General features: G+C 39.7%; 183 protein-coding genes, 1 other RNA gene and 1 pseudogene (2 of these 185 cut by a window edge). 92 read left to right on the forward strand and 93 right to left on the reverse strand.

The genetic code is table 11. The annotated features are described in order from the left end of the window. The 6 genes from IPZ59_RS17355 to IPZ59_RS17380 form a co-directional block, all read left to right on the forward strand. Positions 1-2,601, forward strand: partial view of a T9SS-dependent choice-of-anchor J family protein gene (locus IPZ59_RS17355; protein ID WP_236137313.1) — the 3' portion only. The gene continues 450 nt to the left of window position 1, outside the view; 2,601 of the gene's 3,051 nt are visible here — the last part of the coding sequence; its start codon lies off the left edge, out of view; it ends in the stop codon at positions 2,599-2,601. Between the two features lie 151 nt (positions 2,602-2,752). Next, positions 2,753-3,526 carry a PASTA domain-containing protein gene (locus IPZ59_RS17360; RefSeq protein WP_236137314.1) on the forward strand — a complete coding sequence of 258 codons (774 nt, stop codon included), beginning with the start codon at positions 2,753-2,755 and terminating at the stop codon, positions 3,524-3,526. After that, entirely contained in the window at positions 3,526-5,355 is a 1,830-nt protein-coding gene (locus IPZ59_RS17365; RefSeq protein WP_236137315.1) for a T9SS type A sorting domain-containing protein, read from the forward strand. The genes IPZ59_RS17360 and IPZ59_RS17365 overlap by 1 nt, the downstream gene beginning before the upstream one ends. Position 5,356: 1 nt before the next feature. Then, positions 5,357-5,668: a rhodanese-like domain-containing protein gene (locus IPZ59_RS17370; RefSeq protein ID WP_236137316.1), complete on the forward strand. Its 312-nt coding sequence runs from the start codon at positions 5,357-5,359 to the stop codon at positions 5,666-5,668. A gap of 85 nt (positions 5,669-5,753) precedes the next feature. Then, complete coding sequence (locus IPZ59_RS17375; protein ID WP_236137317.1) at positions 5,754-6,521, forward strand: 3-hydroxybutyrate dehydrogenase; 768 nt, start codon at positions 5,754-5,756, stop codon at positions 6,519-6,521. 8 nt (positions 6,522-6,529) lie between these two features. Then, positions 6,530-7,897: a GntP family permease gene (locus tag IPZ59_RS17380; protein ID WP_236137318.1), complete on the forward strand. Its 1,368-nt coding sequence runs from the start codon at positions 6,530-6,532 to the stop codon at positions 7,895-7,897. On the opposite strand, the gene IPZ59_RS17385 is transcribed toward IPZ59_RS17380, so the two are convergent. From IPZ59_RS17385 to IPZ59_RS17400, 4 genes are all read right to left on the reverse strand, one after another. Next, positions 7,890-8,303 carry a hypothetical protein gene (locus IPZ59_RS17385; protein ID WP_236137319.1) on the reverse strand — a complete coding sequence of 138 codons (414 nt, stop codon included), beginning with the start codon at positions 8,301-8,303 and terminating at the stop codon, positions 7,890-7,892. The genes IPZ59_RS17380 and IPZ59_RS17385 overlap by 8 nt on opposite strands. 129 nt (positions 8,304-8,432) lie before the next feature. Continuing rightward, on the reverse strand, positions 8,433-10,886 hold the full coding sequence (locus tag IPZ59_RS17390) for a TonB-dependent receptor (RefSeq protein ID WP_236137320.1): 2,454 nt from the start codon (positions 10,884-10,886) through the stop codon (positions 8,433-8,435). Positions 10,887-11,208: 322 nt separating this feature from the next. Further along, positions 11,209-12,132, reverse strand: coding sequence for an alpha/beta fold hydrolase (locus IPZ59_RS17395; protein ID WP_236137321.1), 924 nt, complete (start codon positions 12,130-12,132; stop codon positions 11,209-11,211). Continuing rightward, positions 12,129-13,637 carry a sodium:solute symporter family transporter gene (locus IPZ59_RS17400; RefSeq protein WP_236137322.1) on the reverse strand — a complete coding sequence of 503 codons (1,509 nt, stop codon included), beginning with the start codon at positions 13,635-13,637 and terminating at the stop codon, positions 12,129-12,131. The genes IPZ59_RS17395 and IPZ59_RS17400 overlap by 4 nt, the downstream gene beginning before the upstream one ends. 138 nt (positions 13,638-13,775) lie before the next feature. Here IPZ59_RS17400 and IPZ59_RS17405 point away from each other — a divergent pair, with 138 nt between their 5' ends. Further along, complete coding sequence (locus IPZ59_RS17405) at positions 13,776-14,609, forward strand: alpha/beta fold hydrolase (RefSeq protein WP_236137323.1); 834 nt, start codon at positions 13,776-13,778, stop codon at positions 14,607-14,609. A 90-nt stretch (positions 14,610-14,699) separates the two neighbouring features. Here the strand turns inward: IPZ59_RS17405 and IPZ59_RS17410 are convergent, their stop codons facing one another. Beyond that, a complete protein-coding gene (locus tag IPZ59_RS17410; RefSeq protein WP_236137324.1) occupies positions 14,700-14,978 on the reverse strand; it encodes a hypothetical protein in 279 nt (92 codons plus the stop codon). A gap of 206 nt (positions 14,979-15,184) precedes the next feature. Here IPZ59_RS17410 and ffs point away from each other — a divergent pair. Further along, an RNA gene (gene ffs, locus IPZ59_RS17415) (signal recognition particle sRNA small type) lies at positions 15,185-15,271 on the forward strand. A 3-nt stretch (positions 15,272-15,274) separates the two neighbouring features. Here the strand turns inward: ffs and IPZ59_RS17420 are convergent. After that, positions 15,275-16,261 carry a GSCFA domain-containing protein gene (locus IPZ59_RS17420; RefSeq protein WP_236137325.1) on the reverse strand — a complete coding sequence of 329 codons (987 nt, stop codon included), beginning with the start codon at positions 16,259-16,261 and terminating at the stop codon, positions 15,275-15,277. A gap of 222 nt (positions 16,262-16,483) precedes the next feature. Then, positions 16,484-20,167 (reverse strand): phosphoribosylformylglycinamidine synthase, encoded by a 3,684-nt coding sequence (gene purL / locus IPZ59_RS17425; protein WP_236139827.1) that lies wholly within the window; start codon positions 20,165-20,167, stop codon positions 16,484-16,486. 243 nt (positions 20,168-20,410) lie between these two features. Here purL and IPZ59_RS17430 point away from each other — a divergent pair, with 243 nt between their 5' ends. From IPZ59_RS17430 to accC, 6 genes are all read left to right on the forward strand, one after another. Continuing rightward, positions 20,411-20,977, forward strand: coding sequence for a YceD family protein (locus IPZ59_RS17430; RefSeq protein ID WP_236137326.1), 567 nt, complete (start codon positions 20,411-20,413; stop codon positions 20,975-20,977). A gap of 18 nt (positions 20,978-20,995) precedes the next feature. Next, positions 20,996-21,187, forward strand: a complete 192-nt coding sequence (gene rpmF / locus IPZ59_RS17435) for a 50S ribosomal protein L32 (protein WP_189586132.1) — start codon at positions 20,996-20,998, stop codon at positions 21,185-21,187. A 273-nt stretch (positions 21,188-21,460) separates the two neighbouring features. Beyond that, complete coding sequence (locus IPZ59_RS17440; RefSeq protein WP_236137327.1) at positions 21,461-22,465, forward strand: beta-ketoacyl-ACP synthase III; 1,005 nt, start codon at positions 21,461-21,463, stop codon at positions 22,463-22,465. Positions 22,466-22,484: 19 nt separating this feature from the next. Further along, complete coding sequence (gene efp, locus IPZ59_RS17445; protein WP_236137328.1) at positions 22,485-23,048, forward strand: elongation factor P; 564 nt, start codon at positions 22,485-22,487, stop codon at positions 23,046-23,048. 88 nt (positions 23,049-23,136) lie between these two features. Next, complete coding sequence (gene accB / locus IPZ59_RS17450; RefSeq protein ID WP_236137329.1) at positions 23,137-23,604, forward strand: acetyl-CoA carboxylase biotin carboxyl carrier protein; 468 nt, start codon at positions 23,137-23,139, stop codon at positions 23,602-23,604. A gap of 127 nt (positions 23,605-23,731) precedes the next feature. Continuing rightward, the gene (gene accC / locus IPZ59_RS17455; protein WP_236139828.1) at positions 23,732-25,078 is read left to right on the forward strand and encodes an acetyl-CoA carboxylase biotin carboxylase subunit; all 1,347 of its coding nucleotides are present in this window, start codon (positions 23,732-23,734) and stop codon (positions 25,076-25,078) included. A gap of 40 nt (positions 25,079-25,118) precedes the next feature. Here accC and IPZ59_RS17460 read toward each other — a convergent pair whose 3' ends face one another. The 8 genes from IPZ59_RS17460 to IPZ59_RS17495 form a co-directional block, all read right to left on the reverse strand. Then, positions 25,119-25,448 carry a hypothetical protein gene (locus IPZ59_RS17460; RefSeq protein ID WP_236137330.1) on the reverse strand — a complete coding sequence of 110 codons (330 nt, stop codon included), beginning with the start codon at positions 25,446-25,448 and terminating at the stop codon, positions 25,119-25,121. Positions 25,449-25,542: 94 nt separating this feature from the next. Next, positions 25,543-27,927, reverse strand: coding sequence for an OmpA family protein (locus tag IPZ59_RS17465; protein WP_236137331.1), 2,385 nt, complete (start codon positions 27,925-27,927; stop codon positions 25,543-25,545). After that, positions 27,918-28,889 carry a PorP/SprF family type IX secretion system membrane protein gene (locus IPZ59_RS17470; RefSeq protein ID WP_236137332.1) on the reverse strand — a complete coding sequence of 324 codons (972 nt, stop codon included), beginning with the start codon at positions 28,887-28,889 and terminating at the stop codon, positions 27,918-27,920. Before IPZ59_RS17470 ends, IPZ59_RS17465 begins: the two co-directional genes overlap by 10 nt. A gap of 14 nt (positions 28,890-28,903) precedes the next feature. Beyond that, positions 28,904-41,212, reverse strand: a complete 12,309-nt coding sequence (locus tag IPZ59_RS17475; protein WP_236137333.1) for a DUF7507 domain-containing protein — start codon at positions 41,210-41,212, stop codon at positions 28,904-28,906. Between the two features lie 523 nt (positions 41,213-41,735). After that, the gene (locus IPZ59_RS17480) at positions 41,736-42,071 is read right to left on the reverse strand and encodes a rhodanese-like domain-containing protein (protein ID WP_236137334.1); all 336 of its coding nucleotides are present in this window, start codon (positions 42,069-42,071) and stop codon (positions 41,736-41,738) included. A 69-nt stretch (positions 42,072-42,140) separates the two neighbouring features. Beyond that, on the reverse strand, positions 42,141-42,401 hold the full coding sequence (locus tag IPZ59_RS17485; protein ID WP_236137335.1) for a hypothetical protein: 261 nt from the start codon (positions 42,399-42,401) through the stop codon (positions 42,141-42,143). A gap of 9 nt (positions 42,402-42,410) precedes the next feature. After that, the gene (locus IPZ59_RS17490; protein WP_236137336.1) at positions 42,411-43,310 is read right to left on the reverse strand and encodes a sterol desaturase family protein; all 900 of its coding nucleotides are present in this window, start codon (positions 43,308-43,310) and stop codon (positions 42,411-42,413) included. Positions 43,311-43,722: 412 nt separating this feature from the next. Next, the gene (locus IPZ59_RS17495; protein WP_236137337.1) at positions 43,723-45,159 is read right to left on the reverse strand and encodes an MBL fold metallo-hydrolase; all 1,437 of its coding nucleotides are present in this window, start codon (positions 45,157-45,159) and stop codon (positions 43,723-43,725) included. Positions 45,160-45,302: 143 nt separating this feature from the next. Here IPZ59_RS17495 and IPZ59_RS17500 point away from each other — a divergent pair, with 143 nt between their 5' ends. Beyond that, positions 45,303-45,905 carry a class I SAM-dependent methyltransferase gene (locus IPZ59_RS17500; RefSeq protein WP_236137338.1) on the forward strand — a complete coding sequence of 201 codons (603 nt, stop codon included), beginning with the start codon at positions 45,303-45,305 and terminating at the stop codon, positions 45,903-45,905. Between the two features lie 66 nt (positions 45,906-45,971). Further along, positions 45,972-46,775: a universal stress protein gene (locus IPZ59_RS17505; RefSeq protein ID WP_236137339.1), complete on the forward strand. Its 804-nt coding sequence runs from the start codon at positions 45,972-45,974 to the stop codon at positions 46,773-46,775. Between the two features lie 402 nt (positions 46,776-47,177). Here the strand turns inward: IPZ59_RS17505 and IPZ59_RS17510 are convergent, their stop codons facing one another. Further along, on the reverse strand, positions 47,178-48,014 hold the full coding sequence (locus IPZ59_RS17510) for an alpha/beta hydrolase (RefSeq protein ID WP_236137340.1): 837 nt from the start codon (positions 48,012-48,014) through the stop codon (positions 47,178-47,180). A gap of 265 nt (positions 48,015-48,279) precedes the next feature. Further along, the gene (locus IPZ59_RS17515; RefSeq protein WP_236137341.1) at positions 48,280-49,119 is read right to left on the reverse strand and encodes a 1,4-dihydroxy-2-naphthoyl-CoA synthase; all 840 of its coding nucleotides are present in this window, start codon (positions 49,117-49,119) and stop codon (positions 48,280-48,282) included. 74 nt (positions 49,120-49,193) lie between these two features. Between IPZ59_RS17515 and IPZ59_RS17520 the strand changes: the two genes are divergently transcribed. From IPZ59_RS17520 to IPZ59_RS17530, 3 genes are read left to right on the forward strand one after another with little or no spacing between them, the layout of a single operon-like run. After that, positions 49,194-50,273, forward strand: a complete 1,080-nt coding sequence (locus tag IPZ59_RS17520) for an AMP-binding protein (protein WP_236137342.1) — start codon at positions 49,194-49,196, stop codon at positions 50,271-50,273. After that, positions 50,261-50,677 (forward strand): DUF2141 domain-containing protein, encoded by a 417-nt coding sequence (locus IPZ59_RS17525; protein WP_236137343.1) that lies wholly within the window; start codon positions 50,261-50,263, stop codon positions 50,675-50,677. The genes IPZ59_RS17520 and IPZ59_RS17525 overlap by 13 nt, the downstream gene beginning before the upstream one ends. Before the next feature lie 27 nt (positions 50,678-50,704). Then, entirely contained in the window at positions 50,705-51,892 is a 1,188-nt protein-coding gene (locus tag IPZ59_RS17530; protein WP_236137344.1) for an ATP-grasp domain-containing protein, read from the forward strand. A gap of 399 nt (positions 51,893-52,291) precedes the next feature. Here the strand turns inward: IPZ59_RS17530 and IPZ59_RS17535 are convergent, their stop codons facing one another. Then, complete coding sequence (locus IPZ59_RS17535; protein ID WP_236137345.1) at positions 52,292-52,732, reverse strand: hypothetical protein; 441 nt, start codon at positions 52,730-52,732, stop codon at positions 52,292-52,294. Positions 52,733-52,845: 113 nt separating this feature from the next. Here IPZ59_RS17535 and rluF point away from each other — a divergent pair, with 113 nt between their 5' ends. The 4 genes from rluF (at position 52,846) to IPZ59_RS17555 (ending at position 56,938) form a co-directional block, all read left to right on the forward strand. Continuing rightward, positions 52,846-53,577: a 23S rRNA pseudouridine(2604) synthase RluF gene (gene rluF / locus IPZ59_RS17540; RefSeq protein WP_236137346.1), complete on the forward strand. Its 732-nt coding sequence runs from the start codon at positions 52,846-52,848 to the stop codon at positions 53,575-53,577. Then, a complete protein-coding gene (locus tag IPZ59_RS17545) occupies positions 53,578-54,369 on the forward strand; it encodes a hypothetical protein (protein ID WP_317208018.1) in 792 nt (263 codons plus the stop codon). A gap of 246 nt (positions 54,370-54,615) precedes the next feature. Further along, entirely contained in the window at positions 54,616-55,776 is a 1,161-nt protein-coding gene (locus IPZ59_RS17550) for a pyridoxal phosphate-dependent aminotransferase (protein ID WP_236137347.1), read from the forward strand. Between the two features lie 55 nt (positions 55,777-55,831). Then, on the forward strand, positions 55,832-56,938 hold the full coding sequence (locus tag IPZ59_RS17555) for an AEC family transporter (RefSeq protein WP_236137348.1): 1,107 nt from the start codon (positions 55,832-55,834) through the stop codon (positions 56,936-56,938). Here the strand turns inward: IPZ59_RS17555 and IPZ59_RS17560 are convergent. Further along, positions 56,935-57,705, reverse strand: coding sequence for an XRE family transcriptional regulator (locus tag IPZ59_RS17560; protein WP_236137349.1), 771 nt, complete (start codon positions 57,703-57,705; stop codon positions 56,935-56,937). The genes IPZ59_RS17555 and IPZ59_RS17560 overlap by 4 nt on opposite strands. Positions 57,706-57,708: 3 nt before the next feature. After that, positions 57,709-57,966 (reverse strand): hypothetical protein, encoded by a 258-nt coding sequence (locus IPZ59_RS17565; protein WP_236137350.1) that lies wholly within the window; start codon positions 57,964-57,966, stop codon positions 57,709-57,711. Positions 57,967-58,393: 427 nt separating this feature from the next. Here IPZ59_RS17565 and IPZ59_RS17570 point away from each other — a divergent pair, with 427 nt between their 5' ends. From IPZ59_RS17570 to IPZ59_RS17580, 3 genes are all read left to right on the forward strand, one after another. Further along, the gene (locus IPZ59_RS17570; protein WP_236137351.1) at positions 58,394-58,738 is read left to right on the forward strand and encodes a single-stranded DNA-binding protein; all 345 of its coding nucleotides are present in this window, start codon (positions 58,394-58,396) and stop codon (positions 58,736-58,738) included. Positions 58,739-58,879: 141 nt separating this feature from the next. Beyond that, the gene (gene pfkA, locus IPZ59_RS17575; protein ID WP_236137352.1) at positions 58,880-59,854 is read left to right on the forward strand and encodes a 6-phosphofructokinase; all 975 of its coding nucleotides are present in this window, start codon (positions 58,880-58,882) and stop codon (positions 59,852-59,854) included. 2 nt (positions 59,855-59,856) lie between these two features. After that, positions 59,857-60,228 (forward strand): hypothetical protein, encoded by a 372-nt coding sequence (locus tag IPZ59_RS17580; protein ID WP_236137353.1) that lies wholly within the window; start codon positions 59,857-59,859, stop codon positions 60,226-60,228. Here the strand turns inward: IPZ59_RS17580 and miaA are convergent. Then, entirely contained in the window at positions 60,213-61,133 is a 921-nt protein-coding gene (gene miaA / locus IPZ59_RS17585) for a tRNA (adenosine(37)-N6)-dimethylallyltransferase MiaA (protein WP_236137354.1), read from the reverse strand. The two genes, IPZ59_RS17580 and miaA, sit on opposite strands and share 16 nt — an antisense overlap. A 224-nt stretch (positions 61,134-61,357) precedes the next feature. On the opposite strand from miaA, the gene IPZ59_RS17590 reads away from it, so the two are divergent. From IPZ59_RS17590 to IPZ59_RS17610, 5 genes are read left to right on the forward strand one after another with little or no spacing between them, the layout of a single operon-like run. Next, a complete protein-coding gene (locus IPZ59_RS17590) occupies positions 61,358-62,095 on the forward strand; it encodes a response regulator (RefSeq protein ID WP_236137355.1) in 738 nt (245 codons plus the stop codon). Next, complete coding sequence (locus IPZ59_RS17595; protein ID WP_236137356.1) at positions 62,092-62,469, forward strand: response regulator; 378 nt, start codon at positions 62,092-62,094, stop codon at positions 62,467-62,469. The genes IPZ59_RS17590 and IPZ59_RS17595 overlap by 4 nt, the downstream gene beginning before the upstream one ends. Before the next feature lie 3 nt (positions 62,470-62,472). Then, a complete protein-coding gene (locus IPZ59_RS17600; RefSeq protein ID WP_236137357.1) occupies positions 62,473-62,751 on the forward strand; it encodes a hypothetical protein in 279 nt (92 codons plus the stop codon). Beyond that, the gene (locus tag IPZ59_RS17605; protein WP_236137358.1) at positions 62,748-63,509 is read left to right on the forward strand and encodes an MBL fold metallo-hydrolase; all 762 of its coding nucleotides are present in this window, start codon (positions 62,748-62,750) and stop codon (positions 63,507-63,509) included. The genes IPZ59_RS17600 and IPZ59_RS17605 overlap by 4 nt, the downstream gene beginning before the upstream one ends. Before the next feature lie 2 nt (positions 63,510-63,511). Further along, positions 63,512-65,077: an NFACT RNA binding domain-containing protein gene (locus IPZ59_RS17610; protein WP_236137359.1), complete on the forward strand. Its 1,566-nt coding sequence runs from the start codon at positions 63,512-63,514 to the stop codon at positions 65,075-65,077. Here the strand turns inward: IPZ59_RS17610 and IPZ59_RS17615 are convergent. From IPZ59_RS17615 to IPZ59_RS17640, 6 genes are all read right to left on the reverse strand, one after another. After that, the gene (locus IPZ59_RS17615; RefSeq protein WP_236137360.1) at positions 65,074-65,442 is read right to left on the reverse strand and encodes a hypothetical protein; all 369 of its coding nucleotides are present in this window, start codon (positions 65,440-65,442) and stop codon (positions 65,074-65,076) included. The two genes, IPZ59_RS17610 and IPZ59_RS17615, sit on opposite strands and share 4 nt — an antisense overlap. Continuing rightward, positions 65,439-66,209 carry a LytR/AlgR family response regulator transcription factor gene (locus IPZ59_RS17620; RefSeq protein ID WP_236137361.1) on the reverse strand — a complete coding sequence of 257 codons (771 nt, stop codon included), beginning with the start codon at positions 66,207-66,209 and terminating at the stop codon, positions 65,439-65,441. Before IPZ59_RS17620 ends, IPZ59_RS17615 begins: the two co-directional genes overlap by 4 nt. Then, positions 66,184-67,212 carry a sensor histidine kinase gene (locus IPZ59_RS17625; RefSeq protein WP_236137362.1) on the reverse strand — a complete coding sequence of 343 codons (1,029 nt, stop codon included), beginning with the start codon at positions 67,210-67,212 and terminating at the stop codon, positions 66,184-66,186. Before IPZ59_RS17625 ends, IPZ59_RS17620 begins: the two co-directional genes overlap by 26 nt. 107 nt (positions 67,213-67,319) lie before the next feature. Continuing rightward, on the reverse strand, positions 67,320-68,759 hold the full coding sequence (locus IPZ59_RS17630) for a fasciclin domain-containing protein (RefSeq protein WP_236137363.1): 1,440 nt from the start codon (positions 68,757-68,759) through the stop codon (positions 67,320-67,322). Positions 68,760-68,930: 171 nt separating this feature from the next. Beyond that, positions 68,931-70,361, reverse strand: a complete 1,431-nt coding sequence (gene pyk / locus IPZ59_RS17635; RefSeq protein WP_236137364.1) for a pyruvate kinase — start codon at positions 70,359-70,361, stop codon at positions 68,931-68,933. A gap of 13 nt (positions 70,362-70,374) precedes the next feature. Beyond that, entirely contained in the window at positions 70,375-70,803 is a 429-nt protein-coding gene (locus tag IPZ59_RS17640) for an IPExxxVDY family protein (protein WP_236137365.1), read from the reverse strand. Between the two features lie 151 nt (positions 70,804-70,954). Between IPZ59_RS17640 and IPZ59_RS17645 the strand changes: the two genes are divergently transcribed. The 5 genes from IPZ59_RS17645 to IPZ59_RS17665 are packed head-to-tail and all read left to right on the forward strand — an operon-like array spanning position 70,955 to position 76,247. Next, complete coding sequence (locus IPZ59_RS17645; protein WP_010855324.1) at positions 70,955-71,191, forward strand: acyl carrier protein; 237 nt, start codon at positions 70,955-70,957, stop codon at positions 71,189-71,191. A gap of 20 nt (positions 71,192-71,211) precedes the next feature. Next, positions 71,212-72,465, forward strand: a complete 1,254-nt coding sequence (gene fabF, locus IPZ59_RS17650) for a beta-ketoacyl-ACP synthase II (protein ID WP_236137366.1) — start codon at positions 71,212-71,214, stop codon at positions 72,463-72,465. Between the two features lies 1 nt (position 72,466). After that, on the forward strand, positions 72,467-73,207 hold the full coding sequence (gene rnc / locus IPZ59_RS17655; protein WP_236137367.1) for a ribonuclease III: 741 nt from the start codon (positions 72,467-72,469) through the stop codon (positions 73,205-73,207). 44 nt (positions 73,208-73,251) lie between these two features. Beyond that, on the forward strand, positions 73,252-75,099 hold the full coding sequence (gene nadE / locus IPZ59_RS17660; protein WP_236137368.1) for an NAD(+) synthase: 1,848 nt from the start codon (positions 73,252-73,254) through the stop codon (positions 75,097-75,099). 32 nt (positions 75,100-75,131) lie between these two features. Then, on the forward strand, positions 75,132-76,247 hold the full coding sequence (locus IPZ59_RS17665) for a prolipoprotein diacylglyceryl transferase (RefSeq protein WP_236137369.1): 1,116 nt from the start codon (positions 75,132-75,134) through the stop codon (positions 76,245-76,247). Here the strand turns inward: IPZ59_RS17665 and yidD are convergent. After that, a complete protein-coding gene (gene yidD, locus IPZ59_RS17670; protein ID WP_236137370.1) occupies positions 76,229-76,450 on the reverse strand; it encodes a membrane protein insertion efficiency factor YidD in 222 nt (73 codons plus the stop codon). The two genes, IPZ59_RS17665 and yidD, sit on opposite strands and share 19 nt — an antisense overlap. Positions 76,451-76,511: 61 nt before the next feature. Here yidD and IPZ59_RS17675 point away from each other — a divergent pair, with 61 nt between their 5' ends. The 4 genes from IPZ59_RS17675 to IPZ59_RS17690 all read left to right on the forward strand — a co-directional run bounded on the left by IPZ59_RS17675 (position 76,512) and on the right by IPZ59_RS17690 (position 83,521). Beyond that, complete coding sequence (locus IPZ59_RS17675; protein ID WP_236137371.1) at positions 76,512-77,966, forward strand: BamA/TamA family outer membrane protein; 1,455 nt, start codon at positions 76,512-76,514, stop codon at positions 77,964-77,966. 89 nt (positions 77,967-78,055) lie between these two features. Beyond that, the gene (locus tag IPZ59_RS17680) at positions 78,056-78,886 is read left to right on the forward strand and encodes a PorV/PorQ family protein (protein WP_236137372.1); all 831 of its coding nucleotides are present in this window, start codon (positions 78,056-78,058) and stop codon (positions 78,884-78,886) included. Further along, positions 78,883-80,979, forward strand: a complete 2,097-nt coding sequence (locus IPZ59_RS17685) for a ComEA family DNA-binding protein (RefSeq protein WP_236137373.1) — start codon at positions 78,883-78,885, stop codon at positions 80,977-80,979. The genes IPZ59_RS17680 and IPZ59_RS17685 overlap by 4 nt, the downstream gene beginning before the upstream one ends. 70 nt (positions 80,980-81,049) lie before the next feature. Beyond that, positions 81,050-83,521, forward strand: a complete 2,472-nt coding sequence (locus IPZ59_RS17690) for a zinc-dependent metalloprotease (protein WP_236137374.1) — start codon at positions 81,050-81,052, stop codon at positions 83,519-83,521. Positions 83,522-83,800: 279 nt separating this feature from the next. On the opposite strand, the gene IPZ59_RS17695 is transcribed toward IPZ59_RS17690, so the two are convergent. From IPZ59_RS17695 to IPZ59_RS17715, 5 genes are all read right to left on the reverse strand, one after another. Next, positions 83,801-84,883, reverse strand: coding sequence for a serine hydrolase domain-containing protein (locus IPZ59_RS17695; protein WP_236137375.1), 1,083 nt, complete (start codon positions 84,881-84,883; stop codon positions 83,801-83,803). A 326-nt stretch (positions 84,884-85,209) separates the two neighbouring features. Then, positions 85,210-85,344: a DUF2256 domain-containing protein gene (locus IPZ59_RS17700; RefSeq protein ID WP_236137376.1), complete on the reverse strand. Its 135-nt coding sequence runs from the start codon at positions 85,342-85,344 to the stop codon at positions 85,210-85,212. Beyond that, positions 85,341-85,892: a hypothetical protein gene (locus tag IPZ59_RS17705; RefSeq protein WP_236137377.1), complete on the reverse strand. Its 552-nt coding sequence runs from the start codon at positions 85,890-85,892 to the stop codon at positions 85,341-85,343. Before IPZ59_RS17705 ends, IPZ59_RS17700 begins: the two co-directional genes overlap by 4 nt. Positions 85,893-85,930: 38 nt before the next feature. Then, complete coding sequence (locus IPZ59_RS17710; protein WP_236137378.1) at positions 85,931-86,281, reverse strand: nucleotide pyrophosphohydrolase; 351 nt, start codon at positions 86,279-86,281, stop codon at positions 85,931-85,933. Continuing rightward, positions 86,274-87,347, reverse strand: coding sequence for a mannose-1-phosphate guanylyltransferase (locus IPZ59_RS17715; RefSeq protein ID WP_236137379.1), 1,074 nt, complete (start codon positions 87,345-87,347; stop codon positions 86,274-86,276). The genes IPZ59_RS17710 and IPZ59_RS17715 overlap by 8 nt, the downstream gene beginning before the upstream one ends. Positions 87,348-87,655: 308 nt before the next feature. Between IPZ59_RS17715 and recQ the strand changes: the two genes are divergently transcribed. The 4 genes from recQ to IPZ59_RS17735 all read left to right on the forward strand — a co-directional run bounded on the left by recQ (position 87,656) and on the right by IPZ59_RS17735 (position 93,086). Further along, positions 87,656-89,836, forward strand: a complete 2,181-nt coding sequence (gene recQ / locus IPZ59_RS17720) for a DNA helicase RecQ (protein ID WP_236137380.1) — start codon at positions 87,656-87,658, stop codon at positions 89,834-89,836. A gap of 14 nt (positions 89,837-89,850) precedes the next feature. Next, the gene (gene purD / locus IPZ59_RS17725) at positions 89,851-91,146 is read left to right on the forward strand and encodes a phosphoribosylamine--glycine ligase (protein ID WP_236137381.1); all 1,296 of its coding nucleotides are present in this window, start codon (positions 89,851-89,853) and stop codon (positions 91,144-91,146) included. A gap of 133 nt (positions 91,147-91,279) precedes the next feature. Next, a complete protein-coding gene (gene ricT / locus IPZ59_RS17730) occupies positions 91,280-92,623 on the forward strand; it encodes a regulatory iron-sulfur-containing complex subunit RicT (protein WP_236137382.1) in 1,344 nt (447 codons plus the stop codon). Beyond that, positions 92,610-93,086 (forward strand): gliding motility lipoprotein GldH, encoded by a 477-nt coding sequence (locus IPZ59_RS17735; protein ID WP_236137383.1) that lies wholly within the window; start codon positions 92,610-92,612, stop codon positions 93,084-93,086. The genes ricT and IPZ59_RS17735 overlap by 14 nt, the downstream gene beginning before the upstream one ends. On the opposite strand, the gene IPZ59_RS17740 is transcribed toward IPZ59_RS17735, so the two are convergent. Both IPZ59_RS17740 and IPZ59_RS17745 read right to left on the reverse strand, forming a co-directional pair. Then, positions 93,067-97,008: an AAA domain-containing protein gene (locus IPZ59_RS17740; RefSeq protein WP_236137384.1), complete on the reverse strand. Its 3,942-nt coding sequence runs from the start codon at positions 97,006-97,008 to the stop codon at positions 93,067-93,069. The two genes, IPZ59_RS17735 and IPZ59_RS17740, sit on opposite strands and share 20 nt — an antisense overlap. Before the next feature lie 5 nt (positions 97,009-97,013). After that, entirely contained in the window at positions 97,014-97,826 is an 813-nt protein-coding gene (locus IPZ59_RS17745; RefSeq protein ID WP_236137385.1) for an SDR family oxidoreductase, read from the reverse strand. 113 nt (positions 97,827-97,939) lie between these two features. Here IPZ59_RS17745 and rlmD point away from each other — a divergent pair, with 113 nt between their 5' ends. From rlmD to IPZ59_RS17765, 4 genes are all read left to right on the forward strand, one after another. Then, the gene (rlmD, locus tag IPZ59_RS17750; protein WP_236137386.1) at positions 97,940-99,346 is read left to right on the forward strand and encodes a 23S rRNA (uracil(1939)-C(5))-methyltransferase RlmD; all 1,407 of its coding nucleotides are present in this window, start codon (positions 97,940-97,942) and stop codon (positions 99,344-99,346) included. Further along, positions 99,343-99,720, forward strand: a complete 378-nt coding sequence (locus tag IPZ59_RS17755; protein WP_236137387.1) for a hypothetical protein — start codon at positions 99,343-99,345, stop codon at positions 99,718-99,720. Before rlmD ends, IPZ59_RS17755 begins: the two co-directional genes overlap by 4 nt. A 96-nt stretch (positions 99,721-99,816) precedes the next feature. Next, complete coding sequence (locus IPZ59_RS17760) at positions 99,817-102,720, forward strand: sensor histidine kinase (RefSeq protein ID WP_236137388.1); 2,904 nt, start codon at positions 99,817-99,819, stop codon at positions 102,718-102,720. Continuing rightward, a complete protein-coding gene (locus tag IPZ59_RS17765; RefSeq protein ID WP_236137389.1) occupies positions 102,698-103,438 on the forward strand; it encodes a LytR/AlgR family response regulator transcription factor in 741 nt (246 codons plus the stop codon). Before IPZ59_RS17760 ends, IPZ59_RS17765 begins: the two co-directional genes overlap by 23 nt. Positions 103,439-103,644: 206 nt before the next feature. Here the strand turns inward: IPZ59_RS17765 and thiL are convergent, their stop codons facing one another. Both thiL and mce read right to left on the reverse strand, forming a co-directional pair. Next, positions 103,645-104,679 carry a thiamine-phosphate kinase gene (gene thiL / locus IPZ59_RS17770; RefSeq protein ID WP_236137390.1) on the reverse strand — a complete coding sequence of 345 codons (1,035 nt, stop codon included), beginning with the start codon at positions 104,677-104,679 and terminating at the stop codon, positions 103,645-103,647. After that, positions 104,679-105,083 carry a methylmalonyl-CoA epimerase gene (gene mce, locus IPZ59_RS17775; protein WP_236137391.1) on the reverse strand — a complete coding sequence of 135 codons (405 nt, stop codon included), beginning with the start codon at positions 105,081-105,083 and terminating at the stop codon, positions 104,679-104,681. The genes thiL and mce overlap by 1 nt, the downstream gene beginning before the upstream one ends. Positions 105,084-105,164: 81 nt before the next feature. Here mce and IPZ59_RS17780 point away from each other — a divergent pair, with 81 nt between their 5' ends. From IPZ59_RS17780 to IPZ59_RS17790, 3 genes are all read left to right on the forward strand, one after another. Beyond that, positions 105,165-105,491, forward strand: coding sequence for a HesB/IscA family protein (locus IPZ59_RS17780; RefSeq protein WP_236137392.1), 327 nt, complete (start codon positions 105,165-105,167; stop codon positions 105,489-105,491). Between the two features lie 357 nt (positions 105,492-105,848). After that, the gene (locus IPZ59_RS17785) at positions 105,849-108,896 is read left to right on the forward strand and encodes a SusC/RagA family TonB-linked outer membrane protein (protein WP_236137393.1); all 3,048 of its coding nucleotides are present in this window, start codon (positions 105,849-105,851) and stop codon (positions 108,894-108,896) included. Positions 108,897-108,907: 11 nt separating this feature from the next. Further along, the gene (locus IPZ59_RS17790) at positions 108,908-110,254 is read left to right on the forward strand and encodes a RagB/SusD family nutrient uptake outer membrane protein (RefSeq protein WP_236137394.1); all 1,347 of its coding nucleotides are present in this window, start codon (positions 108,908-108,910) and stop codon (positions 110,252-110,254) included. 76 nt (positions 110,255-110,330) lie between these two features. On the opposite strand, the gene IPZ59_RS17795 is transcribed toward IPZ59_RS17790, so the two are convergent. From IPZ59_RS17795 to IPZ59_RS17830, 8 genes are all read right to left on the reverse strand, one after another. Beyond that, entirely contained in the window at positions 110,331-111,257 is a 927-nt protein-coding gene (locus IPZ59_RS17795) for a ribose-phosphate pyrophosphokinase (RefSeq protein WP_236139830.1), read from the reverse strand. Positions 111,258-111,573: 316 nt separating this feature from the next. Then, entirely contained in the window at positions 111,574-112,386 is an 813-nt protein-coding gene (locus IPZ59_RS17800; RefSeq protein ID WP_236137395.1) for a helix-turn-helix domain-containing protein, read from the reverse strand. Between the two features lie 1,315 nt (positions 112,387-113,701). Then, the gene (locus IPZ59_RS17805; RefSeq protein ID WP_236137396.1) at positions 113,702-113,908 is read right to left on the reverse strand and encodes a type II toxin-antitoxin system VapB family antitoxin; all 207 of its coding nucleotides are present in this window, start codon (positions 113,906-113,908) and stop codon (positions 113,702-113,704) included. A 107-nt stretch (positions 113,909-114,015) separates the two neighbouring features. Beyond that, positions 114,016-114,351, reverse strand: coding sequence for a type II toxin-antitoxin system PemK/MazF family toxin (locus IPZ59_RS17810; RefSeq protein WP_236137397.1), 336 nt, complete (start codon positions 114,349-114,351; stop codon positions 114,016-114,018). Continuing rightward, positions 114,351-114,638: an AbrB/MazE/SpoVT family DNA-binding domain-containing protein gene (locus IPZ59_RS17815; RefSeq protein ID WP_236137398.1), complete on the reverse strand. Its 288-nt coding sequence runs from the start codon at positions 114,636-114,638 to the stop codon at positions 114,351-114,353. The genes IPZ59_RS17810 and IPZ59_RS17815 overlap by 1 nt, the downstream gene beginning before the upstream one ends. A 156-nt stretch (positions 114,639-114,794) precedes the next feature. Continuing rightward, the gene (locus IPZ59_RS17820; protein WP_236137399.1) at positions 114,795-115,667 is read right to left on the reverse strand and encodes a LysR family transcriptional regulator; all 873 of its coding nucleotides are present in this window, start codon (positions 115,665-115,667) and stop codon (positions 114,795-114,797) included. A gap of 324 nt (positions 115,668-115,991) precedes the next feature. Beyond that, positions 115,992-117,323, reverse strand: coding sequence for an IS4 family transposase (locus IPZ59_RS17825; RefSeq protein ID WP_262912288.1), 1,332 nt, complete (start codon positions 117,321-117,323; stop codon positions 115,992-115,994). Positions 117,324-117,589: 266 nt separating this feature from the next. Beyond that, entirely contained in the window at positions 117,590-117,982 is a 393-nt protein-coding gene (locus IPZ59_RS17830) for a GxxExxY protein (RefSeq protein WP_236137400.1), read from the reverse strand. Positions 117,983-118,361: 379 nt separating this feature from the next. On the opposite strand from IPZ59_RS17830, the gene hutH reads away from it, so the two are divergent. Continuing rightward, positions 118,362-119,930, forward strand: a complete 1,569-nt coding sequence (hutH, locus tag IPZ59_RS17835; RefSeq protein WP_236137401.1) for a histidine ammonia-lyase — start codon at positions 118,362-118,364, stop codon at positions 119,928-119,930. A 95-nt stretch (positions 119,931-120,025) separates the two neighbouring features. Here hutH and IPZ59_RS17840 read toward each other — a convergent pair whose 3' ends face one another. The 6 genes from IPZ59_RS17840 to IPZ59_RS17865 form a co-directional block, all read right to left on the reverse strand. Next, a complete protein-coding gene (locus tag IPZ59_RS17840) occupies positions 120,026-120,577 on the reverse strand; it encodes a 6-bladed beta-propeller (protein ID WP_236137402.1) in 552 nt (183 codons plus the stop codon). After that, a complete protein-coding gene (locus IPZ59_RS17845) occupies positions 120,567-121,790 on the reverse strand; it encodes a 6-bladed beta-propeller (RefSeq protein WP_236137403.1) in 1,224 nt (407 codons plus the stop codon). The genes IPZ59_RS17840 and IPZ59_RS17845 overlap by 11 nt, the downstream gene beginning before the upstream one ends. A 339-nt stretch (positions 121,791-122,129) precedes the next feature. Then, on the reverse strand, positions 122,130-123,242 hold the full coding sequence (locus IPZ59_RS17850; RefSeq protein ID WP_236137404.1) for a BF3164 family lipoprotein: 1,113 nt from the start codon (positions 123,240-123,242) through the stop codon (positions 122,130-122,132). Positions 123,243-123,303: 61 nt separating this feature from the next. Next, positions 123,304-123,636: a hypothetical protein gene (locus tag IPZ59_RS17855; RefSeq protein WP_236137405.1), complete on the reverse strand. Its 333-nt coding sequence runs from the start codon at positions 123,634-123,636 to the stop codon at positions 123,304-123,306. A gap of 220 nt (positions 123,637-123,856) precedes the next feature. Continuing rightward, positions 123,857-124,252: a type II toxin-antitoxin system VapC family toxin gene (gene vapC / locus IPZ59_RS17860; protein ID WP_236139832.1), complete on the reverse strand. Its 396-nt coding sequence runs from the start codon at positions 124,250-124,252 to the stop codon at positions 123,857-123,859. 10 nt (positions 124,253-124,262) lie between these two features. Further along, positions 124,263-124,454 carry a type II toxin-antitoxin system VapB family antitoxin gene (locus tag IPZ59_RS17865; RefSeq protein WP_236137406.1) on the reverse strand — a complete coding sequence of 64 codons (192 nt, stop codon included), beginning with the start codon at positions 124,452-124,454 and terminating at the stop codon, positions 124,263-124,265. Between the two features lie 460 nt (positions 124,455-124,914). Between IPZ59_RS17865 and hutI the strand changes: the two genes are divergently transcribed. From hutI to IPZ59_RS17910, 9 genes are all read left to right on the forward strand, one after another. Continuing rightward, positions 124,915-126,162, forward strand: coding sequence for an imidazolonepropionase (hutI, locus tag IPZ59_RS17870; RefSeq protein WP_236137407.1), 1,248 nt, complete (start codon positions 124,915-124,917; stop codon positions 126,160-126,162). A gap of 112 nt (positions 126,163-126,274) precedes the next feature. Continuing rightward, a complete protein-coding gene (locus IPZ59_RS17875) occupies positions 126,275-126,574 on the forward strand; it encodes a nucleotidyltransferase family protein (RefSeq protein ID WP_236137408.1) in 300 nt (99 codons plus the stop codon). Then, positions 126,567-126,923 carry a HepT-like ribonuclease domain-containing protein gene (locus tag IPZ59_RS17880; RefSeq protein ID WP_236137409.1) on the forward strand — a complete coding sequence of 119 codons (357 nt, stop codon included), beginning with the start codon at positions 126,567-126,569 and terminating at the stop codon, positions 126,921-126,923. The genes IPZ59_RS17875 and IPZ59_RS17880 overlap by 8 nt, the downstream gene beginning before the upstream one ends. A 169-nt stretch (positions 126,924-127,092) precedes the next feature. After that, positions 127,093-129,087, forward strand: coding sequence for a urocanate hydratase (locus tag IPZ59_RS17885; protein ID WP_236137410.1), 1,995 nt, complete (start codon positions 127,093-127,095; stop codon positions 129,085-129,087). A 31-nt stretch (positions 129,088-129,118) separates the two neighbouring features. Then, entirely contained in the window at positions 129,119-129,301 is a 183-nt protein-coding gene (locus IPZ59_RS17890) for a hypothetical protein (protein ID WP_236137411.1), read from the forward strand. A 213-nt stretch (positions 129,302-129,514) separates the two neighbouring features. Continuing rightward, entirely contained in the window at positions 129,515-129,733 is a 219-nt protein-coding gene (locus IPZ59_RS17895; RefSeq protein ID WP_236137412.1) for a DUF6364 family protein, read from the forward strand. A gap of 211 nt (positions 129,734-129,944) precedes the next feature. Further along, a complete protein-coding gene (locus IPZ59_RS17900) occupies positions 129,945-131,354 on the forward strand; it encodes a TlpA family protein disulfide reductase (RefSeq protein WP_236137413.1) in 1,410 nt (469 codons plus the stop codon). A gap of 451 nt (positions 131,355-131,805) precedes the next feature. Further along, entirely contained in the window at positions 131,806-136,023 is a 4,218-nt protein-coding gene (locus tag IPZ59_RS17905) for a DUF7507 domain-containing protein (RefSeq protein WP_236137414.1), read from the forward strand. A 147-nt stretch (positions 136,024-136,170) separates the two neighbouring features. Further along, on the forward strand, positions 136,171-137,499 hold the full coding sequence (locus tag IPZ59_RS17910; protein ID WP_236137415.1) for a Gfo/Idh/MocA family protein: 1,329 nt from the start codon (positions 136,171-136,173) through the stop codon (positions 137,497-137,499). Positions 137,500-137,723: 224 nt separating this feature from the next. Here the strand turns inward: IPZ59_RS17910 and IPZ59_RS17915 are convergent, their stop codons facing one another. Continuing rightward, positions 137,724-138,356: a hypothetical protein gene (locus IPZ59_RS17915; RefSeq protein ID WP_236137416.1), complete on the reverse strand. Its 633-nt coding sequence runs from the start codon at positions 138,354-138,356 to the stop codon at positions 137,724-137,726. After that, on the reverse strand, positions 138,353-138,784 hold the full coding sequence (locus IPZ59_RS17920; protein WP_236137417.1) for a hypothetical protein: 432 nt from the start codon (positions 138,782-138,784) through the stop codon (positions 138,353-138,355). The genes IPZ59_RS17915 and IPZ59_RS17920 overlap by 4 nt, the downstream gene beginning before the upstream one ends. 261 nt (positions 138,785-139,045) lie before the next feature. Here IPZ59_RS17920 and IPZ59_RS17925 point away from each other — a divergent pair, with 261 nt between their 5' ends. From IPZ59_RS17925 to IPZ59_RS17950, 6 genes are all read left to right on the forward strand, one after another. After that, positions 139,046-139,615 (forward strand): RNA polymerase sigma factor, encoded by a 570-nt coding sequence (locus tag IPZ59_RS17925; RefSeq protein WP_236137418.1) that lies wholly within the window; start codon positions 139,046-139,048, stop codon positions 139,613-139,615. Beyond that, positions 139,608-140,348, forward strand: coding sequence for a hypothetical protein (locus IPZ59_RS17930; RefSeq protein ID WP_236137419.1), 741 nt, complete (start codon positions 139,608-139,610; stop codon positions 140,346-140,348). The genes IPZ59_RS17925 and IPZ59_RS17930 overlap by 8 nt, the downstream gene beginning before the upstream one ends. A gap of 13 nt (positions 140,349-140,361) precedes the next feature. After that, the gene (locus tag IPZ59_RS17935; RefSeq protein ID WP_236137420.1) at positions 140,362-141,408 is read left to right on the forward strand and encodes a hypothetical protein; all 1,047 of its coding nucleotides are present in this window, start codon (positions 140,362-140,364) and stop codon (positions 141,406-141,408) included. 12 nt (positions 141,409-141,420) lie between these two features. Further along, the gene (locus tag IPZ59_RS17940; protein WP_236137421.1) at positions 141,421-142,227 is read left to right on the forward strand and encodes a hypothetical protein; all 807 of its coding nucleotides are present in this window, start codon (positions 141,421-141,423) and stop codon (positions 142,225-142,227) included. Between the two features lie 12 nt (positions 142,228-142,239). Beyond that, positions 142,240-143,166 (forward strand): DUF4097 domain-containing protein, encoded by a 927-nt coding sequence (locus IPZ59_RS17945; protein ID WP_236137422.1) that lies wholly within the window; start codon positions 142,240-142,242, stop codon positions 143,164-143,166. A 211-nt stretch (positions 143,167-143,377) separates the two neighbouring features. Then, positions 143,378-144,268, forward strand: a complete 891-nt coding sequence (locus IPZ59_RS17950; RefSeq protein ID WP_236137423.1) for a dienelactone hydrolase family protein — start codon at positions 143,378-143,380, stop codon at positions 144,266-144,268. A gap of 91 nt (positions 144,269-144,359) precedes the next feature. Here IPZ59_RS17950 and IPZ59_RS17955 read toward each other — a convergent pair whose 3' ends face one another. The 6 genes from IPZ59_RS17955 to IPZ59_RS17980 form a co-directional block, all read right to left on the reverse strand. Beyond that, positions 144,360-145,742: a RagB/SusD family nutrient uptake outer membrane protein gene (locus tag IPZ59_RS17955; RefSeq protein ID WP_236137424.1), complete on the reverse strand. Its 1,383-nt coding sequence runs from the start codon at positions 145,740-145,742 to the stop codon at positions 144,360-144,362. 18 nt (positions 145,743-145,760) lie between these two features. Beyond that, entirely contained in the window at positions 145,761-148,742 is a 2,982-nt protein-coding gene (locus IPZ59_RS17960) for a SusC/RagA family TonB-linked outer membrane protein (RefSeq protein WP_236137425.1), read from the reverse strand. Between the two features lie 210 nt (positions 148,743-148,952). After that, positions 148,953-151,814: a CHAT domain-containing protein gene (locus IPZ59_RS17965; RefSeq protein ID WP_236137426.1), complete on the reverse strand. Its 2,862-nt coding sequence runs from the start codon at positions 151,812-151,814 to the stop codon at positions 148,953-148,955. A gap of 9 nt (positions 151,815-151,823) precedes the next feature. Further along, positions 151,824-153,254 carry a hypothetical protein gene (locus tag IPZ59_RS17970; protein WP_236137427.1) on the reverse strand — a complete coding sequence of 477 codons (1,431 nt, stop codon included), beginning with the start codon at positions 153,252-153,254 and terminating at the stop codon, positions 151,824-151,826. Positions 153,255-153,272: 18 nt separating this feature from the next. Then, entirely contained in the window at positions 153,273-154,691 is a 1,419-nt protein-coding gene (locus IPZ59_RS17975) for a CPSF domain-containing protein (protein WP_236137428.1), read from the reverse strand. Positions 154,692-154,914: 223 nt separating this feature from the next. Continuing rightward, positions 154,915-156,444 carry a M20/M25/M40 family metallo-hydrolase gene (locus tag IPZ59_RS17980; protein ID WP_236137429.1) on the reverse strand — a complete coding sequence of 510 codons (1,530 nt, stop codon included), beginning with the start codon at positions 156,442-156,444 and terminating at the stop codon, positions 154,915-154,917. 344 nt (positions 156,445-156,788) lie between these two features. On the opposite strand from IPZ59_RS17980, the pseudogene IPZ59_RS20390 reads away from it, so the two are divergent. Then, positions 156,789-158,310, forward strand: a pseudogene (locus tag IPZ59_RS20390) (IS1634 family transposase). Between the two features lie 171 nt (positions 158,311-158,481). On the opposite strand, the gene IPZ59_RS17995 reads toward IPZ59_RS20390, so the two are convergent. The 7 genes from IPZ59_RS17995 to IPZ59_RS18025 all read right to left on the reverse strand — a co-directional run bounded on the left by IPZ59_RS17995 (position 158,482) and on the right by IPZ59_RS18025 (position 165,602). Beyond that, positions 158,482-159,186 carry an SIMPL domain-containing protein gene (locus tag IPZ59_RS17995; RefSeq protein WP_236137432.1) on the reverse strand — a complete coding sequence of 235 codons (705 nt, stop codon included), beginning with the start codon at positions 159,184-159,186 and terminating at the stop codon, positions 158,482-158,484. Positions 159,187-159,271: 85 nt separating this feature from the next. Then, the gene (locus IPZ59_RS18000; RefSeq protein ID WP_236137433.1) at positions 159,272-160,126 is read right to left on the reverse strand and encodes a prephenate dehydrogenase; all 855 of its coding nucleotides are present in this window, start codon (positions 160,124-160,126) and stop codon (positions 159,272-159,274) included. A gap of 15 nt (positions 160,127-160,141) precedes the next feature. Next, positions 160,142-161,284 (reverse strand): pyridoxal phosphate-dependent aminotransferase, encoded by a 1,143-nt coding sequence (locus IPZ59_RS18005; protein ID WP_236137434.1) that lies wholly within the window; start codon positions 161,282-161,284, stop codon positions 160,142-160,144. Then, positions 161,281-162,099, reverse strand: coding sequence for a prephenate dehydratase (locus IPZ59_RS18010; RefSeq protein ID WP_236137435.1), 819 nt, complete (start codon positions 162,097-162,099; stop codon positions 161,281-161,283). The genes IPZ59_RS18005 and IPZ59_RS18010 overlap by 4 nt, the downstream gene beginning before the upstream one ends. 5 nt (positions 162,100-162,104) lie before the next feature. Beyond that, a complete protein-coding gene (locus IPZ59_RS18015; RefSeq protein WP_236137436.1) occupies positions 162,105-163,340 on the reverse strand; it encodes a 3-phosphoshikimate 1-carboxyvinyltransferase in 1,236 nt (411 codons plus the stop codon). Positions 163,341-163,345: 5 nt separating this feature from the next. Then, on the reverse strand, positions 163,346-164,386 hold the full coding sequence (gene aroB, locus IPZ59_RS18020) for a 3-dehydroquinate synthase (protein ID WP_236137437.1): 1,041 nt from the start codon (positions 164,384-164,386) through the stop codon (positions 163,346-163,348). A gap of 115 nt (positions 164,387-164,501) precedes the next feature. Continuing rightward, positions 164,502-165,602: a chorismate mutase gene (locus IPZ59_RS18025; protein WP_236137438.1), complete on the reverse strand. Its 1,101-nt coding sequence runs from the start codon at positions 165,600-165,602 to the stop codon at positions 164,502-164,504. Between the two features lie 766 nt (positions 165,603-166,368). On the opposite strand from IPZ59_RS18025, the gene IPZ59_RS18030 reads away from it, so the two are divergent. The 3 genes from IPZ59_RS18030 (at position 166,369) to IPZ59_RS18040 (ending at position 169,610) form a co-directional block, all read left to right on the forward strand. Next, entirely contained in the window at positions 166,369-166,950 is a 582-nt protein-coding gene (locus IPZ59_RS18030; RefSeq protein WP_236137439.1) for a hypothetical protein, read from the forward strand. A 122-nt stretch (positions 166,951-167,072) separates the two neighbouring features. Next, the gene (locus tag IPZ59_RS18035) at positions 167,073-168,701 is read left to right on the forward strand and encodes an acyl-CoA carboxylase subunit beta (protein WP_236137440.1); all 1,629 of its coding nucleotides are present in this window, start codon (positions 167,073-167,075) and stop codon (positions 168,699-168,701) included. 66 nt (positions 168,702-168,767) lie between these two features. After that, entirely contained in the window at positions 168,768-169,610 is an 843-nt protein-coding gene (locus IPZ59_RS18040; protein WP_236137441.1) for a transglutaminase-like domain-containing protein, read from the forward strand. Here IPZ59_RS18040 and IPZ59_RS18045 read toward each other — a convergent pair whose 3' ends face one another. Then, positions 169,611-170,198 (reverse strand): redoxin domain-containing protein, encoded by a 588-nt coding sequence (locus IPZ59_RS18045; RefSeq protein WP_236137442.1) that lies wholly within the window; start codon positions 170,196-170,198, stop codon positions 169,611-169,613. Positions 170,199-170,231: 33 nt separating this feature from the next. Continuing rightward, positions 170,232-170,861, reverse strand: a complete 630-nt coding sequence (locus IPZ59_RS18050) for a 4'-phosphopantetheinyl transferase family protein (RefSeq protein ID WP_236137443.1) — start codon at positions 170,859-170,861, stop codon at positions 170,232-170,234. A 37-nt stretch (positions 170,862-170,898) separates the two neighbouring features. On the opposite strand from IPZ59_RS18050, the gene IPZ59_RS18055 reads away from it, so the two are divergent. Genes IPZ59_RS18055 through IPZ59_RS18075 form a run of 5 tightly spaced genes read left to right on the forward strand, consistent with a single transcriptional unit; the run spans position 170,899 to position 174,388 of the window. After that, the gene (locus IPZ59_RS18055) at positions 170,899-171,807 is read left to right on the forward strand and encodes a WD40 repeat domain-containing protein (RefSeq protein WP_236137444.1); all 909 of its coding nucleotides are present in this window, start codon (positions 170,899-170,901) and stop codon (positions 171,805-171,807) included. A gap of 4 nt (positions 171,808-171,811) precedes the next feature. Continuing rightward, entirely contained in the window at positions 171,812-172,702 is an 891-nt protein-coding gene (locus IPZ59_RS18060; protein WP_236137445.1) for a DivIVA domain-containing protein, read from the forward strand. Further along, entirely contained in the window at positions 172,702-173,067 is a 366-nt protein-coding gene (gene folB / locus IPZ59_RS18065; protein ID WP_236137446.1) for a dihydroneopterin aldolase, read from the forward strand. Before IPZ59_RS18060 ends, folB begins: the two co-directional genes overlap by 1 nt. Beyond that, entirely contained in the window at positions 173,060-173,923 is an 864-nt protein-coding gene (locus IPZ59_RS18070; RefSeq protein ID WP_236137447.1) for a ChaN family lipoprotein, read from the forward strand. The genes folB and IPZ59_RS18070 overlap by 8 nt, the downstream gene beginning before the upstream one ends. 6 nt (positions 173,924-173,929) lie before the next feature. Continuing rightward, on the forward strand, positions 173,930-174,388 hold the full coding sequence (locus IPZ59_RS18075) for a DUF4268 domain-containing protein (RefSeq protein ID WP_236137448.1): 459 nt from the start codon (positions 173,930-173,932) through the stop codon (positions 174,386-174,388). A gap of 602 nt (positions 174,389-174,990) precedes the next feature. Here the strand turns inward: IPZ59_RS18075 and IPZ59_RS18080 are convergent. The 3 genes from IPZ59_RS18080 to IPZ59_RS18090 form a co-directional block, all read right to left on the reverse strand. Next, complete coding sequence (locus IPZ59_RS18080; RefSeq protein WP_236137449.1) at positions 174,991-176,493, reverse strand: M20/M25/M40 family metallo-hydrolase; 1,503 nt, start codon at positions 176,491-176,493, stop codon at positions 174,991-174,993. A 250-nt stretch (positions 176,494-176,743) separates the two neighbouring features. Beyond that, positions 176,744-177,979, reverse strand: coding sequence for a M56 family metallopeptidase (locus IPZ59_RS18085; RefSeq protein WP_236137450.1), 1,236 nt, complete (start codon positions 177,977-177,979; stop codon positions 176,744-176,746). Next, the gene (locus tag IPZ59_RS18090) at positions 177,976-178,350 is read right to left on the reverse strand and encodes a BlaI/MecI/CopY family transcriptional regulator (protein ID WP_236137451.1); all 375 of its coding nucleotides are present in this window, start codon (positions 178,348-178,350) and stop codon (positions 177,976-177,978) included. Before IPZ59_RS18090 ends, IPZ59_RS18085 begins: the two co-directional genes overlap by 4 nt. A gap of 337 nt (positions 178,351-178,687) precedes the next feature. Between IPZ59_RS18090 and IPZ59_RS18095 the strand changes: the two genes are divergently transcribed. Beyond that, complete coding sequence (locus tag IPZ59_RS18095) at positions 178,688-184,642, forward strand: carboxypeptidase-like regulatory domain-containing protein (RefSeq protein ID WP_236137452.1); 5,955 nt, start codon at positions 178,688-178,690, stop codon at positions 184,640-184,642. A gap of 172 nt (positions 184,643-184,814) precedes the next feature. Here IPZ59_RS18095 and IPZ59_RS18100 read toward each other — a convergent pair whose 3' ends face one another. The 4 genes from IPZ59_RS18100 to IPZ59_RS18115 all read right to left on the reverse strand — a co-directional run bounded on the left by IPZ59_RS18100 (position 184,815) and on the right by IPZ59_RS18115 (position 188,211). Continuing rightward, positions 184,815-185,489: a hypothetical protein gene (locus IPZ59_RS18100; RefSeq protein ID WP_236137453.1), complete on the reverse strand. Its 675-nt coding sequence runs from the start codon at positions 185,487-185,489 to the stop codon at positions 184,815-184,817. Positions 185,490-185,618: 129 nt separating this feature from the next. Continuing rightward, positions 185,619-186,557, reverse strand: coding sequence for a hypothetical protein (locus IPZ59_RS18105; RefSeq protein ID WP_236137454.1), 939 nt, complete (start codon positions 186,555-186,557; stop codon positions 185,619-185,621). 57 nt (positions 186,558-186,614) lie between these two features. Then, complete coding sequence (locus IPZ59_RS18110) at positions 186,615-187,508, reverse strand: mechanosensitive ion channel family protein (protein WP_236137455.1); 894 nt, start codon at positions 187,506-187,508, stop codon at positions 186,615-186,617. Then, positions 187,492-188,211, reverse strand: a complete 720-nt coding sequence (locus tag IPZ59_RS18115; RefSeq protein WP_236137456.1) for a murein L,D-transpeptidase catalytic domain family protein — start codon at positions 188,209-188,211, stop codon at positions 187,492-187,494. The genes IPZ59_RS18110 and IPZ59_RS18115 overlap by 17 nt, the downstream gene beginning before the upstream one ends. Positions 188,212-188,501: 290 nt before the next feature. On the opposite strand from IPZ59_RS18115, the gene IPZ59_RS18120 reads away from it, so the two are divergent. The 10 genes from IPZ59_RS18120 (at position 188,502) to hemL (ending at position 197,515) form a co-directional block, all read left to right on the forward strand. Next, positions 188,502-188,915: a 6-pyruvoyl trahydropterin synthase family protein gene (locus IPZ59_RS18120; protein WP_236137457.1), complete on the forward strand. Its 414-nt coding sequence runs from the start codon at positions 188,502-188,504 to the stop codon at positions 188,913-188,915. After that, positions 188,872-189,570, forward strand: a complete 699-nt coding sequence (folE, locus tag IPZ59_RS18125) for a GTP cyclohydrolase I FolE (protein ID WP_236137458.1) — start codon at positions 188,872-188,874, stop codon at positions 189,568-189,570. Before IPZ59_RS18120 ends, folE begins: the two co-directional genes overlap by 44 nt. Before the next feature lie 140 nt (positions 189,571-189,710). After that, a complete protein-coding gene (locus IPZ59_RS18130) occupies positions 189,711-190,397 on the forward strand; it encodes an SDR family NAD(P)-dependent oxidoreductase (RefSeq protein WP_394800746.1) in 687 nt (228 codons plus the stop codon). Between the two features lie 74 nt (positions 190,398-190,471). Further along, positions 190,472-190,735, forward strand: a complete 264-nt coding sequence (locus IPZ59_RS18135; protein ID WP_236137459.1) for a hypothetical protein — start codon at positions 190,472-190,474, stop codon at positions 190,733-190,735. 18 nt (positions 190,736-190,753) lie between these two features. Beyond that, the gene (locus tag IPZ59_RS18140) at positions 190,754-191,197 is read left to right on the forward strand and encodes a hypothetical protein (protein ID WP_236137460.1); all 444 of its coding nucleotides are present in this window, start codon (positions 190,754-190,756) and stop codon (positions 191,195-191,197) included. Then, a complete protein-coding gene (locus IPZ59_RS18145; protein ID WP_236137461.1) occupies positions 191,194-191,826 on the forward strand; it encodes a flavin reductase family protein in 633 nt (210 codons plus the stop codon). The genes IPZ59_RS18140 and IPZ59_RS18145 overlap by 4 nt, the downstream gene beginning before the upstream one ends. Continuing rightward, positions 191,823-192,830, forward strand: a complete 1,008-nt coding sequence (locus IPZ59_RS18150) for a ligase-associated DNA damage response exonuclease (protein ID WP_236137462.1) — start codon at positions 191,823-191,825, stop codon at positions 192,828-192,830. The genes IPZ59_RS18145 and IPZ59_RS18150 overlap by 4 nt, the downstream gene beginning before the upstream one ends. A gap of 71 nt (positions 192,831-192,901) precedes the next feature. After that, the gene (gene guaA / locus IPZ59_RS18155) at positions 192,902-194,431 is read left to right on the forward strand and encodes a glutamine-hydrolyzing GMP synthase (RefSeq protein ID WP_236137463.1); all 1,530 of its coding nucleotides are present in this window, start codon (positions 192,902-192,904) and stop codon (positions 194,429-194,431) included. Between the two features lie 125 nt (positions 194,432-194,556). After that, positions 194,557-196,212: an ABC transporter substrate-binding protein gene (locus IPZ59_RS18160; RefSeq protein WP_236137464.1), complete on the forward strand. Its 1,656-nt coding sequence runs from the start codon at positions 194,557-194,559 to the stop codon at positions 196,210-196,212. 10 nt (positions 196,213-196,222) lie between these two features. Next, complete coding sequence (gene hemL / locus IPZ59_RS18165; protein WP_236137465.1) at positions 196,223-197,515, forward strand: glutamate-1-semialdehyde 2,1-aminomutase; 1,293 nt, start codon at positions 196,223-196,225, stop codon at positions 197,513-197,515. 86 nt (positions 197,516-197,601) lie between these two features. Here the strand turns inward: hemL and IPZ59_RS18170 are convergent, their stop codons facing one another. After that, a complete protein-coding gene (locus IPZ59_RS18170) occupies positions 197,602-198,645 on the reverse strand; it encodes a DUF3667 domain-containing protein (RefSeq protein ID WP_236137466.1) in 1,044 nt (347 codons plus the stop codon). Between the two features lie 135 nt (positions 198,646-198,780). Between IPZ59_RS18170 and IPZ59_RS18175 the strand changes: the two genes are divergently transcribed. Next, a complete protein-coding gene (locus IPZ59_RS18175) occupies positions 198,781-199,125 on the forward strand; it encodes a Spx/MgsR family RNA polymerase-binding regulatory protein (RefSeq protein WP_262912229.1) in 345 nt (114 codons plus the stop codon). A gap of 329 nt (positions 199,126-199,454) precedes the next feature. Here IPZ59_RS18175 and IPZ59_RS18180 read toward each other — a convergent pair whose 3' ends face one another. After that, entirely contained in the window at positions 199,455-200,402 is a 948-nt protein-coding gene (locus tag IPZ59_RS18180; protein WP_236137468.1) for an NAD-dependent epimerase/dehydratase family protein, read from the reverse strand. Positions 200,403-200,543: 141 nt separating this feature from the next. Between IPZ59_RS18180 and kbl the strand changes: the two genes are divergently transcribed. Next, positions 200,544-201,740 (forward strand): glycine C-acetyltransferase, encoded by a 1,197-nt coding sequence (gene kbl / locus IPZ59_RS18185; RefSeq protein ID WP_236137469.1) that lies wholly within the window; start codon positions 200,544-200,546, stop codon positions 201,738-201,740. A gap of 106 nt (positions 201,741-201,846) precedes the next feature. Beyond that, entirely contained in the window at positions 201,847-201,969 is a 123-nt protein-coding gene (locus IPZ59_RS20285; protein ID WP_262912230.1) for a hypothetical protein, read from the forward strand. A 13-nt stretch (positions 201,970-201,982) separates the two neighbouring features. Here IPZ59_RS20285 and IPZ59_RS18190 read toward each other — a convergent pair whose 3' ends face one another. The 16 genes from IPZ59_RS18190 to IPZ59_RS18265 all read right to left on the reverse strand — a co-directional run bounded on the left by IPZ59_RS18190 (position 201,983) and on the right by IPZ59_RS18265 (position 229,206). Further along, a complete protein-coding gene (locus tag IPZ59_RS18190; RefSeq protein WP_236137470.1) occupies positions 201,983-202,582 on the reverse strand; it encodes a hydrolase in 600 nt (199 codons plus the stop codon). A gap of 4 nt (positions 202,583-202,586) precedes the next feature. Continuing rightward, complete coding sequence (locus IPZ59_RS18195) at positions 202,587-204,857, reverse strand: efflux RND transporter periplasmic adaptor subunit (RefSeq protein WP_236137471.1); 2,271 nt, start codon at positions 204,855-204,857, stop codon at positions 202,587-202,589. Positions 204,858-205,066: 209 nt separating this feature from the next. Beyond that, the gene (locus tag IPZ59_RS18200; RefSeq protein ID WP_394800747.1) at positions 205,067-206,596 is read right to left on the reverse strand and encodes a TolC family protein; all 1,530 of its coding nucleotides are present in this window, start codon (positions 206,594-206,596) and stop codon (positions 205,067-205,069) included. A gap of 115 nt (positions 206,597-206,711) precedes the next feature. Next, positions 206,712-207,113: a four helix bundle protein gene (locus IPZ59_RS18205; RefSeq protein ID WP_236137473.1), complete on the reverse strand. Its 402-nt coding sequence runs from the start codon at positions 207,111-207,113 to the stop codon at positions 206,712-206,714. A 102-nt stretch (positions 207,114-207,215) separates the two neighbouring features. Continuing rightward, complete coding sequence (locus tag IPZ59_RS18210) at positions 207,216-211,079, reverse strand: efflux RND transporter permease subunit (RefSeq protein ID WP_236137474.1); 3,864 nt, start codon at positions 211,077-211,079, stop codon at positions 207,216-207,218. A 305-nt stretch (positions 211,080-211,384) separates the two neighbouring features. Then, positions 211,385-211,765 carry an HYC_CC_PP family protein gene (locus IPZ59_RS18215; RefSeq protein ID WP_236137475.1) on the reverse strand — a complete coding sequence of 127 codons (381 nt, stop codon included), beginning with the start codon at positions 211,763-211,765 and terminating at the stop codon, positions 211,385-211,387. A 100-nt stretch (positions 211,766-211,865) separates the two neighbouring features. Continuing rightward, positions 211,866-212,765, reverse strand: coding sequence for a DUF6557 family protein (locus IPZ59_RS18220; protein ID WP_236137476.1), 900 nt, complete (start codon positions 212,763-212,765; stop codon positions 211,866-211,868). Between the two features lie 134 nt (positions 212,766-212,899). Beyond that, entirely contained in the window at positions 212,900-213,823 is a 924-nt protein-coding gene (locus tag IPZ59_RS18225; RefSeq protein WP_236137477.1) for an energy transducer TonB, read from the reverse strand. A 149-nt stretch (positions 213,824-213,972) separates the two neighbouring features. Beyond that, the gene (locus tag IPZ59_RS18230; RefSeq protein WP_236137478.1) at positions 213,973-214,569 is read right to left on the reverse strand and encodes a GNAT family N-acetyltransferase; all 597 of its coding nucleotides are present in this window, start codon (positions 214,567-214,569) and stop codon (positions 213,973-213,975) included. 101 nt (positions 214,570-214,670) lie between these two features. Beyond that, on the reverse strand, positions 214,671-216,647 hold the full coding sequence (locus IPZ59_RS18235) for an RICIN domain-containing protein (RefSeq protein ID WP_236137479.1): 1,977 nt from the start codon (positions 216,645-216,647) through the stop codon (positions 214,671-214,673). A 419-nt stretch (positions 216,648-217,066) separates the two neighbouring features. Continuing rightward, positions 217,067-225,772, reverse strand: coding sequence for a GH36-type glycosyl hydrolase domain-containing protein (locus IPZ59_RS18240; protein WP_236137480.1), 8,706 nt, complete (start codon positions 225,770-225,772; stop codon positions 217,067-217,069). A 203-nt stretch (positions 225,773-225,975) separates the two neighbouring features. After that, a complete protein-coding gene (locus IPZ59_RS18245; protein ID WP_236137481.1) occupies positions 225,976-226,617 on the reverse strand; it encodes a porin family protein in 642 nt (213 codons plus the stop codon). A 2-nt stretch (positions 226,618-226,619) separates the two neighbouring features. Next, entirely contained in the window at positions 226,620-227,078 is a 459-nt protein-coding gene (locus IPZ59_RS18250) for a hypothetical protein (RefSeq protein WP_236137482.1), read from the reverse strand. A 145-nt stretch (positions 227,079-227,223) separates the two neighbouring features. Beyond that, positions 227,224-227,727, reverse strand: a complete 504-nt coding sequence (locus IPZ59_RS18255; protein ID WP_317208022.1) for a helix-turn-helix domain-containing protein — start codon at positions 227,725-227,727, stop codon at positions 227,224-227,226. Positions 227,728-228,050: 323 nt separating this feature from the next. After that, positions 228,051-228,683 (reverse strand): MutS-related protein, encoded by a 633-nt coding sequence (locus IPZ59_RS18260; RefSeq protein WP_236137484.1) that lies wholly within the window; start codon positions 228,681-228,683, stop codon positions 228,051-228,053. Between the two features lie 289 nt (positions 228,684-228,972). Then, entirely contained in the window at positions 228,973-229,206 is a 234-nt protein-coding gene (locus IPZ59_RS18265) for a DUF1016 N-terminal domain-containing protein (protein WP_236137485.1), read from the reverse strand. 984 nt (positions 229,207-230,190) lie between these two features. On the opposite strand from IPZ59_RS18265, the gene IPZ59_RS18270 reads away from it, so the two are divergent. Both IPZ59_RS18270 and IPZ59_RS20360 read left to right on the forward strand, forming a co-directional pair. After that, complete coding sequence (locus tag IPZ59_RS18270; protein WP_236137486.1) at positions 230,191-230,493, forward strand: hypothetical protein; 303 nt, start codon at positions 230,191-230,193, stop codon at positions 230,491-230,493. Positions 230,494-230,507: 14 nt separating this feature from the next. Next, positions 230,508-230,686, forward strand: the 5' end (the start) of a protein-coding gene (locus IPZ59_RS20360; protein ID WP_394800719.1) for a transposase. Its footprint extends 190 nt past the window's final position; 179 of the gene's 369 nt are visible here — the first part of the coding sequence; the start codon lies at positions 230,508-230,510; its stop codon lies beyond the right edge, outside the window.

Genomic DNA, 230,686 nt, shown 5'->3' on the forward strand with positions numbered 1-230,686 from the left:
GGTATAGAGTTTGTACTTGCCAAACAGGATCCCAATGGACTTCCTACCACTGGGATTATCCGAGTGCAGGGTCCTCAAACTACCTATTCGCCCAATGATGCTTCTCTTATCAGTCAAATTTCATCTTGGCCACCAGAGGAGTATCTTAATATTTGGGTAGTTCAGCTAGCCTCTCCCGTCATTGGTTATGCTGTTTTTCCCATTTCTAACCTACCTGGACTTAATTTTCCTCCAGGAATCAGGGAATTAGATGGTATCACAGTCGACTTTCGTTATTTTGGAACAGGGTTTAATACTGTTTCTAGTTCACGCGGCAGAACTGCTACCCATGAAGTAGGACACTTTCTTGGCTTAAGGCATATTTGGGGAGACGGTGATTGTTCAGTAGATGATTTTGTGACAGATACGCCGCTTCAAGATGGTCCTAACAATATCTGTAGAACACTCAATCCACGGATCACTTGCGATACCCGAGATATGGTTGAAAATTACATGGATTATACGACCGACATATGTATGAATCTATTTACACAAGGTCAATCCGAGCGAATGAATATTGTTTTGGAAAATAGCCCAAGGAGAGCAAGTCTTGTAAACAGCCGTGCTACACTAGAACCAGAATTACTTGAAAATGACTTATCTCTACGTGCTATTATTGAGCCCCAAGACTTTATCTGTGACCCTGTTACTTTACCTCGATTGGTGATTTTAAATACAGGAAGCAACACTGTAAGCAGTGCACAAGTAGAAATTAAATTAAATAATCAGGTAGTTGAGAGTAGAACATTTAGTTTAGATTTAGCTACTGGAGACTTTGACACACTCCAATTCAACTCATTACAACTAGCAGGTACTGGAAATCTATTTGAAGCAACTATTCTACTTGTCAATGGACAGCAAGATTCAGACCCTAGCAACAATAGCTTAACTTCTTCTCCCGTCTTACAAGGACAAATATCACTTCCCTATAATTTAAGAATGGAAGATGTGGGGAACTCTTGGGTTGTCCGTAACCCAGATGATAGTTTCACTTGGGAGGTTGTCAACAATCAATTTATTGATGGTAGCAATAGACAATTACTCCGCGTCAGGAACTATGAGTACGATGCCAATGGTCAGCTCGACTTCTTAATTTCTCCACAGATTAACCTTGCCGAGTCTCCGAATGCCCAGTTAGTGTTCAGAATGGCTCATGCACCATTTAATGCTCCTGGCTTCTCAGATGCACTTTATGTGGCCTTATCTACGGATTGTGGAAATACATTTTCCATCATTGATGCACCTTACGCAAAAAATGTCCAATTTTTACAAACAGTTAATCCGATTTTAGATGAGTTTATAGCAAACTCAGACGCTCAATTCAGAACAGAAATCGTAAATCTTGCGCCTTTTGCTGACTTGGGTAATGTTAGAATTGCTTTTATCAACCAAAATGGATTTGGAAATAATATCTTTCTTCAAGACATTCAAATATTGACAGAAGAGACTTTCCGCTATCGGGTAGAAATACCAAATTTGGTGACACCTGCTCCTATATCGAACAATAATTACGAGAACGAACAAATTGAAATTACCAATACAGGGAATCTACCAGTCACTGGTTTTATTTTACGTAGAAGATATGGTAATACACCACAAAATTCTTTCCTGTTCCGTGGTCAAATCGCCCCAGGAGGAAGTGCTCTTTTAAATCTACCAAAAACAACGCTTGGAGGTGTCAACAATTTTCAATTTACCATTGACAATCCTAGTTTTGATCAAAACCCTGGAAATTCCACGAATTTATCTCGGTTTGTGGTATTTGATACAGAAACACAGCGGACTCCATGGAGGCAAAATTTCAATAATATTGTTTCTCTCAGTCCTTGGGTTACTATTAATCCAGAAAACAATAGAGCTGCTTGGACACTTACACCGGTACAAAATGCACCCAACAGTAATGTAGTCAGGGTACAAGCCACTGAACAGGGGAACTCCTTTTGGCTAGGCACGCCTATATTTGAGCTCAATAAAAGTCCGCAGGCATCCATATTCTTTGACCGTGCAGCTGGCCCTATGCCTGCCACGGCAAGACTTCGTGTCCTTGCCAGTGAAAATGGAGGTGGTACATACAGCGAAGTTTTATCCTTAAGAGGAAGTGAAATCAGTACAGTAACGACTGGAGAACCGAATCCAAATAATCAAAGTGACTTTGCAAGAACTTTTATAAACTTAAGCGATTTTGCTGGAAGGGGTAAAACGACCACGAGAGTAGCCATCGTGATGGATGGTATTAATCCAGAAGATGGGCCCATCTACCTCAACAATGCAGAGTTGTTTATTTCTGCTAACCCAGAACCAGTGGATCCGGGGTTAGGAAATTCCATTCTTTATCCAAATCCAGCAAGAGATCAATTCAACATTGCTTTCAATTTACGTAATTTTGAAACTATCAATATCAAGATGATTTCTCCAACTGGAGCATTGGTGCATGATGTAGATTATCCTAATACCTTAAACCAAACGTATACCTTTACCACCAAAATGTTGTCTAAAGGTTTGTTTATTATACAAATAAGTAGTCCAACCATCACCGAAACCAAAAAGTTGTACATACACTAGGGGGATGGTTCAAAGTATTAAAGGCTGGTCTACTCTTAAGACCAGCCTTTTCTTTATTTTTGGCCTTTGATTTGTGATAAAATCCATAGATTTGCTTAAATCTATACACTTTCAAAAGTCTGTATTCGTTACTAATTCAAAATAAAATTCCATGAGTAAAATCAAGGCAGCCACCAAGAAAATCCTTATTCATTTTTCGATTATTGTAGGGTTAACTATTGTTCTGGCATTTCTATTCTTGAAAGTTTTTCTTCCCAGCTATACTAATCACGGTGAAACTGTTAGCGTACCAAATTTAGAAGGATACGACTACTTAGAAGCTGGTAGGTTTTTGGCAGATCGTGATCTTAGTTACGAAATCACCATTGATAGTGGCTTCAATGCTGAATTGAAACCATTTACTGTTTTACAACAAAACCCTAGACCGGGTAATCAGGTAAAAAAAGGTCGTAAAATATACTTGACCTTGAATTCTAAAAATGCACCCATGATTCGAATGCCAAATTTGGTAAACACTCCTTTAAAAAATGCGCAAGAGATTTTATCGAATATTGGCTTAATTCGCGGAGAGATTGTGTATGTACCCGACATCGGGGAGAATGTGGTCTTGGAACAAAAATTTAGAGGTAGAAATATCAATGAAGGTTTTGAAATCCCTAAAGGTTCGCAAATTGACTTGGTAGTCGGTGACGGGTTAGGAAATCAGATACTGGAAGTTCCGGGAATTGTTGGGATGGACGAAACCGATGCTGAATTTTTAATTATTGGATCAGGTCTACGGTTTGGAAAAATAAACTATATTGAGACAGATAGTGTGCCCGACGGGATTATCATTCGCCAAATGCCCCCAGCTGGATCAGAAGTGCGTACAGGGGAACCTATTGATGTTTGGATTTCAGAGATAAAACGATTTTCTAATAATTAATGAAGACATTGAGGAAACACATTGGGTTAATATTTCTGTTACTGTCGATAAGCTTTGCTACATTCGGACAGTTTCAGCAATTACCCACTCCTATTCCTCAACATAAAAAACCATTAGTTTCCAATCAACGTGTATTGGAAGAGGCGCTTGCACTTCCTTTTTGGGATGATTTTTCTGGTGGCAATATCGACAACAATAAATGGATCAATGAAGGTGCTACCCAAAGTTTCACGGTTGCTAATGCAGCACCTACCATTGGTGTATTACTATTGGATGGAGTGGACGAGCGTGGGGCGCCCTACTCTTTCAATTTACTCGAACAGGGATTTGCAGATCGAATTACATCTCGACCTATCAATTTATCCAACATTTCTTCCACGCAAAGCGGTACTGTTTTTCTGAGTTTTTATTGGCAACCAGGAGGGAAAGCAGAAATGCCAGATTTCAATGATGAGCTGAGCCTTCAATTTTTGAACGAATTGGGAGAATGGATAGAAGTTTGGAGTCAACGTGGTGAACTACTCCCCAACCAATTATTCTTTACTCAAGAATTAATTCAAGTAACACCTGATTTTCAGCACGAAAACTTTCAATTTCGATTCAGCAGCAGAGGCAGGCTTTCAGGTCCCTTTGATTCTTGGCTCATAGACTACGTTTATTTAAATCAATTTCGGAATTCGAATGATATAGCGAGAAGAGATCGGGCACTTACAGAAACCAACCGACGCCCTCTAGAGAAATATTCAGCCCTTCCATTTTTTGAATACCAACGAAGAGGTAATGAACTCTGGAATAGAACTACCAATGAATTCAATAACTTGAATAATCTCTTCTCCCCGATGGAGTTTACGGTAGCCTTAAATAACAGGGAAACCGGAGAATTGGTACAGGCGATTAATACCAATACACCGATTAATCCGGTACCGCTTGCATTTGAACGTAGAAGGATTCAAAGTAATGAGATCGGTTTGGCTCCTCGCATAACAGCAGAAACCGATTTGGAATTACTGACCTACCTAAGTACAGGAGATGAATTTCTTTTCCAAATAGTCAATGGCGATACAATTCGATACAATACCGTAGACCTTCGTGTTAATGATACCGTACGGACAGTTATCCAGATTCGGGATTTTTTTGCCTATGATGATGGAATGGTGGATTATTCTGCTGGAATCAATCAACGATCAGGTATGCTGGCTAATCGATTTGAAGTCAGTGAACCTGCTTATGTCAAAGGTATCAGTATAAACTTCACAAATTTTGCACAATCCGGGAGAGTACTTGACTTGATGGTATGGAATAATCTCAATCAGCAACCTCTTTTTGTACAAGAAGTATTCATCCCTGCTTCTGACGAAATAAACGAATTTAGTTATTTTGAATTTGAGGAAAACATCTTGGTGGATGACATTTTTTTTGTAGGTTTTGCACAATTTACCAATGAGTTTATACATGTAGGCCTCGATAAATCTTTTGATAATGGAAGAGAAATTTTCTTTAATGTCAGTGGATCTTGGCAACAAAACACGATCGTGGAAGGCTCTCTCATGATTCGAGCTCATATGAGTGAGTTTCCGATTATCGAGGAACAGGCAGAACTTTCACCAAGCCCTCAAGTCTATCCCAACCCAGTATCATCCAAGCTTCACATTGATGGCAAAGTAGATACTATTCAGGTCTTTGATCCATTTGGAAGATTATTAAATCTCCCTCAAACGGTAGATGGGGAATTGAAAATAATTAACTTTGAGGGAATGATGAAAGGAATCTATTTAGTCAATATTTTCCATAATAATATCGTAGAAACCAAACGAATTTTAGTACAATAACATGCAAGATATAACCGTCGAAGAATTAAAAGACAAACTTAACGCAGGAGAGGAATTTCTGTTTATTGATGTAAGGGAAGAGTGGGAATATGAAGAAGATAATTTAGGTGCAAAAAATATTCCTCTGGGAGAGTTTCCTTTTGCTTTGGAAGATTTCGAATCTTTCAAAGATAAGGAAATTGTACTGCAGTGCCGATCTGGTGCAAGAAGTGGAAATGCCAAAAATTTTATGGTCTCCAAAGGTTTTACGAACGTTAGAAATCTTTTAGGGGGCATCATGGCCTACCGTGCTATGGAAGAAGAGGAGGGTTGATTATATCAACCTTCCTCTTAGGGTTTAATGGGGTCATCATTCCAATGAAAGGACAGGTTATTGGAAACACGTAAACCCAAAAATCATGAAAAATGCAATTATTACCGGTGGCAGCAGTGGTATAGGTTTGGGCATTGCCAAACATTTTGCCAGTAAAGGTTACAACCTTTTAATCAATGGCTTAGAAAAAGAAGGACACCTGATTGCGTTAGGCATTGAAAAGGAATTTGGTACCACATGTATTTTTAGCGCAGCCAATCTCCTCTATCCTGACGAAATATATCAAATGATAGCCCTTGCGGAAGAAAAGTTAGGTCCCATTCAAGTATTGATAAATAATGCAGGAATCCAATATGTTTCACCTATTGAAGATTTTCCAGACAACAAATGGGAAGCCATTGTTGGTGTAAATTTATCTTCCGTATACTATGCTTCCAAGGCAGTTTGGAAAGGCATGAAATCCCAAGGGTTTGGAAGAATCATCAATATCACATCCGCTCACGGTCTAAGGGCCAGTGAATTCAAGGCTGCATATGTCGCTGCCAAACACGGTGTGACCGGATTAACCAAAGTATTGGCTTTAGAGGGTGCTCCTTATGGAATCACTTGCAATGCTATTTGTCCAGGTTATGTACGGACCCCTTTGGTAGAAGGTCAAATAGCTGATCAAGCCAACGCACATCACATGACAGAAGAAGAGGTTATAGAAAAGGTCATGTTGAAAAAGCAAGCTATCAAATCCTTTATCCCCATCGAGGACCTCGCTGCACTGGCACTATTTCTCGCATCGGAAAACTCAAGTACTATGACGGGCGTTAGTCTACCGATGGAGGGAGGTTGGACTTCCCAATAAATTCGTCTATGGAAATAATTGCAATTATTAGTTCTTTAGTACTCTTGATGGTGTTGGCATACCGTGGATATCCGGTCATATTAATCGCTCCTTTGCTAGCAGTACTTGCGGTAATGATCAGTGGAGAGAAAGGTGCTCTGGCTTTCTATTCAGAGGTATTTATGAAAGGGCTTGGCAATTTCATAATCAAGTACTTTCCTATCTTTTTATTAGGAGCGATTTTCGGTAAGTTAATGGATGCAACAGGTGCCGCCCGCTCTATTTCCCGTGAAATCATCGCTCGACTAGGTGAAAAACATGCGATCATCGCAGTAGTTGCATCTTGTGCACTTCTAACCTACGGCGGTGTAAGTATTTTTATCGTGGCTTTTGGAATTTTCCCGATGGCTAAGTCTTTGTTTCAGGAAGCCAACATTCCAAAGCGACTCATCCCTGGCACAATTGCTCTAGGGTCCTTTACTTTTTCAATGACAGCTCTACCAGGAACTGTACAAATACATAACATCATTCCTATCCCATATTTTCAAACGGATGCATTTGCAGCTCCTCTTTTCGGTTTAATCGGGAGTTTAATTATTGCTAGCCTTGGAGTTACTTGGCTACAATACAGGAGCCAAACAGCCCAAAAGCAAGGTTTGGGTTATGGCTTTGAAGAAGACAACGGTCATCACTATGCATCAGTCCCCCCTTTTTGGAAGTCCCTAGTGCCAATTCTTTTTTTAATCAGCTTAAATTTTCTGTTTTCTCAACTCGTTATTCCAAAGTGGGATGCCGATTTTTTACAAAATCCAGCTTTTGGAAATGCCACTCTTGATAGTGTAAAGGGAATTTGGTCCATTATTTTAGCTATGTTACTGGCCATCGGACTTTTAATTCTCCTTCATTTTAAACAGCTCCCAAAACTGAAAGACGATCTTCAGCAGGGCATTCAAGCGAGCCTGATGCCTGTTTTCAATACAGCTACAGAAGTTGGTTATGGTAGCACTATTGCTGCGCTGGCAGGCTTTGAAATGATCAAAAATTACGTTCTCCACACCTTTCAAGAAATTCCTTTACTAAGTGCAGCACTTGCTATCAATTTGCTTGCGGGTATTACAGGTTCTGCCTCCGGAGGTCTGGCAATTGCCTTAGAAACTTTGGGCAGTACTTATTATGAAATCATGGTTCGGGAGGGAGTTAGTCTCGAATTAATGCATCGAGTAGCCTCTATGGCTAGCAGTGGACTGGATAGCTTACCACATAATGGAGCTGTCATTACCCTATTGATGATCTGTGGCCTGACACACCGACAAAGCTACCTTGACATAGCAATTACAACCCTGATTATTCCAGTATCTACACTATTCATCATGATACTTTCAGTATCTATCATGTAAGTTTCCCAAGCAAAAAGTCATTGGCCAACTTCTCGGTGGGATGATATTCAATTTTCATTTTATGGTGCTTATCTATCAATTTTTTGGCGATGCTTTTACTTGAAATTGCTCTGAAGGTCACTGCTGATGGCAGAATTGCCATGCGGATATTCTCTCCCAGACGCTCAAATAAAACAGGAAACCAAACCTTGTATAACCATTTCTGTTGAGCGTCGGTTAAAGGCTGAATTTCCCGCTGATCGACAAAGATTCGCTTGATATCATGCTGAATCATATAATCCAAGCCAAAGTTTAACGCCTCTTGATAGATGTCCATAGGGATTTTACCCTTCCATACAAATCGTATACTCTCCCGATCTTCATCGTGAAAGATTTTCACCAACGGCTGTTCAAAAATGATTTGCATAGTTTCTGTCCAAATATATTGCTAAAAATATATACCTCATCCCATATAAAAAACAATCTGTGGAAATAAATAAACCCTTCACTCAGAAAGTAAAGGGTTTAATGGAATCATTAGGACAGGTTATTATCGTTACTTCTTATTGAAGTTAAATTTCAGTTCCAAGGAATAGAGTCTACCGATAATCGGAGAACCTACAAACTCCCGTTGTTCTGCATTGAATAGATTGGAAATACCTCCGCCTACTGTAATCATTTCACTAAAGGCATAGCCCGCAGAAATATCTACAGTAGTAAAGCCTCCCAAAGGACCATAATTATATAGGAATGGAGCAACTCTAGAGTTAGCACCTGCAGCAGTGGCGATTTGATTTCCTGATCTGAAATCATATTCAGGTAACCAACGTACATTTACAGAAGCGTTAAGCTTGTTATTGATAAGGTTCAATCCTGAGAAGTTAAAATTGGCTCTATGCGCAGGCGCATTTAGTACTTGCAAGGCTTCTCTTGAAGCAGGTGGAAGCAAAGACAAGTTAGGATCACCATCGAATTTACCTTCGTCGGTAATATCAGAACCGAAATAGGAATACTTAGCCCCAAAAGTGAAATTTTTATTGATCAAGTAATTGAAGCCTAAATCAGCACCCCAGTTGGTCACTTCTCCAAAATTCAAATAAGTCAAATTGATCCCACTCAGATTAGCTGGAATCGGCTGTCCTCCTCTTTCAACAATTCGTTCTCCACCTAAAAACAGATTGAGTGCTGGACTAATAAAGTTCCTGGTATTGCCATACCAAAATGTTCCATCAAAATAGAAATTTTTAGCCGGTGTTCCTTTATAACCTATCTCCCATGTTCTATTATCCTCTGGCTGCAATGGATCGATGGTTCTTCTGGCACCTGTGGCTAGATTTTCCAAGGTCAAGCCTTGGCCAGAGCCAATGATCGCACCATTTACACCGGCTATTGGGAACAAGAATTCCAGAAACTGAATAGATGGAGCTGCATATGCTCTTCCATAGCTCAAGCGGAAACTACCGTCACCAACCGCTTGCGTCAGTGCAAATCGTGGACTTACCTGCAAGTCATAGTAATCATGCTTATCCACACGAACAGCACCTACAAACTTCAATTTGTTGGTCAATTCGTAATCTGCTTGTGCCACTGCTCCAACTTGTGAAATGATGATATCACCATCGATATCGAATAAATAAGTACCCAAGCTATTGGCAACATCACGCTGATAACTACCAGCCAACACGTAGCTTAATTTACCTACATTGTTATTGTACTGAACTTCTGCATTCAATCGAGAGGATTCATCTTTAAATCCAGGAAAACCCAAACCACCCTCAGCAACAGGCAACAAGGACTTTCTCCTTGCTTCTTCTGGACTATTGCCCAATGCCAGTAAATTTCTATAGTTTACAGTTCTTCCATTGATCTGAAAGGTGTTGCCTGCATTATTCCATGTATTGGTCAGTTGGGCAAAAATGCGTGGAGAAACATACCTTGCCTGTAAATAGCTAAATGTCCAACCATCAATTTGGTTTCTACCCAAATTTGTCACCCCTATATTGGAACCTTGCCCGACTCCATAGTCCAAAATTATATCATGCCCTGCTTTTGGAGTATAATACACTGCAGCTCCCCCTCTAATCGCTTTAAAATTAAAGTCTGGGTCTAATTCTGGTATTCCTACTGCTCCCACATAAACCGTATCGATAAACTCAAAATCACGGCCCTCCGTGTACTCAAAGTTCACTTTATATGCAAATTTATCTGAAATAGCATTGGCATGTCTCAATCTACTTGAAAACACTCCCTGATTTCCAACACCTAAGGCAACCGTAGTCCCCTCTGAAGTTCTAGGATCTTTTGTAATGGTATTGACTACACCAGCGTGAGCATTAGGTCCGTACAATGCAGAAACAGGTCCAAGAATAACCTCCACTCGATCAATATCTTCCTTGATGATGGTATTATAAAATCCAGCTGGTAAACCTGTACCACCTGGAAGCATCCCATTTCTGCCATCATTTAACTGAAGCATACGCACATTGAAAGCGGAATTAAAGCCTCTAGCATTGATCCCAATACCTATTACACCCGAACGGACTACTTCAATTCCTTGGATTTTGAAAAGCATTTCACCCACGTTAAAGGAAGGTAGACGATCCAAATCTTTGGATGTAATGACTCCAATGGAAGCGGGTGCATCCGTTAATCGCTCAGGCTTTCTTGTAGCTGAAACCACAACTTCACGGCCTAATATCGAAGAGCTTCCCATGGAAATAGTCCCAAGATCTAAATCTCCGGTAAGTGTTATTTTCCTCGTTATCGTCTCATAGCCTAAAAAAGAAAAACGCAAGGTATAAGAACCTTCGTTAACAGAAGGAATTCTAATATTCCCATCCAAATCAGAAGCAGCTCCAAGACCTGTACCTTCTAAGATTGCATTGACACCGATCAAGGATTCTTTAGTGTCTGCATCCACCACTTTTGCTGTGATGGAGAATTTTTGAGCGAATGCAAACTGAACACTCAGCAGCAGGATGCCCAGCATCATGGTAAATTTTCTATTCATCGATAAATTGGGTTTAATTGTTTTTTGGCGTTTGTAAACTTACATAAAAAACAATAACAACAAAATATTATATATGCGTTTTCATTTTTTACAAAATATTGATTTAAAATAATGCAATTTGAATCCATATTTAAGAGCAAAAAAAATCAGTTATATTTCATTGATAATCATATACATAGCTCTTGAAAATACCCAAATAAAAATACCCCATCTTAGAATTTCAATATTTTAAGGGTCGAAAAAATGGTTAAAAAAAAAATAAAAAAAAATTCGGGACTCCTATCAGAACCCCGAATCTTGAATTGAAACCCAATTTGGAGCCTCATTCTATAAAATCACGAATCAAACGATTGACTACCTCGGAGCGCTCAAACATGAGCATATGTCCTGCTTGAGAGATCAGTTCAATAGTAGCTTGTGGTATGAGTTTGCCTGCACTTTCTGCTACAGAAATGGTTGAGAGCTCTGGATTCAATAATTTATTGGGAATAAGTTCATCCTGTTCTCCATAAATTACCAAGGTAGGAACTTTCAAAACAGGCAAGATTTCCGCAACAGGTTGTCTGACCATCCCGCGAATGCCATTGACCACCATACTGCTGTAGTACTTAAACTGAGGATCCTGTTTTATTGCTATTCTATCATCTATCATAAATTGGGCATCCGAAGGAAAAGAATAAAAGTTCTTCTTCAGATTTACCTCAATTTCTGTATCTGAAGCAGCTGCTATTGCAGTAGGTGTAATCATCTCAAAAAAACCTTTTTGTTGTTCTGAAAAAGTTTCGATTCCTGCTGGAGCTACTAAAATCAATGATTTAACATATTCGGGAAAAGTATGTGCATGATGGATAGCAATTTGACCTCCCATCGAATGGCCTACTAAGTGGTATCCTTTAACTTCTAGTTGCTGCATCAAATCCTGAACAAATGCAGATTGATCAGTAAGTAAATAGGTCTCTTCTGTCTTGGAAGACTTACCATAGCCTATCAAATCCACTACTATGCAGCGAAAATTATTCCGTAAACCTGCAATATTTTTTTCCCAAGCTGGTCCATAGCTACCCAAACCGTGAATAAAAACCAACACCTCTCCTGAACCCTCATCCATATAGGCCATTGTATCCCCAGTCGATAAGGTTAATTTTTTTACAGGGAAAGGATAGGGAATCCCTTCAAATTCATTTTGTCCCATCAATGAGGAAGCCCACATCATAAGTAATACTAGGAAGCATGTCTCTTTTTTCATGGCTGTTGTTGATTAGCTTTTAATTTTTTATCTACCAATATCAATAAATTTCCTATAACCACAGAAGACACTATAGCCAATGCAGCAGCTATACCTGGGTTTTTGACAGGACCTTGCATATATGAGGTCAACGGAATATAATAAACCGAAAAATGTACCGCTACAGCTGTCAGTGATGCACCAAAGGCAGCAAAGACAGGCGTTTCTTTTCGAAACGTACCATACAAGACAGGAAAGAAAGCTGCGGAAAAATAGGCGTAAACCCCGTTTTGAGCAAAGATCCCAACCGAAAGGTTAGGGTTAAGCAATTGATCTTTGGTTAGGATAAAACTGACCACTGCCAATAGGACAATTACAATCTTATTGATGAAAATACCATTCTTATCCATATTCACTAGTTTCCCTGCTAAGGGATGTACGATATCGGAGGTAATGGTAATGGATAAGGATTGAATCAGTCCTTCCAATGTGCTCAACCCTGCTGAAATCAGCCCTAGTATGAGTATCAATCCCATATACACAGGGAAGTGATTGACCACGTACCAAGTGACCACATTATCTACAGGGATTACTTTACCTTCATCCATTAATTCAGGATTCAGAATTCGGACATATAAACCCACCAAAACCACTGAAAAAAACAGGATTTCCGTCAAAACTGCTACCCAAAGAAACTTATTAACATGCGATTCACTTTTCAAAAGCAAGGATTTAGTAATAATATGAGGTTGACATACGATAGCCACACCAACAATTAATTGGCAAATGACGATTTCAAAAAAGTCTCTAAATAAGGGACTTTGTTCATTTTTCCAATCTCCTAAAAGCGGGTCAATCGCAGTCAGTTGATCTAAAAAACCATATACACCGGAAGAAAAATGTTCAAACCCAGAACCCAGCAAGATAATCGCTACTGTAACCATCAGGATAGCTTGTACCATGTTGGTATAAACCATAGAATTGGCACCCCCAAACATCATGTAACCAAAAATAAACCCAATAAGCAGAAGACTCATCCAAATTTCGTCCACTTGCAAAGAAGCTGACAACACTTTTGTCAACCCTACACAAATCAGTACAATGAATGTGATGAGTAAAAGTGAAAGAAATGCAAAAAATAGCGAAAACTTCTTACTCTTATACATGTTTCCAATCCATTGAGCCATCGTAAGTGCTTTGACTGTTTGGCCAGCTTTTCTAAAACCTTTAGTCAAGATAATCAAGGAGCCCAAAGCAGCTATGGGCAGCACTACTGCCATAGCTATGACCCCTGACAGCCCATAGTAGGCAACAAAACCAGGATTGATGATAAAAGTGGCAGCTGAGGTCATACTAGCAGCCAAGCTTAGTCCAACAGCGGTAGGGGAAAACAAGAAATTTCCCAACGCATAATCATTAATCGATTTTGTTTTTTTAGCACCTCGGAATACAAAAATCAAAATCACAGCCATATAGGTAAGTACCAAGGCTAAAACAGCTGTGCTCAAAGAGTTACTAACATTCATACATCCACGGGTTATTGGGGTTTATCTTAATTTTTTTTGCCAAAAAACAACTAAACCCAACATACCGTGCAGAAAGAAATATTTTACAAACTTAAACATTTTTCTTTTATTTAGCGCTTTATCAACCAAAAGGCAAATATGAAACACTATCATCAACTACCTTCTGGGCATCGTATGTATTACGAAATCAGAGGAAATACCGATAGTAAACACCCTCCTTTTGTCTTTTTGAATGGCTTATCTCAATCAACCCAGGCTTGGTTGGGAGTTATTCAAAAAGACTTTGGGGAAGAGTTTACATGTATCCTTATCGACCTGATTTTTCAGGGAGAAAGCGACAGTGCAGACCAATTTAAAACATTTGAGGAACATGCAGAAGATCTTCATGATCTATTATCTAAACTTGCATACCCCACCTACCATTTGGCCGGTATTTCCTATGGTGGCGCTGTAGCTCAACGTTTTATCGTGGACTATCCGGAAAAAATAAGTCAAGCCTATTTAATTTCTACATTTGCAGCAAAAAATGAGTATTTCAATGCGATTGGTTTGGGTTGGAAAAAAGCTCTTTTATGTGGAAATTATGAATTGATGTTCGATATTATGCTTCCTTTTGTACTGGGAAAAAGCTTCTTTGAAAATCCCATTATCTCCTTGGAAACTTTAAAAATATCAAAGCAGCATATGAGTCCTGCAACCTCTGACCTACTGAAGTTGATGGAAGCAACCGAAAAATCAGAGAATTACTTGATGAAATTAAGCCATTGCAAAGTTCCTTGCATCATTATACATGGGGAAGAAGATATTCTTTGTACCCCAGAAATGGGAATGGAAATGGCTCAGCATATCCCAAAAAATGAATTGATTATCCTTCCAAAAGTAGGACATACACTGAATTTGGAAGCAATAGACCCATTAAAAAATATATTAGCACTCAAAGCCAAAGCATTTGAGAACATATCAGGCATTTAGTCTAAAGGAATCATTCAGGACAGGATATTGATTCCAAAAAAAACTACCTCCTAAGAGATAGTTAAGTAAAAGAAAAAACATGAACATTTTTTAATTTTCGTCATTTTGAATCGGAGGACCCCAAACAGGAGTTAGTTCTCTTTCTTCCAATTTTATCAGCTGCCCATTTTCAAAGGTAGCCAAGACAAAAAACCGATCATCTCTTTGAACTCTATAAACCTTGATATTTCCATCAATTCCACTCAATACGGCTTCTTTATTTTGTCTTAAGAACTTTCGCTCGTTCATTCCCTGCTGAAATTCAGGACGAATACCAAAACAGGAGCTTAAGATCAAAGAGGCTACAACAATCCACAAATACTTTTTCATATCTTAATAAGTTGATTTTCAATACAAATACTATCGACAGTAGAGATGTTTTACTAGATTTTTTCTAACTTTTTATAGCAATAGTTAACTAGTTGCAAAAATTCTGCCAAAAAAATTATAAGTTGATAATAAGCAACTTATAACATTTCGGTAAGATTTTTCATCAGATGATTTGTCAAGAAAGAATTTTAGTCTACTTTTGTGGCCTAGCGGCACGACCAGCTCCTGCTGAATCCCCCAGGTCCGGAAGGAAGCAAGGGTAGGTAGTTGTAGCGGTGCGATGCCGCTTCTTTTTTTTATTTCCCCCTATATTGTAATTGCTTTCGTAACATATCTTGCTCTTTAGAAAAGTCAAAATCCCGACTATACCTTTCTAGTTTTTTTTGGAGATTATCTAAAAACTTTAAATGAGCTGGGCTATCTGGATTAAATGGTTTGTGCATCAAATCGCGCTTAATTGCCTCAAACTCTTCAATCAGATCAAATGATCGCTTGTCTATCCAAGTTTGCTTAAAACGCTCCCAAATATAGCTTTCCGCCTGATGGCTAGGATGAATGAGGTCATCTTTGTAAAAGCGATAATCCCTCAATTCGTCCATCATGATTTCAAAACTTGGGAAATAATGTACAAAATCATACGTTTCTTCCAAATCATTTGCTGCCAACCGAAGTACAGATTTACTCAACTGATTTTGAGGGATACCATCTTTGGTATGTCTGACTGGACTGACAGTAAAAATCACTTGAACATTTGGGTTGATTTCTACGAGGAGATTTAGAAAGCTTGTAAAAGCCTTTTGAATTTCATCCGGATGCAACAGCCTTTTTTCAAATAAATGAGCCGGTTGCTTATGGCAATTGGCAACCACTTCCGACCCGTTCCCAAACTCATATACCCATGCGGTACCTAGTGTAATCAAGACATGAGAAGCTTGCTCCAATACTTTTCTTGTCTGCTGTTGTTTTTTTAAAATCAACCGCTCCAAGGAATCCTGACTATAGGCCACAACGTCTGAATGCATGCCATAATACAAAAACAACCCATCTCGCACCACAATCAAGTTTTTATCGATAGGCATTTCCAGCAAAGCATCCTCCATCACTCGGGCAATAGAAATTGGGTTAAAAAGTGTCCCAAAAGTATTGTTTAAAACCGGGAATTTCCTTTCTACTAGTTTATCACCTATTACTGTTGAGAAACATGAACCAATCGCATATATACCTGATTGATGATTGATTTTAACCCGAGCTTCTGGGATAGGAAATGTAGTAGTCAATTGCATGCCTAAAAATAGAAAGAAAGCCTCAATCCAAAAAGCTTATTCCGTAATGAGCAAAAAATTAGACGAGAAAGGAGATAATGAAAAGACGGGTTTCCTGTTTTATTGACGATTCATCGTATGTAATGGTAAATCCTAATCTAGCCTTTTTTGAACCTGCAAACTTTGCCAATGAAGAGTTGAAAAAATAAACCCCTTCGTTTGGAAGGGGTTAGGTAAATTTACTTATGAGTTTTTCTCAATCCATTTATATGCATTTTTAAATGCTTCTATCCATGGAGTGACTTCATCTGTAGCACGATCAGCAGGATAATGAGGCCAGTTCCATGGCTTGATAGAGCGCTCAATATGTGGCATAATTGCCAAGTGTCTGCCATCTTGGGAAGCAATTCCCGCCACGGAATAATCTGATCCATTTGGATTACCAGGATAGGCATCGTAGCTATAGGTCATTCCTACATGGTAGGCGTCTTTGCCCTCAGGAAGATAAAACTTACCTTCTCCATGGGCAATCCAAACACCCAATCGCTGACCTGCCAATGACTGTAACATGATCGTCTTATTTTCAGGAATAGTTACATTAACAAAAGCAGACTCAAATTTATGACTTTCATTGTGCAACATTCTTGGCTTTTGAGTATGTTCTTTGGCAATTAGACCCAATTCAACCATCAGCTGACATCCATTACACACACCTAAACTGAGCGTATCTTTCCTAGCATAGAAGTTGTCTAAGGCAGCTTTCGCTTTTTCGTTATATAAAAATGCACCAGCCCAGCCTTTTGCAGAACCTAACACATCAGAGTTAGAGAATCCTCCGACAAACACAATCATTTGGACATCTTCCAAATTTTCTCTACCAGCAATCAAATCTGTCATATGAACATCTTTGACGTCAAAGCCTGCTAACCACAAGGAATAAGCCATTTCTCGATCTCCGTTCACTCCTTTTTCTCGGATGATGGCAGCACACTTCCCAGAACCTGTTCGCCTGTAAGGATTCAACCGGTAGGCGTCAAATGTCCCCTCCCAGTCTTCTCTAAATGTATAAGATAAAGATTGTAATTTGTAATTTTGTTTTCTCTCAAGGGCTAACCGTTCACCACTCTGATGCTTGTCCAATAAGTAGGAAGATTTAAACCAACTGTCACGCATTTCCTCAACCGATAATTCAAGTGAAAGATCCGAAAAGGTGACTTTCCCAGAAGAAGTGACTTCAGCCAAGGATACGTAAAGAATCCCGTAATTTTCCAGCAAAGCACGTACCTTTTCCACCTCCTGAACTTGAATCAACACCCCTGGGTTTTCTGCAAATAATGCTTTGACCAAATCAGCATTTGCCAATCTATCCGTTTTTACATGCAAACCTACCGTCTTAGATGGAAAACACATTTCGAGTAGTGTAGTAATCAATCCTCCTGAGGAAATATCATGGCCGGCAAGGATCAGCCCTTCATCAATTAGCTTTTGGATTACCATGAAGGCTTGTCCAAAATACGCAGGATCCAAAATATCTGGCGTTTCATTCCCGATTTTATTTAGAACTTGTGCCAAACTAGAACCTCCTAGTTTAGCACTGTCTTTTGAAAAATCAATGTAAAAGACTTTTGTTCCCTCAATAGGCTTTAAGTCAGGAGAAACTGTTTTCGCTGGAGCCGAACATTCGGCAACGGTGGAAATAATCACAGTTCCTGGGGAATAAACCGTCTTTCCATCAGGATATTTCTGAGTCATGGAAAGAGAATCTTTCCCAGTAGGAATATTGATCCCTAAGGCAATCGCAAAATCTGAAATTGATTGAACTGCCCTATAAAGCCGATCATTTTCCCCTGGATTTTTAGCAGGCCACATCCAGTTAGCCGACAAGGAAACTCCCTGCAGCCCTTGTTCGATTGGGGCCCAAACCAAATTAGTCATTGCCTCAGCAATTGCTAAACGAGAACCAGCTTCAGGATTGGCTAATGCGGCTACCGGGGCATGCCCTATGGATGTAGCAATTCCCTTGGCACCTGTGAAATCCAATGCCATTACCGCCACATTGTTAAGAGGTAGTTGGATCTCCCCTACTGTCTGTTGTTTGACTACTCTTCCCGTTACAGAACGGTCTACTTTATTGGTTAACCAGTCTTTGCAAGCGACTGCTTCTAATTGAAGTACTTCCTGAATGTAATATTTTAACTGATCTACTGTATATGGAACGTTTTCAAATGAAGCAACATGGGTGCTATCCTCCAAAATGGTTTTAGGTGAGCTACCAAACATATATGCGAGATCCCAGTCTATAGGCTTCTCACCGGTTTGGGAATTTTCAAACTTGAAATGCATGTCACCGGTAGTTTCTCCAACTACGTAAAATGGAGCACGTTCCCGCTCAGCAATCTTTTGCAAGGTAGGTAGATCCTTGGGGTGGACAACTAAACCCATTCGCTCCTGGGATTCATTCCCGACAATTTCTTTGGCTGACAAAGTAGGATCACCCACGGGCAATTTGTTCACATATATTGTCCCGCCAGTAGATTCAACCAATTCAGAAAGGCAATTCAAGTGACCACCGGCTCCATGATCATGAATTGAAATAATAGGATTGTCAGCGCTTTCTGCCATTGCTCGAATGACATTTGAAACACGCTTTTGCATTTCAGGATTTGAACGTTGGATCGCATTCAATTCAATGGAATTGCTAAATTCACCTGTATTGACGGAAGAAACAGCTCCTCCCCCCATACCAATGCGGTAATTATCTCCTCCCATCACCACGATCTGATCCCCTTTGGAAGGCTCTGATTTCTTAGCATATGCCTTATTCGTAAATCCCACACCTCCCGCAAGCATGATGACTTTATCAAATCCATGATTTTTATTTCCCTCCTCGTGTTCAAAAGTCAACAAAGAGCCACAAATCAAGGGTTGCCCAAACTTATTACCAAAATCAGAAGCACCATTGGAAGCCTTAATTAAGATATCAAGCGGTGTTTGATACAACCATTTTCTTTCCTGTAAATTTTTCTCCCAAGAGCGGCCTTCTTCCGATCGGGCATAAGAAGTCATATAAACAGCGGTACCCGCTAAAGGAATAGACGCTGTACCACCAGCCATCCGATCCCGAATCTCACCTCCAGAACCTGTAGCAGCACCATTAAAAGGCTCTACGGTGGTAGGGAAATTATGTGTTTCTGCTTTCAAAGAAATAACTGAATCAAGAGTATGAATTTCAAAAAAATCAGCTTCGTCTTGTCTTTTAGGTGCAAACTGCTGAATAGTCGGGCCATCTACAAAAGCGACATTATCTTTATAGGCTGAGACAATGCGGTTAGGGTGCCTTTTAGAAGTTTCTTTGATCAATTGAAAAAGTGTAGAAGGTTTTTCTTCTCCATCAATCACAAAATTTCCATTGAAAATTTTATGCCGGCAGTGCTCTGAATTCACCTGACTGAATCCAAAAACTTCCGAATCCGTCAACAACCTACCTAAACTCTTACTTACATCATTTAAATAATCTATTTCCTCTTCACTTAAAGCCAATCCCTCTTGCTTACTGTAAGCTGCGATGTCTTCGATAGACTTGATCGGCTCAGGATTCAGATGCACATCAAATATCTCTTGATCCAACACCTGATATACCCTTTGAAGCATGGGGTCAATTTTTTGGCCACTATTGAGAGGCATAAATTCCTCCATCCGTTGAATGCCTAAAATCCCCATATTCAGGGTGATTTCGACAGCATTGGTAGACCAAGGAGTGACCATCTCCTTTCTGGGTCCTAGATATTGACCATTGATCGTATTTTCACTCAAAAGTGCTGCGTTTCCCAATAGCCAAGATAATTTTTCAAGTGCATCTGCCGCTAAGGGTTGAGCCGATTGTACGGCGTAGACTAGATTGTTTGGGGATTGAAAGAAGAAAATCATTCGATTATGAGGAGCTGTTTTTTGGAAAGGCAAATGTAAACATTTGAGGCAAAAGAATAAACATTTGTTTGGAAGGAAATCGAGGACCAACTTTCATATCCCAAATGTCCGAAAAAAGCTTCATCAACTTGATTATGAGCTGTATTGCAATAGCACCAATTAAGCCTTACAAATAATTATTCGCTAAATTTCATTTTTCTATAAAGTTTAGCTAAATTTGCGGTCTTGAATTAAAGATTAGGGATGAAATTCTTGAGGAATTACAATATTGACATAGTAAAATTAAGAGAAGATAATTATACATTTTCTTTTGATGTCACTGGAGAGTTTTTCGAGCATTTTAAAGCGGATGAGTGGGTAAAGGGCGCGGATATGCAAATAACGGCTCTTTTGAAAAAAACCTCGGCAGTAATCGAAGTCGACTTCCAGTTAACAGGCACCGTGCGCTTGATTTGCGATAGAAGTCTAGAAGAGTTTGATTACCCTTTAAACATAGAAGAAAAAGTCATCTATAAATACGGTGCTGCTGAACAAGAATTAAGTGAAGATTTATTTATCATCACGAAAGATACACCCGCTATCAACGTAGCACAGTTGCTGTATGAATTTATATTAATTGCTATCCCAGCAAAGAAAATACATCCTGATTATTTGGATGAAATTGATGAAGAAGATTTTGAGGGAGAGGGAGTGTATGTATATATAGATGGAGAGGACAACTTTGAAGAGGATTCCCCTATCGATTCCAATGAAAAAAAAGAAATTGACCCACGTTGGGCGATATTGAATAAATTAAAAGCAAAAGATTAATCTAAACATAGTATAGCGATGGCACATCCTAAACGAAAAATTTCGAAAACAAGAAGAGACAAAAGGAGAACACACTATAAGTTGACTGCTCCTGGATTGGCACAGTGCCCAACTACGGGCGAAATGCACCTTCCTCACAGAGCATTCTGGCTTGACGGTAAGTTATATTACAAAGGTCAGGTGATTATGGAAAAAGAAGTTCTTGCTTAATTAACGAATAAGGCCTTATTACCAAAATCCATTGTCTATCAGGCAGTGGATTTTCTTTTTAATATACTTCATTATTATACTTTCAAGGCTGTTTTGGAGGTTCTCTACATACTTAGTCTGTCCTTCCAACAAAAAACTTTGGTGAAAATGCAGTTTTTAGATAATTTTGAAGGCTTGTTTAACCTAGTATAGATGTCTTGCATTGTAATTATGCAACTAATACGCTAAAAAGTCAACCACGTTAAATCAGCAAATTCACAAAAATACTAACAAATGAAAAAAACCAGAGCAGTGATTACTGGCGTCCACGGATGGGTTCCGGAATACATTCTAACCAATCGAGAGTTGGAAACTATGGTAGACACTAACGATGAATGGATTGTAACCAGAACTGGGATCAAGGAACGAAGAATCCTCAAAGGTGATAATCAAGGTACGTCAGTGATCGGAATCAATGCCGTCAAAGGACTCTTGGAAAAAACAAATACTAACCCTGCGGAGATTGATTTAATAATCTGTGCTACCGTCACCCCAGACATGCCATTCCCAGCTACGGCAAACATCATAGCGGACGGTGTAGGTGCAAAAAAGAGTTTCAGTTTTGATATTTCGGCAGCATGTTCTGGTTTTTTGTATGCCCTAACCATGGGTTCCCAATTCATTGAAACAGGCATGCACAAAAAGGTAATTGTTGTTGGAGCCGATAAGATGTCATCGATCATTGATTATCAAGACAGAGCAACATGTATTATTTTTGGAGACGGAGGTGGTGCAGTACTTTTAGAACCAACTACAGAGGAGGTTGGTGTTATGGATTCTTTACTTCATGCTGATGGATCGGGAGCACCCTATTTACATATGAAGGCAGGCGGGAGTAGAAAACCCGCAACTGTAGAGACAATCAATGCTCGTGAGCATTATGCTTTCCAAGAGGGATCTACTGTGTTCAAGTTTGCAGTAACCAATATGGCAGATGTAAGCGCACGGATCATGGAAAAAAACAATCTTAAACCAGATGATATTGCATGGTTAGTACCTCATCAAGCAAACAAACGAATCATCGATGCAACTGCGAATAGAATGGGAGTAGGACCTGAAAAAGTCATGCTCAACATCGAACGTTATGGGAATACTACCGCAGGAACCTTACCTTTGTGTTTATGGGATTATGAACCTCAGCTTAAAAAAGGGGACAATATCATCCTAGCAGCATTTGGAGGTGGATTCACATGGGGGTCCATTTACTTAAAATGGGGCTACGACGGATCAAATACGTAAAAATTAAACCTGAAATAAAATGGCAAGTACAGCAGATTTCAAAAATGGATTATGTCTAGAAATGAATAATGACATTTATTCCATTGTAGAATTTCAGCACGTTAAACCTGGCAAAGGTGCAGCTTTTGTAAGAACTAAACTTAAAAGCCTCACTACTGGTAAAGTTTTAGATAAAACTTACAATGCTGGAGAAAAAGTAACCACTGCTAGAGTAGAAAAAAGACCTCATCAATTTATCTACGTGGATGATTATGGATACAACTTTATGGATACCGAAACTTTCGAGCAAATTCCAATTGCTGAAAAGTTGATTGATAGACCTAACTTGCTAAAGGAGGGTCAAATGGTAGATATCCTAGTCCATGCGGAAAATGAAACACCACTTACTGTAGAACTACCTCCATTTGTAGAATTGATGATCACTTATACGGAGCCTGGCATTAAAGGTGATACTGCTACTAATGCATTAAAACCTGCAACCGTTGAAACAGGTGCTACTGTGATGGTTCCGTTATTCGTAGAGCAGGACACCATGATTAAAGTTGATACACGTGACGGTTCTTATTCAGAACGCGTAAAATAAATCCAAAGCTACTAGTATAGCTCCTTTGTTAGGTCTAAGCTAGTAGCTTTTTATGGTTATTATTATTAAACCCTCAAAACTGAATCACATGAAAGCAAAAGAAATTCAAGAGCTTATTGACTTTATATCAAATTCTGGATTAGCAGAAGTAAAAATTGAAACGGAAGAGTTTAAACTTTCAATCAAGAAATATTCAGAAGCCCCAGCCGTCAAATTCGAAGCTGCACCTGCGCCAGCTGCAGCAGCTACTCCAGTTGCTGCTCCTGCTCCCGTTGCTGCACCGGCACCAACTGTAAAAGAAGACACTAGCAGTTTGATTGAAATAAAATCACCTATGATAGGTACGTTTTATAGAACACCAAATCCAGATGCTGATGCTTTTGTCAATGTCGGTGATAGCATCAAGTCGGGACAAACTGTTTGTATTATCGAAGCAATGAAGCTATTTAATGAAATAGAATCAGAAGTTTCAGGGAAAATTGTAAAAGTATTGGTTGAAAATGCTCAGCCTGTAGAATACGATCAGCCATTGTTCTTAGTTGACCCGGCAGGATAAGCTGGCATGTCCCCTGTGTTGATGGTAATGCTTCAAAACACATGGGATTTCGCATTTACCCCAGCGCATTGGGGAATCCTACTGTATGACAATTTTTGTCATAATGATCACATTAAATTCAATTGCTGTGTTTAAAAAAATATTAATAGCCAATAGAGGAGAGATCGCTTTACGTGTTATCAGAACCTGCAAAGAAATGGGAATCAAAACTGTCGCTGTGTATTCTACAGCCGATAAAGACAGTCTTCATGTCCGCTTTGCAGATGAAGCTGTATGCATAGGACCACCTCCTAGTAGAGATTCATACTTAAATATCCCAAGGATAATTGCTGCTGCTGAAATCACCAATGCAGATGCAATTCACCCCGGTTATGGTTTTCTTTCCGAAAATGCCGAATTCTCAAGAATCTGTGAAGAGTATGGGATCAAATTTATAGGCGCCAGTCCTGAAATGATCAATAAAATGGGTGATAAAGCCACTGCCAAAGCCACAATGAAAGCAGCAGGCGTCCCAACCATTCCTGGATCTGAAGGTCTTCTGGAATCTATGGAGCAAGGTATTGAGCTTGCCGAAAAAATGGGATATCCAATCATTTTAAAAGCTACCGCAGGCGGCGGTGGTCGAGGGATGCGGATTGTCAAAGAAACTTCTGAGTTTAAAAAAGCTTGGGATGATGCCCGGCAAGAGTCAGGTGCCGCTTTTGGAAATGATGGACTTTATTTGGAGAAATTTGTCGAGGAACCTAGACATATTGAAATTCAGATTGTAGGTGACAGTAACGGTAAGGCCTGCCATTTATCTGAAAGAGACTGTTCTATCCAAAGACGTCACCAGAAATTGGTGGAAGAGACACCTTCTCCGTTCATAACAGATGAGTTGAGAGAAGCGATGGGTAAGGCTGCTATCAAAGGTGCAGAGGCAATTGCATATGAAGGTGCGGGGACCATTGAATTTTTGGTCGATAAAAACCGAAATTTCTACTTTATGGAGATGAATACCCGAATCCAAGTAGAGCATCCAATCACTGAAGAAGTAACAGACTTTGATTTGATTAAAGAACAAATTAAAGTTGCTGCCGGTGAGAAAATCACTGGGAAAAATTACTATCCAAAGCTTTTTGCAATGGAGTGTAGAATTAACGCCGAGGATCCTGCCAATGGATTTAGACCGAGTCCAGGGAAAATACAGAATCTACATCTTCCAGGAGGTAAAGGTGTAAGAATCGATAGCCACGTCTATGCAGGCTATGTGATTCCACCAAATTACGATTCAATGATTGCCAAACTGATTGTCAGCGGTCAATCAAGAGAAGAAGTGATCCTTCGGATGAGAAGAGCCTTGGAAGAGTTTGTAATTGACGGAGTTAAAACAACGATTCCTTTCCACATCGCTCTTTTAAAAGATGAACAGTTCAAAGCTGGTAACTTTACTACCAAATTTTTAGAGTCATTTGACTTTTCTGTCATTCGATAATAAATGCAAAAAGACCTTCCAAATGGAAGGTCTTTTTTTGTCAAATCAAGAGTATCGTTTCACCCATAGCGAGCTCTGGCGGATTGTATCCTCTCATAGAATCCCTTTGTTCCAAGTAGACAATTGAAGTCCTATTGTATTGCATTTTAAATAATGATTTGACTGCGATGGCCTCTTCACAGTTTTCCATAAACAAGACATCTGGCACTCTTGCCAAACTGTTTAATTGATCAGGAGTATCATCATTTAATACAAAAATACCTAGACATTCAAACTCCAAAGAGTTTAGAGAGTTTAGTATTCGATGAATTGACTTACTGGTGTTGGCTAGCACACAGTAACCTTTTGCACTTTGTTTGGGTAATAACATATTTGTTGGTTAATTATTTGAGAAAATCGGAGGTTTCATCAATCCCTTATTCTCTCAAGCTTTAGGTGACATTTTCTTTAAACAATCGTTTATCTTAATTTTCTCCTCTTAATCTTAGCTCAGTTCTTCTGTTGAGCTGATGCATGGCTTCTGTGCATGGGATGGCTCCACAATCGTTGACCGGTTGGGTTTTTCCAAACCATTGGTACTGCATGCGTGCAGCATCCACTCCCCTGTTGACTAGGTAGTCCATCACCACCTGTGCCCTGCGCTCGCTCAGCCCTTTGTTGTACTCCTCGCTTCCACGCTGATCGGTATGGCCTGCGATAGATAGCTGTAGGTTTTTCATACGGTTAAGCATGATGGCCGTACGTTCGAGTTCTTTCTTATGCACTGATCTCAATGTATTCTTGTCAAAATCAAAGTAGATGGTCGGAAGGCTGTTTAGTTCATTTCGCAGGCTGTCAAACAGGCCGTTGATATCGCAGAGGTCTTTACCCATCAGCTCCTTGGGCAGCTCATACTGCTTGTCTTTGTCGGGGAATGCCTCGAGTACCAGTTCACTTCTTCTGTTGAGCTGATGTGCCGGCTCCGGACAGGGTACCCCGTCCCCACAGTCGTTGGTGAGTACTTCCTCTCCATACCATTCAAGCCTGATACGCTCCGCCCCGATGTTGTAGCCTGCTAGGTAATCCTTGACAGCATCCGCCCGGCGCTGACTCAGTGCCTCGTTGTATGCCCTGCTCGCCCTTGAATCTGTGTGGCTGCCCACCAATAGATCCAGGAAGCTGTATCGGTTCATCAGCTCTGCAATCTTGTCGAGTGCTTCCTGTGCATCTTTTCTGATTTTGGATCTGTCCAAATCGTAGTAGACAATATCCACATACACGGGTGTCTGATAAGGGATGGCTGCAAGCCTGTATTCACGCTCGAGCTTCTCCTCCTTCAGGTTGACCGTACTTAAGGTGTTGTCCGTGATGGTGAAATAGCCTTTTTTGCTGATCACCAATCCGAATTCCTTTTCTGGCTCTAGGTCTGCCAATAGTTCTCCAGTGGCTCCTCGCTTGGTATTTAGCTGATCGCCTCCTTTTTGGCGAAGGTCTGCGTCAAACTCCTCGGCGATGATGTTGCCGTCGCAGTCGATCACCCGAGCGATCAGACGCTTGTGCAGATCTTCGACCAAGTAGATGTCATCCAGTCCCATGCCGCCCTCTCGGTCCGAAGACAGGTAACGCTTGCCATCCGAAAACTCTACATAGGCAAAATCATCCCTGGGGCTGTTGAACGGTACGCCCATGTTTTCAGGAGTGCCGATGCTTGCTGCACTGTACGGGGCACGGAAGATATCCATACCTCCCAATCCTACATGGCCCCTGGAACTGAAGTAAAACCAGTCCCCTACACGGGAAGGATGGCTTTCGCTCTCCATGGTATTGATCCCGCTGCCGAGGTTGACAGGCTCTCCGAAGGTGTCCATCCCATCATACTCCACATAATAAATATCGTAACCGCCATAGCCTCCTTCCCTGTTGGAAGCAAAATAGAGTCTGCCGCTTTGCGCATCGTAAAAGGCGTTCATCATCCCGTATTCCAGCATGCTGTTGTGCGGGAAAGGCTTACTGTCGGAGACCGTACCATCTGCCTGTAGATTTCCGTAAAAAATCCCTGGGAAATTGGTCAGCTTCATGCTCTGCTTTCTGCTGCCTACCTTGGTCTGCCCCACAAAGGCGGTGTACATGATTTTGCTTCCTTCCCCGTACACGTGCACATCGGATACGTGCTGTACGCCTTCTAGATCGATCACGATAGGCTTGGCCTCTCCCGAACCTTCCTTGACATAAAGTCTGTAGTACTCACGCTCGTTGAAATTACTCTTCTCATCGGAGAACAGGTTGTTTTTGGCATCCAGTCTGATGGCTTTGCGCTTGGAGGAGGAAACCCCACCCCTGTCGCTGGAAAAATATTGGCTGTCTTCATGACGGGAAAGTCCGAAGTCCGAGCCGCTGCTGTTGATGCCTTTGGGTTGTACCAGTTTCACGTTTTTGCGCTCTCCGTAAAGTTTTTCAAGCGTCTCCAGGTCGAGGCCAGGAAAATCAAAGCTGCTGTATCCGCCTGCTGTGAGGAAAGCATTGAGGTCTTCCGCCTCTCCTGCCTGCATCGCTGCCATCAGGTAGAGGTAAAAATCATCCTTGTTAGACTCTTCGTAGGCTACTGTTTTACCCCACCATTCGAAGGCTTGGTCATAATCCCTCAGGGTCTGATAGGTCACTGCCAGCTTTCGGGCTGTCTCGTACGTTTCTTTGCGTGCATACGCTTCACCGTATACCTGGGCTGCATGCGCGTAGTTTTCTAGTTCAAACTGCTTGTCTGCAAATCTGAGCAGGGGACGCTGCGCCTCGGCGGTGATTGTGTACATGAACAGCAGCAGGGCTGCCAAAAATTTGATATAAGTAGTTTTGCTTCTCATGATCAGAACCATCTCGGGTTTTTAAGTTTAACATTCCGCGGAGTAAGGTAGTAACCTACCGAAAATTCGTGGGAATTGTTTCTATAATTCTGCAGGGCATTCAGATTGGCATCGTAGGCATAGCCGATACGCAGATTTTCTGTCGCAAAGATCTCTGCTATGAAAGCCACTGCTGTGCGGTTGTTGAGTGTACCTTCTAGGTTTTCGTTCCACATCTGTATGTTGGAACGGTAGCTGGCTCCGAGCCACAGACGCTCCATAAACAAGAACATTCCATTGATGTCGACACTGGTCGGTGCACCCTTTACTTCCTTGATCAGAAAGCTAGGCTTAAACTCCACACGATCGGACACGGGAATCAATGCCCCTGCGGTAATGTAGTAATGAAAATCGTGAAAAGCGAGTGAAATATCCTCACGCTCTAGAACTCCTCTGCCGACCATGTTGAAGGCACTCACACCTGCATAGAAGCGGTTGGTATGGAAAAAAGCACCCATGTTCATGTTAGGGGTAAACATCACCTCTGTTCCTAGGGGAAGATTTGGATCCAACTGATCTACTGGATCGAGCATACTTCCATCGATCATGTATTGGCTGGCCCCTGCACTGATACCCAGACCAAGGAAACTCTCCTTACCGGTCTGAATGCGGTAGCTGTATGTCAGCATTCCTGTAGAAGTACTGGTTGGCCCAATCTGATCGCTCAAGAGGGATACACCGAAGCCCATCAGGCCTTCATTGGCACTTAGGTCAGCTGTGATTGTAAAGGTACGGGGAGCACCTGGGAAATTTACCCATTGGTTACGGAAGGTACTCTGAATGTATCCTTGATTTTTATACCCCGCATAAGCAGGGTTGATGTGTAGCCCGTTAAAAATGTACTGGCTAAACTGCGGAAGCTGTTGCGAATAAGAAAATGTGGGAGTACAGAGTACTCCCACAACAACAATTATAAATTTCACATACTTTGACATAGCAAACCCCTTCATTATTTCACAACTTGGATCCAGCCTTTGAATTCGTGGCTTCTTCCTTGTCTATCTACAGCTCTGAAGATGTAGAAGAAAGTACCTGCCACTTGCCCAGGTGCATCCCAGTTATTTTGGTAATTTTCTGTCTGGAAGACATGGTCACCAAATCTGTTGAAGATTACTATATCATTGCTAACGAACTTGTTGATACCCTTGATTTCAAATGTATCATTTCGTCTATCACCATCTGGTGTGATCACATTCGGAATAAAGAATGGATTCACAGTGTTAACATCAGAGTCCGTATTATCCGCAGGATTTACATCATCTTCTGCACTTTGAATGGTTACAACATTTGTAATTGTCTGAGGAGTAGTTCCTGACAACCCATCTGCTCTTACTATAACTGTGATGTCCAGAGAAGCATCAGCTGGCAAGAATGGCACAGACCATCTGAGAACGTTACCGGTAGCAGAGAAGTTGACTTCAAGACCTGCTACTGAACTTATCACCACTTGACCTTCAAATGAAACACCAGTTGGTAAAACATCCTCAATCACAACATCTGTAGCATCTGTACCACCAATATTTCTAACAGCGATTTCATATTCGAAGGTATCTCCCTCCCAAATCTCAATACCATTGGAGGTTTTTTCTACAGAAAGATCCACTTCATCAGTCAACAATCTAAATACAACCGTTGCTTCGTCGTTATTTTCCGGGAATCCAGCTTCTCTCAAGATGTATCTCAATTGATATTCTCTAGCCTCGTTGATGCCAGGGATAAGCAAGGACAATGTTCCGTCTGCTTCGATAAACAAACCTTCAATCCCATCCAATTCTGTGAATTCAAAATCAACTTGCTCCGGAAGTGGCTGCTGACCATTCAATCGGTCATTTTCAAGGATGTTACCCAGTCTTCCTTCAAAGCTTACAAAGTGAACTCCAAAATCATCATCGTTGGCAATAATCTGAACTTGTACTTCTCTACATCTAATACCGAAGTCCATATCAAGATGAACCTGAGCAGCTGTTGTAGCATTTCGAGTAATTGATTCTTCAGTAGTTAACCCGCACTGGATTTCAGATCTACCTTCATCTGCGATTCTTCCTTGGAAATTAGGAATTACTTTTACCAATCCGCTTACTCTCATGCGCTGAGCTTCTGCATCCAAGAACTCATCCAAATCCAGCGTAGCAGTATATTCTCCCAATCCGAATTGTTGCATATCTGGTCTTGATCTCCATCTACCAGTAACCCCTACAATAACTTCCGTAGTAAATCCATTTGGACCATTCACTGTAACATTTGCAGATTGAGAATTTCCAAACCCTGCTTTATTCAATTCACCTTCATTTTCAGGACCGTCAAATCTACCATCACCATTCAAGTCAAACCACTCCCAGTCATTCAAGTTGATTGGACCTGCTGTTGGATCATTTAAAGTTACCTGACCATCATTATTGGCATCCCACCATTCGTTCTGAATACCGTCACCATTCAAGTCATACCATACTAGGTCACCAAGAACTACTCCTTCGTAAGATTCATACCCGAAGTCTCTTGTTTGGAAGATACAAGGCTCAATCGTAGTGAAGAACAAAGAGCTTTCTACAGGATATAGATTTCTAACAGCATTCAAGTTATCATCCAATACCTGAACCAAGTATCTACCTGGATTCATGCCTCTGAAGGCATATCTACCGTCAGCTCCTGTCACCATGATCAAGGTATCGTTCAAGGCAACTTCCTGTGGAAGTAAGATTACCGGTACACCTGCCAGTGGCTGGCCAGTCTCTGCATTAAAGATCAAGCCTGCAATCAAGGTGTCGTTGTCTAAACAAACCACACCAACAGTTTCAGTATCCTCATTTTCAACTACCTCTCCATTTGGAGCCTCTCCAGTTACGGTTGCAACATTTAGGATGCTTGCTTGGCCAAGAACATCTTCTACTGTTACCACATATTCAGTCGTGATTGTAACAGTTGCTCCAGGCATCAGTGGCTCGATAGCTTCTTCCAATCCTGTCAAAGGATCTACAACCAACACGTTTGAAAGGACTACATTGCCAGTATTGGTAATCGTCAATGTGTAGGTGATAATTTCACCTGCTTCACTTACGGATTCTTTATCTGCAACTTTAGTGATCTCTACAGCTGGATTTGCATTAATTGTTGTTACAATTTCATCCTCATCCTCAGGGGTTTCTCCATCAGGTGCATTACCTGTGGCAATTGCTGTATTCAATACTCTTCCGTTATCTACATCTTCCTGTGTTACACTGTAAGTTGTTTCGATGGCCACAACCTGACCTGGAGCGATTGATTCAATTGTTTGCTCCAAACCAGTTAATGGATCGCTTACTAGTACATTTTCCAAAGTCACATTACCAGTGTTTGTAACAGTCAAGGTATAGACAATTACATCACCTGCTTTGGATACGTCTGCACCATTATCAGATTTCACAATGCTGATACCTGGGTTGCTTGCAATAGGGGTTTCTTCTTTATCTTCATCCTCAGTGGTTTCTCCATCAGGATTGTTACCACTTGCAAACGCAATATTAACTATACCTCCTCTGTCAACATCCGCCTGAGTTACCGTGTAAGATGTTTCAATACTTGCTACCTCTCCAGGAACCATTGTGCCAATAGTCTGCTCCAATCCAGTCAATGGATCGTTCACAACTACATTCTCCAAGGTTACGTTACCGGTGTTCGTTACTGTCAACGTGTACACAATTACATCACCTGCTTGTGTCACTTCAGCACCGTTGTCGGTTTTCACGATCTCGATACCTGGGTTGCTGGCAATCGGAGTTTCTACTCCATCTTCGTCATCTGTTGGATTACCTGATGGATCCTCTCCTTTCGCCAAGGCTACGTTTGCTACGCTACCTCTATCAACATCTGCCTGAGTTACCGTGTAAGATGTTTCAATACTTGCTACCTCTCCAGGAACCATTGTGCCAATAGTCTGCTCCAATCCAGTCAATGGATCGTTCACAACTACATTCTCCAAGGTTACATTACCTGTGTTAGTGACTGTCAACGTGTACACAATTACATCACCTGCTTGTGTCACCTCAGCACCGTTATCAGTTTTCACGATCTCGATACCTGGGTTGCTCGCAATCGGAGTTTCTACTCCATCTTCGTCATCTGTTGGATTACCTGATGGATCCTCTCCTTTCGCCAAGGCTACGTTTGCTACGCTACCTCTATCAACATCTGCCTGAGTTACCGTGTAAGATGTTTCAATACTTGTTACCTCTCCAGGAACCATTGTGCCAATAGTCTGCTCCAATCCAGTCAATGGATCATTCACAACTACATTCTCCAAGGTTACATTACCGGTATTCGTTACTGTCAACGTGTACACAATTACATCACCTGCTTGTCTCACCTCAGCACCGTTATCGGTTTTCACGATCTCGATACCTGGGTTGCTCGCAATCGGAGTTTCTACTCCATCTTCATCATCTGTTGGATTACCTGATGGATCTTCTCCTTTTGCCAAGGCTACGTTTGATACACTACCTCTATCAACATCTGTCTGAGTTACCGTGTAAGATGTTTCAATACTTGCTATCTCTCCAGGAACCATTGTGCCAATAGTCTGCTCCAATCCAGTCAATGGATCGTTCACAACTACATTCTCCAAGGTGACATTACCTGTGTTAGTGACTGTCAACGTGTAGTTGATCTCATCACCAGCATTCGCTACTGTGGAACCGTTATCTGTTTTAACAATCTCGATAGATGGATTGCTCGCAATTGGAGTTTCTACGCTGTCATCGTCTCCTACTTCTTCTCCGTTTGGTGCATTACCGCCAACAGTTGCCACGTTCAACACGCTGCCTCTATCAACATCTGCCTGATCTACTGTGTAAGTAGCTGTCAAGGTCACCTGAGCAGTTGGTGCCAAGCTTCCAATCACTTGGTTGATGATGCCTGCCAACTCATCGTTCACAACAACATTCTCCAAGGTTACATTACCTGTGTTAGTGACTGTCAACGTGTAGTTGATCTCATCACCAGCTCCAGCTACTGTGGAACCGTTATCTGTTTTAACAATCTCGATAGATGGATTGCTCGCAATTGGAGTTTCTACACTGTCATCGTCTCCTACTTCTTCTCCGTTTGGTGCATTACCGCCAACAGTTGCCACGTTCAACACGCTGCCTCTATCAACATCTGCCTGATCTACTGTGTAAGTAGCTGTCAAGGTCACCTGAGCAGTTGGTGCCAAGGTTCCAATCACTTGGTTGATGATGCCTGCCAACTCATCGTTCACAACAACATTCTCCAAGGTTACATTACCTGTGTTAGTGACTGTCAACGTGTAGTTGATCTCATCACCAGCTCCAGCTACTGTGGAACCGTTATCTGTTTTAACAATCTCGATAGATGGGTTGCTCGCAATTGGAGTTTCTACACTGTCATCGTCTCCTACTTCTTCTCCGTTTGGTGCATTACCGCCAACAGTTGCCACGTTCAACACGCTGCCTCTATCAACATCTGCCTGATCTACTGTGTAAGTAGCTGTCAAGGTCACCTGAGCAGTTGGTGCCAAGGTTCCAATCACTTGGTTGATGATGCCTGCCAACTCATCGTTCACAACAACATTCTCCAAGGTTACATTACCTGTGTTAGTGACTGTCAACGTGTAGTTGATCTCATCACCAGCTCCAGCTACTGTGGAACCGTTATCTGTTTTAACAATCTCGATAGATGGATTGCTCGCAATTGGAGTTTCTACGCTGTCATCGTCTCCTACTTCTTCTCCGTTTGGTGCATTACCGCCAACAGTTGCCACGTTCAACACGCTGCCTCTATCAACATCTGCCTGATCTACTGTGTAAGTAGCTGTCAAGGTCACCTGAGCAGTTGGTGCCAAGGTTCCAATCACTTGGTTGATGATGCCTGCCAACTCATCGTTCACAACTACATTCTCCAAGGTTACATTACCTGTGTTAGTGACTGTCAACGTGTAGTTGATCTCATCACCAGCATTCGCTACTGTGGAACCGTTATCTGTTTTAACAATCTCGATAGATGGGTTGCTCGCAATTGGAGTTTCTACACTGTCATCGTCTCCTACCTCTTCTCCGTTTGGTGCATTACCGCCAACAGTTGCCACGTTCAACACGCTACCTCTGTCTACATCTGCCTGATCTACTGTGTAAGTAGCTGTCAAGGTCACCTGAGCAGTTGGTGCCAAGCTTCCAATCACTTGGTTGATGATGCCTGCCAACTCATCGTTCACAACAACATTCTCCAAGGTTACATTACCTGTGTTAGTGACTGTCAACGTGTAGTTGATCTCATCACCAGCATTCGCTACCGTGGAACCGTTATCTGTTTTAACAATCTCGATAGATGGATTGCTCGCAATTGGAGTTTCTACGCTGTCATCGTCTCCTACTTCTTCTCCGTTTGGTGCATTACCGCCAACAGTTGCCACGTTCAACACGCTACCTCTGTCAACATCTGCCTGATCTACTGTGTAAGTAGCTGTCAAGGTCACCTGAGCAGTTGGTGCCAAGCTTCCAATCACTTGGTTGATGATGCCTGCCAACTCATCGTTCACAACAACATTCTCCAAGGTTACATTACCTGTGTTAGTGACTGTCAACGTGTAGTTGATCTCATCACCAGCTCCAGCTACTGTGGAACCGTTATCTGTTTTAACAATCTCGATAGATGGATTGCTCGCAATTGGAGTTTCTACGCTATCATCGTCTCCTACTTCTTCTCCGTTTGGTGCATTACCGCCAACAGTTGCCACGTTCAACACGCTACCTCTATCAACATCTGCCTGATCTACTGTGTAAGTAGCTGTCAAGGTCACCTGAGCAGTTGGTGCCAAGGTTCCAATCACTTGGTTGATGATGCCTGCCAACTCATCGTTCACAACTACATTCTCCAAGGTTACATTACCTGTGTTAGTGACTGTCAACGTGTAGTTGATCTCATCACCAGCTCCAGCTACTGTGGAACCGTTATCTGTTTTAACAATCTCGATAGATGGGTTGCTCGCAATTGGAGTTTCTACGCTGTCATCGTCTCCTACTTCTTCTCCGTTTGGTGCATTACCGCCAACAGTTGCCACGTTCAACACGCTACCTCTATCAACATCTGCCTGATCTACTGTGTAAGTAGCTGTCAAGGTCACCTGAGCAGTTGGTGCCAAGGTTCCAATCACTTGGTTGATGATGCCTGCCAACTCATCGTTCACAACTACATTCTCCAAGGTTACATTACCTGTGTTAGTGACTGTCAACGTGTAGTTGATCTCATCACCAGCTCCAGCTACTGTGGAACCGTTATCTGTTTTAACAATCTCGATAGATGGGTTGCTCGCAATTGGAGTTTCTACGCTGTCATCGTCTCCTACTTCTTCTCCGTTTGGTGCATTACCGCCAACAGTTGCCACGTTCAAAACGCTACCTCTATCAACATCTGCCTGATCTACTGTGTAAGTAGCTGTCAAGGTCACCTGAGCAGTTGGTGCCAAGGTTCCAATCACTTGGTTGATGATGCCTGCCAACTCATCGTTCACAACTACATTCTCCAAGGTTACATTACCTGTGTTAGTGACTGTCAACGTGTAGTTGATCTCGTCACCAGCTCCAGCTACTGTGGAACCGTTATCTGTTTTAACAATCTCGATAGATGGGTTGCTCGCAATTGGAGTTTCTACGCTGTCATCGTCTCCTACTTCTTCTCCGTTTGGTGCATTACCGCCAACAGTTGCCACGTTCAACACGCTGCCTCTATCAACATCTGCCTGATCTACTGTGTAAGTAGCTGTCAAGGTCACCTGAGCAGTTGGTGCCAAGCTTCCAATCACTTGGTTGATGATGCCTGCCAACTCATCGTTCACAACAACATTCTCCAAGGTTACATTACCGGTGTTAGTGACTGTCAACGTGTAGTTGATCTCGTCACCAGCTCCAGCTACTGTGGAACCATTATCTGTTTTAACAATCTCGATAGATGGATTGCTCGCAATTGGAGTTTCTACACTGTCATCGTCTCCTACTTCTTCTCCGTTTGGTGCATTACCGCCAACAGTTGCCACGTTCAACACGCTGCCTCTATCAACATCTGCCTGATCTACTGTGTAAGTAGCTGTCAAGGTCACCTGAGCAGTTGGTGCCAAGCTTCCAATCACTTGGTTGATGATGCCTGCCAACTCATCGTTCACAACAACATTCTCCAAGGTTACATTACCTGTGTTAGTGACTGTCAACGTGTAGTTGATCTCATCACCAGCTCCAGCTACTGTGGAACCGTTATCTGTTTTAACAATCTCGATAGATGGGTTGCTCGCAATTGGAGTTTCTACGCTGTCATCGTCTCCTACTTCTTCTCCGTTTGGTGCATTACCGCCAACAGTTGCCACGTTCAACACGCTGCCTCTATCAACATCTGCCTGATCTACTGTGTAAGTAGCTGTCAAGGTCACCTGAGCAGTTGGTGCCAAGCTTCCAATCACTTGGTTGATGATGCCTGCCAACTCATCGTTCACAACAACATTCTCCAAGGTTACATTACCTGTGTTAGTGACTGTCAACGTGTAGTTGATCTCGTCACCAGCATTCGCTACTGTGGAACCATTATCTGTTTTAACAATCTCGATAGATGGGTTGCTCGCAATTGGAGTTTCTACGCTGTCATCGTCTCCTACTTCTTCTCCGTTTGGTGCATTACCGCCAACAGTTGCCACGTTCAACACGCTGCCTCTATCAACATCTGCCTGATCTACTGTGTAAGTAGCTGTCAAGGTCACCTGAGCAGTTGGTGCCAAGGTTCCAATCACTTGGTTGATGATGCCTGCCAACTCATCGTTCACAACTACATTCTCCAAGGTTACATTACCTGTGTTAGTGACTGTCAACGTGTAGTTGATCTCGTCACCAGCTCCAGCTACTGTGGAACCATTATCTGTTTTAACAATCTCGATAGATGGATTGCTCGCAATTAATATGATAGTCTCATCGTCTGTAGCGACTAATTCACAGCCCAATACACAAGTACCTGTTGCAGTTGCAACATTTGTGATTGGCGTGCCTCTGTCAATATCTTCCTGAGTGACCAAATAGGTAGCTGTAAAAGTAACTGTCTGACCTGGCTCAACTCCATCTCTTGCATCAGCTGTCACAAGTTCGGTTAATTGACCCAGTCCTGGGTGGTCATCTGTTACATTTATCTCATTGACTGTTACTGTACCAGCATTTCTTACTACATACGTGTAGGTAATGACATCTCCTGCTTCGACATTTGATGTCTTATCCGCTGTTTTCGTTATTCTGATTCTTGACGTAGTTTCATACGGCTGAATATCCTCATCCGTAGCTTCAACTTGCGCTCCTCCAAAATCAGCCGTTACAGTTGCTTCATTTCGGAAAGAAGTATTATTAATATCCGCTTGGGTCAGTGTGTATACTGCCGTAAAGGTAGTCGCATCCACTTGCCCAGGAGCAAGGGCAGTAATCGGTCCACCGGTAACATCTACCAACGGATCATTCACAACTACATTCGTCAAAGTGACATTTCCTGTATTTGTTACAGTGAATGTGTATGTAATCTGATCTCCAGCTGATGGTCTACCATTACTATTTGTAGTAACCAATGTACCAACCTTTGCAAGACCAATAGACGCTTGCGCTTGAATTGGTGTAATCGTTTCGTCATCCGTATGAACTAAATCACAACCTAATACACAAGTACCTGTTGCAGTTGCAACATTTGTGATTGGCGTGCCTCTGTCAATATCTTCCTGAGTGACCAAATAGGTAGCTGTAAAAGTAACTGTCTGACCTGGCTCAACTCCATCTCTTGCATCAGCTGTTACAAGTTCACTTAATTGGCCTGTTCCAGGGTGTTCATCAGTAACATTAATATCATTCACTGTTACTGTGCCAGCATTTCTTACTACGTAGGTGTAGGTAATAAGGTCTCCAGCAACAACATTTGTTCTCTTATCTGCTGTTTTTCTTACTCTGATTCTTGACGTAGTTTCATACGTCTGAATATCCTCATCCGTAGCTTCAACTTGCGCTCCTCCAAAATCAGCCGTTACAGTTGCTTCATTTCGGAAAGAAGTATTATTAATATCCGCTTGGGTCAGTGCGTATACTGCCGTAAAGGTAGTCGCATCCACTTGCCCAGGAGCAAGGGTGGTAATCGGTCCACCAATAACATCTACCAACGGATCATTCACAACTACATTCGTCAAAGTGACATTTCCCGTATTTGTTACAGTGAATGTGTATGTAATCTGATCTCCAGCTGATGGTCTACCATTACTATTTGTAGTAACCAATGTACCAACCTTTGCAAGACCAATAGAAGCTTGCGCTTGAATTGGTGTAATCGTTTCGTCATCCGTATGAACTAAATCACAACCTAATACACAAGTACCTGTTGCAGTAGCGACATTCGTGATTGGCGTGCCTCTGTCAATATCTTCCTGAGTGACCAAATAGGTAGCTGTAAAAGTAACTGTCTGACCTGGCTCAACTCCATCTCTTGCATCAGCTGTTACAAGTTCACTTAATTGGCCTGTTCCAAGGTGTTCATCAGTAACATTAATATCATTCACTGTTACTGTGCCAGCATTTCTTACTACGTAGGTGTAGGTAATAAGGTCTCCAGCAACAACATTTGTTCTCTTATCTGCTGTTTTTCTTACTCTGATTCTTGACGTAGTTTCATACGTCTGAATATCCTCATCCGTAGCTTCAACTTGCGTTCCTCCAAAATCAGCCGTTACAGTTGCTTCATTTCGGAAAGAAGTATTATTAATATCCGCTTGGGTCAGTGTGTATACTGCCGTAAAGGTAGTCGCATCCACTTGCCCAGGAGCAAGGGTGGTAATCGGTCCACCGGTAACATCTACCAACGGATCATTCACAACTACATTCGTCAGAGTGACATTTCCTGTATTTGTTACAGTGAATGTGTATGTGATTTGATCACCTGCGGTTGGCCTACCATTACTATTGCCTGTTACTAAGGTACCAGCCTTTACTATGCTTATTCCTGATTCTCTAGTGATCGTGGTAGTTGCAGTATCCGTATTTGTTGCTCCTTCTGCACTAGTTACACCGACATTGTTTATAATATCAGCACCTGTATCAATATCTTCCTGCGTGGCTGCATAAGTTACTGTGAACTCTCTTGATGCACCGATAGCTAAGCTCTCGCCTCCATCAGCTGTCAAGATCTTTTCTGTACCATCCGGTAGAACATCCGTAACAACCACACCTGTCAAGTTTACATTACCTTCGTTGCGGATGGTAACTGTATATGTCAAGGTCTGGGGTGAAGAAATATTGTCAATATCTACCGTCTTACCTATAGAAATTACGGGGTTTTGACAAATATCAACTCTAGTAATCGTATCATCTTGAACAGTCAAGCCAGAAAGATCACTAACTTCTATATTTTCGAATGTTGCCGTAACTGTAGCTTGATTTTCAATAAAACCTCTTTCAAGATCAACTTCTCTAACTGGGTAAGAAGCTGTATAAGTCCAGATTTCATCCGTATCTAATAAGTTATTTCCATTGGTATCGCCACTGACAAAATTGATGGCAACAGATGGATTAACCTCATTAAACAATGGATCAACAATAGTGATATTCCCTAAAGGCTGATCTCCCACATTGGATACTTCAAAGGTATAAATCAATTCACCATTTGAAGGATCAAAACAACCACTTCCTTCTGATAAAAGAGACCCAATGGATTTAACCAAAGCAATCGCAGGAGGACAGAATTCTGATGAAGAAGTACCAACTACGGTAGCTACATTACCACATACAGAAGGTAAAGTAAAGTTTACGGAATTTGCCGTTGTAGGCAAATTAAAGGTTTGGGTCTGACTTGGTGCTAAAGTAATAGAACCGGTTTCAGCACCTCCGTTTGCGTTCCAATTCAGTATCAACTCAAATGCATTGGTGTTCTGAATTTCAAAAGACCTTAAACTATTAGGACTAAATGAACAAACACCTGTAACTATTGGTCGGATAATACATCTATCAGGACAGGAAGCTTTTACATCATTCTGAAAAGATCGATTGTTATTAAAAAATAGAGTAACTGTATTTGAACCAGAAACTGTAGTTGTCTCAAAAAATAGTTCAGAATTAGCCGGAACTGTAATAACTCCCTCTTGTGCATCACCAACAAGATTCCAAAACGCTTCTACATCAAAACTATTCGTATTTCTAATTCTCCATCTTCTAGTTTGTGTAGGATCATCAGAACAGAAAGATGTTAAAATCAAACGAGCTGGTACAATGAACGTCTCTTCAACGAAACAGCCAAGGCTATCTGTTATTCTGACCTGATAAGTGCCAGCATTTATATTAGTTAAGTTTTGATTTGTACCTACTACTTGACCATCTCTAGTCCAAGAATAGGTTAAATTACCTTCTCCACCAGTTACTGTAATATTAATTGCGCCGTTACTATTGGTGCCAGCTGCTGGGTTGACTGTTCCTGCTATTGAAATAGATTCTGGAACTAAAACTTGTCTCGAAATGGTGTTTGGAGCACTGACTCCATCACTAGCGGTTAATGTAACTGTGTATGTACCTGAACTTGCATACGTATGGGTAGGATTTACTTGGGAGCTGGTGTTTCCATCTCCAAAATTCCATACAAGGTTGTAATTAGCAGGAGCTCCACCAGTAGTTAAATTCGTAAATTTTACAGAGAGGTTTTCACATTCTGTCGCTGAATCAAAATTAGCTACTAAAGGTGTATTCACAATAAAAGCAACTTCTGGAAAAGAACATTGAGAATTTCCAGCTGTTGAAGGGCAGGATTTATCATCATTTTGAGCAGCACCTGTATTCCAGTTAATATAAATATTTTCAACTTCCAGTTTATCACCAAAATTCCATGTAAAATCAGCTATTTTGAATGACTCACCATTGACAACATTTCTTGTCTGACCGCTTGTATTTTCAACGACCACACAATTGGCTATTGTTTGCGAACGTACTCCGTTTATAAGAACATCAAACTGTATATGCGGATTGTAGCCATTCCCACTGACTGCCCAAGTAGCCCAAATCTGACCAACAACAGGCTCTCCTATTTCCAATCCACTCATAGTAGCTGGATTGAAGCGTACCCCATTCATATCTCTAAACTCGTAAGAGACCACTGTCAAATTCTGTTGACGACAGGCAGGATTATTAACAGTAAATGGATTAGTTGGTGTAATAATTTGGGAATTACCCGCTAAGGCCCCAAACATCAAAAACACCAAAAACAGGTAAAATTTCATAGAATTATTCATATCTCTCCAAATTGGGATAGTAAACCTTGATTAAACTGTGAACTAGATTTAAGAAAATCATTGCTGAAAAATTTAAAAGCTTTAAAGCTCATAAAAGCATTAAAAACTTTACTCTCTTTAGTGCATGAATGCAAATTGATTGCATTTATTTTCTTTAAAGCAAACAACCGAAACATTGTAAATATCAGTTGCTTGAAGAGGAGTTGTAATTGTTTTCCCATAAACCTTTTTCGTAAATGCTTATTATTCAACCAGATAAACCCAAAATTTATGGAGAATTCCCTGAGAGTTGATTAATGAACGTATTTATTTGCTGTAAAAATACATTAATTTGCATTTCATATCAAAGTAAATTCGAAAAATATTTTTAATGAAATGCTTTTTTTTTGTTACCAAATACATTTTTATGATTTTATCAGAAAATTCAGGCGGAAAAATGCAAATAATTCTTTAAAATAAAAAAAGTCCACTAACCAGATACTGGTAGTGGACTTTTAACACCATTCAACCCAATCAATTAACTTTAAACTATTTCAAACGGCCAACGCATAATTCCACCTGCCAAATTGAAGGTATTCTCAAATCCCATATCGGCCATCAAATCACAGGCTTGGCCACTCCTGTTGCCGCTTCGACAATAGATGTAATACTTTTTATCTTTCGGTAAATTCTGAACCTGAGCAGTAAATGAAGGACTCATCATATCGATATTTCTTGCTCCTTTGAATTTACCTGATTGAAATTCACCTACGGTACGTACATCAATTATAACGGCATCTTTTTCCTTCATACCCTTATTGAAATCTTCCGCTCCTAGATCTATATAATTTTTTGGTTTTGTCTTAAAGAAATTAAACATGGTTTATTTGGTTTTATAAATTATGATAACAAATGTAAAAGAGGTAATTCTTTTAGAAAGTAACCTTCATCACATTGGATTTTTGGGAGTAGTAAATACTTCCTGTTTTTTTAATTTTCCCGTCATCTTCAAAACAATTAGTCGTATCAATAAAACCCATGGAATCCCATGGAATATAAAATCCAACCAATCCAACAACTCCATTCCTTTTGCTCCTCCTAAAATCCAACGAACCTTTCCTAAAATATGTGGTTCGGGGAAAAACGGAGCCAATCCTAAGGTTAAGGTCCATAAGATCACTAATCTCCAATTATTAATTGCCTGTTTCATAGGTTACATTTACAGCTCCTCTGACTGCTTGGGGTTCTTATTTTTGATAAATGGATAGCTGATTTGTTGCCAAAAGGTTTGTGGATACTCCTCCATTCCTTCAAAGCCCAAGGCTTCATCTCTACCTTCGTGTGGAATATAATTGGTACCAAACAAATAATCCCAAACGCTCAGCGTAATGCCGTAGTTAACTCCGTACTTTCTGTCTTTTGGTAGCTCCTTTACGTGATGCCACAAATGCATAATTGGATTATTAAAAATGTATTTCAAAGGGCCATAGGTAATTCGTAAATTTGCATGATTCAAATGCCCTATAGCTGTGGTGAAAATATGTACAATGAAAAAATCAGTCAAACCAAAACCTATCATTGCTAATGGAATATACTGGGCTGTTTTATAAATAATTGTTTCCATCCAGTGGAAGCGTAGATGTGCCGCAAAACCCATTTCCTCCACTGAATGATGTAATTTATGAAATTCCCAAAGCGCAGGTATTCGGTGTAACATGCGGTGCACGTTCCATTGTATGAAATCAGCTAAAAGAAATAAAAGCAAAAACTGCCCCCATCTTGGCCATGTTTCTATTTGAAGTGCTGCTATATTGGTTATTCCAAATAAACCCAAAAAATCATTAAAAGCTTCTACTGCCACATTGGATATCGCATTGTAAGCAATTAAGGAAAACAAGAAATAATTGAAAAACATATAAAAGCCATCCAACCAAAAATCCTTTCGGAAAATCGCTTGTTGCTTTCTCCATGGAAATACTATTTCCAATAACCAAACGGCTACTGATAAGCCCAATAACCACCAGAAATAGTTTTTGACAGAAGGATAAAACATCTCACTTACTAGGTAATTAAAGTACCCGTAATAAGAGTCTGCTATGATTTGAATGTATTTGGACACGGAATTAGTAATTTGGTGATTAAGTGATTAGTGAATAGTGAGTAGTGAACAGTTAGCAGTGAGCAGTTAGCAACAGTGAGCAATTAGCAGTGCAAACCAAGATAATCGAAAGTCCCACACACGCCCTTGTCTTGTTTCTTGTTTCTTGGTTCTTGCATCTTGTATCGTGTCACGTCCTGAAATTTCTTGACACTTTTTTAAGAATAATTCTCTTGTTTATACACCAGCATTATATCGCCGATCCTGTCTACCAAAGGTAGGAGGCATATATCAACTTATTTCGCGCAAGCATATTTCATTCTTTGTGTCTAACCTCTCGCTTCTCGTTTCTCGCTTCTCAAATTTATCTTTTAAAGAAAAGGGACAATCCACACGACTGCCCCCTTTCGACATTCCCATAAACCACAACTAATTACTTTTGGTTATATTCCTTGATATAGGCCCCCATATCAATCACCTTTGTATCTTTTAAAGCATGCTGAATGATACTCGACCCTGCTGCGGAGCGGTAACCTGTGCCACAATGAACCACAACAGGTTTATCAGTTGGAATCTCCGAAACCCGCTGCATTAACTCAGGCAAAGGGATATTGATCGAGTTGGCAAACACCTTTTGTTGGGCAACTTCACCTTCGTTTCTAATATCAATAATGGTAAATAGATCAGGGTTTGAATCAAAAGTTTCTTGATCAAAGAAACTCATGGTCATTCCATCCTTTTCAATGTAAATACCTGCACCGGCAATCAATAACTCATAGCCTATCTTAGCTGCTTTGGAAATCAGTTCATCCAAAGATGCCTCACTTTCGGCAATTAAATAGTATCGTTCTTGAGGACTAACCAAACTCCCTAACCATGTTTCAAACTTGGCACCTTTCATGATATTAATCGCATTGGGTAAATGGGAATTTTTAAAAATATCCTGACTTCTGCCATCAATAATAGTGATCCCCTCTTCCAAATCAGCCAAATCTGCCAATACCGGAACTAATTCTTTAGAATCCAAATAAGTAGGTGCTCCAGTTTTATTTAAGTCTACATTGTAAGGGAAATACTGAGGGATAAATGGCTGATCTTGCAGCAATAACTCTACGAAAGCCTCTTCATTCATTTCCTGTAATGCATAATTGGTTAGTTTTTCCTGACCAATCGTACTGCTTTTAGCGTCAGAAATAGCCTTTCCACATAAAGAACCAGCTCCATGTGCAGGATAAACTACCACATCTTCAGCCAATTTCATTAACTTCTCACGAGTACTGTAATACATCATGCGCGCCAATTCTTTACGCTGCATCATGATAGCACCCGCAGATTCCCTTAAATCAGGTCTACCTACATCACCAATAAATAAAGTGTCGCCTGTAAACACTGCTACGTCTTTACCATCTTCACTCAACACTACGCTGATACCATCCGGAGAATGTCCCGGTGTAAACATCGCTCTCATGATTACTCCATTTCCTAAATCAATGATATCGCCTTCGTCAAATGTTTGATGAGGATAATTCGCTTCTGCTAGTTTACTTATATAAACAGTAGCTCCCTTTTCATGGTGAATTTGAAGATGAGAACTCACGAAATCCGCATGTGGATGTGTTTCCACGACACCAATGATAGATGCTCCGTGCTTTTCAGCAAAATCATAATACGGCTGAGGATTCCTTCCTGGATCAACCAAAACCACCTGTTTGCCAACAAGTATTGCATAGCTAAAATGAGCTAATCCATCATCTTCAAATTGATGGATCTTTGATTTTTGCGGTTGTGCTGCTTGAACCAGAGGGGTAAATTGAGCTTTTACAAAGCCCGTAGTTAACAGGAAACTCAGTAAAACGAAGACGTATTTCATAAGATGTGGTTTAGTCCGAATACTCAAAATTAAGTAATCAAAGAGGCAATGATTGTGACTCAAGTTACATCTACATACAGGAGATAATAAATACCTTTGAAAAGAATTCAATAGTTTATTGATATTCCTTAAGATAAAAAAATATGAACCCGGATTTCTGGAACGAAAAATTCTCCACTGCACCAAATCTTTATGGTTTGGAACCTAATTCCTATTTTAAAGAAAAAATAAATCAACTCCAACCTGGGAGATTGCTTTTACCTGGTGAAGGAGAGGGTAGAAATGCGCTTTACGCGGCAACATGCGGATGGAGTGTAGATGCAGTGGATCAAAGTGAAATCGCCAAAAACACTGCTTTATCTTTGGCCATCAAATCTGGGTTATCTATCAACTACCATGTCTGTGATATCCAAAAGTTTATTCCAGAAGTAGCTTCCTATGATACTTTAGCCTTGATTTACTTTCACCTACCCAAAGAAATCATCGAAACCGCTTATACAAAGTTAGCTAAATCACTCCAAATGGGAGGAAAGTTGATTGTTGAAGGTTTTGGGAAAAATCAGCTTCGCTATAGATCCGGTGGTCCTAAAAACATTGACATGTTATACGAGCTGAAAACCTTGAAATCTATACTTCCTAATTTTGATTGGGAGGAAGAATATGATGGTATTATAGAGTTGAATGAAGGTATTGGTCATGTTGGGGAAGCGCATGTAATTCGGCTATTGGGTACAAAAATCAATTAACATGATTTTTATCAGCTTACTAAATACATTTATGATGTATATTTAAGCAACAAAAAAACCCAAACGATGAAAATTCTTGTTCCCACTGATTTTTCTGAAAATGCCTTCAACGCATTGGCATTTGCGAAAAATATTGCCAAGCAACAGAACTCCTCTCTCACCTTGTTTTATGCATTCTATGCAGTGTATGATTTTGCCGCACAGGCTACTGAAATCATCGCTCAAATAGAGGATGATGCAAAAAAAGCCATGAAAAAATTGGTAAAAGAAGGTCTAGAAGAAGGGTTGACTATTGACTACAAAATCCAACACGGCTCGATAGCCACTGCGGTTACTTCTTATGCCTATCAAAACCACTACGACCTCATTGTCATGGGAACACAGGGAGCAAGTGGCATCAAGAAAACATTGATGGGCTCTAATACTGGACATGTTATCAAAGAAAGTATGGTGCCAGTTCTAGCTGTGCCTACTTCTGCCTCCTTACCCAAAGAGGATAAAATCGCCATCGCTCTGGAATTGAAAAAGGAGTCTGAAGAAAACTTTAAGAAATTGTTTCAACTGACAGAAGCACTCAATCTACCTTATAACTTTTTCCATGTAGGAGAAAAAATGAGTTTCGACCAAGAAATTGAATTTAAAGGTTTAGAGGCGTTCTTAAAAGCGAATCATGCAAACAAATCTTTTGAATTTCAAACCATACAAGCTTCGAACATTCAAAAAGGCGTTCAAAATTATTTAGGAGATAACCCAAATGTCTTATTGGTCATGTTTTCCAAACAAAAATCCTTCTTTGAGTACCTTTTTAATAAAAGCGAAACACTTGAAATGGCCTACCACACGCATGTCCCGTTGTTAGTGATTAAGTGAGTAGTGAACAGTTGGGAATGTAGAATGAGGAATTTGGAATGAAGAATGAATAATTAGGAATGTAAGAGAGTCCTTTGGGTCCTTCGGGGGTGGTTATTTTGTTAATTGTTATGATGTAGGGGCGTTTACTGATTATCTCTATCCAATAACTATTAATCTGCGGCTTTTTCTGTGAATTCTGCGTTTTCTGCGAGAGAATCGTTGAAACCCGAGGCTATTGAGAAGTTTGACTCTATCAGAGTCTTAAACTTGGTTCTATAACTCATCTTGATTCTTGGCTCTTTGAAAAAAATCGTCCAACTTAAGACAATCGAGTCTAATCTCTCGCCTCTCGCTTCTCATCTCTATTACCCGAATCCCTACTTGGCTCCTGTTTCTTGGTACTTAAAATGGTCCAACTAGTCACATCCTATCTTTTACCCAGTCCACTATATCCTGAATAACCTTCTCTTTTTCCGGTTCGTTGACGAGTTCATGGTAAAGGCCTTCGTAGCGATGGAAAGTTTTATCTTTAGAAGAAATTTTTCGAAAGAATTGCTCTGTACCTTTAGGATTCGTTAACTCATCAGCTGTTCCATGCAATAGCAATACAGGATAACTAAATTGATTTGCATTGGCCAATGAATTATTCATCAATTTAAGTAGTTCATGACCTGTCCGTGCCGGTACGGGGTCTTGATACACCAATGGATCATTTTTATATTTTTCAACCTCTATGACATCCCTCGAAATCTTGGTTGCATCTAGTTTTAAAACTTTCAGTTTAGGAGCGATAGCACTTACGAATCCCGAGACTTTAATAAGGAATGGTGAAAGGTTATCATCTGGCATTAAAGCTGGTGCGCTTAAAATAACACCATCTGTTTTTGGTTGGTGTTCCAGTGCAAAGGCAGCCACCAACCCTCCTCCCATACTATGACCAAAAATAAAGGAAGGCTTTTGAGGAACGTATGTTTTCACCTTTTCATACAGCGCATCGATATCTTTCAAATAGTCCTTGTAGCTATCAAAATACGCCGTGGGTAAAGGGACTGATTTTCCATGCCCCCTCCCATCAAAGGTAAAGACAGACACTCCTGTTTCCACCATCTTCTCCGCAACATGAAGATACCTGCTGCTATGCTCCCCCAATCCATGCACAAGCAATAAAGATGCTTGTGCTTCTTCATCCGGCATCCAAGCTTGTAAATATAATTTCAAGCCATCATGGGTGGTATAGGAGGTTTCAAAGTGTTTCATAGTGGAGTAGTTAGTAGTGAACAGTGAGTAGTTAACAGTGATTAGTTAATTAAGTGATTAGTGATGGGAAGATTGAATCTTAATTTCTCTCTTCGGATACAAATTTTTAAACACGATTTTTTCTGCGTTTTCCGTGTATTCTGCGAGCTTTGTCTCTTGGTTCTTGCATCTTGGTTCTTGTCTCTTTTATGACCTCTCGCTTCTCAAAAGATCTCCAAGAAAAAAACCGAGCCACCTTAACAGATCACTCGGTCTATAATTCAATTTATGGAATCCACTTGATATGTTTGAAATTGGGCTTCCGCTTTTCCAAGAATGCATCTCTACCTTCTTTAGCCTCCTCTGTCATATAGGCTAAACGGGTCACTTCTCCTGCAAACACTTGCTGACCTACCATTCCATCATCTGTTAGATTCATGGCAAACTTCAACATTTTGATGGAGGTGGGCGATTTTGCTAAAATTTCCTGAGCCCATTCATAGGCCGTGTCTTCTAATTCATCATGGGGAATTACCGCATTGACCATGCCCATATCAAAAGCCTCTTGAGCTGAATAATTCCTTCCTAAAAAGAAAATCTCTCTTGCCTTCTTTTGACCGACCATTTTAGCTAAGTACGCTGAACCATAACCCGCATCAAAGCTTGTCACATCAGCATCGGTTTGTTTGAATATAGCATGTTCCTTGCTCGCTAACGTAAGGTCACATACTACATGCAAGCTATGACCTCCTCCTACAGCCCAACCAGGGACTACCGCAATCACGACTTTGGGCATGAAGCGTATCAAGCGCTGAACTTCTAAGATATTCAATCGATGATATCCATCTTCACCAACATATCCTTGATGTCCACGGGCACGCTGATCTCCTCCTGAGCAAAATGCCCAACCCCCATCTTTGGGTGATGGTCCCTCTCCCGAGAGCAGCACCACTCCAATGGAAGTATCTTCATGGGCATCTTTAAATGCATCCAACAATTCTGAGGTAGTTTTGGGACGGAAGGCATTTCGAACCTCCGGTCTATTGAAGGCAATTCTTGCGACTCCGCTGCACTTCTTGTATGTGATATCCTCGTATTCCTTTACGGTTTGCCAAGCTATACTCATAATTCTTTGTTAATTTTCCTGCAAGATAACAGCCTTCGAGGAATTTTGTTGAATTTTGGGAAGTGCTTTCTACTATGGGACAGATCATCATCGAAAACAGATTATATAGCTTTGAAGATATCCGAGCAGGGAAATATAAGGAAGAGGACCTCTATTATACCCATGCGCTTGGATTTTGTCAATCTTGGCTCACAGACCAACAAAGTTTTGAGCTACAAACATCCGGTTCTACGGGAATGCCTAAAAACATCCTCATTACTCGTTCCCAAATGGAAGTTTCGGCAATGGCTACAAGGGACTTTTTCAGAATCTCAGCTAACCCCAACCTCCTGTGCTGCCTCAATACCTGGTTTATTGCTGGAAAAATGATGCTGGTAAGAGGGATGGAATGGAATGCCTGCATTTACTTAAGTAAACCCTCTCAAAATCCATTCAAAGAATCCTCCCTCATTCAAAAGTACGAATTGGTCGCAATGGTGCCTTTACAAGTACTGAATTGTATAGATGATACGCTTGGATTACAGGGGCTTAAGGCTATCAAGAACCTCATCATCGGTGGCGCTCCCAGTTCTCATTCATTGATTGAAAAGCTTCTGGCAGCTTCTATCCATGCATACCAAACCTACGGCATGACGGAGACCGTTTCTCATGTGGCTTTAGCCCCTATTGAAGGCAAGGAACTCCAGTACGAAGTGTTACCTGGAGTTATCATTGGAGTAGATGAAAACAACAGGCTTTGGATTGAGGCTCCTATGGCAGAAGAGAAACAAATTCAAACCAATGACTTGGTGAAAATCCTTTCCCCAACCCGGTTCCAATGGCTTGGAAGAGCTGATTTTACTATCAACTCAGGAGGAGTAAAAGTTCAACCTGAATTGATTGAAAAAGCGATTGAACCTTTGGTAGTAGAAAAATTTGGAGATGTTGCATATTTTATTGGCGGCTTAACGGACGAGCAATTGGGTCAAAAAGTGGTGCTAATTGTGGAAAAAACAGATCCTTTAACCGATGAACAGTCTTTTTTAAAAAAATTGGCAGATAATTTGCCTAGGTATCATCAACCAAAAGAAATCCATTACCTGAAGTCCTTCGTTAGAACTGCAACAGGTAAAGTCAATCGAATCAGCTCGCTATCTACTATATGTTCCAGCTAATATTTCTTTTTATAAGTCTATTTTCCTTACAAAGTTCGAAGGGGACTCTTGAACTTACTGTTGAAAATGCAAAAAATGATCAGGGAATCATCCGTATATTAGTTTTTAATCAGTCCAACGGTTTTCCTGACCAAGCTGACAAAGCGATTCGGATGGCTAATGTGAGTGTCAAAAACAAGGTTGGTACGGTTAAAATTGAAGATCTTCCACTGGGCACTTATGCAGTGGCAGTCTTTCACGATACCTCAAATACAGGGAAAATCCGAACAAATGTATTAGGCTATCCTGTGGACAGGTATGGTTTTTCAAACAATGCAACTGGGCTATTAGGACCTCCATCTTTTGAAAAAGCTGCCTTTCAACTCACCACTGGTAAAAATTCAATAACCATTTCCATGCGTTAGAGTTACTTTTGCAACAAAGAAACCCCTATGATACTGCTGGACTTTCCTTACGTTTCCGATTTCCTGAAAGATACCATTGTTAGCAATAAAATTCCCGTCATAGCTACAGCCGAAGCTAAAACCATCATGCATGACCAAGATGTCAACTGGCTTTGCGAAATGGAGGCACGGGAGATTTTCAAAGCCAATCCTACACAAAAGTTATACTCCAATTCGGAAAATAGCATCAGCTGGGTTCATAAGCACCTGCCAAACTCTCCAAAAGCAAATTTGATTGAGGTTTTTAAAAACAAATTCAAGTTCCGTAAACTTATTCAAGACACTTATCCCAGTTATTTCTTTCAAAGGGTCACTTTCGATTCGTTGGAACAATTTGATTTATCAGAGGTAAGCTTTCCTTTTATCATCAAGCCCGCAGTAGGTTTCTTTAGTTTGGCTGTTTTCAAGGTTGACCGAAAAGAAGATTGGGCAGACACTGTATTCCAGATACAAGAAACGGTGTCTAAGATTCAAGATATGTATCCATCAGAGGTGGTTGACAATACAGAATTCATCTTAGAGTCATACATCAAAGGAGATGAATATGCGTTTGATTGCTATTTTAATGAGGAAGGAAATCCTGTTGTACTAAATATACTAAAGCATTTGTTTGCCTCAGAATCTGATGTTAGTGACCGAGTCTATTGTACTTCAGAAGAGATATTTCAGGAAATGTATGAACCAATCATGTCATTTTTAAAAATGGTTGGAAGCAAAGTTGATCTCCAAAATTTTCCATTACATATCGAAATCAGAAAAACAGCATCGGGTGAAATCATTCCTATTGAGGTGAATCCTATGCGTTTTGGTGGTTGGTGTACTACAGGCGATTTAGCTTGGTTTGCCTATGGAATCAATTCTTACCAGTATTTCCTAGATGGCAAAAAACCGAACTGGGAGGACATATTTGCCACAAGAAAAAATAAAATATTTAGTTTAATCCTATTGGACAATCAAGCCAAAGTCAAACAAGAAGATTTTGCAGGTTTTGACTATGAGGCTATTTGCCAAGATTTTGAAGAAGTAATCCATGTCCGCAAACACCCATTGAATCATTTTGGAGTGTTTGGTTTCTTATTTACTTCCACAAGCAAGGGCAATGAGAAAGAATTATATACCATTCTACATTCTGATTTGACCAAATATATCCGATTGCAAGATGCGGTTATTGGTTAAGTAAAAGTACTGCTGATTAATAAGTTTTCTTGAAATCTACTGATTCCGAATTTACTCCAATCTCTTTGGCTTTATATGAAACGAACCCAAAAACTTTCGGGTAAAAGTTGTGTAATTCAATAGGCAAATCTGCTAAATCTGCCTCTTCAAGGCAAAAAGCTTCCTTTCATTTCAACTAACCATATGTAAGTGTACCCATGTTTCTGATGGTTCTGCTCCTTCTGAATCATTTAAATGCTTTCAACTTCTAAACTTATTTTTATTTAACAACTCCTCAGAGGATTCTTTTGCTTCCCAAGCTATGGAAATTCGCGAAATAGGTGGACAACAAAAAACCTTTGAAGTTTAAAAAACCTCAAAGGTTACATTTCCATGGATTCTATGCTTCCTGCCGGCCCCTTAGATACTGTGCTTATCGAAGAACTCCCGTACGAAAGCTAGCAACTGATTGTCCGTTAATTTATCTGAATTCTCAACGGCAAACCATTTTTTAGCAAAAGCCTTATTTTCTTTAATTCTGTTCCTTAGTTGCTCTTTAGCTACACCTGGCCCAAACAATAAAATATCATTGTATGCATGAATCTTATTTTCTAAGAGTTTAAAATACTCTTTAAGCTCATTCTGAGTGATGTTATGCTTTTTATGTTCATTGTTGGAAGCATGTTCAGGATTGGTGGTATACCAAGTAGTGTCATTCCCCTCCCCTTCCACTCTTTTCATACTTTCATGTGGAGAATCAACCGTTTCAATGAGCTCGGCTTTTCCATCTGCATACCCTATAAAATACGCAAACGAATGGTCCAACCATATTCCAACTTTTTCAATTTTCTTCTGTTCCATAGTTATTATTGGGTTTTGTTCATAGTCCCAATTTAGAACTTATTTCCTAATCTAAAAATCCTTGCTGAGTATTTCAGTATATTTGCGGAACATTACCCAGAGGCATTCTTTTCATGACCGAATCAAACGCTACCCGCATCAATAAATACCTAAGTGAAATAGGCTTTTGCTCCAGAAGAGCTGCAGATAAACTCATTGAAGAAGGGCGTGTGACTATTAATGGGAAAATCCCTGAAATGGGAACTAAGTTGATGCCTGGAGATATCGTAAAAGTAGATGGAAAAGCTGTCGGGAGTCCAAAGTCGTCACATGTGTACATTGCTTTCAACAAACCCGTAGGAATCGTTTGTACTACGGACACCAAGGCTGAAAAAGATAATATCATCGATTACATACGGCATCCAGAGCGTATTTTTCCAATTGGAAGGTTGGATAAGCCCAGTGAAGGTTTGATTTTACTTACAAGTGACGGAGACATTGTCAACAAAATCTTGAGAGCTAAAAATAACCATGAAAAAGAATACATTGTCACTGTCAACCGCCCAATTTCTAAAGATTTCATTAAACGCATGAGTGAAGGAATTCCAATCTTGGGAACCATCACCAATCCATGCGAAGTGAAGCAGCTTTCCAAATTCAGATTTTCAATCATCTTAACTCAGGGATTAAACAGGCAAATCAGACGCATGTGTGAATACCTGGATTATGAAGTCACACAACTCCGAAGAATACGTATCATGCACATACACCTGGATTTGCCAGTTGGAAAATGGAGAGATCTTAGTCCTCGAGAAATGGCAATCTTAGAAGAAGCGATTGCCGACTCCTCCAAAACATTTGAATAATTGAATACACGACAAACACTTGCATCCATGCACTTGAAAACAGAAGACATTAGCAGATTAGAAATAGAATACGACTCAGGATTCATCCCTCCTCCATTTTCCCATATCTTTAAAATCAAATTGGGCTTTGGTAAAAAATTTATTGACACTCAACTGTATCTAGAATATACCCACCGTGAAGATTTAACAGAAGAGGAAATCTTGGATGAAGGGTTTACCCTCAACGACGATTTCACCTATCAGGGGGAAATCCCACTGATATGGGAAGAACCTATCAAATCACTCTACGCTAAAAGCAATTGGTCCAACAAAAAATTAAATGAAGAAGAGGGAGGCATCAAACTTTTGGTAAAAGATATTCATGGTAAAATAGTCAGAACCATTCCTGCGAATCAACAAGACTGGATGATTCTAGCGCAGGATGTCATACAAGCAATTTATGAACTGAGTAAAAAAGAGGCTCCTCTAAAGATCAACTACCTGATTATAAATGATCAAACTAAAACTTCGATTGAAGTTCAAATGAAATTTTCTATTCGAACTGTGGACGTTTTAATCGATGGTAAACAAAAGACAGCAGACTGGGAAGAGACCAAGAAGCTACTTTCCAATGTTTTTACACCAGACTATGATTATGGTATAGCTAAAGAACAAAAACCAACCAAATCTGGAGAATATATTGAATGTGGAGATGGATTTTGGCATGATACGCAGAAAGGCTTGATCAATCTCGATCAAGATTATAATGCAGTTAAGCACATCCGAGAAGGATTTCATCGACTCATTGAGTAGGCATTCCATTGCACATGTTACGTTTCCAACCTGAATTCAGGAGAAACACTTTTATAAAGGTCAGATTTTAACCATAAAATCTGACCTTTTTGTATTAATAGGAATAATGAGTTTGTATTCAACCCTAATTTTCATTATTTCAAATACAAATGGCAGTTATTAATTAATTTTTTAACCATTAATCAAATTTTTTAATCAATTATCATTTTTTTTGGTTTAAATTTAAACCATAAAACCACCAACCGTATGAAAAATTTATCTCGAAGAGCTTGGTTAAAGACGAGTGCACTAGGAATTGGAGCTATTTCTACACTTTCTAAGCTTCCATTACAGGCTGCATCCTCCAAATCAATCGATTACGTTAGTTTAGCGCGTGAGCTACCGCTCCCAGCGAATATGCAGGTACCTATGCGAGCCCGCTTATTAGCAAATGAAAATCCTTTCGGACCTTCCCCAAAAGCGCAGCAAGCAATCATGGATTCCATCAGCCAAGGAAATCGCTATGGGCATTCAGATGCGCAATATTTGATAGAGATGATTGCCGAAAAAGAAGGGGTGAAACCTGCCAACATCATGTTAGGTCCTGGATCAACTGATTTATTGGAAAAAACAGCTATTGCCTTGTGTAGGCATGGAGGAAATGTAGTATCCGCGGACCCTTCTTATTTGTCTTTGGTAAACACAGCGAAGGCAGTTGGAGCGACTTGGAAAGCTGTCCCTCTGACACTCGATCAAAGCCATGATCTCGATGGAATTGCGCAATCTATGGATAAAGAAACCAAGCTAGTCTACATCTGTAATCCCAATAATCCAATGGGATCCATTACTAATTTTGAAGCAGTCAAAAGCTTCTGTAAGAATAATGCTCCCAAAGCACCTATTTTTGTAGACGAAGCATATTTGGAATTTTTAGATAATCCACAGGAAAAAAGTGCTGTCAATTTAGTCGCCGAAGGACACGATGTAATTGTTGCTCGTACATTCTCCAAAATCCATGGAATGGCTGGCTTACGAATCGGCTACATGGTAGCTACAGAAGCACGAATCAAGTCTGTAACAGATATGGTCAGAAGTACAATGGGGCTATGCATCACTTCACTCAAAGGAGCCATCGCAAGTTTTCAAGATGAAGCATTCATTGCAGAATGCAGATCTCTGAATAAATCCTCCAAGGAATTCACTTCTGAACAAATTCATTCGCTCGGATACCAAGAAATCCCATCCCACACGAGTTTTATGATTTTCCCGATACGTACAAGCGCAGATACTTTTGCCAAATCTATGCTTGCACAAGGTGTCGGCATTCGTATGTACGCCATTGAAAATCAGCCTTGGTGCCGTGTAAGCATGGGAACTATGGAAGAAATGAACTATTTCATAGATGCACTTAAAGTTACAGAAGGCTGATTAACCAAACCCAAAATAACCTTTTGAATTGACTTAACTATCTGACGTTTACCACATGAATCCAGCAATTCAGAAGACACTTGCATTTCTTCTTTTACTACTAATCGGTTTTTTCCTACGCGCTAAGTTTCAATCTCAAGAGCAGCAAAAAGGACTGAAAACCATCATTCTTACAATAGCACTACCCGCTATCATCTTTGTTGCTTTGCTTAAAGCCGAAATCTCACAGGAACTACTTTGGCTCCCTGTTTTAGCACTTGGCTTTAATTTCATCTTATTCTTTGCACTTCAACACATCTTACCTTGGTATGGAATTGAAAAAGGCTCTCCTAATTACCGAACCTATTTACTATTGTTCCCTTCACTCGCCCCTGGACTTTCTTGTTTCCCTTTCCTGATTGAATATCTTGGAGATGAAGCACTGGCATGGGGGGCATTAGCGGATATTGGAAACAAATTCTTTGTTTTAATTTTTGCTTATATGGTGGCCATTCACTGGTTTTTCAAAATACATCCTACTTTGGAAGGGAACAGCCGGGGTAAAATCAAATCACTTTTAGTCAGTTTGATCAACGAACCCATCAATTTGGTGATAGTATTTGCACTTACCTTACTTGCTTTTGGAATTCGTATGGAAAATCTCCCCCCCTTTCTATCGAGCACCATTAGCAGCTTGAGCAATCTAATGACTCCTTTGGTACTTCTGTATATTGGAATAGCAGTTGTGTTTAATTGGGCTCAACTAAAAAAAATAGTTAACCTGCTACTCCTTCGCTCAGGTCTGACATTTATGCTTAGTGGTTTGTTGATTTTGTTAGTCCCAGGGTTATCATATATTGCTATACTCTTAATTGTAGTCTTCCCACAAAGTGCTATTAGTTTTTGGCCATATGCACACATGTCAGCTATCCAATCAATGGAGCGCTTATCTAGCCAAGGAAACAAAAAAACATTTGATTTAGAATTGGGAGTCAATATCCTAGCATTATCTCTTCCTTTTGCCACAGGCGTTATGCTCTCGGTTTTTTCATTTGGAGAAACATTCACATCTCCCAATCTTCTAATAAGCCTTGGAATTGCGCTGGTAAGTATCAGTGCCATCAAACCCACCTATACTAAAATCTCTGAATCGTTTTTAAAACCGGTATTCAAGAAAGACTAGTACTTAAGCCTTAAAATTTCGGATTTTAAATCAAGGATCATCTGCGATATATCTTCCAACGTCGCAGGCTGTGCTTTATCTTTGGGACTTGGGAAATCAGTACTGATATACGCTTTTGCTTCCCATATCTCTAACACATCTTCTCCTTTGACCTCATAGGGTTTGTAATGCTCATTATCTGAAACCAAAAACAGCTTCCCGTTCTCTTCTAGATAATTAAAAACCCGCTTGTAAACTACACCTTCTGTAACCGTCACCAGGACATACGTCTTACCGCTTTTGATTTGTGTCAATTGTTCTACATAACTACCAATCACCACAGTACCTGACACTAATGGAAGCATACTATCCCCGCTGAGCTCAAATGCCCGATAAGTTGCATGCGTAGAAAGATTGGGGAGCGAAAACTGCGGGAGGCTTTCGACAAACTCGGGATCAGCAAAACCATTCAGATATCCGGCCGATGCTTTTTGAGGAACCATGGGAATTTGCTCTCTGTCTTCACTGTCCACAGTAATGGCTAGCACTTTGATTTGTTTGGATTGCTGTGCCTTTCTACCCAATGCTTGAATATCATGATACAGGAGCTCATCAACAGAAGACTGAAATAGTCCGGCCAAAACCCCCAAAGTTTGCAGCTTAGGTTCGGATCTCCCATCCTCATATGCGGAAATCATGGTCCGTTGTAAGCCAAGCTTATCTGCTAATTCTGCTTGAGTCATTTGAGAAGCAGTCCGAAGATGCTTCAGGTTTTTGGCTAGTACCATCGCTTAGGCTGAGTAAAGGTAAAACTGATGATCGTCTTTAACGTGGTTCGTTATCGAGAAATGCTGACTATTCTCCAGTTGCAGCATGCGTTGATGCATACGCTTGGTGATTTCTTCTATAATCTCACCAACTGGCTTTGGCTCCTGAGTCAGCAAATAACCGTACATAGGTACCTGCTCATCTTGAAAGGTGAATTTTACCTGACACTTTCCCGAAGGCAGCTCTTTTTGCGTAATAATAATTTTTTCTTCCAATTCCATAGCTCTTGTGAATTAACAATAGCTAATATACGAATGTTGGAAATAACAACATACAAATGATGGTATTTTTAACACTATTGTGACATTTAATGTCTTGCTTTAATATAAATATGCATTATTCAGGAAATTCCACGAATCCTGTGATGAATTATCTAGTCTAGGCTTATACTTCTTATCAAATGCGCGATCAACATTCTGCTCTCATTTTTTAAGGTGTGCATCCCAATATCATCAGGTTTATATCACCTTCTTTACAATACTCATCCAACAATTAATATCCTAGCCTCACCACTGTTTTTCATTTCAAGTTTCGATTCAATAAGTATTTATAAACGATTATAAACGTTTCAAACACGACTTGATCCAACTATTTTCTTGAAATTCCCATCGATAAATACTCAACCAAACATTTAACCAAAACAAAACTATGAGCAGTATCAGAAACAAGGTGCAGCTGATCGGGAGATTGGGCACCAAACCAGAACTGAAGGAATTTGAATCTGGGAAGAAAAAAGTGTCATTTAGCTTAGCTACAAACGAGTACTACTACAACAAAGCAGGCGAGCGGGTAGAAGAAACCACCTGGCACAACTTAGCAGCTTGGGATAAAACGGCCGAAAACCTTTCAAAGCTCCTAGATAAGGGTGCTGAGATTGCTATCGAGGGAAAAATCACTAACCGCTCTTATGAAGACAAAGACGGCGTCAAAAAATACCTCACAGAAATCATCATTGATGAGTTTGTGCTTTTTGGCGAGAAGGTAACACAGTAACAAACACTTGGGAAGCTGCTTCTTTTTTATAATTTTTTGTCAAAATCTGCAGCTTCCCACTATTTAGCATGCTCATTTTTTTTTTAATCAAACAATTCCGCCCAATTATCAGTATTTTTGCAGGGACTAACCTATTAAACAATGAAAAAAATAGCTGTTTTCACATCTGGTGGTGACGCTCCTGGAATGAATGCTTGTATCCGTGCAGTCGTCAGAACATCAATTTTTCACGGTTTGGAAATCTATGGTATCAATTATGGATATGATGGCATGATCAATGGAAATATCAAACGCATGCATTCTTATTCCGTCAGCAATATCATCCAACGTGGTGGAACGATTTTAAAGTCCGCAAGAAGCGAGGAGTTTAGAACTCCAGAAGGAAGAAAAAAAGCATATGACAAACTTCAAGAGTTTGGAATAGAGGGTATCGTAGCCATCGGAGGTGACGGCACATTCACTGGTGCTAAAACTTTCTTTGAAGAATATGGAATACCAACTATTGGTTGTCCTGGAACTATCGATAATGATATTTATGGTACTGACTACACCATTGGTTTTGATACTGCAGTAAATACAGCATTAGAGGCGATAGATAAAATCAGGGATACCGCCGCAGCACATGATCGGATTTTCTTTATTGAAGTTATGGGCAGAGATTCAGGATACATAGCTGTAGAATCAGGAATTGGAGGTGGTGCCGAATTTGTAATGGTCCCAGAAACAAAAACAGACATAAGTAAAGTTGTAAAATCTCTGAAAAATCTACGCAAAAGCAAATCCTCAAGCATCATCGTTGTAGCAGAAGGAGATGAGGAAGGAGGAGGAGAAGAAATTATGCAGAAAGTGGAAGAAAAGTTAAAAGATTCAGATAAAGAATTTAAAGTTACCACTTTAGGGCATATTCAACGCGGCGGAAGCCCTACTGCTAGAGACCGCGTATTGGCTTCCCGCTGTGGTATGGCAGCGGTGGAGGGATTGCTACACGGTGAAAAAAATTGCATGGCAGGAGTTGTCAATGGCGATGTCGTTTACACCCCTTTTGCAGATTGTATCGGCAAAACAAAACCTCTTAATGAGGATCATTTACGTCTAATAGAAATCTTAAGTATTTAAACATGGGATATATTCCTTTCTTCCTCACACTTGGAGGATTCATCATGCTGTTTTTTATTGTTGTAAACAGTACATTTAAAAACAAAAAACAACGACTAGTCTGGCTTTCTGGCCAGGTTTTTACCATTATGTACTCCTTGGATAACACGCTGACTCAACCAACATCTGAAAAATTGGATGAAGTGCATGTAGCGATCGAAAGCTTCAGAAGACACAAGGAAGACCTGAAGAAAGCAAATCCTGAAGTATTTGAAAACGAACTACTGCCAACTATTAAAAGCCTTAAATTGGCAAAAGCAGCATATAATCAATTATTGGAAGAAAAGCCGTACAGCTTTATAGCAAAAATTATGGGACATCAACCGTTGAGTTGATGTCTCACCCATCTAATGATTTCTTGTTCTTGACTAGGATTAAACCATTGATAAGCCTCGTCTCTTCGAAACCAAGTCAATTGTCTTTTAGCATAACGCCGGGAATTCCGCTTGAGAAGTCGTGTAGCCTCTTCCAAATCATATTCCCCATCCAAGAACCCAAATATTTCAGTATAGCCTACTGTTTGAAGTGCGTTTAACTCTTTGTAAGGATACAATTGTTGTGCCTCTTCCAGAAGCCCTTGCTCAAGCATTCGATCCATTCGATGGTCTATGCGCGAATAAAGCTCTTCCCGATCCCTTTCCAATGCAATTTTTATGATTTTGAAAGTGCGTTCAACCGACTTTTTATTTCTAAAACTAGAGTACGCTTGGCCTGTAGCACGACAAACTTCCAATGCACGCATCAATCGTTGCGGATTTTTTTGATCCACTACCTCAAAATAGTTTGGATCCAATTGTTTCACCTCGGTTTGTAACCAAGTTATTCCATATTTTTCATAAGAATCAATAATGTCTGCTCTTACACTAGAAGAAATATCCGGTATTTCATCAAAACCTTTACAGACAGCGTCAATATAAAGTCCTGAACCACCTGTAAGAATAACTACAGGGTATTTAATGAATAGTTGTTCCAATAATAGCAAAACATCCTTTTCGAATTGCTTCACATCATATGAATCAAAAATAGAATGTGAATCAATCAAATGATGACGGGCAAGTGATAATTCCTGGGCAGAAGGTTTTGCAGTACCAATATTCATCTCTTTAAAGAACTGCCGACTGTCTGCTGAAATAATTTCTGTGTTGAACTCATTCGCCAATTTAATAGCTAATTCAGTTTTCCCCACGGCTGTAGGTCCTGCTAAGACCACTACTGTAGGATAAATTTTTGGATACGACAAAGGAGGAATATTTTTAAGAATTACATGAATATAAGCAATCAAGCAGATTTAGCAACGTAAAGGAAACATTTTCTCAAAAACACCAGATTTGCTGATTACTTTCGAAACATCATTACTTGAACACTTATGCAACTAACAGATTAGAAAATATTTTATTTTCTTCACAGAAAATTGCTTGTGTCTATATTTTTTTTAATTTCATACAAAATTACAATTTTAATTAAATGATTAACAAAAAGGTTCTGATTGTAGAGGATAATGCACTAAACAGAAAGGTATTTGAAAACATCATTGGGCAGCGTTATCATCTCGAAATCGCAGAAAACGGCTTTCAGGCAATTGAGAAAATCAGACAAGATCATTTTGATCTAATTTTACTCGATATACAAATGCCGATCATGGATGGCGTAACAGCTTGTCGAATGATCAAATCTGAAAAGCTTAGTACTGCCCCAATCATAGCACTTTCAGCTTATTCTGATGAATCAGACAGGGCGTTATTCATCTCCTCTGGATTTGATGACTTTATTGCTAAACCAGTCAAGCCACAAGTTTTATTAAAAATTCTAAATTTTTTTTTGGAAAAAAAAGTATCCTCCGATGGGTATGCCTCTTTTGAAAAACTTTCAATGGAAACTGTTGAAAAATTGAGGAAATACAATACACCAGAAAATATTCAGATCGTATATGAAGATTTTCTTGAAGAAACGAACATGATTCTTGGGGAAATTGAAAAGTTGTTAGCATCAAACAAGCTGGATGAAATCGGTCCAAAAATTCACATTATCAAAGGAAACTCTGGCACGCTTGGCGCAATTGCTCTCTATAAATTTTGTGAATCATTAGAATTAAATATAAAACGTCAAAATTTTGACAACATTGAAAAAGAATATATAACTTTGAAAGAAATAGTGAGCTCTTTCGAAAATCATTTGAAGTCTCATCCAATTTTAAACTCATGACAAGTTCAAAAAAAATTTTAGTCGCTGAAGACAGTTCCGTCATTATCAATTTGACCAAGAATGTACTATTGTTTGAAAAATACCATATTACAGCAGTAAAAAACGGAAAGCAGGTATTAGATAAGCTTGCGCAAGAAGATTTTGATTTGATATTGATGGATATTAATATGCCATTAATGGATGGAATTGAATGTACAAAAGCTGTACGCTCCCTTGAAAATCAAAACAAAGCGACGATTCCAATTGTTGCTATCACAGGGAATTACAAAAATTACACCTTAGATGATTTCAAAAAAGCAGGAATGAACGATTATGTTCAGAAACCACTTGACTACGATTTGTTGCTGGCAACAGTGAAGAAACACTTGTCCTGATTCATGCAAATTAAATACACGAAAAATTTTCTGGATAAATTAGAGAATATTTTTGCGTCATCCGAATACGTCTTACGTTATGAGAAAGGCAATTTTAAGTCGGGTTATTGCATTCTAAAGGATACTAAAATCGTTGTAGTTAATAAATATTATCCTCTTGACGGAAAAATCAACACGCTATTAGAAATAATTAAGGAGCTAAATTTCAACCCTCAAGATTTCAATGATAAGAAAATCCAAGATTTAATCAGTGAATTACAACAAACCGTTTTAAAACTTTGAAAATTACTTTTTTAGGAACAGGAACATCTCAAGGTGTCCCAGTCATTGGGTGCTACTGTCCTGTTTGTAGCTCATTGGATTTCAGAGATAAGCGTTTAAGGAGTTCTATCCTCGTGGAGATTCAGGATCAAACATTTGTCATTGACACAGGACCTGATTTTAGACAGCAAATGTTACGGGAGAAAGTCCGAAAGCTAGATGCAGTCCTATTTACACACGAGCACAAAGATCATACAGCTGGACTCGATGACATACGTTCTTTCAATTTTTTGCAAAAAAAAGATATGCCTATTTATGGCACTTCCAAAGTTTTGAATCAAATCAAACGTGAATTCGCATACATATTTGAAGCAGTAAAGTACCCAGGAGTGCCAGCTGTGGAGATACATGAAATTACAAAAGATCCTTTTCAAATTGGCGATATCCCCATCATTCCTATACAAGTTTTACACTATAAGCTCCCTGTTTTAGGTTTCCGATTTGATGATTTCACTTATATCACAGATGCAAAATATATCGAGGAAGAAGAGTTTGAAAAAATAAAAGGAAGTAAGGTGTTGGTTTTAAATGCTTTGCAGCAAACACATCACCTTTCCCATTTAACCTTGGTAGAAGCCTTGGAATGGGTAGAAAAAATCAAACCGGAAAAAGCATATTTTACGCATATCAGTCATAAATTAGGATGTCATCAAGAGATTGAAAAAGACTTACCAGAGAATGTTTTTCTTGCATATGATGGCTTGACAGTCAACCTTTAGCTATGCATCTGAATTATCATTTCCTCAAGTTTCTGTGCCCTGAGTTGGACTCCTCTTTCCAAGGATTTCAAATACGTTCATGCTTTTCTCAGAATAAAGATGAATTGGTCATCTTGCTTCAAAAAGATGAACAGACGGCTTGCATCCGGGCAAATCTTTTGCCCATATATTCATGTCTGAGCTTTCCGAAGGACTTTAAAAGAAGCAAAAAAAATACTGTCAACCTCTTTGACGAGTGGATTGGACAAGAAGTCCATTCAATCACTCCACTGAATTATGAAAGGGCATTCACTATCAATTTGAAAAGTGGAGATGTAATTATATTTAAACTTCATGGAACTAGGAGCAATATTCTATACTACAAATCAAGTGAAGAATATCCCATTAAAATTTTCAGGAATGAAATCAGAGAAGATTTAGAGATTCTTAAGGATTCCTTATCCGTCCAACTTGACTTAAGCTTTGAACGGTTTAACGAACTTGCTGGGAATGCATCAAAATTTTTACCCACCTTGGGTAAAATCCCTAGAGAATGGCTAAAATCACAAGGATATATCGATGCTGATCTGAATACAAAGTGGTCGCTTATTCAAGAAGTTCAGGATAGGCTAGAAAGCCCGCTATTTTCGATTGTCCAACTAGGAGGAGAATACCATCTCTCACTCCTTCCTGAACACTCTGTAATTTTTCAATCAAGCAAAGCCATAGAAGCATGCAATGAATTGTTTCGCTACCGTGTGGTTGTTCAAACCTTTCATAAAGAAAAAGCAAAATGGGTTCGTCAACTTGAAGATCAACTAAAAAAGAGTCAAGCATATATTCAAAAAACAGAAGAAAAACTTTTAGAACTTCTAGATCAAAATTCTCCTGCTCAAAAAGCAGATGTCCTGATGGCAAATTTACATCAAATTCCCAGGGGAGCAGTTTCTGCTACGCTTTTCAATTTCTACACCAATCAAGAAGAAGAATTTTCTTGGAAACAAGGTGTGAGCCCACAGAAAGTCGCCGAAAATTTTTATAGAAAATCAAAAAACAGAAAAATTGAAATCAACCAATTAGAAGAAAATTTGAGGGCTAAAGAAAGGTTGGTCGAACAGCTGCAAGAACAACGAAGTGAGCTACTAACAATTGAGGATTTTAAAAGTCTACGTCAATTTGTCAAAGATAACAACTTCACCCACACAGCAAAATCACAAGAAGAAACTGTCCCATTCAAACGTTTTGAAATTGATAGTTTTGAAGTATTAGTCGGTAAATCGGCTAAAGCAAATGACGAATTATTGCGCAGATATGCCTGGAAAGAAGACTTATGGTTACATGCAAAGGACGTCTCTGGCTCTCATGTACTGATAAAATATAAATCAGGAATTCCATTTCCTTCACAGGTGATAGAGAAAGCTGCTGCTTTAGCTGCTTATTATTCAAAAAACAAGAACGAAAGTTTAGCGGCCGTCATAGTTACGCCCGCTAAATATGTGCGCAAAGCAAAAGGTTCTGCCCCAGGGGCTGTAATGGTTGACAAAGAAAAAACTGTATTGGTCATTCCTCAAGACCCAGCTAGCATTTAAAAAGCTGAACGGGGTTTAGCAGGGGGGCCTAAACTTATCTTATTGAAGCCTTTCACAAGCACTACCGTACCAGCTATACCAATTGCTCCACCAGCGTAAAGAAGACCTCTCCCCCATTCAGGATTACTTCCAAGTAATTGTCCTCCCAAAATCGTGACAGAATACCCTATCGTTGCTACCAAAATACCGTTTTTTAATTGATTTTGAGCTTGATTTAAATTCAACTTGACCTCATACAAATCTTGCTCCAATTGCATGATAGTTCGCTTCATTGTCTCATCAGCCATCTGAGTGGCTCCGGTTTGAGCATGCACACTAACACCATAAAGAAAAAAACCTAAAACAAGCGTGACAACTTTCCTCATTTGTTTATCCATTCCTTAAATTGACTTACCTTTTCTCTTGATACTATTAAATCTGTAAATGATGGAGAATTTAAAGAAAGCAATAGTCTACCGTTTTGATAGGGCTTCATTTCCTGCAAATAATCCATACTGACGATTGAAGAACGATTGATTCTATAAAATTCCGTTGGATTTAATAACTGATCTTCCAACTCTTGCAAGCTATAATCCACGATGTATTTTTTTGAGTCCCCTGAACAAACAAGGTACGTAACACTGTTTTCCGTGAAGAAATAAGCTATATCTTGGACGGAAACCAACTTAATTTTGTTGCTATATTTGGCCAAAAACCGTTGCTTATATACTTTGTCATGATAACCATGAAATATCTGTTGTAAAACTTCAGCAGAAAGAGCACTTTTTTGATCATCCCACAAGAACTTTTTTGCCTTTTCTATCGCTGCAATCAATCGGTCTTCCTGTATGGGCTTTAAGATGTAATCGATACAATTATGATCAAAAGACTGCAAAGCATATTGATCATAGGCTGTGATAAAGACAATTGGTGTAGTTATCTTGAAAAGTTTTAATACATCAAAGCTCAACCCATCCGCTAGATGCAAATCGCAAAACAAAACATCAAAATTGTTTTGATGATGCAGGATATGTGTGAGATCCTCTAACGATTGCCCCGTATACATGATTTGAGCGGTAGGATTGTGCTGAGAAATAATAGACTGAATCCTTTTCTTGGTCAATGGCTCATCCTCTACTATCGCTATTTTCATATGGTTCGATTAATGGTAGTTTCACTTCAAAAAATTCTTCTGTACTTACAACATGTACATTTCTACCTAAGAACTTATATCTAGCCCGAATGTTTTCAAGTCCTATACCAGTAGATGTCTCTATGATTGACTTTACTTGCTTTTTATTATGAATTGTAATTGCGTCGGAAGATGCTGAAATGCTAACTTCCAACGGTTTTACATCCGTGAAATAATTATGTTTAACTACATTCTCTACCAATAACTGAAGGACAGCTGGTGGTAAAAGTTTAGGCAAACACTCCTGATGAATATCTTGCTGAAAGCTCAGTGAGCCCTGAAATCTTATTTCTAACAATTCAATATACTTTTTTAAAAAGGTCAATTCCTCTTCTAAGCTAACTAATTCAACATTTCTTTTATTGAGGATATATCGATAAATATCCGATAGTTTATGAAGGTATTGATCTGCCAATTTGGGGTTTTCATAAATCAGCGAAGAAAGAATACTGAGGTTGTTAAAGAAAAAGTGAGGATTTATTTGTGCATTCAATGCATCCAACTTGGCATTTACTGTCAATGTCTTCAGGCGCTCTGCTTCCAATTTTTTCTCACTGAATTTCTTGTTGAAATAATAAATGGCATTCACACTGTTCAAAAAGAGATTTACACGATAAACAAAGGCCGCTGTAAAGAAAAAGTTTTGCCATGAGTATGAAAAGGGACCTCCTAAAATATTACCGGTGATTAGCACGGATGAGGATGCAAGTAATCCTACAAATACTAAGCTGACAACAAACTGAATAATTAGAGGATGAATTGTTTTAGGAAAAAAAGATGATTTTTTTTCAAGCCATTCGTTGATGATCCAAATCCCGAAAACATTGTAAAATACTACTATCAAAAGATAATGGGCAGGCAAATCAACTTGATACAGTCGATCACCATCCAACAATGAAATATTTAAAAATGAGTAAATCCCCAGAAGGGTAGCAAACAAATATCTGTATGCATGTCCAAACATTGGATATCAAATAAGGGCGTTTAGTTGATTCATTTTAACAGGAAAAACATTAAAATGTTTTAAAAAATAAAGGAGCCCTTACGGCTCCCTTATTTATTGTGATAGTATTAATCTAACTCGGGTAAAAGTACTCCGTCAATTACATGGACAACACCATTCTCGATGGCTACATCAGCCGCTACTACATTATATATATTTCCTTCAGCATCTGTCACGGTTACATTATTACCTGTTCTTGTTACAGTTAAATCCTCACCAGCTAAGGTTGGTACTGTGTTTACACCTTCAGCTAAATCAAATGAGAAAGCTACTGCAGGCACAACATGAAATCCTAATACTTTAGTAACTGCTTCGGCTCCTAGTGTTTCTATGAGTGCTTCCAATGAATTTAAATTCAAAGTTTCCAAAAGATCACCAAAGGCAGCATTCGTTGGAGCAAATACTGTAATGGCTTCAGCATCAAGAAGAGTTCCTCCTAAATCAGCTGCTGTTACTGCTGCTAAAAGTGTAGTCAATTCAGCCGCTGTAGCAGCTTCTACTACATTTGGAAGATCGATTTCTGGAAGAAGAACACCATCAATTACATGGACTACCCCATTTTCGATTTCAACATCAGCCGTAACCACATTACGTGTATTGCCAGCAGCATCTGTTACCGTTACATTACTCCCGTCTCTTGTGACTGTTAAGGTTTGTCCAGCTAAGGTGGTGAATGTATTTGTTGGCTGCAAGTCAGCTGCGAATGCAGTCGCACCCACTACGTGAAAACCTAAAACGGTTTCTAAGTTTTCAATACCACCAATTCTTGCTACTAATTGCGCTAAACTCGTTGCGTTGAATGCCTCTAAAGCATTGCCAAATGCATCATTGGTTGGGGCAAATACAGTGATCGCAGGAGCTGCTAACAATGCGTCAGCTAAACCATCCACTTCTGTTACTGCAGCTAACAATGTTGTCAAACCTGCCGCAGTTGCTGCTTCCACCAAGTTTGGTGCAGGTGTTTGTGGCAAGTCAATTTCAGGCAATAAAACTCTGTCAATTACGTGAACTACACCATTACTGATTCTCACATCAGCTGTAACCACATTTGCCGTATTCCCTGCTGCATCTACAACAGTTACAGTGTTTCCTTGTCTATTGACAGTCAAGGATTGGCCGGAAAGCGTGGTGAAGTTGTTTGTAGCTCCTAAATCCGCTGCCAAAGCAACAGCCGGTACTACGTGAAAACCTAAAACTGTTTCTAGATTTTCAGGACCTCCCAATGCATCCACCAATTGATTTAGATCAGATGCACCGAAAGCTGTTAGTGCAGCTGCAAAAGCATCATTGGTAGGAGCAAAAACAGTAATTGCATTAGCTTCCAATAATGCAGGAGCTAAACCTGGCACTGCTTGTACCGCAGCAAGTAAAGTTGTCAAACCCGCCTGATTGGCTGCATCTACTAAATTAGCTGCCTCTGGTTCAGGTCTCATGTCTTCATCATCGTTACATGCTACAATCGCAAACAAAAATGCGAATACAAGTAAATACTTTGATAAATTTTGCATAGTTAAATTGTTTAGTTTCATGTTCTTTAACCGATAAAATCCAATGTAGATACATGAAATTCTCTGAACTGTCGTATAAACTAGCTGAACTGTGCATTTAAAAAGCTGAATTGTAAAAAAAAAGACCTCCACTTGTATGGAGGCCTCTTTATGAAATAACAAAATTCTTTTTTACTCTACGATGTGAATCTTAAGCATATTAGTAGGGCCCTTTGCTTTCAATGGCATACTGGCAGTATTGATGATAATATCACCGTTTTTGACATAATTATCAGCTTTCAACTTATTTTGAATGTCCATAAAGGTCGCATCTGTAGAAACATTACTCGTATAATAATAAGCCCTTACTCCCCAAGCCAAACTCAGTTGAGTTAAGAGGTTTTTGTTGTTTGTAAATACGATCAAATTTGCTAAAGGCCTAAAAGAAGACAAACGAAAAGCAGTCATCCCTGAAGCTGTAATTCCAACCAATACTTTGGCCTTTACATTTCGTGATAGTCGGGCAGCCATCAAAGTAAGGTTTTTACTCAAAAATTTAGGATCTTCTTCTGGTATCTTGTACAAATGATGAAATACATCCTCGTTACTTTCAATATAGGATATAATACTTGTCATTGCCTTTACCGAAGCCACCGGGAATTGACCTGAAGCTGTTTCAGCAGATAACATTACTGCATCGGCTCCATCCAGTACAGCTGTGGCCACATCATTGGTTTCTGCGCGGGTCGGTCTTGGATGATTAATCATGCTTTCCAGCATCTGGGTTGCAATGATGACCGGCTTACTGGCTAATTTACATTTTTGAACGATTTTCTTTTGCCAAAGAGGTACTTTTTCCATTGGAACTTCTACTCCCAAATCACCACGAGCTACCATAATTGCATCCGTAGCTTTGATAATGGCATCAATATTCTCCAAAGCTTCTGGTTTTTCTATTTTGGCTACAATTCTGCAATCTTTTCCTGCGCTCAAAATTCTTTCTCTAAGGTCCAAAATATCATCTGCAGACCTTACAAACGAGAGTGCAATCCAATCTACATCATTCGCTAACCCAAACTCCAAATCTATAAGATCTTTTTCTGTAAGGGATGGAGCAGAAACACGTGTATTTGGTAAATTGATACCTTTTCGGGATTTTAGAACACCTCCATGAATGACCACACACCGTACATTTTTACCATCTGTATTATTCACAGCCAATTCAATGTTTCCATCATCAATCAAAATCCGATCTCCACCTTTCACATCATTGGGTAGGTTTTTATAAACTGTGCTTACCAACTCTGCATTTCCTACAACAGGTTCGTTGGTAATTGTGATTTTCTGTCCTGGGCTAATTTGTACTCCCCCATTTTCCATTTCACCAACTCTGATTTTAGGTCCTTGCAAATCTTGAAGAATACCAAGATTGGATCCATTTTCTTCATTGATTTTGCGAATAAGTTGGATAACTTTTGAATGACCTTCATGATCACCATGGGAAAAATTTAAACGGAAGACATTCGCACCTGCTGATGCTAGACTTCTCAACATTTCTTCATTGTTGGAGGCAGGGCCTACGGTTGCAAGTATTTTGGTTTTGTTAAATAATGCAATACTCATGTGTAATATTATTTTAATAGGTTAGAAGATTCTCTTTCGATTTTAATTTTGTCACATCAATCTTAACAACATTTTGAATAAAATCAACGGTAGAAAGGCGCTCAATATACGTATTTATATTTATATCCTCTGTAAAATCCTGAACGAGCATAAAATAGTCCATCACTTTTAACTCTGGGATCAAATAGGCTGGAGATGGTCCAAAAGTATTCGATTTGTTTTTTAGTAATTGGACAAATCCATGTTCTTTGATTTGAATAAATTGAGGCACCATCAAGTCCGGTTGGTTGATTAACTCTAGGTAGTAATCATCGACTTTTTTCAATCGCAAATCCAAGAGCTTATTGATGGCCCATGCTAACTTATAATCCTTCACGGGCGCCACAAATCCTAAGATTTCAAAGTCAAATTGATAATCAAAAATAAGTTTATTCTTTTTCATAAAACCCGCTTGTATCTACTTACAAATGTAAAAATAAACATTAAAGATCCCCTTTCTCTTTATTTTCCTAAATTTCATATTGCCATTTTTTTGGCAATAAGGTTTTAAATATATTTCTTTGCGAAGTGTTTTAATTTAAACTGATCAAAAAATGTCTGAAATTGCACAAAAAGTAAAAGCCATTATCGTAGATAAATTGGGCGTAGAAGAATCTGAAGTTACTCCTGAGGCTAGCTTCACTAATGACCTTGGGGCGGACTCCTTGGATACTGTTGAGTTAATCATGGAATTTGAAAAGGAATTCAATATTTCTATTCCAGATGATCAAGCTGAGCAAATCGGGACTGTAGGACAGGCTGTCAGCTATCTTGAAGCTAACGTAAAATAAAAACACTATAAAATTCATTTATGAATTTAAGAAGAGTTGTAGTAACCGGTCTTGGTGCATTAACACCCATAGGCAATACCGTAGAGGAATTCTGGAACGGTCTGTCGACGGGTGTGAGTGGCGCTGGACCGATTACTAAATTCGATGCTTCCCTTTTTAAAACCCAGTTTGCCTGCGAAGTGAAAAACTTGGATGTAGAGCAATATTTGGATAAAAAAGAAGCTAGAAAATTAGACCAGTTTTCCCAGTATGCACTTATTGCTGCAGAGCAGGCCATCAAAGATTCGGGCATTGATCCAGAAAAAATTGATCTCAATCGGGCAGGAGTAATTCTTGGATCTGGGATTGGAGGTCTCAAAACCCTAGAAGAGGAAATTACCAATTTCAACAATGGTGATGGTACTCCACGATACAATCCGTTTTTCATCCCTAAGATGATTGTGGATATATGTGCTGGACATATTTCTATAAAATACGGTTTTAAAGGACCAAATTTTGTCACAGTCTCTGCTTGTGCTTCTTCTACAAACGCTATTTTGGATGCCTTCAATTACATCCGATGGAATAAAGCGGATGTGTTCATTACAGGAGGTTCTGAAGCAGTTGTGACCACTTCATGCATTGGAGGTTTCAATGCTATGAAAGCGCTGTCTCAGAGAAATGATTCTCCCGAAACAGCTTCAAGACCATTTGATAAAGACAGAGATGGATTTGTCCTTGGTGAAGGTGCGGGATGCATTATTTTGGAGGAATATGAGCATGCTGTAGCAAGAGGAGCAAAAATTTATGCTGAAATGGTCGGTGGTGCCATGACTGCCGATGCTTATCACATTACAGCTCCTCACCCGGATGGTGATGGTGCAAGTAATGTTATGAAACTTGCCATTGAAGATGCTGGCATGAATCCAGATGAAATTGATTATGTAAACGTGCATGGTACTTCTACACCACTTGGTGATGTAGCAGAAGTAAAAGCCATCCAAAAAGTATTTGGTGAGCACGCCTACAAACTCAATATTAGCAGTACAAAATCTATGACAGGACATTTGTTGGGAGCAGCGGGAGCTGTCGAGGCTATTGCTTCTATCCTTTCTGTCAAAAACGATTTAGTACCACCTACTATCAATCACTTCACAGATGATGAAAATATAGATAGTAAACTCAATTTGACGTTTAATACAGCTCAAAAACGAACCGTTAGAGCTGCTTTGAGTAATACTTTTGGATTTGGTGGACACAACTGTTCTGTCATCTTCAAAAAAATAGAAGAGTAACTTGAAACTTTCCCGCTTACTCCGCTTACGAGGAATATTCTATACCAAAAAAGATAAAAGGCTTGCTGCTTCCATTAAACACATGGCTGGTAGCAAGCCTTTTAATTTGGCATTATACAAACTTGCTATTAAGCATGCATCTGTATCTGATGAGTATATAAACGGACTAAAAATATCCAATGAGCGACTTGAATATCTGGGAGATGCAATCCTTGGAGCTGTCATAGCTGAGTTTTTATTCCTTAAATTCCCCTATCGTGATGAAGGATTTCTAACGGAAACGCGTTCAAGAATGGTTAATAGAGAGGCATTAAACCACATTGCTATAAAAATCGGATTAGCCAAACTGATATCCGAATCCTATGAAGGTAGGAATTTAGGGACCCATAAATCTATTTTTGGTGACTCACTCGAAGCACTTATAGGAGCGATCTACTTAGATCGAGGATATAAATTCTGTAAAAAATTTATCCTGAAGCGTATAGTGATTCATTATGACGTAGATGAAATCATCAATACTACAACTAACTTCAAAAGCAAAATCATTGAGTGGGCCCAAAAAGAAAGTAAAGATGTGGAATTTAAAATGGTATCCATGACCGGTAATCAGCGCTTTAAAGAATTTTTGGTCGAGATTTGGATTGAAAATGAATCACTAGCTTTCGGAAAAGGAAATACTAAGAAAAAAGCTGAACAAGAAGCTTCCAAAAATGCTTGTGAGAAACTCGCTATTCAAATTTAGAACAGTATCTTTGATTATCGTGTTTGATAACTTTGAAACACAACATGTCAACTGTGAAAATTGCCTGCGCTACTGTCAATCAAACACCACTTGATTGGATAGGAAATCTTGAAAACATCATTGCTTCTATTCATGAAGCAAAAAATCAGGGCGTTGAACTGCTCTGCTTACCTGAATTAGCCATTACTGCTTATGGAGCCGAGGATTTATATCTCAGCTACTGGTTTCCTCAAAAAGCAGTGAAACAACTACAAGAATTAATCTCCCACTGTGAAGGCATTACGGTAGCTGTTGGTCTACCCATACGTATTCAGTCGAACGTGTACAATTGCATGGCTGTTATCGAAAATGGTCAACTGATTGGCTTAGTAGCCAAGCAGTTTATGGCCATCGATGGGGTACATTATGAATTCCGTTGGTTTAGTCCATGGGAGGCTTATAAAATTGTATCCTTTGACTTTTTTGGAACTCCAATCCCTATGGGAGATATTATTTTTGAAAAAAATGGCTTTCGGTATGGATTTGAAATCTGTGAAGATGCCTGGAGAGGAAACGAAAGACCTGGATTTCGACTGAAAGATCGCCATATAGACATCATTTTCAATCCCTCTGCTAGTCATTTTGCTATGGGAAAAAGTTTGCAGCGGGAAGAATTGATGAAAAAATCGTCCGCTTTGATGGGTGCAACTTATTTTTATGTCAACCTGTTGGGCAATGAAGCTGGAAGAATGATTTTTGATGGAGAAATCTTGGTAGCTGATCAGGAAAGAATACTCCTGCGCAATAAGCTCCTTTCCTTCTTGGATTTTCAAGTTTGCACTTTTGACTACCAGAAAGACTTGACCAAGCGCCCAGAGGTAAATTATCACTTTGATAAGCACGAAGAATTTGTACAGGCTTCTTCTTTGGCTTTGTTTGACTACTTGAGAAAAAGTAAAAGTAAAGGCTTTGTTCTAAGTTTAAGTGGTGGGGCTGATTCATCTACGATTGCCATATTAGTAGCCGAAATGGTCAGAAGAGGAATAGAAGAGCTTGGCTTGGATAAGTTTATAAAAAAAATAGGCATTGAATTTACACCAACTTCTGATAATGTTATAAAAGAGTTTGTAGGTAAAATATTTACAGTAGCCTATCAAGCCTCCAACAACTCCTCCACAGATACCTTTGATAGTGCCAAATTGCTTGCGGAAGATATTGGGGCTGTTTTCTACAACTGGGAAATTACCGAAGAAGTACACTCTTACACCTCTAAAATTGAACATGCTATTGGAAGAAAGTTGACTTGGGAACAGGATGACCTGACACTACAAAATATTCAAGCCCGAGCGCGATCTCCGATCATTTGGATGCTTGCCAATATCAATCAGGCTCTTTTGCTAAGTACATCCAACAGAAGCGAAGGAGATGTAGGCTATGCTACTATGGATGGGGATACCAGCGGTAGTATTTCGCCTATTGCTGCAGTAGACAAGCATTTCGTATTGCAGTGGCTGCAATGGGCCGAGAAACAGTTGAATTATGGAGGGTTGAAAAAAGTCAATAGCCTACAGCCAACAGCAGAACTCCGTCCAACAGAAAATCATCAAACAGATGAGGCCGATCTGATGCCATATTCTCTGATTGTCGAAATAGAGAGACTTGCTATCCGAGATCGTAGATCACCCATGGATATATACCTCATCTTACAGGAAGAATTAGACTATTCAGACGAACAACTGAAAGATTATATTAAAAAGTTCTTTAGATTGTGGTCCCGAAATCAATGGAAACGGGAGCGTTTAGCTCCTTCCTTTCATTTGGATGAATTTAATGTAGACCCAAAAACCTGGTATAGATTCCCTATCCTTTCAAACGGTTATGAGGAAGAATTACAAGAATTGGATAAAATTTAACTGAGTTGCGTACTCAAACATAGACTAGCAGTATGATACAATCACTTATCAACTATATCGTATGGAGTCCAAACCCTGCTGTTTTTGACAGCTTTGATAGGCTTCGTTGGTATAGTTTATTGTTTGCCTTGGGATTTATTATATCTCAACAAATCATGATTTACATTTACCGAAAAGAGGGTCAAGACGACACTTTAGTGGATAAATTGACCATTTACATGGTACTATCCACAATCATTGGAGCGAGATTAGGTCACGTACTATTTTATGAACCCGAGAAATACTTAAGCAATCCATTGGATATTTTAAAGGTGTGGGAAGGTGGACTAGCTAGTCATGGAGCGGCCATTGCCATCTTGATAGCGTTGTATATGTATTCCAAAAAAGTGCCTGGTCAATCCTATCTTTGGGTAGTAGACCGCATAGTCATTGTGGTAGCTCTTACAGGCGCATTGATTCGTGTAGGTAATTTAATGAACTCTGAAATTGGAGGAAAAGAAACCGGTACAGATTCAGGATTTGTTTTTGCACGAGATGCTGAGGAATACCTACAGCTTATGCGAATGCCTGTAGCAGAAGTGGATGCTTATAAACCATCTGACAGAAGCAACGAGCTTGCGGGGAATGGAATTGTACCAGTGAACTTTGATATTAAGATTGAAAAAGGAGCCTACCAAGAAGCAGACCTTCGCACAGCAATTGAAACAGATGTGAAATTTGTTTTGACTCGTTATAGAAGTTCACAGAAATATCTAGCAGAAAGTCCAGAGACCGCTTTGAATTATGATTTGATGGACAAAGGAGATCATTACCTGGTTACCGTTAAAACCTTTGGGATTTCGAGATACCCTACTCAAATCTATGAGTCTATATCATATTTACTCATCTTTATAGGCCTCTTTCTCGTATGGCAAAAATATAAATCGAGACTTCCAGATGGACTATTCTTAGGATTGTTCTTAATTTCCGTCTTTGGAATGCGCTTCATTTGGGAGTTTTGGAAAGAAAATCAGGTTGAATTTGAAGAAGGGCTCGCCTTTAATATGGGACAGACCTTGAGCATTCCTCTTGTCATTGGAGGACTTGTACTAATAGGTTTAGCACTTAAAAAAGGTTTAAAACCAGAAAATCAAGGCACAGGATCATGACCATGACCACCCCAAGGGTTACAGCTGAGAATTCGCTTTATTCCTAACCAACCACCTTTGAAGGGGCCATACTTTAGGATGGCCTCTTTCGTATATTGAGAACAGGAAGGCGTATAACGGCAACTTGGTGGAAATAAAGGTGAAATAAGGTATTGATAAAACAATACAGGGAGGATCGCTATTTTTCTAATGAGAGTTTTCACTGATGTAATTTAATTGAAAATGACGAGAAAGCATGAATAGTTCCCCGAAGATTAGTGTTTGATGAAAGTTTGGAAACTGTATATTTTGTATGGCATAACTTGTCTTTTTCTCGCGATGGGAAAAACAAGTTATCTCTACGCCCAAACTACAGACAGTTTACCTTCACTACTTGCGGATACCCCGAAAAAAGTAACAATCAACACTATTTTCGTGATTGGCAATGAAAAAACAAGGAAAAATATCATTCTTCGCGAACTCACCATTCGGCCCGGGATAGAATACGACTGGGAAGAGTTGCTGTTACAAATTGTAGCCGACCAGAAAAAGATTTACAACCTGATGCTGTTCAATTCCGTGGAGATTACGCCATTGATGACTGGCACAGAGCAAATAGAATTGTTGGTATCCGTAACAGAGCGCTGGTATATCATCCCTCAAATCAAATTGAATATAGCTGATCGAAATCTGGCAGAATGGTGGACCAATCAAAACAGAGATCTATCAAGGATAAATTTTGGAGCCAAACTGGCCCATTATAATGTGGGAGGCCGCAATGAAAAACTAAGAGTAGGTGGTCAGTTGGGATTTATCCGTGAATTTGAATTTTTCTACGACAAGCCCTACATAGATAAAAACCAAAAACATGGACTTGCCTTCCAATATCTTTTTTTCACACAACGGAACCTAGCTGTTAAATCGGAAAACAACAGGCAAATATTCTTCACCAATGAAAATGAGGATATTCTCAGACGAAATGCTTCTGCTTTTTTAAGATACACCTACAGGGGAAGCTTTTATAACTTTCATTTTGTCACCTTTGGCTATACTAATACACGGATAAATGAGGATGTATTAGAGCAAAACCCCAACTTCTTTTTACACGGAAAAACAAATTTAGGTTTTTTAGCTCTTGGCTATACATTCAGGCATGATAACAGAGATAACGTGGCTTATCCCACCCAAGGACAATTGCTCAATGTAGGATTGATGCGCTACGGTCTTACGGGTTTAGATGATGTTCAAGACTTTGAGTTCACCTTATTTGCAAGCAAATACCAACGGCTTTCCAACAGATTTCATATAGCCTCTGGGCTCTCCTTCAATGCTTTTTTGGGTAACCGTCAGCCGTATACCCTTGTCCGAGGCTTGGGATACAACCCCTACTTCATTCGCGGCTATGAGTTGAACGTCATCGAAGGGCAAACTACCTTAGTTCAGAAAAATTCTCTTCGGTACAAATTCCTGGATTTGAATTTTGACCTGACAGGACTGATGCCTATTGAACAATTCACCTCCCTCCCATTCAAGTTTTATCTAAGTGGAAATTTTGACCATGGATTCGTACAAGATCGAAATAGACTTCCAGAAAATCTTCGATTGACCAATCGCTATTTATTTGGCTATGGTTTGGGTGTGGATATGGTTACCCTTCACGATATGACCATTCGATTTGAATACTCCATCAACAGTATGCAGGAAGGTGCGTTGTTCATCAATGTGAGAGCTCCATTCTAACACTATCAATTTAAACGTTTATTGAAACGTTTAATCTTCGTTCTTTTTTTTTCTAAGTGCTAATTTCATGCAGATTAGCTTCAGAAAAAATGATACGAAAATGCATCTTTCTTGGATTGGCTTTCTACTTTTCCCAAATTTATTTGGCTCTAGCGCAAGTAGGAATGGAGGTTGTCCCTCGAGGGGGACGAAGTATGGGGATGGGAAATTCCAGCACAAGCCTTACTGATGCCTATGCGATCTTCAATAATCCAGCAGGACTCTCAGGAATCCAACACTCACAAGTATTTTTTGGATATGACCATCGATTAAACTTAAGTGAACTGACCACACTGTCTGCGGGATTTATTCAAGCAAAGGAAAAATTCACCTATGGATTGGCAACTTCTAGGTTTGGAGGAGCGCTTTTTAACCAACATTTGGTAGGTGCTGCAATCGCCAACCAACTTGGAATTACAAATTTAGGAATGAAAGTCAGCTATCTGCAAACAGCCATGGAGGGATTTGGCACAGGAGGCTCTTGGCTGATTGACTTTGGAGGCATTGCAGAGTTAACACCTCATTTATTCTTTGCCGCGCATATTTTCAACTTGACCCGTTCCAATTATGGGGGAAAATCATGGGACCGCATTCCAACAATAGTTAAATCTGGTATTTCTTTTCGACCATCTGAAAAAGTCATGACCAATGTGGAAGTTGAAAAAGACATCCTCCACCCTGCGATCTTGAAAGTAGGCATTGAATACAATTTCTATCAGAAACTATGGGGAAGAGTGGGTATGAACAATCAACCCCAGCAACTTTTCTTCGGAATCGGCTGCACCGGCAAACGCTTAGCTTTTGACTATGCCATGACCCAGCATCCACGCTTGGGTAGTACCCATCATTTTTCCATGAACTACCAACTTTCCAAAGAATGAAAAAGTTTTGGTTGACACTAACGTTGCTCTTGATACAGCTTCCTGCATTTACTCAAACTTACCGCAGAGGTGAAATCAACTTGGAAAATTTTGTAGAAGAACTCTTTGCGCAACAAAAGGAAGATCAAGACTATGAGGATTTGTACGAAAACGTCCTGCAACTCCTCCTCAATCCCTTGGACCTCAACAAAGCCTCCGAAGAGGACTTAAAATCCATTTTCATCTTGCTGCCACATCAAGTACGAGCCTTGATTGCTCATCGGGAAAAATTCGGAAAGTTTATCAGCATATACGAGCTTCAAGCTGTCGAAGGGTTCGACTTACTACTCATCGAACGCTTATTACCTTTTGTGCAAGTAGGCGATGAAAATCAAAAACAGGTGCCATTTTGGCAACGAGTACGGGAAAGTCGAGATGCTTATTTTATCTTCAGAGTAGCGAGGGTTTTGGAAACACGGAGAGGATTCACACCTCCAGACACGCTCTCCAATGGAAGGCTTACTTCCCGCTACTTAGGAGACCCCAATAGCCTGTATGGAAGATTCCGCATCCAACAAGCCAAGGACTTTTCTATGGGATTTACCATTGACAAAGATGCTGGTGAGCAATTCATCTGGGATCGCAGCAGTCAACGGTATGGGTTCAATTTTGTCTCTTATCACCTCACCCTTTACAATCGAGGTAAATTCAAGGCTATTACTATTGGAGATTACCAACTACAAGTAGGACAAGGCTTGGTCTTCGGTGCAGGATTTTCTCCAGGAAAAGGCGCTGAAACCATCACCACTGTCCGGCGGAGTACCATTGGGATCCGACCCTACACAGCTGCCTTGGAGTTTGGATTTTTTCGTGGAGCTGCCATCACCTACCGTAAAGGATTGGTAGATTTCACCTTCTTGGCTTCCCATCTCCCCCGTGATGGAAGGTTAACTATTTTGCCCGATACTCTTGAGCAAGAAAGAACATTTATCAGCTCTTTGCAGACTTCCGGACTGCATCGCACAGCTACCGAAATCAGCGCCCGCAGACAAGCTACAGAATCTAATGTTGGAGCAAACATTCATTACCAAAGCCTAGACCGAAAATTTCAAGGGGGTATCAACACTCTTTTTACTAGCTTTTCTCAGCCTTTCGAACGGAATTGGCAACGGTATAATCAATTTGAGTTTCGAGGGCAGGAAAACCACCTCCACAGTGCCTATCTAGGCTATAATTTTCAAAATCATTACCTCTTTGGAGAAACAGCCATTTCCAAAAGTGGGGGTTCTGGAACAGTGCTCGGGCTGATGAGTTCCTTACATCCCCAACTGGCTTTTTCCATGGTCTGGAGAAAATTTGATAGGAATTTCCATAGTTTTTACGGAAATGCATTTTCTGAAAGCAGCCGTCCCATCAATGAAACAGGACTTTACATGGGACTGAATTATAAAGCAAACAACCGATGGTCCATGTCTTTTTATTACGATTATTTTAAATTTCCTTGGTTGAGGTTTCGGGTCTATGCCCCTTCATCCGGTCACGAATGGCTTGGACGAGTACAATACAAGCCTTCTCGCAAAATCCTGCTCTTTGCTCAGTTGAGAGAGGAGTCTAAAGCGCGCAACCTTAGAGCTGTGGATAATACTTCTAATTTTTACTTGTTAGACCAAGGAACCCGCTACAATTATGTGGTCAATTTGGACATGGGGATCAATAGACATTTCAGTATGAAAAGCCGTGTGATGGGCAGCAGCTTTCACTTCAATCAGCGAACAACACGTGGCTTTGCTATCTCTCAGGACCTCAATGTAGACTATCAGCGCTGGAGAATCAGCAGTCGATTTGCTTTATTCGATACGGATGATTTTGATAACCGGCAGTTTTTATTTGAGCGGAATGTACTCTGGCTTTTTTCTATTCCTGCATTAAACGGACAAGGCTTGCGCTACTATTTGCTTGGACAATACAAGTTGGGGGACAGGATTACCTGCTGGGCCCGTTTTGCTCGGACCATATTTACTGATCGAGAACTTATTGGTTCAGGCTTACAGCAGATTCAAGGTAACCAACAAACGGAAGTTGTCTTCCAAGTGCGCTATCAATTCTTGCGATAAATTCCATCATTGGTCAGGACATCTGCAAAAGAATCGATAATTTGTGAAATCAATTCAACCACCAATCATTATGCGAAAAATCTACGCACTTTTACTTTCTTTGTCTTGCCTTTTGGGTATGGATAGCCAAGCCCAATCCATCGACCTAAGCAAACTTGAAAAGAAGGAAGGCTACATCAACTTTTACCTTGACGAGTCCAAGGGAAAGATCTATTTAGAAATCGACCGCCTCGATGATGAGTTTTTATACGTCAACTCCATGCCAGCCGGAGTTGGATCCAATGACATAGGCTTGGACCGGGGTCAATTAGGCAGAACCCGAATCGTTGAATTCCGGAAAGCTGGTAATAAAATCCTACTATTTCATAAAAATTACGATTTCAGAGCTTATAGCGAGAATCCAGCCGAAGTAAAATCAGTCAAAGATGCTTTTGCAGAGTCGGTGCTATGGGGATTTGACATTACTCAAGAAAGCAATGGGAAAATTCTGGTGGACGCTACCTCCTTTTACTTGCAAGATGCCCATCAAGTAGCTGAAAAATTGGGAAGTGCAAGACAAGGAACGTATCGATTGGATAATAGCCGTAGCGCTATTTACTCGGATATGACCAAAAACTTCCCGAAAAACACCGAGGTAGAAGCCATAATCACAGTAACTGGAACTCCCACTGGAGGCTACATCAGATCTGTCACCCCTTCTCCAGAAGCAGTCACTGTAAGACAAAGACACTCATTTATAGAATTACCTGATGATGGATATCAACCCAGAGAATTTGACCCTCGGTCAGGATATTTCCATATCAGTTACATGGATTTCACTTCTCCTATAGGGGATATGATGAATAAAAAATTCATTAGCCGTCACCGATTAGAAAAGAAAGACCCCACCGCCGCAGTATCAGAACCCATCAAACCAATTGTCTATTACCTAGATAGAGGTACTCCTGAGCCTGTTCGTACGGCCTTATTGGAAGGTGGTAATTGGTGGGCGGAAGCTTTTGAAGCTGCTGGATTTAAAAATGCTTACAGAGTAGAATTAGCCCCCGAAGGTATGGATCCCATGGATGTGCGCTACAATGTCATTCAGTGGGTACATCGTTCTACTCGTGGTTGGTCTTATGGTTCATCTGTCAGAGACCCCCGTACAGGTGAAATCATCAAAGGGCATGTGACTTTGGGTTCTCTTCGGGTACGTCAAGATTACTTGATTGCTCAAGGCTTGCTGCAACCCTTTGAAGATGGGCAACCAAAAAACCCTGCCATGTTAGAAATGGCATTGGCACGATTGAGACAATTATCCGCCCACGAAATTGGACACACCATCGGTTTGGCCCATGCTTACGCCTCCTCTCCTACTAACCGTGCTTCTGTGATGGATTATCCTTATCCCATGATTCAACAAAAAGAAGATGGCAGTATAGACCTTTCCAATGCTTATGATGATAAAATTGGAGACTGGGACAAATGGGCTATCCGATACGGCTATGAAACAGTTCCCTCCGGACAGACAGAACAAGCACATCTGAAAAAATTACTAGAAGATACCTATGCCGCGGGGCATACCTTCATCTCAGATACAGATTCTCGCCATCCAAGTGGCTCCCATCCTACCGCTCACTTATGGGATAATGGGGAGTCTGCCAGCAATGAATTGGTTCGCTTACTCCGTATCCGTAACAAACAATTAGAAACCTTCGGTCTCAATGCTATCGAAGAAGGTCAACCGGAAGCTTTGATGGAAGAGGTAATGGTACCTTTATTTCTGATGCATCGCTATCAGGTGGAAGCCACTTCCAAGCTCCTTGGCGGATTGGATTACACTTACAAAATCAAAGGTGATAATCAGCGTATCCAATCTCGATTGGATGCCACCATGCAGAATCGAGCACTTTCCAGTTTGCTGTTGACCATTACCCCAGAAAACCTTATGGTACCTACGCATATTTTGGATAGAATTCCTCCTAGACCCATGGGCTACGGACGTAACCGTGAAACCTTCCCTTCTAGAAATGGATTGAATTTTGACCCTTTGGCACCAGCGGAAAACATCGTAGACATGGTTTTCAGCTTTTTGTTTGAAGTGGGCAGGGCTAACCGTCTGCATCAACAGGCTATGATGGATAATAGTCTTCCATCTTTTGCGTCTGTATTGGGGAAGACGATGGAACAAGTCTTTGACAACTCCTTTAGCGAAGACTACCGAGGAGAAATTAAAGTAATGACAGAAAATAAATTGATTGACCACCTCATTGCACTTGCTAACCATCCTCAGGCTACCGTATCTGTAAGGGCAACTGTGAGAAATCAGCTAAAAAATTTGGTCAGAAATAATAATCTTGGTTCTGAAAACATCTATAGAACCATGTTTAGAAATCGCCAACTAAGCACACAAACGCCAAGACAGGTTATTGACCAATATTTAGCCGACAAAATCCTCAATTACCTAGAGTTGCCCGAAAAACTCAGCATCCCAGCGGAACTATCCATACCAGATGGCGCCCCAATCGGTACAGATGAGATTTTCTGTGATTTTGAGTTCTGATCAGTGAACAGTGAGCAGTGAATAGTGAGTAGTGAACAGTTAGAGGTGAGCAGTAAAAAAATGAGGTTCTATCACTACCAGTAGGTTTTAATCCACTGGTAGTGATGGGTTTTATTAATTGTACAACTATACGTCTAGGGTCAAAAGTGCCATAGGCACATCAGACATGCTAGCCTTGGGTTTCAACCCAAGGAAACGGTTGAATGGAACTATTCCAATCTCTCAACCTCCCCTTCCGTGTAAGTAGTGTCATCAGTGGACAACTTCTGAATTAGATTCCTACTTAATTACCCTATTGAGCGCAGTCCAGATTTGGTTAAGGTATGTAAAAGAAACCAACGCATTGTTAGAATCAAGCCCTGTTCTGATTAAAACAAGATTTTGGGATGGAACGAGACAGACAAATTGTCCATCTCTTCCTGCGGCAATTATCATGTCATGAGGAGCATCAGGAATTAAAATTCCATTGAACTGTAATTGTATGCTAGGAATCATAAAGGGAGTTTTTCCATTGAGCCACCACAAATAGCCATAAGCGGGATTTAATGTTTGGCTGGTATTCACCATTTGTTCAAAGAATGCATGATCGTTCAAGACTTCTTGATTCCCCCATTTCCCTTTGGCTAGGATCAATAATCCAAATCTAGCCATACTTCTTGTATTACTAAAATAGACATTGTTGAAATCGATCGTTTGCCAAGAGCCAACCATACCGATTTTTGAGGCGATTTTAGTGTCAAAATAATCAGAAAAAGATCTATTTGTCGCATTGCTAATCACGCATTCCAACAAGGTATACGGTGCATTGTGATAAGCCCACCTTGTTCCTGGGGCAGCAAAGTATTTCAGACTTTCTGGATTCGTATTATCCCTATTACTTACACCATCATCCAGGCCGGTAGTCATGGTGAGTTGATGCCAAACAGTGATGGCATTTTCCTGACTCGGAGAGGTCGAAGTCCAGCCATTCCCAAGATACGTAGAAGTGGGAGCATGGATATTCAAGAGACCTTCTTGTTGAGCAATGCCTGCAAGTGTCGCCGTCAGCGTTTTCCCCGCTGAGGCCCAGTACCAAACTGAGCTTTGGCCAAATGGCTGATTACCAAGCAACTGTGGACCAAAGTACTTCTCAATCGCTATTTTCCCATCTTTCAAAACAATAAATCCACGGGTATTTCCCGTTTCCAAGAGCTTGTATAATGCTTCTAATTCATTTTCATTCCAGTCTAGGGAAGAAGGGGATTGAGTTTCCCAAATTGACCCAGCCAAGGGAGGAAAATACAAGTTTCTATCCCTTGGATTTTCACTTTCCTTACAAGAGATAAATAATAAGATAATCAGACAGTAAGAATACTTAATCATGTCTAAATTTAGGAAAAAAATGAGTAAAGAATTGTAATTCGTTTTCATATGTTGAAGCACATTTTTTACACTTAAAAAACTTCAGGATATGACGATAAGATTTTTCAACGACGACTTAAGGATCTTAAGGATTTTTATGAAGCAATACTTTTTTTGCCCCTTGTGAATAAAAAAACAACTAACTTAATCCAAGCTAAAAAATACCGTAGCTCATCTGTATGGAATTTTAAACGATTTCCCTCTAAGATCTAAAACCGATTCGGCCCAAGATTCTTTTGTTCTATAATCTCTATCTATTTTTTATTTCTCTTGTCTCTAAACTCTCTCTACACCTTTCTACTACCCGCACATTTCTTCGAACAATATTTCACATGTTCCCAATTTTTCTCCCATTTCTTACGCCAAGTAAACGGTCGATTGCAGACGGGGCACATCTTGGTGGGCAGATGTTGCTTTTTCATGGCATGAAGCCTCCTCTTACAAATCGGTAGGTAGTCAACACCTCCACCCAATCATTGACTGCGTAATTATATACTGGTTTCTCCACTTCAATCTCCACTGTCAATTGGTCAATAAGAGTAATTCCAAGGATGTTTTCACTGGCATTTGTAGACTGACCGGACTCATTGACTATTTCAAATGTATCCGAAACCTCATCAAACTCAACCAGCAAACGGATATTCTCTGCTCCAAACCGGATGATAGGGATGTTGTTAGTCGTCGTAAGAATATTGGAAGTAAAAAGGGGGAAAAACAGTTCATCAATTTCTTCCTCTACCAATGTCATCCGTGTATTTATTACCAACGAAACTCCTTCCACTTCCTCCAGAAAATTAGTAGAACTCACCCCATCGTTGTTCAAGTCTAGCTCTTGATTCATGGTAATCGCCTGAAGATTGTAATTACCATAAAAAAAGCGAGGAGGTTCATCACTATTGGTTTCACAAGAGAAGAAGCCAAACAACAAAAATGTTAGTAAATAATTGAGGCGAATTTTGTATTTCATCATTCTTAGAATTTCAATAAAGCATACTTATCCAATACGATCTACCTTAACTTTTTGTTTTGGAGATGCCTATCCTTATCGCGGATGTTCTTTTTTTCAAAATTTTTCTTCAATGCATCTGTCAGGTCTACGCCCGTCTGATTGGCTAAGCATATCAATACCCATAGTACGTCTGCCATCTCATCGGCCATGTCTTTATCCTTATCCGATTCTTTAAACGATTGCTCACCATATTTACGAGCCATGATCCGTGCCAACTCACCTACTTCCTCCATCAAAATCGCGGTATTGGTCAATTCGTTGAAATAACGAACACCAACCGTCCGAATCCATTCATCAACCAACTTTTGAGCTTTTGTTATGGTAATTTCTTCCTCTTCAAACTCAGACATAATCTTCTCCTTTGTTTTTGGCATCTTTCATAAATTCTCGGAATTTTTTTTCTTGATCCAACTGACATATCAACAACACATTGTCAGATTCTGTTACCAAATAATTTTCTAAGCCTTGTATAACTACCAATTTTTCCGGGCTTACTTTGATAAAGGACTTTTTAGTATCATACAATAGTGCGTTTGCCTCCACCAAGTTGTCTGATGCATCCAGTTGGTGATTTTCATACAAACTCATCCACGAACCCAAATCAGACCATCCAAAATCCCCTAATACGGTATACACTTGATCGGATTTTTCCAAAATCCCATGATCGATGGAAATATTTTTGACTAGGGTATATGCTTTTTTAGTAAATGCGATTTCTTCTTCCCGTTTGTAAAACTCCCGTCCTTCCTCAAATACCTCTGCTACGTCAGGCATGTATGTTTCAAAAGCATGGATGATGCTCTTAGCTTGCCATACAAATATCCCCGAATTCCAAACAAAATCACCACTTTCAAAAAAAGTTTGCGCCAGTTTTTCATTCGGTTTTTCAGTAAAAGTCTTGACTTTTTTCACTTTAGAATTTGCTTCCAAATGATATTGGATGTACCCATATCCTGTCTCGGGGCGATTAGGACGAATTCCGATGGTAAGAAGACGATGTTCATTCTCAGATGCTTGGAGAGCCAACTGAATCTTTGCCAAGAATTTATCTTGATGCAAAATCAAATGATCAGATGGTGTCACAATGATTTTTGCCTCCGGATGATGAGCGCCAATTCGATACGAAGCATAAGCCACGCAGGTCGCTGTATTCCTTCTCAAAGGTTCTGTCAATATATTGGATTCTGGAATATCCGGTAACTGTTCCTTCACAAGTTCGTAATGTTGCTGGTTGGCAACTATAAAAAAATGATCAGGTTGAGAAATGCTTATAAACCTATCATAGGTCATCTGCAGAAGTGTTCTTCCCGTTCCCAGAAGATCTAAAAATTGTTTGGGTCGTCTGTGACGGCTGTAGGGCCAGAATCTTGACCCTATCCCCCCTGCCATAATTACAATATAAGGCTTTTCAAGCATTTACTTTTATTCAGATTATTGAGGATGGATTTTTTTAAAATTTACGAAGAATCTTCAGAACTCCTTAAATTTTAACTTAATAATTGATAAACGGTCCCTTATTTGGTAAAATATCGCTTCAATGGGATAAATCAGCCATTAAAGGTAAATAAATATTCATTTTTCTTTGTTACTAAATATCATCTCTATCTGAGATTTTTTTCTTAACTTCATATTTGCAATGGAGATCCAATTGTTAATTATCCATTTTACTTCACCTAGGATTTACCCATTTGCCCTAAACATGAATTTAAACTTCTCAAATAACTGTGGATCAAATCGTAAAAGATAATTTAAAAAAAATATTTGGTTTCAGCCAGTTTCGGGGAAACCAAGAAGGAATTGTAGATAACATCCTGAAGAATCATAATACTTTTGTCATCATGCCTACAGGAGCTGGAAAATCCCTGTGTTACCAATTGCCCGCTGTATCTAAGGAAGGAACTGCTATTGTTATATCTCCCTTAATTGCCTTGATGAAAAATCAAGTGGATCAGCTGACAGCCTTTGGTATCAGTGCTCACTTTTTAAATTCTACGCTCAATAAATCTGAGACCAATAAGGTCAAAAAAGAAGTAATTTCGGGTAAAACAAAACTGCTATATGTAGCTCCTGAATCACTTACCAAAGAGGAAAATATTGAATTTCTAAAAGAAGCCAATATTAGTTTTGTTGCCATTGATGAAGCACACTGTATTTCTGAATGGGGCCATGATTTTAGGCCAGAGTACAGAAAAATAAAATCCATCATTGCCCAAGTAGGAGCTAACCTCCCGATCATCGCACTTACGGCTACAGCAACCCCAAAAGTGCAACAAGACATTCAGCGAAACCTTCATATGGAAGAAGCTGATCTTTTTAAATCCTCTTTTAACAGAACCAATCTGTATTATGAAATTCGTCCCAAGCTCAAAAATGAGACGAAGAAGCAGATCATCAAGTATATCAAAACCCATAAAGGAAAATCAGGAATCATCTATTGTCTCAGTAGAAAAAAAGTTGAGGAAATAGCAGAATTACTCAAGGTTAACGGCATCAATGCTGCTCCATATCACGCAGGGCTAGATCAAAGTGTACGGATCAAAAATCAAGATGATTTCCTCAATGAAGAATTGGATGTAATTGTTGCCACCATCGCTTTTGGTATGGGTATTGACAAACCCGATGTGCGTTATGTCATTCACTACGATGTCCCAAAATCACTTGAGGGATATTATCAGGAGACTGGTAGAGCTGGAAGAGATGGTTTAGAGGGGCATTGCCTCATGTTTTACAAATATGAGGACATCGTCAAGCTTGAAAAATTTAATAAAGACAAACCAGTCACCGAACGGGAAAATGCTAAAATTTTACTCGATGAAATGGCTGCCTATGCAGAAAGCTCCGTTTGCCGCAGAAGAGTCCTATTACATTATTTCGGGGAAATCGTAGAAGAAGACTGCGGTTTTTGTGACAACTGTAAAAAGAGCAAAGAAAAATTTGAAGGAATTGACTATTTATTAACAGCGGTGCAGGCTGTAAAAGACATCAATGGTAGATTTAATCTCAAGCACATAGTCGATATCATTCGAGGAGAGCATAATGATTATATGGTCAGTTATGGTCATGATCAATTAGCTGTTTTTGGAAAAGGAAAAGAGGAGGACGAGCGCTTATGGAAATCTGTAGTCCGTCAGGCGATGTATTTCAACTTTCTAGAAAAGGATATTGAAAATTACGGATTGATTAAAATCACTGAAAAAGGGCGTCAATACTTGGATTCCCCGTATGATGTCACCTTGAGTAAAGATCATAACTACGAGGACGAGATCAACAACAGTGAATCTCTTGAAGATGTGCCTACCGCAGGAAAATCTTACGATGAAAATCTTTTTGAATTGCTCAAGGCCGAACGGAAAAAGGTCGCTAAAGCAAAAGGACTTCCTCCTTATGTTATTTTCCAGGATCCTTCCTTGGAAGAAATGGCTACTGTATACCCAACCACTAAAGAAGAACTTGCACAGATCAATGGTGTGGGAATGGGGAAAGTCGCTAAATTTGGAGTATCATTTCTTAAATTGATTGAAAATTATGTAGAAGAAAATGACATCATCACAGCATCTGATGTGGTAGTCAAAACTTCTGGAAGCAGATCCAAAGTAAAAATTTCTATCATTCAACAAGTGGATAGAAAAATTGATCTTGATGAGATTGCTTCCAATTTGAATATCTCAATGACGGAGCTATTGCAAGAAATTGAGCAAATTATCTACAGTGGCACCAAATTGAATATCAATTATTACATCGAGCATATCATGGATGAAGAAAAAGAAGATATTCTTCAGGAATATTTCATGACAGCCGAATCTGACAATATACGCGTGGCACTAGAAGAATTAGAGGAAGAGGAAATTGATGAGGAAGAAATCAGAGTTTACAGAATCAAATTTATTTCTGACCACGCCAACTAAACCGAAGTTTATTCATGAATATATTGCTTTTAGGTAGCGGAGGAAGAGAACATGCCTTCGCTTGGAAAATTGCAAGCAGCCCAAGATGTGGCCACTTATATGTAGCTCCCGGAAATGCTGGAACAGCCTCCATCGCAGAAAATGTACCCATTTCAGTTACTGACTTTGAAGGAATTGCTGTATTCTGCCAAGAAAAAAGTATTGATATGGTAGTGGTTGGACCTGAGGAACCTTTGGTGAAGGGCATTGTGGATTTTTTTAAAAATCACACAAGTGTAGGTCACATTCCAGTCATAGGGCCTAGTCAAAAAGGTGCTCAATTGGAGGGGTCCAAAGATTTCTCCAAGAAATTTATGCAAAGACATGGAATTCCAACTGCTGCTTCACAGACTTTCACAAAGCAAACACTGGAAGAAGGAATTACTTACCTTCAATCCCAAAGTGTTCCTATCGTCTTAAAGGCGGATGGACTTGCAGCAGGAAAAGGTGTATTGATCTGTCAATCTCATGAGGAAGCCATTGCATCCTTGAAAGAAATGCTTCTAGATGCAAAGTTTGGAGACGCCTCTTCAAAGGTCGTAATCGAGCAGTTTTTGCAGGGTATTGAACTTTCAGTATTTGTGGCTACAGATGCTACAAGTTATCGGATTCTACCCGAAGCAAAAGATTATAAGCGTATTGGGGAACAGGATACTGGATTAAATACGGGGGGAATGGGAGCAATCAGCCCCGTTCCGTTTGCAGACCAAAGCTTTCTCAAAAAAGTTGAAGAACGTGTAGTGATCCCTACCATTAAAGGACTTGAGCAGGAAAATATCCCTTACACAGGATTTTTATTTATCGGCTTGATGAACATGAATGGTGATCCATACGTGATCGAATATAATGTTCGCATGGGTGATCCGGAAACAGAAGCAGTCCTTCCCCGAATAAAAAGTGACTTTGTAGATCTTTTATTTTCAATGGGCACCTTGCATTTGGATGAATATCAGTTGGAAATATCCACTGAGACTGCCGCAACTGTAGTGATGGTCGCAGGAGGCTACCCAGGTTCTTACGATAAAGGACTGGAGATATCCGGATTAAATGAAGTGAAAAGCTTGGAACAATCCATCGTATTTCATTCGGGAACAAGTGAAGGTAAGGAAGGAGAAATTCTAACCAATGGCGGAAGAGTTTTGGCAGTAACGGGATTAGGTAATACCTTAGACCAAGCATTAGAACGAGCCTATCAATCGGTCAATGGTATTGACTGGAAGGATCAGTATCACAGAAAAGATATTGGACAAGATTTAAAAAGTTATTTATAACCAATTTCACGAGGAGTATTGACTCCCTTAGTATAAAACGAGTATGGCAGGATGTAGTAGCTGCTCAACCGGAACCTCCAGTGCGGGAGGGTGCCAAAATAACGGTAGTTGCGGTACGAGCGATTGTAATAAAATGAATTCTTTTGATTGGCTTTCCCATATGGGAATACCAACTGTAGATAAATTTGATATTGTAGAGGTTAAATTTAAAGGTGGTAGAAAAGAATATTACCGCAATGTCAACCTCTTACATTTGACCACAGGTGATGCAGTAGTTGTAGATGTATCGAGTGGATACCATATAGGGTGGGTTTCCTTACAAGGTGAACTTGTCCGACTTCAGATGCAAAAAAGGAAAATCAGGGATGATGATAACATCACAAAGATTTATAGAATAGCCTCCCAAAAAGACTTGGACAAATGGGAAGATACTAAAAACAGAGAAATCCCAACCCTATACCGCACCAAGCAAATTATTGATGAATTGGGACTGAAAATGAAGCTTTCTGATGTGGAGTTTCAGGCAGACAATACGAAGGCAACCTTTTATTATTCAGCAGACGATCGCGTAGATTTCAGGGAACTGATCAAGCTTTTGGCCTCGGAATTTAAGGTCAGGGTAGAAATGCGTCAGATCAGTTTACGTCAGGAAGCAGGCAGATTAGGGGGTATTGGAATTTGCGGCAGGGAATTATGCTGCTCTACCTGGATTCACGATTTCAAAAGTGTGAGCACAGCAGCTGCACGTTATCAGAATCTTTCCCTCAACCCTACCAAGTTATCCGGCCAATGTGGAAGATTGAAGTGCTGTCTTAACTATGAATTGGACACCTATATGTCCGCATTGGAAGATATCCCTTCGGTAGAGAAACCTCTGAAAACAGAAGCTGGGATTGCTAAACTCCAGAAGACAGATATTTTCCGGAAACTGATGTGGTTTAGCTACAATGATGATAATAATTGGCATTCCATTGCCTGTGACCGCGTACGCGAAATCCAAGAGATGAATGCCAATGGAGAAACTCCCTTCAATTTACAGACTGACCATGCGAAGGAATTGGAAGAACAAATCCAAAAGTCTACCATGGAATTGGAACGCTTAGATAAGAAATTCAGCACTGCTCCTAAACGCAAGAAAAAACGTAAAAAGAAAGGCCCCGAAGGAAGAGAAACTTCAAATCCAGCTCCTCAGTCTCAAGAAACCAGAAAACCAACAGCGACAGGTAATCAAGAAAGGGAGAATCAGCCAAAAAGAGAAAATACAGGAACTAGAGAACCAAGACAAGGAAAACCAAGAAGAAACCCTAGGAATAGAGGAACTAGGGATGATCAAAAGCCAGGCTCAGCCGCAGCCCCAAATCAGGCTACTTCCAATCAACCATCTAAACCGAAGGCTGCTGATGGTCAACCTCAAAAAAACCAGAGTAAACGAAGATTTCCACCAAGAAAAAAAGGAGATCAAAATGGTGGCGAATAAAATAACTCTCAAATTTGCATTAGCCTACATCTTGATCCTAGGATTAAGTTCCTGCGGAAGTGAACGGCTGTTTGAAGCCTATCAAGGCATGCCAACCCTTCAATGGGAAGAACTGGATACTGTCAGGTTTGAGCTAAATCCAACCACCCAAAATGGAGAAATGTTGATTGCGGTCAAATATACGGATGCATACGATTTTCGAAATCTGTATGTCAGGTATATATTAAAAGACAGCACAGCACAAGTGCTTGAAAATACGTTGGTTAATATCCCTTTATTTGAAAGAATTTCTGGGAAACCTCTTGGTAAAGGTTTTGGAGATACGTTCACCAAATACGACACCTTACCTTTACAAGTAACTACAGGAATTACTTCTGTTGAGTTAATTCAATACATGCGTATGGAATCATTGAATGGAATAGAGGCTATTGGTTTAAAAGTGGTTACCCCTCCCCTTCCTTAGCTTTATTCATCCAAAAATCTCTAGTGTAATGAAAAGAATAAGGCCATCCCTTGGAACGCAAAGCCAAGGGATGGTATACAAAAGGCTCTTTGCTAGATCCGCTTCCATACAAGCGTTCATCATCCGTCAACAAAGCCTGAATAACCGTTGAATCATGCTTTTCGACAAGGTCTAGCCAGGAAGAATCATCAAAACGATGATAACCTGACCTAAGCTGCAAGTGGTAATGCAACTGCCAGAATGAATTAAACCCTCTGACCTTCGGCCTTTTCCGATCAATGGGTAATCCATCATTTTGTTCCTCAATAAATTGTATGTACCTTTTCAAGAGTGCTATCCCTTGATTTTCCAGTTGTTTTTTAGAGAAATCTGTGCTTCGAATGCTACTTACCAAATGCATTTGTTTTCTAGCGCGACTAATGGCAACATTTAGGCGTTGCCTTCCTCCTTGCTTGGAAAGCAGACCAAAATTAGCAATCAATTTTCCTTGTGGATTTCGGGCATAGCCCAAGGCTAAAATCACATAGTCATACTCATCTCCTTGCACATGTTCAATGGTTTTGACCACCACCTGAGCTAAGGAAACCCTTTCTGCTTTGAAGAGCAATTCTTCCACTAATTCTAGTTGATACACATTGAATACGATAATTCCGATGCTTCCAGAATCACCTTCTTTTTGTTGAATTTCCTGAAGTAAATTTACGACCTTCTCAGCCTCTGCATGATTGGTTTGTTTTTGCCACACTCCATCTACATGGTGGTGATAAATAACCTGCGATGGATAATTGACCGATGCAAGGGTTGGAAGCATTTCCAACTTATTGTCGTAAAAATGCTGATTGGAAAAGTGTATCAGCGGTAAATGTTCACTTCGATAGTGTCCCTGAAGCCAGTATTTCTCAAAGTACAGGCTTACCAAATCCAATAAGGACTCCACTTCCAAGGCTATTTCCTCCTCTTCTACCGTCAACCGTGCTTGGTACAAATCAGTAGGCCTTAGCTGCTGACTGTCTCCCGCTACTACAACCTGTTTACCGCGAAGCATAGCGGGAATACCTTTTTCAGCAAAACACTGAGAGGCCTCATCAAAAATCACCAAATCAAAATAATCATGACAAGGGAAAATCGCAGAAACTGTCTCTGGAGAGGCCAACCAACAAGGGACCAAGCGAAAAATCTCTGACTCAAAACTATCGATTACTTGCTTGATGGGCCAGATCCTTTTTTGCTTGCTGACCTGATGTTTCAAATCCCGGTAGGTCAACAGATTGCCCAATCGATTAAACTCAAGTCCTTGATAGATCTGTTCTTTTAATCGGACCTGTGCAATGGAAGATGCTAAAGTCCATTTTGCCACAACAGCTTCCATCAATTCCTCTTGTTTATGATGCATTTGGGGAGTAGCCGAAGTTTGCAATACAGGATACTTTTGCTCAATGTGCTCTATCCATGCCAGTTTCCACCCATTCAAAAAGGCTTCTTGCAAGTCTTCCAAGGATTGCTCTCCGTAAGTATCCTGCATCAACTCCATCAATTGGATCTCATCAGAATCCAACGTATGCAGCAACTTATCAAAACTGATCAGTTCATCAAAAATCAAGGGCAATTCCTCCGCCACTTGAAGCAATCCTTCCCCGATGGGGTAATCCATTAAATGATTGATTTGAACAGTGCTGAAGTAATGTTTCCAAGATTGGAGTTTATGCTCCAAGGAATCAAATTCCCGCATAAGGGATTGAATAACCGAAGGCAAAGTTTTTTCCTTACCGGCCAGTGATTGGATGAAGAGACCTAATTCCCCCATTTGCTCCAACTGTATCTTGCCTTTCAAAGCTTGGACAGTCAAACTTGCAAAGTGGTTGAATTCGGCAAAATCAAAGGGCTTGTCAGGAAGCAGCAACCATGCTTTGCCGGACAGTAAGGTAAACTGATGATTGAGGTTGAGTCGGTTTTCAAGTCTTTTGATCAGTGTTGCCACACCTTGCTCATTGACAGGAAGCTGATTTACCTCCATCAGCATTACAATTTTTTTGTACTTCTTTTGATTCCAAGGTAGTTTATGTGAGGTCCACCAGGCTTGGGTGGTATTGGCAAAATCTAATGCTAAGTGCATCAATTCCGGTAATTCTTCGTCTGTCACTGCCCATTCTATACCTTCATCACTGAATAAGCCTTTGACAATATCGAATTTTTGCTCCAACCATGGGAAATCAATTTCATCAGAATTGACATCCTTGAAAGCATGCAAGAATGAATCTATTCCCTCATGATTCAAATACTTACTCACTAGTTGCATGGCCTCTTTTTGGTGGACCAATCCAAATAAATGGGTAATCCGAAAAATAGGGGAATAGCTAAATAAATCTTGAAAATCAAGTTTTGTCTGACGTATTTCCTTCAAAGCCTCTTGCATGCGCTGCTGCACTAATACAGAAAAACTAGAAAAATCCACCCGATGCAACCAAAAAGAATCCGTCTTCGCAAACTTTTGAGAAAAGTACCAATACTGCTTAAAGTCCCGTTGAAACCCATCTAATCTGGCATATTCAATCTTTCGGAAATGATTGGTCAGTGGAATATAGGGGCGATTCAAAGAAGATGATAGATAGAGTTCCTTAATAGGAAGCCCACACTCTTCGGTATTAAAAAGTGCCTTTTTGTAGGACTCAAAAAACTCATTCAAGACATCGATTTTTCTGCAAATCTGTGCATAATTCCGCTCGAGTTGAATCGCATCTAAACTACTGTTTTGTTTTTTGAACTCCTCGAGTTTTTCGACCTGTTGAAGGAGTTGTTGAAAGAGTTGTTTTCGATCTGTTCGGTAATCGTGGACCAAAGCTAGAAATTCTCCAAATCCTTTTGCTGCCAGGCGCTGTGCTACTACATCCAAGGCAGTGCGCTTTTGGGAGACTATCAAGACACGCTTTCCCCTTGCCATAAAATCCATGGCGAGATTACTGATCAATTGAGATTTCCCAGATCCCGGAGGTCCTTCTACCACACAACTTCTCCCCTGCCTCACTGCTTGAATGACCTTTTCCTGAGATCCATCTAATGGGAATATGGTATATAGATTCTCTTCCCGAGGCGCCGTTGCATGCTTTGGAGGAAAAAATCGATTGGAAAAAAAATCATCCAAAGTCCCCTCTTGCTGCTCCTGCATCAACTGCTGATAGTCTGCGAGCATGGCACTTGTTTTGGTTTGAAACTGTGACAATACCGCATAGGGCTTGATACTCAGTTTACCCAATTGTAAACGTTCCTGATCTAAGAACTTCCCCGAAGTAGGAAAGGAATGTATATTTTGTTCGTAAATAGTATTCGTGAAGTTTATCTCTACTCTATCTTTCAGGACTGCATACAGTTGATTGATAAATTCTTGAAGGTCAGTGTAGGATTCCGGGAGCTCAAGCTGCTTGATCCAGTCTAAATTCAACACTAATCCAGAAGCTTGCTGATAAGCTAAAAAAAAGGAAGTGTTGAGCATTAGTTCAGCATCCCCTGTCACATTCAAGACCCAGCGTTTGTTTTCAGAATTCAATTCTACCGGAAGCAATAACAAAGGAGCCCTTACCAACTGACCGTTCAGCAATTTGCCTTCTACATAGGGCCAAGCGAGGTATAAGCTTTTTTCTCCGCTTTCTTTTTCGGTAAAAGCAGCTGCTTGAGCCAAGCGTTTTAATTTCAATGACTGCTGATTACCAGTCTGATTTCGGGTATCCAACTGTTTGACAAGTGCCACTTTCTTTCGTTTTCCCAACAATTGGGATACGATAGCAAAGGATGATTCCCCATCTAAAAAATCTAAGGCATGAACATCTACCTGTTGATTCTCCAGCAGTTGGGATTGATAAATCAATCTGTTTCGGCTGGAAAGGTCCAACAAACGATCCGCATATACCTGAAAAATCTCTTGTAGCATACCTGCTATTGAAAGGGAGAATCTTTCTCCTTAGCCATTTTATTATACACGATTCCATCCATGATTCCAGGAATCCATTTGTTTAAAAATACAGCTAATTTTCCTTCTCCCGTTAAAACCAAGTCTCTTTTTTTGCGGATAGTGGCCTTGAATATCGCATCCGCTACTTCCTCAGAAGTCATCATACTGCCTTCATCTCGTGGAGACTCCCCTTGCACAGACCCGTCCGCTGTCAAGGCGTTATTACGGATATTGGACGCTGTAAATCCAGGACAAGCAACTAATACATGGACTCCTTTTTTCATTACTTCGGTACGCAGAGATTCAAAAAACCCATTCATTGCATACTTACTAGCAGTATATGCTGTTCGGGCAGGTGTTCCTCGGTAGCCATTGATAGAAGAAATTCCTATGATACTTCCCTTGTTCTTCAGAATTTCCGGTAAGCAGTATTTGGTAGCATACACTGTCCCCCAAAAATTCGTATCCATGACTTTTTCAAAAACCTCTAAGTCCATTTCCTCAAATAAAGCCCGCATAGAAATACCCGCATTGGCAATCAACACATCGATTCTTCCAAATGCTTGCATGGCTTCCTGCACCATTCGTTGATTATCGGTTTTGCTGCCGGCATCTGCTAAGACTGCCGCTACCTGTATGCCCTTCCCTTTCAATTTACTAAGAGTCGCATCTAATTTTTCTTGTGAACGGCCTGTTATGACTACGTTTGCACCTGCTAGACCAAACCTAGTGGCGCAGGCTTCCCCTATCCCTGAAGTAGCACCGGTCACTAAGACTACTCGATTATTCCACTGCATATGATGTGATTAAGATTCAAAGATAAAAAAACTACTGTGTCTAAGCCACTAAATCTTTTAACCAACCCTGAAAGGATAAGGTTAGCGCAGATTTTTTGATTAATTTTGCGGCCATGTCTAGAAAAATGAAAAATAAGATTGTTACCAATCTATTGATCGAACGAATCGCAGCGGAAGGAAAATGTGTGGGACACCATGAAGGAAAGGTTGTTTTTGTTCAAAATGTAGCTCCTGGGGATGTGGTGGATATACGTGTCACGAGAGGAAAAAGCTCATTCTTGGAAGGTGAAGCCATTCATTTTCACGAATATTCCAAAGATCGGGTAAATGCTTTTTGCAGCCATTTTGGAACCTGTGGTGGTTGTAAGTGGCAACATATCAATTATGACTTACAACAAACATATAAGAGACAACAAGTAGTAGACCAATTTACTCGAATTGGAAAAATAGAAATTCCGGAAGTAAAACCAATTATTGGTTCTGCACACACTCAATATTACAGAAATAAGCTTGATTTTACGTTTTCAAATAATCGATGGTTGACGCGAGAAGAAATCAACTCAGGGGAAGATTTTGAGCGAAATGCCTTAGGCTTTCACATTCCTAAGATGTTTGACAAGATCATTGATATCGAACACTGTTACTTGCAAGGTGGAATCTCAAATGAGGTTAGAAATCAGTTAAGGGATTTTGCACGTACCCATCAGCTTTCTTTCTATGACATCCGTAAGCAAGAAGGACTACTGCGCAACCTGATCATCCGTAGCAGCAGCACAGGTGAAACCATGGTGATTGTTCAATTTGGGGCAAATGAAGCTGGGCCAATTCAACTGGTTATGAATTTCCTACAAGAAAAATTTCCTTCCATCACTTCGTTGCTTTACATCGTCAATTTGAAGAAAAATGAAACTTTTCATGACTTAGATGTCATTACCTTTTCAGGCAAAGATTTCATTGAGGAAGAAATGGAAGGCTTAAAATTTAGAATCGGCCCTAAATCATTTTATCAAACCAACTCTGCCCAAGCGTATGAATTGTACAAGGTAACTCGGGACTTTGCAGAGCTAAATGGAGATGAAATTGTCTACGACTTATATACTGGCACAGGTACTATTGCTAATTTCGTGGCTAAGCAAGCAAAGCAAGTGATCGGAATTGAATATGTGGAAGCAGCGATAGTCGATGCAAAGTTAAATGCACAAGTCAACGGCCTAGATAACACCTTGTTTTATGCAGGGGATATGAAGGATATGTTGACGGATGATTTCATCGCCAAACATGCCAAACCAGATGTTATCATTACGGACCCTCCAAGAGCGGGTATGCATGAGGATGTGGTCAACATGTTGCTGAAATTGGAGGCTCCAAAAATTGTGTATGTTTCCTGCAATCCTGCCACTCAGGCACGTGACGTAGCATTATTGACGGAAAAGTACACAGTGGATAAAATACAGCCCGTGGACATGTTTCCACAAACCTATCATGTTGAAAATGTTGTACGCTTAACTTTAAAATCATGATATCAGATTTCAATGATCCAGAATTAAGTGGTAAGTATTTGGGAACCATCACCAAGGACTTTGTAAAAGTTTCAGACCTTTTAAAAGAAGCTTCTTACCAAGTCAGAAGCCGAAAATTTTCAGAATTTCCCATTTTTCCTATTTCCAAGGAAGAGCAGCCAATAGGTCAATTATTCTTAGGGAAAAAAGAAAAAGATCTAGATTGGAATTATTACATTACCTATGCAGATGAATTTATACAACGCAAGCTAATTGCCGAGGAGCTATTTGAGGAGTTCAAGAGTAATTATAAAAATCCGGATGAGTTTTGCTGTTTGTTTGTGATTGATGGTCAATTCACATCTTTTGTATTTATACCTTTTCCAGAAGATTGATTTCTCATTATCTTGGCAATCAATTTATATTCATCGCCATTGATACTACAACTACACGCGCTAAATCTGAGAGCAGTCTGCACACTACTGCTCTTAGTGCTTTTAACAATAACATCTTCCAAGCACTCTTCATTGTTGGCGCAGGAGCGTTTTATTCGACCTTTAAGCTTTTTGGAAGGTCTGCCTACGCAAACCATTTATGATATCCATCAAGACCCTAAAGGCTACCTTTATTTAGGTACAGATATCGGTGTTTACAAATACAATGGACAAAGCTTTTCAAAACTACCTACACCGGAGTCATGGGATAATAACTTTGATAATTTATTTCATGACGAATCAGGGGTTATTTGGGTAAAAAATTTCGCCAATCAAATTTTTAAGGAAGAAAACGGAGCCCTACGCCTGATTCCTGAAATACAAGATCTAATCAAGCCATTAGGAGGTCTGAAAAAATTCACCATTCAATCAGACTCTTTGTTTGCTGCTTTGGACAATACCCTGATTAGTATAGATTTGAATACGTTCAACCCTCGTTTTATTTTAAAAAGCCAAGGACCAGAAAATACTTTTTTTTCCCTGCAGAAATATAATAAGGATGTTTTCTTCAATAATTTCAAGACTATATTTGACAGTAATGGGAGCTCAAGTTTTAGCAGTCCAAAAGGATCTAAAGTTTTAGAATTCACTTTTTTCAAAGGAAATCCATATGGCCTAAATAGGTCTTTTGAGGGCGAAATTTTTCAAATGACTTCTGGAAAAATGATTGATAAATCTAGATTACCTGAAGGTACCTATCTCTACTTTTTCAGAGAAATAAATGATGCTTTGTATATCTGTACCAACAAAGGATTATTTGGTATTGATGTTGAAAAAAACACCATCACTCACTCCATTCTTGAAGGTAAACGAGTCTCCGATGTCATTGTAGATAGGGAGGGAAACCTCTGGATAAGCACTTTGGATGATGGCCTATTTTTTATTGCCAATGCTCCCTTATACACTACAGAATTGATCAATTTTAGAGAAACTACACGTAACAATATTTTATCTCTTGCTTTAACCAATGACCAGAAAATTCTAGCTGGAAATAACAAAGGAAATATTTTCAGAGTAACAAGTGAAGGAAGAATCATACAAACTTATAGCTCTGAACTTCAAAATGAGGTCGAGTTTATTTATTTTGATGAGCTTAAAGGCAAAGTGTTCTATACCCAAGGCTATTTTGATTATCCATTGGGTAAAAAAAGTAAAGAAATCTACTTTTCAAAAAAAATGATGCCCGATGATGCTGGGAATTTTCTGATCGCTACCTCAGTAAGTTCAGGTCTCATCGCTAATGATCTCACTAGCATTCCCAGCGTAAGTTTTAACAACTCACTACCATTAACAATCTTTTCCACAACTGCTATTCCCTACTATGATTTAGTCGATAAAAGAGCGAAATCAGCCTATTTCTCAAAAAAATACCAACGGTATTATATTGGTTCATCAGAAGGGTTGTTTGCTTTTTCTAAAGATGGGACTATGTCAGCCATTTCAATTTCAGACTCCTCCCCCTTAATTGTGAATAGTATGACAGAGGATGCTAATGGAACAATTTGGATTGGAACTCAACAAAAAGGACTTATTGCCTTAAGAGGAGAAACCATTGAGGAAGCAGTCTCAGTTATTTTTGAAGAAGCTGCATCTCCTGTCAAAAAAGTCATTTATAAAGATGAAAACATCTACTTTATTGGCGGAAATCAACTGTATAAATACCATATACCTTCTAAAAACATGCAGTTACTACCCATATCCTTTATGTTTAAGGGAATCAATATCAATGATCTACTTCTCTCAGAAGATAAATTATGGTTGGCTACCTCGGAGGGATTGCTTTGGACGAACATAAAGGAGTCAATTCAATTCCCTGAACCATTAATTTATTTACAACAAGTGAATTCTACGAATGGAATCATTTCACTGGACGAAAAACTCCCATATGATATAGAAAACCTAGAACTTCAATTTGATGTACTTCACTTTAAAAGTATGGGAGCATACAATCTACAGTTTAGAATCAATTCCAATCAAGATAACTGGCAAACAATCGGAAGAGGCCAACAATCTATTTTCTTTGCAGGATTAAATCCAGGTAATTATCAGTTGGAAGTACGCGCAGTGATTGGGGGAAATATATCAACTTCTATTCTTGTTAATTTTGTAGTTGAAACCCCTTTTTGGAAAACATGGTGGTTTATGGTTCTTGTAGTCTTCCTCATAATTCTAGGATCTGTGGCTTATGTAGTAAATTATAGTAAAAGGCTCCAAGAAAAAGAAACCATCAAATCCAAATTATTGCAATCTCAACTAACAGCCTTGCGCAGTCAGATGAATCCTCACTTTTTATTTAATGTGATCAATGCTGTACAAGGCTTAATTTTTGCAAATAAAAAAGCGGATGCTGCTGAGTACTTAGGGGAATTTTCTAACCTAATGCGCAAAGTATTACAGCAATCTGATAAACAATTTGTGCGTTTAGAAGAAGAGATTCAGCTGATTGATTTATATATTTCTATCGAAAAAAGAAGATTTGAAGAAGATTTTCAATATATTTTGGAGATCGATCACCATTTAGATAAAAACAGTATTCAAATTCCTTCTTTGATTGTTCAGCCGTTTGTAGAAAATGCGATCAAACATGGGCTTCTACACCAAATAGGAGAAAGAAAGTTAAGCCTTACCTTTGGAATGGATGAAGATGAAAAGCATGTAAAAATTACCATAGAAGATAATGGCGTAGGAAGAAAAACCTCGACAGAAATTAACAGTAAGCGAAATAGTCACCAAGCATTTGCTACCAAAGCAATTGAAACCAGAGTTAACTTACTCAACCAAAGTTTAGCTGATCCGATTACTTGTTCCATAGAAGACCTGATCAATGAACAGGGAGCAGGAATCGGCACCAGAGTCACCCTCAGATTACCATTCACCTATGAATACAGCCATACTAGTTGATGATGAACCAATAGCACGATTGTCCCTTCGTGGCATGTTGGAAACTTACTTCCCAAAAATACATATCAAAGGAGAGGCTAAAAATCTCCCAGATGCGATCAAGCTCATACATCAGCAAAAACCAGATATTATCTTTTTGGACATTGAAATGCCTGGCTATTCGGGCTTGGAAATATTAGATTTTTTTAATGTTCAACAACTAAAGTCCAAAATTATTTTTGTAACTGCTTACGAAGAGTTTGCACTGAAAGCATTTGAACTCTCGGCAGTTGACTACTTGCTTAAACCTATTCAAAAAAATGCATTGGAACGGGCATTATCAAAAATTAGTAGTCCTCAGCAGGAAGCCTTACAGGTATTACAAGAAAACTTAAAGCATCATAAACCTCAAAAAATCACACTTCAAACAGGTGAAGGACTCCTTTTTTTAAAATTAGATGATATTATTTACCTCAAAGCAGATGGTTCTTATACACATTTTTTCCTCAGCGATAACGAAAAAGTAATTGTTTCTAAACGTCTCTTAGAGTATGAAAAACTCTTGGAGCTTGGAAGCTTTATGCGGATCCATAGGAGTCATATCATCAATCTGGACCATATCAAAAAAATAACTAAAGAAGATGGCGGTGGTGTGGTCATGAGTACTGGTGAACTACTTTCAATCTCGCAAGAGAAAAAAAGCGAACTACTTGCCCTATTCGGAGATCAAAAACTGTAAGAGGAGTGGACAATGAGCAAGAGATAGTAAACAATGCTTAAGAATGAGTAGTGAACATTCGTATGTCAAACTAACTTTTCCAAAGTTCAGAACTTTGGAAAAGTTTCTTGGTTTCTAACTTCTCGATGTTTTTTTTCCTTCCTGAAATTTTTTGATTCTTATCTTATGCCTCTAAATTTTAATCTATCGAATCTCGCTCCTAGTCTCTAAAAATGCTTCCAACCTTGGGCTTTCAGGTTGACAACTGTTCCACTTTTGGTAACCAAGGATTTCCCCTCAGAAGGCGGTGAGATATGACCGATGAAATGAATGTCGGGGTGTTTTTCAAGTGTTTTAAAGTCTTTTTGATCAATGGTAAACAGCAATTCGTAATCCTCTCCCCCATTCAAAACACAAGTAATCGGATCCAATCCAAGTTCTACTGCGGTATCAAAGGTTTGTTTATCTATCGGGAGTTTATCTTCATAAATAGTCACTCCACAGTTGGAATGCCGACATATATGGAATAGCTCAGAAGCTAATCCATCGGAAACATCCAGCATACTGCTAGGAACAACTCCCATCTCCCGCAATTCATAAATTATATCCATCCGTGCTTGAGGGCGAAGCTGTCTACCAGTAACATACGCATATTTCTCTAAATCGGGCTTCATATTCGGATCAGCAAGATATACTTGCTTTTCTCTTTCTAGAATCTGTAAGCCAATCAAAGCTCCGCCCAAGTCCCCTGTAGCACAGATAATATCATTTAATTGCGCACCTGAACGATAGCTAACCTCTTCTTTTTTGGCAATGCCCATGGCTGTTACAGAAATCACCAATCCTGAACGAGATGCTGTAGTATCTCCACCTATAACGTCAACTGCGTAGTGATCCGCAGCCATACGAATTCCTTCATACAATGCCTCCACTGCTTCCACCGAAAAGCGGTTAGAAAGTGCAATACTTACCGTTACTTGCTTAGGTATTGCATTCATCGCTGCCACGTCTGAAATGTTGACGGCGATGGCTTTAAAACCCAAGTGTTGCAAAGGTGTGTAGGATAAGTCAAAATGCACTCCTTCCACCAATAAATCCGTAGTAACCACTTGCACCATTCCATCTCCTAGATCAATAACTGCCGCATCATCTCCAATTCCCTTAAGTGTAGATGCATGACGAGGGGTCAATTGCTGACTCAAACGCTCAATTAATCCAAACTCTCCCAATTCACTGATTTCGGTTCTTTTCTGATTTTCCATTAGGCTTTCTTTTCCTGACATAATTCCACCAATACACCATTGGTACTTTTCGGGTGCAAAAATACCACTAATTTATTATCTGCACCTTCTTTTGGAGTTTCATTTAAAATTTCGAAACCTTCATCCTTCAAACGAGCCACTTCTGCATGAATATCTTCGACATCAAACGCGATGTGATGGATACCCTCTCCTTTTTTGTCGATAAACTTAGCAATAGGACTGGTATCACGAGTCGCCTCCAATAATTCAATTTTTGTCTCCCCAATCATAAAAAAAGAAGTACTTACCCCTTCACCTTCCACTGTTTCTTCCTTGTAATGGGTTTCTCCTAAGAGTTTTTTGAAAAGATTATTAGATGCTTCCAAGTTGGAAACCGCGATTCCTAAGTGTTCAATTTTTCTCATTTTAAAATTTTGTATCTTTAACAATGAATTTTTTCTGAATCGAAAATGTTTCTAAATTCACATGCTAAACCTAGTAAAAAAATGATTACAGTTTCCGATAAGGCCAAAGAAAGAATCCTTCAATTGAAAAAAGAAGAAGGCCGAGAAGAAAATGACAATATACGAGTGTCTGTCAAAGGTGGTGGTTGTTCAGGATTGAAGTATGATCTGAATTTTGATGCAACCGTTGTAGACTCAGATCAAGTTTTTGAAGACAAAGGAATTAAAATTCTTGTCGATAGAAAAAGCCTTTTGTATTTAGCTGGCACTATTCTGGAATTCTCTGATGGATTAAATGGAAAGGGTTTTCAATTTGTAAACCCCAATGCATCGAGAACCTGTGGATGTGGAGAAAGTTTTTCTGTGTAAACACGATAAAAACAATTATAAATCGAAAAGCCTTTTCTGAAAACGGAAAGGCTTTTTTCATTTAATTTCTAATTTCAATCCAAAAAAATATACCTAAATACAATCCAACCAAACAGGTGTATTCATTTTTAATTTTCACCAAAGCCAACAAGTAAACTGCTTACGATCTATTTTATTCACGGGTAATAATTTTGCCATTCTTTAAAACAACGAAATAATATTTTACAAACTACAAGCATTTTATATATTAGTTCATTTTAAACTAGCTTAAATTTGATTTATTGGCTATAAATTGTGTATTTTGAAGAAATATTTACACAAGAATTTTAAATAAATCTTACCACTTAATCATTTTCTATGATGAAACGTTTACTAGTAACATGTGTAGTGTTGATAGCCTCTATTAGCATTGCCTTGTCTCAAACAACAAATGTACGGGGTGTGGTAACCTCCTCCGAAGACAATCTGCCCCTTCCGGGTGTGAATGTCTTGGTTAAAGGCACCACCTCTGGTACCGTGACAGATCTTGATGGAAATTATTCCATTCAAGTGGCCCAAGGACAAACCTTGGTTTTTTCTTTTGTAGGCTATGATTCCCAAGAAATCCTTGTTGGAAATCAAACTATGGTCGATGTTCTCCTGATGATTGATGCCAAAACCATGAATGAAGTCGTGGTAGTGGGTTATGGTACTCAGTCCCGCAGAGATTTGACGGGTTCGGTTGGTTCCGTAAAAGGAGAAGACATCAACCGTATGCCTGTAGCTAGTGTGGACAACGCACTTCAGGGAAGAGCAGCAGGTGTATTTGTGCAGTCTCCATCTGGAACACCTGGTGCAGGAATTACCATGCAAATTCGAGGAAACACCTCCCTTTCTGCTAGTAGTCAGCCTTTGTATGTTATTGATGGAATTCCGATGATATCAGAGGACCTTTCGGGTTTATTCTCTGGAGGTCAGGCCACCAACTCCCTCGCGGATATTAACCCAGCAGATATTGAATCCATTGAAATCTTAAAGGATGCCTCTGCTGCTGCCATTTACGGTTCTAGAGGTGCTAATGGGGTAGTTTTGATTACGACCAAGCGTGGAAAATCCGGAGATGCAAAAATTGATATCAATGGGTTTTATGGTTTTCAGCGAATCACCAACGAAATTGACATGCATAGCTCCAGTGAGTTCTTGAGCCTAATGAATGATGCTATACGCCAAGATATCCGAGCAGGAATAGAATTACCGTATGATAACATCACAGATGTATGGGGATTTTCACCTGATGATCCTGATTTGCAAAATACCCGTTGGTTTAGAGAGATTTTCAGAGATGCCCCTATTCAAAGTTATGACGTAGCTATCTCTGGAGGAAATGAAAAAACACAATACTATACTTCCCTAGCATATTTCAACCAAGATGGGGTTCAGATCGGTACTGGTTTTGAGCGGGTTTCTGCCCGATTAAACGTAGACACCCAAGCCAAAAAATGGTTGAAAGTAGGTACTAGTATGAACCTTAGCCGAACCGTACAAGACCGTACCATCAATGACAATTCATTGTATGGGGTTGTTATCAACTCATTAGCTGGTGACCCATTGATGCCTGTGCGGGAAGCTGATGGTTCTTATGCTGATCCATTTGATTATTTTGGATGGTGGATGTTGGATAATCCTGTTTTGATTGCGGAAAACTACCATAGATTCACCCGAACAGTAAGAGGCTTAGCCAATTCCTATGCTGAAGCAACCCTAGCTCCTGGCTTGACCTTACGATCCACCTTAGGTATTGATTACACTTATTTGGAAGACGAATCTTACACACCTATCATTTCCCGGGAATCAGTTAATGGTAATTTCAATGGATTTGGGACGTTTGGTTCGACCCAAGACTTTACTTGGATTGCTGAAAATTACTTGAATTACACCAAAAGCTTTGGAGCTGACAATCGTCATAATATCAGTGCTTTGCTAGGTACGTCCTATCAAGCATCTTCCAGGACTTTCTCCTCTATTTCTGCACAAAACTTTCCAAGTGATCAGTTTACAAAACTATCAGTAGCAGGTAGAGTAACTTCTGCATCAACTTCTGGTACAGATTGGGGGTTGGCATCCTACTTTTTCCGAGGTAATTACAACTATGCAGACAAGTTCCTAGCAACCTTCACTGTACGTGCGGATGGTTCTTCCCGATTTGGTGATAATTTCCGTTTTGGTATTTTCCCGTCAGGTTCCGTTGCCTACAGATTAAGCGAAGAAGAATTTTTACGCAATACTGCTGTATCTGATTTAAAATTCAGAGCTTCATATGGAGTAGTAGGTAACCAAGATGGTATTGGAAATTTTGCGTCTAGAGGTTTATTTGGCGTTTCTGCCTATAGACTAGCACCTACCCTCACTCCTGCACAATTGAGCAATGCTAACCTTACCTGGGAAAGCACTGAGCAGTGGAATGTAGGTATTGACTTTGGGGTACTTAATGACCGCATCACTTTCACAGGGGATTACTTCGTCAAGACCACCACAGACCTTTTGCTTAACAGACCTATCCCAGGAATTTCAGGCTTCTCCAGTGTGATTGACAATATCGGCAAAGTAGAAAACAGAGGACTTGAATTAGGTATCCGGGGAGCAATTTTAGCTTCCGGTCCATTTACTTGGAGTTCTGCATTCAACATTTCATGGATCAGAAATAAGGTTCTTGAACTAGTAATTGATGAACAGGTATTGAGTGATTCTCACATTTTGGCTGTAGGCCATCCTATCGGAACATTTTTCCTGATTGACCAAGAGGGAGTAGATCCTGAAACAGGTAATATGCGATGGGTTGACTTAAACGGTGATGGAGAAATCAATTCCGCAGACCGTAGAATTGTTGGGAATTCCCAACCGGACTTCTTTGGTGGATGGGACAACAACTTCCGCTACAAAGGATTTGATTTAAATATATTGTTCAATTTTATTGTGGGAAATAAAATCTTTAACCATTCCAGAGCAACCTATGAAAACTTAGGTTGGAGTAGACTAGGACTAGGATTCCCTCTTCCAGATGGAAATAATCACCAATTGGCTGATAACCGCTGGATGGAACCTGGTGATGTAACGGATATCCCTAGAGCTTCTCTAACCAATGTCAACTGGAGAGAATATTCCAGCAGATGGTTGGAAGACGGTTCATTCTTACGTTTACGAATGATCAATTTGGGATACAACTTTACTCCCCAGCGAGTAGAGCGAATCGGCGTAAGGAGTTTGAGAGTGTTTGTACAAGCTCAAAACTTGTTGACATGGACACGATACACAGGTCTGGATCCAGAAGTAAGCCAAAATGCGAGAGATCCTCGTTTGGCAGGCTCTGATTTTGGTACTTTCCCACAAACGAGAAGTGTATCACTTGGTTTTAACATTGGACTTTAATGCTAGCGAACATGAAAAAATTACTATTTATAATACTGGCAGTCTTCACGATCCAATCTTGTGATATTTTGGAACCAGATCCATTGACTGCCTTGGATGCAAATGCTGCTTTGGTAGATGGTACTTCTGCCAATGCGATACTCCTAGGTGCTTATTCCAGAATGCAAAATATCAATTATTATGGCTTGGAATATGTCCTTAACAATGACTTGATTGCTGATAACGCACGCTATCAAGGTTTCTTTGATTCACAGTTGGAGATAGATCAACGAGCAGTACCATTTACCAATCTGTGGATTACACAGGCTTGGCCAAACATCTACCGGGTAATTAACATCACCAACCTCTTGATTACAGGGGTTCCAGCATTGGAAGATGCTACCTTTTCTCAAGCAGCTCGAAATCGAGTTCTGGGAGAAGCACATGCCATCCGTGCACTTGCATATTTCGATCTATTGAGAATTTATGGTGAATTCTTCAATGAGAGCTCTACATTCGGTGTTCCTTTGTTGATCGAGCCTATTGAGAACAACGATTTTAATAGAATTCCTAATCTAGCAAGAAACTCAGTTGCACAAGTCTATACACAGATTATGTCGGATATAAATTCGGCAGTAGACTTGTTGCCAGGTGTTAACGATAAAGGTCGGATGAATTTCTGGGCAGCTTTGAGTTTACGGGCACGAGTTCAACTGTACCGTGGAAACTATACACAAGCATTTGATGATGCCGATAGGGTGATTACAGAAGGTCCTTCGCAGCTTTTAACTAATGTGAGGGATATTTATGTTGCCTTAACTCCCACAGCTGAATCCATCTTTGATCTCGAATTCAACGATCAGGATCAAAGTAGTTTCAACACCTATATCATCAGAAGAGATGAATACAATGTAGATCCTTCATTATTGGATGCTTTTGAAGATGGAGATACTCGTGCTGATTTATTTTCGTTCAGCAGAAATTCCTTCCGTTCGGCTAAATATCCTGACAACAACAATGGGAACAATACCAAGGTATTCCGTTTGGCAGAGATATACTTTATTAGAGCGGAAGCTGCTGTTTTTACCAACAGTGATCCAAATGCAGGTTTAGCAGATTTAAATACGATTCGCGAACGTGCTGGACTGCAAGCTTTGACGGGTTTTGGAACAACTGACGCTTTTGTGGATGCTATATTGCAAGAAAGAAGAGTAGAATTAAATTATGAAGGACATAGGTTCTTTGACCTTGTTCGATACAACAGAATCGGTACAGTTTTGGGTATGCCAGACTTTAGAAGAGTATGGCCAATTCCAAGAGATGAGTTATTGGTTTCTCAAGGGGTATTGGTTCAAAACCCTGGTTATGAAACTTTATAAATAAACCTTAAGTAGACTAAAAAGCCCCGATTTATATGAAATCGGGGCTTTTTTTATAATGGTAAGGGAATTAATTTTAGATAAACAAAGAACTGATTGATGTATTGCCTGTTACCGCGTGAATAGCTTTAGCAAAAAGATCAGCCACACTCAACACTCTGATTTTTGGAGAAGTCTGTTTGACAGGGATAGTATCAGTAATCACTAGTTCCGTAAGAACGGAATTTTCAAGATTATGATAAGCATTTCCAGAAAGAACCCCATGAGTCGCAATCGCGCGAACAGATAGTGCTCCTTTATCCATGATAATTTGAGCTGCTTTACAGAGGGTTCCCGCTGTATCAACCAAGTCATCTACTAACACCACATCTCTTCCTTCCACATCCCCAATCACTTGCATGGAGGCCACCTCATTGGCTCTTTTTCTGTGCTTATCACAGACAACCATTTCCACTTCAAAATGCTTGGCATAAGCTCTAGCCCGAGCAACACCTCCCACATCAGGAGCAGCAAAAATGAGATTTTCGGTCTTAATTCGCTCCAAATACGGAACAAAAATCGCCGAACCATTTAAATGATCCAAAGGAATGTCAAAAAATCCCTGAATCTGTCCAGCATGTAAGTCGCAGGTCATAATTCTGTCTGCACCTGCTGAGGTTAACATATTGGCAATCAATTTGGCAGCAATAGAAACTCTCGGACGATCTTTTCTATCCTGTCTTGCATACCCATAATAAGGAATGACAGCACATACCTTATACGCACTGGCACGCTTGGCTGCATCGATCATCAGACAAAGCTCCATCAAATTATCAGCTGAGGGATTAGTCGCTTGTACCAAAAACACAGTACATCCCCTTACAGACTCATTGAAACTTGGAGAAAGCTCTCCATCACTAAATTTTGAAATAGTCAAATCTCCTAATTTTTTACCATAATGCTTGGCAATTTGTTCGGCTAAAACTTTACTATTGGTCCCTGAGAATATTTTGACCTCGGTCATCATTTTGTTTTGTTTGGCAGTGAAATGATTTGTTTAGGATAAAACAAAGGTACAGTAAAAAAATGAATCTGTTATGGAGAGGGAGGGAATTTGGAATGAAGGCAGTGAACAGTGAGCAGTTGGGGAAATGAAGAATGAGGAATTAAGGCAGTGAACTGTGAGCAGTTGGGTAGTGACAAATTGGAAAAAAGGAAATGTCGAATGAGAATAAGAAATTAGTAATTAAAGACAAAATAAAAATTCTGTGCTAATCTGCGAAATCAGTGGACAGCCAACTAATATCGAATGATAAACGCTCAATTTCGAATGATGAAGGTCAGACGGGAACCCTCTCTTTTTGAAAAGCCCATGAAAACAGGATGTAGATAAGTAAGATATCAAAGACACTCAAAATCGCCAATCCTACCATCACAAATAAAACCGTCATCAACAAAATCGCTGCTAGCATACCCACAATACCGGTCACTAAAAACAGATTACCCATATACCCATTTTGGAAGATGAGCCCAATTGAAAAAGGGATGAATGAAATACCAAAACCAACTAACTTAACGAATCCATATAATTTATAATCCGTATCCATACTTCCTGCAAAAGTTATATCCGATACAATTATTATAAGATTGACTGCAATCAGAATAAAAGCCCCCCATTGAATGAGTTTGGAATCTAAAGCTTCACCCAACTTACTCCAGCCAACTAAATACAGGGAAAAGCTTATGAGGATCAATATCTTAACAGGAATATAATACTCCGGAATTTTCAGTGCGGAATCAAAAAACAATACGCCATCCCAATAGATTTCAAGCATTGAAATCATGAAGTAAATACATCCTGCAATAGCTGCTGCCAGAAAGGTACGCTTAGACTTTTTAGGAAAAATAAGTTGTTCATTAGAAAGAATAGTAGGCGTGGGCAGTTCTTTTTCAACCCCCAATGCTTCCAGTATGGCCTTGACCGTATAGGATCTTGGAGTCACCTCCCCTGCTTCTATCCGTTGGATCGTACGCACATTGATATTACATTTTTCTACCAACTCTTCCTGAGTCATTCCTTTGGCTTTTCTCCATTCTTGGATCTTGAGCCCTAGCTGTGGTTGTTGCATGTTGTGTATAGCTTGTTTGACCATGGCAAGTTGGTTGCTTTCTTACAAATATAACCCGAAAAATAGGAGGATTTCACCCGACATTTGGACGACATTGTGGGGAGAAGTGAACAGTTAGCAGTGAACAGTGGGCAGTTGGGAATGTAGAATAAAAAATGAGAAATGAAAGCTCGCAGAACTCACGGAAAACACAGAAAAATTTTCATTGAAAAATTTGTACCCAAGGAGATGGGTTAAGAATCAACCAATAAACTCCATCAATTGCCACCGGGTTTTAACTCAGGAAAATAAGAGTATTTCCTGGATTTATATAAGTGGGCTTTAACCCACTACCATGGAACGTCAGCAAAAACACCCAATCAAAGTAATAGATATTTAAAACTATAAGGATTGGGATTTATCCATCTAAAAAGACGCAATAGCATTGGAGAAAAAAAGAAAAAAATCTGTACTAATCTACTAAATCTGTGGATAGCAAAAATAATGAATTTTGCCGAAAAGGTGGAGATAGAAGGTTTAAAGGATGAAGAAGGAAAAAAATCTTTCGTGACATTCGTGTCATTAGTGGACAGCCAACTAATGTCGAATGATGAACGCTGAATTTCGAATGATGAAGGTCAGACGGGCACTCGCTCTTTTTGGAAAGCAGTTGGAATGAGGAATTGGAAATGAAAGAAAAAAGATAAAAATCTGTGCTAATCTGCGAAATCTGTGGACAGCCTGATAATGATGAACGATAAAAAAATCTTTCGTGAAATTCGTGTCATTAGTGGACAGCCAACTAATGTCGAATGATGAACGCTGAATTTCGAATGATGAACGCTGAATTTCGAATGATGAAGGTCAGACGGGCACTCGCTCTTTTTGGAAAGCAGTTGGAATGAGGAATTAGAAATGAAATACTAAAGAAAAAAATCTGTGCTAATCTGCGAAATCTGTGGACAGCCTGATAATGATGAACGATAAAAAAATCTTTCGTGAAATTCGTGTCATTAGTGGACAGCCAACTAATGTCGAATGATGAACGCTGAATTTCGAATGATGAAGGTCAGACGGGCACTCGCTCTTTTTGGAAAGCAGTTGGAATGAGGAATTGGAAATGAAAGAAAAAAGATAAAAATCTGTGCTAATCTGCGAAATCTGTGGACAACCTGATAATGATGAACGATAAAAAATCTTTCGTGACATTCGTGTCATTAGTGGACCGAAAATACAGTGTCCATACTATCGTAAGTAGCGAAAGATCTTATCCCACTTGGAACAATCGCTCATACCCCACCACACGCCTTAGCTTTTTATCCAAGGTCCAAAGCTTCAACTCATTTAAAAACAACACCTCTCATCGGCGATTCAAATCTCTTAATTCCTGAGCAGAGTATCTAAACTCTAAGGGCTCACACACAATGGAAGCTCCTATTTGCTTGACTTTTTGAGAACGGATGTAAGAAATCAAGGCCACCTTCAAAGCCTCCGTAATCGTATCAGCCTTGGAAAGCTCCATGGCTTCTTCAATCAATTCTTGAGAAATTATTGCTGTAACTTTCATAAAATTAAGTTTTTACAAAATACGATAGCATATCGTATAATAGAAAGTTTTGATATTATTTTTTGCACCTTGACTAGGTTTAGCATAAAAGGAAATATCCCAATAATCTAAATCAACCCCAACACTTTCGCCAAACAAACCTTGACTTCAGCTAATTCAAGTTCTGTAAGTATTCCAATTTTCTTCACAAATCTTCTCTCAGACAAACTCTTTACTTGAAAACAATCAGCAAAAGAGGTTTTTGATAATCCATTGAGATGATTAGGCTTTAGGAAAACCATCCAACTTTTTGGTTCCTTAGTCCCATCCGTCAACGGAACAACAATCTTCAAAGGCAATAGCCCAAGGGAATCAGCATTTACGATGATTGCCGGTCTAGTTTTTTTTATTTCTTGACCGACTTGCGGTCCAAAATTCACCAGCCACACTTCTCCATTTTTCATCAGTCAATGATTTCAGTATCAATATCACCCCAATCCTCAACTTCTTGCTCATAATATGATCTAGTCTCAGGATCAGAGGCCTCTTTTTCCATGGTTGTGTAGATTGTCATTTTGTTTTTTCGGGCTTCTTCCATTTTCAATTGAAATATGGATTTAGTAGCAGGTCTGATCATGATACCATCTCCATGATCTTCAATTACCACCTCGGCAAGCTCATATTTGTCAATCAATGCTTTAGGCAAAATAACCCCACTACTATTGCCTATTTTTCGAATTTTGGTTTCCATACCCAAATTTACAAAAAAAGTAATAACATGTTATAACTTTCATAAGAACATGAATATTTTATCACTCTACTCTATTTCTATTATATTTCGCAGAGCATATTTCAAATAATATCCATCCATATCGCAACCCTAATATCTATTAATATCACCATTAATTTATATCAACCCCAACACCTTACCCAAAGCTGCATTCCTATTCCCCTTCTTCCACACCGCATACAACTCCGTTTTTTGCTTGATCTTATCCAGTTCGATAAACATCACCTTTAAATCATATCCCTGTTTCAACGATGTGGGCACAATAGCCACACCCAATCCAGCCTCCACCAGTTTGAATATGGTCAGGGCATGAACAGACTTATGGGTGATGCGTGGAGAAAAACCCTTATCCTCACAGATGGACATGATCTTGTCGTAATAAATGGAAGAATAGTCTTGGGAAAACAGGATAAAGTTCTCTTCCTTCAATTGCCCTACATGCTTTAAACCTTCCTCTGTCAAAGGATGCCCCAACGGCAAAACTACCGAAAAGGTATCCTGATGGACCATCTTCATCTCCAAGGATTCCGGAACCCGCGCCAATCGTACAAATCCCAAGTCTAATTTATCTTTTTCCAACATTTCGATTTGTATGGCATTGCTGAGTTCCTCCAGGGAGGTTTTGATACCGGGAAAGGTTTGGGAAATTTTGACCAAAAGTTCGGGAATTACTGTATGGGCCGCAGAGCCTAGAAATCCAACCCTCAATTCTCCGATGTTACCCGAAGCTATTTCCTTGAGTTGGGTTTTGGTGAGTTGTAGGTGATTGAAGATGTAGTCTACCTCAGCTTTGAGGAAATGACCCGCAGGGGTAAGTACTACCTTCCGCTTCGTCCGCTCAAACAACTGTATTTCAAGGATCTCCTCCATCTGCTTGATCTGACGGCTGAGACCCGGTTGGGATATAAATAATCGCTCCGCTGCACGGCCAAAGTTGAGTTCTTCGGCAACGGCACGGAAATATTCGAGGTGTCGGAGTTCTATATTCAAGATCCAAAGTTTTTGATGCCACAAAGGCACGAAGACACTAAGTTACTAAGAAAGGTGAAATTAGCTACAAAGCCACAAAGGCACTAAGAAAGGTAATATGGGCCACAAAGGCACTGAGGTAATAAGAAAGATTTGAGTGGCCACGGAGGCACAAAAACAATAAGATTATTTTTAGAGGCCACATGTCCTCTTAGGCATCTGGCTTATGGAAAAGATAGGACTAGGTATTGCCACCATTTCAATTCTTAGGTTGGTATTTATGATGTTTGGTTTAACCTTTTTTCAATTTTCTTCGTGCCCCTGTCTGCCGACAGGCCATAGCCGTCAGGTTAAGAGGTTAATTATATGTTCAAGAGCCAATTTTCCTTTCTTTTTTTCAAGATAAATTGCTTTTGGAGCATAATCGATCAATTTTTTAATCAAAAGTCGGAGCTGGTTTTGGTTTTTAACTGCTTTTATTAGAAAGTTTTGGATGTTTTGTATCAGTCTAAAGTATTTCCAAATACTGCATAGTATCTTATATTTACCATACATCTGCTCTTGTAAACAGTTGAATATCTTTAGATTAAGGATTACCCAAATTAGCTTTCCGTAAAGCTGACATTCAAACCTATGAATTTTTTTACTGTTAAACTCATTTATCGTAACCAAAGATTTCCAAGTCTTGAAAATGAGTTCTATTTGCCATCTCATAGCGTAAACTTTTCTTATTTCATTGGTTTTTAGTACCTCAGACGGAACATTGGTAACCATAATATTGAGTCTGGCCTTGATTTTAAACTTTTCAGAAACATTATGTCCTGTTGACCTTGCTTGTTTGGTTGTTTTTTTTAGTCTTTTTTGATAGGTTTCTTCATTGGCAAGTGAAAGAACCAAACGCGCAGGAACACGCTCCTTTTTACCTAAGTATACAGAGACTTCAATATAGTCAAGATGATTTTTTTTGAGTTTGTGAAGGTGATTTTTTAAGTCTACAGGTTCCTCTGAATCCAAATCAAGATAGCAATTCACCTGTGGCCCCAAACGGTTGATAAAATAGGCTCCCGCAGAATGGACCTTTGTCATAAACTTCAGGGTAGAATATCCCAGATCTCTTAAAAAAAGATCTTTTTCACATATATCATGAGTAAATTCCGCTGAGTCTGACTGATCGTTCAATACCCCAGAGGTCAGTCTCAGATCCATACTTTGACCGCTAATGAAATCGTATTCATATTGGATACTTATCATTGATGATGATTGGCTAAGGGCTCCGCCATATCCCTTATATTTTTCCGAAAAAGGGTCAGGGAGAGAAAACTTGGTTGAATCCTTGATCCTGATTCTTTTAAAATGGGATGTAAGGAGTTCTCTATTGCCCTGATATCTAATCTTTTGAAACAAAAGTATGTCAAGACATCTTTTTAAAAATGATACTGCTTGAGCTGTAAATCGATCGTGTAAGGATTGCTTTGTAATATTGATACCGAACTGCTCAAACAGAAAGGAGGCCATATCCAATAAGCTGAAAAATTTTCCCCGTTGATACGAAAACATCAAACTAAGCAGGAACCCGAAACCGTCAAGTTTAGACTTCCTGATACAGAAACGAGTTTCAGAGGCGATTGAGTTAATGGTTTTTGGATTAAAGAAACTATGAAATTTTTCCCTTAAAATCTGATCTTTTTCAAGTAAATTTCCTTGATTTTCTTCCCTTTACTGTAAAAATATTGTTATATTTATAGAAGAAAAAGGCGGATAACGACCAAGTTGAGCCGCCTTTTTCAAAATAACTAAAAACTTATACAAATATGAGCAAAAGGACGAAAGATCCCAAGGGGGATCTACGTTTTGTTTGTAAATCAGCTCAGACTTCTGATTTCAGGCCCATTAGCCTGACGGCTATGGCCGACAGGCAGGTTTGAGCCTTAGTGGCAATCCTTTTAATTACGAAACCTCCTTATTCCTTTCTTTATCAATGGTACATTAAAGTTTATCAAATAACCAAGGGATAAACCTGTCAATTTCAAATGACTGATAATCTGAGCTTCCCAAACAGGATTTACTTGTTCTACTGATTTTATCTCAATAACAACTTTATCTTCGACCAATAAATCTAACCTCAGACCGTCATCAAATTGTATTCCATCATACTGAATAGGAATAGTAACTTGTCTTTTCACATTCAAACCTGCTTTCCTCAGTTCATGCGCCAAACAAACTTCATAGATTTTTTCTAAAAGTCCGGGCCCAATACTTTTATGGATGATATAGGAAGCATTTACAATACACTTTCCTATCCTTTCTTCTTCAATACTGAGCGCATTAAATTCCATTTCGTAAAAGTTTAAATCATCGAAACCAAAATACGACAGCAAATTAATAGACCCAAGTATTACTGTGAATTTAAACGTTTATTTTTTAAATAACCAATAGTTATTATTAATGCATGAAATTGGTATTTATAATTATGTTTATAACTGACTATTTTTGAATTTCAATGCTACGAAGTCACGAAGGCTCAAAGAATTATTTCTAGGTATTGGTATTTTCTAGACATATTTAATTCGTAGTGCCTTTGCGCCTCTGTCTGCATTCATGCAGGTTTGCAGCAAACCAAAGTACATATCTTAGTGCCTTTGTGCCATTGTGGAAAACCAAAATAAAAATCTTAGTGCCTTTGTGCCTTTGTGGCAATAAACCAACAAGAAACCTATGAACACCTTCCTATACGCTCAACAACACCTCACCGCCTCCATCGCCCTCGGCATCGCCAATGGGGATATAAAAGGCATCCTCAGCCCTGAAACACGGGAAAAAGTAAAAGCCAGTGCTACTGCGGTCGAAAAAATCGTAGCCAATGGCCAGCCGGTCTATGGCATCAATACAGGCTTTGGGCCATTGTGCACTACGCTGATCTCTCCCGATCAGACCCGTAAACTCCAGGAAAACCTGCTCAAAAGCCATGCAGTAGGTGTAGGCGAACCTATTCCTGTGGAGATTTCCAAACTGATGCTGATCCTGAAGCTTCATGCCCTAGCCAAGGGCTTCTCTGGGATACAAGAACAAACTTTGGATAGGATACTTTGGCATATTGAAAATAATATCATTCCTGTAGTGCCCAAACAAGGTTCGGTAGGCGCATCGGGTGACCTTGCTCCCCTCTCCCACTTATTTTTACCGCTGATCGGATTGGGAAAGGTGCATGTAGGTGGAAAAATACGCTCGGCAGCCGAAGTCCTCCAAGAGCATCAGCTGTCCCCTATCCACCTTGGACCCAAAGAGGGCTTGGCCCTGATCAATGGTACACAATTTATCGCCGCTTTTGGTGTGAAAGTGTTGGAACGGTTTTACAATATCCTCGCCCATGCAGACATTACAGGAGCCATGATGCTGGAAGGGCTATTGGGCTCTATCAAGCCATTTTCTACCGAACTCCATCAACTTCGACCGTATGCAGGCAATCAACATGTAGCCCAGAGCATCCTCAACCTCTTACATGAATCTGAGATTGTGCATTCCCATGCGACATGTGCCCGGGTGCAGGATCCATATTCCTTGCGTTGCATGCCTCAAGTCCATGGAGCCTCCCGCAATGCATGGCTGCATTTGAAGCACATGCTGGAAACCGAAATCAACTCTGTAACCGACAACCCGGTAGTCTTTGATGAAACCCATACCATCAGCGGGGGCAACTTCCACGGTCAACCCATTGCCATGCCTTTGGATTATGCTTGTTTGGCCGCATCTGAAATCGGCAATATCTCCGACCGTAGGATTTACCTTTCCTTGGAAGGTGACACGCCTGGAGTACCCAAATTGCTTCTCAAAGAAACCGGCCTGAACTCAGGCTTTATGATCCCCCAATATACCACCGCTGCTTTAGCGAGTGAAAATAAAGGCCTTTGCTTCCCTTCATCCGCCGACAGTATTCCTACCTCCCTGGGTCAGGAAGACCATGTGAGTATGGGAAGTATAGGAGCCAGAAAAGCCTTGCAGGTGATTGAAAACGTAGAGAAAATCCTTGGGGTAGAACTCTTCTGTGCAGCACAAGCAGTGGACTTTCATGCCCCCTTGAAATCAGGAAAGATCATGACAGCTCTTTATGAACATGTGCGAACAAAAATCAAGCATGTCACCGAAGATCAACTCATGTATGAAGACATGGAAACTGCTATCTCTATCATTCAGAGCGGAGAATTACTTACCTTGGCAAGAGAACTAGCTGACAAGGAAGGGTTGGCTTTGGAGACGCAATGGTCAGAGGATTTTGATAGATTTTAGGTCAAATGAATTTTATATGTTCTAAAGACCTTTGAGGGCTTCTAGACCTCAAAGGTTTCTTATTTGAATTCATTAAAAGTTCAATTTTTCTAATACTATCTTACTTTCAAAAACACCAAAACTAGCCTATCGTCCAACAATTCCTCTTGGTGTTTAATCCAAAATTCCTCCAAATTCCCTTCGATTGATTTTCCAGATTCTTTGACTTTCACTATACGGTTATAAAATTCGTTGGAATTGATTTTCATTATTACAAAATCCTCCATAGACCAAGCAATTGGGAGGTTCAAATTCCAACTATCCAAGTCATTCTCAATATCCCGTAATCTAAATTGTTTTTCAACATTCAAATCCCCATCAAAAATAAACCAATGCGGATCTCCAAGTCCATGAGATACAGATAAAATAGACCCATTTTTCAATGGGCCATAATATCCAATTTTGTAAGGTCGAACAAGCGGAAGCGATAGGTCTTCTTCTAAAAATATATAATGAGCCTCAGAAAAAATCTCAGAGGCCTTCCCTGGAGAGCTTTTGTCAAAATCAAGAAAAATTGTATTGGAATGATTTTCTTTTGACTCCGAAAGACAACTAAAAAGCAACGGAAAAAGGAAAAGTATAGAAAGAAAACTTTTTTCACTTTTCATATCTATCAATAAGCTTAAATCTCATAATGAATGGACTTTCAATGTCTTCTAAACCGATCAGTAAATCATATAGGTGTGGATCTGATTTGACTAATTCCTTTAACTCATTTTTAATTTCATCATAAAAGAAGGCAACAGATTCAATATCCCTCGCCACGTAATAATACCCAGATACAGTGCTGTAGTTTGGAAGATTATAGGGACTAACAAAAAAAAGCTTGACAAATATATCATCTTTTCCGACTGCCCCATGCTTTAATTGTTGGTGACCGAAAGCTTCACCGCTTGATAATAAAATACCAGTTGTAAACCCATTGTTAGCGCCACTTTTAAAACTGTATTTAAATATTGCTTCCTTGTTAGATTTTCCAAATTCAAATTTCCCTAAGATCTCATCTGAAAAAGGCTTTAGAAAAAATTCTGAATGATCAAATTTCTTTTTTTCATCTCTCATGTTAGGAAATTTAAATTCGAACAGTGGGTATTCATTTAAATTTTCTTCATCAATTTTATAAACCCTTGAAGAGTATGGATATGTGTAATAATTATTTCTAATAAATCCAGAATAATCCGGTACTGTGAACCCCCCATTTTCTTGAGGATATGGCATTGCTTTACTAACCAATATTCCAGCTCTATCATAAATCCTTATATTATAAGGATCGTTATTATTATCCATATACGAATAGATAGCGATATTACCAGATTCCAAAATTGCCAAAAGATTGCCCCAAGAATTTATTCTTTTTTTCTCTATAAACTTAAGGTCTTTATCAAACCAAAAAATTGACATGTCGGCTCGAGAAAATGCTACAATCTCATTCCTGTACATATCAAAATCAAAGTCGGTTATACTCTGGTACTCCTCCGGCCCCTCTCCTTTATTTCCTACTTGACCAATGAAATTTCCATCTAATTCAAAAGCAAGCAGTATCTTTTTTTTGCCATCTAAAACAATAAGTTTATCCTGAAATTCAATAATCTTTGCAGCATAAGTTAATTGTAATGAATCCGGTGTTTTGAGGCTTATATAAGAGATATCTTCAAACAACTCTTTAATAGAAATCAAGGAGGAAATTTCCCCCTTCAAGCTCACATCTATTTCTTCAATTTTACCATTTTCATGCACCATTAAATATTCAGTATACCTGCTTTTTGGATTACAACAGTAGACGAAAAGGAGCAAGCCCATTACCTTAAAGAAATCTTTCATAAAGATCTTAAATTACCAGAATTACAAAAGTGAAACATTTAATTAATCCCTCAAAAAAAAAAAATAACAACAATTCCTAATCCACACCTAAATTTAATTATAAAATCCTTATAAGCTCAAAAACCCCTATGTATGAGGAGGAAGAAAGTTTCGAATTCTAAACAAAGGACGTAAAAAACCCCTTTCATTTTTGCTTATAACTATTACTTATTATGTTCTTTTTATTAAGCAAAAATCAGCGAATCGATTTACACCCTCGAAAGGTTTTATATGATTTCCCATTTCGAATCAACTTATTAACAGATACAATTACAATCAGTATAAAAACTACCCACTGTATTACTTTACCCATCTTTTTAGCTCATTAGAAAGATCAAACCTCAACACTAATTCATGACTGTAATCTGTTGCATACAACATTCCCTTTCCTTCATCAAAAGCAATGGTGCTCAAATCATGCGCTATCTCTAAATAAGCCAAAGGTTTCCCTTGCCAATCAAATACTCGTATAAAGCTTTCATTTTCCTTAAACTTATCCGTTCCAACATTTTTTTTAGCTTCCAAAGCAAAAATCACCTTTTCTCCAAGAGCCAAACCGTTATATCCATCAAGTATTGGATCAATCCAACTAGAGGCAGGATCAATGTTTTTCGCATCAAAATAATCATCTTTCCAATTATCTCCATCAACAATGGAAAGTAAAAGTTTGAGATTCTCATCAAACACATCTATCCTGTTGATAATAAAACCAGCTTGAATAAATTGATTTTTAGTCGGATGTTTTTCAAATGGCCCCCCGTACAGACTATGAATAGTTTCAACTGGCAATAGATTAAGATTTTTAACCTTGGGAAACAATGGAGACTTAACTATTTTCTTTGTTTCCAAATCGTAATATTTAATCCTACTCCTATCTTGTTCATAAATAAAACAATTAACATATAATCGATTATTACTACCCATAAACCCTTTAGAATAAGGAAATACTTTCGCATTGACCCGCAGCTTTCGCTCAGTAATTGGATAAGCAGAATTTTGTTGAAGCGTTTTAGTTAGGTTCATTTGATTGAATGAACCTCTTAAATAATCAAAATACCATAATTTAATACCATTACTCTTCTTTTCAAATTGCCCTGCCGTAGTAGCAGGTATTTCCCATTGATCAGGGCCATCACCTCTGACTCCTATTGGCCCTAAATAGGTTAACTTTTCCTTATGAAAAACATGGTAATGATGTTTCCCGCTATTTACTTGGGTAAGAATTAAGGTGTCGAAAACATGGATTCTATGATGATGATTGAAATCATCCGTAAGGATTTTCTGACTTTTTATTGTCAGCTTTTCAGGAAAGTCTTTTTTGGAAATTTTCAAAATCTCCTGTGCTGATATAGTGTTTAATGATGAAAGCATCAACGCTCCGAATAAAACTAAGAAATATTTTAACTGAGTCATAACGATTGAAAATAAGCCACTTCGGTAGAAACGATTCTACCGAAGTGGATGTGAAATTTAATTAACTCCCAGGTAAGGATTCATCAGAACCACATGGCCCAATATTTGAACCACTTCCTGTCAAAATAGCACATCTAGTTATCTGACAAAATGTACCAATACCCGAATTCCCATCAATGTTGTGCTGACAATAGCTGATTCCCATTAATGCAGCTTCAGCTGCCTCTTCGCCAAATGACATCATAGGAGATAAACCTAAAGTGACGCCTAAGGTAACTGCTGCCGCAACTTTTGCAACAGCGCTAGTGGTTTGTTTTAAACTCCTAATTTTGTTTGTGGTTAAAGATGTAACATATGTGAACTTATTAAAAAGAACACCTACTTCCAAATTCACAACAAAATGGAATTCAGTACTTTAAATATTTTTGTACTATTTCAATAGTCAATTTCAGAATAATCTTTTAAAAATTAGTTTACCCCCCGAAAAACCAAATAATTAGTAATTATACATTGGTTTTCCAAAAGAATAAACTTTTTTTATAGTTTTTGAAAAAAAATTAGCGTGCAATTCGGCTAAACTATATTTTTTTTAAATATACCGACATCCATTCCAATTATCGAATATTGTAAAATTCCAAATCAAAAAATTCAGAAATCGGTATGAAATCTCGGTCCAAATGAAAAAGAGGAACTTTTTGAGAAATAGCATACCAAGCAATCAAACAATCATAACTTTTCCGAATGGTATATCCCATGGTTCTTAAGACAGAATATATTTGTGCAGCACCTTCTGCAGCCTCAAATGGATTGGCATAGATTTGCTGCAATGCACTCAATTTGTCTTTCATCCATAAAAAATCGGTAGGATACTTCATCCCTTGCAAAATCTCTTGGTAAATGGGTGGACAGATCAAAACTTGATCTTTATTCAACAATTCCTGCACGGTAAAAGTAAGTTTGGGGTCCTTCCCATCAAAAAAAGAAATCCACACACTCGTATCTATCAACACCCCAACCATTTCAATCAGTTCTCATGGCTCCTAAATCACCAGTCCAATCAATCTTACCCGCCATTTCAGAAAGCTCTTTCATTTTAAGCAATCTTAGAAACTCTCTAAGCGCCAAATCAACCGCCTCCTTTTTTGTTTTGATGTCCGTTTTTTCAAGAATTTCATCAATTAGTTTCTGGTCAATTTCAATATTTGTTCTCATAGCAATATTATTTATACACAAAAATACAAAATTCTATACACATAATCATTTACATGCTATCACTGATTTTTAAAAATTACTCCAGGTTATTACTTATTGAATAAATTGGTATGGAAAATTATGAAGGGATTTGGGTACTTTTGTTGAGATGCGAGAGACGAGATATTAGAGTCAAGAGCAAAGAGCACCTTAACTATGTTTATTTAGAAAAAATTTGTGAAAATTAGTGTAATTCGTGGACTAGCGCTCCGCGGTCGTTGCGCACTACCGTGGCGCTCGTTGCGAGAAATCCAGAAGGAATCAAGGTGATTAAAAACTGCGCCTTTTGGACCCTATATACCGACAGGCAAGACTGCGGGAAACCAAAAGAATCTTCGAGGTTCAGAGATCTTAAAAGTTTAAAAAAATCAATGTTCAAACCTTCGAGGTTTTGAAAACCTCAAAGGTTAACTCAAGTACTATGCAAACCATCAAACATACCTTTATCGGCCCCATTTGCCAAGCCATCACCATGACAGGACTTCCCTTGAAAGGAGCGCTTAAAGATGAACAGCTTGAAATCATCAGCGAAGCAGGCATCCTGATCAAAAATGACCGCATCCATCAGATCAGCAATTACTGGGATCTATATCCCGAAGCACAGTCAATAGGGGCTGAAATGGTCAGTTTAAAAGGGGACTTTGTCGCATTGCCTGGCCTGATTGATTGCCATACGCATATTTGTTTCGGCGGTAGCCGTGCACAAGACTATGCCATGCGCAATGCTGGTAAATCCTATCTGGAAATCGCCAAAGCAGGCGGAGGTATCTGGGACACGGTCACCCAAACCCGAAAAGCCAAACAGGAAAAGTTGGTTCACTTGACTGTTCAGCGAGCCAACAGGCACCTCAAAGACGGTATCACCACCATTGAAGTCAAAAGTGGTTATGGACTCTCTGTAGCCGAAGAACTCAAAATGCTCCGAGCCATCCAAGAAGCCAATGACAGCACCTATGCAGACCTTATTCCAACTTGCTTGGCAGCCCATATTCCCCCTAAAGACTTCCAAGGAACCCAGCGTGATTATCTGAAAGCTATTGCTGAAGAACTTTTCCCCATCCTCCAAGGAGAAGGCTTAGCCAATCGCATCGATGCTTTTATTGAGGATACGGCTTTCACATCAGAAGATATACAATCCTACTTCCACAAAGCCAAAGAAATGGGCTTCGACATCACAGTTCATGCGGACCAGTTCCATGCTTCCGGTTCGCAGGTAGCTGTCAACTTCGGTGCCATCTCCGCCGACCACCTAGAAGCGAGTTCAGACAAAGAAATCAAACTGCTAGCCCAATCTGATACCATAGCAGTAGCCTTACCGGGAGCGTCGATGGGTTTGGGTGTAGCCTACACTCCTGCACGAAAACTACTCGATGCAGGTGCTTCCCTAGCTATCGCCTCTGATTGGAATCCAGGTTCGGCCCCAATGGGTGATTTGCTCATGCAAGCTGCTGTATTGGGTACTTACGAGAAACTCAGCAATGCGGAAGTCTTAGCCGGCATCACCACGAGAGCCGCAGCCGCCCTGAACCTCCACGACCGCGGACAATTGAATCCGGGCATGTTGGCCGATATCGTTCTTTTCCCCACTGCCGATTATCGGGAAATTACGTATATGCAGGGAAGGTTGAAGCCGTTCAAAGTGTTTAAAAATGGAGTTGAAATAAAATGAAATATGGTGGAAATAAAGTTGAAATATGATGGAAATAACAGTGCAGTAGAAAGCTGACCAAGCTTAATAAGATAAGTTGAAAAGAATTGAAATAATTTCTTAAATTAAGCCTATGAAAAAAGTGAATTTGTCTAAATCAGCGATTGAGTTGCTTTGTGAAAAATATAAAGTGGAGGAGCTCTATGTTTTTGGTTCTGCTGTAACCGGTAAAATGACAGATGAATCGGATATTGATTTTTTGGTGAAATTTAAAAATTTTGACCTCAACAATTATTTTCTCAACTACCTAGAACTCAAAACCGCTTTAGAAATGATGACTGGAAGAAAGGTTGACTTAATTGAAAAGCAAACCTTGAAAAACCCTTTTTTAATCCAATCCATAGAAAAATCCAAAGAACTTCTTTATGGATGAAAAAATATTGAAATGGTTATACGACGTTCAATTTGCTGGGCTAGAAATTGAGGATTTTCTTAATCAGCATAAAATTGAGTCTGCCATTGATTACAGACAAAATATACTCCTGAAAAAGGCTATTGAGAGAAACTTAGAAATAATCGGAGAAGCGATCAATAGAATAGTGAGGAAAGACGATACTTTTTACAATATCATTCCTGAATCTCGGTCAATTATTGGTTTAAGAAACGTGATAATTCATGCTTATGACGGCATTTCAGATGAAATGATCTGGTCAGTGGTAACTTTTCATCTACCTAATTTAATGAGACAAGTGCAAATAATTATCTCAAATTCTAACTCATAATTCGATTTAGGCATTAGTAATAATCCAATAACCATCAATATCTAGCCTAACAACCACCGATATCACAAAGTCAATATCCAATATCGCGTAGCTGATATCTAAGAATATCTACCAATATCAGTTAATAAGAACCCCAAAACTACACTTCAAAATAATCCTGTAAAAAGCCATGATCTTCCAAGACCAAATAACCCAAGGCATCCCCTCTACCCTACCCTCTAAAAAAGATCCCAACCCTGATTTTTCACATGCGCCCAAGCGTAAGGATATCTTGAGTGTGGAGGAAAAAAAGTTGGCGGTGAGGAATGCCCTGAGATATTTTCCGAAGGCTTGGCATGCGGAATTGGCAAAGGAGTTTTTTGAAGAGTTACAGGAATATGGAAGGATCTACATGTACCGGTTTATACCGGACTATGAGATGTATGCGAGGCCGATTTCGGAATATCCTGCCAAAAGCCAGCAGGCAGCTGCCATTATGCTCATGATCCAAAACAACCTGGACCCAGCTGTGGCCCAACATCCACAAGAACTGATTACCTACGGAGGAAACGGGGCCGTATTCCAAAACTGGGCCCAGTACCTGCTCACCATGCAATACTTGTCAGAGATGACAGACGAGCAAACCCTCCACATGTACTCCGGTCATCCCATGGGCCTTTTCCCTTCATCCAAGGATGCGCCAAGGGTTGTGGTGACTAACGGCATGATGATCCCGAACTATTCCAAGCCGGATGATTGGGAGAAATACAATGCCCTCGGCGTCACCCAGTATGGACAGATGACCGCCGGTTCGTATATGTACATTGGCCCCCAAGGGATTGTGCACGGCACGACCATAACGGTGATGAATGCTTTTAGAAAAAAACTAGGCGCAGCCATCAACCCTAAAGGAAAGGTTTTCCTGACCGCAGGTTTGGGAGGCATGTCAGGCGCCCAACCCAAAGCAGGAACTATTGCAGGCTGTATCACCGTTTGTGCAGAAGTTAACCCCAAAGCCGCTCTTAAAAGGCATGAGCAAGGCTGGGTAGATGAATTGATTGATGATTTGGATGGATTGGTTGCAAGAGTAAGAAAGGCCCAAGTAAACAAAGAAGTGGTATCCATTGCCTATCTGGGCAATATAGTGGATGTATGGGAGAAGTTTGACGAGGAAAATATCACCGTAGAACTCGGTTCGGATCAGACCTCCCTTCACAATCCATGGGCGGGTGGATATTATCCTGTGGGTTTGAGTTTCGAGAAGTCCAATGAACTGATGGCCTCCAACCCTGAATTATTCAAAATCAAAGTTCAGAAATCCCTACGTCGACACGCTGCAGCAGTCAACAAACATGTGGCCAAAGGAACTTACTTTTTCGACTACGGCAATGCGTTTCTATTAGAAGCATCCCGTGCCGGGGCTGAGGTAATGGCCGAAAATGGTATTGATTTCCGCTATCCTTCCTATGTGCAGGATATTTTGGGACCCATGTGTTTTGATTATGGTTTTGGACCATTCCGTTGGGTATGTACTTCTGGCAAAGCGGAAGACCTAGAGAAAACCGATCAGATAGCACTGCAAGTCATGAGGGAGATTAAAGCTTCAGCCCCTATCGAAATCCAACAACAGATGCAGGACAATATTCAATGGATAGAAGAAGCTGGTAAAAATAAGCTGGTAGTAGGTTCACAGGCACGTATCCTCTACGCCGATGCAGAAGGTCGGATCAAAATCGCAAAAGCCTTCAACAAAGCCGTAAAGTCAGGAGAACTCTCTGCTCCCATTGTTTTGGGAAGAGATCATCATGATGTCAGTGGCACAGACTCCCCTTTCCGAGAAACGAGCAATATCTACGATGGCAGTAAATTTACCGCAGACATGGCTATTCACAACGTAATCGGTGACAGTTTTCGTGGTGCAACATGGGTTTCCATCCACAATGGAGGCGGTGTAGGCTGGGGTGAAGTAATGAATGGAGGTTTTGGTATGCTTCTCGATGGTAGCAAAGAGGCTGGCCGCAGACTCCAATCCATGTTGTTCTATGACGTCAATAACGGCATTTCCCGCAGGGCCTGGGCCAGAAATGAGGAGGCTTTGTTTGCAATCAAACGGGAAATGGAGAGGACTCCTGGATTGAAAGTAACGCTACCGGAGATGGTCGATGAGGATTTGTTGGAATATTAAAAAATGACTAAATTACCTAAAAACTATACCCATGTTAACAAAGTCACAAGTAAAGAAACAATTGGAAAATCTTCCTGAAGAGTTTTCATTAGATGAACTCGTGGAACAATTGATATTTATTCAAAAAGTCGAAAAAGGCTTAAAGGACTCTGATGAAAATAAGATTATAACTGAAAGAGAATTAGATAAAAAAATAGAAAAATGGTTCGAATAAATTAGCCTTTTTAAATGATGAAAATATTAGAATGCTAACAGAGGGGAGTTACCTAATTATTTAAAAAATAATTGATATAAATAGAATCGATATTCTAACTGTTCATCATGCCGCAAGAGACTTGAGTAGAAGAAATCTTGGGTTTTAATGAGAGTTTTCTTTCGATAAAACTCAAAATTTCAGCAAATTAAATCAAATAAACCAACTGTTAACTTGTGTTCCCGAACACCAACAAACTCTTTTTATGCCAAAAATCAAAAAGTAAGCCTTTCAAGTCTAATCGAAAACTATTTACATAGCTTAACTCAAAGACAAGAAAAAGATAGAAAGATTAGTCATCTGGTTGAAAGTCTAACTGGAGTGATTCAGAACTCGGATGAAAACAAAGATAAAGAGGAGTATTATGACTATTTAGAAAAGAAATACTCCTAAATGGAAAGGCTTTTTGTAGACACCATCATTGTGCTAGACCTTCTTCAAAAGCGAGAAGATTTTTTTAAAGACGCACAAGAACTTTTTACCTTAGCAGATGAAGGCAGAGTGGAATTATACATATTATTCCTGGAACTAATTAAGGCCTTAATTTTTGTGCTTTCATCAAAATTTACTAAATTTTAAGGCTCTATTTCTTAAAACCTTCACCATGAGACAATCATCTATAATAATTCTTTTGGCTACACTTGTGATGTTAAGTTGCAATCAGCCCGAAAAATTCAACCCTACGATCATCATTGCAGGTACACTTTCAAACAGCAATGACAAAGAAATTACGGTCTATTTGGAACAAGAAATTGCCAAAACGACGATATCAGAGGATGGCAATTTCAGAATTACATTTGAAGCAGAGGAATCCGAATATTATTACATCAGCACAGGAGTGGAAGCCTTCTCCCTTTTTCTAAGTCCTGGGGATAGCATTTTTGTGGAGGCAAGCTTGGAATCATTGGATGACACATTCAAACTTCATGGAGACCTTGCAGCAGAAAACACCTACCTTTTCGAAAAGGACAAATACTCCAAAGAGAGCGGTATAAATAATCCTATTGAGCTTATGGCACTGAACAAGGAAGCGTATTTTACCAAAAAGGATGAATTTTTTAGCAAGCTCTCATCAACATTGGATGTTTTAAAAACGGAAGAAACTGTAAACAAAGAATTTATCAAACTAGAGGAGGCATTTATTAGCTATCAACCGCTGTACATGGACAACCAATATCCCATGTACCACGCCTACATCAAGAAAATTCCACGTGATTCTGTTGACTTCCCTATGGATGAAGTGAAAGAAAAACTCCGTCAGCTTGACCTCTCACGCGAAGATTTACTCAAATCGGGAGTCTATAAATCTCTCATTGACAGCAGAATCAGTGAAGAAGTCAGCCAATTAATGAAGCAAGACTCCACCCTGAAAGGCAGCGAGGAAGGTTATGAGAAAGCTAGATTTATAGCCATGGATAATTTACTCAAAAATCAAGCTATTAAAGACCAACTGCTTTTTGATTTCATCAAATCCAATCTTGAATATAGAGGGCCCGTGCATGTAAAGTCTTCCCTTGAAAAGTTTGAAGTAGAAAATCAAAGTCCCAAACTCCTAGCCAAACTCGATGAAATCAAGCAAAAATGGGAACCGATTATGCCCGGAAAGGAAGTTCCTGACTTCAATTTTGTCAACATCGAAGGTGAACCTGTCAAGCTAAGTGACCTCAAAGGAAACCTTGTTTACATCGATATATGGGCCACTTGGTGCGGACCATGCATCGCAGAACACCCGCATTGGGATAAAATGAAAGAGGAATACACAGACAAGCCAATCTCTTTTCTGACAGTATCCATAGACAATAGCAAAGAACCATGGGAAAAAATGGTCAACGCTAAGAATATGGAAGGCTTGCAGTGGTTTGCAGAAAATGCCTGGAAATCTGACATTGCCCAACACTTTATGGTCAATGCTATTCCAAGATTCTTATTATTGGACAAAGAAGGTAAGGTAATTGATCCCTCAGCAGATAGACCATCTGGAAAAATCAGAGAAACGGTGGATAAGTATTTGTAAAACACATCAGAGTATGATAACTGACAAATATATTTGACTACAATATTTAATTATTCAACACTCCAAAAGTAGTTAATGGCTTCGGTCAGAAGACTACTTTTGGATTTAAATTTTTCCTTCCTTGTAGCCATTTCTAAAGCAGCTCCAACCAAACTTTTTGAAAATACTTGGTATTTATAAAATGATTTATTTTTTTTAATGAAACATCTAGTTTTATTGAAACTATTTCTTATTTTTCAAAACATTTTCCATTTATAGATAATCTAATCATTGACTTTAACATACCCGTCAACGATACATAGTTTTTAACTTCTAGCATTTGGTAAAATGATTAGTAATTGAGTTTCAAAGGAAAAAGCATGGTCTTCAAATCACACAATTATCATCTCTTATGGCTGTGCTATCAAATTACTTTTTAAGTAACTCAAGCGTTAGAAAGTTACTCTTACTTATGCTGATTACTTTCAATTTTAGCATAGGTTCTCAGGCACAAAATGATAGTCCAATACCATTTAGACATAGAGTAGGTCAATCTGCACCCGAAGGAAATATTTACAGAATTAAGGGGGACTTTACCATGATCGGTAATTCCAATCTGAGGATGTTAAACTATACTGACTCTTCCCACAATTCACTAGATCAGGCCATCTACATAGATATAGACAATGATCCAAGTACATTTAATTCCTCCTCAGCTACCTTAGTTTTTTCAGAAGAAAATGATGCTGACCCCAACTGTTCGGAAATCCGTTATGCGGGCCTTTATTGGTCTGGAAGAACTATTCTTGGATCAGGTGTTAATTTTGATATCACCAAAAATACTATCCCAGGAGAAACAAAAACCTTTATTAATGAAGAGGTTATCCTTAGTGGATTAGATGATGACCAAAATGAATATTTAGGATTAAGTATACTCAAGTTTGTGGATGAAACCGGAGAAGTAAATACAATATCATTTTCTGTATTGGATTCACTCGGTAATTTTATAATTGCTTTTCTTTTTGAAAACGGAAGCTCCGTCAAATACTCCATCGATGGAAATAATTACAATGACGTTGAAAACTTAGAGTTAGCAACTGAGGACGGTGTCATCACTGCAACATTTGACTCAATCCACATGATACGTGATGAGTTGACGTTTTCATTTGGTAAACTCTCTATTGAGGAAAAATATGAAAGTGCATCTACTAATTCAGAAAACACCCTGGTCCACATAGTTTTCAATGGAAGTCATACCTTTTTTTTACCATTTACGAATAGCTTGGACAAAAGAAAAGTTAAATTAAAAGGACCTAATTCCAGCAATTACACCGAAATCATAGCTGATGGGAATGCTCTCCTTTTTCCTCAGGAAGCGTATGCTGAAATTTTTGTAGGGTACGCTGATATCACTGATTATGTGAAGCAACAAGGACTTGGGGAATATACAGTAGCTGATATAGCTTTACACGAAAGTTACTCCGACCAAACGGGATTCTTTGGCAGCTGGGGTATTATTGTGATTTATCAAAACTCCAAGATGAGCTGGAGAGACATCACCATATTTGATGGGTATTCCTTTGTTGAGGCTAAGAATGGGCAAGAAAATACCCTAGAACTAGAAATCAGTGGATTTGGAACAGTAAACTCGGGTCCGGTAGCTCTAAAACTTGGCTTGATGGCAGGAGAAGGCGATAGACCAACAGGAGGGGATTTCTTTGAAATTATCGATCAAAAAGGTGATTGGGTCAGGTTAAGTCATCCTAAAAACACCCCTGACAACTTTTTCAATTCCACTATCTATACGCCTGTAAAAAATTCATTAAACCAACTTGTCCCTACTCCAAGATATCCGAATTTAATTAATAACGTTGGCGTGGATATCGTCCAATGGGACATAGAAAATCCTGACAACAGTATCCTCACCAATAACCAAACCAGCACGCGATTCCGCTTTGGTACGAGGCAAGATTTATATACCATTTACAATCTGGCGTTTTCTGTTTTAAGTTATATTCCAGAGATACAAGTTCTCAATCAAGTAAGTCAGATCAATGGCACTACTGTCTCTACAGACCCAGCTGTAGCACCAGGAGACGAAATTACTTACACTGCTGAAATCCGAAACTTAGGTACAGAGGAAGTTAAGGACGGCAAAATCACCATACCTCTACCCTACACAACTACCTTCGTTTCTGCTACCACTATCCCTAGCAATTATGGGAGCGTTATCTTTGATCCTAGTATGGGGGTAAACGGAACTATTATTTGGGAAATTGGTGAGATTCCATTACCAGAATCTAGTAATGATATCATCGCCACCCTAGTTTACACGGTGAAAGTGACCGAAGATTGTTCGATTTTGACTTTAGCAAGCTGTGAAAGCAATGTAACGATGGAAGGCTTTGTCTCCGGGATAGGCAAAAATTCAGGAAATGAATTCACTAATTTACCCTTCGTTTATGAAATCAAAGAAGGATTATGTGAAGGAGAAGAGATCAATACACCGCTCAAAATCCCAATTATCAATCGTGCGGAGTTTGTTGCTGCCAATTGTCCGGAATTCAATGATTTTTCTGGTATAAACACCACAGATTTACCTGTTTTCTGTCTAGGTGATGTTCCTATTGATTTGATCAATCTTATTAAACCAAGTAATCCCCATAGTCAAATTTATTTTTACACGCAGGAAATAGGTGGAACACCGTTGAAAAATTACCTAGTAAACACCTACATGGTAGGACTGACTACCATTTGGGCTGCCCAAGGCTTGGATAGTGAATGTACTGGCCCAAGAGTTCCTTTGAAAATAGAGGTAATAGCTAAGTCTCCTGCACCACATGTAGAAAACAGAATGATCTGTTTGGGTACTAGCGAAGCCGGTTTTCAAATAACTCAGCATGACGGCTATGAGCTCAACTACTACTTAGACGATTCTCCACTTTCTTCTCCGCTAGGAAGCATTCCAAGTATCGACCCTACAAAACCAGGACTCTATCATATCTGGGTCAGTCAATTCAAAGATGGGGAATGTGAAAGTGATCGGGTAAAGGCCGAAACAAGGGTGTATGATTGTAATTTAGTTCCGAGTATCTCCATAGAAATAGAACCTGATATCAAACTATATACATACGAGGGACAAATCATCACCTTTACTATAACTGTAAGCAATACTGGAGGAATTCCGTTAACAAACATCCGAGTTCCAGAAGATCTCACTGGAAACGAATGGACAATTCCAGAACTTTTACCCGGCGAATCCCGCAGTTTTACCTTTACATACCCCATTTCATTGTATGATGCACATACTACTTCCGTGCAAGCTTCTGCATCTGCTAATGGAATGAGTTTCTTAGGAAATGTATTTTCCTATAACTATACAGTTATTTACCGTTTACCTGACTATTTTAAGGATTATCAAGTGACGACTATATTCGCAAAATGTATCCCTAATCAGAATAACACCGGCACATTAATTATCAAATTCAGTGAAATTAATGTCACCGGGCATATCGAACTCTTTGAGGATGGAAAGTCTGTATATAAAAGCTATTTCGACCCTACCGATGAACTAAGAGTCGAGATTAAACCAGGAAATTATCAAATCGGATTCAGCACCTTTTATGGATTGGAAATAATCAGTACCGACATTTATACCATTGAAGGCCCTGCAACGGCGAGATTTGAGTTAGTGGAAGATGATGTTTATGCATGTACTGCTTATACACTTTTACCCTTATCAGAAGAAAGCCTGATCTATGATGTTTTTGACCCTACGGGTAGCATAATTCCCCAAGAAAGTTCTGGAGGATACCTGTTGACATTATCCGGAAAGTACAGAGTCATTGGCAAGGATCCTGAGGGAGTCAAATGTAGTGTTGAAAAATCAATGCAAGTCACGATTCCAGCCGTGGATACTATCGACTTAATCATTGGATCTTTTTGCCAAAATGATTACTTCACTACTGTTGAAATTACAGAAACGACACTTGGCGACCAAATCCAATGGTCAAGCCAATCAACTGATGGTTGGGTTCCTATGACAGCATTTGATGAACAGAGGACTATAGAACTAACTGAACCAGGTACCTATTTAGTAACCAAGACCAATCCAAGTGGGTGTATCGTTGGAAGAAGAGAATTTATAGTGGCTAGAACTCAACAATCCCCTCCTAACATGGCTGCACTGTATACCATTTGCCCTACCAAACAAGGCAGTCAGACTATTTCCATTTCGAATCAATTCAAAGACCATGTTTGGTTTTTTGAGGATAAAGTTATCAGCGAGGATGCACAAGTCAGACCTACGGAGGCAGGCCGATATACATTGCTGGCGGCAGACATGACCGGTTGTGCTTTTTCTGTGGAGTTTGATGTTGAAATCACTTGTGAACCAACCTTAATTTATTCAAATGCTATCAAACTCGGCGCAGAAAACCAAGGTTTAATCCTGTATCCTGACAATCTTATCGGAAGTATTTCTATCCAAGTCTTCAATCGCTGGGGCGAACTCATCTACTCTTGCCTAGACTCCTCCCCTACAAACCGAGCACCCTCTTTATGCTTTTGGGATGGTACCGTTAATGGTAAAGATGCTATAACAGGAAGTTACTCACTCTTGATAAAATATACCCTCAAAGGAGAAGATAAAATACATACTATACGGGATATGATTATGGTCCTACAATAAGTTAAAAAAGCATCCTCGTATTAGTTTAAGTTCAGTAATCAAACCTCTCTTTTTTTCTCCTGATAAAAAGTGTATATTCAACACTTCACGATTTTCCCTAGAAAAAATAGTGAATTCAGAAATTCAATAAACCTAACCTTCAAACCTATGAACACCAGAAGAAAATTTTTGCAAAAAAGCCTACTTGCCACCGCAGGCCTGAGTATGCCTACCCTAGTAACAGCAGATGAATTTTTCAGAAGCTATGGCCGCATTCCCGCCAGTGACCAATTGAATGTGGGAGTCATTGGCTGTAAAGGTATGGGCTGGTCCAATATGAGTGCCTTGTTGAAAAACCCAGCGGTTAACTGCATTGCCTTGGCTGATATTGATCAGCAAGTATTGGATCAACGCTCAGGAGACGTAGTAAAAGCAAGAGGCAAGAAACCTACCCTGTATAAGGATTATCGCAAAATGCTGGAAAATAAGGATATTGATGTGGTCGTCATTGGCACGCCAGACCATTGGCACTGTCTAAACCTCATCGATAGCTTGGAAGCAGGCAAGCATGCTTATGTAGAAAAACCTCTTGCCAATTCCATTGAAGAGTGTCAACTCATGGTAAAGGCCACTGAGAAATATGGGAAAATGGTACAAGTTGGGCAATGGCAACGCAGTGGCTCTCAATACAGTCAAGCTATTGATTTTGTAAAGTCCGGTCAATTGGGAAATATCCGACTCGTCAAATGCTGGGCCTATCAGGGCTGGATGAAGCCTGTTCCGATCAAAAATGACAGCGCTATACCTGCAGGAGTCGACTACAATATGTGGCTAGGCCCTGCCCCCAAGCGTGCTTTCAATGAAAATCGCTTTCATTTCAATTTCCGTTGGTTTTGGGATTATGCAGGTGGATTGATGACCGACTGGGGTGTTCATGAACTAGATATTGCCCTATTCGCAATGGGTGCATCCGCTCCTAAGTCAGTGATGGCTTCCGGTGGTAAACTCGCCTACCCAGATGATGCTTCCGAAACTCCCGATACCTTGCAAGCTGTCTATGAATACGATGGTTTCAATCTTTTATGGGAACATGCCACAGGTATTGACGGTGGCAACTATGGCTATGGAGAAGGCATTGCATTTATCGGTAACAACGCCACATTGGTTGTCAACAGAGGGGGCTGGGAGGTTATTTCTGAAAAAGATAATGGAGTAGCTCGAACAGAAGCTATTCAAAAAGTGAGACCCGAAGGCAATGCCTTGGAAAAACACATGGAAAACTTTTTACAAGCGATCAAAAGCGATGATGCTTCTCTCTTAAATTGTGGAGTAGAGACTGGAAGTGTCGCAGCTATCAATGCGCACATGGGCAACATTGCCTTTAAGACAGGTCAGAAAATTTACTGGGATCAGGAAAAATCCTTATTCACCAATACCGAAGCCAATAAACTAGTCAAGGCTGAGTATCACAATGGATGGAAATTACCTCAAGTATAGCTTTCTTATACTTTTTCTTTTTTTGGATAAATAATAAAAAACAAAACTGCTACCAATAAAACTGCAAAGCCTTACTGAGGAGGTCTTTTCCCATCCCACTGGTAAGGATTATAGAAACATATAATTTTTGTCATCCTCTTCTATGACTTTATTTTTCTTGAATGGTTAAATAAAAAGGAACCATATAAGGAATGTAAAAGCATAGAGGTTTTAATCTACTTCACTTAATACAACTCTAATAAAATCCCAATACTACCACGTACATCAGTTGCTCGCTCCAAATAAGGCCTGTCAAATGCGTTGATAACAAGCTGATTTCCCCGAAAAATTCCTGAACCAATCGCTCCAGTGAGATAGACTCGATGAATTTGAGGCTCTTTAAGCAGTTGGTATTTGACTCCAATATTCCCATAAAAATGCTGATAATCGAGCAGAAAGCGTTGAGGACTTTCTCCATGCACCACCACTAGTGCCCCATACCCTATATCTGTTCGAACTTGAAATTTTTCAACAATAGGAATATCATAAAAAATAAATATCCCCGAATCCCGAAAGCGTGTACGTTCAAAGAATCCCCCAAGAAACTGATTATCCAAAATCTTGGCTCCCTGAGCACCTGCAAATAGGCCAATTCCTGGATAGCCTTCAAAACCAAATGTCATTTTAAGTTGATAACCGGGGTTGATTTGATACGTATCGGCCAAATAGCTTCCACTTATAAAATTTCTGTAAGTCCCCTCCAAAGCAAACCCAAACAAGACAGCAGGTTTCTTTTGGTTAATTCCTGTAGTCTGGGCAAGTAAAACTTGACCTATCAAGCAAATAAATACACTTAAAGAAAGTAAAAACCGCTTCATGGTCTCAGTAATTGGATTAATCCTACATTGACCACTCCATCTGCACCTCTCTGGCCATCGCTTACAGGGTAAATAGATTGGGTAAACTCTTGGTCAAATTGCTCAAACAGAAGTAATTCAGGTTCTGATGCTTTAATTCCGTAAAAAGCATCAAAATTCCTTCTTGGAACAATAAATCTAAATTCCCCAAGCGCATTCGTTCGCTGTTCGTAGATTATTCGATCAAATGTCATTTCCCCTTCTCTATTCCACCAATCAGGATTTTCTACAAAAAATAATTCCACTCCTGCGATGGGCCTTCCATCCGCATCTACAATCGCACCCAAAAACGTGGTGAAGTTATTGTTTTCAAACTCCTTACAAGCTGTTATAACAATCCCTAGCAAAACCACGATCACACTATATACAATCAACCGATGCCTCATCATTCAACTAATTAAAATCGACTAAATATACTGTTTAAAATCAATATTCACGAATCCCAACCAAAAACCTTCCATATTTGCCCGTATCTTTCCAAGCAAGTTGATAGTATCTGGCTGTAAAAAAATTAAGTTCCACAAAACACCCTTCTATCATTCTGATTAAAAGCATTTTAAACTATCTTGAAAAAAAATTTCAGAATTTTTAACATTCCCATGCAACCTTCTTTCCAACTTCTGTATCTACCTATTTGAACCCAAACCAATATGTTTTTTCGAAAAAGCTACCATACAGAAGACGAACTCTTGGAAGGTTGCCAAAATGGCGACAAAAAGGCCCAACGAGCCCTGTATGAGCGCTATTCTTCGAGATTCTTTGCCATATGTCTTCGCTACACCAAAGATCGCTTTGTAGCTGAAGATGTCTTGGTAGAAGGATTTATGAAAATTTTCGAAAGACTACATCAGTTTGAAAACAAAGGAAGCTTTGAAGGCTGGATGAAAAAAATCATGGTGACACAGGCATTGTTGAAACTTCGATCTAACAAACATCTCAACATGGAGGTGCTGATCGATGAAAATTGGCAGCAAGACAGCAGCAGCTATGAAATCAACCACTTGGAAGCAGAAGATTTACTGGCACTGATAGCTGAATTACCTGTGGGCTATCGAACGGTATTCAACCTCTATGCAATTGAAGGATATTCCCATCAGGAAATTGCAAGCCTCTTGGGAATCACGGAATCAACCTCCAAATCCCAATTAAACAGAGCAAGAGGAGTATTGAAAGAAAAAATTGCAGATCAACAACAGAAGGAAAGGAGCATCAATGGCTAAGGAACAACATCAATTCGACTCATATTTCAAGCAAAAACTTGAAAACCACACCGAAAGCCCCTCCCAACTCGCTTGGGAACGGATTGAAGATGGATTGGGAAAGCCCGAGAAAAAGGTATTTATCGGATGGTACGTAGCTGCTTCTTTGGTGCTGCTCATGGGACTGGGTTATCTCCTGCTGAGACAAGGATCTATGGATGGTACCTTTGTGGAAGAAAATTTGGTTTCGCAACAATTGGAAGAGCTGAGCAATGTGGATGAAACTTCCCTCAGCTCAACTGAAGCTACTTCTGAAATTACTCCAACCTCCTCAGAATCAACTACGGAAATTAGGTCTGCTGAAACAAGCAAAGCATCCAAACCTCAAGTGATGAAAGAGACAGCTCCTGTAATTGAAAGTATCCCTGAAACCATCGCACTGCTGGAAGTAGAAGAAGAATTAATCATCGGTCTTCCGGAATTAGTGCTCCCTGAGCTAACAGTGGATCAAACCATTGCTTTGGTAGATCCAAAAATCACACCTACGATCGAAGAGGAGCCATCTTATACAGTAATCATCCGTTCTTCCGGCATAAAAGCTGAGGCATCTAAGGATAACATAATCGATGAATTAGAAAACAAAGTAGATAAAATCGGGGGCTTTATCAGCCGCGGATTTGCAGACCTGCAGGATGCCAAATCCAACCTATTTGCCCTCAATACCCCTAGAAGAAAAGAAACCAACACAAATTGAAAATCATCAACACATGAAAAAATACATCTTAGTGATTTGCTTAATGGCCTTAGTAAAAATGGCCTTTGGAAATACGCCTGAGAAACTCACAAGCATTTATGATGAGTTTAGAGCACCCCAAGACACCATCATTGTGGAATTTGGAAAGTCTGGTAAAATCATGGTTATCGTTGACAACAAGGAAGACTTTGAACGCCTCAAAAAAATGAATGTCAACCAAATCATCTCCGAGTTAGACTTAGCAGTCGATGAAAAAACAGGTGAGTTGGTAGTCGTGGAAATTCAAAATAAGAAAGGTACGAAGGAAGTGGTCCGCGTGTCAGAGAATGGATTGGAAACCGAAGTAAATGTGGGCGGTATTCGCATCAGTGTTGACGAACGTGGCCCTGACACCAAAGTAAAAGTTGAGACAGGTACCCGTAAAAAATCAGACCCTCCATTTCGCACCTACTTCAACTTGGATTTAGGAATCAACAGTTACTTGAATTCAGAGGGGAGCTTCCCTACCTCCTCTTCTCCTTACGCTACCCGCGGCTGGGGCAGTTGGAACATTGGTCTAAACTGGATGGCCTCCCAACGAATCAGCAAGGGCTTTTACTGGGATTTAGGATTAGGCGTACAGTGGTACAATTTCAAGTTTGAAAATCGCGACTTTCAGGCATTGAGAGGGGATGGAGAAATCGACTTTATCCAACGCACCGATGTAGCAGGGTTCAAAAGCAAGATTTCCGCTTCCTATTTGACTGCACAAAGTTTATTCCGCCTTGATTTTGGCAGAATGAATGATAAAGGAGATAAAGGTATCAAAGTAGCTGTAGGACCGTATGCCGGTTACCGATTGGGAGGACGAAGCAAGTATGTGTACCGTCCTTTAGATGGTGGTGGCCGCAGAAAAGAACACCTACCAACTGGAATCTATCTTAACAACTTCAGATATGGCGTTCGAGGAGAAGTAGGAGTAGGACGTGTAAAATTCTTCTCAACCTATGACCTCAATACCTTATTCCAAGAAGGAGCAGGTCCTGAATTACATCCAATCACATTCGGTATTGTATTTTAATCAAACAACACTATGAAGATTACTATAACCAACTATTTACTACTGCTATTGAGTGTATTTTCTTGGGTGGGAACTGTCTCCGCCCAAGATTCCACAACAACAGAATCGAAAACCGTTCTTAAAGAAAAAAATTACAGACTATTTGGGAGTGAGTGGGAGTATAAAAAATACGATGATGGAACCATGTCTTTTTTAAATACTTTCAGTGATGACGAACCTGTAAAAATAAAAGTAAAAAAAACAGAGACCTCACTCAATTTCGATTTGGGTATCAATCAGTGGATACCAGGTGGATCTGCTCCTCAGGTCAAGCCTTGGGGAAGTTGGGCTTTTGGAATCAATTATGGGGTTCGAAGAAAAATCGGTAATCATTTCTCCATCAAACCTTTGCTTGGAGTCAATTGGTACAATTTTAAATTTGAGGACCGAAATCTCCAAGCCTTGAGAGGACCGAATGGAATTGTATTTGAAGAATTCCAAGCAGGCGGAGGTACCAAATCAAAGATTTCTGCTTCTTATGCCAACTTAACACTCATGAATTATTTCCATAGTAAAAATGAGAATTTCCGAATCGGTATCGGACCCTATGCGGGAGTTCGCTTAGGAGGACGAGGTAAATTTGTTTATCAGGATGAAGACAACCGAAGGAATAAGGAATTCCAACGCGCAAATATGTTTGCCAATGACTTTCGTTACGGGGTTCGAGGCGAAGTTGGCGTAGGAAAAGTTGATATGTTTATCAACTATGACCTCAACGAACATTTTCAATCAACTAAAGGACCTCAGGTCAATACAATCAGTTTTGGTATCATTTTATAAAACAGCACAATCATGAATAGAACAATCAAAATACTCCTAGTGGGTTTAGTATTTCTAGGCTCACTTTCTCCAAGCTTTGCGCAGATAAAAGTATTGGTAGATATCCAAAAACAATTCTCCAATATCGAAAAAGTAGAAGTTTCTGGTGGAGCATTGGAGGTAGAATATACAGGAGGTGAGTTTGCAGAAGTGCAGGTAAACGCTTTCCTGGAGTCCAATAACTATAATCAGGACATCGTTTTTGTAAGCGTAGGAAACGTACTTAAAATCTCTCATAAAGTAGATCAAGGCAATTGGGGAAATAACCGTACAAAAGGGTATATACGGATTACTGGTCCCCGTGAGATGATTGTAGAAATGAGTGGAGGGTCTGGAAGTATCAAAGTAGAAAATATCAATTCTGAAGTAACAAGACTCTCGGTGAGTTCTGGCTCCATCAAAGCAAAAATGATTCAAGGAGATCTATTAGCAACAGCAAGTTCTGGAAGCATTACGTTAGAAAAAATCGATGGTAATATATCCGGAAAAGTAAGTTCTGGGAATGCCAAAATCCTCGATGTTATGGGGGATGTGGAATACGCTTCTTCGAGTGGAGGAATTTCCATCAAAGACGTGGATGGACGTGTCAATCTCCGGTTGACGTCTGGCAATGCTCAAGTAGAGGGTGTTACAAATTTAGGTGATGTATACCTTACTTCGGGAAACTTAAAAGCATCAAAAGTTGGTTTAAGCCCAAATACCCGGATTTCTGGAACTTCAGGAAATTTTACGATTCAAACTTATTCCAACCTTCAAGACTATAACTTCAATATGCGTGCAAGTTCCGGAAATATCACCATTGGGGGATCTCGAGGCGGCAAGAATATGATCATCAATAATGGTTCCGCATATGAAGTAAAGGGCTCAATATCCTCTGGTAATATTTCGATTACTAACTAAGATTGAATAGGAGGAAAAGTTAGCAAAAGCCAGACCCGGCAGGTTTTGAAAACCTGCCGGGTCTCTTGCCGGGTTTAAACATGCCGTATCCTAGTCTCAGTTCTAACCGATAAACCATTCTATTCCCCATTGAGTTAAAAACTCTATAAAGAGTTTAACCGAATCTTTATCTTGGTATGGATTCGGTTTTTTATTTTCAACTACTAACCACATGAAAGAGATACAAAAAGAAAAATTATCACAGGAGATTTTTGACATGTACGATTACTATGTACATGGGCAAATCAATAGAAGGCAATTTGTAGACAAACTTTCCAAATATGCAGTTGGAGGATTGACGGTTTCGGCTATCCTCTCGTACTTGATGCCCAATTATGCAGGCACTTTAAGATTCGGAGCTGATGATACTCGAGTGGATAGTTATTATGTTGAATATGACTCTCCTAAGGGTGGCGGCAAGATAAAGGGCCTACTCTGTATTCCCGCTAATCTTCAGGGAACTGCACCAGGAGTATTGGTTGTCCATGAAAACCGAGGACTGAATCCGTACATTGAAGATACGGCCAAGCAAGCCGCTTTGGATGGATTTATTGCTTTTGCACCTGATATGCTTACTCCTTTTGGGGGATATCCGGGAACAGACGACGAGGGTCGCAGCATGCAGGCCAAGAGAGATAGATTTGAAATGCTGGAAGATTTTATTGCTGGCTATGAGTTTTTGAAAAATCAGGAAAACTGTACAGGTAATGTAGGTGTGGTAGGCTTTTGCTTTGGAGGTTGGATTTCCAATATGATGGCCTGTAGAGTATCTGATTTGAAAGCAGCGGTTCCTTACTATGGTGGGCAAGCGATTTTAGAAGAGGTCCCTAACATCCAAGCACCGATTCAATTACATTATGCAGATTTGGATACACGCGTCAATGAAGGCTGGGCTGCTTATGAGGTGGAACTTAAAAAACATGCAAAGCCATATGAGGTACACTTCTACCCTGCTGTCAATCATGGATTCCACAACCACTCCACTCCCCGTTATGACAAAGAAGCCGCTGAGTTGGCTTGGGGAAGGACTGTAGGGTTTTTTAATGAGCATTTAAGAGGGTAAAATAAAGTTGAAATAAAAAACTGATTCAATGGGTAATCAAAATAAAAAAGGAGCTGAATCGCTCCTTTTTTATTTCTATTAGTGTGTCATGTTATCTATTGACGTAAGCATCCCAGTTTAACTCTGATTGTGGATGAGGGAATTGGGTGAATACAGTACCACCATCAAAGGAAGTATCGATTTCATTGAGTTTATCATACCTTCTGGCATCGATCCAACGATGTCCCCATGGTTCAGCCCAAAGAGAGTATCTTCTTTGATACAAGATCTCATCAATCAAGGCTGCTTGGGTAGTAGCCCCAGTATAAGCCCCTATATTTGCAGCATTCCTGATGATGTTAATAGCTTCTATTGCTTGAGCAGTTTGTCCCAAATTAGCATGTGCTTCTGCTTTTAAGAGAATCAATTCTTCGTTACGTATAAATGGAATAGAAGAGGTATTTAAAGGCCATCTTCTGTCTTGAAATCTACCTTCCAAGGTACCAAAGTCTGTAGAAACAGTAATTGGCGGGTTGGTTCTTTCGAAGAATTTATTAGTAACTCTCAAGTCACCTGGGGTTGCGTCTCTGATTACTGATGGGTGTACCACTACCATCGTATTCAAAATAGCATTTGGAACATAAAACAGTGGATTGAAAATATCAGGTGGAGCACCGTAAGGATGAGCCGGCCCGGCATTCAAATTTCCATTCAAATTCATGAAGGAAGCTTCCAAGGCAGTCAATACCCCATTCCAGTCTTTTCTATAGGCATTCAATCGTGCAGTGATTGCCCTATTTATTTGCCTGATACCAGCATTCGTATTGAAACCGTTAAATCCAGCGGTCAATCGTAAGGGGAAATTACCACCGCCAGCTGCAACCAAATCCTGGTCAGCTTCATCTAAAATTGTTCTGATGTGGTTCAAGGCTTCATCGTAACTGACAAAAGGTCCTGGATTCAGAGGATCAGCAATATCAATTCGGATTCCATTTTGATAAACAAAATTAGCAGGAATCATAAATTGGTATCCTTTAATCGTTTTAGCAAATCCAGCTACGGCTCTTTTAGATGTTTCATTGAGCGTAGCTGCATTATTAGCTGCATTTATTAAGACATCGGCTTGCTTGATTGCTTGAAAAGGTGCAGCCCAAGAGCCTCCACCAGTGGCCCCGAAGCCAAAGTATGAGCGATCAGGAACTCTACCTGCCTGTCCCAACCAATCCGTTTGGAAACGAGGGTCAGAACCGTTCAAGTACCATATCTCTCTACCGAAGGTATTCCAAGCTTGAGAAACGTTGGTCACATATCCTCTATGTCGGGCTTCTAAACCAGTCAATAAGAATTGTATCTGCTCATTGGAAGCGTTGTTACTAACCGACTCTACGGAGGGGTTGTTTGGATCAATTATTTCATCCAACTGCAAGGGATTACAAGCAAACAATGTACTTGCTACCACCGCTGCTAACCCTATATATTTATTTAACTTTTTCATTGTTCTTGGCGTTAGTTTTTAGAAGTCTACGGTCACGTGGAAGAAGATTCTTCTTGGAGTTGGATATGGAGTGATGTCCACATTATTCCCAACCGCTTGAGCACCGAAGGTGGATGTTTCAGGGTCATAACCAAAGTAATTGGTAAACAAGAATGCGTTATTCACCGAAGTACCTAGTCTGATATTTTCTACACTATTTCCAAAGAATTGATTGATAGATGCTTTGGGCACATTGTAATACAGACCAATTTCTCTGATTTTTAAGAATGTAGCATCCTGTACCCAACGTCCTGCATTGTTGAATGGTGCAGGTGGTCGCTGTCTACCATTTGGAATCCCATCTCCGTTATCATCATCAAACCAACCTTTGGTAGTACCGCCAGCATCAGTTAAGAAAGTACTCAAGTTAACATTATCACCTCTATGTCTATACTCCATCAAGAACGAGAGCTCAAAGTTTTTCGCAATGGTAAAGTTATTCACCATAGACATGTTGTAACGTGGCTGAGCATCGCCCCAAATCGTAAACCCACCGGTAATGCTTGGGTCGGCAGGAGTACCGATGATAGTCGTTGGAGAAAAGCCTTCTGCATAAAGAAATGTACCTAATGCCGTACCAAAACCGCCTGCAAAGTAGGTAGGAATTCCTAGCCTTGTTAAGGTCAATCTGTTATGCCAATACATTACCCTGGTATCCCAACTAAAATTAGGTTTTTGTATCACCGTACCAAACAAAGATAATTCAAGTCCTCGGTTTTCTAGCTCGGCCTCATTACTTGGTGTAGTAGTCACACCGGTTGAAGGAGATAAGGAAAGGTTTTGAAGATTATTTTGAGTTCTTTTGATATAATAAGTGGCCTCCAAACCGATTCGGTTATTGAAGAAACCTGCATCCAAACCAAATTCCAATTCCGTTGCTGTTTCAGGGATGATTTGTCTATTACCTACCTGTGTTGATACTACAGAGCCTAGTAAACCGCCAATATTCGAACCTCCTAGTGGAGTGAATGTTGTTCCAAAATTAACCGGACCTGCTGTTTCCCCATAAGCAATTCTTGGCTTCAATGCAGAAACAGTAGATTTATTGGTCCAAAAATCGAAGTTAGCCAAGTTGACTGCTACCGATGCTCTTGGGAAAGCAAAGAATTTATTAGGGTCCCCATTTAAGGTTGACTTATCCCAACGGATACCTACTGTACCGATGATTTTATCCTCAAAATTGGCTTCTTGCTGCAAGAAAATACCGGCCTCTTGTATTGTGGAGAAAAACTGGCTTTCTACTTGTTGTACAGTCGCTTGCTGAATATTCAATTGACCTGGAGCTAATCCCCTTCCTCTATTGAATAAGTTGTTATTTTCAAGATCTAAGCGTACCAAACCTGCCTGAGAGTTCATATTCACTCTTCCTAAATTCCAGTTGTAAACCAAACTTGCCTGAAGATTTGTATTAAAGCTTTCTTGCTTGCCCCATAAGACATCTCCGGGGATAGGTTGGGCTCTTTGGAACTGTAAAAATTCAGGTAAATACACTAAAGTAGTATTTTGTAGGAAATCCAAGCCACCACTTAACTCAAATGTCATATAGCTGTTAGCTGTCTTGAAGACATTTGCATCTAATTTAAACGATTGTAAAAACCTATTGACCATAGAATTATTAATTCCATGATCTGTTACAGCGACAGGGTTTTCCGCGAAATAAGGATTGATAGGATAAGTCCCATCTGCATTCCTTCTCAAATCATAATAATTAGGCACGTAAGCAATGTTATAGCCTATAGATGCTCCTGTGTTGTTTTGGTTACCCGTAAAACCTCTATCAGAATTACTTCGAATATAATTTGAAGATACACTAATTCTAAATACATCTGAAATCTTATGATCTATATTAGCACGGACGGAATACCGTTGAAATCCCGTATTTCTAACCGTTCCCTCCTCATCAGCAATATTTGCAGATACGAAGAATTTAGTATTTTCTTTTCCTCCTGTTACTGTCAAACGGGAATTCAGTAACCTTGCAGGATTGTTGTAGAAATAATCCTCGTAATCCACAAATGTATTGGTAGCCACAGCATTTCTAAACCGTTCCAATTCAATCGGCCTTCTATTTTCAGGGAAAAAGAAATTTATCTTATCCTCAGACCAATCATCCACACCTAGTAAACGAAGAGGAGTAGCAGATCCTATATCTTGTGAAAACGACACCTTAGTTTTTCCTTCGGACCCACGCTTAGTCGTGATAATAATTACTCCCGCATTGGCGCGCGTACCATAAATGGCAGCAGCCGATGGGCCTTTCAACACCTCAATTGTCTCAATATCATTTGGATTTAAATCTGCTAGACGGTTAGCACCATCATCCTGATTGGATCCACCAGCACCTGAAACTGATGCTCTACCTGTACGCTGGAAAGAGTTGTTGATATACACACCATCCACGATAATCAAAGGCTGGGATCCTCCTGTCAAGGTAGATATACCTCTCAATTGGATAGATACACCGCCTCCTGGAGCGCCGGAATTGGATCGAATGGTAGCTCCAGCAATTTTACCATACAAGGCACCATCTGTGGTTTGAATCGTTGTCGTTCCAGTCAATTCCTTGGATGATACGGATGAAACTGCATTGGCCAAGTTACTTCGTTTGACAGAAGACGCCAAACCTGTCACAATCACTTCCTCCAAATTGGTAGCATCCTGCCTCAAAGAAACAGTAATGGAACCAGTGGTTGATGTGACAGGGATTGATTGACTCACATACCCTAAAGAGGATACCACCAAAACAGCATTAGCGTTGCCACTGATGCCAATAGTAAACCTGCCATCCAAGTCAGTAACTGATCCTTGGGTGGTATTTCGGACCAAGATAGTAGCGCCTATTAAGGGCTCCCCGGACCGATCATCTCGTACAGTACCCGAAACGGTGTACTGCGCCATACTCCAACCTGTTGTAAACAACAGCAGGAGAATGGCCATGCTGGATTTGTAAATTTGTTTCATAGAATTTTGTTTGGGAATCACTAACTAATTTCAAACTCAAATTAAATGTACAAATTTAATTTTTAGCCGTCTACTTTATAGGTGGTTTATTTTTTATTTCAATTTTGAAAAATCAAGAAATAAAATATCTGAAGTATGCTCAAAAAAAACAACTTAATAGTCTTATCTTAATAAACAGCAGAATTAACTACCAACTATCCAATCAGTATATTATTTGCCTGCATACACAAAAGGCGCCCAAATCACAGGATCTTGGTAAAACGCCCCCATTACCCCTGAAATCATATGTCTTTTAACAGCATTTAAGGCTTTATCCGCAGGAATATCTTGATTGAACACCAAGTCATATAAAAGTGTCATTAGCACCATTGTTCCTTGATCACTGACTGGCCACAGAGATAATAAAGTGCCATTAGCTCCAGCGATCATTAATGCTGAATTTAAACCATTGATGCCTTCCCCACGATAATATTTCCCTGTGCCTGTATCGCAGGCGCTCAAAATCGCCAAATCAGCCTGTAAGTTCATTTTTGCTATTTCTGGGGCTATCAAAAAAGTATCCTCAGTCCCATCCCCTTCTGGCGGAGAAGTCATCATCAAGCCAGCAAGTTCCGGTATCGCCTCGTAAGCAAACCCGTGGGTAGCAATATGAACAAAACGATAATTCGCTAATTCACCACTTCTATCAAGTTCTTTAACTACCGATTCACGCATGTCTCGGTCAATTAACACCTTGGCTTCTGGTATCATGGCCTGAATCATCTGCACCTCTTTGAGTGTACCAGCCAAATAATCGGCTTGTAAGCCAAAGCCCAGTTTGGCTAATTCCATGGATATATTGCTCCCTTGATTTAATTTTTTCTGGACATCCGATTGCACTTGCAAAAAACCCAACAACCCTCTCTCAACAGTTCCTACTTGAGGTGACTTCCCTTGATACGTTGCTCCACCCATAGCAATCACAGGTTTGCGATCATCGCTGTAAGTTCTTTTTCGAACTTCCTGTAAGACTGTCATCGAAGGTATGTAAGCTATCTCAAAATTTTCAATTAAATAGGATCCTGATCGGTCCATAAATGATTCAAAAGGCAACAAATTCAAATGTTCCTCAGCACTGATAATCAACGATATTTTTCCTTGAAGCCTTGAAATAATGGGCTGGATTAGGTAATCATGCCAAAACGACAAAAAATCATTTCTAACAGGAATCAAATCCTGGTCATAGGATTTAAGTAATTCCCGGGTGATTTCAAATGCCTCCTCAAAATGCTGAGAGGTAAATGCCTGCTCTTTGGATGCATACCGGATCAAGCTTCCGTTTACTACATCTTCTAAAGGACCTGCTTTTACCCCGTTCAGCGCATCGGGTCTCCCTGAAAATCGGTTGATATACTTTTTCTTGAGCGTTAGCCAAGCATCAATAGGGTAATGCTGATGAATACTTGCCTGCTCCTTAGTAACCACATGAATAATGATACCACCAGGCCTATTCCCCGTAGAGTAATAAATGAGTGCTTCTTCGGGTTTTAGCAAGGCTTGTGCTTGTTTTAGGGTCATAGGTTTCACCGCCGGATTCAAACGCTCTCTCAAAAAACGACTTCGGTTTTGCTCTTGAGCCAAAAATAAACCTTCCGAATCCTTCAAACGCTCATAACTTAAAATCAATCCTCCATAAGCTGAACTTTGCGCATCCATCATGGTCAATTGTTGAGAAGGAGAAAGTCTACTTCTATAGCTTTCAGTGATAGCGATAGCCCTTTTGAATAAGTCTACGGACTCTACATATTGACTTTCATAATTAGCTAAAAAACCAGCATTATTATACAACAACTGTGCGTCCGAGATTTGACCTGAACGAAGTCTTTTCTCTGCTAAAGAAATTAATAATTGTTTGGCCTCAGTTGGTTTCTTTTCCCGGTATAAAAAAGAGGCATAGTTTCCTCCAATAATATCCTCTAAGGCTGGGTCTCCCTTGGCAAGTGTATTTGCTTTTTGGAAAAATTGACTCATGAGTCTGTATTCCTCAGGATTGGTAGTCATCAATAAACTGGATACCAAATAATTATACGCCTTTACTTGAAACATTTTATTATTAAGAATCTCAGCTGCAGTCAATAAACTCATTGCATCTCTGGCTTTTTCTCCAGGTCTTTCTAATAAATCAAGTGCAAGTACTTTCTTATCCTGTAAGTACAAAGAATAGGTATTGGGAAAAACAAGCGGGACTTGATCATGCGCTCGTAGTCCAAGTTCAGCATTGACCAGAGATTCCCCATAGTTGAATGCACTCAAATCAGCAACAGACAAATAATAGAAACCCGATGCACGAAAATGACTCAAATGAATATCTTGACCCGATTGCTGAATGAATGATTTCATCAGGGGAATCCCATTTTGGTAATCTCCAACTTCGAGTCTCCCTTGGGCTTCAAAAAATTGCAGTGTATTTGAGAAGTAAGGAATTGGTACAGGCCATGATTTCATTCGCTGTATCAATACTTGTGTTTTGCTGCATGCCTTTCCTTGTGCCCAAAGATTGAAACATTCACCCATCTCTTGAAAAAAGAAAGCATTATTCCTATAAATAGGGGCAATTCTGCGGCTTTCAGAAACCAATTCACTCAAGGGTAAAGCCAAATACTTATTTAATAAGGTTAGATCTTCTTCAAGTAGCCTCGGAGCATCCGGATTGCCATTCACCTGATAGGCGTAATGCATGTAGCGTTTCGCTTCCTCCAACTGCCCTTGCACTGCAAAATTACATACCCCAACAGCCAATGCATGATAATCCAAGGGAGATAAGTTGACCCCATTCAACCAATATTTCAAGGCTTTTTCCTTGTCCTTCAACATCAGCTGTGAATAAGACATCAACACGTATCCCCAATGCGAATCAGGGGAAACTTGAATCATCTCATCGCAGACCTTCGCCATGGCAAGAGCATCTTTCCTTTCAAAAGCCTGAGAATACTTCGTTAGATAAGCATTAAAATCCTGCTGTGCACTTAGGGATTCCATGCTAAAAAGCATAACAACCAATCCGATAAAATGCCAATAACTATTTTTTTTCATATCAACCCCTTACAAGTTACCACAGCCCATAGCATAGTTTCTTACCGTTGGCGCCTTTCCTAATCCTTCGGTTTTGACATGTATTTTATACATTTCTTGTGAACCTGAAATGTCAAAATTGGTCACCTGAACAACTCCAGTAGAAGAACGGATCGTTTTTCCAAGGTCTCTTGAATCAATCAAATTACCTTGAGCATCGTATTGGAAGACAGCAAAATTAGAAGTTTGGGTTCCTCCTTTGGTGGTGAACCCCATGGCTAATACAATCACTCCCCCATTCGAGCATTCTCCCAGTTTGCCGATTGCAAACTCTTGATCTCCTAACATCGGCTGCCTTCCTTCCTGCAAAAAACGCAGATTTGTTATTTCTCGACCTTTCGCTTGATTATAATCAAACTTAAAATTGGCAGGTAATTGATTGAAATTAATTTTATATTCCCTAAAATCCTCTGCCATTCTCTCCTTCATCCCATCTCGAAAAGCTTGAAACTCTTCTGAGGGTTGAGAAAAATTGATTCGCAAGACCTCTTGACCTTCATTTCTATCACTGACTTTTAATCCATAAGCTATATAATTCACTTTCCCTTCTGTCAATTGATTAATGGGTACTAATTCATACACATGTTCGTCAGTAGCTCTAACCACATCCAAGGAGTTAACATCTTTCAGATTTGCTGCTTTAGGCTGAAAAATGCCATAGCCCGCTGTTTTTTTGTAAAACTCTTTAGTCTTTGAATCGTAATTATAAAAACCCAAATCAAATCTTGATGCCCCATAAGCCCCCACCCAGCCGTCTGGAAGTGATTCAAATTCAAACTTGGATCCTTTGATTGGAAGAGATGCTATTTTTTTGGCAGAAAGATCATACCATTGGTAGGAATCAACATCTCGAAATACGATCGCACGTTTATCCAACGAAACCTCAACTTGCGATATGTATTTTTTTGAACTGAAAATTTTAGTAGGGTCAAGATTTCCTTGCTCTTGGATCGCAACAAAATAATTTAGATCAATCAATTTCACGTTTTCAAAAAACTGAACCACCAAATCATTTCCATGAACATACCCATGGTACTTTTGAATTTTAACTGAACTTTCGGGAAAAGCTGAATATGCATTCATAAACATCAAAAAACGATAATACTTATCATTGTCAACAAAAATAAGTTCATTCAAAGACGCATCTGCATCAATCAATTTTGCATCTGTGGTAGGCCAGCGATTCTCAGAATCAATATAGGTTGAAAACTCCTTGATCAAGGTTCCTGTAGATAAATCCCACGTAGAAATCCTATCAAAGGTAAATACCACCGCTTTTGAACCGTCTTGACTGATTCGAACTTGTGGCTGTTCAATAGCTGTCTTCCATAAATGGAGACTCTGAGCAAATGCCACTTGCGTAAGCACTGCTAAAGAAAGAAGCAATATAATCTTTATCATTTTCATACTTTCATTCGTCTAATCGTTACAGCCTCCTGCATAATTTTTCTGCTGAACTCCCTTGCCAATTCCCCAGCGTGCTACTACCGAATAGCCACGATTCATAGGTTCTATGGTAAATCGGGTAATCTGTTCAAAGCCTCCACCTTTTTTGATCGTTTTTCCCAAATCTTTGGAATCTATCAACATCCCGAATTTATCGTACTGTCGGATATAAAAATGCGAGGTCTGATTGGCTGCTCCTTGAGTAAATCCCATTGTCAATACGATGATACCTCCATCATGACAATCTAAGATTTTACCAATGGCAAATTCCTTGGCTCCAACTGATGGATGAGAACCAAACTTAACAAATGGAATTTGTTGAATTTCCCTTCCTGCCGCTGAATTGTAATCAAATGTATAGGGAAGTGGAAGTTGGTTAAAATTGATTTTAAACTCTTGAAATGCTAGTTGTTCCTGTTGTTTGACTCTATCCAAGACCGTCAAAAAATCAGCCTGATTACTCGAGATATCTATCTCCCGAATGACTTCCCCCGTTACTTGTGCTACTTTACGGATACCATATTTAAAATAAGTGATTTTTCCATCCTCATACTTTCCCCCACTATAAAACTCATAATAATGCTTCTCATCAGACCGGACAATCGCTCTTATAAAGTTAGTTTTAGGTTGAGGAACTGATTTAGGGTAATATAATTTCCTTGCTTCTTCCCCTTTATAGGATTCCTTTTTGCCCGTTTCCAAATTAACAAATTGTACTGTTTCGCGTGTATCTCTGCCACCTGAATACGCTTCCATCCAATTATCTGGCATGTTATGAATGTAGCTATAGGTGTTTTTCACGCCTAGCTTCTTCTTTTTGTAGGTTGCTCCATTGACGAAGTAAAACTCTCCATCATCCTTGATTAATACACCTGTATGAAAAACCGGGACCTGTATAAATCCGAAATATTTCTCAAGGATGATTTTATCTTTTCCAGTATCTTGATCGTAGATAGACACATTATAGTCACCTGTGGTCGTATATACCATTTTATTACCATCAGTGTACCCGTGAAATATTCGTAATCCATGATTGAATTTGGGGAAATTCACATAGCCTTGCTGCACCAATGAAAACCGATGAATAGAACCATCTCCATCAGAAAAAACCAGTTCTAGAAGCTTATCATCTGCATCTATCAATTTTGCATTCCGATGAGGATATCGATCCATATCAGCCATGTAGGTGCTGTAGCTAGCCAATAATTCACCGGATTCCATGTTCCATTTGGTAATCCTATCATGAGTAAATACAATGAATTGGCTTTTGTCCTGATTAAAACGAACACCAATAGATTGATAATTAGTATTCCACGCATGCATATTTTGAGCTTGGATAATATGGGAAGAACATAGCCATAAGCTGAAAATGATTCCTAGGATTGTTTTCATGATGGTTGGGGCTTTTTTTCAAAATTGCTCTATAAACCACCCTTTTCCAATCCCTTGTAACTGGCATATTCTTATCCGTGCTAGTGGGTATTCACCGTATAAAAATCGAATTTATTGGGACTGTAATGACTTAAAAAAACTTACTACTTAAAAGCAATGATAAACTCCAGCCAGCCTAAATCAGAATATTACTGAAAAAAATAGCAGGCTGGAGTTTCTAAGATTAATCGATTAGCGAACTGCTGAGGATTGCTATTGCTGTTAATATCCCCTCCTTAAAATTGCCCAAACGTAAGTTCTCATTGGGCCCATGCTGATTATTGTCGGCGTTGACTGTCACTACGGTAACCGCAGGTATATTATCCAATGCATCTACAAATGGCGCTATCGGGAGTGAACCTCCACTGATACGTTTGCGGATAGGTTCTTTGCCAAAAGCTTTAACCATGGCTTGGTTCAACCAAATCCCTGGCTCGGAGTCAAATGGAGTTCGGAAGGCTTTGTATGAAATGGTACCCTCCCATTTAATCAACTTCGGATAAGTGATCCGCTCTTCCTCGGTAGGATCTTTATCCAATATATGGTATCCTTGGTCTTGGATGTATTGGCGAATAAGTTCAAATAGCCGCTCAGGATCGGATTCTGGAACCAATCGAACATCGATCTCTGCAATAGCCTCTGCCGGCACAATAGTTCTTGCCTCCATACCCACAGAGCCGGAAGAGAACCCACGGATATTTAAACTTGGATATTGGATGGATTCCTGGTAGGTCTCTCCTACTTTATCGAATTCAGCAATACCGATTTTTCGCATAATCTCTTCATCTATATCAGGCACTTGACGTAAAATTTTCTTTTCAGCATCCGTCAAAACAATCCCATCATAAAAACCGGGTATAATCACCCTTCCTTGTTCATCTTTCATACTGCTGAGCAATTGCGCCAATCGAAAAGCGGGATTTGGTGCATAATTACCATAATGACCACTGTGCTGATCTGCCCTTGGCCCGTACATAGTCAAGGTGATTTCAGAGATTCCCCGAGCTCCGAAACTGAGCGTGGGTTCATTGCTTACATGTCGAGGTCCATCCATAATCAACATCATATCTGCTCTCAATTTGGTGGCATGTCGAACTACAGCAGAAGCTAAATGAGGTGATCCAATCTCTTCTTCAAAATCCAATACTACTTTGATGGAATAATCGGGGCTAAAACCAACTTCTGAAATAGCATCCCAAGCCGTCAAAAACATCGCCAAAGGACCTTTATCATCCGAGGCAGAGCGGGCAAAGACCCTCCATTCCGGATCATAATCATTCTCCAAAGTATTCATGGGTATCGTCTCCCAGCTACCATTGGGACTCCTTTTTTTCAAGGTAGGCGTAAACGGGGATGGCTGATCCCACTGCTCAGGAAATACCGCTTGTCCATCCATATGAAAATAAAACAACACTGTCTTAGTAGCTGTGGGATGGTTCTTGGAAGCTAGTAATAATGGAAACCCATCTGTCTCTAATCGTTCCACCCCCCATTGACGGGCTTGAAAATTTTGCTCACACCATTCCAAATTAGGCCATAATTGCTCAGGGTAATGAGAATCGTTGGGAATGGACAGCAATTCATTCAATATCCCAACGCCAGGAAGAAAGTATTTATCTGTAAGTTGATGGATATCTAATGTTGATGTTTGTTGCGCAAGAACATTACAAGATAACAACATGGATAAAGCAATGAGGTAAAAACGTGTCTTCATCAATACGAGATTTGGTGATGAAGTTAATGAAGCGTGCCGCAAAAGCAAGTCAAAAAATTACTAAAGGCGAAGAATGCAGATAGTTGGTGTGAATATCTATTCCAATACAGAATTCACACCAACGAGTGATTAGTTCATAAAAGCAAAAGAAACCAACACCGAATCAGTGATTTTCTTGGCCTCTGTTTGCAATACGGGTTCCTCATAAGCGATGGATGCATCCATCGCCATAGTTTTCACCTGTTTTGTGCGGGCACACTTTAGTTCAAAATTAAGTCATTGAAATTTAATGGATTATTTCGATTGATTTTGTGTTTTTGGGTGTCTCGGATTATTTTTAGTTTATGTTTGTGAGACGTAAAAGGAATTCTAGCGGTAGCTTTAGTGTACAGATTATCCAAAAAGTAGGCAGAATCAATAAAGTTGTCAAGTCATTAGGCAGTTCTTTTGATGAATCAGAGCTTGTTCTCCTTGAAAGGCAGGCCTTACTTGAAATTGAGAAAATGAAGGGTCAGGCTTCCCTGTTTTCCAATGATAGGGATACCAACCTAAAATCTGTGCTTTCCAATGTAAGTAATAGCGAAATAGAGCTTATTGGTCCTGATAATATTCTTGGAAAGGTTTATGAGTCAATAGGGTATCACACTATCGGATTAGATGAGCTTTTCAGAGACCTGATCATGTCTAGGCTTGTTTATCCTGGATCCAAGCTGAAAACCATCGATTATCTTGCCAGGTTCAAGAACAAGGAAATCAGCGTTTATTCCATCTATCGGTATATGGATAAGATCCATAGAAATTATAAAGATAGGATTGAAGCGTTGACATTTAAACACTTCAAGGATATTTTAGGGGGGGAATATCGGCCTTATTTTTTACGATATGACTACGTTATACTTCGAGGTGCCAGATGAAGATGATTTACGGAAAATAGGCTATTCAAAAGACGGCAAGCATCAGCATCCCCAGATCAAATTAGGGTTGCTAGTAGGACCTGATGGCTACCCCTTGGGGTATGATATTTTTGAAGGAAGCACTTATGAAGGGCATACACTTATTCCTGTATTGAAGAATATTGAAAAGAAGTTTTCTATTGACAAACCTATTGTGATTGCTGATGCAGGTTTACTGTCATCGACCAATATCGATGCACTCATCAGCAATGGGTACAAGTTTGTCCTAGGAGGTAAAATCAAGAATGAAAGTGCTGAAATCAAAAATAAAATCCAACAACTGGAGGTTACCGAAGACAAACCAAGGGAAGTGAAAAAGGATGGTTATAGGCTTATTGTGAGCTTTTCAGAAAAACGGAGGAAGAAGGATTCTCATAATCGGGAAAAGGGCCTTAAAAAGCTTGAAAAAAAGGTTAAAAACGGGAAACTAGATAAAAATAGCATCAATAACAGAGGGTATAACAAATACCTCAAGTTGGAATCAGAAATAAAAGTAGCTATCGATTACACTAAATATGAAATGGATGCTAGATGGGACGGTTTGAAGGGCTATCTGACAAACACGTCTATGAAGCCAGTTGAAGTCATTGCAGCATATGGAAACCTGTGGCATATCGAGAAAGCTTTCCGAATAAGTAAAACTGATATCAGAATAAGACCTATTTATCACCGTATACCAAGAAGAATAGAAACACACATCTGTATCTGTTTTGTGTCTTATGCAGTTTTCAAGGAGCTAGAAAGAATGTTAAAAATATCTAAAGCGGGTTTTTCTGCAACAAGAGCAATAGAGCTGACAAAAAACATGTATCAGATAAAAGTTTTCCTTCCAGATTCAAAAACTTATACAACTATACCGCTTAAACCAACCGAGGAACAGCAAGAACTTATCTCAGTTATTATGAAAATTTAGCGTGGGTGTCCCATCGCACAAAACAGGAAAACGTGTCTTCATCAATACGAGATTTGGTGATGAAGTTAATGAAGCGTGCCGCAAAAGCAAGTCAAAAAATTACTAAAGGCGAAGAATGCAGATAGTTGGTGTGAATATCTATTCCAATACAGAATTCACACCAACGAGTGATTAGTTCATAAAAGCAAAAGAAACCAACACCGAATCAGTGATTTTCTTGGCCTCTGTTTGCAATACGGGTTCCTCATAAGCGATGGATGCATCCATCGCCATAGTTTTCATGGAGCGCATTACAGGTGAAAAACCTTTATCTTGAGTGGAATATTGTACTTTGAACACCTTAATCTCCGCTATCCCCATGGTCTTAGCGATGATTTCTGCTTTGGTACGAGCATCTTCTAAGGCCATTTGTAACAATTTTTCCTGAGATGCTTTCATGGCTTTTTCAGAAACCTGAAACTGCAAGTTGAAGCCAGACTCTACCGAAGTGTGCAAGGCCTCAATTACTTTGGCAAGGTCTTTTTGGGTATCAGAAACGCGCACGCGGGCCATTTGAGAAGCAATGAACCCAATATCCTGATAGGTGCCATCCTTATAAATTCTATCCAAATTGACAGTGTAATTTTCGACAAATAGTTCGTAGGTCTGCACACCTGTCTTTTTCAAAGCCTGCTCCAAGGTACGCATGCGCTTGTTCAATTCATTGGTAGCTTCGGCGGAAGTCCTCCCTTTTTGGGACATATTCAAGTAGATCAATACTTCATCCGGCTGAATACTGATTTCACTTTTTCCCTCAACCTCAATTAAAGGAACTTGCTGTGCCATTGCTCCCAATAATAGGAACATCCCGGCGATGGTCAAAAGAAGCTTTCTCATAGTCTTGTTGGTTTAACTGAAAGACCAAATTCAAAAAGTGGTCCATGCAGCAAATTACCAAGAATTTTTAACAAGTCTTAAGAAATCAACTCTTTCCTCCCAAGTCCAATACATCTCGTATCTGATTGATTTCCTGCATCTCCTGATACAATCCATCAAAATCCTCTGATTCAATTTTTTGTTTGAATCCTTGTAAACAGTCGATGTATTTTCCTAAAGCTTCTAGTACATTCCCTTTATTTTCTAAAACGATGGGAGCCCACATAGCGGGGGAACTTTTAGCCAATCGTACCGTAGAGGCAAAACCTGATCCTGCCATATCAAAAATATTGCGATCATCCTCCATTTTGTCTAACACCGTTTTCCCCAACATAAAAGAGGAAATATGGGACAAGTGAGAAACAAATGCCAATTGTCTATCATGCTCCTCTGGATCCATAAAGCGGATTTTCATATTCAAAGCCTCCAAGGCATCATACGCTTTCGCTTTCAAGTGGATATCAGTCTTCTCCATTTCACAAATGATAAAGACTTTTCTGTCCAATAAGCTATCAAAAGCAGCTTTAGGACCACTGTACTCCGTACCTGCTATCGGGTGTCCTGCTAAAAACTGTGCTCGCTTGGGGTGATTTGCCACGGCTTTACATAAAGCTTCTTTGGTAGATCCAAAATCAACCACAAGCGTCTCCGGACCAACTCCATCCAAGGTTTGAACTAATATCTCAGCAAGCGTATTCGCTGGCGTGGCTAAAATGACTAGATCAGTATCTGCATCTGCCTTTTCATGAACTTTATCAATGATTCCTAACGTGAGGGCATCTTTTTGATTTTGAACATCGATGTCAAATCCGGTGATGGAAATTTCCGGTTTGGACTTACGTAATCCTAAGGCGAAAGAACCTCCTAATAAACCCAAACCTATAATGTGTACTTTTTTCATGCTTGTATTGGTTATCTATAATCGATTGATTGCTTCTTGAATTTTTTCTTCAGTGACACATAAGGAAAAGCGCACATAACCTTCCCCTTCCGAGCCAAAGACTGTTCCTGGGGTAGTGAAAATATTTTTTTCGTACAGGAGTTGATCACAAGCTTCTGTTGCTGAAACTCCATGTGGTACTTGAGCCCAAACAAAAAGCCCAGCTGTATCAATGCTATATCCCCAGCCCAATTTGTCGAGCAACTGAAAAATTAGCTTTTTGCGAGCTCCGTATTGCTTATTTAATTCTTGATACCAGTCATTTCCCAGTACCAATGCCTGCACAGCACCTTCTTGGATTCCTTTCAACATCCCTGAATCCATATTGGATTTGACCGTGGCGATTACCTGAACCCAATCGGCTCTTCCTACCAACATGCCCACTCTCCAACCGGCCATATTGCTTGATTTACTCAAAGAGGTAAGTTCAAGGGCTACTTCTTTGGCTCCGTCCACCTGAAATATGCTTTTGGGTTGCTCTTCCAAAACGTGGCTATACGGATTATCATGGATCAAGACTAATTGATGCTTTTGGCAGAAGGCAAGCAGTTTTTCAAATAACTGCACATCTGCTTTGGCGCCTGATGGCATATGCGGGTAGTTGGCAAACATGATTTTGACCTTACTCAAATCAAGCGCTTCGAGCGCATCAAAATCCGGCCAATAATTATAGCTTGCTTTCAAAGCATAAGATATGGGCTCTGCCTGAAGCAGCCTTGCCACCGAACTGTAGGTTGGATATCCAGGGTTAGGGATTAGCACCTGATCTCCAGGATTCAAAAAAGCCAAACTTGCATGCATGATCCCTTCTTTGGAACCCATTAAGGGGAGGACTTCGCTCGTGTGATCTTTTGTAACTCCATATTGACTTTGGTAAAAATCAGCCATTGCTTTTCTCAGTGCTGGAATACCTTGATAGGCCTGATAGCCATGATTGGCGGGATTTTCAACACTTTGCGTGATTGCTTGAATAACACTGGCATCAGGCATACCATCGGGACTACCAATCCCCATGTGAATGATTGGCTTTCCAGCAGCAATCAAGCCTTGTACTTCTTTCAATTTTTTGGAAAAATAGTACTCTTCCGTATGTTTCAATCGCTCTGCAAACCCCTTCATACCCGTTGATTTGAATACAGCCCAACCAACAAAAAGGCTTCCATTTCAGACTGAACTTGTGCCATTGCCTGTTCAAAATACTCCTGTCGCGCAAAAACCGTATCAATAAAAAAGGAGTAATTCCAAGGCTGATCAATGACCGGCACTGACTGTATCTTGCTCAAATCCAAACCTGCCTCCGCAAATCGACTGAGCAAACGAGCTAAACTTCCTTTTTGATTGGAAATGGTGATTTTCATGGAGGCTTTGGTAACCTCTGAGTTCCAAGTTGGTACTTTTTTCTCTAATATAATAAAGCGGGTAAAGTTATTTTTTACAGTTTGGATATCCGCTGCCAGAATGTCTAAACCATAAATCTCAGCAGCCACCTTACTCGCAATCGCTCCCACTCCTGTTAACTCTTCTCGTGCTATCCTTCTGGCTACTGTTGCAGTATCAATATCATCAATCAATTGGATTTGAGGATATTGCTGAAAAAACTGCTTGCACTGTAACAAAGCCATCGGATGCGAACGAACTTCTACCAAATTGGCGATTTGCTGACCTGGCAACACCAAAAGTTGGTGAGCAATCGGCAAGTAATATTCTTCTTTGATAAAAAGTTCATATCTATCTAGCAATTCATAATTAGGTAAAATTGCCCCAGCAATGGAATTTTCTATAGCCATCACACTGTAATCCACCACGTCGTTAGCTAGTGCTTTTGCCACCTCCTCAAAGGTTTTAAATTCATGGATAGTGACTTGGTCTCCAAACACTTGTAAGGCAACTTGATGATGGAATGAACCCTGAATCCCTTGAATTGCTATTTTCATAAAAGTCAGAAAATTGAATTTATGAGTGATACATGTCTCCAAAAACTTGGATATGATTTATTAACAACCTTCGGATCTTCAATTGTTACACGGGTTTTGGTCATCAAAGGCATAAAAGCCATAGCCATGCGGTGATCATCATAAGTAGCAATCGTAACTTCCACAGGCATATCTACTGATGGAATCAACGTAAATGCTCCATTTTTTTCCTCCACTAACGAAGCATGGAACTTCGCGAGCTCCTGCTGCAATGCGAAAATTCTGTCAGTCTCTTTGATTCGCAAACTTTCCAAACCCGTAAACACAGATTTTTGGCCAATGATGGCACATGTGACAGCTACAGTCTGAGCAAGATCAGGGCAATGCGTAAAGTCGTAGGATGGGAAACCTTTAACCGGTTGCTTGGTCAACATCAGTCCTGAATCTGTAAATTTACTTTTGACACCAAGACAATCCATTATCTCAACGATGGCAGAGTCTCCCTGTAGGCTTTCTGATTTTAAGCCTTTCAAAAACAGCGAACCACTATCCGCACATGCTAGTAAGCTAAACCAATAGCTAGCACCCGACCAATCCGATTCTACTGCAAAAGCTGTAGGCCTGTACGCCTGTGGAGCTACGAAAATGACATTTTCTTTCCAAGAATACTGTATACCAAACTGCTTCATCAACTGAAGGGTCATTTCTATGTAAGTCCTGGAACCTACTTTTCCCTCCAAGGTCAATTCCAATCCTTCAGGCAAAGTCGGGGCAATCATCAAAAGCGCTGATATATATTGACTACTCACATCTCCTCTGATCGAAACTTTATTGGATAGTTGACTTTTCATGCCATGAACTGCCAAGGGTGGAAACCCTTCCTCATTCATATAATGGATCTCAGCGCCGATCGTCCTTAAGGCATCTACCAAAATACCAATCGGTCTTTGGCACATGCGTGCAGTTCCCGTCAGCACTTTATATTGGTTGTTGGCAGCAACAAAAGCTGTCAAAAAACGCATGGTCGTACCTGCGTCCAAGACATCCAACACAGGAGGATTTTCCTTCAGTAATCGAATCATTGTCTGCGTATCACGCGCCTCTGCCAAATTACTCAACTGATTTTCACCTTTGGTCAGTGCATCGATGATCAGTGCTCGATTACTTTCGCTTTTGGAGGAAGGTAAGGGGATTTCTGTGTATGAAAATTCGCTGATCTGTGGTAAGAGGACCGTCGAATGAGTGGTATGTTCTGAATTCATAATACTTAAACTAAACTACTGCTGTAAGAAGCAATGGCACTTTTAATTTCTTCTTCACTGACTGCAATATCATAATCACACTGACCAATTTTTCTTAACAAAGAAAAGCGTACGCTGCTGCCAACATTTTTCTTATCCTGTTTGCATAAAGCAACTATTTGATCGACATCATCTGAGTCAATGGAAATCTTCCCGTAGACTTCCAAAAGTGACGGTATGATTTCATTCATGTCACTTAAGGCCAATCCTGCCTTTTGATGGGAGAGAAATGCTTCTGCTATCATTCCAGCAGCAATGGCTTCTCCATGTAACAAATGTTTTGGCCCATCCAAGTAAAAGGATTCCAACGCATGACCGATCGTGTGACCAAAATTGAGAATCTTCCGAAGACCTGATTCTTTAGGGTCTTTGTCTACTACGTCCCGTTTGATCGCAATTGACTTTTCAATGATAGTTCTCCAGTCCTGTTCCTCCCAATTACTTTTCCGAAGGGAACGAAAATAGTTAACATTTGCTATTAACCCATGCTTGAGAACTTCTGCATAGCCAGATCGTAATTCTTCTTTAGGAAGTGTTTGAAGAAAAAGGTCTGCTACTAGTACTGTTTCTGGCTCGGTAAAAACCCCAATATGATTTTTGAACCCCTGAAAATCAATGCCTAGCTTACCTCCAACACTGGCATCTACTTGGGAAAGTAAGGTGGTGGGCACGTTAATAAACCGAATGCCACGCTTATATGTGGCAGCACAAAACCCACCCATATCGCCAACCACTCCACCTCCAACATTGATGACCAATGCTTTCCTGTCAAAGCCTTGATCGGTCATCCATTGCCAAATTTGTGTACAGGTTTGAAGATTCTTGTGGGCTTCACCTGCCTGAAATGTCATCAATGCATGACTTTCTGGCAAAGCTTCTTGGATCAATGGGTAGCAATACTTTACCGTATTAGTGTCGGTTATCACCCCAATACCGGAGTAACCCATTTGTGAAATTAAATGCTGCAAGTCCTGTGCAGGGTTCTGAGAAAAGTGAACAGATTTCAAGTCAAGAAAGGTTAGGTTATACTAATTTACACCAACCAATTTCAAGATAGCAACCGAAGAAGCTGCTATTCTTGAAAATGGTTGAGAAACTATTGTAAGTATTGAATGGACGAAATTAAGCTTTTTTGACTGGTTCAGCCTCCCTAATTTGTTTTTCTTGTCTTTTGACTGACTCCTCGTGTATGCAGTAAAGCAATTCTTTCATGAATTTTTCACTTAGGTTTTTGGCTACCCCTTTCTTAGTTCGGGATTCCATTACAAATTTCCATCTATCTGACTGAAATACGGTCAAATGTCTTTCACGCTTATAGGCTCCAATTTGATCAATCATAGAGAAACGCTCCTGTAGGATGTCTAGCAATTGATCATCTAAATGATCCACGGCATTTCTCAAATCATTCAAATGCTCATCAGGATTGATTTCAACTGTATTGTCAATGAAATCAATCTGTGAGAGGATTTCCTTCAATCTGGCAGGAGTCACTTGCTGTTTGGCGTCCGACCAAGCATTATCGGGATCGTGGTGAGTCTCAATCATCAATCCATCGAGACCGAAATTGATTGCCCGCTGTGCTGTCTCCAAAATACCTTCTCTGTTACCCACGATATGGGATGGGTCATTGATTACTTGCATACCTGGCCATTCTCTTTTTAAGTGAATAGGCATAGACCAATTAGGTTTGTTTCGGAAGCGTTTATCATAGGAGTCAGAAAATCCGCGGTGAATAGCAGCAAGCTTGTGTATTCCCACCGTAGAAAAACGCTCCAACGCTCCTAACCACAACTGTAAATCAGGATTCATAGGATTTTTCACCATCACAGGGATATCCACTCCTCTCAAAGCATCTGCGATTTCTTGTACAGCAAACGGGTTTACGGTTGTTCTTGCCCCTACCCACAACACATCTACCTTATGTTTTAATGCCATTTCTACGTGGGCAGCATTTCCAACTTCAGTGGTGATGGGAATATTTAGGATATTTCTTACGATTTCCATCCATGTCAAGCCCTCTTCTCCAATACCTTCAAACATCCCAGGTCTTGTACGTGGCTTCCAGATTCCAGCACGAAATATATCTGGCACCATATTCTGATTTTTCATTTCCAAACAAACTTTTTCAATTTGTTCGGGTGTCTCGGCGCTACAAGGGCCTGCAATGATGGTATGGCCGCTTAAGCCTAAACCCCAGTCTTTGATTTGTAAGTGGTTACTCATGATGAATTGGTTTTAATAAAAAAAGCCCGACTCTTTCGAATCGGGCTTTTTTTGTGGTTATATCTTTTTATTTTTTTACCAAGCAATAAGCAGCTCCGATTCGACCTTCCAGACGAAAATAAAAGTAAAAGAAAGTAAAATAAGTAAGTGCTGCGATTAACATGTTTCAAATGTATGCGACTGATTTTTAAAAACAAATTTATTTTCGAATATTTTTTTAAAATTATCACAAGAAAAGTTACCCAACGATACAAATCCAATAATTGAAACCCTATCCCTTTAAAATACAGAAGAATATTTGGGGGTTCGGCAATATCTTTTTAGAAAAAAAGTAGGCCATGAATTTGGCACATCGGCATGCTTTGACAAGCTCGCCAACCCAGCTCGGTGACTCGGATCATTTTTGGGAAAAGAGTGGAGAAGAGAACGGACGGCGCTGCCGTCAAGACCCCAATTCCACCTCCTTTTCATTTAATCAGGGATTTTAAAAGAAAATTTGCCCTATCTACTCAATTGTAACAATTAAAATCACAAGAAATGAGTAATGACCCAAAATCAGAATTTTATTTCGTCTTAGAGAAAAGTAACACAGGAATAAGGGTGAATAGAGCCCTCCCACAATAGCTTAACTCAATCCATAAATTAAATACATTTTATCCATAAAAAACTTTCATAGTTTAATCAAGTATAAAAATTATTCAATTTTAAACCTAAAATAGCTGACATCGTATCACATACCAATAAACCAACTTAAATAACCAAAATTATGAAAGCATTACTCGCCACAGCCATTTGCGCAATCTTGAGCACCGGAATGGTGCATTCGTCAGAAGATGAGTTGCGTGCATTAACAAATGTAACTGCCAAAGATCAGCGTGTGAAAGTAGCCTTGAGGGAAGGAGCAGGTAAGGTAAGAATCAGTATTCTTGATGAAAACGGACGATACTTGTACCAAAAGCGTGTGAAAGCAGATAAAGATTTGAAGTTACCTTTCAATCTTTCTCAATTGCCGGAAGGTGAATATCAGATAAAAATCAGAAGAGCGGATAATCCAGAAGAAAAATTAATCCATACCATTGTCAATAAAGCTCCACTTCCCGCACCAAACCCATTAGTTGCCTTTGGTAAAATATTGGATGATAACTCAGTAAGATTAAAAGTAATTGGCTTAGAAGAGCCGAGAGTGTCTATCAGAATCACAGATGCATTTGGAAGAAATGTTCACAGTGAATTTGTAGATCATCCAGAGGGATTCAGTAGAATTTACCATTTAAGAAATGTAGATCCATCAGGTTTAGCGATATCATTGAGAGATGCTGCAGGTAGAAGTAAAACAATTCTATTGTAATAAGTGAAAAGGGGCTCAAATGAGCCTCTTTTTTATTGCCCCTACCGATATTCAAATTCTATTTGTCGATTTAGTGGTTTATCAGTTTATTAGCAGTCCGAAAACTAAACCCAAATGACTTTATGGATATCGCATTTAACCAAAATGAAGATCAGATCAAGCAATTACTTTTTAAACTACAACACAAGTCAGAAGTAGTCAGTCTTGGCGGAGGTAAATCCCGCATAGCTAAAGAGCATGAAAAAGGAAAGTTAACCGCGAGAGAGCGTATTCAATACTTATTGGACGAAGGAAAGGAATTTTTGGAGGTGGGGGCCTTTGCTGCCGATGGGATGTACGAAGAAGAAGGCGGCTGTCCTTCGGCTGGAGTTGTCAGCATCATTGGATACGTCCAAGACCGACTGTGCATAGTAGTGGCTAATGATGCCACAGTGAAAGCGGGAGCATGGTTTCCTATGACAGCGAAAAAAAACCTGAGAGCTCAAGAAATCGCTTTGGAAAATAGGCTACCAATCATCTACTTAGTAGATAGTGCGGGTGTTTATCTCCCCATGCAAAATGAAATTTTCCCGGATAAAGAACATTTTGGTAGACAATTTAGAAACAATGCTAAAATGTCTGCTTTAGGCATTATTCAGGTAGCAGCAATTATGGGCAGCTGCGTAGCCGGTGGTGCCTACTTACCAATCATGTCTGACGAAGCCATGATTGTCGACAAGACAGGCTCCATATTCTTAGCGGGCTCTTACCTAGTACGTGCAGCAATCGGTGAAGTAGTTGATAATGAAACCTTAGGAGGTGCCACTACGCACTGCGAAATTTCAGGAGTTACTGACAACAAGTATGACAGCGATCAGGAGTGCTTAGATGCTATCAAAAACATTTTCAATAAAATAGGTCACTTTGAAAAAGCAGGATTTGATCGTAAAGAGTCTCAAAAGCCTGCTTTGGACGAAAAAGAATTATATGGTGTATTCCCTGCTGACCGTGTCAAGCCATACGATATGCTAGACATCCTCAAGCGATTAGTGGATAATTCTGAATTGGATGAATACAAAAAAGACTATGGGAAAACCTTGATTTGTGCTACTGCGAGAATTGATGGGTGGGCCGTAGGAATCGTTGCCAATCAACGGAAGATCGTCAAAAATAAAAAGGGTGAAATGCAAATGGGTGGGGTAATTTATTCCGATTCTGCTGACAAAGCCGCCCGCTTCATTATGAATTGCAATCAGCGCCGGATTCCATTGGTTTTTGTGCAAGATGTATCAGGCTTTATGGTTGGAAGCAAAGCTGAACATGGTGGAATTATCAAAGACGGTGCAAAAATGGTCAATGCCATGGCTAATTCGGTAGTTCCGAAATTCACCATCATCGTAGGCAACTCTTATGGTGCGGGAAATTATGCCATGTGTGGAAAAGCCTATGATCCACGCTTGATATACAGTTGGCCTACAGCACAAATGGCCGTAATGAGCGGAGCTTCCGCTGCCAAAACACTCCTACAAATTAAAGTTGCTTCTCTGAAAAAATCAGGTCAAGAAATTACGCCTGAGGCAGAGCAAAAATTATTGCAGGAAATTACTGACAAATATAATGAAGAGTTGAGCCCTTACTATGCTGCCTCCCGATTATGGGTTGATGGAGTGATTGATCCATTGGAGACAAGAAAAGTAATTAGTATGGGTATTGAAGCAGCTAACCATGCTCCAATTACCGAGCGATTCAATGTGGGAGTAATTCAAACTTGATTTTCTGGTTCCTAATGGAATTCATTTTACAACTTTTACGTATCTTATACAAGAATCTACCAATTCATGGATAAACTTACGGATAAAGAACTGCATGCCCTTGTTTCCCTTTTAGATGACTCTGACTGGGAAGTAAAGACACATGTGAAAGATCGCCTCGTGGCATTAGGTCAAGAGGTGATCCCTTTTTTAGAAAAAAAATGGGAAGATTGCTTCAACCCGGAATTACAACGGGAAATTGAGGAGTTGGTACACACGCTTCAATTCACCCAATTAAAAAATCGCTTACTCAATTGGAAAAACAATAAGGAACAGGATCTATTGACCGGTTTATGGTTGATCAATACCTACCAATACCCCGACTTGGAATTCAAAAAACTTCAGGCGGAGATGAATCAGATTTACTTTGAAGTGTGGACTGCATTTAAAAATGATTTACAACCTTACGAACAGGTCAAAATCATCAATTCCATTCTTTTCAACCATTTTAAATTCTCAGCAAACACCAAAAACTTTCATTCTCCCGCTAATAGCATGCTTTCCAATGTATTGGAAAGCAAAAAAGGAAATCCAATTTCCCTCTGTTCCATTTATTTATTGGTGGCACAAAAGCTAGGAATTCCTATTTATGGAGTCAATTTACCGAATTTGTTTATCTTGACCTACAAAACTGAGGATGTACGCTTCTACATCAACGCATTTAATAAAGGAGTCGTATTCACCAAAAAAGACATCAGCAATTACCTGGAGCATTTAAATATTGCCCCACAAGATGATTTCTATGAGCCCTGTACCAATACCGTCATCGTCAAAAGATTCCTGAGAAACCTTTACCTGACTTTTGAGAAATTTGGTGAAGTAGACAAAACCCAAGAAATTAAGGAATTGATAGCTATCTTAGAAAGCTGATCAAGAACCAACATAACGCAAGTTACACCCAACCGGTCTACTGGACATAGGGCTTGGACTACGCCGACTTAAGATTGCTTGAAGAGCATTTTCCAAATATTTGATACTTGCATTGGCTGCTATCTGCGGGTTATTGTCAATTGCACCCCTATAAGCTATAGATGCTCCAGTAGGGGAAAAAGTAATTACAACCACCTCAGGTAATTTTGTAATTTCAAATGATCGGGCTACTTCCTGACTGATATCCATCAAAAAAGGGAACTTCATTTCTTTGGTTTTCACCCGTTGCTGTATCTTCGCTTGCGACTCTTCATCATCCATTGCTGCCAATGGATTGATCAAAGCAAAGGATATCCCTTTAGAATCAAATTCCTGATGCAGAGCGATTAGCCTGTCTTCATACAATCGACTAAAGGGGCAATTCAACCCCGTGAAAACCAATACCACTGCTGTTTGTTGATTGAAATCTTCCAAACTTATTTCCTGCCCATCTACTGCATTTTGAAGGGTGAAGTTTTCAACTCGCTGTGCCATCAAAGTGCCTGTTGCAAGCAAAACAAGAGTACAAATGGTAAGATATCGTTTCATGGCTTTGAGTTTAGCATAATACTATCAAAAATTCTACCAGATTGTATACGTCAACACAAATTCTCCTTCATGAATGACTTTCACAGTGTAATGATGGTCCGAGAATTCCGTTCCTACAATTTTCCCTCGAATAACTGACGACTCACTAGAAAAAGCCTCCAATACAATATTGTCTTTCAAACTCACCCCTCTTTTCCCCTGACATTTAAAAATAGATTCCTTCGCAGACCAAGCAATGGTATGCAGCAATTCATCTTTTTCCAAATAATCCATTTCTTCTGTACACAGGAATTTAGGTGCCAAACGAACAATTTTTGGACGAATGTAATCTAGGTCAATCCCTACAGGCATATCTCTATGAAAAATGGCAGCTGCTAGATTTTGGGTATGTGTAAGGGAAACATATCCATATCCATCCATCGGATGAGATTTCCCAAACTCATCCTTAAAAAACCCCGGGTATGGTAAAGAAATCCCATCCAAAGCCTGCTTGACAGCCATTCGGGCACTCTTCCATTCTATTCGCTTAGAGTCACGGGAAATGTTTGCCATTGAAAGTTTCTCCCTAAAACTTAAAAAATCCATCCCATTATCCGATATCTCTTCAATATTCTTCACAGCATAGGCTGATAAAGGACTTATTTTTTCTATTTTTGTTTGCATAGGCCCTCGCGGGATTATTTATATATCGCTGCAATTTATGTTAAAAATTCAAGTTAATAAACTTCATAGCCTTACAGGCCACAATGATTGCATCTATGCATTGACAGAAGGGCCTGATCCTAGGTTCTTTTATACGGGTTCAGGAGACGGCATGGTTGTAGAATGGGATTTAGATAACCCCAAAGATGGCAAGCTGATGGCAAAAGTAGGGCATTCAGTTTATGCTTTAGAAGTAGATAAGGAACGAAACCTATTATTTGTAGGACATAATTTTGAAGGTATCCACGCCATCGATTTAGAAAACAGTAAAGAACTGTGGTCACTTAAAATCACAGATCAATCCATTTTTGATATCAAAGCTATCGGTAACGAACTTTACATAGGTAGTGGAGACGGTATTATTCATGTCATAGATATCGAACAAAGAGCTGTCAAAAAGCATATCAAGATCAGCAAAAAGAGTGTTCGAGTGCTCGCTATAGACCCCACACGGAAACAACTTGCAGCGGGTCTAAGTGATCATAGCATTAAAATCATCAACCTTTCCGACCACAGCCCAATCCATAGCTTGGATGCACATAACAATTCCGTTTTTGGCTTGGCATATGCACCTAATAAACCAATTTTAGTATCGGGCGGAAGAGATGCTTACATGAATATATGGGATACAGAACGATATTATTTACAAGAATCCATCGTCGCGCACATGTTTGCAATCAACTATATCTCTTTCAGGGAAGATGGCAAATACTATGTCACCTGTAGCATGGACAAGTCAATCAAAGTTTGGGAAGCAGAAAACCACCGACTCCTGAAGGTGATAGATAAAGCAAGATACGCAGGGCACGGAACATCCATTAACAAGGTACTTTGGAGTACCTACAATCAATCCATCATCTCTATCAGCGATGATCGTAGTATTTCAATTTGGCAAGTAGAACTTTAAAAACATGAAAATAACCGCAACCGAAATCAGAGAAAAAACCTTTGAAAAAAATTTTAGAGGATACGATAAAGACGAAGTTACCAACTTTTTAACTTCTCTCTCCAAAGATTGGGAGATGCTTCTAGAGGAAAAGGCTAAGCTAGAAGTAGAATTATCCAAAGCTCAAGCAGAAGCCAATAAGCTCAAACAGGTTGAAGAATCGCTTTTTCGTACGCTGAAAACTGCAGAGGATACAGGTGCGAGTATCATTGAAGAAGCCTCAACCGCTGCAGATGAGATTATGAGTGCAGCTAAAGAAAACTCTGAAGGTATGCTTAAAGATGCACAGAGAAAAGCTGATAAAATATTGGCTTTAGCAGAAATGAAATCCAAAGAAATACTTGAAGGCATTAAAGCGGATGTAACAGGTATGATCCGAAATTATGAGCATTTAATAGCACAGCGGGATTTAATCCTCCGAAATCTCCAAAAGTTGACCGAAGATATCCAAGATGACATAACGGTATCCAATGAAACCTTTAAAAAAGTGAACTTATCTATTTATGAGGAAATGGTTCAAAATTTCGCCAAACCAAAGACGGCCATCATCTTACCTGACGAAGAAGTCCCCCTTGAACCTGAAGTCCTAAACTCCGAGGAGGAAGTAGCTATTGAAGTCAACCTAAATGTAGACACCACTAGTCCCGAGATAACCAAGGAAACAGAAGAAGTTAAAACTGAAAGCCAAGAGACTACAGAAGCTACAATTACGGTTGAAACCCCAAAGACTCTGCATCAAGAAGTCGAAGAAAAATTGGAAAATCCCCCAATAGAGGAAACTCCAAAACAAGAAGAGGAAGCTTCAACTGAAGATCCCAAGAAAAAAGGAGGCTCATTTTTCGATCAATTTGACTAATGGGTACAGTTCGATTAGAAGGGGCTTCATTTTATGCCTACCATGGTGTCTATCCAGAAGAGAAAGTCTTGGGAAATCAATTTCTGGTGGATATTGAATTGACTTATTCCTTCAGAAAAGCAATGGAAGAAGACGCCCTGGAAGGAACAGTGGATTATGGAGAACTATACGCCATTACCTCCAAACATATGCAAACGCCAGTAAAGCTTTTAGAACATCTAGCGCACTTAATTATAGAAGAAACATTACAAATGTACCCTGAAAGCCAACGCATTGCAGTAACTATAAAAAAACAGCAGCCGGCTGTCGGGGGATTAGTAGCCTACTCCTCTGTTACCGTAAATTATCCCGAAGACTATGACTAAACACATATTTGGAATCATCCTTTTGATAATTTTATCATGGAGCTCTCATGCTCAAACTACTTCTTATAGAGTATTTGATAAATCTGGTAGAGAAGTAAGTTTTGAAGCTATTGTGGAAGAAGCAAAAGGAGCACAGCTTATCTTTTTTGGAGAATTACACAACAACACCGTAGCTCATTGGCTGCAGCTGCAACTCTTAAAAAGTTTACAACCAAGCAATGAGAAACTCATGCTAGCAGGGGAATTTTTCGAACGGGATGATCAGTTAAATATCGATGAGTGGATGGCAGGCTGGATGACTGATAAATCCTTCGAAACAGAGGCTAAGCTTTGGAATAACTATGCAACTGATTACAAGCCGTTAATGCTATTTGCTAAAACTCACCAGATCCCATTTATAGCTTCAAATATTCCAAGAAAATACGCTTCATTGGTTAGCAAAGAGGGATTAGAAGGATTGGAAAAACTCAGCTCGGAAGCTAAGCAATACATCGCTCCCCTGCCAGTGACCGTTGATCGTAATCTTCCAGCTTATGCTGCTATGCGGGAAATGATGCATGGCAGCTCTATGAACTTGGATTTTATGATCGATGCGCAAGCTATCAAAGATGCAACTATGGCATATTCTATGCAAGCATTCCTAGCGAAGGGACATCAAATTCTACATGTGAATGGCTCCTATCATAGCAACTTCTACGAAGGCATTGTATGGTATATACGACAAGAGTTTCCCAGCTTACCTATTTTAACTATTAATACTGTAGAACAAGCTGATTTATCAAGTATAGATGAGCGCATGATGCTAAGTGCAGACTTTATCATCGTCACACCTACGGACATTCCCAAAAGTTACTAAGCGCGCATGTACTCCAAAGCTGAGCTCGCCAAAATACGAAAAGAATTTTGGACTACATTTGGGCAGTATATGAAGCCCGTTCCTTCTGCTTTTGGGCATAGCAAGATGAATTGGCAGAATTATAAAACAGGTGTCAAAGATATCTACTTTCGCATGAAGGCCGAGCGTGACTTTGCTTCCATAGGCATAGAAATCACCCACAAAGACGAAGAATTGCAAGCCCTCTTTTTTCAACAATTCCAACAATTCCGAAAACTCTTAGAAGCAGAAACCCAGGAAGTTTGGGATTGGGAGTTGCATGCAAGCGATGACTTCGGTCAAACTTATTCCTATATCCAATGTTACCAAGCTGGTCTAAACGTACTCAACAAAGAGCACTGGCCAGCAATTATCTCTTTTTTAAAGCCAAGAATCATGGCCTTAGATCGCTTTTGGGAAAATATCAAACCTGGATTTGAGGAATGAAATGGAATAAAAGAATGAAGGCGGAAGGTGAAGAATGAAGGGTGAAGAATCTAGAAGCGAGAGACAAATGACACAAGAATCAAGAGAGGGGTGAAAGGAAATATGCTAGCGCGAAATAAAATTGAAATATGCCTACGGCGAAATATTTGTGGCGTGTAGATAAGAGAATTATTCTTTAAAAAAGTGTCAAGTATTTTCAGGACGAGACAAGTTTTTTACTCACTTTTCACAGCTAATATCTCCTCCAATGCCAGGGCTTGAAAGCCACAGCAATTGATTGGCAAATCCATCTTCAAAGCATCTGAATTTCAGATAACAACAGTCAATTTATCACTTGGTTAAAACCCACAAACGAAAGTTCCAACAATCCATTCCTAATTATTCATTCCTCATTCCTAATTCACACTGGCAGTGGCGGGGTTTAAAAACCACGGCAATTGATTGGCAAATCCATCTTCAAAGCATCTGAATTTCAGATAATAACAGTCAATTTATCACTGGGTTGAAACCCAAAGACGAGAGTTCCAACAATCCATTCCTAATTATTCATTCCTAATTCACAATGTTCACTGTCCAACTGTTCACTGCTAACTGCCAACTGCTCATTTCCCGAAGGCATAGGCTAACCCCACTCTAAAATTACGATTATATACTTCTAAATCCGGTCTGGATTCGAGACTGAAAGGCTGCGTCAATGCATTTCTCCAATCAAAAGTCATGGTAAATTTACTTACTTGAAAACCAAATTGTAGATTCAGTCCCCATTCCTGATCCGGAAACTCCCAAGCTGGCCCAACAATATCAATACCGGCAAATTCAGGTAATCCTTGACTTAAGTGATGACGAAAATAAGCCCCAGCTCCTACGAAAGCCTTTCCAACACCATCTTCAGATGGACCTGTTGTCAGACGGATTAAAGCTGGTATGGTTACAGAATACCTTCTCAATTTATCTTCTTCAAAATAAGGAGTTGTGCTTCCATTGGAATCAATCAACGAGCTTACAACCAATTGAAGATTATTGGTCATATTCCAGCTGCCATACAGTCCAGCTTCCCAAGCAAACACACCATTCGCACGAAATGACTCCTGAACATGCCTGTTATGCGAATTTCCCAACCCTATCTTTGCACCAAATTGAAGGGCTTTACCACCCATAACTTTTTCAGGAGCAAAAGAAGGAATCGCTGAAAGATTGGCTGCATTAGCCATCTCCAATGTCAGTGCAGTCACAAATCGGGTTACCTTGGCCATTCCTTCATAGTCCAACAAATCTGGAGTATCTTCCGGTTTGTGGTAAGGAGAAATCAACCCTGTAAACACATGAATTGCAGGAATACCTATCTTTCCAAAAGGCCAGGTATCTGTTCGCATTTCAATGCTTGCATCCATTTTTTTGATGGTGATTTCTTCTCTTGCTTGAGCTCTAGCCATGAGGTCCTTCGCATCCGCAAGTGTTTCCCATCCTTTTAACTCTAGACCCTTTGCCTTGCCTAGCATTCCGATCATATCTAAACTAAACATAGCTTTAATAGCTGAGTTATCAAAAGGCTTATCAGCTTTCACAAAACGATCCGCACCGATCAATCCCGACTCTTCTGCATCAAAAGCTATAAACACGAGTGTTCGCTTGGGTCTCTCATTTCCTGTAAGGACCAATCGGGCTATTTCCAACATACCAGCTACGCCAGAAGCATTATCATCGGCTCCAGGAAAATTCCGTTGTGTACCTGATGGTAGTATCTCAAAACCTAGATGATCGTAATGCGCACCCACAACAATAATTTCTTTGGAGAGCTCCGGGTCCGAACCGGGAATCATTCCTACGATATTTTTTCCATTGACCTGTACCAGCTGCACTTTGTAGGGAAACTCATGTATAAATGATCCGTTTTGAAAAGGCTGTAATCCTATTTCCTCCATTTGCTGTTCGAGGTAGGCCACTGCCTTAGCATGACCTATTGTTCCAAGGCCCCTTCCTTCCAAAGAGTCAGCTGCTAAAATTTGTACGTGTCGTTCCAGTCGTTGGACAAGATTTTCTTGGGCCTGCAAAGAAAAAGATACCAAGAAGAGGAAAATCAAAATCGCGGAGTATAGTTTAGACATAGAAAATAGTGTTGAGATTAGCTAAATGAACGAAAATAGCTAGCAAAAGTTAATGATAGTTTCCGGAAAAATTTAATTTTTAGAATCACTCAAAAAAGTAAAAAGTAAGCTCTACAACAAAAACATCCCAAACCTTGCATGAAACAGCTAGGTTTGGGACATACATAAACCATAAGAGTTGGTGATCTTGTCCAACCTATACCCTAATTCAACAAACAAAGCAGCACACGTATGCTGCTTTGCCAACCTATCAACTTAACTTAAATTTGACCGGAAGTCGCATGCGGACGGCAACTTCTTCACCTCCTTGTTTGCCAGGAATCCAGTCTGGAAGCATTTTTACTACTCTTAAAGCTTCCTCATCACAGCCTCCACCGATCCCGCGCAAGAGCTCTTCGTTTTTGACTTTCCCATCGGGATGTATCTCAAACATGACATATACTGTCCCTTCTATCCCCATTTCTTTCGCTTGCTGAGGGTACTTGAGATTTGCTGCGAGGAAGGCATTGAGAGCTTCCATCCCACCTGCAAACTCCGGGGCTTCTTCGACCATATCAAAGACATCAGGAGTATCAGCTTCTGCAATAGGGACATCGACAACTTCTATTATTTCAGTCGTTTCTTCTTTCTTACTATCACAGGCAAATACCAGCAGTATGGCTGCCATCAAAGGAATTGCTAACAAAAATACAGACTTTTGTAAAGCATGGGATTGTTCGGATTTCATCATCATTTGGATTCGTTTTTTGGTTTGAAAATGGTTAAAATTATTCACTAAACTGCCATGGCTTTCCCTGATCAACAGATTTAAAAGCAGGCGGGCATAGGCGGATTTGGAGAAATTAGTGGTGACAACTTGGTCTGCTTCGTATTCGTGAACTTCCCGGATACTCGCTTCATAATAGCGACAGACCGGATGAAACCATAAAAACGCTTGCACTAACTGAAAGAAAAGCAAGTCCAGCGTATGCCGTTTGCGGGCATGCACCGTCTCATGGTGGATAATGGGTTGCATAGCAACATCTTCAGTGTCAGAATGAGGCAGAAAAATATAGGAGAAAAAAGAAGCAGGCTGAAAATCAGGATGAACTACTAAAGTCAGCCCATCTTGCTTCATGTGTGTCCCTCGCTGTATATGATGAATAAGCTGCTTCAAACCCACACCCAAGACACCCAATTTCCAACAAACACCCATCACATACACCAGCAAAAGTATCTGAGCAAAACTTAGAGAATTCGGTTGAACTGATTCTACACCTACCTGTATGGTAGGTAAGGTATATTCAAATAAGTCAGGCATCAATCCCTGTGCAGGCCCAATGCTAAACTGCATCAAGGGCAAACTGATTACAAAAACCAATCCAGTCAACAGATAGGCCCGATTCCAAGTAAAAAAGGTCAATTTAGCTAAGAATAGGTGATAAAACCCATACAGAATAAAGAGTGCCACACTCGCTTCCCAAAGGTAATTGGCTAATTGATTCATTGCTGTGCGGGATTATCATAGTCATCAATCAATTTCTTCAATGCTTCCAATTCCTTGTCAGAAATCCCCTTTTCCTTCACCATAAAGGATAACACATTTTGTACAGAGCCCTCAAAATAGTTATTTACCAACTTATTGAAACTCTTCTTCCGGTAATCTTCCTGCGAAACTAATGGGTAATACTCATGGATATTACCATAAGTTCGATGTGCTAAATACCCCTTTTTTTCCAACTGCTTGATATTGGATGCCAAGGTAGTATAGGGTGGTTGTGGTTCTGGCAATTCATTCAACACATCCCTCACCAAACCTTTTCCCAACCTCCAAAATACCTGCATCAATTGTTCTTCGTTTGCTGTCAATACTTCCATAGTTTCAAATATATTACTATTATCTTAATGAACCTACGAAATTTTCGTAAATCTACGGATTTTTAGTAAATGCAGATAAAGTAGTTAGTGGTTTTAGTGCCTAAGCCTCTCCCCTTTTTCACCATTATTCTAACTATTTCAGCCATAGTTCAATACGCTCTACCTCATTTAATCACACTTTACTAGACTATCCAATAGCTACACCCAACATTATTTCAATTCCTTTCCATGCCTTTTACCTTTTCCTGCAAATCGAATAAAATTTTGTTTTTTACTGATTTTTACTTAACTAAGGGATTAAATTCAACTAAACACCGTCTCCAATATCATTTTTAAAATGAAGCAACTTTACTCCTTCAGATATCTTCTTTTTTTAGCCTTCCTTTGGGGATGCCTAGCTGGTATTCTCGGATTACTAACTATCCCTGCACATGCACAAGATCTCCTTCAAAGCCGACAAAGCAGCTATTTCACCTACATCTATCAACTTACCGATCAGGAAGCAGAAAAAATCTACCGAGAAAAACCTACTAACATCAACAAAAACTACTTCCACACTTTAGTAGACTCTTTTCCCACCGACACGAGCTTAGAAAAATCCCTTCCCAGAGGACATTACCTAAAAACATTCGCAGCACAAAACCAACAGGTCAATACCTTACTTTCCATCCAAAATATCCAACTTTTCATCCTCAATAATGAGCAAGATCTCCTTTTGCAACTGTTGGACACCGATGGGCAACTTATTACTGATGCACAGGTACGTTTGGGTAACAAAAAACTCAGGTTTGATGCAGCAACCCAATCTTATCAAGACCGTAAGTCGAATCAAGAGGGATTACTCATCGTAAAACACAAGGAATCTACCTCCTTTTTTGAGCTTTCCAAGCAACAAGACAATCCTTGGATTCGAAGAACGAGCAAAAACATCTTGTATCAAAGCCCTGTACAGTATGTCTGGAAGCCTATCTATTTTGTACTTAGCCTACCAGTAGACGCTTATAAATCCATCAAGTGGCACTCTACCACAGGTAGTATTTACCAAACCGCTCACTTTTTCGAAAGGGCCTACCATCGCACAGCATGCCTCTTCAATCCTTCCCACTGCAACTGGAGAAGGTATAATCTCCCCTCCACCAAAGGCTATCTCGTCTTCAACAAACCGAAATACATGCCACAGGATAGCGTATTTTTTAAGGCATTTATAACCAACGCCAAAGGTAAACCGACACAGACTGAAGTAGATACTTACCTTCTTGGAGCAGATCAGCCGACCTTCCTTGGCCAACTTAAAAGCTACCGAAAGGGAGCATTCGAACACCGATTTTACCTCCATGACTCTTTGGGATTGAAGTTAGATAAATCCTATCGGCTAGTTCTTCGAAATAAAAATAAGCAACCACTGCTATTCGAAGAATTCTACTATGAAGCCTATGAACTGAATAAGATCCATCTAGACGTCCGAACCGATCAACCTACACATCAGCAAAACGAAGCTTTGAAACTTCAGGTAAGTGCTAAGGATGAAAACGGCTTGTTTTTAAAAGACGCGCGCATAGAGATTTTATTGGTGACAGATCAAGCCACATCCTTCCATCAGCCCATCGCATTTATTCCTGATACACTTGCGCGTTTTTCAAAAGAACTTATTCCAGATAAAATCACAGAGGTTCTCATTCAGGCCGATGAATTTCCCCCAGCAGACTTCAACTATACCATTGATGTGCGCTTATTGACTGCGGATAATGAATCTGCCAAGAAAAATATCCAAGTTTCCTACAAACATGACAGCGATCCCTTCTTGTTGGATTTTACGCAGGATTCTTTGATTGTAAAGAGAAACCCACTCAACTCATCATCAGACAATTTTGCTCAACTAATTGGAATGGATGCTTTTGGGAATGAGCAGCTATTGATGCAAGATCGCTTACCCTTTTCCCATCCTATCCATACACAGTACGTTGGGTTTAAAGTCCAATCAGCCCAACAATTTCAGGCGTTTGATTGGAATGGAGCTAATCCATTACTGGAAATGTTTGCTGAACGTAACTCCAAAAACCTCAGTATTCAGGTTCGCAATCCAAGAAACCTACCTTTTTCCTACCATTTATTCAAAAAAAACACACCAGTAACATCCAGCTATAGCAAGTCTCTCGCTTTGGATTATAAAACCCACTCTAAACAAAATTACTACCTCAATATCAATTACTTATGGGCGGGAGAAATGAAGCAAGAAACCTATCAAATTTCCTTCAAGAAGAAACAATTAAACATTTTGGTGGAAGAACCCCTCATCATTACACCTGGACAGGAAGCTGCTATCCAAATCCAAGTGACGGATAGTAAAAAAAGGCCATTGAAAGATGTTGATATTACTGCTTTTGCCCTGACCAAGAAATTTGGCTTTACTCCTCCAAAAGTGCCAAATGTAGAAAAACCTCGACCCGGGAAGCTATTTATCAATAGCTTCTCCGCAAATAAAACTTCCGAACTTAGAAACACGCAGCCACTGGATTACCGAACTTGGAAGCTATTGGCTGAAATTGATTCAATCGAGTTTTACAAATTTATGTATCCTGAACAGGAAATGTACCGTTTCCTAACCCAAGCTCCTGAAGGGCTAACGCAGGCTGCTCCCTTCCTCTTCATCGATGGAAAACCTGAGGCTCCATCCATTATTTACATAGATAATGTTCCTGTGTATTTCGCATGGAATTCCATTCAAAATCCCTACGCTTTTCCAATCAATCCCGGCAAGCATCAGGTGAAAATCAGAACCCCTCACTACTTGATTACTTTCGATGATTTGATCTTTGAAGAAGGGATGAAGACTATTTTTTCGATTGACGTAGCAAAGTACCAAGGAAAGTTCACAAAAGAATTGCAAAAGCCTGTTTTAACTGAAGAAGAAAAAGCCTCACTTTATCCGTATGTGTTTCCTCTTCGGAATATTCCAACCGAGCGAATGGCTTATCTCAAAAAAGGCAATCAAATTTATTTCCTAGGTATGCCCGGCACTCAGTTTGGTAATCGACTCTTTACAGGCCCAATCTATGGAGACTTTAGCTATCAGGTAGTCAATGGATATACCCATAAACTGAGACATGAACCTCGCATGGAATATGAATTTTTTCCCACGGTAGTGAAAATGCGTGAAATGCAAACATCGGCATATCCCAAAAATTTATATACCCAGGCTCGCTATCTACCCCTAGAGGATTTTGCATGGACTGAAAAGAAACTCGTCGAAACTTGGGAAAAGCATTTAGAAGATAAAAGACGGGAATCCCTTGTCTTCCGCTACCCTCAATACTCGCGCAGAAACACGGGGAAACTTTGGCTAGATCTTATCCAAAATGATGGACAAAAGCCTAACAACCCTATCAGCATTGTTTTGAGAAACAAAGAAAACCCTTTAGACCTTTGGGTGTATTCTGGCAATCAAAGACGTATGACTAATCTAAGTCAAGGAATCTACGAGCTTACCCTCTTCTTCCCAGGTATGCACTACCATCATGTAGATTCGGTTGAAATCAAGGAAAATGGTTGGAATTACTTTCAGCTATCAGCTGCTACAAAGGAAAAAAAGGATGTATTCAGCAGTGAAGTCGCTCAAGCACTCGAACACTATGTTTTTGCTAAAACCATCAGTATCTCAGAGGAAACAAAATTGATTTCAGAACTGAATAAGAGTTATTTTCATAAATTCCAATACGATGGCCCGGGACAACTGGTATCCGGTTATGTCTTGGATAAGCAAGATTCAGAGCCCTTGCCAGGTGCTATGGTCATGATCAAAGGGACCAATTTTGGAACTACAACGGATCGGAATGGATTCTTCTCCCTAGCAGTCCCTTTCGATAAAAACACACTCGTTTTTGCTTTTATCGGATACTTCCAAAAAGAGGTTACTATTGATCAAATCAACCAAGATTCATTTTACCTCGAGGCTGATTACAGCCCACTCTATGAAGTTGTCGTGACGGGTTACGCGGCATCAAATAAAGAGTCGATGATCTTTGGCAGTAGCGTCATCAGTACCTTAAATTTTTCCGAAAGTATGTCCTATTCAGACGCTCTGCAAGGACAGGTGATGGGTATAGCTAACGGTTCGGAAAGCAGCAGGCAAATCTTCATCCGTGGATTAGCAAGTAGTAAAGCAAACGAACTTCCTTTAATCATACTGGATGGGACAGTTTTCCTCGGTGACATCACCTCTATCAATTCAGCAGAAATTATTTCCATGGAACTTTTGACTAAAGAAGAAGCAATCAAAAAATATGGGGAATCAGCAACCCATGGAGCACTCCTTATTCGGACAATGAAAGGTAGCATGCAGGATAGCGAATGGGGGGAAGCGTTGAAGACTAAAAATACCCTCCGACAAAACTTCTCAGATGCCGCATTTTGGCAACCTACCTTGCGCACGGACAAGGAAGGCAAAGTATCCTTCAAAACCACCTTCCCAGATGACTTGACAAGTTGGCAAACCATCTATCTAGCCATGAACGACCGAAAGCAAACAGGTCAAACCAATGGTCAAATCAAAGCTATCTTGCCCCTTGCTGCTCAATTGAGCATTCCAAGATTTTTGGTTAGCAATGACACCGCCTTGGTTTTGGGTAAAAGCATCAATTACATTTCGGATTCAACTTTTATTCACCGTTCTTTCCAGGTCAATGGAAAACTTGCGAGCAATACGAAAGGATATCTAAGCCAAATCCTCATAGACAGTGTTCAAGTGGTCGCAAAAGACTCCTTATCCATTAGCTATCAGTTGCTGCGGGAATCAGATGGCTATAAAGACGGGGAATTGAGAAGTATCCCAATATTCCCAAAAGGCATGTTGCGTACACAAGGACATTTTGCTGTTTTGAACGGGGACACCGTCCTTCAGATCCAAAAAGATCCAAACCTTACAAGCGGAACCCTTTTCCTTCGATCAGATATACGCTCGGTATTGGAGGAAGAAACACAATTCCTGTATGCCTACAAGTACGAATGCAATGAACAATTAGCATCCAAATTAAAAGGGTTGCTAGCCATGCAAGAACTAGCCGCTTTCAATAATAAACCATTTGAAGAAACCAAGGAACTCACGCGCATCATCAGGCTTTTGGAGAAGAATCAGGGAGAAAAAGGCCTTTGGGGTTGGTGGAAAAACTCTTCTGGTAATCTATGGATTACCCTGCATGTCATAGAAGCATTGGTTAAAGCCCAAGAAAAAGGATTTCCACTATCCATCAATCAATCGAAATTGGAGCAACAATTGATCTGGGAATTGGAATATGCAGATAATTTTGATTCCAAGTTGCGGATAGGGCAAGCATTCCTAGTCCTTGGGACTGCATTTGACAGTCCAGCACTCATACGTACTTTAGAAAGTTCCATGAAAGGATCACTCATGGAAGACCTCCGCTTGATGGAATTCAAAACCCAGTTAGGTCTACCCGTCAGTATGGAATCAGTCATGCGGTATCAGCAAAGCTCCATTTTAGGAAATACCTATATTGGTAATGCCACCTCATATACAGATATCTGGACCAACGATGTTCAAAGCACCCTGTTGGCTTACAAAATCTTGAAAAAACTTCAACCAGATGCGCAGGAAATGCTCCGCAGCATGCAAAACTATCTACTTGAAAAACGCGGAACCAAAGGTTGGACCAATACTTACGAAAGTGCACAAATCATCGAAACAATTCTTCCCGATGTCCTAGCAATGCAAAGCAAGGGACAACTATCGGTTCGTCTAGAAGGAATTGAAAACCAAACGGTAATCAATTTCCCAATGGAATACACCTTGGAAAGCAATGAGGCTATATCTCTCGTGAAAACTGGAAAAGAACCACTTTACTATTCTTATGTAGAACAATTTTGGGAAGAAAACCCTGAGAAATCTGATGGAATATTTGAAATCCATTCTTCCTTTTCGGACGGAAGTCAACTGCATTTAGAGGCAGGAAAAGAAGTTACTATTGATGTCCAAATAAAAGTGCACGAAGACGCCTCCTACGTCATGATCAATATTCCCATTCCAGGAAGTTGCTCCTATGGAGAGAAAAGAATCGCTCATAGACAGGAGTCTCATCGAGAGTACTTCCTCCAGGAAACGGCTATTTTCTGTGAGCGACTTCCCAAGGGGGATCATACCTTCTCTGTCAATATCCTACCAAGGTATACAGGCACTTACACACTCAATCCCGCCACGATAGAATTAATGTATTTCCCCACCATTCAAGCAAATGAACAAGTAAAAACAGTAATTGTAGCAGGGGAAGTAAAGAAATAAAAAAATCCAACCCCCAGCCGGGGGTTGGATTTACCAATGCAATATATTTTTTTTCTAAGGTTTAACCCAAATATCTCAATATCCAAGATCATTTTCCTTACTCTTTTTTCAATTTATTTCTACCCTATTTCAATTTGATTCCGTGTCTTCCGCGATTTCCGCGAGCCGATTTCTAATCCAAGAATGCAAATTTCCCTTTGCTAAACACATCGAAACTCAAGGATACATAAAATACGTTCGCTTGAATGTTCTCATAAGGACGAATGGTTGCTCCGGTGTTGGAGTCAGTAGCTGTAAAGTTTCTATTGAAAAACTCTGAAGGATAGTATTTGAATTTAAGAGTAGTGCCACTGCGGTAATTGATTCCAAAAAACAGGGAACTTTGCCATGGATTTACCCGATCACTGAACCACACATTGAATCGATCAACTCTGCGTTCATCCACAAAAGTACGCTCACGATAATTCACAGAACGCTCCAATTCATACCCTGCAAAGAAAAACTTTCCATCTAAGTTTCCAAATTTCACCCCAACAGGAATTCCTACATTATAAGATCTGACCTTTTTCCTAACGGTTGGTGATTCATCGAAAATAAAACCCACATTTCGAACATTAAATCCTGTAAACCATCCAAAATTATCACTGGTATCAAAATTCAGGAAGTTCTGCAAGTTTATTACTGGTGCCCAACGTAATACATTATTTGCATCTGCTACTGTTCCAGCCGAAAAAATCCACTCACCTCCTGAAGACCAATAGGTTTGTGGATAACTGCTTACTTTTTTCTGAGCAAATGATGTGAAAGAAAACATCATTAAAACAACAATCGCTAAATACTTTTTCATATCAAAACAAGTTAGTTTCAAACGTTAACCAAGCCTAAGCCTACAAAGTTTTACATATCTCCAAAATCCATGTCCACCGAAAGTCTCAAGTGGCTCCCCCTTCCTACAAGTAAATCACCCTTATCTCCTCTACCAAAAACGAAACCGTTTTTCATTTACTCTATTCCTGAAAATCCAGTTATCAAAAATATCATTTGATAGATACAATTCTACACCAAAATTAACTGTTAAATACCCATCATACCGCTCATTCAATCCCGATCCTCTTCGAATCCTACCCCTATTTTCCAATATCTTTTGTACGTCGGGTTCTCCTGTAACAGAATTCAGGAAGTCGGGATTTCGAACAGCCAATCTCAAACGATCAGGATTTGGACCATTTCCATTAAATCCATAATCTCTAATCAAATCCATGTAAAACTCACTGATATTGAATGCTGAAATATCATCTAAGTAGTCTGTCAAAGTCCAACGGTAATTTAGTTCAATAAAAAAATCTGACCATACATTTGCCTTGTATTTCATGCCAATACCAGTTGGAAAAACAATGATGTGTTTATTGTAAGGGTTATTCTCCAATTGTAAAGGCCTCAAATCAACCCAACGTCCATTCAATTCAGCCTGTGGATTGTTGGTAGACACCCCTACGCCTCCAAAGGCATAGAAATTAATAAAATTTCGGGTAATATTATACACTTTCACCGGTTTCAAATGAATTTCCCCGATTAAAGAAGTTTCCCAATTACGTGCCCTGAAATGTAGGTCTCTCGGGCTTCGAAAACTTCTCGGGTCTGCAGGAGGATCTTGACCGGACATCCTCACATGACTTACTTCCCATCGGAGCTTGGTGTAGGTTCCAACTACTTTTCGAACCGAAATATTAGCATTCCATTCGGGTTGTATCCCTTCATTGTATCTCCATAGGGAATATAATTCACCAAAATATTGTGTTAATCCCCCAGAAGCAGATACAGACCAAGGTGCATCAAACCTGTAACGGTAAAAACTTTGAGAAAAGGCACTCTCTCCCATCAATATAAAAACCACAAGCAAAGTCAGCCTTTTCATTCCTCCATTGTTCAACACGTGAAGATACTTTAAGGAAATAAATAAATACAAAAAACTTTAATTATTCAATTTTTGATCATTATTAAAAATGTGCACATCTCTCTGAGGAAATGGAATTTCAATATTTTCTGCTTTAAAACGGGTGAAAATTTCATAGTACAATTCAGATTTGAGCACTTTGGGTTTATTAATATAATCGATAGTCCATACTCTGAGATTAAAATTTAAACTGCTATCTGCAAATTCTTCAAATAAAACGTCAGGAGCTGGATTTTTCAATACGGATGCATGTGCTGCCGCAACCTCTAATAAGACCGCACGAACTTTAGAAGGATCTTCCTTATAAGAAACTCCAACAGGAAAATTAAAACGTACTTTGCGCTCATTATGAGACCAATTGATGACCTGTGAATCAATAAACTGAGAATTTGGAATAATGACTGAAATATTATCATTCGTAATTATTGTGGTCGACCGAGCTGAAATTGTTGATACGTCTCCAGAAATATCCCCAACCTCAATTCTATCACCAACTTTGATTGGACGCTCAAACAAAATAATCAATCCTGAAATAAAATTGTTGGTAATATTTTGAAGACCAAAACCAATACCCACACCTAAAGCACCTGCTAGAATACCAAACGCACTTAAGTCAATCCCGTTGGTTTGGAGTATAGAAAATAATCCTGCTACAATCAGAATATATTTTACAATCGTACCCACTGATTGTCGGGTACCCATTTCCAATGCATAGTTTTTTAAAATTCGATTAACAAGAAGCCTTCGAATCCATTCGGCCACTACAAACAAAAAAACAATAGATATCACCACAGTCAATAAAAGTCCTATAGTAAGTGAACTTTCTCCTACAGCAAACAGTCGCAAAGACATCAATTCGTTAAAAAAATCTAATACGTCCAAAAGCTTTTCTTTTTTATATTCCAACATCATCTACATTCACTAAACTTGATCCAGAAAGATAGTGCTCATCTTCTGCATAAATAAACAATAACGCCCCTTCTTTCAAGTGATTAATTAAGAAAGCACTTTCACTCGGTGGAAGAGCTGGGCAACCTAAACTTCTTCCTAACCTTCCAGTTTGACGAATAAAGTCCTCACTTGCATATGCTGCCCCGTGTATAACAATAGCACGCTCCCGAGCACGATCGTTAAACCCTTGTTCCAAACCATCCAAACGTAAAGAATACCCATGTTTTCCTTGATAAGTCTCTGCCGTTCGGTAAAAGCCCAAACTACTCATATAAGATGAGTTTTGATTGGAAAATCGTTCGGCCTTCAATTCCCCGGAATTTCTTCCGTGTGCGACATATCCATGATGGATCAACTTTCCCTCTTCCATGTCAATTATCCACAACCTCTTTTCGGTGGATGGCAAAGAAAAATCAATTACTGCTAAAGGCTTTCCTTCCTCTAATTGACCATTTTCTAATAAATGAAAATAACCTTTCGCACCAACAGTTAATACTTCTTTATCTGGAAGAATGAAATATTCACGACCTGTCTGTAGCTGTTGCCATAATATCTCTTCAAAAGAACTAGTAAAAGATGATCGAAAATTTATATGGCTATGCTCAGAGGGCTGTGTAAATGAACTGCCAATCAACAAGATAAAACTAAGGGTAAGAAGCCGCATGAGGAAGCAGTAGAGTCAAACTTTTGTTGTAGTATTATAAGGAAAACCGTTAATACAAGACACTAAGTTCCAAATACTTTTGAAAAATCCAATAATTTAAAATACACCATCTACAATTTCTTACTTTTTTGGAACTGCATTTGCATAAATCACTGTTAATGAAGTCAATTAAGTGAAACTCCCGTATAAATCACAATTTAAACCTATTGAATTTCAGTTATTTAACTTATTTGTTTAAACATTTTTCAATAATATTAAACAAAAAATAAAAAACTGCTGTTCTAAACCTGATGAAAGTAGCCGTTTATAGAAAAGAGCATTTTAATGCCGCACATAGATTACACAATCCCAATTGGTCCGATGAGCAAAATGAGGCTTATTTCGGTAAGTGTAACAATAAATATTACCATGGTCACAACTACGATTTGATCGTAAAATTGGTAGGCCCAGTTGATCCGGAGACAGGGTATGTTTTTGACATGAAAGTGTTGAGTGACCTTATTAAAGAACATGTATTAAATAAATTTGACCACAAAAACCTAAATCTTGACACCGATGAATTTAAGAATCTCAATCCATCTGCGGAGAATATTGCAGTGGTTATTTGGAATATTCTGAGGGAGAAAATTGATCACATTTACGAACTAACCATTCGACTTTATGAAACAGAAAGAAACTATGTTGAATACGATGGAAATATCTAATTCTGAACACTTAATTGACGAAATTGGCGATGAGCACATCGGAACTTCAGCAGACACACCTCTGCGCGCTGATGCATTCGAAATTGATGACGAGCTGAAAATGGAATTGATTGAAAAACATTTCAGGGAAATCATGCATGTATTAGGTTTAGACCTTACAGATGACAGTCTGAAAGGAACTCCGCGTAGAGTTGCAAAAATGTACATTCAGGAAATTTTCAGTGGGTTAAATCCCAAAAATAAGCCTGATGTGAAATTGTTTGAGAACAAATACAAGTATAATGAAATGCTAGTTGAGAAGGATATTACCTTCTTCTCTAATTGCGAACATCACTTTGTACCTATCACAGGCAAAGCACATGTAGCATATATCTCAAATGGTCAAGTCATTGGACTTTCTAAAATTAATAGAATTGTTCAATACTATGCCAAGAGGCCGCAGGTACAAGAAAGGTTAACAATGCAAATTGGAAACGAACTTAAAGAACTATTGGGTACAGATGATATCGCTGTTGTAATAGATGCACATCACATGTGCGTCAGTTCTAGAGGAGTTCAAGATGTAAATAGTTCAACAGTAACAGCCTTTTATTCAGGCAAGTTTGAACGTGATGAAAATGCTCGTACAGAGTTTATGAAATATATAAGTCTTTAAAATCTATGCGTTTTCGGGTGAGTTGGATGAGGGGTACACTCGATTACGCACAACATTTCCTAACTAAACCAACTTAAACCGGGGCTAAAGTCCCGGTTTTTTTTAAACAATTTATTCACGATTCGAATTATACATATATGATGAATTTGGCTAACAAACAGATTGTGATCATCGGTGGAAACTCCGGAATTGGTCAACAAGTGAAAGAAATGTGCGAATTGCAAGGCGCAAAAGTTTATTCTTACAGTCGTTCCGGATCGGAAGGAGAAAAATTAGATGTGACTTCTGACTTTTCAAGTATCGAAGGTTTGCCTGAGCAAATAGACGGTTTGGTTTATTGTCCAGGCACTATCAACCTCAAGCCTTTTCATAGATTTAGTATAGCAGATTTTCAGAAAGACTTCGATATCAACCTATTGGGAGCTGTCAAGGTACTTCAAGCCTGCTTAAAAGGACTTAAAAAATCTCCATCGGCATCTGTTGTGCTTTATAGCACTGTTGCAGTAAAAACAGGGCTTGGTTTTCATGCTTCTATCTCAGCTGCTAAAGGAGCTGTTGAAGGCTTAGCTAAATCTCTCGCATCTGAATGGGCTGCCAACAAAATCCGGGTCAATGTGGTCGCGCCATCACTTACAGATACTCCACTTGCGGGGATGCTATTGGGTACGGATGATAAGAAAGAAGCATCCAATAAGAGACATCCGTTAGGGAGGTATGGTCAACCTCAAGATATTGCAAATGCCACACTCTTCCTGCTTTCTGATGGAGCAGAATGGATGACAGGTCAAGTGCTCAATGTAGATGGAGGCATGAGTTCATTGAAATAGGTATTTGAAAACAATTGGGCAAGAAATGTGTAGTAGAAAAGGGAACTTTCCCGACCGAGTAAAAGTATAAGATTATGAAGACTCCACCTGAATCATATTTGATTTTCAAGGAAGAACTGGAAAAGGCCAGGCTCGAGAAAGAGCGTCTAGAGGAAGAGTATAAGTCTAAGTTGTCTGAGATGAATATGGAATTGGTACGTTTAAAAGAACAAATCCAATCTCAGCAAGAGTTGATAAAGACTACGTTGGATTATGCTATAAGGCTTGAAGAAAATTTAGGTTCCTTCAAAGATGAAGTTACCAATAATAAATCTTTAAAAAACCGTACATTTCACTAAATCAAGATCAACCGACTCATGAATATTGCTGCCAATACCAAAGAATATCAGGGATTTGCCATCGCATTTGAGGAAAGGTACTCAAAGGTCTATGCCAATCCTGAAAAAGGTATTATCATCTGTGAATTGTTAACAGATTATATTCCAATTGAAGATTTTAAAGAGACCTTTCACAAAATTTCCAAAATTGTAGAAAGTGGCACTTACAAAAAGTTTATTTTCGATAAAAGAGCACTCAGAGCATTTCATCAACCAAGTATGGAATGGTACTTCCTTAATTGGAAAAACAAAATGCTCGAATTAGGACTCGATACCCATAGAAAAATATTACCAGAGGAAAAGTGGTTTGAGAAAATGGTCCAAATCGCAAAAGAGCAAATCCTAAAGAACAATCCTGACAACATCATCCACCTATTAGATATCAGATACTGCAATACAGTAGAAGAAGCGATTGAAATATGATGGTTCACCTTTCCAAGAAACAGCTTTTAGAAGCGGAATCTTTTTTTAGAAGAGACTTTGTTAATTCATTGGCAGGCTATAAAAGCTTAAACCTTATAGGTACAAAAAATGAAAATGGGGTGACTAACCTTTCCCCATTTTCTCAAATTTTTCATGTGGGAGCCACCCCTCCCGTTGTGGGAATTTTATTTAGACCTCACACAGTAGAAAGACATACGTTTGAAAACATTCTCAACACAGGTTATTTCACTTTAAATCACGTCACTCCTGTTTTCTATAAAGAGGCACATCAAACTGCAGCCCGCTATGAAGGGTCAGAGTTTGAGGCGACTGGCTTAGAAGAAGAATATTTAAATGGATTCTTTGCCCCCTTTGTAAAACTAAGCCCTTTGAAGGTTGCCTGTAAATTAGCAGAACGAGTCACACTGAAAATCAACGGTACAGAATTACTTCTTGCTGACATTGAAGATGTTTTTGTAGAAGAAAAAGGACTTCGAAAGGATGGGTCCTTAGATTTAAATGAGTTAGAAACAGTCACCAACACAGGACTAGATGAATACCATATAGGCCAAAGATTGGCTAGGTTAAGCTATCCTAAACCAGGGAAGCCACTTGAAGAAATTCTATGAGTTTACTAGAATTGACTCCTAAAGGTCTATACTGCCCACCCGCAGATATATTCATAGACCCTTGGCGTCCGGTGGACTATGCGGTGATTACGCATGCACATTCCGATCACTCCAGATGGGGAATGAAACACTACTTGGCTCATCAAGATTCAGCCGAAGTGATGAAACTTCGATTGGGAAGTGATATTTCATTGCAAACCATTTCTTACCAAGAACCTCTTTTCATCAATGGTGTTGAAATCTCCCTAATTCCCGCCGGCCACATTCCGGGTTCCGCACAAGTAAAAATCACGTATCAAGGAAAGACAGTTGTAGTTTCAGGGGACTATAAAATAGAAAATGACGGACTCTCCACTCCTTTTGAGCCTGTCAAATGCCACGAATTTGTTTCCGAGTGTACATTCGGAATGCCCATGTATGACTGGGAGCCTCAATCTGTTACTTTTGAAAAAATCAATCGTTGGTGGTCCCAAAATGCCGCTCAAGATAGAAACTCTGTGCTTTTCGCATATTCTTTAGGCAAAGCTCAACGCATCCTTCAGCACCTGAACTCAGATATAGGGGAAATTTTTGTTCATGGGGCAATTTGGAACACCAATGAAGCATTGATCAACAATGGTATTTCGTTAAGAAAAGTGGAGAAAGTCAGTGCTGAAATCAACAAAAGCAGATTCAAAAAAGCCATGATTCTTGCCCCACCTAGTGCTATGGGTACTCCATGGATGAAAAAATTCGGTCCCTACCGGACAGGGATTTGTTCAGGGTGGATGAGTATACGGGGTACTCGGAGAAGAAGAGCCGCAGATGCAGGGTTTGTACTATCAGACCATGCAGATTGGAAAGGGCTAATTCAGGCGATTCAAGCAACTGAAGCTGAAACTGTTTACCTCACTCATGGTTCCAAGGCTGTTTTTGCTAAATATCTACAGGAAGAGAAGGGAATACACGCAGTAGAGCTTGAAACCTTATTTGAAGGAGAAAACAGTAACTTCACAGAGGAATAAGACGCAAAATATAATTTTGAATTTTTTCTTAATTCTTTTTCCATATCCTAAATGCCTATGTACCTTTGCACATGGCAGAACAAATCCTCATTCTTGACTTCGGTTCCCAATACACACAATTGATTGCCCGCAGGGTAAGGGAACTCAATGTTTACTGTGAAATTCATCCGTATAATAAGATCCCCGAAATCACTGATCACATCAAAGGCATCATCCTTTCAGGAAGCCCTTGCTCGGTCAGGGACGAAGGTTCACCCGATCTTGATCTTGATAGTCTTCGTGGCAAATTACCAATCCTTGGTGTATGCTACGGCTCACAATTATTAGCTCAAAAATACGGCGGCGAAGTACTCCCTTCCGAAATTAGAGAGTATGGCAGAGCTAATTTGGATCACCTCGATCTTCATTATGATTTATTAAAAGAAATGACCCATGGCTCCCAAGTTTGGATGTCACATGGTGACACCATCAAAGAATTGCCCCAAGGATTTGATGTCATCGCCAGTACAGAATCAGTTAGGGTAGCAGCTTTTAAAATCCAAGGAGAAGAAACATACGGTATCCAGTTTCATCCAGAAGTAACCCATTCATTGGAAGGTAAAAATCTACTTAGAAACTTTGTCGTAGGCATTTGCGGCTGTTCGCAAGATTGGACTTCAGATACTTTTATTGACACTACAGTTGCCGAACTTAAAGCCAAAATTGGCCTTGATAAAGTAGTCATGGGCTTATCGGGAGGGGTAGATTCTTCAGTAGCTGCTACCTTGATTCACCGAGCGATTGGAGATAATTTGACCTGTGTCTTTGTAGATAATGGATTGTTAAGAAAAAATGAATACCAAGAGGTATTGGATTCTTACAAAACACTCGGATTAAACGTCATTGGAGTGGATTCCAAGCAACGCTTTTACGATGCATTAGCTGGTATAACTGAGCCAGAAGCCAAAAGAAAAGCCATTGGTAGAGTGTTCATAGAGGTCTTTGACGATGAAGCACACAAGATTGAAGGTGTAAAATGGCTGGGGCAGGGCACCATTTATCCAGATGTCATTGAATCCGTATCCGTAAAAGGCCCTTCAGCCACCATCAAATCCCATCACAATGTTGGCGGCTTGCCTGATTTTATGAAATTATCAGTCGTGGAACCACTCAACACACTCTTCAAAGATGAAGTAAGAGAAGTGGGCAGAGCACTTGAAATTCCGGAAACAATCATCGGAAGACATCCGTTCCCAGGTCCAGGATTGGCTATCCGCATCTTGGGAGACATAACAGCTGAGAAAGTTAAAACACTTCAGGAAGTAGACCATATTTTTATACAAGGGTTAAAAACACATGGCTTATATGACCAAGTATGGCAAGCTGGAGCAATCCTCCTTCCTATTCAATCCGTGGGTGTTATGGGCGATGAAAGAACCTATGAAAAAGTGGTAGCACTTCGAGCTGTTGGCTCAGTAGATGGCATGACTGCTGACTGGATTCACTTACCCTATGAGTTTTTGGGAAAAATTTCTAACGAAATCATCAATCGAGTCAAAGGTGTGAACCGTGTAGTCTACGATATCTCTTCTAAACCACCTGCAACCATCGAATGGGAATAATTTCCTGTTAATTAAGCTCAAGCCATCCTTGAAGGATGGCTTTTTTCTTTTCTTTTGGTCCAAAATAGGCTAAATTCGAAGCTCAATTTAAAGTACTGAATGATCCTTTCCTGATAGCTATGCAAATGAAAGCAATACTAGCCTTGTTCTTTTCCCTAACGCTCAGCCTTAGCCTCTTTGCTCAAGACAAACTGGCTAATTACAAACGTGGCAAAACCTTGATCAGTTATGGGAATTACGAAGAAGCAATGGATGCTCTACGTCCTTTTTTGGATGAAAAGGAATATGGGAATCTCTCTACCTATGCAACCTATCATGTTGCCTTTGCAGCCTATCAGCGTGGTCAATTTAGCCTAGCAGAAGAACTGCTGAGCAGCCTACTCAATCGTGGTATAATCGATCAAAAAGAAGAGGCCCAATACCTTTTGGCATTAACTTATTTTAAACAAGGTCAAAAATCGAGTGCTCTAAAGACAATTACTGGAATCAAAGACCCCATCCTTTTTAAGGAAGCAGAAAATGCAAGTTTTGAATTTTTAAAAGATACAGAACTGGATTTTCTTAAAGAAAATGCCACTATGGCCTCAGCGAATCAAGGGTTTAACTTGGCTTATCTGCAACAATTGCAATCCAAGCAACGGTTATCATCGGAAGAGCGAACAATACTAACGCAATTAAAAGAAAAAGTTGAAATTGAAACTAGTAGCTTCTCAACTTCAAAAAACACAAACTATTTAGATGTAGCAGTAATACTTCCATTCAACCAAAGCGGGAGCAGAGATGTAAGAGAGTTAAACTCATCTAATTTCATTTTTGAATTGTACCAAGGGTTGAATTTTGCTTCTGAGGAATTACTAAAACAACGAGTTCAACTTCGGATCAAAACCTATGATACTGAAAGAAATACAACTAAACTTCAACAAATATTAGCAGATCCCTTTGTTATCAATTCAGATATCATCGTAGGCCCAATTTATCCAGAAGAAGTGGAAATAGTAGCTATGTTTTCGGAGAGGTATAATATTCCATTTATCAATCCTCTTTCCAACGTTGATGATCGAATCAAAGACTTAGACTACGCTTACTTATTTCGACCATCAATTGAACAGCTCTCTAAAGGAATTACAGCATTTGCTAAAAATAACATCTATGGTAAAAAAATTGCTATAGGCTATTCTACTGCATCAAGGGATGAATTGTTGATAAAAGAATTAGAAAATGACCTTCGAAAAGATGGTTATTCGATTATTCGATCACAAAAAATTACTGGAAGAGAAGTGGTTTCTTTTTTTGAGGGGTTGGGTATTAGAACTGACTCCACAACACGGGCTGACTTAGTGATTTTGTTAAGTGATGACCCAAATACAGCCAATTCCGCGGTTGGATTTATGGAATCCAAAAACATCCATACACCTGTATTGGTTATGGATTCGTGGTTGTATTTCAACTTTGCAAATTATGAAATGCTCGAGAATCAAAACTTCCACTTCGTCGCAAACAACCTTCTCAAACTCAATTCCCAACCTTATGAGCGGTTTCGAGAGGACTTCCTTGGAAAAAACATGATGTATCCTTCTCTCAACGTAAGCTTGGGTTATGAATTGATGTACTTTATATATAGCACATTTGAGCAATCCCATAAGCGCGATTGGAGAGATGGACTGAATAGGAGTGGTTTCAGAGAAGGCAAAATCAGTCAAGGATTTAACTTTACCCAATCCCAAAGCAATACATTTGTTCCAGTTTACAGACTGGAAAACGGTATTTTAGAACTTAAATAATCGAATATACATGCAGATTTCAAAAAGTAAAAGCCTTTTCGAAAGGGCTAAAAACTTTATTCCAGGAGGTGTAAATTCTCCTGTTAGGGCATTTCGAGCAGTTGGTGGAGATCCTATCTTCATCCAAAAAGCCTCCGGAGCCTATATTTACGATGAAGATGATAATGCATACATCGAACTGATCAATAGTTGGGGTCCTATGATTTTGGGACATAATCACCCCTTGATCAAAGAAGCAGTCATTAAAGCCATGGAGAATGGCACCTCTTTTGGCGCTCCAACAGCTCGTGAGATTGAAATAGCAGAACTTATCATTTCTATGGTACCCTCCGTAGAGCGGGTACGCATGGTAAATTCAGGCACCGAAGCGACCATGTCGGCTATTCGAGTGGCAAGAGGTTACACCGGCAAAGATAAGATCATCAAAATGGAAGGTCATTATCACGGACATGGAGATTCCTTTCTAATTTCAGCTGGCAGTGGTGCGATCACCATGGGGAATCCCGATTCACCCGGCGTCACCAAAGGCACTGCAAAAGATACGCTATTAGCTCCCTACAATGATCTCACATCCATTGAAGCGCTCGTAGCTGCAAACAAAGGAGAGATAGCAGCAATCATTTTGGAACCGGTGCCAGGAAATATGGGGCTAGCTATTCCTAAAGAGGGCTACCTCCAGGGATTACGCGACATTTGCAACAAGGAAGGCATCGTACTGATTTTTGATGAGGTGATGACAGGATTTCGTTTAGCAAAAGGTGGTGCGCAAGAATTGTTTGGTGTAACACCAGACATGACTACTTTAGGCAAAATCATCGGTGGAGGTATGCCTGTTGGTGCTTATGGCGGTAAAAAGGAAATCATGGATTGCGTGTCTCCCGCAGGCCCTGTGTACCAAGCTGGGACATTGTCTGGTAATCCTATCGCAATGGCCGCAGGATTGGCCATGCTTAGACATCTAGATGCACACCCAGAGGTTTACACGAGACTAAATGAAATCGGAAGGAAGTTAACCCACGGGATTAAAGACTCTTTAAAAGAGCTTGGATTAAGTTATACAGTCAACCATCTCGGCAGCATGTATAGTTTATTCTTTACAACTCATGAAGTCTTTGATTTTGCTACTGCGAAGCATTCGGACACTGTACTATTTGGAAAATACTTCCAAGGAATGTTGAAGAGGGGTATTTATTTAGCCCCTTCACAGTTTGAATCTTTGTTTCTATCTACTGCATTGACAGATGAATTGATTCAAAAAATCGTCGATGCGCATCATGATACAATGAAAGAGCTAATCGCATAAAAAAGTTAATCAAAGTGGCCAAAATGCCATTATTGAACTTATTGAAAGCTACAAAGTTGAACTCTATCAATTTTGTAGCTTTTTTTTTAAAGTAATAAAAGCGTGATATAAACTTCTAAAATCAATCCTAAAAGCAGAAATAACAGATAAAATAACCCTAAAAACAAAAACTTGACTAAGGTTTTAAACCAGCCTTGCCCGTACACTTTTTTCATGGAAAAATAGGCATAAATGGAAACAAGTATAAAAGACCAACCCAATACTTGCTCCGAATATTGATCTACAACAAATCCCCAAGAAATTGCCAAACCATACAAAAAATAAGCAAAAGCATGAAGATGTAAGCCATGGATCAGATGCTCTACAAAATAAAAACCTCCTCTCACATACAATAGCTGTAGGATTAGAGCAAAAAACGGAAGTATGAAAAACATCATTACCGGAAGATTTCGAGCTACCCCATTGATAAAAAAACTGGAGTTAGCTATAAAAGCACGGATTTTGCTGATACTAAGATTATGCTGAAGATGAAATCTTGAGTTTATAAATACTTCCTCAAACTCTTCATCTGAAACCAATGGATCAATTGCCAGAAACTTCAATTCTTTCCAATCGACTCTTTGTTCATTGATGGATTCTGCCAATTGTGGCCATATCGTTTGCACTGATTCTAACGCACCTTTGTTGATCAGACTATCAAACTCAACCCTTTCAGCTTCCGAAAGATTTTCACGTATTTCAGCAAATTGTCCATTCATCGAAATCGGTGAACCCTCTCTAGAACCCATCATTGCTTGATCTAATACATCCTTTGGTATCAGTAATCCAAAAACAAAAAAGTAAAACAAAGACATCAATAAGTACAGCTTGATCGGCTGAATGAAATGCCTTCTTCTTCCCTCATTAAACGCTAGGGTCAAGGCACCGGGCTTTGTGATAAATGCCGGTACTGTGCGTATAAAAATAGTATCGAAATTGAGAAAGGTGGAAAAAAAATCTTCTAAAAACACAAATATCGGCATCCGAGAATCCTTATTTTCTTGCCCGCAAGCTGGGCAAAAGTTTTCATCCTGATGGAACTCCTCACCGCAATTCAAACAATACGGTAATTTTCTATCGTCAGCTGGCATATCAATTTTAAGTGCTTAGGGTTTTTTAATTTATCAATTTTTTGAATCAAATCAGTAATTCATCCAAAAAAAATAGCCTTCTACCCCGCTATTCATTAAGTTTGATTAAAATTAGCACTCAATCACAACTTAAATATGAAAGTTTACGGAATAAAAAATTGTAATACCATGAAAAAAACCTTCGATTTTTTGGAATCTGAAGGAATCAAATATCAGTTCATTGATTATAAAAAACAAGCTCCAACCAAAAACCTGCTAGAGAATTTTGCAGCAATCGTTGGTTTTGAAGCACTAATCAATAAAAAAGGCACCACCTACCGAAGACTCAGTGATGCTGACAAAGCTCTTTTAGAATCCCAATCCTCAGCCATTGATATCCTTTGCAAAAATAGCAGCATGATCAAACGCCCCATCGTGGATAATGGCAAAGGCAAACTTGTGTTAGGGTTTGAACCGGAGGAGATTGCAGGCTTGAGGTGAGTTGATGTACGATGTACCAAGTACGATGTACTTAGTACCAAGTCTTGGTGGAATCCGAACTTGAAAATTACAAATCGTTTTAAAATCACCCATTAGTTTGATTCAAAAATTCTCTTTTTGTGGAAAATCGTAAAATTTGCGAAGCTAATAACTAAAAGCCCTGGCAGGTTTTTAAAACCTGCCAGGGCTAACTCCGGTAGCAGAAACTCATTCCTCGATCTAAAATTATTTCAACCTTAATTTTACTTTATTTCAATTTATTTCTACCTTATTTCCCCTCTATTTCAATTTATTCCCGCGTCTTCCGCGCTTTCTGCGAGCAAGAAATCCTAGAAGGTAAATGTAGGCAGATGCTTTAAAATATCATCCGTCATCTCCTGCAAACCATACTGAGGCTTCCATCCCCAATCTTCTCTAGCCCTTGTATCGTCGACACTGTCAGGCCAGCTATCGGCAATTACCTGCCTGAAATCTGGTTCAAAGGAAATTGAAAACTCAGGATATTGTAAGCGAATACTTTCAAAGATTTCTTTGGGCGAAAAACTCATCGCAGCTAAGTTATAACTGGAACGGATTAATACCTGCTCTTTGGGAGCATGCATCAAATCCAATGTGGCTTTGATCGCATCGGGCATATACATCATCGGTAAGTAAGAATCTTCTTTCAAAAATGAAACGAAGTGTTCCCCAGCAATCGCCTTATGGTAGATATCCACTGCATAATCTGTGGTACCTCCCCCTGGCAATGACTTATAGCCAATCAAACCCGGGTACCTCAAACTTCTCACGTCCACTCCAAACTTCTGGAAGTAATATTCGCACCAGCGCTCCCCTGCTTGCTTCGAAATACCATAAACGGTGTTTGGCTCTTTCACACAATATTGAGGAGTATTGATTTTGGGTGTGTTGGGACCAAACACAGCAATAGAAGAAGGCCAATAAATCTTATCCAATTTCAGTTCCTTCGCCAACTCCAATACAAAAATCAAACTATCCATATTCAAATTCCAGGCAAAAAGTGGATTTTGCTCCCCTGTAGCTGAAAGTACAGCCGCCAAATGATAGATTTGTTTGATGTTCTGATCTATCACCAGATTCCTAAGCGCATCTTTATCCATGACATCCAGCACCCTGGACTGGCAGTAATCAAACTTTGTTAAGGCTTGTGGATTAATATCGGTGGCAATCACATTGTCACCACCATAAAGCTCTGTGAGAGCCCATGTCAATTCCGAACCGAGCTGTCCAGCAGCACCGATGATTAAGATTCTTTCCATGCTTTACGATCTTCGGGCAAACAAAGCCCTAATTTTTTGATTATATTTGGGATTGATATTCGAAACAAAAATAATGATTTAAGCACATGAATTTCATTATTTTCGAAAATAGGAGTCAAAAACCTTTACTTACCAAATATTATGTACGATACCCTCAAACCCAAATTAGAACAAGAGTTAAAAGACATTGAAGCTGCTGGCTTGTACAAAAGAGAACGTATCATCACTTCTCCCCAATCCGCAGAAATCACCATTGAAGGTGGTAAAAAGGTGCTAAACTTTTGCGCCAACAACTACTTAGGTCTTTCTTCCCATCCAAAAGTAGTGGAAGCGGCTAAAAATGCAATTGACACCCATGGATTTGGCATGTCCTCTGTACGCTTTATTTGTGGGACACAGGATATCCACAAACAACTAGAAGATAAAATTTCTGAGTTTCTAGGAACCGAAGACACCATCCTTTATGCGGCAGCATTTGATGCAAATGGAGGAGTATTTGAGCCACTTTTCGGACCTGAAGATGCTATCATCTCCGATGCCTTAAATCATGCATCTATCATTGACGGGGTACGTCTGTGCAAAGCCATGAGATTTCGTTACTTGCATAATGATATGGCTGATTTGGAAAAGCAATTGCAAGATGCAGATGCCAAAGGAGCTCAGCAAAAAATCATCGTCACCGATGGGGTTTTCTCCATGGATGGAACCATCGCCCAATTGGACAAAATCGTTGCTTTAGCAGAAAAATACAATGCTTTGGTCATGAGTGACGAGTGTCATTCTACAGGCTTTATGGGTAAAACGGGAAGAGGTGTTCACGAGCATTGCGGTGTGATGGGAAAGATGGACATTATCACGGGAACGCTAGGTAAAGCCTTGGGTGGTGCTTCCGGTGGATTTACTTCTGGCCGAAAAGAAATCATCGACTTATTACGTCAGCGTTCTAGACCTTATTTGTTTTCCAATACCTTAGCCCCTTCCATCACAGGTGCCTCCATTGCAGTATTTGATTTACTATCCGAGACAACTGAGCTTCGCGATAAACTGGAATCCAATACTCAATATTTCAGAGAAAAAATGAGCGAAGCTGGTTTTGATATCAAGCCAGGTGAGCATGCCATTGTACCAATCATGTTGTACGACGCCGTACTTTCTCAGCAGATGGCGGAGAAATTATTGGAAAAAGGTATTTATGTGATCGGCTTCTACTACCCAGTAGTACCCAAAGGACAGGCAAGAATCCGTGTTCAAATCTCCGCAGGTCATGACCAAGAGCATTTAGATCAAGCCATTGCTGCATTTATTGAAGTTGGAAGAGAGCTTGAAGTGATCAACTAATCAGTACCTATAAAAAGTCAAAAGCCCAATGAAAATTCGTTGGGCTTTTTGTTTTTTGTTTATAATCTGGATTTTTAAAATTTAAAAGTCCTTAATGTCAAAACTAATGAAAACGAAAGATCAAGAAGCTTCAAAAAGACTGCTAGACAGACTGAAAGAGGCTCCTACTACCAGTAGTAAACCCGATATTCAGCTAATAAAAAAGCATATTCAGAATAAATATGCTTAATAAAGCTTAGTGATTAGCCCCTCAATTGATGATCAATCACAAGCTGAATCAACTCCTCCACTTCTATCCCTGCTCGTTGAGAAGCATCGGCGATGTCTTCTCTGCTGACCTGAGCGGCAAAACTTTTATCTTTCAATCGCTTTTTGACACCTTTGATTTCCATTCCTTCATACCCTTGAGGACGCATCAAGGAATAGGCATGTACAAAACCCGACAACTCATCGAAGGCATACAACATTTTATCCATTTCAGAATCTGGATCTACTCCGAAATAGCGAGGGCCATGAGAAGCTATAGCTTTGATCATGCGTGGATCCTGATTTCTTGCCTCCAGTTCTTCAATGATTTTTCTGCAATGATCATCCGGCCACTGATCCCAGTCCGCATCGTGCAGTAGCCCCGATAAATGCCAAAGCTGCTGTGTATATGAATCAAAGCCTTTGGCGAGTGCAAAAGCCTTCATCAAATGCCCTACCTGCTGCATGTGAAAGAGCAATTTTTCGTTTTTCACCCAATCATGGAGTAAATTTTCTGCATCAGCAAGGGTCATCAAATTGCCTTCATTGGCAGGATTACCAAAGATTGTTCTATGGAGTGGGTGAGTTAAGGTCATTGGTTTATAAACTTTTTAAGGGTACTTCAAATGAACGATCGCTCCATGCAAAGCGAAGTTTCCCTTCATTTCCTTTGGTGGAGATCACTTCAAATGTCATTTTTTCAACCGACTCTTTCAATACCACCGATGTAATTTCCCAACGGGCCACATCCTCTTTTTCATCGTAATCATCAGCCAAATGTTGATTAAAATTTTTATTGAGAATTAAGGTCCATTTATCTGCTCGAGGAATGGTAAAAATGGCATATTTCCCAGCAGGAATACGCTTCCCTCCAATTTCCAAATCCTGATTGAAGGAAATATTCGTAGCCATGTGGGCTCCGGTTACCCACACATCGCCATAGCCTACCAATCCTCCAAAGATCTCTCTCCCCCTCACACTTGGAGCTGCATAATCCACGTGCACATGACTTTTACCAATATTCGCCATGGCGGCTGTTCGTGGACTCTTAGAAGCAGATGGCCCTGCATGGGCACTGTGATCATGCGCAGTGTGCGCAGAATGATCGTGGGTTGTTGCAGATGCTGGTACGGCTTTCTCCTCAGATGTACCACCTATTGCTGCTACTCGCTTACCAGGCTGATACGTTTCTTTAACCTCCCCGCAGGTCAACATCATATCACCAAAATACGGATTCCGGATTTCTTTTTCCCCACTCAACCAATATGCTCCTTGATCTTTGAATGCCATCGGGCAGTATTGACGGTAAATGGTATTCTCCACAATACCGAAATACTCCACCGCATCAATCAAGTTGTCCGATAAAATTTCAAATTGCTTTCTCTGTTCTTCCACGTTGCTAGTTGTGGCCATTTTATCCAAGCTGCTACGAATAGGGCCTAACAATTTACCCCAGATTTCTCCCGCTTTGCCGTCTAATAAGGATGCCTCCACTTTTGCCAAACTGGCTTTTGTTGGGTTGATTGCCTGCTGAGTGGCCTGAACATTACTAGCTACCAATCCATCTTTAATTGACAAGTAGCTCTGAGTCAGCGCAGTCAACTGTTCCTTAAACGCTTCTGGCACTTCCAACGTCTTCACTTCTGGCCGCATCATCATGCTGTAATTCCCACTCAACTGGGCCGCTGCATCGATGGCAAATACCCCATTGCTGACCACTTGCTCCCCTTCTTCGACTCCTGAAAACACCAAGTAATCATCTCCTACACGCGGTCCCAATTCGATCTCACGCATCTCAAATGCAGGAGCTTCCCGATTACCAACCTGCACATAAACCACCGAGCGAGGTCCGGTCCAAAGAATAGCTGTCTTGGGAATCATCAATCCTGATTGTGATGCCTGAGCTGCGGAAATGGTAGCAGAAACAAACATCTCTGGTTTCAATTCAAAATTTCTATTAGCAGCCTCTGCACGAATCCCAACAGTGCGGGTCTCTGGATTCAAGACCGGATCAATATAAATCACTTTACCTGCAAAAGATTTTCCAGGATAAGTAGCTACTTGAAAACTCAATTCATCTCCTTTTCTGATCGCTCCCAAATCGGACTCATAGGCATCCAACATGACCCAAACAGAACTCAAGTCTACTATTTCAAACATAACCGAGCCTCTGTTTACAAAATCCCCTACGGAAACATTTCGTACCATCACCACTCCTGCCACATCTGCATACACATCAAACTGCGTTTGGACCTGACCGGAACTTTCTATTTTGTTGATCTGCTCATCCGAGATTTTCCAAAGTCTCAATTTCTCTTTGGCCGCTTGATACAACGCTGGCTGACGCTCCTTGATTTTGGCTGTTTCCAGCAATTCCTTTTGGGCATTGACCAGCTCTGGGGAATACAAAGTTGCCAGCTTTTCCCCTCTTCTAACCTCTTGTCCGGTAAAATTGACAAACAACTGATCTACCCTACCCGCAAAGTTGGCCGTCAAGCTTTTGACGCGCTGTTCGTTTGTTTGGATTTTACCAGTCAAGGTGATTTTGCCAGTCCCTTGCCCAGATTTCACACGCATAAGTTGCACATTGGAAAGTGCCACTGCTTCTGGAGTCATTTCCAGCACAAAAGGATTATTGTTTCCCGCCCCACTGGCTACAGGAGTCAAAGCCATCCCACACAGCGGGCATTGGCCAGGACCATCTTGCCGGATCTGGGGGTGCATGGAACAGGTATAGATGGTGCCATCTTCCGCTACATGAAAGTGTTCGTGATCTGGATGATCGTCCGTCCCACGGATCAACCAACCCGCTAGACCACCGAAAAACAAGCAGCCTAGGATGATGATGAGTATATTTTTATTGTTTTTCATATTTTTTAGAGACAAGAGGCAAGATTCAAGAAATAAGACTTAAGTTTTGTTGAAAGACGATTCGTTGTTTGGGTTCATGCAAAGGTCGTTACGGGTTTCGCCACGAGCGCTACAATAATCTGGCGAGCGTTGCGAGAAAATAGCATTGGTTATTGGGATATTTATCCAATAATATCCATCAATATCCAATATCAATGAATAACCTATTTTCATACACCCACCAACGTTTCCACCCTAGCAAATTGAATTTCTCGTTCAATTTTAGTATTCAGAAGATTCAATCGGAAGTCCAATAACTCCCGCTGAATAGATAGGATTTCTTCGAAGGAACTACCTTCGGAGGCATAAGAGGTAACTGATAATTCCAAGGTTTGCTCCGTGAGTTCGATTTGCTCTTCCAAGAGACGGACTTTGCGGTCAGCATCTTTGATAGAGGCAAGAATCGTTTCAAATTCTGTTTCCAGATTTCTCTGCAAATCCTCCTTTTGACGCTCATTGGCCTCCCAATACAGTTTGGATTCAGTTTCCATCGCCTTATATTTTTTCCGATAAATCGGTAAAGATACTGTCGCCATAGGCATCACCATGTTACTACCCATTCCAGCAGGCATATAATCCATTCCTCCCATGCCACCGGGCACACCCATTTCAGCCCTTGGACTAAAGACCATATAGTTTAATCCCAAACCAACCATAGGCTTACCTTCCAATTTGGCCATCTCCCCTTGTTTTTGATAAGCTAAGCCCTCCTTTTCAAGCATTAGCAACATGGGATTCGATGCTAAGATTTGCTCCAACATTTCTACTTCCCAGCCTAAGGCTTTTTGACTTTGAAGCTGACTTTCGATGATAACGGATTCATTTTTTTCTCTCCCTACCAACTGATTGAAGCGCACTTGCAAAGGTCTCTTGTCCACTTCCAATTGCTGTAAATCCGATTCCAAAGCTTTGATCTGCACTTGTAAGCGAAGCACATCTGTGAGTTTACCCGAACCTCCTCCCGAACCCATAGTAGACATAGCCGATGATGAACCTGAAGACTGTCTCCTAGCTGAAGTGCCAGAGGCACTACCACCTTCCATACCCATGCCATCATTGGTACCACTGGCTTGACCAGCTCTGTTAGGACGTCTGACAGCAGTTGATACAGAGGATACTGCCTCAGAAGTATTTCCCCCCTGATAACGAATGATGGCCAATTGCTCCAAAGACTTTAATATCTCCAGATTAGCCCTGGTAATCCCAATCGTATTTTCTAATTGCTGCAATTGGAAGTAGGTCTCCTTCACTTGATACAACAGAACATTCCGCTCTTGCCTAAACTCCTCATATTTCGCCTCCGCCATTAATGTTGCTTCATCTTTTTGAGTCTTCAGCATTCCAAACCATGGGAACATCTGCATCAACGATACTTCCCCACGCTGATTCCCCATCAACAACTCCATCGGTCTCGTAAATACCCCAATATTCAATTGAGGATTTTCCAAAGACACCTGATTCGTTTTTTCTAATGCCGCTTGATATTGTTTAAAAGAGGATTGAAGAGCAGAATTTTGTTCCGACGCCAAAAGGAGATAGTTTTCGAGGGATTGAGCGTTTAATTGAAATAAATTGAAATAAGGTAGAAATAAAATTGAAATAATATGGAGACAGATGGTTTTCTTTAGGGAGGATAGATTAGGTTTTAATTGAAATAAATTGAAATAAGGTAGAAATAAAGGTGAAATAGGTCGCAACATCAACTTTCCTATTCCAACAGTAAAATTCACTAGTAAATGTTCGCCTTTTAGAAAGAAATTGATGATTGATTTCCTCCCAAGGCTATTTTTTAGGCCATGCAAGTTTTGGGATTTATTACTTTTCATTTTTACCTCCTTTCTTGGCTTCATAGGTTTTGGAGATGGTGTTGTTTAATTTAACTTGAAGAGGATAATGTATGGAGCAGATTTCTTCCCATTCTTCGAGGGTTACAAAACCTCTTTCATGGCCTAAATCCAACCAATGTTCTTTTCCTTCAGCTAATGAAGCTCTTGAATAGAAGTAGAACTGAACCTTTTCCAAATAATGAAATCTGCTGTATCCTTCTGCTATATTAGCTCCAACAGAGTCGATTGACTCCAACATCTGATTTCCCCAAGATTTCTTTTCATGAAAGTTCAATCTAGAATAAATCGTCCATGCAATCACCGAAAGCTTTCGAGATAATTGATAAATCTCCAATTCTTTCAAGGGTATATATTTCTTCTTATCCTCCATAATTTCCAGTATTTTTTATTTCAATTTTATTTCGCGCTAACCTATTTCGCCGAACCTGCCTAACATAGGTAGAGGCATATTTCAACCTTATTTCGCGCCAGCTTATTTCAACTTTATTTCCTTATACTTCCCATACAACACCGGCACAATAAACAAGGATATCAAGGCCACCGTCATGCCTCCAAAGGCTGGAATAGCCATGGGGATCATGATATCGGAACCACGGCCAGAACTGGTCAGGACAGGTAATAGTGCCAATAAGGTCGTTGCTGTAGTCATTAAGCAAGGTCTGACACGCTTGAGACCTGCTTCCAATACTGCTTTTCGAACTTCGTCAATACTCTCTGGTTTGATTTTTTCGAAGCTTTGTTTCAGGTATGTTCCCATCACAACCCCATCATCAGTAGCAATACCAAAAAGGGCAATAAACCCAACCCATACAGCCACAGACAAGTTGAACGTACGCATCTGAAAGAGCTCACGCATGTTGGTTCCCAAGAAACTGAAATCAAAGAACCAATCCTGCCCATAGAGCCACAACATCATAAATCCTCCCGAAAATGCCATCGCTATGGCCGAGAAGATCATCAACACCATGGCTGTAGAACGGAATTGAAGGTAAAGAATGAGGAAGATGACTGCCAAACATAGAGGAATCACGATAGCTAAGCGCTTTTCTGCACGGACCTGATTTTCATAACTACCAGAAAACGTGTATGAGACCCCCGCTGGAACTTCCAGCTCTCCAGAATTGATTTTTTCTAGAATATAATCTCTTGCATTATCTACAACTGATCCCTCCGCAAAGCCATCGCGCTTATCAAATAGTACATAGCCTACCAAGAAGGTATTCTCCCCACGGATCATCATAGGTCCGGGGCGATAATTGATCTCAGCTAATTGCCCCAATGGAATCTGCGCCCCTGTTGGTGTAGTCACTAAAATCTTCTTCAAAGCTTCAGGATCATCCCGGTACTCCCGTGCATAGCGAGCTCGGATAGCATAGCGCTCCCTTCCTTCCACGGTAGTGCTTAGCGTCATACCTCCAATAGCCACTTCTATAAATTCCTGTACATCGGCTACATTCAAACCAAACCTTCCCAACTGGGTTCTGTCCAAATCAATCTCTAAATACGGCTTACCCAGCGAACGATCGGCAAATACTGCCTCTGCTTTGACGGATGGAACTTCTTTGAGCACGGACTCTAGCTTCAAGCTGAAATCTTCGATGGTTTCCAAATTAGGGCCATATACCTTCATCCCCATGGGTGCGCGCATACCTGTCTGCAACATGACTAAGCGGGTTTCGATCGGTTGGAGCTTGGGGGCAGAGGTAACTCCCGGTAAATTGGAGGTGCGCGCTTGTATTTCATCCCAAATATCATCCGGTGTACGGATCTCATCCCTCCACTGACGGAAGTATTGCCCTCTTCGCTCATCAGAAACCAGGTATTTGGCGATGTTCCTTACAACAGACCTGCGTTGGGATTCTTCCATGTATGTTTTCTCCTCATCCCAGATAGCTCCATCCTGACGGTCATACCACCAGTTTTTTCCATTCACATCAATCAGATAATTCCCTTCTTTATCGACTTGAAAGCGGAGTTTTCGAGCATTTTCGTCTTGCAAATATTCCGTCTTGTAATTGATGATATTCTCGTACATAGACATAGGAGCAGGATCCAAGGGACTCTCTGCCCTTCCAGCTTTTCCTACTACCATTTCCACTTCTGGAATCGCCTGGACCAACATGTCCAATTGCTTGACAATTTGCATATTCGCTTCCACACCAGAATGAGGCATGGAAGTGGGCATCAAGAGGAAGGACCCCTCATTCAAGGCTGGCATAAATTCCTTGCCCATCCCAGGGAAGGCATGTGTTAAACCTGACCAAACGGAGGTCGTCCGGATATTGACGCCTACCTGATCCAATCCTGACGCTACAAATCCAAAGATTTTTCCAAAACCCAACCAGATATTCAGTGCCAGAATAATTACAGTCACTGGAATCAGCAAAAAGACTTTGGCATTGGCCAAACACCAGTGTAAAAGCAGGGCATAATAACGGATAAATAGCGCAAATACACCCAAAACCAAGCCAACCACTAATCCAATAAAAAGGAAGTTGACAAAAACTGATTGCGTTAATCCCAAGGGTCTCCATTCAATCGCCAATAGAACTGAAACAGCAGCTACGGCAATCAGCATGGACAACTGATTTTTGTATTTTCCTTCCAAAGTTTGTTTAGGGAAGAACTGATGGACCAGATGGTTGCTGGCAAATGCCAACAATACCCATCCAGCCCATGGGTAGTAGAATAACAGGACCACACCGATCACTGCCATCAAGCTGTTCAAAAGGGTTTTATAATTTTTAGATTTCACCTTTGCTCCAAATATCCAATGCGCAAAGGCAGGCATAAAGACTAATGTGAAAATCAATGCAGCGATCAATGCAAAGGTTTTGGTATAAGCTAAGGGACCAAAGAGTTTACCTTCGGCTGCCTGAAGGGTGAAAACAGGCAAAAAACTAACAATGGTAGTCATCACTGCCGTCAAAATCGCAGAACTTACCTCGGCCGTAGCCTCATAGATTAGTTGAAGCTTGGTCTTTTTACCATCCGAATCTTCCAAATGGCGAAGAATATTCTCGTTCAAAATAATCCCCAAATCCACCATGGTACCGATAGCGATGGCGATCCCCGATAGTGCTACAATATTGGCATCTATTCCGACATACTTCATCATGATGAAGCACATCAACACAGCCAAAGGCAATAAGGCAGATATCAAGAGAGAAGCCCGTAGGTTGTACACCATGACCATGATGACGATTATTGTGATTAGGATCTGCAAACTGATGGCTTCATTGAGTGTACTCAACGTTTCCTTGATCAAGCCTGAGCGATCATAAAATGGGACAATGGTAACCTTGGAAACCGTCCCATCTTCCAAAGTCTTACTTGGCAATCCAGGGGATATCTCATCAATCTTTGCTTTGATAGCATCGATGACCAACAGTGGATTATCTCCATAGCGGGCAACCACTACCCCGCCGACTGCCTCAGCTCCTCCTTTATCCAAAATAGCACGTTCGGCTCGGCTGGCAGGTCCTATATTCACCTTGGCTATATCACGGATTCGAAGGGGAACATTATTGCTCACCTTGACTACGGCTTGCTCGATATCTTCTAGGGATTTCACATAGCCCAATCCACGGACGATGAATTCTACCTGATTGATTTCCATGGTATTGGCACCAATATCCAAATTGGATTGCTTGATCGCATTCATCACCTGCATCATGGACACATTGTGGGCTTTCATAGCCACAGGATCCAAGTCAACTTGGTATTCCTTGACATGGCCTCCAATACTGGCTACTTCTGCAACGCCTTCTGTACCTGCCAATCCATAACGAACATAATAATCTTGAACACTTCGTAACTCATGCAAATCCCATCCCCCCACAGGATTCCCTTGCTCATCCCTGCCTTCCAAGGTATAAAAATACACCTGACCAAGACCAGTAGCATCTGGTCCGAGTTTAGGTTGAACGCCTTCTGGAAGCAATCCAGCTGGTAAGGAATTGAGTTTTTCTAAAATCCGTGATCTACTCCAGTAAAACTCCACATCATCCTGAAATATGATGTAGATGGATGAAAATCCAAACATGGAAGTGCTCCTGATAGACTTTACCCCTGGCATCCCTAGCAAGGAAGTCGTCAAAGGATAGGTAATCTGATCTTCCACATCCTGAGGAGAGCGCCCCATCCAATCTGTGAAGACTATTTGCTGATTTTCTCCAATATCAGGTATGGCATCTACCGGTACCGGATCATTGGGCAAAAAACCCGTATTCCAGTTGAAAGGTGCCGTCACTATCCCCCAGCCTATGACAAGGAAAAGAAGGATTACTGTCACCAGTTTATTTTCAAGGAAGAATTTAATGATTTTGTTGAGCATAGCTTTTTTAACTAGATGCTTGATATCTGTTGAGCAGATATTTATGGATATTAGATAGTAATGGATATTGGGGCTGAAGCGAATAGTGGGCCAGACCTAGCAGGTTTTAAAAACCTGCCAGGTCTAAAATGAGGCTAGTAAAGACTAACTGAAATCAAAAACCAAAAGAGGTTGAAACCATTCGATTTGGCAACTGAAAATTAACCAATACGGCAGTTATTTCATTTTTGGATTGAATCAATTCAAATGTTAAAAACATTTTGTGCCTTTGAGTCTTTGTGGCCTGACAGCGTCTTTGAGAAAAATTAAATCAGGAATACCTGACAAAAAATATAAATCGGAGTATTGTGAAATATGGGTGGGGAAGAATCAGCAAATGCTGTCTTCTCTTTTTCTAAAGTAGGGATAAAAGCTAATTCAAAAGGAACTTGAAAACTATAAAAATCAATCAAAAGCGGCTGAAGACTCAATGATTCTGACAACTGCTGATCCGTATTGGGTAGCTCTAAATTAGAAACATCCTCACAACAACCCGGCATTGGGGTGTTGGATTCACAACAGGTTTTATATTCAGCAAAAATGTTGATTCGTTGGAAATCGGATCCACAGAAATGCATGGAATAGCTCAAGCCTGCGTTGAAAAACACATAAAATACTAGGAGCGATATTTTGATGAATGACTTCACGAAGAATGTTTACGCATGAAAGGTAAGAAGGTTATCTGAATTTCTAGATATTTATGAATAAAATAATTTTAAAATCCACTCATTACCAAGACATTATCAATTAAACCATTCCAAACTGATTGACCATTTGAGCGGGGACTTCCTGAGCTATATCCCAAACTTCGACAATTTTATCTCCATCAAACCTCAAAAAATGGACAAGTACAAAGACCTCAGCATCTGGGTTCTGCTGAACAGTGGAATGAACAGCTATTAGGTCTCCATCCTCCAAAATTCTTAGTATTTCAAATACTTTTCTTGGATACTTTTTTGCATCTGCATCCATGGCTTGCATGAGAGATACTGCATCCCCTTTGAAATAGGGATTATGGTGCCTAAAGTCTCCGGAAACATATTGATCGAAGGCTAGTCTTGCTTGACCTAAGGCCGCCAAACGTAGAAAGTCTGATGCAATATTTTTTCTATCCTTATTCATATCTAAATCCTTTTCCATCAATTTTTCAAGAGTTATGGTTTTTACTCTCTTTTCCTCATCGCTTAAACTTTTATACTCATCTGCAATATTCTTAAGTGATTGAAATTGTTCTTGAATAGAAGTTTCTTCATAATCGATGAATGTCATTTCAAACAGACAATGCGTAATGATTTCTAATTCCGTGAAGTTTTCTATTGTTTCTTTTGCGAGATCCATCCCAAGCCATTTATTCCACTCAGTAAATTCGAGGGCATAACTATTTGAGTAAGATTGAGGGTCAGGATTTTTTAATCGCCCTGAGACATCCACATACGTCTCCTTTTTATCATTTTCGTCAATAGGATCGCTATCATATTCAATCAGCATCAGCTCCATTTTATCGTCAAAAATAGGCTCAACTATTCTAAGTTTCTCAAAAACAGCCCTATACTCATCCAATGCGTCTCCTTGATCAGGATAAAGTTGAAGTAGAATCAGTTCTACACTTAACCAATCATTTGATTTAATTAATTGATACAGTTTCATTGGATCATCTATTTAATTATGCTTTTCATTCAATCAAGAAAAGGTGAAGCCCATCAATGTTCGAAATAATTGTTAATACTTTTTTGAAAACTTTGAGAAAGTCTCCAAAATATAATTAACTGAATTTGAAGTATTTAGAAAGTAACCTCTCTTCTCTCTTGAATTAGGCCTACAGCAAAAACTTCAATTTCCGTCAAAGTTTTGGAAATGGGCAAAGTTTCTTTACTAGTTTTTTTGGGCCTGCCTACTGACTTCCCATCTAGTTGAATTGCGAACGTAACAGGAATGGCGAATCTCGAGGAATAGGCTTTACCATCAACCATAGCGGGGACCCATAAATTTGGTACTTGTTTGATTGCGTCGATGGCTGCTTCTCCACATCCATCGCCGATGTCATTGAACACTTTGAAATCCTGTGCTTGCCCAGTACTATCAACTTCAAATAAGATATGAAGTGTCCCAACAGTAGATTTCCTTCTGGCTTGAGTGGGGAAGATTAAGTTTCTTTGGATGATACTGTTCATTTCATGCATACTACCCATATAGCGGGCTGGCCGATCTACCTTCATCTCTACGAAAGTATCTCCATACTTTATTGGGTAGCTTGATGAATCGGATTTAAAATAGAGAATCTGACCCTTATCGTAGTCTACTACAAGGGAAAGCTCTTCGGGCTTGTCAAAATATTCCCAAACACCGATTTTGTAACCATCAAAGGCTTCCCCTTTTTCGTACTCATTGGAAACAATTATCGTATTTGAAAATTTATCCTTTTCTAACTTTATCAAAAACTTACTTTCAGTCGGCACTTTGATTTTACTAGTCTGGTATCTCTCCTTTTCAATTATCAAATAATCTTCAGGGCCAACAGTTAATTGAAAATACCCAAGATGGTTTGTCTTAGTTGCTGCGGTATCTCCTTCAATAAAAACCACTACTTGATCAATGGGTTTTGCTGTTTCCGCATCAACAACTCGAGCAATAATAAGTTCTTGGGCAAAATTTAGATTGGCCAAGAACGTCATAAAAAACAAGCAGTTAACAAATTTAAGGTTCATTAAAATTGATTTTAGTATTAGAAAACGAAAAACAGAAAGCCACTAGACAAAACAGGCAGAATGTCCTTCTTCAAGTGACTATTACTGCCTTGGATAAAATTAAGAATTTTATCTGAATCTTCTTTTTTACAAATCCATAAAAACACCGATTAGTGTGGATTTTTGGGGTATTGAAGATGTTCCATCTGCTTACCTACCAGTGTTTTTTCACCAACAACTTCAAAGCCCAATTTCAAATATAATTGTTTAGCTTTTGGATTCTCTTTGTCCACTAGTAAACCGAGTGTTTGTTCTCCTCGGTGTATGTATTCATGGATTAAAAACTGAAAGACTTTTGTACCGATTCCTTTCCCTTGTTGGTTCGGATTGACTCCTACACAATCAATATAATATTCACCTTCCTGTGTTTCATCTTCAGGGTCAAAATCCTTGTGAAACATCTCATCAATAGTTGCAGCTACTGGCTTCCTTAACTCTTGTAATTGTGCCCCATCATATACCAGTGCAGCAGCTACGATTTCATTTGCAGAAACTACTACCCAGCAGTTCTCATAAGAGTATTGGTTACCCTTTTCTTGGATCAACCTATGCAAAAAATTGACTGCTTTTTCATAGGACTCTTCTCCTATGAAGCGATAGACGATGTCTTCCATTGCAAGAATAATGTATTCAGCAATTTTGAGAGAATCTTGGGGTTTTGCTTTTCTGAAGAACATATCCCCTACTTCAGTTTTTTTTAAAGCCACTCTATTAGATTTTTAATATGGTAGTCAATTGATGTTTCTGCCTTCAATTCTACTACTAAAATACATCAAGCATATTATCACTGCCAAAAACCTGATTCTTTTTATAATTCGAGCAAATAACTTTTGTAAATTAAATCTTGGTCAATGGTATGTAAAATAAAACTTCCATTTTCAAAATTTACCCATCCTGCCTTTCCATTAAAATCAAATAGCTGATCTCTAAATCTTAAGGGCATATTGGGAAACTCTTTCAAAGTTGACAACACATTCCCATATTCATCCACAATCATTCCTTTGGTCCTATTTAATGATTTTGTTTGATGACCCCAATTGGTAGTTTTAACTTCCCATTCTTCGTAAAGAATCAAAAAATTATTGTTCCCAAAGCCAAATAATTTAGGGCGTGATGCGGTAATCCCTTCGGAAAGCTTAAAGTTGGTCAACCAAACTATGCCTGTACTTTGAACTTCCCCACTTGTCTGAGTAGTCGTCCGAATACGCTCATCGCCGGTTGCTTGACTATTGCCTTTTTTCGTATCTACCAAATCCTTGGTTACAAAAAGCCTTGAATTTGGCTGCCATCCATCTTCAGCAAGGGAATTGATAGGAAGTTTTTCAAAATCATTAATTATATGTATCAGTCCTACATTTCTAGAATCATTCTCACGTGAGGAACTTATGTTTTTGTTAGCGACAAATGTCATTACGTACCCTTCCTTACCGATTGCCAACTGACCTAGATTGATCGAACTAAAATTATCATCGCCATTCCGCGCATACGCATACCATCCCAAAGCCTCTCCATGGTGCACATCTGTTTGAGTATCTATCTTCACCAACTCAATACCAGCGCCAGGAATATACCATCCAGCATCTGGTTGATCTATGCAAACAAAACTTTTCCCGTCAAATACGACACGCTGATCAAATGAGTGCTTCCAGCTGTAGGACTGTCCTACTGCAGCCGGCATTCCGTTGTCACTATTCACACTTAATCGTGTTCCAGACTGATGACGACCACTAATCGTTTGATCATAATCCGAATTACTGGAATAAATCACTGCTATTTTTCCATTCCCATATGCAATATCTGCTGAACCAGCCGTCATTGGCGAATAGACCGGATTATTTTCTCCAGTATAGTTATCCGATAGATTCAGATCTTGATTCCAAATGGGATTACCTTCAGGATCGATCTTCGTTAAAGTCATGATATTGGGACGTCGATTCCATCCTTGTTGATTCGACATATCCTCGTTTTTTGTAGTAAGCGTATAAAAATTTGAGCCATCAGCTGTGAAACCTGATAATCTATCAAGGCTTCCTGGCAGTGTTTTACTCCAATCTTTAGCAAATCCATCCATATGTTGGCTGTAGGAGGAGAGCTTTACGCCATAACCACTCGCATGATTTTGCCAAACTATCATGAGTTGACTATTTTGAAAAGATGCTAAAATTTGCGGCTGAACACCATAGGTAGGTAAAGCACTTTTTTCACTATCACCGTCAAAAAGTGTCGTTACTGTATGTTGGCTGAAAGGTTCCCCTATCTCAGATAAAGAAAATCTTGTATCCGTGGGTACTGCTTCCACTGATGACGTTAGCTTTTTAAAAATCCAAAGTTGCCCTGAATAGTCCCCCGTAGAAGTAAGTCCCACTGTTGGTATATCTTGAGAGTAAACTACATCAACGGAAAAATCTTCGGTCAATTTAGCACTCGAGATCCTGTAAAAATCCTCGAAATCATTCTCTTTTGAAATTACCCACAATTGATTATCAAAAGTGTTTTTTTCCTTGAGATAAATATCATGGATTTCCGAAATACCTTCCATCACCTCAAGGGCCTTTGTCTCCCTATTAATTTTACAAATTATCCTATAAACTCCATTTGTTACTTGTTCGATTCTCCACTGCTGATTATCTTGACTAGTAGTTTTTGATAAAAACACACTTTCATTATCAGCTGTAAGAGCCATATCATCTCCTTGGTAAAGAGTAGTCAATCGATAGTAGGCATTGGTGTCAAATGTCTGTGCAAGAAGCTGTCCGCTGTAAAAAATAAAAAATACAACTACCAAACCCCGCGCATAAGTTGTCTGTAACCTAAAATAAGGTTCGAACCTTATTTTACTAAGATAGCAAATAGCCAGCTTCCATATTTTTATTCCATGTGGATTCATAGGGTATAAATTAAATGAGTACTTTTTGCTCTTGATAGTGGCTTTCTTCAATCAGCAGAAAACTATCTAAAAGTAATGATTTTATCTAATTATAACCCTAATTATCAGCACTTTATTTAACAAATAAAACTCAGCTCTGGCTGAAATTAAATTCAATTGAGTTCGCAGGGAGTCAACCCTAACTTTGCTCGAATATGAGCTAGCACCTAATTGACTTTTTACTCTGAAAATAGCATTTTGATTTTTAAATTAAATCAAAACCCTTTAATTGAACACTTGAAACTTTTGCATACTACCATATAGCTGAGCAAGTTTTTTCAAGTAATACCAATAGGAAATGGAATGATTTGTAATCGAATGTGATGCTGTTTTTTATCTTGATAGATGAAAATTTCCGCAGGTACCGCATCAAATCGAACTTCCTCTCCATCAACTGTTCCTGAAAGCAACCCACCTTGTAATTTCTCAGGATTCAATAGCTGTATATGATAGCGGGTTTCTTCATCGTCTAAGCGCATATCAACTGTATATCCTTCCCAATTTTCTGAGATAGCGGGATTCAAAAGCAATGAATTGCCTCTGATTTGTATCCCAAGTACCGATTCCAATGCAACCCGGTACATCCATCCAGCTGAGCCTGTATACCAAGTCCAGCCCCCTTGTCCACTTAAAATATCTTCGCTGTAAACATCCGCAGCTATCACATATGGCTCCACTTTATACACATTGGCCGAAGCTTTGTCAAGTGAATGATTGATAGGATTGATCATGTGGAGGTAGCGAACCGCCTTCTCTCCCATTCCCATGGCAGCAAAAGCTTTGACCGCCCAAAGGGCTCCGTGGGTGTATTGCCCACCATTTTCCCGGACACCCGGGATATATCCTTTGATGTAGCCTGGATCTTTATCGGTTTTATCAAAAGGTGGTGTCAATAGTCGAATCATCTTTTTCTCTTCTGAAACCAACTGTTGCTCCAAGGCCTTCAGACTTTCTGCTCCACGCTCTGGAGAAGCTACTCCGGAAATGATCGACCAAGCCTGGGAAATAGCATCTATTGTACACTCATCGTTTAAAGAGGAGCCAATAGTACTTCCATCATCATAAAATGCTCTCAAATACCAAGCTCCATCCCATCCATTTGTATTCAGTTTGAATTTCAGTTCTTCGGCAATCTGCGCATAGGTTTCGCTTCTAGCAACATCTTCCATGCTGCGGCAAATCTTTTCAAATTTGATAAGAACATCGTATAAGAAGAATCCTAACCATACGCTTTCTCCTTGTCCACCCTCTCCTACTCGATTCATACCATCATTCCAGTCTCCTCCACCAATAAGCGGCAGACCATTGACTCCAAACTTTAATGAAATATCAATAGCCTTACAACAATGTTCATAAAGGGTACCTTTTTGTTCCAAGGTATGGGGATGCAAATACACCTCGTGCTCATTAGTTTCCAGTGATCGAGCATTGATATAGCTCACAATTTCTGTTAAAACCGAAGTATCCCCCGTCGAGCTTAGATAAAAATCTAGTACATATGGTAGCCAAAGCCTATCATCTGTAATTTTAGAGCGAATTCCCCTCCCAGTTGGTGGGTGCCACCAGTGGAGAACATCCCCTTCCAGAAATTGTTGCTTGGCATGCAGCAATAGCTGATTTTTACAAATGAGAGGATCTACATAGCGTGCTGCCATGGAATCTTGCAGTTGATCCCTGAATCCATAGGCTCCTCCCGATTGGTAAAAGCCTGTGCGCGCCCACATCCGGCAAGACAAATTTTGGTATACTAGCCAACCATTGACAAGAATATTCAACGATTGATCAGGTGTGGAAATTACTATCTTACCACATGCATCCTTCCAAAATCGATGAACATCTTCAAGAGCTGCCTCCACTTGACTGAGTTCGGAAAACTCATGGATGATTGCTTCTGCTGCGACTCGATCACACTCTTCCCCTTCCAAGAAAATAAGAGTAACATTTTTACCTGGACCAAGCTCGAAATAGGTTTGCATGACAGCACAGGAGTCTCCTCCAGGCAGATTGTCGTTATCGAGCCATCTCATAGCATCCAAAGCTAGGGGATTACCTAAGGAACGATTTCTACCAATGAATTTATTTTTATCGGTGGTAAATCTAGTGATAGCTCCTTCTAAAGGATTGATAAGCGTTGAGAAAACCGTTCTCCCTGCAAACTCATTATTGTAATTGTTGCTTGCAAAAAGTGTAGCCCCATCCTCAGCAACTTCCTGATTGACAAAACGGGAAGAAAGACCTGAATCCACTCCTAATACCCTATCAAGATACCTGAATACCGAGAGTTTCTGAGTGGTGGACTGAGTATTGGTTAAGGTAAGAATGGAGCATTTCAATGCTTTGTCTACATGAACAAATTGACGTAAATGTTGCTTTAATCCATTGACCTCCACATAAAAAGCCGTATAACCGAAGCCATGAGTTACTTGATACGTGCCTGCTGCAACAGGTCCTGGACATGGTGACCAGTAGTGCATCCGCTCCTCATCCCGAATATAAAAAGCCTCTGAATGGGTGTCCATTACCGGGTCATTGGACCAGGAGGTGAGCTTATTTTCTCGGCTATTTTCACTCCATGTATAGCCTGCACCACGCTCAGAAACTGTAAATCCAAAAGTAGGATTAGCAATCACATTGATCCACGGAGCGGGAGGCAAAAGTGGAACCCCAGTATGAGGATCTGTTGATATCAGGATATGGTAGGCTGTACCATCCATCGAAAAGCCACCATACCCATTAAAGAATTGTACCTCCTTTATCCACTTTTCAAGGGTCCTCTCGTCCAAAGGTTCCCATTCCCGAAGAGAGGTGTAGCTACTTACCAGATGGTTTGATAACCAAGATTGGGTTTCAGTTTGTTGAAGCACTTTTGCAAGATTTGGCAACTGCTTGTTCCATACAACTTGAGCCACACTTAATAAAAGTGTTAATGTTTCTGGCTGAATTTTATCTGTTTTGTAAATAAATATTCCTCCTCTTTTGTTGAAAACTTCACGCTCAAGGGAGGACTCTATGGCTATCTGAATAGCCTCTTGGATTTCGTCTATGTACCCGGGTGCATGTTCGTTGAGGATGAGTAGTTCGGATTCAATTCCCCGCTTGCGCCAAAAAGAATGTGCCTTAAGCAAAAGTTTGATGTGTTTGAGCTGATTGGCCTCGTTGATTCGGAAAATGATCAAAGGAAAATCACCTGATATACCATACGCCCAAAGGTCCGCTTGTTTTTTGCGATTAGACAGCAGTGTGTGTGCATCAGCCCTGAAAGTTGGAACACCAAATAACAGGTAAGAGGATAATCTTTGGAACAGGTGAGCCTGACTTGTCCGGATGCCCATATGATTGAGTTCTACCAATCCATAAATTGAGGCTAGATCGAATGCCCGATTGACTGCTAATTGACTATCATAGATAGCCGCAATCTGCAAGGCTACCTCTCGGGAAGTGGCAAAACCAAGCCCAAAACTCAGATGCGCTTTTTCTCCCGCTTGAAGAATGATCTGCTTTCTCAAACTGACAATAGGATCCGACACATTCCCCTGGGTTCTTTGCAGCAAATACCCATCGGTCAAGGCTATGGGATTACTCAGAGACCTACCACTTCCAATAAAATTAGACCTTTCTGTTTCAAAACCAACTGGCTTCACCACATGAATCTGATTGCTACAAGCAAATGTATGAATCAAATACATGGGAGATTCTTCCTTACTCCGGGGTCTTCTTTTAGCTAGGATGGTATGATTTTGTTCCAAATATTCCGTTTCTACAAACAACTTCGAAAATGCTGGATGGGCATGATGATGGGTCAAGCCATTGAGGATAACTTCTGCATAACTGGTGATTTCGAGCACGCGCTCCCGATCAGAATAGTTGGTGAATGTAAGCTTTCTCAGCTCAATCGGATGATCTGGGGAAACACAAATCTCAGAGGTAGTTTCAATCCAATTATCCACACGGGAACACATCACTTTCCCATTGTGAAACCATGTATCGTAGCGATCTGGTTTACGTTTGACTGGCTGATGCATAGCAGACCAAAAATCGCCACTTTGGACATCTTTTACATAAAAATAGAAGCCCAATGGATCAATTGTCGCATCAGCTTTCCATCCATTTAAGGTAACTCCATGCATGTTGGCAAAGCCGGTTCCAGCATGGGTGATCATTGTAGAAAAGCTTCCATTCGATAACGTATGCAAGCGAGGAGGACTGAGGTCCAATTCGTTAATTCCGGCATGTTCTGCCACATACTGATCGGCAGATTTAGTACTTGGTTCAAGTTCGGCATCGATAGGGTGCGGTTCTTTGATCGGGGTCCCTTTAGGAATGCGCTCTTGCAGCAACAACTCGCAACTTTTGATTCGAGGATCTGCATGAAAGCTTTTTCTTACAGACGCTTCATTAAGTACATTTTCCAATGCGATCAAGCTCATACCATGGTGATGAACCATGTAAGTTTTGACGACTTTATAAGCAGTCCCTTCTGTGAGATGCGATGTGGTATAGTCAATGGCATCATAAAACCCAAACATTCCCAAGCCACCAGCCGCTTCGACTTCTTGTAGGTTTTTGATGGGATCGGAAATCTCAACCATCAAGGAAAGTATGCTAGCATAGGGAGCTACTACATACTCATCTGCAAGCCCGCGTTTTAATCCAAGCCCAGGCACACCAAACGTGCGGTATTGATAATGTAAGTCAATATTGAGAAAATAGTAGGCACTTTCAGAAGAACCCCAAGGAAATCCTCGGCTATGTCCGTATTTTTTTTGCCATCGGATGACATTCCGGCACGTACTATCCATCATAGTATCCTCAAATGATTTGAAAAAGAGAAGTGGCATTAAGTACTCAAACATGGTTCCTCCCCATGAAAGTAACATTTCATCTTCATGGATACGGGTAAGTCTCCTGCTTAATCTAAACCAGTGCTCTACTGGAACATCTCCCTTGGCAATAGCAATATAGGAAGCAATGCGTGCCTCACTAGCCAATAAATCATAGGTACTTTTGTCAAATTGGGCAATATCCAAATTATACCCGATACTAAACAAGCCTCTTTCCTTTTGGTAGAGAAAAGAAAAATCCATGGAGTCAATCAAATCTTCTGCCATGAGAATAATTGCTTCCGCTTGCTCCTGCCAATGGTTTATAAGAACATTTGGACCACTTTCAGGTAAAGTTTCACCCAACTGCCTCCTCCATTCATCGCATGAATCCACATGAAAAGACAATTGTTTTTCTTGGCTCAATACTCCTAATTCAGCCAAAGCATCATTTATGTGGATCAGGGGTCTGTTGAGCCAAAAAAGCATATGCTCAACCATCAGATCATCTATCATCGTGACAGCCGACAATACATCATTGGCAGCAAGCTTTTCAGCATCTATTTTTATTTTCTCCAAAAACTCCAAACTAATGGAAGTCCCCTCCTCAATTTCTTGATCCAACTGACCAAGCATATCATGGACTAGCACTTGAATCTTTTCAAAAGCACGAGGCTTCAGTCCTTGAACGTTGTGTAAATTCAAGAGTATGGAATGAATAGAACTCAAGGTGTCCCTTAACCCCCTGTGAAAGTTTTTATACATTCCTGGAGAGGTCATGATCTCTTTGACAGCCTCTTTCACAGTGATAAGACTGGCCGCTAAATTTCCTGAATCTACGGTGGATATATAGGAAGGTTGAAGAATCCGACCCGAGCCCGTAGCATACCAATTAAACAGATGACCTCGGTATTTTTCAAGCCGTACAATTGCCTGCATGGAATCTTCTTGTCTTTGCAAAAATGTCCCTAGGGTCATATAGCCCAAATGATATGCCGTAGTCGTAGAGACGAGCGCCAGTCCAATATTCGTAGGGGATGTTCTGGCTGTTTCGGATAGCTGTGGATTTTCCTGATAATTATCAGGAGGAAGCCAACCATGCTTTTCATTTACGAAGCGCTCAAAATAGGCCCATGTACGTCTTGCATACAATCGCAATTTGGAGCGATCATTATCCGAAAGCACCACCTGTGGCTTTGGTAATGGCAAACTGATATACCATGCATAAAAAGGGGAACCAAACCACAAAACAAAAAAGGGAATAACTACCCATAAGTGTGCGGGATTGATTACCAAAGCCATAAGTACGATTAAGACCCCTAAAAGCATGGGTAAAATCATCCACCGCATGTAGTCTACCAAGGATTGCTTCCGCATATGCTCTACTTGAGAAGCCGTGGACCATTCCAGAAGTAGCTTTTTTGAAAAAGTTAGTCGGTATAAGGTTCGCATAATCGCATCCAACTGTACAAAAGCCTGGTGAGGCGCAACAATAATGGTAGACATAGCCTGAATGCGGTGCATGCGTAAATTGTCCCAAACTTTAACCATGTGTAGCTTCCATCGCACCCGTGCAGGCCTATTGAGCAAGTCACTGGATAAGGTGATATACGTAGGAAATGCAATGATTCCAAAAGCAGCCACTACCCATATCCAATTGGCTCCTGGAAGCCAAAAGATACCTGCAAGGAAAAAGATCAACAGAAAAAAGAAGTTGAGCGACCTCCGAAGGTTATCAAAAATCTTCCATTTCGATAATAAGTTGATTGGATTTTTTACAATACCCGATTCACTTGGAACATGCGAAAATAACCATGATGCTATTTGCCAGTCACCTCTTGTCCAACGATGATTTCTTTTAGTAAAGGCACTGTAGGTACTGGGGTAATCGTCATATAGTTCGATGTCAGTAGCAAGGCCTGTTCGTACGTAGGCACTTTCAATCAGGTCGTGTGAGAGAATTCTATTTTCGGGAAACTGATGCATCATGACCTCATGAAACGCCTTGACATCGTAGATACCTTTTCCGGTAAAGCTTGCTTCTCCTGTAAGATCTTGGTAAATATCAGAAACCGCTGCTGAGTAGGGATCCAATCCTACATTGCCAGAAAAAATTTTTGAAAATCGGGTGTTTTTTTCAGACTCCGGAGAAAATGAAATCCTTGGCTGAATGATGGTATACCCTTTGGTGATCCGGCCTTTTTCTTTGTCATACCAAGCTCTGTTGAGTGGATGCGCGATGGTATTAATTAATTTTTTTGCCGTGCCCGGGGGTAATTTGGTATCGGCATCCAAGGTGATTACAAATTGAACTGGACAAATGGCTGTTGTTGCCCAAAAATCACCTACCACCACCGTATAAGAAGTTGGAGAGGATGGATTGTACAGGAGTTGATTAAATTCCTCCAGTTTTCCCCGTTTTCTCTCCCAACCCATCCAAACATTTTCGGATGGATTCCAAAGTCGCTCCCGATGCAACATAAAAAAGCGTTCCCCAAATCGCGAGGCATACTTTTCATTCAATTGATGGATCGCATCAGTTGCAGCCTCTAAGATTTCGGCATCGCCTTTGGTATCCTTTTCTTGTGCATCTGTAAAATCCGAAAGTAGTACAAACTGAAGTCCAGGATCAGGGTTTCCTAAAAAATGTACCTCTAAATTTTCAATTTGCCGTAAAGCATCTTGGACAGACACCAACATGGTGGGCATGACAACCATCGTTCTTGCAGCATCCTTGACATCCGTTTTGTCATTCATTTTCGGAAGCAAACGTGGTGGTAAAAAAAAGGCAAAAAAACGATTGACAACAGAAACAGCTAAGTCAAAAGCCGGAAAACTAGCTACCAAAATCACGGCAATTACAATTCCAAGACTATGGCTGAGAGTGCCAGAGGCCAACCAAAGAATACTTAAAAATACAAGGGAAAAAGAAGCAATTAAAAACAAATATAGCGAAAAGTGTTTCTCAAATGCGCTAATACTCCGCTCTCTGAGAGGGACTGAATAGTCAGTCCTTTGAATGAGTTCCTTGTAACCCTCACCTAGTAGAAAAAATCCAATATGTCTTTTGATACAAGTTTTACCAAAAATGTAATCATCACCATCGCTCGAGACAAGTGTCTCCTGCTCTTGAGCTAAGTTCAAAGCTACTTGTGCAACCTGTATTTCAGAAAAACTTGAACGCCTGCTGACCTTTTCTATTACTTTTCGATAATTGTCCCTGGTTTGAAAATCCATCAATTGATAGTCTCCCGATGGATCATGCTTGAGAATATCATTGATTAAAGAGCAATCTTCCACAAAATCAGACCAATCTACCTCCAAAATCTGTCTCAAGGACAGAACTGCGTTTTGAACATTTACTTCCAATCTTGATTCTTTTTGCGCTTCTTGCCGCATGGCCTCCTCTAGCGTGATTTCATAGTGATTGATACGATAATTAAACCAGCGCTTTTGTTCCTCGTAAAGTAGCCCTTTCGTTTGAAGATTATTAAAAAGCTCAATAAGCGTGGATAAACCCGCTTTTTTATCTTGCTCTTTAAACCAGCCTGCTATTGCTTGTGAAAAAACTCCTGGTTCTTCCAGATCCTCATGTTGAATAGCCTCTACAAACTTTTCAACGGCTATTTTAAGCTTCTTTTGCTCCAAAATAGTTGCCGCCTTTTCAGCTAACATTTGAATCAAAAAAAGTCGAATCATGATTGGAATTGCCCAGATCTCTCCTATTTGAAGTGGTTCTTCCTCCTGATAGCTTTTGATATATTCCGTCAAGACTTCCTTATCCAATACATTATCGGTATGGGTCAACAAATTCAGAATAATATCATACACTCTTGGAAATCCTGCATGCTCTCCTTTAGATAGCAATGGGATATTTTGATGATAATTTTTGGGAAAGTCTATACCGATTTGGACGATCTGCTCTTGAATAATATAAAAATTGTCCAAAAGCCATTCGGAAGCAGGAGAAATCTCTTTTTCGGATTTTACTATGGTAGAAAGAGTTCGGTACGTTTCAGTGAGCACCTCCCTAGATTTTTCTAAAATTGGCTTTATTAACCTTGGTTTAGATGAACCTTTGGATGCTTTGTGTATTTTGGCCAGACTGACAGCACTTTCTCTAAGAACCAAGGTATTAAAGGAAACTGCTATCTGATTATTCATACTTTGAGTTATTTACTTACGTTAGAAACTGGGTACCTCTGGTAAAAAACTGATTACTAGTCACCATCCTAGTAATCGTCTAATCCTTTGCCATGAAAAGTCCTCTATAATAGGATTTAGGTATCATAGCATAATGACCTGCAGTTGAATACTACAGGTCAATAAAAAAATTTTGGATTACGTCAACCAATATGAAATCCAAATCAAATTTTTAATCCAAATGTCAATTGAAGCCATTGATTTTTATATCTAGGCACTGTAGTCGACCCATCACCGTGATTGTTGAGTAAATCATATCCAAATCTTCCAGAGATCACAAAGCGATTAATATTGAGATCTACTCCGCCTACAAAACCTAGGACATTTTTTCTTGCCTCTATTTTCTCAAAGGCTTCCTCTTGTTCAGTGCTATTGGAACCAAAAGTATAGGAGTTATGCTCTTTGAATAAGTGAGAAAACTGGGGCCCTATTAACAAGGTTACAAATCGAATAGGCTTCACTTGCAGTTGAAGCGGAATATCAATAAAAGTTGAGGTTCTGGAGAAAGAATAACCTGTCCCCAAGAGTGTACCGTTACCTTTAAATCCTTTTCGAGAAAGCAACAGTTCTGGTTGAAATCCGAAGTATTTACCTAGAGGAATCCCTACAAACAGACCGCCGGCAAATCCAGTTTTGGCATCTGCTCTGAAATCTTGACCTTGCGCATCCCATACGTTAGAACGATTCAGGCCCACTTTCAATCCTGCTGTAATCCGTTCCCTGTTGTCATTACCAGAAGTTTGAGCGGTGGACTCCAATACTAAACAGCCCATACATACCCCGAGTATTAAAAGTATCTTCTTCATAATCAGCGTTCGTTTTCAGGTGTTTTAATAAAATCACTGATTGCATTACCCAAATCTTCAAAATCTTGATTCACCTCCGCTTTAAACTTCAGCCAATCACTTCTCCTCGAATTATCAAAAGCCTCCACTCGCTTTTTTAAATCCTTATTTCGATTTTCAAAAAGTCTAATTTCAGCAGCAAAATCACTGCTAGACGATTTCTTTTCTTCTATTATTTTTGATTTTAACTCAGAAATAAATTGATTATTCTTTTCTACTTTGAGTTGAGTCTCATTTTTAAAGTTTTCAAACTCTAAAATAAAATCTCTTTCCTTGATAAGTAAAGCAACTTCAGCATTGATTTTGGCTAACCTCAGCCTTTCCTTTTCTTGTTCACTTTTTTCTGATGATTGTGAGCAGCTTGCAAGCAGCAATACTATTACTAGAAATAAGGGCAACCTTTGAACAACATTATTTTTCATGGCTCTCTTTATATAAGCAGTAATTCGTTTTACTGAGAGGTCAAAGTTCGCCCAAGTACTTCATAGAACTGTTATATAATTATTTCAAAAAGTGTCGTATTTATCTGATTAAACAAGTAGCATGCATATTTGAGATAAAAATGATTTAAATTTTCTCCAACTCTATCCGTTTTCTGTATTGCCTTAGCTGTTTAAAATAACTTGGCGTCAGACCAGTTAATTTTTTGAATTGAGCGGAAAAATGGGCCACACTCCTGTAGTGCATCAGGCAAGTGATTTCCTTGATGCTTAACTCATCATAAAGCAATAACTCTTTGATTCTTTCAACTTTGTGATGAATCACAAATTGCTCTATAGTTAGTCCCTTTACTTCAGAAAAAAGACTAGATAAATATTTATAATCCATACCTAACTTTTCCGAGATCACAGAGGAAAAATTCAATTTTGGTGTCTCTTCCGAGTAATGTACCATTTCAATAATGTGATTTTTGATTTGCTCAATCAGCTGGGATTTCTTATCATCCATTAATTCTAAACCTGATTTTAGCAGAGCCGCCGCAAACTTCTCTCTATTTTGTTCGCTAATCTTTCCCAAAAATTCAACAACTCCCAAATCTATTGCAACCTTTTCTATTCCTATATTTTTCAATTCCTCTCTTACCAACATTTTGCATCTCAAGCTAACCATGTATTTGATGTATAGTTTCATAAGAAAATATTAGAGTTTTAGTTATACTAAATGACAGCAATTTGTAAGGTGAAATGAACTACCTATTTTTTTGTAATCATTTGAAAATCAATGTAAATATACATTTCATATATTCAATAGTACTCACTTGATTAATTAAGTAATCAACTCCCTAATCTACAAAATACCCAAGTGATTTGTTGGAGGAATGAACGTCAGTCATTGGTAATATAACTAAATTTCTCCAAATGTATATACAGGTTGATGTCTCTATTTCCATCAGTTTAATCAATACGAAAAAATACCTTAAGAATTAATTTTTTGGCTTCTGCAATAACTTCTTCGGGGTACCCTGATTGCTCTAGTATCCTAATAGCATTACTTGTTTTTAATGGACCTTCTTTTAAGGTATGGTCAAAGTGAAGTTTATTTTCGTTAATTGTTTCTGTGAAATGATATAAATCGTATTCTTTTTTAAGCATCTCTGCCAATTCAATATCATGGGTAGAAACAATTACAATATTGTCGTTGCGATTTAAATAGGATAAAATTGACTTGGCAGCAGCAATTCGCTCTACAGTATTTGTCCCCTTGAAAACCTCGTCTAGCAAAAACAAGTTTTGGTTGGGTAATGTTACTTGGCTTAATAGTGAGGACATAATATTAACCTCTTGAAAATAATAGCTTTTGCCATCAAGCAAATTATCGTCTATTCTGATCGATGAAAATTGTTTCAAAAGAGGTGTAGAAAAATTGTCTGCAAAGCAAGTATAAATCGTTTGGGCTAGTATGGAATTAATTGCCAATGTTCTTAAAAAGGTAGACTTACCTGACATATTCGAACCTGTTATTAAAATGCTTTTTCCATCTATTGTAAGATCATTTTTTACACAATCTTCAATCAGTGGATGAAACATTCTTTTTTCGTCAATATTTTAGATACGTTAATTAGGATATTCAATTGAGGGAAAGAGCGCAGAAACTGAAATGTATTATTCTTATTCCAATAATGAACGAACATATTGATCGCAAAAAGAAAAAGTAGGGCAATGATCAATACAGGAAATTTAAAAGACAAAGTGAGTAAAATTACAATGACGACAATATTTAAGAACAGGATTTTATACCATTTAGGTTTTTCTAACGGTTCCCCATTTAATAAATCAACAATAAAATAAGCAACGTAATGATTAAGCTTAATCAGCTCTAGCTTCCAAAACGCTTTTCTAATTGTCGTGACAATGTAACGACTATTTCTTTGCCATATTCGGCACGTCTATGTTCTAAAATGAAATCATTAACCCGCTTCCCTACTTGCCAAAAAAGCAATGTCATTGCACTATTTACTTGAGAAAGTACCTTGTAATGCCCTTGCTCGATGAGGTTACTGATTTCATCATACAAAACTACTTCCGGCCGTAAATCACTTGTTTCAATCATTCGTAAATATTTTTTTTCCAAATATAATCTATTGCGGTAAGGTGGTCTTGCTTTTTTGCATATGCCCTAACGGGATTCAGCTTGGAGACGGCGGGCCTGTCTTCCGCCAGGCCATAGCCGTCAGGCTAATGGGCCTGAAATCAGAAGTCTGAGCTGATTTACAAACAAAACGTAGATCCCCCTTGGGATCTTTCGTCCTTTTGCTCATATTTGTATAAGTTTTTAGTTATTTTGAAAAAGGCGGCTCAACTTGGTCGTTATCCGCCTTTTTCTTCTATAAATATAACAATATTTTTACAGTAAAGGGAAGAAAATCAAGGAAATTTACTTGAAAAAGATCAGATTTTAAGGGAAAAATTTCATAGTTTCTTTAATCCAAAAACCATTAACTCAATCGCCTCTGAAACTCGTTTCTGTATCAGGAAGTCTAAACTTGACGGTTTCGGGTTCCTGCTTAGTTTGATGTTTTCGTATCAACGGGGAAAATTTTTCAGCTTATTGGATATGGCCTCCTTTCTGTTTGAGCAGTTCGGTATCAATATTACAAAGCAATCCTTACACGATCGATTTACAGCTCAAGCAGTATCATTTTTAAAAGATGTCTTGACATACTTTTGTTTCAAAAGATTAGATATCAGGGCAATAGAGAACTCCTTACATCCCATTTTAAAAGAATCAGGATCAAGGATTCAACCAAGTTTTCTCTCCCTGACCCTTTTTCGGAAAAATATAAGGGATATGGCGGAGCCCTTAGCCAATCATCATCAATGATAAGTATCCAATATGAATACGATTTCATTAGCGGTCAAAGTATGGATCTGAGACTGACCTCTGGGGTATTGAACGATCAGTCAGACTCAGCGGAATTTACTCATGATATATGTGAAAAGATCTTTTTTTAGATATCTGGTATATTCTACCATGAATTTTATGACAATGGTCAATTCTGAGTGAGACTATTTTATCAACAGTTTGGTGACACTGGTGAATTGCTATCTTGATTTGGATTCAGAGGAACCTGTAGACTTAAAAAATCACCTTCACAAACTCAAAAAAAATCATCTTGACTATATTGAAGTCTCTGTATACTTAGGTAAAAAGGAGCGTGTTCCTGCGCGTTTGGTTCTTTCACTTGCCAATGAAGAAACCTATCAAAAAAGACTAAAAAAAACAACCAAACAAGCAAGGTCAACAGGACATAATGTTTCTGAAAAGTTTAAAATCAAGGCCAGACTCAATATTATGGTTACCAATGTTCCGTCTGAGGTACTAAAACCAATGAAATAAGAAAAGTTTACGCTATGAGATGGCAAATAGAACTCATTTTCAAGACTTGGAAATCTTTGGTTACGATAAATGAGTTTAACAGTAAAAAAATTCATAGGTTTGAATGTCAGCTTTACGGAAAGCTAATTTGGGTAATCCTTAATCTAAAGATATTCAACTGTTTACAAGAGCAGATGTATGGTAAATATAAGAT

Origin of the sequence: Mongoliitalea daihaiensis, assembly GCF_021596945.1 — a bacterium.
Taxonomy (GTDB): Bacteria; Bacteroidota; Bacteroidia; order Cytophagales; family Cyclobacteriaceae; genus Mongoliitalea; species Mongoliitalea daihaiensis.

Coding starts and splice junctions, on each gene's coding strand:
- IPZ59_RS17795 (WP_236139830.1), bottom strand. CDS start 111,257: ATGACCGAGGTCAAAATATTCTCAGGGACCAATAGTAAAGTTTTAGCC.
- IPZ59_RS17765 (WP_236137389.1), top strand. CDS start 102,698: ATGAATACAGCCATACTAGTTGATGATGAACCAATAGCACGATTGTCC.
- IPZ59_RS17845 (WP_236137403.1), bottom strand. CDS start 121,790: ATGAAAGATTTCTTTAAGGTAATGGGCTTGCTCCTTTTCGTCTACTGT.
- IPZ59_RS18170 (WP_236137466.1), bottom strand. CDS start 198,645: ATGCCAGCTGACGATAGAAAATTACCGTATTGTTTGAATTGCGGTGAG.
- IPZ59_RS17630 (WP_236137363.1), bottom strand. CDS start 68,759: ATGCAAAATTTATCAAAGTATTTACTTGTATTCGCATTTTTGTTTGCG.
- IPZ59_RS17700 (WP_236137376.1), bottom strand. CDS start 85,344: ATGAAAAAGCAACATCTGCCCACCAAGATGTGCCCCGTCTGCAATCGA.
- IPZ59_RS17785 (WP_236137393.1), top strand. CDS start 105,849: ATGATGAAACGTTTACTAGTAACATGTGTAGTGTTGATAGCCTCTATT.
- IPZ59_RS17935 (WP_236137420.1), top strand. CDS start 140,362: ATGAAAAAATACATCTTAGTGATTTGCTTAATGGCCTTAGTAAAAATG.
- IPZ59_RS17875 (WP_236137408.1), top strand. CDS start 126,275: ATGAAAAAAGTGAATTTGTCTAAATCAGCGATTGAGTTGCTTTGTGAA.
- IPZ59_RS17740 (WP_236137384.1), bottom strand. CDS start 97,008: ATGCTACAAGAGATTTTTCAGGTATATGCGGATCGTTTGTTGGACCTT.
- IPZ59_RS17595 (WP_236137356.1), top strand. CDS start 62,092: ATGACAAGTTCAAAAAAAATTTTAGTCGCTGAAGACAGTTCCGTCATT.
- IPZ59_RS17370 (WP_236137316.1), top strand. CDS start 5,357: ATGCAAGATATAACCGTCGAAGAATTAAAAGACAAACTTAACGCAGGA.
- IPZ59_RS18210 (WP_236137474.1), bottom strand. CDS start 211,079: ATGCTCAACAAAATCATTAAATTCTTCCTTGAAAATAAACTGGTGACA.
- IPZ59_RS17975 (WP_236137428.1), bottom strand. CDS start 154,691: ATGAAAACAATCCTAGGAATCATTTTCAGCTTATGGCTATGTTCTTCC.
- IPZ59_RS17420 (WP_236137325.1), bottom strand. CDS start 16,261: ATGCAATTGACTACTACATTTCCTATCCCAGAAGCTCGGGTTAAAATC.
- IPZ59_RS17440 (WP_236137327.1), top strand. CDS start 21,461: ATGAAAAAAACCAGAGCAGTGATTACTGGCGTCCACGGATGGGTTCCG.
- IPZ59_RS17865 (WP_236137406.1), bottom strand. CDS start 124,454: ATGAGAACAAATATTGAAATTGACCAGAAACTAATTGATGAAATTCTT.
- IPZ59_RS17945 (WP_236137422.1), top strand. CDS start 142,240: ATGAATAGAACAATCAAAATACTCCTAGTGGGTTTAGTATTTCTAGGC.
- IPZ59_RS17810 (WP_236137397.1), bottom strand. CDS start 114,351: ATGAAAAATGGAGAAGTGTGGCTGGTGAATTTTGGACCGCAAGTCGGT.
- IPZ59_RS17510 (WP_236137340.1), bottom strand. CDS start 48,014: ATGAAACACTTTGAAACCTCCTATACCACCCATGATGGCTTGAAATTA.
- IPZ59_RS17850 (WP_236137404.1), bottom strand. CDS start 123,242: ATGACTCAGTTAAAATATTTCTTAGTTTTATTCGGAGCGTTGATGCTT.
- IPZ59_RS18205 (WP_236137473.1), bottom strand. CDS start 207,113: ATGGAGGATAAGAAGAAATATATACCCTTGAAAGAATTGGAGATTTAT.
- IPZ59_RS17755 (WP_236137387.1), top strand. CDS start 99,343: ATGATATCAGATTTCAATGATCCAGAATTAAGTGGTAAGTATTTGGGA.
- IPZ59_RS18085 (WP_236137450.1), bottom strand. CDS start 177,979: ATGAATCAATTAGCCAATTACCTTTGGGAAGCGAGTGTGGCACTCTTT.
- guaA (WP_236137463.1), top strand. CDS start 192,902: ATGGCAGAACAAATCCTCATTCTTGACTTCGGTTCCCAATACACACAA.
- IPZ59_RS17690 (WP_236137374.1), top strand. CDS start 81,050: ATGCGAAAAATCTACGCACTTTTACTTTCTTTGTCTTGCCTTTTGGGT.
- IPZ59_RS17410 (WP_236137324.1), bottom strand. CDS start 14,978: ATGAAAAAGTATTTGTGGATTGTTGTAGCCTCTTTGATCTTAAGCTCC.
- IPZ59_RS17610 (WP_236137359.1), top strand. CDS start 63,512: ATGCATCTGAATTATCATTTCCTCAAGTTTCTGTGCCCTGAGTTGGAC.
- IPZ59_RS17950 (WP_236137423.1), top strand. CDS start 143,378: ATGAAAGAGATACAAAAAGAAAAATTATCACAGGAGATTTTTGACATG.
- IPZ59_RS17965 (WP_236137426.1), bottom strand. CDS start 151,814: ATGAAAAAAAATAGTTATTGGCATTTTATCGGATTGGTTGTTATGCTT.
- IPZ59_RS17550 (WP_236137347.1), top strand. CDS start 54,616: ATGAAAAATTTATCTCGAAGAGCTTGGTTAAAGACGAGTGCACTAGGA.
- IPZ59_RS17360 (WP_236137314.1), top strand. CDS start 2,753: ATGAGTAAAATCAAGGCAGCCACCAAGAAAATCCTTATTCATTTTTCG.
- IPZ59_RS17970 (WP_236137427.1), bottom strand. CDS start 153,254: ATGATAAAGATTATATTGCTTCTTTCTTTAGCAGTGCTTACGCAAGTG.
- IPZ59_RS17645 (WP_010855324.1), top strand. CDS start 70,955: ATGTCTGAAATTGCACAAAAAGTAAAAGCCATTATCGTAGATAAATTG.
- IPZ59_RS17560 (WP_236137349.1), bottom strand. CDS start 57,705: ATGGTACTAGCCAAAAACCTGAAGCATCTTCGGACTGCTTCTCAAATG.
- IPZ59_RS17480 (WP_236137334.1), bottom strand. CDS start 42,071: ATGTTTAATTTCTTTAAGACAAAACCAAAAAATTATATAGATCTAGGA.
- IPZ59_RS17500 (WP_236137338.1), top strand. CDS start 45,303: ATGAACCCGGATTTCTGGAACGAAAAATTCTCCACTGCACCAAATCTT.
- IPZ59_RS17915 (WP_236137416.1), bottom strand. CDS start 138,356: ATGAAGCGGTTTTTACTTTCTTTAAGTGTATTTATTTGCTTGATAGGT.
- IPZ59_RS17680 (WP_236137372.1), top strand. CDS start 78,056: ATGATACGAAAATGCATCTTTCTTGGATTGGCTTTCTACTTTTCCCAA.
- IPZ59_RS18245 (WP_236137481.1), bottom strand. CDS start 226,617: ATGAAGAAGATACTTTTAATACTCGGGGTATGTATGGGCTGTTTAGTA.
- IPZ59_RS17960 (WP_236137425.1), bottom strand. CDS start 148,742: ATGAAACAAATTTACAAATCCAGCATGGCCATTCTCCTGCTGTTGTTT.
- IPZ59_RS17615 (WP_236137360.1), bottom strand. CDS start 65,442: ATGAGGAAAGTTGTCACGCTTGTTTTAGGTTTTTTTCTTTATGGTGTT.
- folE (WP_236137458.1), top strand. CDS start 188,872: ATGAAACAGAAAGAAACTATGTTGAATACGATGGAAATATCTAATTCT.
- IPZ59_RS18225 (WP_236137477.1), bottom strand. CDS start 213,823: ATGAACCTTAAATTTGTTAACTGCTTGTTTTTTATGACGTTCTTGGCC.
- IPZ59_RS17365 (WP_236137315.1), top strand. CDS start 3,526: ATGAAGACATTGAGGAAACACATTGGGTTAATATTTCTGTTACTGTCG.
- IPZ59_RS17980 (WP_236137429.1), bottom strand. CDS start 156,444: ATGAAGACACGTTTTTACCTCATTGCTTTATCCATGTTGTTATCTTGT.
- IPZ59_RS17735 (WP_236137383.1), top strand. CDS start 92,610: ATGGTGGCGAATAAAATAACTCTCAAATTTGCATTAGCCTACATCTTG.
- hutH (WP_236137401.1), top strand. CDS start 118,362: ATGAACACCTTCCTATACGCTCAACAACACCTCACCGCCTCCATCGCC.
- IPZ59_RS18015 (WP_236137436.1), bottom strand. CDS start 163,340: ATGAATTCAGAACATACCACTCATTCGACGGTCCTCTTACCACAGATC.
- IPZ59_RS18200 (WP_394800747.1), bottom strand. CDS start 206,596: ATGTTGCGACCTATTTCACCTTTATTTCTACCTTATTTCAATTTATTT.
- IPZ59_RS17890 (WP_236137411.1), top strand. CDS start 129,119: ATGTTAACAAAGTCACAAGTAAAGAAACAATTGGAAAATCTTCCTGAA.
- IPZ59_RS17940 (WP_236137421.1), top strand. CDS start 141,421: ATGAAGATTACTATAACCAACTATTTACTACTGCTATTGAGTGTATTT.
- IPZ59_RS17485 (WP_236137335.1), bottom strand. CDS start 42,401: ATGAAACAGGCAATTAATAATTGGAGATTAGTGATCTTATGGACCTTA.
- IPZ59_RS17925 (WP_236137418.1), top strand. CDS start 139,046: ATGTTTTTTCGAAAAAGCTACCATACAGAAGACGAACTCTTGGAAGGT.
- IPZ59_RS17695 (WP_236137375.1), bottom strand. CDS start 84,883: ATGATTAAGTATTCTTACTGTCTGATTATCTTATTATTTATCTCTTGT.
- IPZ59_RS18090 (WP_236137451.1), bottom strand. CDS start 178,350: ATGGAAGTATTGACAGCAAACGAAGAACAATTGATGCAGGTATTTTGG.
- IPZ59_RS17565 (WP_236137350.1), bottom strand. CDS start 57,966: ATGGAATTGGAAGAAAAAATTATTATTACGCAAAAAGAGCTGCCTTCG.
- IPZ59_RS17710 (WP_236137378.1), bottom strand. CDS start 86,281: ATGTCTGAGTTTGAAGAGGAAGAAATTACCATAACAAAAGCTCAAAAG.
- IPZ59_RS17920 (WP_236137417.1), bottom strand. CDS start 138,784: ATGATGAGGCATCGGTTGATTGTATATAGTGTGATCGTGGTTTTGCTA.
- IPZ59_RS17685 (WP_236137373.1), top strand. CDS start 78,883: ATGAAAAAGTTTTGGTTGACACTAACGTTGCTCTTGATACAGCTTCCT.
- IPZ59_RS17885 (WP_236137410.1), top strand. CDS start 127,093: ATGATCTTCCAAGACCAAATAACCCAAGGCATCCCCTCTACCCTACCC.
- efp (WP_236137328.1), top strand. CDS start 22,485: ATGGCAAGTACAGCAGATTTCAAAAATGGATTATGTCTAGAAATGAAT.
- IPZ59_RS18110 (WP_236137455.1), bottom strand. CDS start 187,508: ATGATGTTGGAATATAAAAAAGAAAAGCTTTTGGACGTATTAGATTTT.
- IPZ59_RS18140 (WP_236137460.1), top strand. CDS start 190,754: ATGAATATTGCTGCCAATACCAAAGAATATCAGGGATTTGCCATCGCA.
- IPZ59_RS18160 (WP_236137464.1), top strand. CDS start 194,557: ATGAAAGCAATACTAGCCTTGTTCTTTTCCCTAACGCTCAGCCTTAGC.
- IPZ59_RS17495 (WP_236137337.1), bottom strand. CDS start 45,159: ATGAAATACGTCTTCGTTTTACTGAGTTTCCTGTTAACTACGGGCTTT.
- IPZ59_RS18025 (WP_236137438.1), bottom strand. CDS start 165,602: ATGAGTAACCACTTACAAATCAAAGACTGGGGTTTAGGCTTAAGCGGC.
- IPZ59_RS17830 (WP_236137400.1), bottom strand. CDS start 117,982: ATGGAATTTAATGCGCTCAGTATTGAAGAAGAAAGGATAGGAAAGTGT.
- IPZ59_RS17460 (WP_236137330.1), bottom strand. CDS start 25,448: ATGTTATTACCCAAACAAAGTGCAAAAGGTTACTGTGTGCTAGCCAAC.
- IPZ59_RS18190 (WP_236137470.1), bottom strand. CDS start 202,582: ATGACCTTAACTCACCCACTCCATAGAACAATCTTTGGTAATCCTGCC.
- IPZ59_RS17475 (WP_236137333.1), bottom strand. CDS start 41,212: ATGAATAATTCTATGAAATTTTACCTGTTTTTGGTGTTTTTGATGTTT.
- thiL (WP_236137390.1), bottom strand. CDS start 104,679: ATGGAAAATCAGAAAAGAACCGAAATCAGTGAATTGGGAGAGTTTGGA.
- IPZ59_RS17800 (WP_236137395.1), bottom strand. CDS start 112,386: ATGGTCAAACAAGCTATACACAACATGCAACAACCACAGCTAGGGCTC.
- IPZ59_RS18060 (WP_236137445.1), top strand. CDS start 171,812: ATGAAAATAACCGCAACCGAAATCAGAGAAAAAACCTTTGAAAAAAAT.
- IPZ59_RS17910 (WP_236137415.1), top strand. CDS start 136,171: ATGAACACCAGAAGAAAATTTTTGCAAAAAAGCCTACTTGCCACCGCA.
- IPZ59_RS17515 (WP_236137341.1), bottom strand. CDS start 49,119: ATGAGTATAGCTTGGCAAACCGTAAAGGAATACGAGGATATCACATAC.
- IPZ59_RS17900 (WP_236137413.1), top strand. CDS start 129,945: ATGAGACAATCATCTATAATAATTCTTTTGGCTACACTTGTGATGTTA.
- IPZ59_RS17600 (WP_236137357.1), top strand. CDS start 62,473: ATGCAAATTAAATACACGAAAAATTTTCTGGATAAATTAGAGAATATT.
- IPZ59_RS18105 (WP_236137454.1), bottom strand. CDS start 186,557: ATGAAAAGGCTGACTTTGCTTGTGGTTTTTATATTGATGGGAGAGAGT.
- IPZ59_RS17805 (WP_236137396.1), bottom strand. CDS start 113,908: ATGAAAGTTACAGCAATAATTTCTCAAGAATTGATTGAAGAAGCCATG.
- IPZ59_RS18075 (WP_236137448.1), top strand. CDS start 173,930: ATGTACTCCAAAGCTGAGCTCGCCAAAATACGAAAAGAATTTTGGACT.
- rpmF (WP_189586132.1), top strand. CDS start 20,996: ATGGCACATCCTAAACGAAAAATTTCGAAAACAAGAAGAGACAAAAGG.
- rlmD (WP_236137386.1), top strand. CDS start 97,940: ATGTCTAGAAAAATGAAAAATAAGATTGTTACCAATCTATTGATCGAA.
- IPZ59_RS18080 (WP_236137449.1), bottom strand. CDS start 176,493: ATGTCTAAACTATACTCCGCGATTTTGATTTTCCTCTTCTTGGTATCT.
- kbl (WP_236137469.1), top strand. CDS start 200,544: ATGTACGATACCCTCAAACCCAAATTAGAACAAGAGTTAAAAGACATT.
- IPZ59_RS17505 (WP_236137339.1), top strand. CDS start 45,972: ATGAAAATTCTTGTTCCCACTGATTTTTCTGAAAATGCCTTCAACGCA.
- fabF (WP_236137366.1), top strand. CDS start 71,212: ATGAATTTAAGAAGAGTTGTAGTAACCGGTCTTGGTGCATTAACACCC.
- nadE (WP_236137368.1), top strand. CDS start 73,252: ATGTCAACTGTGAAAATTGCCTGCGCTACTGTCAATCAAACACCACTT.
- IPZ59_RS18040 (WP_236137441.1), top strand. CDS start 168,768: ATGGATAAACTTACGGATAAAGAACTGCATGCCCTTGTTTCCCTTTTA.
- IPZ59_RS17930 (WP_236137419.1), top strand. CDS start 139,608: ATGGCTAAGGAACAACATCAATTCGACTCATATTTCAAGCAAAAACTT.
- ricT (WP_236137382.1), top strand. CDS start 91,280: ATGAATTCTTTTGATTGGCTTTCCCATATGGGAATACCAACTGTAGAT.
- IPZ59_RS18180 (WP_236137468.1), bottom strand. CDS start 200,402: ATGGAAAGAATCTTAATCATCGGTGCTGCTGGACAGCTCGGTTCGGAA.
- IPZ59_RS18005 (WP_236137434.1), bottom strand. CDS start 161,284: ATGAAGGGGTTTGCAGAGCGATTGAAACATACGGAAGAGTACTATTTT.
- IPZ59_RS17375 (WP_236137317.1), top strand. CDS start 5,754: ATGAAAAATGCAATTATTACCGGTGGCAGCAGTGGTATAGGTTTGGGC.
- IPZ59_RS17880 (WP_236137409.1), top strand. CDS start 126,567: ATGGATGAAAAAATATTGAAATGGTTATACGACGTTCAATTTGCTGGG.
- IPZ59_RS17380 (WP_236137318.1), top strand. CDS start 6,530: ATGGAAATAATTGCAATTATTAGTTCTTTAGTACTCTTGATGGTGTTG.
- IPZ59_RS18220 (WP_236137476.1), bottom strand. CDS start 212,765: ATGAAACTGTATCAATTAATTAAATCAAATGATTGGTTAAGTGTAGAA.
- rluF (WP_236137346.1), top strand. CDS start 52,846: ATGACCGAATCAAACGCTACCCGCATCAATAAATACCTAAGTGAAATA.
- IPZ59_RS17430 (WP_236137326.1), top strand. CDS start 20,411: ATGAAATTCTTGAGGAATTACAATATTGACATAGTAAAATTAAGAGAA.
- IPZ59_RS18135 (WP_236137459.1), top strand. CDS start 190,472: ATGAAGACTCCACCTGAATCATATTTGATTTTCAAGGAAGAACTGGAA.
- IPZ59_RS18055 (WP_236137444.1), top strand. CDS start 170,899: ATGTTAAAAATTCAAGTTAATAAACTTCATAGCCTTACAGGCCACAAT.
- IPZ59_RS17790 (WP_236137394.1), top strand. CDS start 108,908: ATGAAAAAATTACTATTTATAATACTGGCAGTCTTCACGATCCAATCT.
- IPZ59_RS17640 (WP_236137365.1), bottom strand. CDS start 70,803: ATGAAAAAGAATAAACTTATTTTTGATTATCAATTTGACTTTGAAATC.
- IPZ59_RS18000 (WP_236137433.1), bottom strand. CDS start 160,126: ATGAAAAAAGTACACATTATAGGTTTGGGTTTATTAGGAGGTTCTTTC.
- IPZ59_RS18195 (WP_236137471.1), bottom strand. CDS start 204,857: ATGAAAAACAATAAAAATATACTCATCATCATCCTAGGCTGCTTGTTT.
- IPZ59_RS18010 (WP_236137435.1), bottom strand. CDS start 162,099: ATGAAAATAGCAATTCAAGGGATTCAGGGTTCATTCCATCATCAAGTT.
- IPZ59_RS17840 (WP_236137402.1), bottom strand. CDS start 120,577: ATGAAAAGTGAAAAAAGTTTTCTTTCTATACTTTTCCTTTTTCCGTTG.
- IPZ59_RS17555 (WP_236137348.1), top strand. CDS start 55,832: ATGAATCCAGCAATTCAGAAGACACTTGCATTTCTTCTTTTACTACTA.
- IPZ59_RS18050 (WP_236137443.1), bottom strand. CDS start 170,861: ATGCAAACAAAAATAGAAAAAATAAGTCCTTTATCAGCCTATGCTGTG.
- IPZ59_RS18120 (WP_236137457.1), top strand. CDS start 188,502: ATGAAAGTAGCCGTTTATAGAAAAGAGCATTTTAATGCCGCACATAGA.
- IPZ59_RS18095 (WP_236137452.1), top strand. CDS start 178,688: ATGAAGCAACTTTACTCCTTCAGATATCTTCTTTTTTTAGCCTTCCTT.
- accB (WP_236137329.1), top strand. CDS start 23,137: ATGAAAGCAAAAGAAATTCAAGAGCTTATTGACTTTATATCAAATTCT.
- IPZ59_RS17715 (WP_236137379.1), bottom strand. CDS start 87,347: ATGCTTGAAAAGCCTTATATTGTAATTATGGCAGGGGGGATAGGGTCA.
- IPZ59_RS17530 (WP_236137344.1), top strand. CDS start 50,705: ATGATACTGCTGGACTTTCCTTACGTTTCCGATTTCCTGAAAGATACC.
- IPZ59_RS17535 (WP_236137345.1), bottom strand. CDS start 52,732: ATGGAACAGAAGAAAATTGAAAAAGTTGGAATATGGTTGGACCATTCG.
- purD (WP_236137381.1), top strand. CDS start 89,851: ATGAATATATTGCTTTTAGGTAGCGGAGGAAGAGAACATGCCTTCGCT.
- IPZ59_RS17405 (WP_236137323.1), top strand. CDS start 13,776: ATGAAACACTATCATCAACTACCTTCTGGGCATCGTATGTATTACGAA.
- IPZ59_RS17520 (WP_236137342.1), top strand. CDS start 49,194: ATGGGACAGATCATCATCGAAAACAGATTATATAGCTTTGAAGATATC.
- IPZ59_RS17745 (WP_236137385.1), bottom strand. CDS start 97,826: ATGCAGTGGAATAATCGAGTAGTCTTAGTGACCGGTGCTACTTCAGGG.
- IPZ59_RS18260 (WP_236137484.1), bottom strand. CDS start 228,683: ATGTTTCATCCACTGATTGAAGATTGTGTAAAAAATGATCTTACAATA.
- purL (WP_236139827.1), bottom strand. CDS start 20,167: ATGATTTTCTTCTTTCAATCCCCAAACAATCTAGTCTACGCCGTACAA.
- IPZ59_RS17400 (WP_236137322.1), bottom strand. CDS start 13,637: ATGAATGTTAGTAACTCTTTGAGCACAGCTGTTTTAGCCTTGGTACTT.
- IPZ59_RS20285 (WP_262912230.1), top strand. CDS start 201,847: ATGAAAACGAAAGATCAAGAAGCTTCAAAAAGACTGCTAGACAGACTG.
- IPZ59_RS18130 (WP_394800746.1), top strand. CDS start 189,711: ATGAATTTGGCTAACAAACAGATTGTGATCATCGGTGGAAACTCCGGA.
- IPZ59_RS17385 (WP_236137319.1), bottom strand. CDS start 8,303: ATGCAAATCATTTTTGAACAGCCGTTGGTGAAAATCTTTCACGATGAA.
- IPZ59_RS17705 (WP_236137377.1), bottom strand. CDS start 85,892: ATGATGAAATACAAAATTCGCCTCAATTATTTACTAACATTTTTGTTG.
- IPZ59_RS18175 (WP_262912229.1), top strand. CDS start 198,781: ATGAAAGTTTACGGAATAAAAAATTGTAATACCATGAAAAAAACCTTC.
- IPZ59_RS17995 (WP_236137432.1), bottom strand. CDS start 159,186: ATGAGAAAGCTTCTTTTGACCATCGCCGGGATGTTCCTATTATTGGGA.
- IPZ59_RS18150 (WP_236137462.1), top strand. CDS start 191,823: ATGAGTTTACTAGAATTGACTCCTAAAGGTCTATACTGCCCACCCGCA.
- IPZ59_RS17955 (WP_236137424.1), bottom strand. CDS start 145,742: ATGAAAAAGTTAAATAAATATATAGGGTTAGCAGCGGTGGTAGCAAGT.
- IPZ59_RS18030 (WP_236137439.1), top strand. CDS start 166,369: ATGAAAGCATTACTCGCCACAGCCATTTGCGCAATCTTGAGCACCGGA.
- IPZ59_RS17390 (WP_236137320.1), bottom strand. CDS start 10,886: ATGAATAGAAAATTTACCATGATGCTGGGCATCCTGCTGCTGAGTGTT.
- folB (WP_236137446.1), top strand. CDS start 172,702: ATGGGTACAGTTCGATTAGAAGGGGCTTCATTTTATGCCTACCATGGT.
- IPZ59_RS17625 (WP_236137362.1), bottom strand. CDS start 67,212: ATGTTTGGACATGCATACAGATATTTGTTTGCTACCCTTCTGGGGATT.
- IPZ59_RS17570 (WP_236137351.1), top strand. CDS start 58,394: ATGAGCAGTATCAGAAACAAGGTGCAGCTGATCGGGAGATTGGGCACC.
- IPZ59_RS17470 (WP_236137332.1), bottom strand. CDS start 28,889: ATGTCAAAGTATGTGAAATTTATAATTGTTGTTGTGGGAGTACTCTGT.
- IPZ59_RS17525 (WP_236137343.1), top strand. CDS start 50,261: ATGTTCCAGCTAATATTTCTTTTTATAAGTCTATTTTCCTTACAAAGT.
- IPZ59_RS18100 (WP_236137453.1), bottom strand. CDS start 185,489: ATGAAAAAGTATTTAGCGATTGTTGTTTTAATGATGTTTTCTTTCACA.
- IPZ59_RS17465 (WP_236137331.1), bottom strand. CDS start 27,927: ATGGTTCTGATCATGAGAAGCAAAACTACTTATATCAAATTTTTGGCA.
- IPZ59_RS18035 (WP_236137440.1), top strand. CDS start 167,073: ATGGATATCGCATTTAACCAAAATGAAGATCAGATCAAGCAATTACTT.
- IPZ59_RS18250 (WP_236137482.1), bottom strand. CDS start 227,078: ATGAAAAATAATGTTGTTCAAAGGTTGCCCTTATTTCTAGTAATAGTA.
- IPZ59_RS17590 (WP_236137355.1), top strand. CDS start 61,358: ATGATTAACAAAAAGGTTCTGATTGTAGAGGATAATGCACTAAACAGA.
- hutI (WP_236137407.1), top strand. CDS start 124,915: ATGCAAACCATCAAACATACCTTTATCGGCCCCATTTGCCAAGCCATC.
- IPZ59_RS18265 (WP_236137485.1), bottom strand. CDS start 229,206: ATGATTGAAACAAGTGATTTACGGCCGGAAGTAGTTTTGTATGATGAA.
- IPZ59_RS17780 (WP_236137392.1), top strand. CDS start 105,165: ATGATTACAGTTTCCGATAAGGCCAAAGAAAGAATCCTTCAATTGAAA.
- IPZ59_RS17905 (WP_236137414.1), top strand. CDS start 131,806: ATGCTGATTACTTTCAATTTTAGCATAGGTTCTCAGGCACAAAATGAT.
- IPZ59_RS18115 (WP_236137456.1), bottom strand. CDS start 188,211: ATGCGGCTTCTTACCCTTAGTTTTATCTTGTTGATTGGCAGTTCATTT.
- IPZ59_RS17580 (WP_236137353.1), top strand. CDS start 59,857: ATGGGATATATTCCTTTCTTCCTCACACTTGGAGGATTCATCATGCTG.
- IPZ59_RS18070 (WP_236137447.1), top strand. CDS start 173,060: ATGACTAAACACATATTTGGAATCATCCTTTTGATAATTTTATCATGG.
- pfkA (WP_236137352.1), top strand. CDS start 58,880: ATGAAAAAAATAGCTGTTTTCACATCTGGTGGTGACGCTCCTGGAATG.
- IPZ59_RS18045 (WP_236137442.1), bottom strand. CDS start 170,198: ATGAAACGATATCTTACCATTTGTACTCTTGTTTTGCTTGCAACAGGC.
- mce (WP_236137391.1), bottom strand. CDS start 105,083: ATGAGAAAAATTGAACACTTAGGAATCGCGGTTTCCAACTTGGAAGCA.
- IPZ59_RS18240 (WP_236137480.1), bottom strand. CDS start 225,772: ATGAATAATCAGATAGCAGTTTCCTTTAATACCTTGGTTCTTAGAGAA.
- pyk (WP_236137364.1), bottom strand. CDS start 70,361: ATGAGTATTGCATTATTTAACAAAACCAAAATACTTGCAACCGTAGGC.
- IPZ59_RS17675 (WP_236137371.1), top strand. CDS start 76,512: ATGAAAGTTTGGAAACTGTATATTTTGTATGGCATAACTTGTCTTTTT.
- hemL (WP_236137465.1), top strand. CDS start 196,223: ATGCAGATTTCAAAAAGTAAAAGCCTTTTCGAAAGGGCTAAAAACTTT.
- IPZ59_RS18145 (WP_236137461.1), top strand. CDS start 191,194: ATGATGGTTCACCTTTCCAAGAAACAGCTTTTAGAAGCGGAATCTTTT.
- IPZ59_RS17395 (WP_236137321.1), bottom strand. CDS start 12,132: ATGAAAAAAGAGACATGCTTCCTAGTATTACTTATGATGTGGGCTTCC.
- IPZ59_RS17815 (WP_236137398.1), bottom strand. CDS start 114,638: ATGGAAACCAAAATTCGAAAAATAGGCAATAGTAGTGGGGTTATTTTG.
- IPZ59_RS17620 (WP_236137361.1), bottom strand. CDS start 66,209: ATGAAAATAGCGATAGTAGAGGATGAGCCATTGACCAAGAAAAGGATT.
- IPZ59_RS17665 (WP_236137369.1), top strand. CDS start 75,132: ATGATACAATCACTTATCAACTATATCGTATGGAGTCCAAACCCTGCT.